Source organism: Streptomyces tubbatahanensis (assembly GCF_022699385.1).
In the GTDB taxonomy this organism is placed as follows: domain Bacteria; phylum Actinomycetota; class Actinomycetes; order Streptomycetales; family Streptomycetaceae; genus Streptomyces; species Streptomyces diacarni.
Map to the genome: position 1 here is coordinate 7,367,445 of NZ_CP093846.1, position 228,430 is coordinate 7,595,874.

At 71.9% G+C, this 228,430-nt stretch carries 203 protein-coding genes and 2 pseudogenes (2 of these 205 only partly in view); 102 read left to right on the forward strand and 103 right to left on the reverse strand.

The genetic code is table 11. The features are described 5' to 3' along the window. From ureB to MMF93_RS31615, 5 genes are all read left to right on the forward strand, one after another. Nucleotides 1-303, forward strand: partial view of an urease subunit beta gene (gene ureB, locus MMF93_RS31595; protein ID WP_242756583.1) — the 3' portion only. Its footprint begins 69 nt before the window's first position; only the last 303 of its 372 coding nucleotides appear in the window; the start codon falls outside the window, past its left edge; the stop codon is at nt 301-303. A 90-nt stretch (nt 304-393) separates the two neighbouring features. Beyond that, nucleotides 394-2,100, forward strand: a complete 1,707-nt coding sequence (locus MMF93_RS31600; RefSeq protein WP_242756584.1) for an urease subunit alpha — start codon at nt 394-396, stop codon at nt 2,098-2,100. Between the two features lie 16 nt (nt 2,101-2,116). Next, a complete protein-coding gene (locus MMF93_RS31605; protein ID WP_242756585.1) occupies nt 2,117-2,803 on the forward strand; it encodes an urease accessory protein UreF in 687 nt (228 codons plus the stop codon). Further along, nucleotides 2,796-3,581 (forward strand): urease accessory protein UreG, encoded by a 786-nt coding sequence (gene ureG, locus MMF93_RS31610; protein ID WP_423835558.1) that lies wholly within the window; start codon nt 2,796-2,798, stop codon nt 3,579-3,581. The genes MMF93_RS31605 and ureG overlap by 8 nt, the downstream gene beginning before the upstream one ends. After that, nucleotides 3,578-4,357 (forward strand): urease accessory protein UreD, encoded by a 780-nt coding sequence (locus tag MMF93_RS31615; protein WP_423835559.1) that lies wholly within the window; start codon nt 3,578-3,580, stop codon nt 4,355-4,357. Before ureG ends, MMF93_RS31615 begins: the two co-directional genes overlap by 4 nt. A gap of 98 nt (nt 4,358-4,455) precedes the next feature. Here the strand turns inward: MMF93_RS31615 and MMF93_RS31620 are convergent, their stop codons facing one another. Continuing rightward, complete coding sequence (locus MMF93_RS31620) at nt 4,456-5,736, reverse strand: low temperature requirement protein A (protein WP_242756586.1); 1,281 nt, start codon at nt 5,734-5,736, stop codon at nt 4,456-4,458. A 165-nt stretch (nt 5,737-5,901) separates the two neighbouring features. On the opposite strand from MMF93_RS31620, the gene MMF93_RS31625 reads away from it, so the two are divergent. Together MMF93_RS31625 and MMF93_RS31630 are read left to right on the forward strand one after the other, a co-directional pair. Next, complete coding sequence (locus MMF93_RS31625) at nt 5,902-7,317, forward strand: amidase (protein WP_242756587.1); 1,416 nt, start codon at nt 5,902-5,904, stop codon at nt 7,315-7,317. Between the two features lie 195 nt (nt 7,318-7,512). After that, nucleotides 7,513-9,021, forward strand: a complete 1,509-nt coding sequence (locus MMF93_RS31630; RefSeq protein WP_242756588.1) for an MFS transporter — start codon at nt 7,513-7,515, stop codon at nt 9,019-9,021. 148 nt (nt 9,022-9,169) lie between these two features. On the opposite strand, the gene MMF93_RS31635 is transcribed toward MMF93_RS31630, so the two are convergent. Both MMF93_RS31635 and MMF93_RS31640 read right to left on the reverse strand, forming a co-directional pair. After that, nucleotides 9,170-9,715, reverse strand: coding sequence for a nuclear transport factor 2 family protein (locus tag MMF93_RS31635; RefSeq protein ID WP_242756589.1), 546 nt, complete (start codon nt 9,713-9,715; stop codon nt 9,170-9,172). An 18-nt stretch (nt 9,716-9,733) separates the two neighbouring features. After that, nucleotides 9,734-10,588 carry a TIGR03619 family F420-dependent LLM class oxidoreductase gene (locus MMF93_RS31640; protein WP_242756590.1) on the reverse strand — a complete coding sequence of 285 codons (855 nt, stop codon included), beginning with the start codon at nt 10,586-10,588 and terminating at the stop codon, nt 9,734-9,736. 208 nt (nt 10,589-10,796) lie between these two features. Here MMF93_RS31640 and MMF93_RS31645 point away from each other — a divergent pair, with 208 nt between their 5' ends. Beyond that, the gene (locus MMF93_RS31645) at nt 10,797-11,687 is read left to right on the forward strand and encodes an IclR family transcriptional regulator (protein WP_242756591.1); all 891 of its coding nucleotides are present in this window, start codon (nt 10,797-10,799) and stop codon (nt 11,685-11,687) included. A gap of 7 nt (nt 11,688-11,694) precedes the next feature. On the opposite strand, the gene MMF93_RS31650 is transcribed toward MMF93_RS31645, so the two are convergent. Beyond that, on the reverse strand, nt 11,695-12,294 hold the full coding sequence (locus MMF93_RS31650; protein ID WP_242756592.1) for a flavin reductase family protein: 600 nt from the start codon (nt 12,292-12,294) through the stop codon (nt 11,695-11,697). A gap of 248 nt (nt 12,295-12,542) precedes the next feature. Here MMF93_RS31650 and MMF93_RS31655 point away from each other — a divergent pair, with 248 nt between their 5' ends. The 12 genes from MMF93_RS31655 to MMF93_RS31710 all read left to right on the forward strand — a co-directional run bounded on the left by MMF93_RS31655 (nt 12,543) and on the right by MMF93_RS31710 (nt 27,108). Continuing rightward, the gene (locus tag MMF93_RS31655) at nt 12,543-13,409 is read left to right on the forward strand and encodes an alpha/beta fold hydrolase (protein ID WP_242756593.1); all 867 of its coding nucleotides are present in this window, start codon (nt 12,543-12,545) and stop codon (nt 13,407-13,409) included. Further along, a complete protein-coding gene (locus MMF93_RS31660) occupies nt 13,406-15,118 on the forward strand; it encodes an FAD-binding protein (RefSeq protein ID WP_242756594.1) in 1,713 nt (570 codons plus the stop codon). The genes MMF93_RS31655 and MMF93_RS31660 overlap by 4 nt, the downstream gene beginning before the upstream one ends. Before the next feature lie 89 nt (nt 15,119-15,207). Beyond that, nucleotides 15,208-16,242 carry a ferredoxin--NADP reductase gene (locus MMF93_RS31665; protein ID WP_242756595.1) on the forward strand — a complete coding sequence of 345 codons (1,035 nt, stop codon included), beginning with the start codon at nt 15,208-15,210 and terminating at the stop codon, nt 16,240-16,242. Between the two features lie 132 nt (nt 16,243-16,374). After that, nucleotides 16,375-17,559, forward strand: a complete 1,185-nt coding sequence (locus MMF93_RS31670; protein ID WP_242756596.1) for an acyl-CoA dehydrogenase family protein — start codon at nt 16,375-16,377, stop codon at nt 17,557-17,559. 209 nt (nt 17,560-17,768) lie between these two features. After that, nucleotides 17,769-18,698 (forward strand): VOC family protein, encoded by a 930-nt coding sequence (locus tag MMF93_RS31675; protein WP_242756598.1) that lies wholly within the window; start codon nt 17,769-17,771, stop codon nt 18,696-18,698. 92 nt (nt 18,699-18,790) lie between these two features. Next, nucleotides 18,791-20,260 carry an FAD-dependent oxidoreductase gene (locus tag MMF93_RS31680; protein WP_242756600.1) on the forward strand — a complete coding sequence of 490 codons (1,470 nt, stop codon included), beginning with the start codon at nt 18,791-18,793 and terminating at the stop codon, nt 20,258-20,260. A gap of 160 nt (nt 20,261-20,420) precedes the next feature. Continuing rightward, nucleotides 20,421-21,170 (forward strand): SDR family NAD(P)-dependent oxidoreductase, encoded by a 750-nt coding sequence (locus MMF93_RS31685; protein ID WP_242756601.1) that lies wholly within the window; start codon nt 20,421-20,423, stop codon nt 21,168-21,170. 54 nt (nt 21,171-21,224) lie between these two features. Further along, nucleotides 21,225-22,001 carry an SDR family oxidoreductase gene (locus MMF93_RS31690; RefSeq protein WP_242756603.1) on the forward strand — a complete coding sequence of 259 codons (777 nt, stop codon included), beginning with the start codon at nt 21,225-21,227 and terminating at the stop codon, nt 21,999-22,001. A 183-nt stretch (nt 22,002-22,184) separates the two neighbouring features. Further along, nucleotides 22,185-23,345 carry a steroid 3-ketoacyl-CoA thiolase gene (locus MMF93_RS31695; RefSeq protein ID WP_242756605.1) on the forward strand — a complete coding sequence of 387 codons (1,161 nt, stop codon included), beginning with the start codon at nt 22,185-22,187 and terminating at the stop codon, nt 23,343-23,345. Between the two features lie 5 nt (nt 23,346-23,350). Next, nucleotides 23,351-25,555 carry an acyl-CoA dehydrogenase family protein gene (locus MMF93_RS31700; protein ID WP_242756607.1) on the forward strand — a complete coding sequence of 735 codons (2,205 nt, stop codon included), beginning with the start codon at nt 23,351-23,353 and terminating at the stop codon, nt 25,553-25,555. A gap of 15 nt (nt 25,556-25,570) precedes the next feature. Further along, nucleotides 25,571-26,443, forward strand: a complete 873-nt coding sequence (locus MMF93_RS31705; RefSeq protein WP_242756609.1) for a MaoC/PaaZ C-terminal domain-containing protein — start codon at nt 25,571-25,573, stop codon at nt 26,441-26,443. Then, nucleotides 26,440-27,108 (forward strand): PaaI family thioesterase, encoded by a 669-nt coding sequence (locus MMF93_RS31710; RefSeq protein ID WP_242756611.1) that lies wholly within the window; start codon nt 26,440-26,442, stop codon nt 27,106-27,108. Before MMF93_RS31705 ends, MMF93_RS31710 begins: the two co-directional genes overlap by 4 nt. Nucleotides 27,109-27,198: 90 nt before the next feature. Here MMF93_RS31710 and casG read toward each other — a convergent pair whose 3' ends face one another. After that, nucleotides 27,199-28,845: a steroid-24-oyl-CoA synthetase gene (gene casG, locus MMF93_RS31715; protein WP_242756613.1), complete on the reverse strand. Its 1,647-nt coding sequence runs from the start codon at nt 28,843-28,845 to the stop codon at nt 27,199-27,201. A gap of 248 nt (nt 28,846-29,093) precedes the next feature. Here casG and MMF93_RS31720 point away from each other — a divergent pair, with 248 nt between their 5' ends. The 13 genes from MMF93_RS31720 (at nt 29,094) to hsaA (ending at nt 43,828) form a co-directional block, all read left to right on the forward strand. After that, nucleotides 29,094-29,855, forward strand: coding sequence for an SDR family NAD(P)-dependent oxidoreductase (locus MMF93_RS31720; RefSeq protein WP_242756615.1), 762 nt, complete (start codon nt 29,094-29,096; stop codon nt 29,853-29,855). Between the two features lie 149 nt (nt 29,856-30,004). Continuing rightward, nucleotides 30,005-31,240, forward strand: a complete 1,236-nt coding sequence (locus tag MMF93_RS31725) for an NADH:flavin oxidoreductase (RefSeq protein ID WP_242756616.1) — start codon at nt 30,005-30,007, stop codon at nt 31,238-31,240. Nucleotides 31,241-31,251: 11 nt separating this feature from the next. After that, nucleotides 31,252-32,919 carry a steroid-22-oyl-CoA synthetase gene (casI, locus tag MMF93_RS31730; protein WP_242756618.1) on the forward strand — a complete coding sequence of 556 codons (1,668 nt, stop codon included), beginning with the start codon at nt 31,252-31,254 and terminating at the stop codon, nt 32,917-32,919. 104 nt (nt 32,920-33,023) lie between these two features. Beyond that, nucleotides 33,024-34,190 (forward strand): acyl-CoA dehydrogenase family protein, encoded by a 1,167-nt coding sequence (locus tag MMF93_RS31735; RefSeq protein ID WP_242756620.1) that lies wholly within the window; start codon nt 33,024-33,026, stop codon nt 34,188-34,190. Then, entirely contained in the window at nt 34,187-35,272 is a 1,086-nt protein-coding gene (locus MMF93_RS31740; RefSeq protein ID WP_242756621.1) for a bifunctional MaoC family dehydratase N-terminal/OB-fold nucleic acid binding domain-containing protein, read from the forward strand. The genes MMF93_RS31735 and MMF93_RS31740 overlap by 4 nt, the downstream gene beginning before the upstream one ends. Further along, entirely contained in the window at nt 35,273-36,382 is a 1,110-nt protein-coding gene (locus MMF93_RS31745; protein ID WP_242756622.1) for an acyl-CoA dehydrogenase family protein, read from the forward strand. It begins immediately after the preceding gene. After that, nucleotides 36,379-36,837, forward strand: a complete 459-nt coding sequence (locus MMF93_RS31750) for a MaoC family dehydratase (protein WP_242756623.1) — start codon at nt 36,379-36,381, stop codon at nt 36,835-36,837. The genes MMF93_RS31745 and MMF93_RS31750 overlap by 4 nt, the downstream gene beginning before the upstream one ends. A gap of 79 nt (nt 36,838-36,916) precedes the next feature. Beyond that, nucleotides 36,917-38,098 (forward strand): lipid-transfer protein, encoded by a 1,182-nt coding sequence (locus tag MMF93_RS31755; protein WP_242756624.1) that lies wholly within the window; start codon nt 36,917-36,919, stop codon nt 38,096-38,098. Beyond that, entirely contained in the window at nt 38,095-38,907 is an 813-nt protein-coding gene (locus tag MMF93_RS31760) for a MaoC/PaaZ C-terminal domain-containing protein (protein ID WP_242756625.1), read from the forward strand. Before MMF93_RS31755 ends, MMF93_RS31760 begins: the two co-directional genes overlap by 4 nt. 125 nt (nt 38,908-39,032) lie before the next feature. Beyond that, nucleotides 39,033-39,965, forward strand: coding sequence for a 3-oxoacyl-ACP reductase (locus tag MMF93_RS31765; RefSeq protein WP_242756626.1), 933 nt, complete (start codon nt 39,033-39,035; stop codon nt 39,963-39,965). Nucleotides 39,966-40,153: 188 nt separating this feature from the next. Then, nucleotides 40,154-40,948 (forward strand): SDR family NAD(P)-dependent oxidoreductase, encoded by a 795-nt coding sequence (locus MMF93_RS31770; protein WP_242756627.1) that lies wholly within the window; start codon nt 40,154-40,156, stop codon nt 40,946-40,948. Between the two features lie 4 nt (nt 40,949-40,952). Then, nucleotides 40,953-42,572: a FadD3 family acyl-CoA ligase gene (locus MMF93_RS31775; protein WP_242756628.1), complete on the forward strand. Its 1,620-nt coding sequence runs from the start codon at nt 40,953-40,955 to the stop codon at nt 42,570-42,572. Nucleotides 42,573-42,661: 89 nt separating this feature from the next. Beyond that, on the forward strand, nt 42,662-43,828 hold the full coding sequence (hsaA, locus tag MMF93_RS31780; protein ID WP_242756629.1) for a 3-hydroxy-9,10-secoandrosta-1,3,5(10)-triene-9,17-dione monooxygenase oxygenase subunit: 1,167 nt from the start codon (nt 42,662-42,664) through the stop codon (nt 43,826-43,828). Between the two features lie 63 nt (nt 43,829-43,891). Here the strand turns inward: hsaA and MMF93_RS31785 are convergent, their stop codons facing one another. Both MMF93_RS31785 and MMF93_RS31790 read right to left on the reverse strand, forming a co-directional pair. Then, complete coding sequence (locus MMF93_RS31785; protein WP_242756630.1) at nt 43,892-44,677, reverse strand: SDR family oxidoreductase; 786 nt, start codon at nt 44,675-44,677, stop codon at nt 43,892-43,894. A gap of 157 nt (nt 44,678-44,834) precedes the next feature. Beyond that, complete coding sequence (locus MMF93_RS31790; protein WP_242756631.1) at nt 44,835-45,449, reverse strand: TetR/AcrR family transcriptional regulator; 615 nt, start codon at nt 45,447-45,449, stop codon at nt 44,835-44,837. A gap of 174 nt (nt 45,450-45,623) precedes the next feature. On the opposite strand from MMF93_RS31790, the gene MMF93_RS31795 reads away from it, so the two are divergent. The 4 genes from MMF93_RS31795 (at nt 45,624) to MMF93_RS31810 (ending at nt 49,462) form a co-directional block, all read left to right on the forward strand. Beyond that, on the forward strand, nt 45,624-47,180 hold the full coding sequence (locus MMF93_RS31795; RefSeq protein ID WP_242756632.1) for an FAD-binding protein: 1,557 nt from the start codon (nt 45,624-45,626) through the stop codon (nt 47,178-47,180). A gap of 128 nt (nt 47,181-47,308) precedes the next feature. After that, a complete protein-coding gene (locus MMF93_RS31800) occupies nt 47,309-48,502 on the forward strand; it encodes a 3-ketosteroid-9-alpha-monooxygenase, oxygenase component (protein WP_242756633.1) in 1,194 nt (397 codons plus the stop codon). Continuing rightward, a complete protein-coding gene (locus MMF93_RS31805; protein WP_242756634.1) occupies nt 48,502-48,777 on the forward strand; it encodes a ferredoxin in 276 nt (91 codons plus the stop codon). The genes MMF93_RS31800 and MMF93_RS31805 overlap by 1 nt, the downstream gene beginning before the upstream one ends. 112 nt (nt 48,778-48,889) lie before the next feature. Continuing rightward, nucleotides 48,890-49,462, forward strand: a complete 573-nt coding sequence (locus tag MMF93_RS31810) for a TIGR03086 family metal-binding protein (protein ID WP_242756635.1) — start codon at nt 48,890-48,892, stop codon at nt 49,460-49,462. Between the two features lie 65 nt (nt 49,463-49,527). On the opposite strand, the gene MMF93_RS31815 is transcribed toward MMF93_RS31810, so the two are convergent. From MMF93_RS31815 to MMF93_RS31830, 4 genes are all read right to left on the reverse strand, one after another. Then, complete coding sequence (locus tag MMF93_RS31815; protein WP_242756636.1) at nt 49,528-50,013, reverse strand: hypothetical protein; 486 nt, start codon at nt 50,011-50,013, stop codon at nt 49,528-49,530. 295 nt (nt 50,014-50,308) lie between these two features. Continuing rightward, nucleotides 50,309-50,995 carry an N-acetylmannosamine-6-phosphate 2-epimerase gene (locus MMF93_RS31820; RefSeq protein ID WP_242757876.1) on the reverse strand — a complete coding sequence of 229 codons (687 nt, stop codon included), beginning with the start codon at nt 50,993-50,995 and terminating at the stop codon, nt 50,309-50,311. A gap of 41 nt (nt 50,996-51,036) precedes the next feature. Further along, nucleotides 51,037-52,086, reverse strand: a complete 1,050-nt coding sequence (locus tag MMF93_RS31825) for an ROK family protein (RefSeq protein ID WP_242756637.1) — start codon at nt 52,084-52,086, stop codon at nt 51,037-51,039. Nucleotides 52,087-52,124: 38 nt separating this feature from the next. Then, the gene (locus MMF93_RS31830) at nt 52,125-52,838 is read right to left on the reverse strand and encodes a GntR family transcriptional regulator (RefSeq protein WP_242756638.1); all 714 of its coding nucleotides are present in this window, start codon (nt 52,836-52,838) and stop codon (nt 52,125-52,127) included. 172 nt (nt 52,839-53,010) lie between these two features. On the opposite strand from MMF93_RS31830, the gene MMF93_RS31835 reads away from it, so the two are divergent. Continuing rightward, complete coding sequence (locus MMF93_RS31835) at nt 53,011-54,414, forward strand: sugar porter family MFS transporter (protein ID WP_242756639.1); 1,404 nt, start codon at nt 53,011-53,013, stop codon at nt 54,412-54,414. A 34-nt stretch (nt 54,415-54,448) separates the two neighbouring features. On the opposite strand, the gene MMF93_RS31840 is transcribed toward MMF93_RS31835, so the two are convergent. The 5 genes from MMF93_RS31840 to MMF93_RS31860 all read right to left on the reverse strand — a co-directional run bounded on the left by MMF93_RS31840 (nt 54,449) and on the right by MMF93_RS31860 (nt 59,861). Then, a complete protein-coding gene (locus MMF93_RS31840; protein ID WP_242756640.1) occupies nt 54,449-55,855 on the reverse strand; it encodes an MFS transporter in 1,407 nt (468 codons plus the stop codon). Between the two features lie 44 nt (nt 55,856-55,899). Next, a complete protein-coding gene (locus MMF93_RS31845; RefSeq protein ID WP_242756641.1) occupies nt 55,900-56,820 on the reverse strand; it encodes an amidohydrolase family protein in 921 nt (306 codons plus the stop codon). 136 nt (nt 56,821-56,956) lie between these two features. Continuing rightward, the gene (ligK, locus tag MMF93_RS31850) at nt 56,957-57,640 is read right to left on the reverse strand and encodes a 4-carboxy-4-hydroxy-2-oxoadipate aldolase/oxaloacetate decarboxylase (protein WP_242756642.1); all 684 of its coding nucleotides are present in this window, start codon (nt 57,638-57,640) and stop codon (nt 56,957-56,959) included. Nucleotides 57,641-57,663: 23 nt separating this feature from the next. Further along, nucleotides 57,664-58,689: an amidohydrolase family protein gene (locus tag MMF93_RS31855; RefSeq protein ID WP_242756643.1), complete on the reverse strand. Its 1,026-nt coding sequence runs from the start codon at nt 58,687-58,689 to the stop codon at nt 57,664-57,666. Next, nucleotides 58,686-59,861 (reverse strand): 4-oxalomesaconate tautomerase, encoded by a 1,176-nt coding sequence (locus MMF93_RS31860; protein ID WP_242756644.1) that lies wholly within the window; start codon nt 59,859-59,861, stop codon nt 58,686-58,688. The genes MMF93_RS31855 and MMF93_RS31860 overlap by 4 nt, the downstream gene beginning before the upstream one ends. Nucleotides 59,862-60,024: 163 nt before the next feature. Between MMF93_RS31860 and MMF93_RS31865 the strand changes: the two genes are divergently transcribed. Together MMF93_RS31865 and MMF93_RS31870 are read left to right on the forward strand one after the other, a co-directional pair. Further along, nucleotides 60,025-60,696, forward strand: a complete 672-nt coding sequence (locus tag MMF93_RS31865) for a GntR family transcriptional regulator (protein ID WP_242756645.1) — start codon at nt 60,025-60,027, stop codon at nt 60,694-60,696. Nucleotides 60,697-60,867: 171 nt separating this feature from the next. Beyond that, the gene (locus MMF93_RS31870; RefSeq protein ID WP_242756646.1) at nt 60,868-61,242 is read left to right on the forward strand and encodes a hypothetical protein; all 375 of its coding nucleotides are present in this window, start codon (nt 60,868-60,870) and stop codon (nt 61,240-61,242) included. Between the two features lie 27 nt (nt 61,243-61,269). Here the strand turns inward: MMF93_RS31870 and rbsK are convergent, their stop codons facing one another. Next, nucleotides 61,270-62,175: a ribokinase gene (rbsK, locus tag MMF93_RS31875; RefSeq protein WP_242756647.1), complete on the reverse strand. Its 906-nt coding sequence runs from the start codon at nt 62,173-62,175 to the stop codon at nt 61,270-61,272. Next, nucleotides 62,172-63,248, reverse strand: a complete 1,077-nt coding sequence (locus MMF93_RS31880; protein ID WP_242756648.1) for a LacI family DNA-binding transcriptional regulator — start codon at nt 63,246-63,248, stop codon at nt 62,172-62,174. Before MMF93_RS31880 ends, rbsK begins: the two co-directional genes overlap by 4 nt. A gap of 231 nt (nt 63,249-63,479) precedes the next feature. On the opposite strand from MMF93_RS31880, the gene uriH reads away from it, so the two are divergent. Further along, nucleotides 63,480-64,427, forward strand: coding sequence for a uridine-preferring nucleoside hydrolase UriH (gene uriH / locus MMF93_RS31885; protein WP_242756649.1), 948 nt, complete (start codon nt 63,480-63,482; stop codon nt 64,425-64,427). Next, nucleotides 64,424-65,878 carry a uridine transporter UriT gene (uriT, locus tag MMF93_RS31890; RefSeq protein WP_242756650.1) on the forward strand — a complete coding sequence of 485 codons (1,455 nt, stop codon included), beginning with the start codon at nt 64,424-64,426 and terminating at the stop codon, nt 65,876-65,878. The genes uriH and uriT overlap by 4 nt, the downstream gene beginning before the upstream one ends. Nucleotides 65,879-66,453: 575 nt before the next feature. Here the strand turns inward: uriT and MMF93_RS31895 are convergent. Next, nucleotides 66,454-68,193, reverse strand: a complete 1,740-nt coding sequence (locus tag MMF93_RS31895; RefSeq protein ID WP_242756651.1) for a BCCT family transporter — start codon at nt 68,191-68,193, stop codon at nt 66,454-66,456. Nucleotides 68,194-68,575: 382 nt separating this feature from the next. On the opposite strand from MMF93_RS31895, the gene MMF93_RS31900 reads away from it, so the two are divergent. Together MMF93_RS31900 and MMF93_RS31905 are read left to right on the forward strand one after the other, a co-directional pair. Further along, nucleotides 68,576-68,998, forward strand: coding sequence for a MerR family transcriptional regulator (locus MMF93_RS31900; protein ID WP_242756652.1), 423 nt, complete (start codon nt 68,576-68,578; stop codon nt 68,996-68,998). Between the two features lie 36 nt (nt 68,999-69,034). Then, the gene (locus MMF93_RS31905) at nt 69,035-70,297 is read left to right on the forward strand and encodes an MFS transporter (protein ID WP_242756654.1); all 1,263 of its coding nucleotides are present in this window, start codon (nt 69,035-69,037) and stop codon (nt 70,295-70,297) included. A 122-nt stretch (nt 70,298-70,419) separates the two neighbouring features. Here the strand turns inward: MMF93_RS31905 and MMF93_RS31910 are convergent, their stop codons facing one another. The 3 genes from MMF93_RS31910 to MMF93_RS31920 form a co-directional block, all read right to left on the reverse strand. Next, nucleotides 70,420-71,631 carry an MFS transporter gene (locus MMF93_RS31910; protein WP_242756657.1) on the reverse strand — a complete coding sequence of 404 codons (1,212 nt, stop codon included), beginning with the start codon at nt 71,629-71,631 and terminating at the stop codon, nt 70,420-70,422. Between the two features lie 116 nt (nt 71,632-71,747). Beyond that, the gene (locus MMF93_RS31915) at nt 71,748-73,145 is read right to left on the reverse strand and encodes an MFS transporter (RefSeq protein ID WP_242756659.1); all 1,398 of its coding nucleotides are present in this window, start codon (nt 73,143-73,145) and stop codon (nt 71,748-71,750) included. A gap of 230 nt (nt 73,146-73,375) precedes the next feature. Then, the gene (locus MMF93_RS31920; protein WP_242756661.1) at nt 73,376-74,605 is read right to left on the reverse strand and encodes a M20 family metallopeptidase; all 1,230 of its coding nucleotides are present in this window, start codon (nt 74,603-74,605) and stop codon (nt 73,376-73,378) included. A 177-nt stretch (nt 74,606-74,782) separates the two neighbouring features. On the opposite strand from MMF93_RS31920, the gene MMF93_RS33560 reads away from it, so the two are divergent. Then, the gene (locus tag MMF93_RS33560; protein WP_341483318.1) at nt 74,783-76,129 is read left to right on the forward strand and encodes a Rid family hydrolase; all 1,347 of its coding nucleotides are present in this window, start codon (nt 74,783-74,785) and stop codon (nt 76,127-76,129) included. A 41-nt stretch (nt 76,130-76,170) separates the two neighbouring features. Here the strand turns inward: MMF93_RS33560 and MMF93_RS31935 are convergent, their stop codons facing one another. After that, nucleotides 76,171-76,542: an AQJ64_40280 family protein gene (locus tag MMF93_RS31935; protein WP_242756663.1), complete on the reverse strand. Its 372-nt coding sequence runs from the start codon at nt 76,540-76,542 to the stop codon at nt 76,171-76,173. Between the two features lie 178 nt (nt 76,543-76,720). Continuing rightward, nucleotides 76,721-77,263 carry a MarR family winged helix-turn-helix transcriptional regulator gene (locus MMF93_RS31940; protein WP_242756665.1) on the reverse strand — a complete coding sequence of 181 codons (543 nt, stop codon included), beginning with the start codon at nt 77,261-77,263 and terminating at the stop codon, nt 76,721-76,723. 148 nt (nt 77,264-77,411) lie between these two features. Between MMF93_RS31940 and MMF93_RS31945 the strand changes: the two genes are divergently transcribed. Continuing rightward, complete coding sequence (locus MMF93_RS31945) at nt 77,412-78,620, forward strand: FAD-dependent monooxygenase (protein ID WP_242756667.1); 1,209 nt, start codon at nt 77,412-77,414, stop codon at nt 78,618-78,620. Nucleotides 78,621-78,683: 63 nt separating this feature from the next. Beyond that, complete coding sequence (locus MMF93_RS31950) at nt 78,684-79,208, forward strand: hypothetical protein (protein WP_242756669.1); 525 nt, start codon at nt 78,684-78,686, stop codon at nt 79,206-79,208. Nucleotides 79,209-79,240: 32 nt separating this feature from the next. On the opposite strand, the gene MMF93_RS31955 is transcribed toward MMF93_RS31950, so the two are convergent. Next, entirely contained in the window at nt 79,241-80,512 is a 1,272-nt protein-coding gene (locus MMF93_RS31955; RefSeq protein WP_242756671.1) for an ROK family protein, read from the reverse strand. A gap of 235 nt (nt 80,513-80,747) precedes the next feature. Here MMF93_RS31955 and MMF93_RS31960 point away from each other — a divergent pair, with 235 nt between their 5' ends. The 4 genes from MMF93_RS31960 to MMF93_RS31975 all read left to right on the forward strand — a co-directional run bounded on the left by MMF93_RS31960 (nt 80,748) and on the right by MMF93_RS31975 (nt 85,719). Then, nucleotides 80,748-82,064 carry an ABC transporter substrate-binding protein gene (locus MMF93_RS31960; RefSeq protein ID WP_242756673.1) on the forward strand — a complete coding sequence of 439 codons (1,317 nt, stop codon included), beginning with the start codon at nt 80,748-80,750 and terminating at the stop codon, nt 82,062-82,064. 142 nt (nt 82,065-82,206) lie between these two features. Beyond that, nucleotides 82,207-83,220: a carbohydrate ABC transporter permease gene (locus tag MMF93_RS31965; protein WP_242756675.1), complete on the forward strand. Its 1,014-nt coding sequence runs from the start codon at nt 82,207-82,209 to the stop codon at nt 83,218-83,220. A 178-nt stretch (nt 83,221-83,398) separates the two neighbouring features. After that, nucleotides 83,399-84,238 carry a carbohydrate ABC transporter permease gene (locus MMF93_RS31970; RefSeq protein WP_114016592.1) on the forward strand — a complete coding sequence of 280 codons (840 nt, stop codon included), beginning with the start codon at nt 83,399-83,401 and terminating at the stop codon, nt 84,236-84,238. 140 nt (nt 84,239-84,378) lie between these two features. Further along, on the forward strand, nt 84,379-85,719 hold the full coding sequence (locus MMF93_RS31975; protein ID WP_242757878.1) for a GH1 family beta-glucosidase: 1,341 nt from the start codon (nt 84,379-84,381) through the stop codon (nt 85,717-85,719). Nucleotides 85,720-85,877: 158 nt separating this feature from the next. Here the strand turns inward: MMF93_RS31975 and MMF93_RS31980 are convergent, their stop codons facing one another. The 3 genes from MMF93_RS31980 to MMF93_RS31990 form a co-directional block, all read right to left on the reverse strand. Further along, a complete protein-coding gene (locus tag MMF93_RS31980; RefSeq protein WP_242756677.1) occupies nt 85,878-86,720 on the reverse strand; it encodes a phosphotransferase in 843 nt (280 codons plus the stop codon). A 134-nt stretch (nt 86,721-86,854) separates the two neighbouring features. Then, nucleotides 86,855-87,679 (reverse strand): SigB/SigF/SigG family RNA polymerase sigma factor, encoded by an 825-nt coding sequence (locus MMF93_RS31985; RefSeq protein WP_242756679.1) that lies wholly within the window; start codon nt 87,677-87,679, stop codon nt 86,855-86,857. A gap of 251 nt (nt 87,680-87,930) precedes the next feature. Next, nucleotides 87,931-88,773 (reverse strand): alpha/beta fold hydrolase, encoded by an 843-nt coding sequence (locus MMF93_RS31990; RefSeq protein WP_242756681.1) that lies wholly within the window; start codon nt 88,771-88,773, stop codon nt 87,931-87,933. A gap of 52 nt (nt 88,774-88,825) precedes the next feature. On the opposite strand from MMF93_RS31990, the gene MMF93_RS31995 reads away from it, so the two are divergent. Continuing rightward, nucleotides 88,826-89,449 (forward strand): TetR/AcrR family transcriptional regulator, encoded by a 624-nt coding sequence (locus tag MMF93_RS31995; protein WP_242756683.1) that lies wholly within the window; start codon nt 88,826-88,828, stop codon nt 89,447-89,449. Between the two features lie 206 nt (nt 89,450-89,655). Here the strand turns inward: MMF93_RS31995 and MMF93_RS32000 are convergent, their stop codons facing one another. The 4 genes from MMF93_RS32000 to MMF93_RS32015 all read right to left on the reverse strand — a co-directional run bounded on the left by MMF93_RS32000 (nt 89,656) and on the right by MMF93_RS32015 (nt 96,752). Then, nucleotides 89,656-92,019, reverse strand: coding sequence for a glycoside hydrolase family 84 protein (locus MMF93_RS32000; RefSeq protein WP_242756685.1), 2,364 nt, complete (start codon nt 92,017-92,019; stop codon nt 89,656-89,658). 252 nt (nt 92,020-92,271) lie between these two features. Then, complete coding sequence (locus tag MMF93_RS32005) at nt 92,272-92,781, reverse strand: GNAT family N-acetyltransferase (protein ID WP_242757879.1); 510 nt, start codon at nt 92,779-92,781, stop codon at nt 92,272-92,274. A gap of 297 nt (nt 92,782-93,078) precedes the next feature. Next, the gene (locus MMF93_RS32010) at nt 93,079-93,843 is read right to left on the reverse strand and encodes a hypothetical protein (RefSeq protein ID WP_242756687.1); all 765 of its coding nucleotides are present in this window, start codon (nt 93,841-93,843) and stop codon (nt 93,079-93,081) included. Nucleotides 93,844-94,238: 395 nt separating this feature from the next. Next, on the reverse strand, nt 94,239-96,752 hold the full coding sequence (locus MMF93_RS32015) for an ABC transporter permease (protein WP_242756689.1): 2,514 nt from the start codon (nt 96,750-96,752) through the stop codon (nt 94,239-94,241). A gap of 280 nt (nt 96,753-97,032) precedes the next feature. On the opposite strand from MMF93_RS32015, the gene MMF93_RS32020 reads away from it, so the two are divergent. From MMF93_RS32020 to MMF93_RS32035, 4 genes are all read left to right on the forward strand, one after another. Continuing rightward, nucleotides 97,033-98,220 (forward strand): sensor histidine kinase, encoded by a 1,188-nt coding sequence (locus tag MMF93_RS32020; protein WP_242756691.1) that lies wholly within the window; start codon nt 97,033-97,035, stop codon nt 98,218-98,220. 31 nt (nt 98,221-98,251) lie between these two features. Next, nucleotides 98,252-98,992 (forward strand): response regulator transcription factor, encoded by a 741-nt coding sequence (locus MMF93_RS32025; protein ID WP_242756693.1) that lies wholly within the window; start codon nt 98,252-98,254, stop codon nt 98,990-98,992. A 128-nt stretch (nt 98,993-99,120) separates the two neighbouring features. After that, nucleotides 99,121-99,330: a hypervirulence associated TUDOR domain-containing protein gene (locus tag MMF93_RS32030; protein WP_242756695.1), complete on the forward strand. Its 210-nt coding sequence runs from the start codon at nt 99,121-99,123 to the stop codon at nt 99,328-99,330. 393 nt (nt 99,331-99,723) lie between these two features. Further along, complete coding sequence (locus MMF93_RS32035; protein WP_341483319.1) at nt 99,724-103,932, forward strand: nSTAND1 domain-containing NTPase; 4,209 nt, start codon at nt 99,724-99,726, stop codon at nt 103,930-103,932. Nucleotides 103,933-104,046: 114 nt separating this feature from the next. On the opposite strand, the gene MMF93_RS32040 is transcribed toward MMF93_RS32035, so the two are convergent. Then, the gene (locus MMF93_RS32040) at nt 104,047-105,483 is read right to left on the reverse strand and encodes an FAD-dependent oxidoreductase (protein ID WP_242756697.1); all 1,437 of its coding nucleotides are present in this window, start codon (nt 105,481-105,483) and stop codon (nt 104,047-104,049) included. 69 nt (nt 105,484-105,552) lie between these two features. Between MMF93_RS32040 and MMF93_RS32045 the strand changes: the two genes are divergently transcribed. The 3 genes from MMF93_RS32045 to MMF93_RS32055 are packed head-to-tail and all read left to right on the forward strand — an operon-like array spanning nt 105,553 to nt 107,667. Continuing rightward, the gene (locus tag MMF93_RS32045) at nt 105,553-106,182 is read left to right on the forward strand and encodes a TetR/AcrR family transcriptional regulator (protein WP_242756699.1); all 630 of its coding nucleotides are present in this window, start codon (nt 105,553-105,555) and stop codon (nt 106,180-106,182) included. Nucleotides 106,183-106,228: 46 nt separating this feature from the next. Then, the gene (locus MMF93_RS32050; RefSeq protein WP_242756701.1) at nt 106,229-106,786 is read left to right on the forward strand and encodes a hypothetical protein; all 558 of its coding nucleotides are present in this window, start codon (nt 106,229-106,231) and stop codon (nt 106,784-106,786) included. A 50-nt stretch (nt 106,787-106,836) separates the two neighbouring features. Next, a complete protein-coding gene (locus tag MMF93_RS32055) occupies nt 106,837-107,667 on the forward strand; it encodes a methyltransferase domain-containing protein (protein WP_242756703.1) in 831 nt (276 codons plus the stop codon). A gap of 77 nt (nt 107,668-107,744) precedes the next feature. Here the strand turns inward: MMF93_RS32055 and MMF93_RS32060 are convergent, their stop codons facing one another. Continuing rightward, on the reverse strand, nt 107,745-109,049 hold the full coding sequence (locus MMF93_RS32060) for an aspartate aminotransferase family protein (protein WP_242756705.1): 1,305 nt from the start codon (nt 109,047-109,049) through the stop codon (nt 107,745-107,747). A gap of 200 nt (nt 109,050-109,249) precedes the next feature. Between MMF93_RS32060 and MMF93_RS32065 the strand changes: the two genes are divergently transcribed. Both MMF93_RS32065 and gad read left to right on the forward strand, forming a co-directional pair. Continuing rightward, nucleotides 109,250-110,209, forward strand: coding sequence for a GntR family transcriptional regulator (locus tag MMF93_RS32065; RefSeq protein ID WP_242756707.1), 960 nt, complete (start codon nt 109,250-109,252; stop codon nt 110,207-110,209). A gap of 138 nt (nt 110,210-110,347) precedes the next feature. Further along, nucleotides 110,348-111,775: a glutamate decarboxylase gene (gene gad / locus MMF93_RS32070; RefSeq protein ID WP_242756709.1), complete on the forward strand. Its 1,428-nt coding sequence runs from the start codon at nt 110,348-110,350 to the stop codon at nt 111,773-111,775. A 77-nt stretch (nt 111,776-111,852) separates the two neighbouring features. Here the strand turns inward: gad and MMF93_RS32075 are convergent, their stop codons facing one another. Genes MMF93_RS32075 through MMF93_RS32090 form a run of 4 tightly spaced genes read right to left on the reverse strand, consistent with a single transcriptional unit; the run spans nt 111,853 to nt 116,168 of the window. Continuing rightward, entirely contained in the window at nt 111,853-112,704 is an 852-nt protein-coding gene (locus MMF93_RS32075; protein WP_242756711.1) for a carbohydrate ABC transporter permease, read from the reverse strand. After that, nucleotides 112,694-113,656, reverse strand: a complete 963-nt coding sequence (locus tag MMF93_RS32080) for a carbohydrate ABC transporter permease (protein ID WP_242756713.1) — start codon at nt 113,654-113,656, stop codon at nt 112,694-112,696. The genes MMF93_RS32075 and MMF93_RS32080 overlap by 11 nt, the downstream gene beginning before the upstream one ends. Continuing rightward, nucleotides 113,653-115,029, reverse strand: coding sequence for an ABC transporter substrate-binding protein (locus tag MMF93_RS32085; RefSeq protein WP_242756715.1), 1,377 nt, complete (start codon nt 115,027-115,029; stop codon nt 113,653-113,655). The genes MMF93_RS32080 and MMF93_RS32085 overlap by 4 nt, the downstream gene beginning before the upstream one ends. 50 nt (nt 115,030-115,079) lie before the next feature. Continuing rightward, complete coding sequence (locus MMF93_RS32090) at nt 115,080-116,168, reverse strand: glycoside hydrolase family 172 protein (protein ID WP_242756716.1); 1,089 nt, start codon at nt 116,166-116,168, stop codon at nt 115,080-115,082. Between the two features lie 350 nt (nt 116,169-116,518). Between MMF93_RS32090 and MMF93_RS32095 the strand changes: the two genes are divergently transcribed. Beyond that, nucleotides 116,519-118,153, forward strand: a complete 1,635-nt coding sequence (locus tag MMF93_RS32095) for a fucose isomerase (RefSeq protein ID WP_242756718.1) — start codon at nt 116,519-116,521, stop codon at nt 118,151-118,153. A 132-nt stretch (nt 118,154-118,285) separates the two neighbouring features. On the opposite strand, the gene MMF93_RS32100 is transcribed toward MMF93_RS32095, so the two are convergent. The 9 genes from MMF93_RS32100 to MMF93_RS32140 form a co-directional block, all read right to left on the reverse strand. Continuing rightward, nucleotides 118,286-118,981 carry a bifunctional 4-hydroxy-2-oxoglutarate aldolase/2-dehydro-3-deoxy-phosphogluconate aldolase gene (locus MMF93_RS32100; protein WP_242756719.1) on the reverse strand — a complete coding sequence of 232 codons (696 nt, stop codon included), beginning with the start codon at nt 118,979-118,981 and terminating at the stop codon, nt 118,286-118,288. Next, entirely contained in the window at nt 118,978-119,250 is a 273-nt protein-coding gene (locus tag MMF93_RS32105; RefSeq protein ID WP_242756721.1) for an HPr family phosphocarrier protein, read from the reverse strand. Before MMF93_RS32105 ends, MMF93_RS32100 begins: the two co-directional genes overlap by 4 nt. Nucleotides 119,251-119,377: 127 nt before the next feature. Next, nucleotides 119,378-120,553: a DgaE family pyridoxal phosphate-dependent ammonia lyase gene (locus tag MMF93_RS32110; RefSeq protein WP_242756723.1), complete on the reverse strand. Its 1,176-nt coding sequence runs from the start codon at nt 120,551-120,553 to the stop codon at nt 119,378-119,380. Between the two features lie 32 nt (nt 120,554-120,585). Then, on the reverse strand, nt 120,586-121,329 hold the full coding sequence (locus tag MMF93_RS32115) for a DUF4310 family protein (protein ID WP_242756725.1): 744 nt from the start codon (nt 121,327-121,329) through the stop codon (nt 120,586-120,588). Nucleotides 121,330-121,346: 17 nt separating this feature from the next. Continuing rightward, the gene (locus MMF93_RS32120; RefSeq protein WP_242756727.1) at nt 121,347-122,138 is read right to left on the reverse strand and encodes a DUF4311 domain-containing protein; all 792 of its coding nucleotides are present in this window, start codon (nt 122,136-122,138) and stop codon (nt 121,347-121,349) included. A gap of 7 nt (nt 122,139-122,145) precedes the next feature. Further along, nucleotides 122,146-122,481 (reverse strand): DUF4312 family protein, encoded by a 336-nt coding sequence (locus MMF93_RS32125; protein ID WP_242756729.1) that lies wholly within the window; start codon nt 122,479-122,481, stop codon nt 122,146-122,148. Beyond that, nucleotides 122,478-122,843: a glycine-rich SFCGS family protein gene (locus MMF93_RS32130; protein WP_242756731.1), complete on the reverse strand. Its 366-nt coding sequence runs from the start codon at nt 122,841-122,843 to the stop codon at nt 122,478-122,480. The genes MMF93_RS32125 and MMF93_RS32130 overlap by 4 nt, the downstream gene beginning before the upstream one ends. 18 nt (nt 122,844-122,861) lie before the next feature. Beyond that, nucleotides 122,862-123,263 carry a hypothetical protein gene (locus MMF93_RS32135; RefSeq protein WP_242756733.1) on the reverse strand — a complete coding sequence of 134 codons (402 nt, stop codon included), beginning with the start codon at nt 123,261-123,263 and terminating at the stop codon, nt 122,862-122,864. After that, nucleotides 123,260-124,402 (reverse strand): amidohydrolase/deacetylase family metallohydrolase, encoded by a 1,143-nt coding sequence (locus MMF93_RS32140; RefSeq protein WP_242756735.1) that lies wholly within the window; start codon nt 124,400-124,402, stop codon nt 123,260-123,262. The genes MMF93_RS32135 and MMF93_RS32140 overlap by 4 nt, the downstream gene beginning before the upstream one ends. Before the next feature lie 135 nt (nt 124,403-124,537). Between MMF93_RS32140 and MMF93_RS32145 the strand changes: the two genes are divergently transcribed. After that, the gene (locus MMF93_RS32145; RefSeq protein WP_242756737.1) at nt 124,538-125,293 is read left to right on the forward strand and encodes an IclR family transcriptional regulator; all 756 of its coding nucleotides are present in this window, start codon (nt 124,538-124,540) and stop codon (nt 125,291-125,293) included. A 128-nt stretch (nt 125,294-125,421) separates the two neighbouring features. Here the strand turns inward: MMF93_RS32145 and MMF93_RS32150 are convergent, their stop codons facing one another. The 4 genes from MMF93_RS32150 to MMF93_RS32165 form a co-directional block, all read right to left on the reverse strand. Beyond that, nucleotides 125,422-126,192: a DUF4232 domain-containing protein gene (locus tag MMF93_RS32150; RefSeq protein ID WP_242756739.1), complete on the reverse strand. Its 771-nt coding sequence runs from the start codon at nt 126,190-126,192 to the stop codon at nt 125,422-125,424. Nucleotides 126,193-126,527: 335 nt separating this feature from the next. After that, complete coding sequence (locus MMF93_RS32155; RefSeq protein ID WP_242756741.1) at nt 126,528-128,819, reverse strand: phosphoinositide-specific phospholipase C-related protein; 2,292 nt, start codon at nt 128,817-128,819, stop codon at nt 126,528-126,530. A 330-nt stretch (nt 128,820-129,149) separates the two neighbouring features. Continuing rightward, nucleotides 129,150-130,301 carry a S1 family peptidase gene (locus MMF93_RS32160; RefSeq protein WP_242756743.1) on the reverse strand — a complete coding sequence of 384 codons (1,152 nt, stop codon included), beginning with the start codon at nt 130,299-130,301 and terminating at the stop codon, nt 129,150-129,152. 173 nt (nt 130,302-130,474) lie between these two features. After that, on the reverse strand, nt 130,475-131,734 hold the full coding sequence (locus MMF93_RS32165) for an MBL fold metallo-hydrolase (RefSeq protein ID WP_423835562.1): 1,260 nt from the start codon (nt 131,732-131,734) through the stop codon (nt 130,475-130,477). Nucleotides 131,735-132,032: 298 nt separating this feature from the next. On the opposite strand from MMF93_RS32165, the gene MMF93_RS32170 reads away from it, so the two are divergent. Next, entirely contained in the window at nt 132,033-133,211 is a 1,179-nt protein-coding gene (locus MMF93_RS32170; RefSeq protein ID WP_242756747.1) for a Cmx/CmrA family chloramphenicol efflux MFS transporter, read from the forward strand. Between the two features lie 85 nt (nt 133,212-133,296). Here the strand turns inward: MMF93_RS32170 and MMF93_RS32175 are convergent, their stop codons facing one another. Further along, nucleotides 133,297-134,208: a LysR family transcriptional regulator gene (locus tag MMF93_RS32175; RefSeq protein WP_242756749.1), complete on the reverse strand. Its 912-nt coding sequence runs from the start codon at nt 134,206-134,208 to the stop codon at nt 133,297-133,299. Nucleotides 134,209-134,282: 74 nt separating this feature from the next. On the opposite strand from MMF93_RS32175, the gene MMF93_RS32180 reads away from it, so the two are divergent. Then, the gene (locus MMF93_RS32180) at nt 134,283-135,224 is read left to right on the forward strand and encodes a DMT family transporter (protein WP_242756751.1); all 942 of its coding nucleotides are present in this window, start codon (nt 134,283-134,285) and stop codon (nt 135,222-135,224) included. Nucleotides 135,225-135,286: 62 nt separating this feature from the next. Here MMF93_RS32180 and MMF93_RS32185 read toward each other — a convergent pair whose 3' ends face one another. From MMF93_RS32185 to MMF93_RS32225, 9 genes are all read right to left on the reverse strand, one after another. Further along, nucleotides 135,287-136,378, reverse strand: coding sequence for a branched-chain amino acid aminotransferase (locus tag MMF93_RS32185; protein WP_242756753.1), 1,092 nt, complete (start codon nt 136,376-136,378; stop codon nt 135,287-135,289). Beyond that, complete coding sequence (locus MMF93_RS32190) at nt 136,375-136,797, reverse strand: cupin domain-containing protein (RefSeq protein WP_242756755.1); 423 nt, start codon at nt 136,795-136,797, stop codon at nt 136,375-136,377. Before MMF93_RS32190 ends, MMF93_RS32185 begins: the two co-directional genes overlap by 4 nt. Nucleotides 136,798-136,858: 61 nt before the next feature. Then, nucleotides 136,859-137,863, reverse strand: a complete 1,005-nt coding sequence (locus MMF93_RS32195; RefSeq protein WP_242756757.1) for a class I SAM-dependent methyltransferase — start codon at nt 137,861-137,863, stop codon at nt 136,859-136,861. Nucleotides 137,864-137,963: 100 nt separating this feature from the next. Beyond that, nucleotides 137,964-138,968: an L-tyrosine 3-hydroxylase gene (locus MMF93_RS32200; protein WP_242756759.1), complete on the reverse strand. Its 1,005-nt coding sequence runs from the start codon at nt 138,966-138,968 to the stop codon at nt 137,964-137,966. Between the two features lie 68 nt (nt 138,969-139,036). After that, entirely contained in the window at nt 139,037-139,726 is a 690-nt protein-coding gene (locus MMF93_RS32205; RefSeq protein WP_242756761.1) for a type 1 glutamine amidotransferase domain-containing protein, read from the reverse strand. Further along, nucleotides 139,723-140,823 carry a cupin domain-containing protein gene (locus MMF93_RS32210; protein WP_242756763.1) on the reverse strand — a complete coding sequence of 367 codons (1,101 nt, stop codon included), beginning with the start codon at nt 140,821-140,823 and terminating at the stop codon, nt 139,723-139,725. Before MMF93_RS32210 ends, MMF93_RS32205 begins: the two co-directional genes overlap by 4 nt. Nucleotides 140,824-141,011: 188 nt before the next feature. Then, entirely contained in the window at nt 141,012-142,526 is a 1,515-nt protein-coding gene (locus MMF93_RS32215) for a pyridoxal phosphate-dependent decarboxylase family protein (protein WP_242756765.1), read from the reverse strand. A 111-nt stretch (nt 142,527-142,637) separates the two neighbouring features. Then, complete coding sequence (locus tag MMF93_RS32220) at nt 142,638-142,958, reverse strand: antibiotic biosynthesis monooxygenase family protein (RefSeq protein ID WP_242756767.1); 321 nt, start codon at nt 142,956-142,958, stop codon at nt 142,638-142,640. Nucleotides 142,959-144,038: 1,080 nt separating this feature from the next. Next, a complete protein-coding gene (locus MMF93_RS32225) occupies nt 144,039-144,983 on the reverse strand; it encodes an NADP-dependent oxidoreductase (RefSeq protein WP_242756769.1) in 945 nt (314 codons plus the stop codon). 114 nt (nt 144,984-145,097) lie between these two features. On the opposite strand from MMF93_RS32225, the gene MMF93_RS32230 reads away from it, so the two are divergent. Beyond that, entirely contained in the window at nt 145,098-145,343 is a 246-nt protein-coding gene (locus MMF93_RS32230) for a helix-turn-helix domain-containing protein (RefSeq protein WP_242756771.1), read from the forward strand. A 262-nt stretch (nt 145,344-145,605) separates the two neighbouring features. On the opposite strand, the gene MMF93_RS32235 is transcribed toward MMF93_RS32230, so the two are convergent. Beyond that, a complete protein-coding gene (locus MMF93_RS32235; protein ID WP_242756773.1) occupies nt 145,606-146,277 on the reverse strand; it encodes a chitinase in 672 nt (223 codons plus the stop codon). Between the two features lie 302 nt (nt 146,278-146,579). Further along, complete coding sequence (locus MMF93_RS32240; protein WP_242756775.1) at nt 146,580-147,509, reverse strand: D-alanyl-D-alanine carboxypeptidase family protein; 930 nt, start codon at nt 147,507-147,509, stop codon at nt 146,580-146,582. 624 nt (nt 147,510-148,133) lie between these two features. Between MMF93_RS32240 and MMF93_RS32245 the strand changes: the two genes are divergently transcribed. Both MMF93_RS32245 and MMF93_RS32250 read left to right on the forward strand, forming a co-directional pair. Next, on the forward strand, nt 148,134-148,595 hold the full coding sequence (locus MMF93_RS32245) for a hypothetical protein (RefSeq protein WP_242756777.1): 462 nt from the start codon (nt 148,134-148,136) through the stop codon (nt 148,593-148,595). 270 nt (nt 148,596-148,865) lie between these two features. Next, complete coding sequence (locus tag MMF93_RS32250; RefSeq protein ID WP_242756779.1) at nt 148,866-149,798, forward strand: DUF3048 domain-containing protein; 933 nt, start codon at nt 148,866-148,868, stop codon at nt 149,796-149,798. Between the two features lie 71 nt (nt 149,799-149,869). Here MMF93_RS32250 and MMF93_RS32255 read toward each other — a convergent pair. Then, nucleotides 149,870-150,004: pseudogene (locus tag MMF93_RS32255) on the reverse strand (CGNR zinc finger domain-containing protein); the annotation flags it as partial. On the opposite strand from MMF93_RS32255, the pseudogene MMF93_RS32260 reads away from it, so the two are divergent. Beyond that, nucleotides 149,999-150,147, forward strand: a pseudogene (locus MMF93_RS32260) (serine hydrolase); the annotation flags it as partial. The pseudogenes MMF93_RS32255 and MMF93_RS32260 sit on opposite strands and share 6 nt — an antisense overlap. Here MMF93_RS32260 and MMF93_RS32265 read toward each other — a convergent pair. Further along, entirely contained in the window at nt 150,137-151,060 is a 924-nt protein-coding gene (locus tag MMF93_RS32265) for a hypothetical protein (protein ID WP_242756781.1), read from the reverse strand. The pseudogene MMF93_RS32260 and the gene MMF93_RS32265 overlap by 11 nt on opposite strands. 181 nt (nt 151,061-151,241) lie before the next feature. On the opposite strand from MMF93_RS32265, the gene MMF93_RS33790 reads away from it, so the two are divergent. Next, nucleotides 151,242-153,608, forward strand: coding sequence for a DnaB-like helicase C-terminal domain-containing protein (locus tag MMF93_RS33790; RefSeq protein ID WP_423835563.1), 2,367 nt, complete (start codon nt 151,242-151,244; stop codon nt 153,606-153,608). Further along, on the forward strand, nt 153,609-154,199 hold the full coding sequence (locus MMF93_RS32280; protein WP_242756783.1) for a transcriptional regulator: 591 nt from the start codon (nt 153,609-153,611) through the stop codon (nt 154,197-154,199). It begins immediately after the preceding gene. A gap of 574 nt (nt 154,200-154,773) precedes the next feature. Here the strand turns inward: MMF93_RS32280 and MMF93_RS32285 are convergent. After that, entirely contained in the window at nt 154,774-155,376 is a 603-nt protein-coding gene (locus tag MMF93_RS32285) for a YdcF family protein (protein WP_242756785.1), read from the reverse strand. Nucleotides 155,377-155,535: 159 nt separating this feature from the next. On the opposite strand from MMF93_RS32285, the gene MMF93_RS32290 reads away from it, so the two are divergent. Both MMF93_RS32290 and MMF93_RS32295 read left to right on the forward strand, forming a co-directional pair. Beyond that, a complete protein-coding gene (locus MMF93_RS32290; RefSeq protein ID WP_242756787.1) occupies nt 155,536-155,829 on the forward strand; it encodes an ArsR/SmtB family transcription factor in 294 nt (97 codons plus the stop codon). After that, a complete protein-coding gene (locus MMF93_RS32295) occupies nt 155,826-156,212 on the forward strand; it encodes a VOC family protein (protein ID WP_242756789.1) in 387 nt (128 codons plus the stop codon). The genes MMF93_RS32290 and MMF93_RS32295 overlap by 4 nt, the downstream gene beginning before the upstream one ends. Before the next feature lie 113 nt (nt 156,213-156,325). Here MMF93_RS32295 and MMF93_RS32300 read toward each other — a convergent pair whose 3' ends face one another. Together MMF93_RS32300 and sigJ are read right to left on the reverse strand one after the other, a co-directional pair. After that, on the reverse strand, nt 156,326-156,955 hold the full coding sequence (locus MMF93_RS32300; RefSeq protein WP_242756791.1) for a hypothetical protein: 630 nt from the start codon (nt 156,953-156,955) through the stop codon (nt 156,326-156,328). A 459-nt stretch (nt 156,956-157,414) separates the two neighbouring features. Beyond that, a complete protein-coding gene (sigJ, locus tag MMF93_RS32310) occupies nt 157,415-158,389 on the reverse strand; it encodes an RNA polymerase sigma factor SigJ (RefSeq protein WP_242756793.1) in 975 nt (324 codons plus the stop codon). 155 nt (nt 158,390-158,544) lie between these two features. On the opposite strand from sigJ, the gene wrbA reads away from it, so the two are divergent. Continuing rightward, the gene (gene wrbA, locus MMF93_RS32315) at nt 158,545-159,156 is read left to right on the forward strand and encodes an NAD(P)H:quinone oxidoreductase (RefSeq protein ID WP_242756795.1); all 612 of its coding nucleotides are present in this window, start codon (nt 158,545-158,547) and stop codon (nt 159,154-159,156) included. A gap of 319 nt (nt 159,157-159,475) precedes the next feature. Continuing rightward, on the forward strand, nt 159,476-160,417 hold the full coding sequence (gene bla, locus MMF93_RS32320) for a class A beta-lactamase (RefSeq protein ID WP_242756797.1): 942 nt from the start codon (nt 159,476-159,478) through the stop codon (nt 160,415-160,417). Between the two features lie 38 nt (nt 160,418-160,455). Here the strand turns inward: bla and MMF93_RS32325 are convergent, their stop codons facing one another. From MMF93_RS32325 to nsrR, 3 genes are all read right to left on the reverse strand, one after another. Then, nucleotides 160,456-160,785, reverse strand: coding sequence for a hypothetical protein (locus tag MMF93_RS32325; RefSeq protein WP_242756799.1), 330 nt, complete (start codon nt 160,783-160,785; stop codon nt 160,456-160,458). Nucleotides 160,786-161,109: 324 nt separating this feature from the next. Further along, complete coding sequence (locus MMF93_RS32330) at nt 161,110-161,538, reverse strand: hypothetical protein (protein ID WP_242756801.1); 429 nt, start codon at nt 161,536-161,538, stop codon at nt 161,110-161,112. Between the two features lie 280 nt (nt 161,539-161,818). Then, the gene (gene nsrR / locus MMF93_RS32335) at nt 161,819-162,259 is read right to left on the reverse strand and encodes a nitric oxide-sensing transcriptional repressor NsrR (RefSeq protein ID WP_242756803.1); all 441 of its coding nucleotides are present in this window, start codon (nt 162,257-162,259) and stop codon (nt 161,819-161,821) included. 162 nt (nt 162,260-162,421) lie between these two features. Here nsrR and MMF93_RS32340 point away from each other — a divergent pair, with 162 nt between their 5' ends. Further along, on the forward strand, nt 162,422-162,844 hold the full coding sequence (locus MMF93_RS32340; RefSeq protein WP_242756805.1) for a cupin domain-containing protein: 423 nt from the start codon (nt 162,422-162,424) through the stop codon (nt 162,842-162,844). Nucleotides 162,845-163,000: 156 nt separating this feature from the next. On the opposite strand, the gene MMF93_RS32345 is transcribed toward MMF93_RS32340, so the two are convergent. Together MMF93_RS32345 and MMF93_RS32350 are read right to left on the reverse strand one after the other, a co-directional pair. Next, the gene (locus tag MMF93_RS32345) at nt 163,001-163,801 is read right to left on the reverse strand and encodes a VOC family protein (protein WP_242756807.1); all 801 of its coding nucleotides are present in this window, start codon (nt 163,799-163,801) and stop codon (nt 163,001-163,003) included. A gap of 127 nt (nt 163,802-163,928) precedes the next feature. Then, nucleotides 163,929-164,363: an Rrf2 family transcriptional regulator gene (locus MMF93_RS32350; protein ID WP_242756809.1), complete on the reverse strand. Its 435-nt coding sequence runs from the start codon at nt 164,361-164,363 to the stop codon at nt 163,929-163,931. A 128-nt stretch (nt 164,364-164,491) separates the two neighbouring features. Between MMF93_RS32350 and MMF93_RS32355 the strand changes: the two genes are divergently transcribed. Next, a complete protein-coding gene (locus MMF93_RS32355; protein ID WP_242756811.1) occupies nt 164,492-165,247 on the forward strand; it encodes an SDR family NAD(P)-dependent oxidoreductase in 756 nt (251 codons plus the stop codon). A 354-nt stretch (nt 165,248-165,601) separates the two neighbouring features. Here the strand turns inward: MMF93_RS32355 and MMF93_RS32360 are convergent, their stop codons facing one another. After that, a complete protein-coding gene (locus MMF93_RS32360) occupies nt 165,602-166,222 on the reverse strand; it encodes a DUF3592 domain-containing protein (RefSeq protein WP_242756813.1) in 621 nt (206 codons plus the stop codon). Nucleotides 166,223-166,464: 242 nt separating this feature from the next. On the opposite strand from MMF93_RS32360, the gene MMF93_RS32365 reads away from it, so the two are divergent. Continuing rightward, nucleotides 166,465-167,163, forward strand: a complete 699-nt coding sequence (locus tag MMF93_RS32365) for a ribonuclease H family protein (RefSeq protein ID WP_242756816.1) — start codon at nt 166,465-166,467, stop codon at nt 167,161-167,163. 121 nt (nt 167,164-167,284) lie between these two features. Here the strand turns inward: MMF93_RS32365 and MMF93_RS32370 are convergent, their stop codons facing one another. The 11 genes from MMF93_RS32370 to MMF93_RS32420 all read right to left on the reverse strand — a co-directional run bounded on the left by MMF93_RS32370 (nt 167,285) and on the right by MMF93_RS32420 (nt 181,265). Further along, nucleotides 167,285-168,574, reverse strand: coding sequence for a cytochrome P450 (locus tag MMF93_RS32370; protein ID WP_242756818.1), 1,290 nt, complete (start codon nt 168,572-168,574; stop codon nt 167,285-167,287). Nucleotides 168,575-168,647: 73 nt separating this feature from the next. Then, nucleotides 168,648-169,652 carry an extracellular solute-binding protein gene (locus tag MMF93_RS32375; protein ID WP_242756820.1) on the reverse strand — a complete coding sequence of 335 codons (1,005 nt, stop codon included), beginning with the start codon at nt 169,650-169,652 and terminating at the stop codon, nt 168,648-168,650. Nucleotides 169,653-169,654: 2 nt separating this feature from the next. Next, nucleotides 169,655-170,161: a LeuD/DmdB family oxidoreductase small subunit gene (locus MMF93_RS32380; protein ID WP_242756823.1), complete on the reverse strand. Its 507-nt coding sequence runs from the start codon at nt 170,159-170,161 to the stop codon at nt 169,655-169,657. Beyond that, complete coding sequence (locus MMF93_RS32385) at nt 170,158-171,432, reverse strand: 3-isopropylmalate dehydratase large subunit (protein WP_242756825.1); 1,275 nt, start codon at nt 171,430-171,432, stop codon at nt 170,158-170,160. Before MMF93_RS32385 ends, MMF93_RS32380 begins: the two co-directional genes overlap by 4 nt. Next, nucleotides 171,429-172,679: a LeuA family protein gene (locus MMF93_RS32390; protein WP_242756827.1), complete on the reverse strand. Its 1,251-nt coding sequence runs from the start codon at nt 172,677-172,679 to the stop codon at nt 171,429-171,431. Before MMF93_RS32390 ends, MMF93_RS32385 begins: the two co-directional genes overlap by 4 nt. Next, a complete protein-coding gene (locus MMF93_RS32395; RefSeq protein WP_242756829.1) occupies nt 172,676-174,136 on the reverse strand; it encodes an acyl-CoA reductase in 1,461 nt (486 codons plus the stop codon). Before MMF93_RS32395 ends, MMF93_RS32390 begins: the two co-directional genes overlap by 4 nt. Beyond that, complete coding sequence (locus MMF93_RS32400; RefSeq protein WP_242756831.1) at nt 174,129-175,223, reverse strand: LuxE/PaaK family acyltransferase; 1,095 nt, start codon at nt 175,221-175,223, stop codon at nt 174,129-174,131. Before MMF93_RS32400 ends, MMF93_RS32395 begins: the two co-directional genes overlap by 8 nt. A 118-nt stretch (nt 175,224-175,341) precedes the next feature. Then, complete coding sequence (locus tag MMF93_RS32405; protein WP_242756833.1) at nt 175,342-177,051, reverse strand: NAD(P)/FAD-dependent oxidoreductase; 1,710 nt, start codon at nt 177,049-177,051, stop codon at nt 175,342-175,344. After that, nucleotides 177,048-178,145, reverse strand: a complete 1,098-nt coding sequence (locus MMF93_RS32410; protein ID WP_242756835.1) for an acetylserotonin O-methyltransferase — start codon at nt 178,143-178,145, stop codon at nt 177,048-177,050. Before MMF93_RS32410 ends, MMF93_RS32405 begins: the two co-directional genes overlap by 4 nt. 197 nt (nt 178,146-178,342) lie before the next feature. Next, nucleotides 178,343-179,542: a cytochrome P450 gene (locus MMF93_RS32415; RefSeq protein ID WP_242756837.1), complete on the reverse strand. Its 1,200-nt coding sequence runs from the start codon at nt 179,540-179,542 to the stop codon at nt 178,343-178,345. Nucleotides 179,543-180,527: 985 nt separating this feature from the next. Further along, nucleotides 180,528-181,265, reverse strand: coding sequence for a hypothetical protein (locus MMF93_RS32420; RefSeq protein WP_242756839.1), 738 nt, complete (start codon nt 181,263-181,265; stop codon nt 180,528-180,530). An 889-nt stretch (nt 181,266-182,154) separates the two neighbouring features. Here MMF93_RS32420 and MMF93_RS32425 point away from each other — a divergent pair. Continuing rightward, entirely contained in the window at nt 182,155-183,831 is a 1,677-nt protein-coding gene (locus MMF93_RS32425; protein WP_242756841.1) for a class I adenylate-forming enzyme family protein, read from the forward strand. 80 nt (nt 183,832-183,911) lie between these two features. On the opposite strand, the gene MMF93_RS32430 is transcribed toward MMF93_RS32425, so the two are convergent. Continuing rightward, nucleotides 183,912-184,961, reverse strand: a complete 1,050-nt coding sequence (locus MMF93_RS32430; RefSeq protein WP_242756843.1) for an ArsR/SmtB family transcription factor — start codon at nt 184,959-184,961, stop codon at nt 183,912-183,914. Between the two features lie 467 nt (nt 184,962-185,428). Here MMF93_RS32430 and MMF93_RS32435 point away from each other — a divergent pair, with 467 nt between their 5' ends. Beyond that, nucleotides 185,429-186,034: a hypothetical protein gene (locus tag MMF93_RS32435; protein ID WP_242756845.1), complete on the forward strand. Its 606-nt coding sequence runs from the start codon at nt 185,429-185,431 to the stop codon at nt 186,032-186,034. A gap of 42 nt (nt 186,035-186,076) precedes the next feature. Here MMF93_RS32435 and MMF93_RS32440 read toward each other — a convergent pair whose 3' ends face one another. Next, complete coding sequence (locus MMF93_RS32440; protein WP_242756847.1) at nt 186,077-186,730, reverse strand: response regulator; 654 nt, start codon at nt 186,728-186,730, stop codon at nt 186,077-186,079. Between the two features lie 20 nt (nt 186,731-186,750). Next, entirely contained in the window at nt 186,751-188,313 is a 1,563-nt protein-coding gene (locus MMF93_RS32445) for a sensor histidine kinase (protein ID WP_242756849.1), read from the reverse strand. 457 nt (nt 188,314-188,770) lie between these two features. Here MMF93_RS32445 and MMF93_RS32450 point away from each other — a divergent pair, with 457 nt between their 5' ends. Continuing rightward, entirely contained in the window at nt 188,771-189,499 is a 729-nt protein-coding gene (locus MMF93_RS32450) for an SDR family oxidoreductase (RefSeq protein ID WP_242756851.1), read from the forward strand. 58 nt (nt 189,500-189,557) lie between these two features. Here MMF93_RS32450 and MMF93_RS32455 read toward each other — a convergent pair whose 3' ends face one another. The 3 genes from MMF93_RS32455 to MMF93_RS32465 all read right to left on the reverse strand — a co-directional run bounded on the left by MMF93_RS32455 (nt 189,558) and on the right by MMF93_RS32465 (nt 192,379). Further along, the gene (locus MMF93_RS32455) at nt 189,558-190,520 is read right to left on the reverse strand and encodes a phosphotransferase family protein (RefSeq protein ID WP_242756854.1); all 963 of its coding nucleotides are present in this window, start codon (nt 190,518-190,520) and stop codon (nt 189,558-189,560) included. 91 nt (nt 190,521-190,611) lie between these two features. Beyond that, the gene (locus MMF93_RS32460) at nt 190,612-191,637 is read right to left on the reverse strand and encodes a P1 family peptidase (RefSeq protein ID WP_242756856.1); all 1,026 of its coding nucleotides are present in this window, start codon (nt 191,635-191,637) and stop codon (nt 190,612-190,614) included. A gap of 73 nt (nt 191,638-191,710) precedes the next feature. Continuing rightward, the gene (locus MMF93_RS32465) at nt 191,711-192,379 is read right to left on the reverse strand and encodes a VOC family protein (RefSeq protein ID WP_242756859.1); all 669 of its coding nucleotides are present in this window, start codon (nt 192,377-192,379) and stop codon (nt 191,711-191,713) included. A 372-nt stretch (nt 192,380-192,751) separates the two neighbouring features. Here MMF93_RS32465 and MMF93_RS32470 point away from each other — a divergent pair, with 372 nt between their 5' ends. Further along, nucleotides 192,752-193,975: a PP2C family protein-serine/threonine phosphatase gene (locus tag MMF93_RS32470; RefSeq protein ID WP_242756861.1), complete on the forward strand. Its 1,224-nt coding sequence runs from the start codon at nt 192,752-192,754 to the stop codon at nt 193,973-193,975. A 100-nt stretch (nt 193,976-194,075) separates the two neighbouring features. On the opposite strand, the gene MMF93_RS32475 is transcribed toward MMF93_RS32470, so the two are convergent. Continuing rightward, a complete protein-coding gene (locus MMF93_RS32475) occupies nt 194,076-194,744 on the reverse strand; it encodes a peroxiredoxin-like family protein (RefSeq protein ID WP_242756863.1) in 669 nt (222 codons plus the stop codon). Nucleotides 194,745-194,853: 109 nt separating this feature from the next. Between MMF93_RS32475 and MMF93_RS32480 the strand changes: the two genes are divergently transcribed. Then, nucleotides 194,854-195,534, forward strand: a complete 681-nt coding sequence (locus MMF93_RS32480; protein ID WP_242756865.1) for a TetR/AcrR family transcriptional regulator — start codon at nt 194,854-194,856, stop codon at nt 195,532-195,534. Between the two features lie 198 nt (nt 195,535-195,732). Here the strand turns inward: MMF93_RS32480 and MMF93_RS32485 are convergent, their stop codons facing one another. Then, nucleotides 195,733-196,269 carry a hypothetical protein gene (locus MMF93_RS32485; RefSeq protein ID WP_242756867.1) on the reverse strand — a complete coding sequence of 179 codons (537 nt, stop codon included), beginning with the start codon at nt 196,267-196,269 and terminating at the stop codon, nt 195,733-195,735. A gap of 443 nt (nt 196,270-196,712) precedes the next feature. On the opposite strand from MMF93_RS32485, the gene MMF93_RS32490 reads away from it, so the two are divergent. Continuing rightward, nucleotides 196,713-197,867: a cytochrome P450 gene (locus tag MMF93_RS32490; RefSeq protein ID WP_242756869.1), complete on the forward strand. Its 1,155-nt coding sequence runs from the start codon at nt 196,713-196,715 to the stop codon at nt 197,865-197,867. A 127-nt stretch (nt 197,868-197,994) separates the two neighbouring features. On the opposite strand, the gene MMF93_RS32495 is transcribed toward MMF93_RS32490, so the two are convergent. The 6 genes from MMF93_RS32495 to MMF93_RS32520 all read right to left on the reverse strand — a co-directional run bounded on the left by MMF93_RS32495 (nt 197,995) and on the right by MMF93_RS32520 (nt 204,804). Further along, complete coding sequence (locus MMF93_RS32495) at nt 197,995-199,302, reverse strand: MFS transporter (protein ID WP_242756872.1); 1,308 nt, start codon at nt 199,300-199,302, stop codon at nt 197,995-197,997. Between the two features lie 43 nt (nt 199,303-199,345). Continuing rightward, entirely contained in the window at nt 199,346-200,887 is a 1,542-nt protein-coding gene (locus MMF93_RS32500) for an MmgE/PrpD family protein (protein WP_242756874.1), read from the reverse strand. Continuing rightward, nucleotides 200,884-201,711, reverse strand: coding sequence for a cyclase family protein (locus tag MMF93_RS32505; protein ID WP_242756876.1), 828 nt, complete (start codon nt 201,709-201,711; stop codon nt 200,884-200,886). Before MMF93_RS32505 ends, MMF93_RS32500 begins: the two co-directional genes overlap by 4 nt. A 65-nt stretch (nt 201,712-201,776) precedes the next feature. Beyond that, a complete protein-coding gene (locus tag MMF93_RS32510) occupies nt 201,777-202,658 on the reverse strand; it encodes an HpcH/HpaI aldolase/citrate lyase family protein (RefSeq protein WP_242756878.1) in 882 nt (293 codons plus the stop codon). Then, on the reverse strand, nt 202,655-203,932 hold the full coding sequence (locus MMF93_RS32515; RefSeq protein WP_242756880.1) for a CaiB/BaiF CoA transferase family protein: 1,278 nt from the start codon (nt 203,930-203,932) through the stop codon (nt 202,655-202,657). Before MMF93_RS32515 ends, MMF93_RS32510 begins: the two co-directional genes overlap by 4 nt. After that, complete coding sequence (locus tag MMF93_RS32520) at nt 203,929-204,804, reverse strand: IclR family transcriptional regulator (RefSeq protein WP_242756882.1); 876 nt, start codon at nt 204,802-204,804, stop codon at nt 203,929-203,931. The genes MMF93_RS32515 and MMF93_RS32520 overlap by 4 nt, the downstream gene beginning before the upstream one ends. A gap of 231 nt (nt 204,805-205,035) precedes the next feature. On the opposite strand from MMF93_RS32520, the gene MMF93_RS32525 reads away from it, so the two are divergent. The 4 genes from MMF93_RS32525 to MMF93_RS32540 are packed head-to-tail and all read left to right on the forward strand — an operon-like array spanning nt 205,036 to nt 210,092. Next, the gene (locus MMF93_RS32525) at nt 205,036-206,463 is read left to right on the forward strand and encodes an MmgE/PrpD family protein (protein WP_242756884.1); all 1,428 of its coding nucleotides are present in this window, start codon (nt 205,036-205,038) and stop codon (nt 206,461-206,463) included. Then, nucleotides 206,460-207,119 carry an aspartate/glutamate racemase family protein gene (locus tag MMF93_RS32530; RefSeq protein ID WP_242756886.1) on the forward strand — a complete coding sequence of 220 codons (660 nt, stop codon included), beginning with the start codon at nt 206,460-206,462 and terminating at the stop codon, nt 207,117-207,119. The genes MMF93_RS32525 and MMF93_RS32530 overlap by 4 nt, the downstream gene beginning before the upstream one ends. Then, a complete protein-coding gene (locus tag MMF93_RS32535) occupies nt 207,116-208,612 on the forward strand; it encodes an FAD-dependent oxidoreductase (RefSeq protein WP_242756888.1) in 1,497 nt (498 codons plus the stop codon). Before MMF93_RS32530 ends, MMF93_RS32535 begins: the two co-directional genes overlap by 4 nt. A 13-nt stretch (nt 208,613-208,625) precedes the next feature. Continuing rightward, a complete protein-coding gene (locus MMF93_RS32540; RefSeq protein ID WP_242756890.1) occupies nt 208,626-210,092 on the forward strand; it encodes a dihydroorotase in 1,467 nt (488 codons plus the stop codon). Between the two features lie 122 nt (nt 210,093-210,214). Here the strand turns inward: MMF93_RS32540 and MMF93_RS32545 are convergent, their stop codons facing one another. Further along, nucleotides 210,215-210,973 carry a putative immunity protein gene (locus MMF93_RS32545; protein ID WP_242756892.1) on the reverse strand — a complete coding sequence of 253 codons (759 nt, stop codon included), beginning with the start codon at nt 210,971-210,973 and terminating at the stop codon, nt 210,215-210,217. 35 nt (nt 210,974-211,008) lie between these two features. Between MMF93_RS32545 and MMF93_RS32550 the strand changes: the two genes are divergently transcribed. Genes MMF93_RS32550 through MMF93_RS32570 form a run of 5 tightly spaced genes read left to right on the forward strand, consistent with a single transcriptional unit; the run spans nt 211,009 to nt 216,977 of the window. Continuing rightward, nucleotides 211,009-212,547 (forward strand): ABC transporter substrate-binding protein, encoded by a 1,539-nt coding sequence (locus MMF93_RS32550; RefSeq protein WP_242756894.1) that lies wholly within the window; start codon nt 211,009-211,011, stop codon nt 212,545-212,547. Further along, entirely contained in the window at nt 212,547-213,494 is a 948-nt protein-coding gene (locus MMF93_RS32555) for an ABC transporter permease (RefSeq protein WP_242756896.1), read from the forward strand. Before MMF93_RS32550 ends, MMF93_RS32555 begins: the two co-directional genes overlap by 1 nt. Continuing rightward, nucleotides 213,491-214,483 (forward strand): ABC transporter permease, encoded by a 993-nt coding sequence (locus MMF93_RS32560; RefSeq protein ID WP_242756898.1) that lies wholly within the window; start codon nt 213,491-213,493, stop codon nt 214,481-214,483. Before MMF93_RS32555 ends, MMF93_RS32560 begins: the two co-directional genes overlap by 4 nt. After that, entirely contained in the window at nt 214,480-216,186 is a 1,707-nt protein-coding gene (locus MMF93_RS32565) for an ABC transporter ATP-binding protein (protein ID WP_242756900.1), read from the forward strand. The genes MMF93_RS32560 and MMF93_RS32565 overlap by 4 nt, the downstream gene beginning before the upstream one ends. Continuing rightward, nucleotides 216,183-216,977 (forward strand): class I SAM-dependent methyltransferase, encoded by a 795-nt coding sequence (locus tag MMF93_RS32570; protein ID WP_242756902.1) that lies wholly within the window; start codon nt 216,183-216,185, stop codon nt 216,975-216,977. The genes MMF93_RS32565 and MMF93_RS32570 overlap by 4 nt, the downstream gene beginning before the upstream one ends. A 65-nt stretch (nt 216,978-217,042) precedes the next feature. On the opposite strand, the gene MMF93_RS32575 is transcribed toward MMF93_RS32570, so the two are convergent. Next, nucleotides 217,043-217,783 (reverse strand): C39 family peptidase, encoded by a 741-nt coding sequence (locus MMF93_RS32575; protein ID WP_242756903.1) that lies wholly within the window; start codon nt 217,781-217,783, stop codon nt 217,043-217,045. 307 nt (nt 217,784-218,090) lie between these two features. On the opposite strand from MMF93_RS32575, the gene MMF93_RS32580 reads away from it, so the two are divergent. After that, complete coding sequence (locus tag MMF93_RS32580) at nt 218,091-219,254, forward strand: DUF5808 domain-containing protein (RefSeq protein ID WP_242756905.1); 1,164 nt, start codon at nt 218,091-218,093, stop codon at nt 219,252-219,254. A gap of 37 nt (nt 219,255-219,291) precedes the next feature. Here MMF93_RS32580 and MMF93_RS32585 read toward each other — a convergent pair whose 3' ends face one another. Further along, nucleotides 219,292-219,690, reverse strand: a complete 399-nt coding sequence (locus MMF93_RS32585) for a GntR family transcriptional regulator (protein WP_242756908.1) — start codon at nt 219,688-219,690, stop codon at nt 219,292-219,294. 99 nt (nt 219,691-219,789) lie between these two features. Between MMF93_RS32585 and MMF93_RS32590 the strand changes: the two genes are divergently transcribed. From MMF93_RS32590 to MMF93_RS32620, 7 genes are all read left to right on the forward strand, one after another. Continuing rightward, on the forward strand, nt 219,790-220,158 hold the full coding sequence (locus MMF93_RS32590) for a hypothetical protein (protein WP_242756910.1): 369 nt from the start codon (nt 219,790-219,792) through the stop codon (nt 220,156-220,158). Nucleotides 220,159-220,413: 255 nt separating this feature from the next. Then, nucleotides 220,414-222,150: an SPFH domain-containing protein gene (locus MMF93_RS32595; RefSeq protein WP_242756912.1), complete on the forward strand. Its 1,737-nt coding sequence runs from the start codon at nt 220,414-220,416 to the stop codon at nt 222,148-222,150. Next, a complete protein-coding gene (locus tag MMF93_RS32600) occupies nt 222,147-223,496 on the forward strand; it encodes an SPFH domain-containing protein (RefSeq protein ID WP_242756914.1) in 1,350 nt (449 codons plus the stop codon). The genes MMF93_RS32595 and MMF93_RS32600 overlap by 4 nt, the downstream gene beginning before the upstream one ends. A gap of 263 nt (nt 223,497-223,759) precedes the next feature. Further along, nucleotides 223,760-224,074: a DUF3040 domain-containing protein gene (locus tag MMF93_RS32605; protein WP_242756916.1), complete on the forward strand. Its 315-nt coding sequence runs from the start codon at nt 223,760-223,762 to the stop codon at nt 224,072-224,074. Nucleotides 224,075-224,598: 524 nt separating this feature from the next. Then, nucleotides 224,599-225,084: a cation:proton antiporter regulatory subunit gene (locus MMF93_RS32610; protein ID WP_242756918.1), complete on the forward strand. Its 486-nt coding sequence runs from the start codon at nt 224,599-224,601 to the stop codon at nt 225,082-225,084. Nucleotides 225,085-225,090: 6 nt separating this feature from the next. Beyond that, nucleotides 225,091-226,317 carry a cation:proton antiporter gene (locus MMF93_RS32615; RefSeq protein ID WP_242756920.1) on the forward strand — a complete coding sequence of 409 codons (1,227 nt, stop codon included), beginning with the start codon at nt 225,091-225,093 and terminating at the stop codon, nt 226,315-226,317. 69 nt (nt 226,318-226,386) lie between these two features. Next, entirely contained in the window at nt 226,387-227,145 is a 759-nt protein-coding gene (locus MMF93_RS32620) for a YqjF family protein (protein ID WP_242756922.1), read from the forward strand. Between the two features lie 32 nt (nt 227,146-227,177). Here MMF93_RS32620 and MMF93_RS32625 read toward each other — a convergent pair whose 3' ends face one another. Further along, on the reverse strand, nt 227,178-227,639 hold the full coding sequence (locus MMF93_RS32625; RefSeq protein ID WP_242756924.1) for a MarR family winged helix-turn-helix transcriptional regulator: 462 nt from the start codon (nt 227,637-227,639) through the stop codon (nt 227,178-227,180). 578 nt (nt 227,640-228,217) lie between these two features. On the opposite strand from MMF93_RS32625, the gene MMF93_RS32630 reads away from it, so the two are divergent. After that, nucleotides 228,218-228,430, forward strand: partial view of an MFS transporter gene (locus tag MMF93_RS32630; protein WP_423835649.1) — the 5' portion only. The gene runs 1,152 nt beyond the window's last position; the window shows 213 of its 1,365 coding nt (coding positions 1-213); its start codon is at nt 228,218-228,220; the stop codon falls past the right edge of the window.

The following is a 228,430-nucleotide window of genomic DNA, read 5'->3' on the forward strand; positions in this document are numbered from 1 at the left end:
CTCGCGGTCGTCAATGAAGGAGATCGGCCGATTCAGGTGGGATCGCATCTGCATTTCTCCGATGCCAATCCGGCGCTTTCTTTCGACCGGACAGCGGCGGAGAGTTTCCGGCTTGACATTCCTTCCGGTACGTCAGTGCGTTTCGAGCCCGGATTCGCCGTCGAGGTGCCGCTGGTACGGCTGGGCGGCCACGCGAGAGTGCCCGGAATCGTCGTACGCGACGGTGCGGGCGGCGACGCGCGCGAACCGGGGAGACGCCGGGACGGCACCCGGCCGAAGCGCTCTGCGCGCACAGCGGGTTGAGCGCGTACGGCAGCCCGAGCGTCCGAGAAAGCTCGAAGTAGCCAAGAGGAAAGCCGCCAAGAGAAAAGTCGCCAAGAGGAAGGGGAAGAGATGGCCGAGGTGTCCCGGGCCGCCTACGCCGCGCTGTACGGACCGACGCGAGGGGACCGCATACGACTCGGTGACACGGATCTGTGGATCGAGGTCGAGGAGGACCGGTGCTTCGGCGGTGACGAGGCCGTCTTCGGCGGCGGCAAGTCGATCCGCGAGTCCATGGCGCAGTCCACCGTCCCGCGCGCGGCCGGTGCCGTGGACCTGGTGCTCACCAACGTGGTGGTGCTCGACCACTGGGGGGTGATCAAGGCGGACGTCGGAGTACGGGACGGCCGCATCGTCGCCCTGGGGCGCGCGGGGAACCCGGACATCAGCGACGGGATCCATCCCGACCTGGTCATCGGCCCCGGTACGGACATCGTGTCGGGCGAGGGCCGCATCCTGACGGCCGGCGCCGTGGACACGCACGTGCACGTGCTGGTGCCCGAGGCCCTCGAAGAGGCGCTCGCCACCGGCACCACCACCGTCATCGGCGGCGGCACGGGCCCGACGGAGGCCTCCAAGGCGACCACCGTCACGGCCGGTGAGCGTCATCTGAGCATGATGCACCGGGCGCTGGACCACCTCCCGCTGAACGTCATCCTGTTCGGCAAGGGCAGCAGCGTCTCCGCCGAGGCGCTGCGGGAGCAGGCGCTGGCCGGAGCGGGCGGCTACAAGGTCCACGAGGACTGGGGCGCGACACCGGCCGCCATCGACGCCGCGCTGCGGGCCGCGGACGCCCACGGCCTCCAGGTCGCGCTGCACGCCGACAGCCTCAACGAGACCGGCTACGTCGAGGGGACGCTGGAGGCGATCGCCGGACGCGGTATCCACGTCTTCCACGCCGAAGGCGCGGGCGGCGGGCACGCCCCCGACATCATCACGGCCGCCGCGCACGCCAACATCCTTCCGGCGTCGACCAACCCGACCCTTCCGCACACCGTCAACACGGTCGACGAACACCTCGACATGCTGCTGGTCTGCCACCACCTCAACCCCTCGGTGCCGGAGGACCTGGCCTTCGCCGAGTCCCGCATCCGGGCCACCACCATCGCCGCCGAGGACGTGTTGCACGACATCGGCGCGCTGTCCATCACCTCGTCCGACGCGCAGGCCATGGGCCGGATCGGCGAAGTGATCTGCCGCACCTGGCAGGTGGCCCACGTGATGAAGGAGCGCTTCGGCGTGCGGGACGAGGGTGGTCTGCCCGCGGACAACGCACGGGCCCGCCGCTACGTCGCCAAGTACACGATCTGCCCCGCCGTCGCGCATGGCATCGACCACGTGGTCGGCTCGGTCGAGCCGGGAAAACTCGCCGACCTGGTGCTGTGGGACCCGGCGTTCTTCGGCATCCGCCCGGCCGCCGTCCTCAAGGGCGGCATGGTCGTCCACGCGCCTGTCGGCGACCCCAACGCCGCCATCCCCACGACACAGCCGGTGCTTCTGCGCTCCTCGGCGGCGGCTGCGGCCGGAGCGCGGCTGTCGGTCAGCTTCGTCTCACCCGCCGCGCTCGACGACGGCCTAGCCGGCCGGCTCGGCCTCACCCGGCAGTTGCTGCCCGTGCGGCCCACGCGGCACCTGACCAAGGCGGACCTGCCCAACAACACGGCGCTCCCGGCCATCGAGGTCGATCCGGAGACATTCACCATCCGCGTCGACGGCGAACCTGTGGTGCCGCACCCCGCGGAGCGCCTGCCGCTCGCCCAGCGCTACAGCCTCTTCTGACGGAGGTGGTGGAGAGATGACCGGCGAACTCGCGACCCTGCTGCTGTGCGACGGCAGGCTCCCGGTCGGCGCCTACACCTACAGCGCCGGACTGGAGCCCGCGGTGGCGGCGGGCCTGACCCGCGAGCAGGTGCCGGGGCTGCTGCGGGCGCGGCTGCGTACCGTCTCCGTCACGGAGGCCGCCGCGGCCGTGCTGGCGCTGCGGGCGGGGCTGCGCGACCCGGTCGACCACGCCCCCGTGCAGGCGGCGCTGGCCGCGCGTACCCCCACGGCTCCGCTGCGCGAGGCGTCGGCGGCGCTCGGCCGCGGCGTCCACCGGCTCGCGCGCCGGCTCGCCGCCGACCACCCCGCGGTCGTCGCACTGGAGCACGCGGCAGTGCCGGGGACTACGCCCGCGCGGCCCCTGCGCCCGGTCGTGACCGGCGCGCTCGCGGCCGCGCTCGGCGTGGGGGAGGCGGCACTGGCACGCACCGTGCTCTACGACGACCTGCAAACCGTCACCTCCGCCGCCCTGAAGCTGCTGCCGGGCGACCCGCTGGACGCGGTCGCCTGGATCCTGGCGTGCGAACCGCAACTGGAGGCCGCGGTGGCCGAGTCGAGGGCGGTCACCTCGGCCGACAGCCTGCCGGCGCGGTCCGCTCCCCTGACCGAACAGTGGGCGCTGGAGCACCCACACAACGAACGGAGACTCTTCCTTGCCTGACAGCCCCCTCCTCCCGTCCGACGCCCACGACCACGCGTCCTCCGCGCACAGCGCGCACACCTCCTCACCGCAGAGCACGCACGCGCACGGCGCGCACCCGCCGACCCGACGCGCGCTGCGTGTCGGAGTCGCCGGCCCGGTCGGCACCGGCAAGAGCTCGATCCTCGCCACGCTGTGCAGACAACTGGCCGACAGCATGGCCATGGCAGTGGTCACCAACGACATCTACACCGACGAGGACGCCCGCTTCCTGCGGTCCGCCGGCGTCCTGCCCACCGACCGTATCCACGCGGTCGAGACCGGGGCCTGCCCGCACACCGCCATCCGCGACGACATCAGCGCCAACCTCGACGCCGTCGAGGACCTGGAGGCGGCGCACGGGCCGCTCGACGTGGTGCTGGTGGAAAGCGGCGGGGACAACCTCACCGCCACTTTCAGTCCCGCACTCGTCGACGCCCAGATCTTCTGCCTCGACGTCGCGGGCGGGGGCGACGTCGCACGCAAGGGCGGGCCCGGTATCCGCGGTGCCGATCTGCTGGTCGTCAACAAGACGGACCTGGCACCGTACGTCGGCGTCGACGTCGCCCGCATGGTGGCCGACGCGCGCGGCGCCCGCGACGAACGGCCCGTACTGGCGCTCTCGAAGAACGACCCCGACTCGGTCGCCGAACTCGCGGCGTGGCTGCGCGACACACTCGCCCGCCACCGGGCCGGCACCCTCGTGCCCCGGGATCCGGGCCCCATGGCGCCGCACTCCCACCCGCGTCCCCGACCGTGAGCGGCCTGTACGAGGCCCCGCCCACAAGCGCCGAGGGCGACGCCCGCCGCGCCGGGGAGACGTCCCGGCCCACCGTCGTGGCCGTCGAGCGCGACGGCGCCCGCAACCGGATCGACACGCTGCGCCCCGGCGCGTTTCTGGCACCGATGCCGCTGCACGCGCGGGGCGATGCGGCCCGTATCGCCCTCGTCGGCACCACGGCGGGGCTGCTGGCAGGAGACGCTCTCGCGCTCGATGTCACGGTCGGCCCGGGCGCCGCGCTCGAACTGACGGAGACGGCGGGGCTGGTGGCCTACGACCACAGGGGAGGCGCCTCCTCGTGGCGTGCCCGGGTGACCGTCGCGGCCGGCGGGCGGCTCCAGTGGGAGGGCAAGCCGTTCGTGGCCGCGGCCGGTGCCCGGGTCGACCGCGGGCTCGAGGTGTTCCTCGGACACGGGGCCACGATGCTGTGGCGGGACACCCTCGTGCTGGGACGCAGCGCGGAACGCGGCGGCAGCGTGCGTTCCGCGACCCGTGTCCTGCACGAGGGCCGGGAGCTGTTCGTCGAGGAACTGGACCTGACGGACCACGAGGAGCGTCAGCTGCCGGGGATCCTGGGCAGCTCCCGGGTCGTGGACGCGGTCGCCGCCTTCGGCCGTACGCCCGCGCGACCGCACCCTCCGCTGACGACACCGCTGGCAGGGCCCGGCGCCCTGGCCCGCACCGTGACACCCGGCGCTGCCCGCGACGGCGCCGGCCTCGATCAGGTGTGGCGCTCATGGGCCACCGATCTGTGACACCTGCCCGCACCCGCCCACCGGCACACGCGACTCCGCCCGCCGCGTGTGTGTGCCCGCGGCCCCCAGGAGCCGCGGCGTACGGCGGCCCCGGGCACTCACCGCGTACGCAGGCCCTCCAGCATCCGCCGCTGGTGGCGCTCGCCCGTCGTCTCGTAGCCGAGCACGGTGACGAAGGGGGCGAGCATCACCACGAGCAGGCACACCGCGAGCGCGACACCCGCCGCGGCCAGGAACACCGCGGCGGCCAGCACCACGAACGTGAGGGAGATCAGCAGCAGGTGGGAGCGGTCCACCGCCGAGAGCAGCAGCGTCTGCAGCAGATACACCATCAGCAGGTAGAGGCCGACGGGCACGGCGAGGGAGAGCACGACCGCGACCTCGCCGACGCGCGCGTCGTGCTCCAGCCGCAGTCCGGCCACGTGCAGTCCCGCGCCGGCCCCCGCGATGCCGACGAAGAGTGGGATGTGCCCGTAGCCGAAGAGGTAACCGCGGCCGCGGCGGTGGACCAGGATGTCACCGAAGGGAAGGGCGAAGTAGACCCACCACATGCCGAACGTCAGGCCGACACCGGCGATGACGACAGCGACCGCGTTCCCGGTCCAGTGCGTCCCGTCCCCGCCGCCGAGCAGTCCGCCGGAGGAGGCGACGGTGCCGACCACGCCCTCCCCGAGCGTGATGATCGCGAAGAGGCTGTACCGCTCCGCCACATGGTGCGGATGCCAGGGGGTGCCGCCCGCCTCGCCCTGGGTGAGGACCGGCAGCACCAGTTCCCCCACCGCCAGCACCGCGAATCCGGCGAACGCCGCGGTGAGCGGCATGGGCACGAACCCGACGACGATCCAGCCCGCCTGGACGAGCACCGTCCAGCGGATGTTCGCCATGCCCACGTCGTGGAAGGGAGGTGACTCCCTGGCCGCCCGCCACCACTGCGCCACCATCGCGACCCGCATCACGACGTAGCCGATGACGATCACCCGCAACTCCAGGTGCCCGCCCTCCTCAAGGGAGTGGAACATCGCGGGAAGACCGAGGGAGAACACGACGACGCCGGTCATCTGCAGCATCGTCAGCGCCCGGTAGAGCCAGTCGTCGGTGCCGAACGCGGAGGCGAACCAGCTGAAGCTGATCCACGCGACGCTGATCGCGAACATCGCGAGCACGAACGCGGTGACCGCCTTCCCCGGATGTCCTTCCGCGAGCATCTCGGCGAAGTGCGAGGCGGCGGTACCCACCGCGATCACGAAACTGAGGTCGAACAGCAACTCAAGGGGCGTGGAGACCCGGCCGCTCTCGTGCGGGTCGCGGCCGGTCATCGGCCGCAGACGATGGGCCGGGCCGCTCCCTTCTTCCGTGTCGGGGACGTGCGCATCACTCATACGCAGCATGGTGACGCACGCGGGGGTGTTCCCGTGCCAGGCGGGTGGACGCGGCGGCCGACGCGTCTCCCCTTCGCGCGGGTCCCGTTCACCGGGAGCCGCGCCCGCGTGCGCGAGTGCCCCCCTAGAGTGCCGCGTTCACCCGTGAGCGTGAGGAGACAGCGCGTGGACGACCAGGTCGACAGGGGGGACGCCACCGCGACCGCGGAGGCCATCAGGAGCGGGGTGAGCGACGCGCGCGCCGTCACCGAGCGCGCCATCGCCCGGATCGAGAAGCTCGACCCCGGGCTCAACGCCGTCATACACCGCCGCTTCGCCGAGGCGCTGGCGGAGATCGACGCGGGGCTGCCCGACGGCCCGCTGCGCGGAGTGCCGGTCCTCGTCAAGGACCTCGGCACCCAGGTGGCGGGCCTTCCGGCCGCGGGAGGGAGCCGGCTGTTCTCGGGGGATGTCGCGGACCGGGACAGCGAACTCGTGGCCCGCTACCGCCGCGCCGGGATGGTCGTCCTCGGCACCACCAACACGCCCGAACTCGGCCTCAACGCCAGCACGGAGCCCACCCTCCACGGCCCGACCCGCAACCCGTGGAGCGCCGCGCACTCACCCGGCGGCTCCAGCGGCGGCTCGGCCGCGGCGGTGGCGGCCGGGATGGTGCCCGTCGCGCACGCCAGCGACGGCGGCGGATCGATCCGTATCCCGTCGGCGGCGTGCGGTCTCTTCGGGCTCAAGCCCAGCCGCGGCAGGGTGTCGCCCGCGCCGCAGCCGTCGACACTGTCGGGGCTGGTCTCGGGCCACCACGCCGTCACCACGACGGTGCGCGACAGCGCGCTGCTCCTCGACATCGCCGCGGGCCCGCTGCCGGGGGACGCGTACGCGGCGCCCACCCCGTCCGAGACGTTCACGGCCTCGGCCCGCCGGGACCCCGGCCGGCTGCGCGTCGGGCTGATCACCGCCCTCCCCGACGGCCCCGCCGTGCATCCCGCCTCGGCCGGCGCCGCCGTCGCCGCGGCCCGCTTGTGCGAGCGTCTCGGCCACGAGGTCACCGAGCTGTCCGCCCCCTACAGGACCGCCGAGGTGGGCCCCGCGTCGGCCGTGGTGATGGGAAGCGACCTGGTGGCCAGGGTCGACGCCCGGCTGGACCAGCTCGGCCGGCAGCTCGCCGAGGACGACCTCGAACCCTTCACGCGCCTGCTCTACGACACCTACAGCCGCCTGGGCGCCGCCGATGTGAGCCGGGCGCTGCGCCGGATACAGGAGATCGGCTGGGAGGTGGGCGCCGCCTTCCGGACGGTCGACGTGCTGCTGAGTCCGACGCTCGCGCAGCCCACCCCCAGGATCGGCCTCCTCGACACGCGCCGCCCCGAGACCGTCTACGAGCACGCGTCCGTCTACGCGGCCTTCACCAGCGTGCACAACGTCACCGGTATGCCGGCGATGTCGGTCCCCCTCGGGCGTGACGGCGAAGGGCTGCCGCTGGGCGTGCAGTTCGCCGCCGACCTCGGCGGCGAGGGACTGCTCCTCTCCCTGGCGGCGCAACTGGAGGCGGCAGCGCCCTGGCCGCGCGGTGCGGTGCTGCGCTGATCGTCCCGGTGGCTGGGACACGGCCGAGGGGATCCCCCGTGGTGTGTCTCACTTGGGGCCCCTCCCACGTCGGTCCCCGGACGTCTTCTCGAGGGCTCCCCGCACGCGTGCGGCGGCTCGTCGGCCACGGCGGCCGGTGCTCAACCCCCTGACGCGGGACATCGCGCTCCTCCCTCTCCCACGACAAGGATCACGATGGCACTCACTCCGCATCCGGTCGACTCCACGGTCTCCAGGCGTCGCCTGTTCGCCGTGCTCGCGTTGATCATCCTCTTCTCGGAGATCGCCTCCTTCGAGATCATCATGGTCTACCCGGCTCTCCCGAAGCTGGCCTCCTCCTTCGCGACGCTGCACATCGCCTGGGCCGCCTCGATCCTCACCCTCGCAGGCGCCACGGTCATGCCGCTCGTCGGCAAGGCGGCGGACAAGTGGGGCAAGAAGCGGGTCATTCTGCTGCTCGGAGCCGTCTTCGTCGTCGGCAGCGTCGTCTGCGCGTGCGCGAGCTCGTTCCCTGCGCTGCTGGTGGGACGGGCGCTCCAGGGCTGCCTCGTCGGCGTCGTCACCATGTCCTACAGCCTCGTGCGGGACATCATGCCGCGCGAGTTCGTACCCCTCGCGCTGGGAACCGTGGTGACCGGCGTCGGCATGTCGGCCCTCGCAGGCCCCTTCCTGGCCGGCTGGCTCCTCGACGGCTTCGGCCCCGCGGGCGTCTTCTGGTTCCTGGCCCTGTACGTGGCGGTGCTGCTGCCGGTCTACGGCGCCGTGGTACCCGAGAGCCCGATCCGCCTCGACCGCCCGATCGACTACCTGGGTACCGCGCTGCTCGGCCCCGGCATCGGTGTGCTGCTGCTCGGGGTGACCCAGGGCAGCGACTGGGGCTGGACCGCGGGATGGACGCTGACGTTCCTGATCCTCGGGAGCGCGATGCTGGTGGCGTTCGTGTGCTGGGAACGCGCCTGCCGCAACCCGCTGATCGATCTGAACGTGCTGCTGGGCCGCAGATTCGGCCCCACCGTGCTGGCGGTTGCCTGCGTGTCCTACATGATGAACGCGCACGCGCTGATCAGCCCGACCATGCTGATGGCACCGGAGAACTCCCCGGGCGTCGGCTACGGGGCCGGGCTCTCGGCCACCGAACTGGCCCTGTGGACCTGTCCGCTGGGCATCGCGGGCATGTTCGTGGGCCCGCTCGGGGGCCACCTGTCCAAGAAGATCGGCGCCCGCAACGTCCTGCTCGCCTCCGCGGGGCTGTTCCTGCTGGTGATGTTCCTGGGCTCACGGCTGTTCACGGTGCAGTGGCAGGTGGGGCTGATGAGCCTGACGGCGGGGTGTGCGGTGGGCTTCCTGCACTCCTCGAACGCCAACCTGGTCCAGGACGCGCTGCCCGCCTCGCAAAGCGGCGTGGGCAACTCCGTCGGCGGCATGAGCACCCTGCTGACGGCGGGCATCGCCACGGCCCTCACCGGGGCGGTCATGTCGAAGCACGTGCTGGCAGTCGATCCGTCGACCCACGCGGTGCGCTACGCCGACAGCGCCCTCACCGACGCGTATCTGTACGCGGCGCTCGTCGGCGCGGTCGGGGTGGTCGTGGCATTCGTCATGAAGCACGGCCGGGCACCGGCGCAGGGAGGCATGACAGGGCCGGAAGACGACGTGCGTGTCGTCGAGGCGTCGCCGCCGGTCGCCACCGAGACGGTGGGCTGACGGGGGCCGTGGACCGCCGGCGGTTCGCCGTCGGCGGTCCACGCTCAGTTGGTGCCTCATCAGCCGACGAGCGGCCAGTTGGTCTCAGGCCGGCCGCCGAGCGGTCAGCCGGCCAGAACCGGTGGCCGGCCGCCGCCCGCCCGCACGCTCACGCGCGGCCCGTCGGCGGCTCGGCTGAGGCCCCGGCGTCCGCGACACCCGAGGCGAGGAGCGCGGGCGACTCGGCACGCCCGTCCAGCACGCGGTTGGTCCGCACGGTCACCCGCCAGCCGTGCGGCCCCCTGCGCAGCCGCCAGTGGTTGGCGCTTGCCCGCCGGACGGTGAACTCGGACGTGTCCGGGTCCCGCGTGATCATGGTGGAGTAGCAGACGGCCACGGCCGTGTCGCCCTGAACCCGCACCCGGGGCGCTCCGACGATGTGGGCACAGCCGTTGCCGATCCAGGTCTGGTGCCGGGCGGAGCGGACCATGGCCGCGATCTCCTCCCGGCCGGTCATCAGCAACGCGTCGACGTCGTAGATCCCCTCCTCCTCCCACAGCCCCGCCACCTCCTCGGCGCGGCCGCTGTCGACGAGCGGCCCGTAGGAGAGGACCAGGGCGCTGACGGCCGCCTCGTCCTCCAGACGGGTGAGGCGTGCCTCCAGTCCCGCGAGGCGTTCTTCGGCCTCGACGAGGCGCTGCTCGGTGTCGCTCATGGGCTCGCTCCTGTGGGGTCAAAGGTGCGCGGCCAGAGGGGCGAGGGCCGCCAGTTGCTCGCAGTAGTGGTCGGCCGAATCCGCCCGCACGGAAGCGGACAGCAGGGTGGCTCCGGCCTCGCGCGTCCGGATCAGGGCGCGCGTCGTGGCTTCCGGGTCGCCGAGCGGATCGACGGGGCGGCCGGGACTGAGGACGATCTCGAATCCGTGGGGGAGTTCGGTGCGCCGGAGCATGTCGCGGAGCTCGTCGGGTGCGAGGCCGAACGGTACCCAGCCGTCGCCGTGTGCCGCGGCCCTGCGCAGCGATGTGGGGGTGCGTCCGCCGAACCACATCGGCACGCGCTCCTGCACGGCGTGCGGTTCGACGAGGAGGTCCTCGAAGGCGTAGAACTCGCCGTGGTAGGAGGGCAGGCGCCGCGACAGCGCGGACCGCAGCGCCCGTGCGGCGTCGTCCGCCCGTGCTCCGCGGTCCTCGAAGGGGGCGTCGAGCAGCGCGAACTCCTCGCGGAGGCTGCCCACTCCGAGGCCGAGGGTGACCCGTCCGCCGCTGAGCGCGTCGAGGGTGCCGTAGCGCTTCGCGATCTGGAGCGGATGGTGGTAGCCGAGCACCAGGACCTGGGTGACCAGCCGGAGGCGGGAGGTGCACGCGGCCAGGTAGCCGAGTGTGGCGAGCGGATCCCAGTAGGTGCCGCCGCGCTGGTGCGCGACGTCGACCGGGACGGCCACGTGCTCGCTGCAGGTGAGGTGGTGGAAGCCGAGCTGGTCGGCGGCCCGGGCGATGCGGGCCAGTTCCTCGGCGCCGGCGTCCGCCTCCCAGGCGGAGCTGACCCCTGGCTGCTGTACGACCACGGGTGAGGTGATCCCGATGCGCATGCTTCTCCTTCTGTGGCCGGCCCGTGCGCTCCGGGCGATTCGTAACCCCCGCCCGGGCGCGGCGGCTTCGCATGTCCCGCTCAGCGGGAGCCGTGCGCGGCCGGCCGGCGGTGCGGTGAGCGAACCGGCGCATGCCTCTTCCTCCCGTTCGGCGGCGCTGTTAGATTCCGAAAAGCAGAATTCATTTCAGTTCGACTGGAGGGGCCCCATGACGGTTGTCGACACAGGTCCTGCGGTGGATGTGCCCACGCGAAAGAAGCTGCCGCCGTCGATGGTCGAGCGCATGACGTTGATCATGGACGCTTTCGAGGGACGCACGACCCGGCTCTCCCTGGAGGACGTGGCACGCCGCACCCACCTTCCCCGCTCCACGGCGCACCGGATCCTGGACCAACTCGTGCGGCTGAGGTGGCTGGAGCACACCCCACACGGCTACGGTCTCGGCCGCCGGGCTCTGGGCCTCGGCGGTGACGGCACCCACAACGAGATCCGCGAGGCCGCTGCCGGGCGGCTCCACCACATGCAGATACAGACCGGCATGGTCGTCCACCTCGCGGTGCTGGACGGCGCGCAGATCCGCTACCTCGACAAGATCGGCGGCCGCTTCGCCACCTCCGTACCCTCCTGCGTCGGCGGCCGGGCGCCCGCGCACTCGACCGCGTTGGGGAAGGCCATGCTCGCCTGGCTGGCACCGGAGGCGGTCGAGGCGCAGATGACCGAGGGCATGGGACGGCTGACCCACCGCACCATCGCCGACACCGAGACGCTCCACCAGGAGCTCAACCGCATCAGGCAGCGGCGGGGACTGGCCTTCGAGCGCGGCGAGTGCGTCCCCGGCATCGCCTGCGTCGCGGTGGCGGTCCGCGGCCCCGAGGGGCCGGTGGCCGCGATCTCCCTCGTCGGCCACGCGCGGACCCCGCTGGAGAAGGTCGCCCCGCTGGTGGCAGACGCCGCCCGGCACGTCTCGCTCCACCTGTTCCCCGGCCTGGAGACCCCCGGCAGGGCTCACCACGCGACCGCAGTCCAGGAGCGGGCGAGCTGGTCCCCGCAGACCCTCGACAGACTGCTGGCCACGGGGCGGAACGGCGACTGGCTGTAGGCGCCGGTCAACCCCAGTGATCGCCCCAGCCCCAGGCGAACCGCGCCGCCGCCTCCCGCGCGTCGTCCGGCTCGGAACCCAGCCCGAACCGGCCACGGAAGAAGAGCATCGGGTCGCGCTCCGGCCCTCCCTCCCCTCCCTCCATTCCCTCCACCTCGAGAACCCTGCCGATCACCACGTCGTGGTCCCCGGCCGCGTGCACCGCGTACACCTCGGCGTGCGCCCGCATCAGCACGTCGCGCAGCGCCGGGGTCCGCCAGCGTGAGAGGTCCCAGGCCAGTCCGTCGTACTTCCTGCCCTTGCCGGAGCCGAACCGGCCGCACAGCTCCGACTGGTCCTCGGCCAGTACGTTGACGCAGAACCGCCCCGCCTCCCTGATCCGCGGCCACGTGCGCCCCTTGTGATCCGCGCAGAAGAGGACCAGGGGCGGTTCCAGCGAGACGGAGGCGAAGGACTGGCACGCGAACCCCACGGGCTCGCCGGCCGCGTCCACCGCGGTGACGACGGTGACACCGGTGGCGAACGTGCTCATGGCACGCCGCATCTCGACGGGTGTGGGCTGCGTGCCCGCACGCGTCGCGCAGGCGGTCACGGAGTCTGCTGTCATCAGGTCCCCTCGACGGGTCGGCGCACAGAGTGCTGCGTCAGCGAGCGGAGCTTGACGCTAGGACCGTTCCGCGCGACGGCGCGGGGCTCTCCCGATGAGTGGAATCCCCGCAGCGGAGCGCCACGTCCGTGCGGTCCCCGCCCCCGCGGCGTGCCCACGTCCCGCTGATCGGGATGTGACCCGCACCGGAACCGAGCCGCTGTCTACGTTCCACAACCGTACCCATCGGGACGTCGAAGGCAGGGGCGATGGCGGAACTGAGCTACGAGAGCACCTCGCGCGAGCTGGCCACCGACCAGGGTGTGCTGCGCTATCACGAGGCGGGCGACGGGCCGCCGTTGCTGATGCTGCACGGGTCGGGCCCCGGCGTCACCGGCTGGCGCAACTACCGCGGCAACCTCGCGGCGTTCTCCCGGCACTTCCGCTGCCTCGTGCTGGAGCTGCCGGGCTTCGGCGTCAGCGATCCGGTCGAGGGCCACCCGATGGTCACCGCGCCGGCCACGGTGGCACGGTTCCTCGACGGGCTGGGGCTGCGGCAGGTCGATGTGATCGGCAACTCCATGGGCGGCATCGTGGGCACCCGGTTCGCCCTCGACGACCCCGAACGGGTCCGCAGGCTCGTGACCATCGGCGGCATCGGCCGGAACCTCTACAGCCCCGGCCCGGGCGAGGGCATCAGGCTGCTGACCGAGTTCACCGACAACCCCACGCGTGAGGGTCTGGTCAGGTGGCTGCACTCGATGGTGTACGACCCCGCGCTGGTGACCGAGGAGCTGATCGAGGAGCGGTGGCGGCTGGCCACCGATCCGCAGGCGCTCGAGAACGCGCGCGCGATGTACGGCAGCGCCGCCTTCGCCGCTCGCGCCAGGGCCGCGGCGGCGTCCGACGAGGCGCCCTACTGGGCCATGCTGCACAAGCTGCGGGCCAGGACCCTCATCACCTGGGGCCGCGACGACCGCGTCAGCCCCCTGGACATGTCGATCCTCCCGATGCGGACCATTCCCCGCGCGGAACTGCACACCTTCCCCGACTGCGGCCACTGGGTGATGATCGAGCAGAAGGCGGCCTGGGAGAGCGCGGTGCTGGCCTTCCTCACCCGCGAGGAGACGGCGTGAGCGCCGGCACCGCCGCGGGATGGGACCACGAGGTCGACTTCCTCGTGGTCGGCAGCGGCGCCGGAGGCATGACGGCGGCGCTGACCGCCGCGGACAGCGGTCTATCCACCGTCGTGGTCGAGAAGGGCGCCATGTACGGCGGCTCGACCGGGATCTCCGGCGGCGGCATCTGGATCCCCAACAACCCGACGCTGCGCGCCCGAGGCCATGACGATTCCCGCGGATCGGTCCGCCGCTATCTCGACCTGCTCACCGAGGGCCGGGTGCCGGGCGCCCGGCTCGACGCGTTCGTCGACCACGGGCCCGAGGCCATGCGGCTGCTGGGCGCGAGCCGCTGGATGCGCTTCTTCTGGGTCAAGGGCTACGCCGACTACCACCCCGAACTGGAGGGCGGCCGCCCGCTGGGCCGGTCTGTGGAGGCGGTACCCTTCGACACCCGCGAGCTGGGGGAGGACGAGAAGTACCAGCGGCCCAACAGCCTCAAGGGCCCGCTCGGCCTCTGGGTGACGGGCAAGGACTACCACGACCTGGCGATGGTCAAGCGCACCTGGCGGGGCCGCTGGGCCTCCGTGGTCGCCGCCTGGCGCGTCTCCTCCAACCTGGTCCGCCGCCGCCACATGGCCACCGGCGGGCGCGCCCTCGTGGCCCGGATGCGCATGGCCCTCAAGGACGCCGGCATCCCCCTGTGGCTGAACTCCGCGATGACGCAGCTGGTCACCGACGACGACGGGCGGGTGACGGGCATCGTCGCCCAACGTGAGGGAAGCGCCGTGCGGATCGGCGCGCGGAACGGAGTGCTGCTGGCCACCGGCGGCTTCGACCACAACCAGCAGTTGCGCGAACGGTATCTTCCCGAGGGCGGCAGGGAGAACCACAGCGCCGGGGCGCAGGAGAACGTCGGCGACGGCATCCTCGCCGGGCTCGGTCTCGGCGCGGCCGTGGACTTCATGGACGACGCCTGGTGGATGCCCTCGGTGCGCCACCCCTCGGGCGCGACCATCCCGCTGGTCTCCGAGCGGTGCATCCCGCCATCCCTGATCGTCTCCCGCGCGGGCAGGCGCTTCACCAACGAGTCCGCGCCCTACACCAACTTCGTCCACGACCAGCTCGCGGGCAAACACGTGCCCGCCTGGTTCGTGATGGACGCCAAGGCCCGCGCCCGCTACCCCTTCGCACAGGTCCTGCCGGGCATGCCGTTCCCCCAGGCCTTCTACGAGACGGGCCTCGCCCACCGGGCGGACTCCCTGGCCGAGCTGGCCGGGAGCATCGGCGTCCCCGCCCAGGAACTGACCGCGACCGTGCGGCGGTTCAACGGCTTCGCCCGCGCCGGGAAGGACACCGATTTCCACCGCGGTGACAGCGCCTACGACCGCTACTACGGCGATCCGACGCTGAAGAACCCCAACCTGGACGAGATCGACAGGGCGCCGTTCCACGCCGTGCGCATCGAGGTCGGCGACCTGGGCACCAAGGGGGGTCTGGTCTGTGACGAGCACAGCAGGGTGCTGCGTGAGGACGGCTCAGGCATCGAGGGCCTGTACGCGACCGGCAACACCTCCGCCTCCGTGATGGCCAACGAGTACGCGGGCCCCGGCGCCACCATCGGCCCTTCCCTCGTCTTCGGATACATCGCCGCACGCGACGCCGCCGCACGCCGCGCCACGGGGGACGGCGATGTGAGCGACCTGGCCGGCCGCGGACCTCGCTGAGCGTCTCGCCGGCCGACGCCTCGCCGAGGCGCCTCCCGACGAGGCCGCGTCCCGGCGAGGGCGCGTCCCGACAAGAAAGGCAGTAGAACATGGGGCGACCCACCCCCTTGACGGTGCGCGTCGTCGAGGTCATCCGTGAGACCCCCGACGCGCACTCGCTGGTGCTGGAGCCGATCGGCGTGCCGCCCGAGAAGTTCGGCTACCGGCCGGGTCAGTTCCTGACCGTCCGGGTGCCCTCCGAACGGGACGGCTCGACGGCCCGCTGCTACTCGCTGTGCAGCTCCCCGCTGCGCGAGGAGAAGCCGAAGATCACCGTCAAGCGCACGGCGGACGGATACGGCTCCAACTGGATCTGCGACAACGTGGTCGAGGGCCACACCCTCGAAGTGCTGCGCCCCGCGGGGACGTTCACCCCCGACTCGCTCGACAGCGACTTCCTGCTCCTGGCCGCGGGCAGCGGCATCACCCCGGTGATGTCGATTCTCACGTCCGCTCTGCACGGGGGAGCGGGTTCCGTGACCCTCGTCTACGCCAACCGGGACGAGGACGCGGTGATCTTCCGCGACGAACTGGCCGCGCTCGCCCGCGAGTACGGCGACCGGCTCACCGTCATCCACTGGCTGGAGTCCGTGCAGGGCCTGCCGACGCCCTCGGGTCTGCGCGCACTGACGCGGCCGTACGCCGGCCGTCAGGTGTTCCTGTGCGGGCCCGGGCCCTTCATGGAGTCGGCGGCGGCGACGCTGAGCGGCCTCGGTGTGCCCGCGGACCGGCTGCACATGGAGCGCTTCTCCTCGCTGACCGGGGACCCGTTCGCCGAGCCCGAGCCGGACCTCGATCCCGGCGGGCCGCGCAGCACAGTGGAGGTCGAGCTCGACGGCGAGACGCGCACCGTCGACTGCCCACGGGAGACGGCGCTGCTCGACGTGCTCCTCGACGCCGGTCTGGACGCTCCCTTCTCCTGCCGGGAGGGCAGTTGCAGCGCGTGCGCGTGCGTGCTCCTCGACGGCGAGGTGGAGATGGCGCGCAACGAGGTCCTCGACGACCGCGATCTCGCCGACGGCCTCGTCCTCGCCTGCCAGGCCCGTCCGCGCACCGAACGGCTGAAGATCACCTACGACGGGTGAGGACGGCCCTCCGTACACGAGCCCCGCTGCCGGCCCGCCCCCGAGCCCCGGCCGCACCGCTACCCCAGTCCCCGGCCGGGGACCGCACCCAAGCCTCCGCACAAGAACCTCCGCACGGAAGAGGGAAGCCGCATGCCGAACCCCGTACTCGACGCGATCACCGAACGTGCGGAGGAGATCCGCGCGCTGGGCACCTCCAACGAGGCGCTCGGCCGGCTGGACGACCAGGCCGCGAAGGTCCTGCGGGACACCGGCGCCATCCGGATGCTCCAGCCGCAGGCGCACGGCGGTCTGGAGGCGCACCCCCGCGAGTTCGCCGAGACGGTCATGAAGATCGCCGCCTGCGACGGCTCGACCGGCTGGGTCACCGGCGTGGTGGGCGTCCACCCGTGGGAGATGGCGATGGCCGATCCCCGCGTGCGGGAGGAGGTGTGGGGCCTGGACCCCGACACCTGGATCGCGTCGCCCTACGCGCCGATGGGGCTGCTGCGCCCCGTCGACGGCGGCTACGTCTTCAACGGGCACTGGCAGTTCTCCTCGGGCACGGACCACTGCGACTGGATCTTCCTGGGCGCCTTCCTGGCCGACAGCGACGGCAACCGGCTCAACCCGCCGCGCTCGATGCACGTGATACTGCCGCGCGCCGACTACGAGATCGTCGACGACTCCTGGGACGTGGTCGGCCTGCGGGGAACGGGAAGCAAGGACATCGTCGTGCGGGACGCCTTCGTCCCCGGACACCGTGTCATCGACTACGACAAGGTCGTCGACGGGCGGCTCGCCAGGGAGGCGGGCCTGACCAACCCGACGTACCACCTGCCGTTCTCCGCGGCGTTCCCGCTCGGCATCACCGCGTCCGTCATCGGCATCTGCGAGGGCGCGCTCGCCCACCACCTCGCCTACCAGCGCGACCGGGTGCAGATCACCGGCACCGCGGTCAAGGACGACCCCTATGTGCTCTACGCGGTCAGCGAGGCGGCCGCCGAGATCGCGGCCTCGCGGTCGGCGCTGCTGGACAACATCTGCCGGCTCCACGACATGGTGGCGGCCGGCCAGGAGGTCTCCTTCGACCGGCGGGCTGTGGGCCGCCGCACCCAGGCCAGGGCCGCGTGGCGGGCCGTCCGCGCGGTCGACGAGATCGTCGCACGCTCCGGCGGCAACGCCATGCGGATGGACAACCCGATCCAGCGGTTCTGGCGCGACGCGCACACCGGCCTCGCACACGCCATCCACGTCACCGGAGCCGTCTTTCACGTCGCGGCGCTGACGCAGATCGGTGTCGAGCCGCCGCAGGGGCCGATGCGCTCCATGATCTAGCGGCTCCCGGCCTCCAGCCGGGAGGTGCCCCCACAAGCCACCAACCCACCCGCGGATCACACCCTGCGGGAGGTGGCACCCCTGCCGGGAGCGGAGCCGCAGGACAAGCCTGGTGGTCGCGGCTCCGGGACGGCGTGGCCGCTCAAGGCGGCCGCGGGCACGCACCAGAAGCGGAAAGCGCGGACGAACAGCACGTGAGGAGAGCACACATGACGCACATCCGAGGACTGGGCTACCTGCGGGTGCAGACCCGGGACATCGACCGCTGGCGCCAGTTGACCGTCGAGGCGCTCGGCTTCGCCGAGGGCTCCGGCCCCGACCCGGACGGGCTGTATCTGAGGATGGACGAGCGGCGGGCGCGGCTCGCGGTGCTGCCGGGCGACACCGACCGGGTGCAGGCCGTCGGCTGGGAGGTGCGCGACCAGTTCGCCCTGGCCGCGGTCGGCCGCGCCGTCGAGGAGGCGGGCACGGCGGTCAAGCAGCTTACGCAGCAGGAGGCCGACGAGCGCGGAGTGGAGGCCGCTGTCACCTTCGACGACCCCGCGGGCGTCCCCGTCGAGGTCTTCTTCGGCCCCGTTCTTGACCACAGCCCCGTCCTGACCGGGCTCGGGCAGACCTTCGTCACCGGCGGCCAGGGGATGGGGCATGTGGTCCTGCCGACGACGCGCATGGAGGAGACCGTCGCCTTCTACACCGAGGTCCTCGGATTCCTGCCGCGCGGCGGGATCAGGCTGGGCGGACAGGAAGCGGACGCCCCGCCGCGCCGCGTGCGCTTCGTGGGCGTCAACCAGCGCCACCACAGCCTGGCCCTGTGCCCCGCACCGCACGGCGAGGAGCCCGGCCTGGTGCACCTGATGGTGGAGGTCGACAGTCTGGACGCGGTGGGCCGCGCGCTCGACAACGTGGCACGGCTCGACTTCTCGCTCTCCTCCACCCTGGGCCGGCACACCAACGACAAGATGGTCTCCTTCTACGTCCGGGCGCCGGGGGGCTGGGACATCGAGTACGGCACCGAGGGCATGCTCGTCGACGAGGCGCACTACACCGCGGAGGAGATCACCGCGGACAGCTACTGGGGCCACGACTGGTCCGGGTCGCAGCCGCTGGCTGCGTTCACCCCGCCAAAGGCCGGCCGGTGAGCGGGGTCCGGCCGGCGGACGCGCGCCCCCGGCCGGAGCATCCCGGGGCGCCGCGCGGTGGTGCGCCGCGCGGCCGCGCTGGTGCGTGGCCGGTGACGCCGGTCCCCGCCGCCTCCGTGAGCCGGTACGACCACGTCACCGACGTCCTCGTGGTCGGCTTCGGATGCGCCGGCGCCGCGGCGGCCTACGAGGCGGCCCGTGCCGGCGCCGAGGTCACGGTCCTGGAGCGCGCCGGCGGCCCCGGCGGCTCCTCGGCACTCTCCGGCGGCGAGCTCTACCTGGGCGGCGGGACGCCCGTGCAGCGCGCGTGCGGCTTCCAGGACACCGCGGACGACATGTTCGCCTACCTCCGAGCCGCCCTCGGCCCGCACGCGGACGAGGAGAAGCTGCGCGTCTACTGTGACGAGAGCGTCGAGCACTTCGAGTGGTTCACCGACCTGGGCGTCACTTTCCACCACAGCCTGTGGGACTCACCCACCTGGATGCCGCCGTCCACGGACGGGCTGATGTGGCTGGGCGAGAACGCCTGGCCCTACAACACGCTCGCCCGCCCCGTCCCGCGCGGCCACCGCCCCGCCACCAACTGGTGGGGCGGCCGGCTGCTGATGGACGAGCTCACGGCGGCGGCCGGCGAGGCGGGCGCCGTCACGCGGACCGACACCGTGGCCACCGCGCTGATCGTGGACGGCGACGGGCGGGTGGCCGGAGTGACCGCCAGGCAGTACGGCGAGGAGCTGGCCCTCCGCGCTCGCAGGGCCGTCGTGCTGACCACCGGGGGCTTCGCCGACAACGAGGAGATGCTGGCCGACCACGCGCCCTTGCTCCTCGGGCTGGGCAGGGTCAGCGACGGCCTGGACGACGGCAGCGGCATCCGGATGGCCGCCGCGATCGGCGCGGCCACCCGGCGGATGGCGGTGACCGAGATCGCGATGACCGCGCTGCCGGCCATGGCCGTGCGCGGCATGCTGGTCAACGCGCACGGGCAGCGCTTCGTCAACGAGGACGTCTACCCGGGCCTGTTCAGCGTCGCCGCGCACCGCACGCAGCCAGGCCCCTACTGGGTGATCGTCGACGAGGAGGGCTACGAGGCCGTTCCCGAGGCGGAACGCTGGGGCGTGCTCCCGCGCTTCGTCGAAGAGGACCTGGCGGCCCTTGAGGCGGACCTCGGCATGCCCGCCGGCGCCCTGGAGTCGGCCGTGGGCACGTACAACACCCACGCCGAGCGGGGAGCCGACCCGTACTTCCACAAGGATCCGGCGTGGCTGCGTCCGCTGAAGCCGCCCTTCGCGGCGCTCGACCCCCGCAGCGGCTTCGCGACGGGGGAGCGGAACAGCGCGGGGACGGGTCCGGGAGCGGCCGGTTTCACGCTGGGAGGGCTGCGCACCACCGTCGAGGGAGCGGTGTTGACCGTGGCCGGAGCGCCGGTCCCGGGCCTGTACGCGGCGGGCCGGGCCAGCTCGGGCATCCACGGGGAGGGCTACATCAGCGGTACGTCACTGGGCGACGGCACCTTCTTCGGCCGGAAGGCGGGGGTGGCGGCAGCGGACGCCACCCCGGGCTGACCCGGGGCGTGGAGAGCACCGAGGGCGATGCGCGGCGCGCGGCGGGGCGCGGGGAGCAGCCCGGGCGCCGGCTTCCGTTGAGTGGGACGCGGCCCGCCCGGCGCTTCGGCGGCGCATAGCGTCAGCCGCCCTGCTCCAGCCCTCCTACGAAGGACCGTGGATGAACCGTTTCGCGGGTGTCGGCGTCCTGCTCACCGGTGCCGGGTCCGGCATCGGCCGTGCCACCGCGCTCCGTCTGGTGGAGGAGGGCGCCGCCGTCTTCGGGGTCGACCTGTCCCCGAGCGGCCTCGCCAAGACCGCGGCGGCGGCGAAGGGCCCCGGCCGGATCGTGACGCACGTGGCCGATGTGAGCGACGAGAGCGCGGTGGTGGAAGCCGTCGCCGCGGCCGCCCGCCGGCTCGGCGGTATCGACGTCCTGATCAACGTCGCGGGGCTGCACAGGACGACCCCCATCGACACGCTGACGGTGGCCGACATGCAGCGGCTGTTCTCCGTCAACGCGGTGGGGACCGCGCTCTTCTGTCGCGAGGCGCTGCGCCACCTGCCCGACGAGCGGGGCGTCATCGTCAACGTGGCCTCGTCAGCGGCCACCCACGGCAACCCGTACATGAGCGCCTACTCCGCCTCCAAGGGCGCGGTGCTGGCGTTCTCGCTGTGCCTGGCGTCCGAGGTGGCGCACCGGGGCATCCGGGTCGTTCCCGTCTCGCCCGGCTCGGTCGCCACGCCCCTGACGGCGGGCGGGGACGTGCTGCCCGCCGCGCTGGACACCGGCTACTACCAGCGGATCAGGTCACTGTTCGGGGCGGCCGACCCGGAGCAGATCGCCGCAGTCATCGCCTTCGCGGCCTCCGGGGACGGCGGCTATCTCACCGGCGCCGAGATCCGGGCCGACGGCGGCTCGCACACCTGACCGGCCCCGCGCTGGCGGCGGGACCGGCCGATCACCCAGGAGGAGAGCACACGCATGACACGTCGTATCGCCGTCAGCGGGGCGGCATCAGGCATCGGCAAGTCGCTCGCCACGCTGTTGCGGACGCAGGGGGACGACGTCGTCGGTATCGACCTCAAGGACGTCGAGGTCTGTGCCGACCTCTCCACCGCCACCGGGCGCTCCGAGGCCGTCGAGAGGGTGCTGGAGCGCACCGGGGGCGCGCTGGACGCGGTGGTGGCCTGCGCGGGCATCTCGGCCACGCGCCCGGCCACCGTCGCGGTGAACTTCTTCGGCGTCACCGAGCTGTTGGCGGGCCTGCGTCCCGCACTGGCCGCCTCGCGGGCCCCGCGGGCCGCCCTCGTCGGTTCCATCGCGGGCACCGCGGCGACCGTGCCCGAGGTCGTCGACGCCTGCCTCGCGCATCGGGAGGCGGAGGCGCTCGATGCGGCGGCCGCCGCTGCCGCACGAGGCGAGGGCAACAGGATCTACCCCTCCTCCAAGGCCGCGCTGGCCCGCTGGATGCGCGGTGTCTGCCTCACCGACGACTGGGCCGCTGCGCGGATCCCGCTGAACGCGGTGGCACCCGGGGTGGTGCTCACCCCGATGCACGCGGCACACGCGATGACCGAGGAGCAGCGCAAGAGCGTCGACGAGGCGGTCCCGATGCCGCTGGGCGGGTACGCCGAGCCCGAGGTGATCGCGCGGGCTCTGCGGTGGCTGATCAGCGCGGAGAACACCCACATGACGGGCCAGGTGATGTACGTGGACGGAGGCGCGGAGGCGACCCTCAGGGGCCGGGACAGGTTCTGAGGCACCGGGTTGTCGAGCGTGGCCCGGGCGCCGGGTGGGGGCCGGCTCGGGGAGTCTCCGGGGCGGGCCTGCGGCCACTCAGTGGGACTGGCGTTGCCGAAAAGAAGAACGAATTCTAGTTATTGGGGGAGCGCACCACACCCACCCGGCCCCCGCGGGCCGCCTCACACGTTACGGAGAACCATGGCCGAGGCCGTCATAGTCGAAGCCGCACGCACCCCGGTCGGCCGGCGCCGCGGTGTCCTGTCGGGACTGCACCCGGCCGAACTGCTGGGCCTGACACAGCAGAAGCTGCTGGAGCGCGCCGGCGTCGCACCCCGGGAGGTCGAGCAGGTCGTCGGAGGCTGCGTCACCCAGGCCGGTGAACAGTCCAACAACGTCACCCGCACCGCCTGGCTGCACACCGGCCTGCCCCACACCACCGCCTGCACCACGATCGACTGCGCCTGCGGCTCCTCGCAGCAGGCGGTGCACCTGGTCGCCGGGCTCATCGCCTCGGGCGCGATCGAGGTGGGCGTCGGCTGCGGCGTCGAGGCGATGAGCCGGGTCTTCCTCGGACAGGCGCAGACGCCCGGCACCGGCGTCCCCGTGCCCGACAGCTGGTCGCTGGACATGCCCGACCAGTTCACCGCCGCCGAACGGATCGCCCGCAACCGCGGCATCACCCGCGCCGAGGCCGACGCGCTCGGCCTGACCTCCCAGCGCAGGGCCGCCCGCGCCTGGCAGGAGAAGCGCTTCGACGGCCAGATCGTCGACGTCCACGCCCCCGTGACGGGCCCCGAGGGACCCACGGGGGAGACGGCCGTCGTCACCCGCGACCAGGGGCTGCGCGAGACCACCGCCGAAGCGCTCGCCGGGCTGAAGCCGGTGGTCCCCGACGGCATCCACACCGCGGGCAACTCCTCGCAGATCAGCGACGGAGCGGCCGCGGTGCTCCTGACGAGCCGCCGGGGCGCCGCCCGCCTGGGGCTGCGGCCCCGCGCCCGCATCGTCGCCTCCGGCATGGTCGGCGCCGATCCCTACTACCACCTCGACGGGCCGATCGAGGCGACCGCACACGTCCTGCGCAAGGCCGCGATGACGCTGGACGACATCGACCTCGTCGAGATCAACGAGGCGTTCGCCTCCGTCGTGCTGTCCTGGGCCAGGGCCCACGAAGCCGACATGGACAAGGTGAACGTCAACGGCGGCGCGATCGCCCTCGGCCACGCGGTGGGCTCGACCGGCGCCCGGCTGCTCACCCAGGCGCTCCACGAACTGGAGCGGAGCGACACGTCGACGGCGCTGGTCACCATGTGCGCCGGCGGAGCGCACTCGACGGCGACGATCATCGAACGGATCTGAGACCCATGACCATCGGACTGACCGAAGAACACCGCGACCTGCGCGACTCCGTCCGCGCGTTCACCGCCCGGCACGTCACCCAGGACGTCGTCCGCAAGGCCGTGGACGCCGAACACGAGACGCTTCCCCCCTACTGGCGGGGGATCGCGGACCAGGGCCTGCTCGGCCTCCACCTGCCCGAGGACACGGGCGGCGCGGGATACGGGCTCACCGAACTCGCCGTCGTTCTCGAGGAACTCGGCCGTGCCGTGGCCCCTGGCCCCTTCCTGCCGACCGTGCTCGCCTCGGCGGTTCTCTCCCGCGCCGGCCACTCCGCCCATCTGCCGGGGCTCGCCGACGGCACCACCACGGGCGCCGTGGGGCTGCGGCCCGGCACCCTGACGCTGACCCGTTCGCCGGACGGCCGGGCGCTGCTCACGGGCGAGTCGGAACTGGTCATCGGCGGACACGTCGCCGACATCCTCGTCCTGGCGGCCCAGGAAGGCGACACCACCGCGTGGGTGCTGCTGCCGCGGGGCCGGGTGGAGACCACCGACCTCCGCAGCCACGACCTGACGCGCCGCTCGTCGCGGATATCCGCGCGGAACGTGGCGGTACAGGACGAGGACGTCCTGGCCCTCGACGCGAGGACGCCGCTCGACCTGGCCGCGGTCCTCTTCGCCGCCGAGGCCTCCGGCATCGCCGACCGCGCCGTGACCACGGCCGCCGAGTACGCCCGTGTGCGGGAGCAGTTCGGGCGGCCCATCGGCCAGTTCCAGGGCGTCAAACACCGCTGCGCCCGGATGCTCGCCGACGCCGAGCAGGCCAGGGCCTGCGCCTGGGACGCCGCACGCTCGGCCGACCCGGGCGCCGTTGAGGACCCGCGCGAGGCCTCGCTCGCCGCCGCGGTCGCCGGCGCCACCAGCGTGGCCGCCGCCTTCGCCACCGCCAAGGACTGCATCCAGGTCCTCGGCGGCATCGGCTTCACCTGGGAGCACGACGCGCACCTGTACCTGCGCAGAGCCCAGACCCTGCGTCTCGCCCTCGGCCCCACCGCGCGGTGGCGCCGCCGCGTCTCCCGGCTCACCCTGGAGGGCGTCCGCCGCCACCTCGGCATCGAGCTGCCGCCCGAGGCGGAGACCGTACGCGCCGAAGTCCGCGCCGAACTGCGGGCGGCCCGCGAACTGGAGGGCAAGGAGCGCCTCGACCACCTCGCCGACCACGGCTACACCGCGCCGCACCTGCCGGCCCCGTGGGGCAAGGGGGCCGACGCCGTCGCCCAACTGGTCATCGGCGAGGAGATGCGGCAAGCAGGACTGACCGCCGTCGACATGATCATCGGCGGCTGGGTGGTGCCCACCCTCATCGCGCACGGCGACGCGGCACAGCGGGAGAAGTTCCTGCGGCCCTCCCTGCGCGGCGACCTCACCTGGTGCCAGCTGTTCAGCGAGCCGGGCGCCGGCTCCGACCTGGCGGGGCTGAGCACCCGCGCGGTCAAGACCGACGGCGGCTGGCGGATCACCGGGCAGAAGGTGTGGACGTCCATGGCGCGCGACGCCCACTGGGGCATCCTGCTCGCCCGCACCGACGCCGAAGCGCCCAAGCACAGGGGCCTGTCGTACTTCCTGCTCGACATGGCCTCGCCCGGCATCGACATCCGCCCGCTGCGGCAGATCACCGGCGAGGCCGAGTTCAACGAGGTCTTCCTCGACGACGTGTTCGTCCCCGACGCGATGCTCGTCGCCGAACCGGGCGACGGCTGGAAACTCGCCCGCACCACGCTGGCCAACGAACGCGTCGCCCTCTCCCACGACTCCTCCCTCGGCTCCGGCGGCGAAGCCCTGCTGGAGCGGGCCGCCGACCGGCCGCACGAGATGGACGACGAACGGCTCACAACGCTCGGCGGCATCCTGTGCGACGCCCAGGCCGGCAGTCTGCTGGGCCTGCGGACGACGCTGCGCTCGGTCGCCGGGGCACAGCCGGGCGCCGAGGCCAGCATCGCCAAACTCGTCGGCGTCGAGCATCTGCAACAGGTGTGGGAGACCGCCATGGACTGGTCGGGCAGCGCCGCGCTGACCGGCGAGGGCCCGCGCCAGGACGCCACCTGGATGTTCCTCAACTCCCGCTGCATGTCGATCGCCGGCGGTACCACCGAGGTGCAGCTGAACATCATCGCGGAGCGCCTGCTCGGGCTGGCGCGCGATCCCGAGCCCGCCCCCGCGCGTGCGTGAGAAGAAAGGCCGACCATGCCCATCGACCGGGACAAGGCGCTGAACGCGCCCCCCTCCGTGCGCGAGATCAGCTGGACCACTCGCGACGTCCTCCTCTACCACCTCAGCCTCGGCGCGGGATCCGACCCGGCCACAGGACCGCAGCCGCACCTGACCTACGAACGCGGGCTCGCGGTCCTGCCCACCTTCGCGATGGTCGCCGGCACGGGCGTGTCGTCCGGTGAACGTCCGGACGCGTCCTGGGACATGCCCGGAGTGGACATCGACCTGCGCGCGATCCTCCACGCCGGCCAGGGTCTCGTGGTGCACCGCCCGCTGCCGGCGGCCGGTTCGGCCACGGTCAGCTCCCGCGTCACCGAGGTGTGGGACAAGGGCAAGGCCGCGCTGATCGTGCGGGAGTCGACCGCCCGCGACCCGGGGGGCGCACCGCTGTGGACGGAGACCATGCGGATCTGGGCACGCGGCGAGGGCGGCTTCTCGTCGGAGTCGGGCCCCGAGGAGGCCTGGTCGGTCCCCGACCGCGGGGCCGACCTCGTGGTGGACACACCGACCGTGCCGCAGCAAGCCCTCCTCTACCGGCTCAACGGCGACCTCAACCCGCTGCACGCCGATCCGCAGACCGCCCGCGCGGCCGGCTTCGACCGGCCGATCCTGCACGGCCTCGCCTCCTACGGGCTGGTCTGCGCGGCGCTCGCCGAGGGCGTGCTCGACGGGGACGTGAGACGGCTCGCGTCGCTGTCCGTCCGGTTCGCGGGCGTCCTCTTCCCCGGGGAGACCCTCCGCACGGCGGTGTGGCGGGAAGCGGACAGGCTGCTGCTGCGCTCCACCTGCCCCGAGCGCGACGAGGCACCCGTGCTCACCCACGCCACCGCGGTGGTGAACGCGTGAGCGCCGCACCCCACCAAGAGCCCACCCGCACGGCGGGCACGCCCGGCGTGACGCGCCCCGCTCAGCTGGTCTCCGAGCCCCGCGAGGGCGGGGTCGACGCGGCGGTCGCCGCCGCCCGCCGGGTCGTCGACGCGCTGCTGCGAGCCGGCGACGGGACGGACGCCGACATGACCGGGGTGGCCAAGCAACTCCACGCGGTCGCCGACGGCCTGGAGGACCAGGCACCTGCCCGCGAGGAACGCCTGGTCGAGATGTGGCGCGGTGACGGCATCACCCGGCACGACCCGGTGACCGGACCCGAGAACGCGCTCGCACCGCCGCTGCGCCTGACCGGCGACGAGGACGGCTCCGTGGCGGGAACCCTCACTCTCGGCCTGCCGTACCAGGGGCCGCCCGGATGCGTGCACGGCGGCGTCTCGGCGCTGCTGCTCGACCACACACTCGGAGTCGCCAACCACTGGGCCGGCCTGGTCGGGATGACCGCCGAGCTGACCGTCCGCTACCACAGGCCGGCCCCGCTGTTCGAACCGCTGACCGTCTCGGGGCGGCAGGTCTCCGTGGACGGCAGGAAGATCCGCACCATCGGTGCCCTCTCGGCCGGCGGTCGCGACTGCGTGACGACAGAGGGCCTGTTCATCGCCAAACAGGTGCCGCGCCCCCGCTGAGCGGATCCGCTGCACGACGAGAGCGCCCCGCCCGGAATCTCCGGGCGGGGCGCTCTGGTCATGGCCGGTGCGGGACGACGGCGCAAGGCGTCACAACGGGGGGATGAGATGGCGGGCGATCTTCCCGGTGGCGTTGCGCGGCAGACGGTCCTTTGTGATCCGCCAGCGGGCCGGCACCTTGTAGTAGGCGAGCCGCTCCCGGGCGAACGCGGTGAGGCCGTCGGCCGTCACGCCCGAGCCTCCGTCGGCCACCACCACGGCGCCCACCTCCTGGCCGAGGTCCGGATGCGCCACACCCAGGACCACGCACTCGCGCACCCCCTCGCACTCGGCCAGCACCTCCTCGATCTCCGCGGGGTAGACGTTCTCGCCTCCGCGTACGATCAGGTCGGAGCGGCGGCTGGTGAGCCTCATGCGGCCCCCTTCCAGCACGCCGATGTCACCGGTGTGCAGCCAGCGGTCCGCGCGGATCGCCTGCGCGGTGGCCTCGGGGTCCTCCCAGTACCCGAGCATGTTGAACGGGCTGCGCAGACAGATCTCCCCCTCCTCGCCCTCGGGGAGCGCACGCCCGACCGGGTCGCGGATCTCCAGCTGCACCGTGATGTTGGGGCGGCCCAGCGTCTCCGGCGCCTCGGCGAGGTCGGCCGCGGTGGCCAGCGTCGCGCCGGTCGCCGACTCGGTGAGCCCGTAGCTGTTGGCGAGCGACCGCCGGGCGACGGGGAGGGCCTGGCGCAGCCGTTCGTGGAAGGCCGGGGAGGAGGGCGCGGAGGCGAGGGCGAACGCCGACAGCGACGAGAGGTCGTACCGCTCCAGGCCGCCGTGTTCGATCAGGCGGTGCGCCATGGTCGGCACCGCACCCCAGTTGGTGACCCGCTCGCGTTCGATGAGGCGCAGCACCCGGTCCACGTCGAACCGTCCCTGGTGCATGACGACGGTGCCGCCGAGGGCGAGTTGGGGGACGGCGAGATTGTGCAGGGTCGCGATGTGGAACAGCGGCAGGGCCAGCAGATGGCGCCGGACCGCCGGGCTCGCCGCATCGCCGAGCTCGGCGGACACGGCGTCGTTGAGGCGGTGGTAGTCGATCACCGCGAGCAGGTTGCGGTGCGTGTGCACGGCGCCCTTGGGGCGGCCCGAGGTACCGCTGGTGTAGACGACGACGGCGGGGTCGTCCTCGTCGATGTGCGGGCAGGGCAAGGGCGCGTCCGGGTACGCGTGGGAGAGCCGCTCGACGTCGTCGGCGAGGGTCAGCAGGCGTACGCGGGAGTCGTCCACCAGCGGGGCCCGCCGCTCGTCCGCCACGACGAGGGCCGGCCGTGTGTGGCCGATCGCGTAGGCGACCTCGCGGGCCGACCACCACGAGTTGTAGCCGACCGCGATCGCGCCGAGCGAGACCGTCGCCCAGAACGCCGTGATCCAGCCCGGCTCGTTCGCGGCCAGGATCGCGACCCGGTCGCCCTGGCGCACTCCGAACTCGTCGTGGAAAGCGCGCGCCAGGGACGCGACCCGGCGGGCGTGTTCGGCGAAGGAGACGCGCGTCTGTTCGGTGACGAGGTAGTCGCGGTCACCGTGCCGAACCGAGTCGGCCACCACCTGGGCCAGTGAACCGGCCCGGTGGGCGAACACCCGCATCCGGGAGCCGAGCACGTCCTCCTCGACAAGTTCGAACGCGCCGCCGGGCCCGGTCAGCCGTCGCACGAGGTCCGCGGCCGACTCCTGCTGCTCCGTTGCCGCGTTCATGGGCCTCCCTCTCGCCGGGGTGGGTGGTGTGCGCGTCATTTTTCTCGTCGCGCCCGCGGGAACCAGCCGGTTCCCGGTGACCGGGACCCGGGCCCGTCCCCGCGGCCCGCTTCCCCCGCTGAGTGGGACTCGGCCCCAGGCGAGGCGCGGCGCGGCCGAAGACTTGGCGTGGCGAGGCGCCCGGCACGCCATTCCGGAGCCTCGCCCGGCGAAGGACAGCGCCCACGGACGAGGGAAGAAGGAGCGGGATGGGACATCTGCAGGGCAAGGTCGCGATCGTCACCGGTGCGGGATCGGGCGTCGGGCAGGGCATCGCCCTCGCGCTCGCCGGCGAGGGAGCGTCGATCGCCGCCCTCGGGCGTACCCCCGGGAAACTGGAGGCGACCTGTGCACTGGTCGCCGAGCGCGGGGGCAGGGCGGAGGCCCTGAGCTGCGACGTGGCGGACACCGACCGCGCCCCGGAGCTGGTGGCGGAGGTCGCCGACCGCCTGGGCGGCGTCGACATCCTCGTCAACAACGCCTACAGCGGGGTCTACGGGCCCCTGCTGTCGATGAGCGACACCGACTTCCGGCGCGGGTTCGACAGCGGCCCGTTCGCCGCCTTCGCGTTCATGAAGGCCTGCCACCCGCACCTGAAGCGGCGCGGCGGTGGCGTCGTCGTCAACCTGGTCAGCTCGGCCATGGTCCGCTGGGATTTGCGCACCTACGGTGCCTACGCGGCGGCCAAGACCGCGCTCCGCTCCCTGACCCGCACGGCGGCAGGAGAGTGGGGCACCGACAACATCCGGGTCAACGCGATCGCGCCGCACGCCACCTCGCCCGGCTACCTCAGGTGGGAAGCGGCCAACCCCGAGGAGGCGGAGGCCTTCCGCGACTCCATACCGCTGCGCTACGTCGGTGACTGCGAGGAGGACATCGGACGCGCCGTCGTGATGCTCTGCGGCCCCGACGCCCGCTACCTGACAGGGGCCACGGTGCCGCTCGACGGCGGACAGGCCAACTTCGACTGACGCGCTGCCACCGGCGAGCGGCGGCCCGGGTCAGGACGGGAAACGGCCGTTCCGCCGCTCCCGGTCAGCGGGAGTGCACCGGTCCTGCGCGGCTCGGATGCCTAACGTCCGGATCGCCACCAGGACCGGTGGGCGAACGGAGGTTTCCCTTGAACCAGACAGCGCACCAGGCGCCCGGGAATCCGGACGTACTGGCTCCCGCGCAGCTCGGCCCCGTCTCGCTGCGCAACCGCACGATCAAGGCGGCCACCTACGAGGGTCTGAGCCGCGAAGGACTGGTCACCCAGGAGCTGATCGACTTCCACGTGAGGCACGCGGCCGGCGGGGTCGGCATGACCACCGTCGCCTACTGCGCGGTGGCCCCCGAGGGCAGAACCGGCGCGCACCAGATCCTGTGGCGGCCCGCGGCCCTCCCTGGGCTGCGCAAGCTGACCGAGGCCGTCCACGCCGAAGGCGCCGCCGTCTGTGCGCAGATCGGCCACGCCGGTCCCGTGGCCAACCCGAAGTCCAACGGCGCCCCCGCCCTCTCGCCCAGCCGGCACTTCCACAAGACGACGCTCAGCTTCGCCAGGGAGGCCACCCGCGGCGACCTGAAGCGCATCGTGCGCAACCACGCGGAGGCCGCCACCATGGCCGTCGAGGCCGGGTTCGACGCCGTGGAGATTCACCTGGGCCACAACTACCTGGCCAGCTCGTTCCTGAGCCCGCGCGTCAACCACCGCAAGGACGAGTACGGGGGCAGCCTGGACAACCGCGCCCGCTTCCCCCGCGAGATCGCCCGCGCGGTGCGCGCCGCCGTCGGCAAGCGGATCGCCGTCATCGCCAAGCTGAACATGGACGACGGCGTGCCCGGCGGCTTCTGGCTGGACGAGGCGATACCCGTCGCCCGCAGGCTGGAGAGCGACGGCTCGCTGGACGCCGTGGAGCTGACCGTCGGCAGCTCCCTGCTCAACCCCATGTACCTGTTCAGGGGAGACGCGCCGCTGCGCGAGTTCGCCCAGGTCATGCCCCAGCCCGTCAAGACGGGCGTCAAACTCGTCGGCAACCGGGTGCTGCACAGCTACCCCTACGAGGACGCCTACCTGCTGGAGCAGGCCCGGCAGGTGCGCGCCGCCGTCGAGATGCCGCTGATCCTGCTCGGCGGCATCATTAACCGGCAGACCATGGACCTGGCCATGCGCGAGGGCTTCCAGTTCGTCGCCATGGGGCGCGCGCTGCTGCGCGAACCCGACCTGGTCAACCGCATCGAGGCCGACGCCGCGACACCGTCGCTGTGCATCCACTGCAACAAGTGCATGGTCTCCTTCCACGGCGGTATCCGCTGCGTCCTGGTGGACGACTCCGGCGACCGTGCCGCGGGCGGCGCGACCCCGATCACCGGGTGAGGGGGCGGACAGTGCCACACGAGACCATCGCCGACCTTCTCCTGGCCCGCGTCGGCGACCGCCGTCCTGGACTGCTGACCCGCGAGCGGAACTTCACCTGGGACGAGGTCGTCACCCAGAGCGCGGCACGCGCCGCGCTGGCCAGGTCGCTGCGCACCGAGGGGCCCTTCCACATCGGGGTCCTGCTGGAGAACGTGCCCGAGTACGTCTTCTGGCTCGGTGGCGCCGCCCTCAGCGGCGCGACCGTCGTCGGAATCAACCCGACCAGGCGCGGCGCCTACCTGGAGCAGGAGGTGCGGCACACCGACTGCCACCTCCTGGTCACCGACCGGGCCGGACTCCGACTCCTCGACGGGCTGGACATCGGCGTGGCCCCCGACCGGTTCCTGGTCGTGGACGAACCGGACTACACCGCCCGGCTGGCCGCCCACGCGCGGGCACCCGAGGGTGTGCCCGCCCGCGATCCGGCCGTCACGCCCGACACCAGAATGCTGCTGCTGTTCACCTCGGGCACGACCGGCGCCTCCAAGGCGGCGATCTGCTCGCAGGGCAGGCTGGCCGCGCTCGGGCACGCCAACGCGGCCAAGTACCACGTCGGACGGGACGACGTGTGCTACTGCCCGATGCCGCTGTTCCACGGCAACGCGCTGATGGCCCTGTGGGCACCCGCACTGGCCGCGGGCGCCACCCTCGCCCTCGTACCGAAGTTCTCGGCCTCGGGTTTCCTCGCGGACGTGCGGTTCTTCGGCGCCACGTTCTTCACCTACGTGGGCAAGGCGATCGCCTACGTCCTCGCGCAGCCCGAGCAGGAGACCGACGGCGACAACCCGTTGACGCACGCCTTCGGCACCGAAGCCTCGCCCGAGGACAGGGCGGCGTTCCTGCGCCGCTTCGGCTGCCGGCTCATCGAGGGCTACGGCTCCAGCGAGGGCGGCGGCCTGCTCAAACGGGCGTCCGGCGGCCCGGCGGGCACGCTCGGTGTGCCCGCGCGCGCGAGCGTGCGGATCGTCCACCCCACCACGCGCGAGACGTGCCCGCCCGCCCGGCTGGACGAGCACGGCCGGGTGACGAACCCGGAGGCGGCCATCGGGGAGATCGTCGACACCGAGGGCGCCGCCCGCTTCGAGGGCTACTACAACAACGACGCGGCGAACGCCGAGCGCGTGCGCCACGGCTGGTACTGGACCGGCGACCTCGGCTACGTCGACGAGTGGGGCTACTTCTACTTCGCCGGCCGCTCGGGCGACTGGATCCGCGTCGACGGGGAGAACACCTCCGCGCTGCTGACCGAACGCGTCCTGCGCAGGCATCCCCTCATCGTCACCGCCGGGGTCTTCGGGGTTCCCGACCCGCGCTCGGGCGACCAGGTCATGGCCGCCGTCGAGATCCCCGAGGGGACGCGCTTCGAGGACCTGCGGCTGCCGGACTTCCTGGCCGCCCAGGAGGATCTCGGCCCCAAGGGCGTGCCCCGCTTCGTCCGTGTCTCCCACGCGCTGCCCGCCACCGGATCGGGCAAGCTGCGCAAGAAGGAGATGCAGCTCGAAGGCTGGCGCACCGAGGACGCGGTCCACCGCTGGGCGGGCCGCGGCCGGCCCGACTACGCGCCGATGAGCGAGGAGGACAAGGCCGCGCTGCGCGAGGAGTTCCTGGCAGGCGGACGAGGGCGCTTCCTGGGGTGACCCCACCCGGTGCCGACGGGCCGGCGGGCCGGCGGCCCGGAAGCCCCTGGCAACAGGCACGGCCGCGCCCGGCGGCGACCACACGTGGAGAACGGGAGAACCACATGCGACTGCGCGAGACCGCCGCGCAAGGTGAGCTGCGGCGCGAACTGCGCGCCTACTTCGCGGGCCTGCTGCCCGAGGACGAGCGCCGCCGGGCCGGCGAGGAGGGCGTCGGCGGCCCACGCTTCCGCGAGATCGTGGGGCGGCTCGGTGCCGACGGCTGGCTCGGCATCGGCTGGCCACGAGAGTACGGCGGCCAGGGCCGCCCGGTGGCGGACCAGTACGTCTTCTTCGACGAGGTGCAGCGCGCGGGACTGCCGTTCCCCTTCGTCACCGTGAACACCGTCGGGCCGACCCTCATGGAGCACGGGACGCGGGAGCAGAAGCAGCGCTTCCTGCCCGGCATCCTCTCCGGCGACCTCGTCTTCGCGATCGGCTACACCGAGCCCGCCGCCGGCACGGACCTGGCCTCCCTGACCACCCGCGCGGTGCGGGACGGCGACGCCTTCGTCGTCGACGGCAGCAAGATCTTCACCAGCGGCGCCAACACGGCCGACTACATCTGGCTGGCGGCCCGCACCGATCCGCACGCGCCCAGACACCGGGGTATCTCCGTGCTCACCGTTCCCACCGAAGCACCGGGCTTCTCCTGGAGCCCCATCAAGACCGTCGGCGGCATGGTCGTGACCGCCACCTACTACAGCGGCGTCCGGGTCCCGGCCCGTGACGTGGTGGGCGAGGTCGACGGCGGCTGGCGGCTGATGACGGCGCAGCTCAACCACGAGCGCGTCGGCCTCGCGGCGCTGGGCGGGCGGATGATCCAGCTGTGGGAGCAGGTACGGGCCTGGGCCGAGGCCTGCGGAGTCCTCGAACACGCCTGGGTCCGCAGGGAGTTCGCGCACTCCTACGCCCGGCTCGAGGCCATGCGGCTGATGAACTGGAAGATGACCGACGCCGTCGCCCACAACTCGCTGACCGGCGCCGACGCCGGCGCGACCAAGACGTACGGCACCGAGACACACATCGCCGTGCAGCGGAGCCTGAGCCAGATCCTGGGCGCCGCCGGCAGGATCAGGCCCGGGTCGCCGGGCGCTGTGCTGGCGGGCCAGGTCGAGCAGCTCTCCCGGCAGGGCATCGTCAACACCTTCGGCGGCGGCGTCAACGAAGTCCTCCGCGACATGGTGGCCACCCAGGGCCTGGGCCTGCCCCGAGCGGGGCGTGACCGGTGAGCGGGACGAGCCGATCCGCGGACGCGGCGAGCAGCACCACGAACGGCGCGTGCCGGGCCGCGGACGCGGCGAGCAGCCCGGTCAGCGAGGCCTACGAGGAGCGCCTGCGGGCCTTCGTCGGGCGCGAGGTGACGGGCCCCACCCCGGGCCAGGACCCGGTCAACCAGCCGATGATCCGCCACTGGGCCGAGGCGATGGGTGACCGCAATCCGGTCTACACCGACGAGCGGGCGGCCCGCGCCACGGGACGGCCTGGGGTGGTCGCGCCGGCCTCGATGGTGCAGGCGTGGACGATGCGCGGCTACGCGGCCACGGTCTCACCGGCCGCGCGGGACACCGCCCCTGGCGGGTTCGCGGACCTGGTCGCGCTGCTGGACGAGGGCGGTTACACCTCGGTGGTCGCGACCGACTCCGAGTTGGAGTTCCGGCGCGAGCTGGTGCCAGGAGACCACATCGCCATCCAGGAGACCGTGGAGTCCATCTCCCCGGAGAAGAAGACCGCGCTCGGCGCTGGACGCTTCGTCACCACCGTGAAGACCTACCGCGACCAAGCGGGAGGTCTCGTCGCCACCCAACGCTGGCGCACCCTGCGGTTCCGCCCGCGGGAGGCCGGGCGGACGGGCGCGGAGCGCAGCACGGGGGGATCGGCCGCTCAGCCCGGCGCCGAGCCCCCGGCGCGGCGCCCCCGCCCGGCGGTCAACCGGGACAACGCCTTCTGGTTCGAGGCGGCGAAGGAACACCGGCTGGTGATCCAGCGCTGCGCCTCCTGCGGCGCGCTCCGGCACCCGCCAGGGCCCTGCTGCCCGGAGTGCGCCTCGCTCCGATGGGACACCGTCGAGTCCTGCGGACGCGGACACCTCTACAGCTACGTGGTCAACCACCATCCCCGGCACCCGGCCTTCACCTACCCCCTTCTCGTCGCGGTCGTCGAACTCGCCGAGGGCACCAGGCTGATCGCCAACCTGGACGGCGTCGCACCCGAGGAGGCGCGCATCGGGATGCCCCTCGTCCTCGACTGGCTCGACGCCGACCCCGACCTGTCGCTGCCGGTGTTCCGGCCCGCCGCTACGGAGGAGAGCTGAATGGATTTCTCCCTGGGAGAAGAGCTCGAAGCAGTACGGGAACTGGCGCGGGAGATCTTCACCGACCGCGCAGGCGCGGAGAGGCTGCGGGCGGTCGAGACGTCCGCGACCCGCGTCGACCAGCAGCTCTGGGACGACCTGGCGGCGGCCGGCCTGATCGGCGCGGTACTGCCCGAGGAGGCGGGTGGCGCGGGTCTCGGCCCCGCCGGGCTCTGCCTGCTGCTGGAGGAACAGGGGCGGTGCGTGGCGCCCGTCCCGCTGTGGTCCGCGCTCGTCGCCGCCATGGCGGTGTCCGCACACGGTTCGGCGCGGCAGCGTGCGACGCTGCTGCCCTCAGCCGTGGACGGCAGCGCCCGTATCGTGCCGGCCCTGGAGGAGTTCGGACCGGCCGAGCCCGGCGCGCCGCTGACCACGGCCACCCACGGTGCGGACGGCTGGCGGATCAGCGGCACCAAGGCCGCCGTGCCCTCACCGGGCGGCGCCGGGCATGTGCTGCTCGCGGCCGCCACCGGCGCGGGGCCCTGCCTCTTCCTGGTCGCGGCCGACGCGGCCGGCCTCACGTGGGAGGAGGCCGAGACCACCAGTCACGACCTCAGCGCCCACCTCCGTCTCGACGGTGTCGCCGCCGAAGCGGTGGGCGACCCGGGCAGCGCAGCGGTGCCCTGGACCCTCGACCTCGCGAGTGTCGCCCTCGCCGCCGTACAACTCGGCGTGGCGCAAGGCGCGCTGCGGTACGCGGCCGGCCACCTCGCCCAGCGTGAGCAGTTCGGGCGCCCGCTGGCCACCTTCCAGGCCGTCCGGCACCAGTTGGCCGACTGCTACATCGACATCGAGGCGATGCGGATGACGCTCTGGCAGGCGGTGACCGCGCTGGAGGACGGCGAAGGGGCGACGCGGGCCGCGCTGGTCGCCAAGTGGTGGGCCACCGAGGGCGGGGCGAACGTCGTCCACCGCGTCCAGCACGTGCACGGCGGCATCGGGGTGGACATCGACTACCCGGTGCACCGCCACTTCCTGTGGGGCAGACAGCTGGCGACGACCCTGGGCGGCGCGGGCGCCGACCTCTTCCGGCTCGGTGAGGAGCTGGCACACGGGGGAGCGGCCTCGTGACGGCGCACGGCACCAGGACGTACGAGCAGGTGCGTGTCGGCGAGGTGCTTCCCGGCCTGTCGATTCCGGTGACCCGCACGCTCATCGTCGCCACGGCACTGGCGAGCCGGGACTACCAGGACGTCCACCACGATCCTGACCTGGCACGGGAGCGCGGCTCCCGCGACATCTTCATGAACATCCTCACCAGCAACGGACTCGTCGACAGGTACGTGACCGAGTGGGCGGGCCCTGCCGCCGTCGTCGAGGCCATCCGGGTCCGTCTCGGCGTCCCCAACCACCCCGGCGACACGATGGTGCTGACCGGAGCGGTGACGGCCAAGACGGACGAGGGCCGCCGGGTCGAGATCGCCGTGCGGGGCACGAACGGCCTCGGTGCCCACGTCACCGGAACCGTCGCCGTCCGCCTGCCGAGCACGCCAGGCGCGTCGCCGGACACGGCGGTCGCCTCGTGACCGCGGCACGCGCGTCGGCAAGACAGCACCAGCCGCCACACGAGAAGAGCACGCGCACCATGAGGGGAGCAGTCGGGTCATGAGGGCAGGCACGCTTCGCGGGGCCGCGGCCATCGCGGGGATCGGGGCCACCGAGTTCTCCAAGGACTCGGGGCGCAGCGAGCTCCAACTCGCCTGCGAGGCCGTACTGGCGGCCCTCGCCGACGCCGGGCTGCGGCCCGCCGACGTCGACGGCCTCGTCACCTTCACCGCGGAGACCAACTCCGAGATCCACGTGGCCCGCAACACCGGCATGGGGGAGGTGAGCTTCTTCTCCCGCGTCGGCTACGGCGGCGGCGCAGGCTGCGGCACCGTCCAGCAGGCGGCGATGGCCGTCGCCACCGGTGCGGCCGAGGTCGTCGTCTGCTACCGGGCCTTCAACGAGCGCTCCGGCGAACGGTACGGGCTCGGGCAGGCCGACCGGCCGATGGACACCAGTGCCGACCGCGCCGCGTACGCCTGGATGACCCCGTTCGGTCTCAACACCCCCGCCCAGTGGGTCGCGCTGTTCGCCCGCCGCTACATGCACGAGTACGGCGCCGACGGCGACGACTTCGGCAGGGTCGCCGTGGTGGACCGCAAGCACGCCGCCGCCAACCCTGCCGCCTGGTTCTATCAGCGCCCCATCACGCTGGAGGACCACCGCAGCTCACGCTGGATCGCCGAACCGCTGCGCCTGCTGGACTGCTGCCAGGAGACCGACGGCGGTCAGGCGCTGGTGGTCGTCTCGGCCGAGCGCGCCCGCGACCTGCCGCATCCGCCCGCCCTGATCCAGGGCGCCGCGCAAGGGCTCGGCCCTGACCAGCACATGATGACCAGCTACTACCGGCCGAGCATCAGCGGCATTCCGGAGATGGGCCTGGTGGCGCGGCAGCTGTACGCGCAAAGCGGCCTCGGCCCCCTGGACGTCGACGCCGCGATCCTCTACGACCACTTCACTCCGCTGGTACTGCCGCAGCTGGAGGAGCTCGGTTTCTGCGCGAGGGGCGAGGCCAAGGACTTCGTCGCGGACGGCCATCTGGAGGTCGGAGGCCGGCTGCCGGCGAACACCCATGGCGGACAGCTCGGCGAGGCCTATCTGCACGGGATGAACGGCATCGCCGAAGGCGTCAGGCTGGTGCGCGGTACCTCGGTGAACCAGCCCGAGGGGGTCGGCCACGTCCTGGTGACCGCCGGCACGGGGGTGCCGACCAGCGGTCTCGTCCTGGGTGGCGAGCGGTGACCGCGTCCCCGTGGCGCGGCTACGAGCTGGGCTCGCGTACCGTCTCCTACACCGAACGCGACGCGATTCTCTACGCGCTCGCGGTCGGCGCCCACCCGAGCGACCTCGACCTGGTGTACGAGGAGCGGCTGCGGGTGCTTCCGACGTTCGCACTGACACTCGCGCAGTGGGCCCCCGACGCGCTCGGCTCGCTGGGCGCCTTCGACGTCACGACGGCCGTCCACGGCGCGCAGCGGCTGACCGTACGGGCGCCGCTGGCGAGGGCCGGTGAGGTGGTGATGGGCGCGCGCGTCACCGAGGTGTGGGACAAGGGCTCGGCCGCCGTCTTCGAGATCGAGGTGGTCAGTGACCGCTTCGTGGCGGCGTGGTCGCTGTTCGCACCCGGGTGCGGTGGTTTCGGCGGCGCGCGGGGGCCCGCCGCGCCGCCGCGGCCCGGTGAGGCAGGGCAGCCCGCCGACCGCCGGCTGACCGTGGCGACCCACCCAGGACAGGCCGCGCTCTACCGGCTGCTGGGCGACCGCCACCCCATGCACGTCGATCCCGAGGCGGCCAAGGCCGCGGGGGTGGCCCGGCCGTTCCTGCACGGGCTGTGCACGATGGCGGCGCTCACCCTTCCGGTGGCCGGGGCGCTGGGAGCGCACCCGGCCGATCTGCTGGAGCTCCAGGGGCGGTTCGCCGCCCCGGCCTTCCCCGGCGACCGCCTGGTGGCGCACTGCTGGAGCGACGGTGAGAAGGGTGTGCGGTTCGAGGCGTCGGGGCCCGAGCGGACGGTGATCTCCGGCGGCCGTGCGCGGTTCGGGCACGGGTAAGGGGGACGCCTGCGAGAGAGTGCTCCGCCGTTCCACCACTGAGCGAGACACCCGCACAACAGAAACAGAATTCATACTAGTTTCGCGCTCGCTGTGTCCACCACGCACGACACGAAAGAGGACAGATGAGCACGGAGATCAACCTGGCGGACCGCACCGCCGTCGTCACCGGCGCGGGCGCGGGTCTGGGCAGGAGCGAGGCGCTCGCTCTGGCGGCGCACGGCGCCAGGGTCGTGGTCAACGACGTGGGTGCCGGCGCGGAGGAAGTCGTGCGGGAGATCAAGGACCTCGGCTCCGACGCGGTCGCCGTGAGCGGGGACATCGGTGACTGGTCCATGGGAGACCGCCTCGTGGGGACGGCCGTGGAGCGCTTCGGCAGCCTCGACATCGTCGTCAACAACGCCGGTGTGCTGCGCGACAAGATGGTCTTCAACCTCAGCGAGTCCGACTGGGACGACGTCATCCGCGTCCACCTCAAGGGCCACGCCGCCCTCTCCCGCGCGGCCGCGGCCCACTGGCGGGCGGCGGGCAAAGCCGCCGGCGGACCCGTCTACGGACGTGTCGTCAACACCTCCTCCGAGGCCTTCCTCTTCGGCGCGCCAGGCCAGCCGAACTACTCGGCGGCCAAGGCCGGCATCACGGCACTCACCCTGGCGACCGCACAGGGCCTCGCCCGCTACGGCGTGCGCGCCAACGCCATCTGCCCGCGCGCCCGTACGTCGATGACCGCCGACGCGTTCGGCGTCGGGGAGGCCGCGGGCGGACTCGACATCATGGCCCCCGAGCGCGTCGCCGCGTTCGTCAGCTACCTGGCCTCGCCCGCCTCGGAGGGCATCAACGGGCAAGTGTTCGTCGTCTACGGCGACATGGTGGCGCTGCTGGCTCCGCCCACCGTGGAACGCAAGTTCACCGCGGCGGACGGCGTCTTCACACCGGAGGAGTTCGACTCCCAGCTGACGCCGTACTTCACCGGCCGCGACCCGTACCGGAACTTCGCCGCCTACAGCATCTCCGAACTCGACACCACCGGCACGCAGCAGCCGCCCGCACCACGGTGACCCGCGCGGTACGCACCGGCGTACCGCTCACCGGGACGCACCGCCCGGGACGCGCGGCCCGCACGGTCTGGTGAGGGGGAGCACCCAGCGCCGCCGCCCGGCCCTCTCTCCACGGCCTGCGCCTGTCTCCCCCGGACCGGCCCCGCGCGTGCCCCAGGAGCCCACGCACCACCACAGGAAGGAAGCGGATGATCGACAAGGACGTGTACGGACCGTGGGCGGTCGTCGCCGGCGGCTCCGAGGGCGTGGGGGCCGCCTTCGCCCACCGGCTCGCCGAGGCCGGCATCAACCTCGTGCTCATCGCCCGCAAGCCGGAACCTCTGGAGCGTACGGCCGACGAGGCGCGCGCACGCGGCGTCGAGGTCCGCACCCTCCAGCTCGACCTCCTGGCAAAGACCGCGCCTGCCGCGCTCCGCGAGGTGACCGACGACCTCGACGTCGGGCTCCTGATCTTCAACGCGGGGGCGAACAGCTACGGCCACGAGTTCGTCACCGGCGACCTCGAACGCTTCCAGGGCGTGCTCGGCCTCAACATCACCTCCCAGCTCGCCCTCACCCACCACTTCGGCGCACGCATGAGGGAGCGCGGCCGCGGCGGCATCATGCTGGTCGGCTCCCTGGCCGGCTACCTGGGCCAGGGGCAGGTCAGCGTCTACTCCGCCGCCAAGGCCTTCAGCCGGGTCTTCTCCGAGGGACTGTGGCTGGAGCTGCGGCCGTTCGGCGTCCACGTCCTCGAACTCGTCCTCGGGGTGACTCGCACCCCGGCGATGGAGCGCGCAGGTCTGCGCATGGATCTGCCGGGACTCGACGTGGCCGAACCCGACGACGTGGCCAGGGAGGGGCTGGAGCATCTGGCGGACGGGCCCGTGTGGGTCGCGGGCGGAAACGGGGCGAGGGCCGAACAGCGCAACGCCTTCCACGACCGTGCCGGACTGGTCCTCGGCGCCCAGGAGGCGTCCCGGCGTCTCCTGCCCGCGGAGTGACGGCATGCCCGAGAGCGCTCCGACCACCCTCCCCGGCGTCCTCGCCGCAGCGGCGCGCACCTTTCCGCAGGTGGAGGCCGTGGTCGACGGCCGAGTGCGTCTGACCTACCGGCACCTGTACGACGAGGCGCTGGCCGTCACCAGAGCGCTGATGGCCCTGGGCGTCGAACGCGGGGACCACGTCGCCCTCTGGGCGCCCAACAGCGTCCGCTGGATCACCGCGGCACTCGGCGTGGCGGGCGCGGGCGCGGTGCTGGTCCCCGTCAACACCCGCTACAAGGGCGACGAGGCCCGGTGGGTGCTGCGGCGGAGCAGCGCGCGGCTGCTGCTGGTCGAGGACGGCTTCCTCGGCAACGGCTACCTCTCCATGGCCGGCATCGAGGCAGGCACCGACACGGGCCCCGGAGCCGACAGCGCACGGCCCGCACCCGAACTGCCCGCCCTGCGGCACGCGGTCACCCTCGACCACGGGGGTGAGGAGCGGGCAGGCGCGATGACGTGGGAGGCGTTCCTGCGCCACGGCGCCCTGACCCCCGAGCACGAGGCAGCCACCAGGGCGGCGGGCGTGCACCAGGACGACATCTCCGACGTGCTGTTCACCTCCGGCACCACCGGCAGGCCCAAGGGCGCGTGTACCACACACGGCCAGAACGTGCGGACCTACCGCGCCTGGTGCGAGCGGACCGGAGTGGACCGCGGCGACCGCTACCTGATCATCAACCCAATGTTCCACTGCTTCGGCTACAAGGCGGGCGTCCTCGCCTGCCTCCTGCGGGCGGCGACCATGGTCCTGCAACCGGTCTTCGAGGCGGCCCAGACGCTGCGCCTCGTCCAGGACGAGGCCGTGACCGTCCTGCCCGGGCCGCCCACACTCTACGTCTCCCTGCTGGAGGCGCCCGAGCGCGCCGCCTACGACCTCTCCTCGCTGCGCCTGGCGGTCACCGGCTCGGCCGCGGTGCCCGTCGCCCTGGTGAAACGGATCAGGGCCGAACTCTTCCCCGTCGTCCTGACCGCCTACGGGCTCACCGAGTCGTGCGGCACCGTCACCGCCTGCTCGGTGGAGGACGACGACCACGCTGTCGCCGGCACCGCGGGGCGCCCGCTCGACGGCGTGGACGTGGTCGTCGCCGACGCCGCGCGCCGCCCGGTGCCGCCCGGGGAGGACGGCGAGATCCTCGTGCGCGGCTACAACGTGATGCGCGGCTACCTCGACGACCCGCGGGCGAGTGCCGAGGCCGTCGACCGCGACGGGTGGCTGGCCACGGGAGACGTCGGGCACTTCGACGGGCACGGCAGGCTCGTGCTGACCGGGCGGTCGAAGGAGATGTTCGTCGTCGGCGGCTTCAACGTCTACCCGGCCGAGATCGAGGCGACCCTCACCCGGCACCCCGCCGTCTCGGAGGCCGCCGTGATCGGGGTGCCCGACCCCCGCCTCGGAGAGGTCGGCCGCGCCTATGTGCGGCTGCGCCCGGGTGCCGAGGCCACCGGGAAGGAACTCTCAGCCCACTGCCGCGAACGGCTCGCCAACTTCAAGGTCCCCCGCGAGGTCGTGCTCGTCGAGAGCTTCCCGCGCAACGCCGCAGGCAAGATCCGCAAGACGGAACTGGGCGGGGCGCACCGATGACCCGGGGCACCCAGGCGCACCGGACCGCACACACCGCAGGCTCGCGCACGCAGGAGAGTTCGCGCACGCACGAGAGGGAGGACGGCAGGGTGGGGAACACGGTTGTGGAGGCGGTGCGCGGCCTCGTCCCGGCCATCGCCGACCGGGCACAGGACACGGACACGGCAGGGCGGGTCCCCGACAAGACGGTGCGCGAACTGATCGACGCCGGTGTCTTCCGGATGCTCCAGCCCCGCCGCCACGGCGGTCTCGAAGCCGATCCTGTCGACTTCTACGCGGCGGTGCGCGCCGTCTCGGCCGCCTGCTGCTCCACCGGATGGCTCGCCTCCGTGCTCGGAGTGCACCCCTGGCACCTCGCCCTGTTCTCCGGGCAGGCCCAGGACGAGGTGTGGGGGAGCGACCCCGACACGCTGCTCTCCTCCGCCTACGCACCCGTGGGCCGCCTCACCCCGGCCGACGGCGGGTACGAGCTCACAGGACACTGGAGCTTCTCCTCGGGGTGCGAGTACGCACGGTGGGCGCTGCTCGGCGCCCTGGTGGTCGGTGACCAGGGCAGGCCCGTCGACTTCATGACGGTGCTCGTCCCGCGCACGGACTACCGGATCGAGCAGGTGTGGGACGTCGTCGGGCTGCGCGGCACGGCCAGCAACGACATCGTCGTGGACAAGGCGTTCGTCCCCGCCCACCGGGTGATACGCAACTACGAGCAGGCGCAGCTGTCAGGCCCGGGACAACAGGTCAACCCGGGTCCGCTGTACCGGATCCCCTTCGCCGCGGTGTTCACCACAGCGGTCACCGCCCCCGTCCTGGGTGCGGCGGCGGGCGGCTACGAGTCCTACCTCTCCGTCATGAACGAGCGCGTACGGCTCAGCCTCGGTGGCGGCCGGTTCGCCGAGGACCCCTACGCCCAGGTCGCCATCGCCCGCGCGGCCTCCGACATCGACGCCGCGATCCTCCAGACCGACCGCAACATCGCGGAGCTGCTCGCCCACGCGTCCGACGGGCGTGACCTCCCGATGGAGCTGCGGCTGCGCACACGCAGGGACCAGGTACGCGGCACCGAACGGGCCGTCGCGGCGATCGACCTGCTGTTCAAGACCGCGGGCGGGAACTCGCTGCGGCGCGGCAACCCGATCGAACGCGCCTGGCGCGACGCGCACGCAGGCAGCGTGCACGTCGCCAACGACACCGAGCGGGCCCTGGCCATGTACGGCCGAGGGGCCTTCGGGCTGACCGTCGAGGACAACCTGGTCTGAGCCGGGACCACCGCGGGAAACCCGGGCTGGGCCCCGACCGTCGCGGACGATCTGGGCGCAGCCTTACGAAGGCCCGGCCGACTCCGCCGCGAGGTACCTGGCGGGGAACTCGCCACCGCCGTGGACCGCCAGGTCCGCCCCGTTGACGTACGAGCCCCAGGCGCCGGCCAGGTACAGACAGGCGCCCGCGACATCCTCGGGGACGGCCATCCGCTCCATGGGGATCACCCGCGCCACACTCCGACCGCCGTCGTCGCCGTAGACCGAGGCGGCGGCCTCGGTGCGGATCAGGCCCGTCGTGATGTGGTTGACGCGGACCCGGGGAGCCCACTCCAGTGCCAGCGCGCGGGTCAGGCCGAGCAGCCCGGCCTTGGCCGCCGAGTACGCGGCCGTGCCCGGCTGCGGGTCATGCGCGGAGACGCTGCCGATGTTGACGATCGCGCCTCCGTCGCGCTGCGGCCGCATGACGCGGTGCGCCGCCTGGGCGACGTGGAAGGGAGCGAGCAGGTTCAGCGCGACGATCTTCTCCACGAACCGGGGCGAGACGCTCGCCGCGTCGGCGCTGGGGGAACCGCCCGCGTTGTTGACGAGGACGTCGAGGCGCCCGAACCTGTCGGCCGCGCTGTCGACCAGCGCGGCGGCGTCGGCCGGATCCCTAACGTCGGCGGGGACGAACACCGCGCTGCGCCCGTGCGCGGTCGGCGGCTCCTCCGGCGCGCCGCGCCCGCAGACCACCACGTCCGCGCCGGCGCTCAGGAACGTTTCGGCGATGGTGCGGCCGATACCCTTGGTGCCGCCGGTGACCACCACGGTACGTCCGGAGAAGTCCACCGGGTTGCTGAGATCCATCTCCCGCCCTTCCGCTCTTGTCCGCCGGGGTTTCCCTCGGTGCACGCGCGAACCTAATCCGAGGCGCCGCCCGGGGAGGCGGAACTCCCGGTGAACGGGAGCGGGGGACAGGCCCGCACGGATGGCGGTCGGCGCCGAGGAACCCGGCGCACGGCGGTCACTCCGGGGCGTTCGAGCGGGCGCCCAGCAGCACCTCGCACGCGAGCCGGATCTCGGTCTCCGTCTCGGACATCGACGAATGACCGTTGATGGCGGAGACCAGGAGCCCGTGCCAGCTCTTCATCAGCAGGCGGATGAGGCGGTTGTCCCGGTCGGTCGGCTCGCTCAGCCCGAGCAGGCCCAGCACCGTGTGGTGCACCTTCGCCTCGATGCCCGCGGCTTCGGTGACGGTGGCCGCGTGCGCGGCGAAGTTGCTCTGCATCATCGCCCCGGCCAGCCGCGGCGTGTGCAGCATGTGCCGGGTCGAGCGCAACAGCGTCTCCGCGACCGCGTCGACGGGGTCGGCTGCCGCGTCGATCCGCGGCGAACCCTCACTCATCCGCTCGACCTGGGACGCCATGATGGCGGTGAACAGATGCGTTTTGGAGGGGAAATAGCGGTACAGCGTGGCGATGGCGACGCCGGCCTCCTTGGCGACGTCGTGCATCTGCACGTGTTCGAGGCCGCGCTCGGCCCCGAGCCGGGCCGCCACGTTCAGGATGCGCTCGTGCCGGGCCTTCTGGCCGGGTGACTGGGGTTCCGCTGCCGGTCTGTCCTCGGCGATTCGGGGCACGGTTCCTCTTCCGGGCTCGTGATCGCGTCTTCCGGGACCTCATATTAATGGCGGCCCGGCGCCGGGGCCCGAAGGGATGGCGAGCGGTACCGCTCAGTGGGGCCCGCGGGGGCACCGGTGGGGAGTTGGCTGTTCTCTGGCGCCACAAGTCGGCGATTGTCGGGAGGTCGGGCCGTGGCGCGGGAATGGGACGAGGAGTCCGAGGAGTACGATGTCGTGGTCGTGGGATCGGCCGGCGGAGCCCTGACCTGCGCCTATCTGTGCGCCCACGCCGGCCTTTCCACCGCCGTGGTGGAGAAGACCTGCCGGGTCGGCGGGATGGCCGCGTACTCGGGGGCCGCCCTGTGGCTTCCCGGCACGCAGGTGCAGCGACGCGAGGGCGTCGGCGACTCCACCGACTCGGCCCGCACCTACCTGCGCGCGCTCCTGGGCGAGGACAACGCCGAGAAGCGGGAGGCCTTCCTCGCCGAGGCGCCCGCCCTCGTCCGCCGCCTCGAGGAGGACCCCGCCCTCGCGTTCAGGCACCAGGTCTTTCCTGACTACTACGAGCGACCCGGCCGGGTGCCGGGAGGACGTTCGGTCATCCCCAGGGACCTCGACCCGGGGGAACTGGGCGACCTGCTCCACCTCGTCCGGCCCCCGGTGGACCGCGACCGGGCCGGCCAGGGCAACGACACCGCGGTGCCGCTGGCCGGTGGCCGCGCGCTGATCGCCCGGCTCCTGCTGGCGTACCACCGCACCGGCAACGGCACCGTCCGCACGCACACCCGCATGGACGAACTGGTCACCGAGGGCGACCGGGTGACCGGGATCGTCGCCACCGGCCAGGACGGCAGCCGGCTGCGCGTCAGGGGGCGGCGGGGTGTGCTCCTGGCGGGCGGCGGCTTCGAGCACAACGACGCGCTGCGGCGCGACCACGGCGTGCCGGGCGACGCGGCGTGGAGCATGGCTCCGGCCGGCACCAACACCGGCGAACCCCTGACCGCGGCCCTTGCCCTCGGGGCGGCGACCGACCTGCTCGACGAGGGCTGGTTCTGCCCCGGCCTCGTCATGCCGGACGGGCAGCCCGCGTTCGTCTGCGGCCTCACCGGCGGCCTCGTCGTCGACGCCCACGGCGCCCGGTACGCCAACGAGTCACTGCCCTACGACCAGTTCGGGCGGCAGATGGCAGCCGACCCCGCGCGGATCCCCTCCCACGTCGTCTTCGACGACCGCACCGGCGGACGGTTCCCCGGAGTCGCGCTGCCGCCGCCGGGGGAAGCCGCGCCGCATCTCGCCGCCGGAACGCTCGCGCGGGCCGACACTCTTGAGGAACTCGCCGATCTGATCAGGGTGCCCGCCGAGGCGCTCACCGCGACCGTCGAGAGGTTCAACGCTTTCGCCGACAGTGGCGAGGACGAGGACTTCGGCCGCGAGCGGGACGAGTACGGACACTGGTTCGGCGAGCCGGTACTCCAGCCGGTCCGCAAGCCGCCCTACTACGCCGCGCGGCTCATCCTCTCCGACCTGGGCACCAAGGGCGGTCTGGTGACGGACGCGGCGGGACGGGTGCGCAGAGAGGACGGCACGGCGATCGCGGGCCTGTACGCCGCGGGCAACACGAGTGCGTCGTTCACCCGGTCCTGCTACCCGGGCCCCGGCATGCCGATCGGCACCTCCATGGTCTTCGGGTCGCTGGCGGCCAAGGACCTCATCGGCCGAGATCCCCATCGGCTGAGCGCGGCCGGCTGACCGGCCGGCGCCGCCCGGCCGTCCGGTACCGCTGAGTGGGACCGCCCCTCCGAGCCCGCCACCGCACTGTTCCACTCGATCCGCACACCGTGCCGAAGCGGTCGCTTCGGCGGAAGGGAAGGCCACACATGACCACTGCGGACGACGTTCGCTCCATCGAGGCGGACGCCCTTCCGACGCGCTTCGCCCGTGGCTGGCACTGCCTGGGACTGGCTCGGGACTTCACCGACGGAAAGCCGCACACCGTCCGTGCGTTCGGGCAGAAGCTGGTCGTCTGGGCCGCCTCGGACGGCACCCTGAACGTGCTCGACGCCTACTGCCGGCACATGGGCGGCGACCTCTCGCGCGGCACGGTGGAGGGCGACGACATCGCCTGCCCGTTCCACGCCTGGCGCTGGGGCGGAGACGGGCGCTGCACCCGTGTTCCGTACGCCCGGCGCGTGCCGCTGCGCGCACGGACGGCGGCGTTTCCCACCGTGCGGCAGGACGGCCTGCTGTTCGTCTGGAACGACCCGGAGGGCAAGCCGCCTCCCGAGGAGGTGACCGTGCCCCGGATCGCGGGTGCGACGAGCGACGAGTGGACGGACTGGTCCTGGTACTCCGTCGAGATCAAGGGGGCGAACTGCCGCGAGATCATCGACAACGTGGTGGACATGGCGCACTTCTTCTATGTGCACTACTCGTTCCCCACGTACTTCAAGAACATCTTCGAGGGCCACACCGCGACCCAGATCATGAAGGGCGTCGCCCGCGAGGACGTCCGACGGCCGCAGGCCGAGGGCAGCTCAGCCCCGACCGTGCTTGGCCAGACCTCGGTGGCGACCTACCACGGCCCGTCCTTCATGACGGACGACCTCACCTACCACTACAGCGATGGTGACGTCGATTCGGTCCTGGTCAACTGCCACTATCCGATCACCGCCGACTCCTTCATGCTCCAGTACGGCATCGTCGTGCAGAAGGCCGGACACCTGGGCGACACCGCGGAGGACGTGGCCGCGAAGATGGGCGAGTTCATCAAGATCGGCTTCGAGCAGGACGTCTCGATCTGGCAGCACAAGGCCAGGATCGACAACCCGCTGCTGTGCGAGGAGGACGGTCCCGTCTACCAGTTGCGCCGCTGGTACGAGCAGTTCTACGTCGACGCGGCCGAGGTGCGCCCCGAGATGACCGACCGGTTCGAGTTCGAGATCGACACGACGAAACCCAACGCGGCGTGGCGGGCGGAGATCGCCGAGAACCTCGCGCAGCGCAACGGCGGCACCGGGACCGACGCGACCGCAGGCGCCGGTACCGGCGCCGCAGTGAGCCGGCCGGTCTGATGGCCGTCCGGTCCGACAGCCGGTTCCTCGACGCCCCGATGGTGCCCGTCAGCTGCCGCGTGTGCGGCGCGGGGGTGCGGGTCCGCAAGAGCACCTGGGACCAGACCAGCGTCCAGTGGGACGGCGAGGCGCTGGCCTCCTGCACGGAGCGGCGGGCCTCCGACCCCGGCCCTGGCCCCAGCGGCGCGGTGTTCACGGGCTGCGGGGCCCTCGCGGAGGCGATCCGCGAGGCCGCCGTCCTCGGCGAGGTCCACGTGCAGTCCGAGGACGGGTGAGGCGGCGCGTCGCGCATTCCGTCGAATGAGTCGCCGGGGTCCGATGAGTTCCTGGCTCACCGATCGTCTGTCTTGGGGTGATGGCACCGGACCGCACGACCGAGGAGAGCCCGTGATCGACCTGAAGCCCGCCTGCCGCCGGATGACCGACGTGTTGGCAGGGGTCGGCGACGCACAACTGAACGACCCCACCCCCTGCACCGAGTACACCGTCCGCGGCCTCATCGACCACATCGACGAGGCCGCTGGAGGACTCGCCGCCCTCGCCAGGGGAGACGCAGGCGCCGAGGCTGCCCGGGGCGGGTCCGGAGCGGCACAGCCGAACGGCGGGCACTTCGGCGGCGCATGGAGACAGCACGTCGCCGAGAAGGTGCGGGCACTCGGTGAAGCCTGGGACGACCCGGCGGCATGGTCCGGCGCGACGGACGCGTTGGGCGTCGAGCTGGCGAACGAGCTGTGGGGCCGGATCGCTCTCACCGAGATGGTGGTGCACGGCTGGGACCTGGCCAAGGCCACGGGGCAGCCCTACGATCTGCCCCGCGAGACGCTCCAGGCCTGCTTCGAGCACGTCCGTGCTTTCGTCCCGAGCGCGCCCGTCGAGGGGCTGTGGGGCCCCGCCGTCGAAGCGCCCGCCCACGCCCCACTCCTCGACCGGCTGGTGGCCGTCACCGGCCGCCACCCGTGACCAGCCGGGGCAAGGGCACCGCCCCCCGGCGCCGTCGAGCACCCGGCGGGGGAGCGTAGGGCGCGTCAGCCCCACACGCGCGACACCGCGCTCCCGCTCAGCGCCTCCAGCCTCTTGGCCTGCGCGTCCGCCCGGTCGAGCAGGGTGGCGAGCGCGTCGGCGTCCAGGCCCGGCTCGCTGTCCGCGAGCGCGGCCAGCGTCCGCCAGCAGGACGTCTTGGCCTGTACGCCGAGGCGCATCGCCTCCAGCTCCAGCACGTCGCTGAGCGGCGAGCGGGACGTCAGGCTGCCGTTGAGCTTCAACCGTCCGGCCTTCTCCGCCAGCCATCCAGCGCGTACCCGGGACTGCCGTACGGGAACGCCCAGCCGCGCCATGATCCCGATGAGTGTTTCGCGGTCCTCGGCGACCTCACCGGCCAGGCCCTCCAGTTCAGCGCCCGCTGCCCGGCCCCGGTGGGTCTTCGCCGTGCGGCGCAGCAGCTCGGCGCCGGCGGTGGCCCCGGCGAGGTGGTCGTTGAGGTAGATGCTCAGGAGCGTACGCGGGGACGGCATGGCACCTTCCTGGAGCTGACAGGGCACGGACGGTCGCCTCGGCCTCGGCCCGCGGCGTGTGGCCCATGGCCCGTGGTGAGGCACCGATGGCTGACTTCCCTCGCCGCCTGAGCGCCATGTCCCCTCCCTCCGCGGTCACCCGACCGGCGGCGCCCTCGCCGAGCACGGCTCAGCAGCCACCGGACGCGGGCGCCACCGGGCGCGGCGCCGCGTGGGCTCATGTCAGAGCCGCGCCGCGTGGGCTCACGTCAGAGCCGCGCCGCGTGGGCTCACGTCAGAGCCGCGCCGCGTGGGCTCACGTCAGCGCCGACGCGAAGCGGGTGGCCAGCGCCGCGGGCGCGGTGATGGCCGTGCCGACGACGGCGGCCCACGCGCCGGCGTCGAGGGCGGCCCGCGCCTCCTGCGGGGTGCGCAACCGCCCCTCGGCACAGACGGGCACCCGTACGCGGGGCGCCAGCGCGCGGACCAGCTCCAGGTCGGGCCCGGGCGAGCCCTGACTGTCAGCGGTGTAGCCGGACAGGGTGGTGGAGATCAGGTCGGCGCCGAGCGCGGCGGCTTGGAGACCCTCCTCCGGCGTGGCGACATCGGCCATGAAGAGCTTGCCCGCTTCGTGGACCGCGCGGATCGTCTCGGCGAGGGGACGCCCGTCCGGGCGGGGGCGCGCGGTGGCGTCGGCGGCGACGACGTCGGCACCGGCGCGTGCGACCGCGCGCGCGTGGCCGGCGGTCGGGGTGATGTAGACGCCGTCGGCGCCGTCCTTCCACAGCCCGATGAGGGGCAGGTCCACGACGGCGCGGACGGCCTCGATGTCCTCGACGCCCTGGATGCGGACGCCCGCCACGGGGGCGCCCGCGCAGACGGAGGCGGCGATCGCGGCGATGTGGGCGGGGGAGCGCAGCGGATCTCCGGGCGGTGCCTGACAGGAGACCACCAGCCGGCCGCGCAGCCCCGCGAGCAGAGCGTCGGCGCGTGCGGTGGGCATCGTGGTGCGGCTCGGCAGTTCGCCGCCGGTCGCGGGCTCGCTCATGGTGCGTCCTTTGTCGACGAGGGGGTGCGGGGGTGTGCGGCGCCGCCCGGTCCTGTGGCCCCGGCGGGCTCCTCGCACAGGAGCGCGGCGGCGCCGACGACGGCGGCGCGGGGGCCGAGGGCGGCCGGTACGGGACGGAGAAGGGAGGGGCCCGGCAGCAGCTCGGCGGCGAACGCGTCGGTCAGCGGACGCCAGAACGGTGCGCCGATGGAGGCGACTCCGCCGCCGATCACCACGCGCTCGGGGTCGAGGGTGTTGACCAGACCCGCCAGCGCGCGGCCCAGCGCGCCCGCGCCCTGAGCGAGCACCTCGCGGGCGACGGCGGCCCCAGCTGCGTCCTGACCGCCACCGTCCTGCCCGCCGCCGACAGGCCGTGCGCCGTCTCCGGCCTCTCCGATCTCCCTGGGCTCTCCGGCCTCTTCGGCCAGTGCCGCCACGCGCCGCAGGTCGACCGGGTGTGCGGCCCCGGTCCGTTCGGCGAAGCGGGCGGCGATGGCGGGTCCTGAGGCGATGGCCTCCAGATGGCCTGTGCGTCCGCAGTTGCAGGGGCGCCCCACGGCCTCGGGCACCGCGAGGTGGCCGAACTCGCCGGCCGTCCAGTGCTCTCCGCGCAGCAGCCGGCCCCCGGTGACGACGCCGCCGCCGATGCCGGTGCCGACGCTCACGTAGAGCGCGGTGGTGCAGCCGGCGCCTGCGCCGTGTACCTGTTCGGCCAGGGCGAAGACGTTGGCGTCGTTGTCGGCCGCCACCGGCATGCCGAGCCGCGCCGCCAACTCCTCGCCCAGCCGGGTTCCGGCCCAGCCGGGCAGCAGGTCGTTGGCGGAGACGACCGTGCCGTCGTCCCGGTTGACGACGCCGCCGGTGCCCACGCCGAGGCCCGAAGCGCGCTCGTACCCGGGGAGTTCACGGACGGCCTCGGCGATGGCGTCCAGGACGGCCACCGGGCCCTGCGCGGCCGGGGTGGGCCGGACGGCCGACGCCAGCAGCGTGCCGTCCTCCGCCACCAGGCCCACAGCGATCTTGGTGCCGCCGACGTCGGCGCCCACGCGCGTGCGCGCTCCCCAGGACGCGCTCGTGCGGCCGGTCACGAGCGGGCCGCCCTGCGGACGGTGAAGCGGATGTCGTACCGGTCCGCGCGGTAGAGCGTGGTGGTCGCCTCGACGGGGCTCTCGCGGCGGTCCAGCCCCACGCGCTGCACCCGCAGGCCCGAGCTGCCGACGGGCACGCCCAGCAGCGCCGACTCGGTCTCGGCCAGATCCACGGCGCGCACGATCTGCTCGGCGGAGCCGATCTCGAGACCGTGGCGGACGCTCAGCAGCTCGTAGAGCGACCCGCTCAGGTCCTCCTGAGTCAGCCCCGGCACCCGCTCGGCGGGCAGGTGGACGGTCTCCAGGCACATCGGCGCCCCGTCGGCCAGTCGCAGCCGGCTGACGCGGACGACCTCCGCCTCGGGGTCGATCTCCAGCAGTCCAGCGACCTGCCGTCCCGCCCGTACCGTCCCGGCGGCCAGGAGGCGCGAGGCGGGCTCCAGATCGCGGTCGCGCATGTCCTCGGAGAAGGAGGTGAGGGCGAGGGACTTGGAGACCACGGCAGGTGCGACGAACGTGCCGGCTCCCTGCACGCGGTAGACGGCGCCGGCGGCCTCCAGCGCGTCCAGGGCCTGGCGCACGGTGTTGCGGGAGACACCGTGGCGGGCGGAGATCTCCCGCTCGGTGGGCAGCGGCGTGTGCGGTGGCGAGCCGGCCATCTCGGCCAGCAGTGTCATCCGCAGCTCCTCGTACTTCGCCTGTCTGGCCACGCTCGCCCCTCCTGTGGTGTGCGCCGTGCAGGGTGCTGACGCCTGATGGCGCTAAAGGTACCAACCAATACGGGAAATATTACGAGAGGCCTTGTGCAAAGCCAAGCCTGCTGCAAGATTGGTACCTGCCAATTAGGGGAGTGAACCGGGGGATGTCGAGAAGGGACGCGTCATGACGTCACCCAGCGGTACGGTCGCGCAGCGCGACGGAGCCGCCCTGAGGCCGGTCCTCGGCGTGACACTGGTTGCGGCGCTGGGCGGGCTGCTGTTCGGTTACGACACCGGAGTCATCTCCGGAGCGCTGCTGGCGATCGAGTCGGACTTCGGGCTGTCCGCGTTCAGCTCCGGCGTCGTCGTCAGCTCCCTGCTGGTCGGTGCGATGGCCGGCGCGGCCGGTGCCGGCGGTCTCGCCGACCGCCACGGGCGCCGCCCGGTCCTCGTCGCGGCCGCCGCGATCTTCACCGTCGGTGCCGTCCTCGCCGCGCTGGCGCCTTCGGCGGCGGTTCTCACGGCCGCCCGCGTGGTGCTCGGTCTGGGCATCGGGGTCGCCTCGAACCTGGTTCCGGTCTTCATCGCCGAGCTCGCGCCGCCCCGCTACCGTGGCCGGCTCGTCGGGCTCAACCAGTTGATGATCACCTTCGGTATCGTCCTCGCCTACGTCGCCAACTACGCGCTGGAGAACGTCACCCACAGCTGGCGGTGGATGTTCGGGCTGGCCGCACTCCCCGCGCTCCTCTTCGGCATGGGCATGCTGCTACAGCCCGAGTCACCGCGCTGGCTGGCGCTCAACGGCGGACGGGAACGCGCCCGCACCGTCCTCGCCCGGCTGCGCGGACACGACGACGCGGCGGCACTCGAGGCCGAACTGGCCGAGATGGCCGCCACCTCCACCACGCGGGAGTCCGGCGCGCGCGGCGTTGGACGGTGGCGGGCCCTGACCGCGCGCTCGGTGCGCCCCGCCCTCGTCGCCGGGGTGGGGTTGCAGATCCTCGGGCAGGCGTCCGGGGTCAACACGGTGATCTACTACGCGCCGAAGATCTTCCAGAGCAGCGGTCTGGGATCGTCGTCCGCCATCCTGGCCACCGTCGGTGTCGGCGTCGTGAACCTGCTCATGACGCCCGTCGGGATGGCCGCCGTCGACCGGTTCGGCCGCAAGAAGCTGCTCGCGAGCGGCGCCGCGGTGATGACGGCGGCACTCGCCGGGCTGGCCGCCACGCTCGCGGCCGGAGGCCAGAACTCCTCCTACGCCTGGCTGGCCGTCCTGTGCGTCGTCGTCTTCGTCGCCGCGGTGGCCACCACGCTGAACGTGGTGGTCTTCATCATCCCCTCCGAGCTGTATCCCCAGCGCATCCGCGGTACGGCCATGAGCGCCACGATGTTCTCCAACTGGACGATGAACTTCGTGGTCTCCCTCACCTTCCTCACCCTGCTCGACGCGCTCGGCGGCCCGAACACCTTCGCCCTGTACGCCGTCGTGTGCGCGCTCCTGACCCTCTTCGCGCTCCGGCGCATCCCCGAGACGCGCGGCAAGAGCCTGGAGGAGATCGAACGCGAACTCGCCTCGCGCACGGCCTGAGATGCTGAGCGCCCCTCGACCACGGACGCGGGGCTCACACCGTGGAGGAGGGGTGCACCACGCCCGGCGCGTCCGATGCGCTCGCCTGAGCCGGCAGCGGGGACGGCGGACGGGGCGCGGAGCCGCGCGGGCGGCGGGTGCGGGGACCGAAGACCGCCAGGGCGAGCGCGCCGACGATCCAGGTGCCCGCGATGAACCAGAAGACGCTCTGGTACCCGGTCCGGTTGTAGAGCGCCGCGATGACGAGGGGGCCCGCCGCGTTGGAGAGCCGGCCGATGCCGTAGGAGATGCCGGTACCCAGGGCGCGGCTGCGGGTGTCGAAGAGTTCGGGGGAGTAGGCGTAGGCCAGCGCCGTGTAGCCGCGTTCGAAGAGGTTGACCAGGAACCCGAAGCAGACGATCAGCAGCGGGTTGAAGGTGAGACCGTACAGCAGCCCGCACCCCGCGATGACCACGGCGAACGCGACCAGGCACCACTTGCGTTCGAACCGGTCGGTCACCAGCGCCGCGAGGTAGGACCCCAGGGGGGCGCCGACGGTGGTGAGCGCCACGTAGAAGACCGACTTCTCGACGCTGATGCCTTCCTTGGCCAGCAGGGTGGGCGCCCAGCTGGAGTAGCCGAAGAAGCCGATGGTCTGGGTGACCCACAAGACGGTCAGCAGGAGGGTCGGTGCGAGGTACTTCCACCGCAGCAGCAGTCTGAGCGGCGCCTTGGCGCGGTGGGGTTCGTCGACGGGCGGCCGGGGTGGTGGCAGTGGCCCCTTCTCGGCGGCGACCTGGGTCTCTATCGCGGTGAGTACCGCGTCGGCACGCTGGAGGTCGCCCTTGCTCTCCAGCCAGCGCGGCGACTCCTTGAGGTGCCGCGCGAACAGGAGCAGCAGGATGCCGAGCGCGCCCCACAGGTAGACCAGGCGCCAGGTCCAGTCGCCGAGCGGAACGACGGCGCTGGCGATCAGGTTGGTGACGGGGGTGCCGCAGATGCCGATGACGATGGCGTAGGCCTGGAACTTGCCGCGGACGGCCGCCGGATACATCTCGTTGACGTAGATGACGGCCACGACGGTCATCGCGGAGAGGCCCGCCGAGGTCAGGACGCGGAAGACGCCGAGCGAGACCAGGTCCCAGGAGAAGACGGCGGCGAAGGAGAAGAGCCCGAAGCTCGCCGTCGTCCACAGCAGCGCGTTCTTGCGTCCCCACCGGTCGGCGAGGGCCCCGGCGGTGATGGAGCCCACGAACATGCCGACGAAGGAGAGTGAGGTGACGTAGGCGATCTGGTTGACGGTGACGCCCCACAGGTCGATCAGCTTGGGGGCTGTGGTCGCGAAGCTGTTGATGTCGGCGAACTCGAAGAAGTACGCGAAGGAGACCGCGAGCAGGGTGAGCTTGTGGAACCGGGAGACGGGCAGTCGATCCAGCCGGTTCACCGCGTTGGAGTGCTGCATGAGGTGGCCTTGTCGAGGAGGGGGGCGGAGGGCCGTGCCGGCGGTCAGCGGTGTGCGTCGGGCCAGTAGAGCCGCGTCGGGTTGGCGACGAGCAGCTTGTGCCGCGCTTGCGCGGTGGGCGCCACGTGCGGCAGGTGATCGACCAGCAGCCCGTCGTCCGGCATGTGGTCGGTGAGGTTGGGGTGTGGCCAGTCGGTGCCCCACAGCACGCGGTCGGGGAACTCCGCGACCACGCGGCGGGCGAAGGGCACGACGTCGGTGTAGGCCCGGCGTCGTCCCTCGGTGGCCGGCGGTCCTGTGCGGCTGAGCCGCTCGGGGCAGCTGACCTTCACCCAGGCGTCCTGGCGCGCGCAGAAGCGCAGGAACCGGCTGAACTGAGGCCCCTCGACGGGTTTGCCGACATCGGGGCGTGCCATGTGGTCGATCACCAGCGGCGTCGGCAGAGAGGCGAAGAAGGTCTCAAGCTCCGGCAGCTCGGCACCGTCGAAGTACAGGACGACGTGCCAGCCCAGCTCGGCGACTTTCGCGGCGATGGTGGAGAGGTCGGCCATCGAGCCGGTCTCGACGAGCCGGCGCAGGAAGGTGAAGCGGACGCCGCGTACCCCGGCCTCGTGCAGGGCGCGCAGCTCGGTTTCCGTCACGTCCGGGCGTACGGTGGCGACGCCGCGGGCCCGGTCGCCCGCCGTGTGCAGGGCGTCGACCAGCGCGGAGTTGTCGGCACCGTGGCAGGTCGCCTGCACGATGACGTTGCGGCTGACGCCGAGGTGGTCGCGGAGCGCGAAGAGGTCTTCCTTGCCCGCGTCACAGGGGGTGTACTTGCGCTCGGGAGCGAAGGGGAAGGTGGCTTGCGGCCCGAAGACGTGGCAGTGGGCGTCCACGGTGCCCGGGGGCAGGGCGAAGGCCGGTTCGGAGGGTTCCGGGCACCAGTCCAGCCAGTGGGGGCTCTTGGGTGCGAGTGCGGTCACGAGGTCTCCTCGGCGGTGTGGTCCCCGCCGGCCGAGCGGCCGGGGGAGGGGCATGGCGGGGTACGGGCACGCGAGCGTCCGCGCGCGAGGGGCGGGGCCGCCCGCGCGCCATGGGGGCGGGCGGACGCGTCGGGCGTCAGTCCACGTACCGCAGCCCCGCGGCCGCGAGCGGTTCGCGCATGCCGTACATGTCCAGGCCGAGTTCCCCGGCGGCGAAGCGTGCGCGTTTGCCTGCTTCGTTCTCCTCCCTGGCGCGCGCCGCGTCGGTGACCTCCCGCAGCCGCTCGGCGGGAACGACCACGACACCGTCGCTGTCGGCGGCGACCACGTCGCCCGGGCGGACGAGGGCGTTGGCGCACACGAGCGGAACGTTGACAGAGCCGACAGTGGCCTTCACGGTGCCTTTCGCGTTGACGGCCCGGCTGAAGACGGGAAAGTCCATGGCCTCCAGCGCGTCCACGTCGCGGCAGCCCCCGTCGATCACCAGGCCGACCGCGCCGCGTGCGCGCACCGAGGTGGCGAGCAGTTCCCCGAAGAATCCGTCCTCGCACTCGGTGGTGCAGGCGGCGACCAGCAGGTCGCCGGGGCGCAGCTGTTCGGCGGCCACGTGCAGCATCCAGTTGTCGCCGGGCTGGAGGAGCACGGTGACGGCCGTGCCCACGCAGGCGGCCCTGGGATAGACGGGCCTGATGTAGGGGCGCATCAGGCCGGTGCGGCCCATCGCCTCGTGGAGGGTGCTGACCCCGTAGGGGGCGAGCGCTTCGACGTCCTCGCGGGGCGGGCGGTCGATGGAGCGGTGTACGACTCCGATGTCGTGCATGGCGGGGCGGTTCCTTCCGCGGGTCAGCGGCCCTGCGCGGTCAGCAGGGTGTCCAGACGGGGGTAGACGGTGCGGGCGTTGTGTTCCTGGAGCGCGGCCAGGTCCTCCCGCGGCAGCCCGGCCGCCGCGAGGTAGCGGCGGGTGTCGTCGAAGTGGTGGCCGGTGCGCGGATCGACGCCGCGGACGGCGCCGATCATCTCCGAGGCGAACAGGAGGTTCGCGGCGGGTACGACTTCGAGCAGCAGGTCGATGCCCGGCTGGTGGTAGACGCAGGTGTCGAAGAAGACATTGCCCAGCACGTGTTCTTCGAGCGGAGGCTTGCCCAGGGCTTCGGCCAGGCCGCGGAAGCGTCCCCAGTGGTAGGGCACGGCCCCGCCGCCGTGCGGGACGATCAGGCGCAGCGTGGGGAAGTCGGTGAACAGGTCGCCCTGGACGAGCTGCATGAACGCTGTCGTGTCGGCGTTGAGATAGTGCGCGCCCGTGGTGTGGAAGGCGGGATTGTCGCTGGTACTGACGTGGACCATGGCCGGTATGCCGTACTCGACCAGCTTCTCGTAGAGCGGATACCAGGCGCGGTCCGTGAGCGGCGGCGCCGTCCAGTGACCGCCGGAGGGGTCGGGGTTGAGGTTGACGGCGACCGCCCCGTACTCCTCGACGCAGCGCACGAGTTCGGGCACGCAGGTGGCGGGGTCGGCCCCGGGGGACTGCGGGAGCATGGCCGCGGGGGCGAAGCGCCGCGGGTAGAGCTCGCTGACCCGGAAGCACAGCTCGTTGCACAGGGCGGCCCAGGCGGCGGAGGTGGCGAAGTCGCCGAGGTGGTGGGCCATGAAGGAGGCGCGGGGGGAGAAGATTGTCAGGTCGATTCCGCGCTCGTCCATCAGCCGCAGCTGGTTCGGCTCGATGCTCTGGCGCAGTTCGTCGTCGCTGACGCGCAGCTCGGCGGGCGACGGCTCGGGCCCGCGGCCCCCGAGTGCGGCGATCTGCCGCTCGCGCCACGCCCCCAGCGCCGGTGGCGCGGTGGTGAAATGACCGTGGCAGTCGATGATCATCGCAGTGCTTCCTCCCGGTTGGCTGTGTGCCGGGGAACGAGCACGTCCCCGGCCATGATCAGGCGCGCGGTGCGCACCAGCGCGGCCCGGGTGACACCCGGCCCTCGGGCGCTGTCCAGCCCGAGCGTCACGGTGAACTCGCCCGAGGGGTGCTCCACGGACACGGCCACGTCGGTGCCGGTCACACCGGCTGCCAGCTCGTGCGCCACCGAGCCCTCCAGCGCGCAGGCGGTGGCCGCGGTGACGGCGGCCAGGACGCCGATGGAGGTGTGGCACACGTGCGGAATGAAGCTGCGGGTGCTGAGGGTTCCGCCGGAGGCCGGCGGCGAGACCAGCGTCATCTTCGGGTAGTTGCGCGCTGTCACGTCGCCGAGGCCCATCAGCTCCCCGCACGCCAGCCGCAGCTCTTCGAGGCGGTCGGTGAGTTCGCGGTCGGCATCGAGTTCCGCGACGGTCTCCCGGCCGGTGCGGCCGAGTGCCGAGGCGGCGACGAGCACCAGCGGCATGCCGTTGTCGATGCAGGTGACCTCGACGGTTCCGAGCCCGCTCAGCCGCACCCGGTCCCTGACCCGTCCGGTGGGCAGCAGCCCCGCGCACACGGAGCCCGCCGTGTCGAGGAAGGCGATCTCGACGGGGGAGGCGGTGCCGGGGACGCCGTCGACGCGGGCGGGGCCCTCGTAGGCGACGTGGCGCCGCCCGGCGGCGTCGGCGGGTGTGTGGACGCGGATCTCGGCCCTCAGCCCGGTGTTGAGGGTCAGGACGCGGGCGGTCGTCAGATCGCCCTCCGGCGCCAGCAACCCGGCCTCCAGGGCGAACGGGACGACGGCCGCGAGCATGTTCCCGCAGTTCGCGGTGGTGTCGACGCGGTCGCTGTCCGGCTGGAGCTGGGCGAAGCGGAATTCGAGGTCGATGCCGGGACGGCTGCTCGGCCCGACGATTCCGGCCTTGCTGGTGAGCGGGGTGGCGCCGCCCAGGCCGTCGATCTGGCGGGGGTCGGGCGATCCGAGAGCGGCCAGCAGTACGGCGTCCCGGGCAGCGGGGTCGGCGGGCAGGTCGGCGGCGCGGAAGAACGGGCCGCGGGAGGTTCCGCCGCGCAACAGCCAGCAGGGGACGGCGACCTGGCTGCCGTGCAGCCGGGTCCTGGGTCCCTCTGGGTGGCTCGTGTGGTGCATGGTCGGCCTTCCGTCCGGGTGTCGCGTTGTGGACAAGCTAGCTGTCGATGAAATTGTTGACAATATCTCCGACGAAAAAGTTGGCGAGGATGTCGGTGAGGCGCCCGGCGCCGTTAGACTGCGTGACGATCACAGGACGTCGCAGCGATCAGGGGCGGGTGGAGTGGGGCAGAACCGGGCCACAGGACAGGCGGGACGCGGCACGGTCGTCCGCGGTATCCGGCAGGCCCTCGCGGCAGGGGACATGGCGCCGGGGCAGCGGCTCGTCGAACAGGAGCTGGCAGACACCTTCCACGCCACCCGCAGCTCCGTCCGCGAGGCGCTCCAGGAACTGGCGGCCGACGGACTCGTCGAGTTGATCCCGCGGCGCGGGGCGCGCGTCAGGGTGATCTCCGTCGAGGACGCGGTCCTGATCACCGAGTGCCGCGCCGTGCTGGAGGGGCTGTGCGCACGGCGCGCGGCCGAGCGGGCGACCGAGAAGGACAGGGCCGTACTGCGCGACATCGGCACGGCCATGGAGGACGCCGTCGACCAGGGGGAACTGGAGACCTACTCGGCACTCAACCGCCGGCTGCACGAGCTCGTCGCCCGGGTCAGCGGGCAGACCGTCGCCGAATCCCTGCTCGACCGCCTGAACGGACAGATGGTCAGATACCAGTTCCGGCTCGCCCTGCGGCCAGGACGGCCCACCCAGTCACTGCCCCAGCACCGGGCCATCATCGACGCGGTCGTCGACGGCGACCCCGCCGCCGCCGAGCGCGCCGCGCGCGCCCACCTCGACAGCGTCATCGAACAACTGCGGGCCACCCCGGGCCCGTCGCCGCACCTGACCTGAGCCCGCGGACCGGCCGCCCACCCGGAGGCGGCGGACAGACGCGTCGTAGGAGGCGCCCACCCGCCGCGCCGAGACGCCGGGCCCCGACCGCACGGGGACTTCTCCTCGCCGGGCCGGCGGGCCGCCTCGTCGCTCGCCGAGCCGTTCCGGCGCCGTATAGCATCACCGTTCATGTCGAACGCTGATGAGCTGCTCGTGGACATCGCCACCATGGTGGAGTCGGAGCAAACAAATCAGATGTCTCTGACCGTCGTCGCCCACGGAGCAGTGATCACGGGGCGACTGGCGCCGGAGACGATGTGGAGGCAACGGGTGGCGGAGGTCCTCAGGGACTCCGACCGGCTGGCCCCGTTCGCGGCCCCGTTCCTGGGGGCGTCCCGGGACGCTGGGCCGCAGCGCACCGAACCCCCCTCCTACCTGCACTTCCATGTCGCCCGGATCCTGCAGGGGACGGTGGGCATCCCGGAGACGGGCGGGATGTACCGCATCGCCATCAAGGACGTGAGCGCGTGGACGGTGGGGGACCTCAGCTACTCCGACCAGTGAGGCACAGGGGCCGCGGCCACGCACGGGTCACGGGGTGTGCCCCGCGAGTAGGGCCTCCACCTCGTCGCGCCCGGCCAGGGACGGCTGCGCGCCCGCGCGCGTCGTGCTGATCGCGGCTGCCGCGCACGCCCAGCGCGCGGCGTCCGCGAGGGCGCGCCCCTCGGCCAGTGCCACCGCGAGTGCCCCGCAGAAGGAGTCGCCGGCCGCTGTCGTATCGACGGGGCGCACGGGGAAGGCGGGGATGTGCAGGCTCGCCGTGCCCTCCACCAGCAACACCCCGTCACCGCCGAGCGTGACGACGACGGCGCCCGCGCCGGTGAGTCCGCCCGCCGCCGCGGTCACCTCCTCCAGCGTCTCCGGGACGGCCGAGGCGCCCGTGAGGGCGGCCAGCTCGGTGCGGTTGGGCACCAGCAGGTCGACGTGCGGCGGCGGCTGGGCACCCTCGACCGCGGGGGCCGGGTTGTACAGCACGGTGCCGCCGGCCAGCCGCGCCGCAGCGTGGTTGGCCTCGTCGGGGACCTCCTGCTGGAGGATGGTGACGGCGGCGCCGCGCAGCAGGTCGCCTGCCGCCTTGCAGTCGTCGGCGGTGAGGCGGGCGTTGGCTCCGGGGCTGACGATGATGGTGTTCTCGCCCGCCGGTGAGACGGCGATCAGCGCGCGTCCTGTCGGCGTTCCCGGCGTACGGCGGATGTGCGTGGTCTCGACGCCCTGTCCCCGGGCGGCCTCCAGCATGACGGCGGCCGCGTCGTCGTCGCCGACCCGCCCGACGAAGGCGACCTCACCGCCGGTCCTGGCGGCCGCGACGGCCTGGTTGGCGCCCTTGCCGCCGGGATGCTGGGCCATGTCACCGCCGAGCACCGTCTCACCCGGTACCGGATGGTGGGGCACGGGCGCGACGAGGTCGAGGTTGAGGCTTCCGACGACTGCGATCACTGGGCTGACTCCGTCTCCGTGCGCGTGGTGGGGACTGACGTGGGTGTGTGAGAGGCGCTCGGCCGGCTGGTGGAGGCGCGCACGACGAGCCGGGGCGCCAGCCGTATCGACCGCCGTGGCCCCGCCTGTTCGCCGACCGGCCGCCGGTCGAGCAACCGCGCCGCCTCGGCGGCCAGCTCGGCCACCGGCTGCCGCACGGTCGTCACCGCGGGGTCGGCGAGATCCGCGAGCGGAATGTCGTCGAAGCCGGTGACGGCGACCTCGCCCGGCACGTCGGCGCCGAGCTGGCGCAGCCGCTGCAACGCCCCCACGGCGATGAGGTCGTTGGCGCAGACGAGCGCGTCGGGCCGCTGAGCGGCGGGGCGTCCGGTCCAGATCCGGTCCACGGCCGCCCGCCCCCACGCGACCGAGAAGTCACCGAGCGCGACACGCCCCGGGGCCTCGGGATCCAGGGCGCCGGCGCCGGCCTCGTAGGCGGCGCGGCGTTCGGCGGCGGCCGAGGCGGTTCCGGAAGCCCCGACGAAGCAGAGCCTGCGGCGTCCCTCTGCGGCCAGGTGCTCGAGGACGAGAGCCATCCCGGCGGAGTTGTCGACAGCCACCGAGTCGGCGACGCCTGGCCCGCAGCCGCGGTCCAGCAGGACGAGTGGCACGCGGGCCGCCGCGGCGGCGACCGCGGCGCGGCTGTGCTGCTCGTGGGCGGGAATGACCAAGAGTGCGTCGACCTGCCTGTCCAACAGGGCGGAGAGGTGCCCGGCCTCGGCCTCGGGATCGTCGTCGCAGTCCGCCAGCAGCACGGCCCGTTCGTCGGCGTGCAGCGCGTACGTCAACTCCCGCACGAGTGTCGGGTAGAAGGGGTTGGTGATCTGCGGCAGGACGAGGCCGATGGTGCCGGTCGAGCGGCTGCGCAGGGCGCGGGCGACGTGGTTGGGGCGGTAGCCGAGGTCCTCGACGGCCTTCCGTACCCGCGCGGCGGTCGCGGCGCCGACCGGGCGGCTGCCGGCCAGCACGCGGGAGACGGTGGAGACGGAGCAGCCCGAGGCGCGAGCCACGTCGTGGAGCGTCACGTCGGCCATCTCTCCCCCTCTCCTCGCTCTCTCCCCGATCGGCCCGTCGGCGTCCGGCAGCGTGACGGCGGACGACGGCCGGATGTGGCGGCAAACGTTATCAGCAGGGCGCCACGGTGCCCAGAGCGCAGATCACCGGCTCCGGCCTGCGGACATGGTGAGAGAGGTCATACACCCGTTGACAGCGGAAGAGGAGAGTCCGCACAGTCTTCGGAGAACGTTTGCCATGGAAGGGCCCCTGTGACCAGAAAGATCATCCTCGACTGCGACCCGGGACACGACGACGCGATCGCCATGCTCCTCGCGCACGGCAACCCCGATGTCGAACTCGTCGCCGTCACCACCGTCGTGGGGAACCAGACCTTGGAGAAGGTCACCCGCAACGCCCTGTCCGTGGCGCGCATCGCCGGTATCACCGGGGTGCCGTTCGCCGCAGGATGCCCGCGTCCGCTCGTACGCAACGTCGAGACGGCGCTGGAGATCCACGGCGAGTCCGGCCTCGACGGCCCGCTGCTGCCCGAGCCGCGGCTCGAACTGGACCGGCGGCACGCCGTCGACCTCATCATCGACACGGTCATGGCGCACGAGCCCGGTGAGATCACCCTCGTCCCGACGGCGGGCCTGACCAACATCGCCCTCGCCGTGCGCAAGGAGCCCCGCATCGCCTCCCGCGTCCGCGAGGTCGTGCTGATGGGCGGCGGCTACCACCAGGGCAACTGGAGCGCGGTCGCCGAGTTCAACATCATCATCGACCCCGAGGCCGCGCACATCGTCTTCAACGAGTCCTGGCCCGTCACCATGGTCGGACTCGACCTCACCCACCAGGCGCTGGCGACCCCGGACGTCGTGGAGAAGATCGCCGGTGTCGGCACCCGTCCCGCCCGCTTCGTCGGCGAACTGCTCGACTTCTTCGGCGCGACCTACCGCGAGGCCCAGGGCTTCGCGCACCCGCCCGTGCACGACCCGTGCGCCGTCGCGTACGTCATCGACCCCGGCGTGATGACCGTGCGCAAGGCGCCCGTGGACATCGAGCTGTCCGGCGGTCTCACGCTCGGCATGACCGTCACCGACCTGCGCGCCCCCGCCCCCGAGGACTGTCACACGCAGGTCGCGCTCGAGCTGGACCGCGACCGCTTCTGGGGCCTGGTGGTGGACGCCCTCGAGCGGATCGGCGACGTGACCCCGTGAGTGCGCCGACCTCGGCCGACGCCGGCGGCACGCGGGCGCGGCCGGTGCGCGTCGGCGTACTCGTCACCGCGCTCCTCGTCGCCTGCTTCGCCTTCCAGCTGAACGCGAGCATGCTCAGCCCCGCGCTGAGCAGCATCGAGCGGACGCTGCACGCCAGCTCGGCCGAGATCGGCCTCACGCAGACGGCGTTCTTCACCTCCGCCGCGCTCTTCTCCCTCTTCCTGCCGCGCCTCGGCGACTTCGTCGGACGGCGCAGAGTGCTGGCCGGCATGCTCGCACTGATGGCCGTCGGCTGCGTGGTCGCGGCGCTGGCGCAGAGCGTGCCGATGCTCTTCGCGGGCCGCATCATCCAGGGGGTTTCGGGGCCGACGGTGCCGCTGTGCCTGATCATGCTGCGGGTCGAGGTGAGCGATCCGAAGAAGTACGGCACCCTGCTCGGCGTCATCACGGCCGTCAACGGCGGCATCGCCGGGGTCGACTCCCTCGTGGGCGGGTACCTCGCCGACCACCACGGTTTCCAGTCGGTCTTCTGGGCCATGGCGCTCGTCGCCGCCCTCGCCACCGTGCTGGCGGTCACCATGACCCCGGAGTCGAAGGCGTCTCCCGCCGCGGGTGACGGGGACCGCGCCGCGGCCCGCATGGACTGGCCGGGTGTGGCGCTGCTGGTCGTCTCCGTCGGTGCCCTGCTCATCGCGCTGAACGAGGCGGGCAAGCTGGCGGCCGCGCACTGGCCGCTCGTCGCACTCCTCGTCCTCGTCGCCGCCGTCGCCTTCGCGCTCTTCTGGCGTACGGAGAGCCGCAGCGGCCACCCGCTCGTCGCCACCCGCCACCTCAAGCGGCGTGCCACGTGGGCGACCCTGCTGACCACGGTGCTCACCATGACCGGCGTGTTCGCCGTCATGAACGGGCTGATCCCCGCCTTCGCCCAGGACGCGGCGGCAGGCCTGGGCATGTCCGCCGAGCAGTCGGCCTGGTGGACGCTGACTCCCTACGCGCTGGCCGGGCTCGCCATGGGCCCCGTGGCGGGGCGGCTCGCGGCCACGTTCGGCTACGGGCGCGTGCTCCGCTTCGGTCTGACCGGCGCCGCCGCGACCGTCGTGCTGATGATCGTCACGCTGCACGGTGAGTCGCGGGCGATGCTGCTGGTGGCCTCGCTGCTGGTGGGCGTCACCTATGCGGGCGTCGGCAACATCGTCCTCAACGGGCTGGGCATCGTGCACTCGCCCCGCGAGAACCCCGGCTTCCTGCCGGGCCTCAACGCGGGCGCCTTCAACCTCGGCTCCGGCCTCAGCTTCGCGGTGCTCTACGCCGTCAAGACGGCGGCCCAGCCCGCGGACCAGGCGTCCCCTGCCGGGTACGAGGCGGGCATGATCGCCGGCGTCGTCCTCCTCGCGGTCGCGGTCGGCACGTCCTTCCTCATCCCCAAGCCGGTGGAGGCGGAGGCGCGCTGACCCGCGGCCCGGCGGCGGACCGGCCGTCACCACACGGGTTGGGCACCGGGCCGCTTGATCAGGTGGCCGGCAGCGGTCCCTGACGCGCGTGCTCGGACCGGAACGGTGCGCCGGCCGGACAAGGGACGGGGCTCACCTTCGCCTGCCGGTTCCTCCCCGTTCCGCTCGCGCGGCCCATGGCGGACGGCCAGGACGTGTGGCTGGGACACATCGACCCGCGCCGGGCCACCGGTACCGGCGCCGGTCGACAGCGGTCCGCACAAGGGACGGCCCCGGCTGGAGGGGGGGATTCCAGCCGGGGCCTGTTCTTGGGTGGCGTGCGGGAGGGCGGTCGCCTCTCGGCGAGTGGCTCCGTGGGGCTTCAGCCGAACGATCTTCCCCACGGGCTGTAGGTGAGGCCCGGGGACACTGTCCCCTCCCGCAGCCACAGTGATGTCAACGGGAGACCGCCCCGGATTGTTCCGCCCTGCTCGCCGCTCCGCCTGTGATGTGTGGCATAGGCAACCACCTGGGCACCGCGCGCGGCTCCCCGGCACTCGGCACGGCCCGCGACGGGCCCAGGGTGGGGCCCGCGCTCACTCGTGGTCGGAGGTCACCAAAGCATCCGTGGACGCCGTGGCTTCTGGGTCCGCCGGCGCGTCCTCCGCAGCCCGCGAGCCGGGCGGCGGGGCAGCGGCGGTCGGCGGCCCCGCCGCGAGGACGCCCTGCTCCAGAGCCATCTCCTTGGCCACACGCGGAGCGGTCCACAGCGTCGGGAGCATGATGAAGCCGACGGGCACTGCCGTGACGACGATGAACGACTGGAGCGCCGTGATGCCGCCGTCACCGACGAGAATGAGCACAGCGGCCGCCGCACCCATCAGCAGGGCCCAGAAGGCGCGTACCGCCCGGGTGGGCTCGCCGAACTTCGTTCCGGCGGCGGCGATGCTGTACGACATCGAGTCGGTGGTGGTCACCACGAACGTGATGGTCAGCAGCAGCAGTGCGACCGCGACGACGGCGCCCATGGGGAGCTGCTCGGCCATGGAGATGACCGCCGCGTCCATGCCCACGGCCTTGAGCGGGCCCGAGATCGTGCCGGGGCTGCGCTGCTCCAGGAAGATGCCGGTGCCCCCGAAGACGGTGAACCAGAACATGGTGGCCAGCGGCGGGATGATGGCGGTGGAGACCACGAGGTCGCGCACCGTACGGCCCCGCGAGATGCGTGCCACGAAGATGGACATCAGCGGCCCGTAGCCCAGGAACCAGCCGAAGAAGAAGACCGTCCACGAGCCGAGCCACGCGTGGTCGCCCCGGTTGAGGGCCAGCGGCACGAAGTCCCGGGCGTACTGGCCGAGCCCGCCGAGGAAGGAGTCCAGCACGAAGCCCAGGGAGCCGAGTACGAGGAAGACGGCCATGAGGGCGACGGCGAGCCAGACGTTGGCCTTGCTGAAGAACTGGATGCCACGGCTGACGCCACTGGCGACGGACAGCACGGCGACGACGGTCAGCAGGACGATGACGCCGAGCTGCACGGGGTAGCCGCCGGAGATGCCGAACACCTGGGAGAGCCCGTAGGAGACCTGGAGCCCGAGGAAGCCGATCGGACCGACCGTCCCGGCCACCACGGCGATGACGCACACGATGTCGACGGCCGCCCCCAGCTTGGAGTGCCGGATGCGCTCGCCGAGGAAGGGGTACAGCAGCGTCCTGGGGCGCAGCGGCATGCCGCGTTCCTGGCCGCGGATCATCACGATAGAGGCGAGCGTCCCCAGGACGGCCCAGGCGAGGAAGCCCCAGTGCGCGAAGCTCTGGGACAGTGCCGCGTTGGTCGCCTGCTGGGTGCCGCTCTTGACGCCCTCGTAGAAGGGGGGCGTCTCGATGTAGTGCTGTACGGGCTCACCCGCTGCGAAGAAGACGCCGCCGCCCGCCAGCAGCGTCGACATGATCATCGCGACCCACTGGAAGCGGCCGTACTCGGGGCGTGCCCCGCTGCCGCCCAGCCGCACCTTGCCGAACCGGGAGAAACCCAGCCACAGCGCGACGCCGAACGTCGCGAGCAGGAACACCTGCCACAGCGGGCCGAACCAGCGTGCGGCGAAGGTGAAGACGGTGTCCACGACCTCGCCCGTGGCCGTGGGCGCGATCAGCGCGGACAGGACGAACGCGAGGAGCAGCCCGCCGCTGATCGCGAGCACCAGCACGTCGGTGCGTGAGCGGTCGCCTGACGGCGGCGTGGCCGCCGCCGTATGACACCCTTCTTCACCGTCCGTGGTCGGTTCCGTCCCCGCGGGGACGGCCGCACCGGTGGCGGTTCGGGCATTCGGAGTCGGCATGGGATTCCTTGCGGGAGGGGTCAGTCGGGGTGGGGACATGACGCACCGCAAGGACGCACGCGCTTACGAGACGCAGGACCGCTCGGTGCGCGGGTCAGTGGCACAGGCTGCTATCCGCACGGCGACGCGGTCAAATTCCACACAGCCCGGCAGCGTCCTGGACCCCCCTCCTGACGTGCGGTTTTCCGGCCCGTTGGGAAGTCGGTGGTTGAGAAGGATCACCCTCGGCCCGCGTCGCGCCGCCGCGTGGCGGGAAGGCGGACCGGGTCGCGGTCGTTCAAGGAGCAGGCCGTGGAGGGAGCGGCTCGTATAAGGAGCGGCTCGGGCGAGCAGCCCGTCGTACAGGGACACGAGCAGTGGGTCGTACAGGGAGTGGTCGGTCATGCAGATCGGGGAACTGGCTCGGCGCACCGGGGCGAGCCGGCGGTCGCTTCGCTACTACGAGCAGCAGGGGCTGCTGGAGACGGAACGGACCACCAGTGGGTGGCGGGTCTATGAGGAGAGAAGCGTGCAGCGGGTGCTGAACGTGCGGGAGCTGCTCGGTGCCGGGCTCACCATCGAGGACATCCGCCAGGTGGTTCCGTGCCTGGACATGAAGACCGAGGACTTCCTGGCCTGCCGCGACAGCCCCGACGAGGTGCTCGCGATGTACGAGGGGCGGCTTGCCTCGGTGGAGGCGCGGGCGGCGGAGCTGGCCCGGTACCGGACGGAGCTGGTCGAGCGGATCGCGCTGCTGCGGGCAGGCCGGCCCGACGAGGAACTCGGTGAGGTGCTGCGCCGGTCCCAGGCGGGCTCGGCGACTTGAAGGTGACACTGGTGTCAGTACCTAGCGTGCGGACGCATGAGTGCTGTTGCCGGAAAGAGGCCCGGGCTGCCGGGCTGGTTGTACGTGGTCTTCCTTACCCTGCTGGCCACGGCCACGGACGAGTTCATCATCGCCGGAGTGCTGCCCGCCGTGGCCGACGACCTCGGAGTGGGTGTCGCGGCTGCCGGGCAGTTGGTCACCGCGTTCGCCGTGGCGTACGCGGTCGGTGCGCCGACCCTGGCGGTGGTGTGTGAGCGGTTTCCCCGCCGTACGGTCATGACAATCGCGCTGGCGGTGTTCGTGCTGGCGAACGTGGCAGCGGCCGGTGCGCCCGGCTACTACGCGCTTCTGGCGGCCAGGGTCGTCGCCGCGCTGGGGGCCGCGGTGGTCACCTCCGCGGCCTTCGCCACCGCCGCGGCCGGTGCGCCCGAGGGGGAACAGGGCCGGTATCTGGGGGTGGTGACGGCGGGCATGACGGCCGCCCTGTTCACCGGCGTCCCCGTGGGCTCCTGGCTGGGCGGCGCGATGGGCTGGCGTGCCACCTTCTGGCTGATCGCCGCCGTGGGCACGGCCGCCCTCGTGGGCGTGCTGACGACCGCGCCGGCCGTGCCGGGCGCGGCCCCCGCACCCTGGCGTGAGCGGCTCGCGCCGCTGCGCGACGCCGGGGTGCTGCGGCTCGTCGCCGTCACCTTCCTGGCGGCCGGCGGCGGGCTGATGTTCTACACCTACCTGGGCGCCTACACCGCACAGGTCGTCTCCCGCCCCGGCGGCCTGCTCTCGTTCCTCCTCTTCGTGGTCGGGCTCGCCGGCCTGGCCGGAGCGCTGCTGGCGGGCCGTGCCACCGACGCGTGGGGACCCGGCAGGAGCCTGCGGCTGGTGACCGGGGGTCACGCGCTGGCGTTGGGGCTGGCCGCCGTGCTGGTCCTCACCGGTGTGGAGAGCCGCCTCGTGCTCGCTGTGGTGGTCGGCTGCTGGGCCGTGTTCGCCTGGGGCCTCACCCCTCCCGTGCAAGGCGGCATCCTCGCGGCGGCAGGGCCGTCCTCCGGAATGACCGCGCTGGCGCTGAACATCTGCGGCCTGTATTTGGGCACCGGGGTCGCGGGAGCCGTCGGCGGCGCGGTGGTCGACGCGGCCGGTGTCCGGTATCTCCCGGTGGCGGCCACGCTGTTGATGGTCTTGTCGTTCGCCGTGAGCTGCTTCTCCCCGGGGAGAACCCCCCAACCCGGCACCCTTCAGCGGACCGCCCCCTTCGAGCCGCCAAGCTGCCCTGCCGCGCCCGCCGCCGGTCAGGAGTGGTGACAGGGGCGACGGCTTCCAGGGCCAGTGCGCGCGTGCCGCTCACGGGCCGGCGTGCGGTGGAGCGCCAGCCCCGCAGCGAGCGCGCAGGTCTCTGTCCGAGGGTGAAGCGCCCGGGGTGCCGGTCAGCGGCGCCTGGTCTGCAGGACCCCGGCGAGTGAGAGCACGAGGATCCCGGCCGCGGGGACGACCAGCAGGCCCACACGGAGGCTCGCCGCGTCGGCGACCAGTCCGACAACGGGAGGGGAGAGCAGGAAGCCGAGCCGCATGAGCCAGGAGACGACGGTGAGCCCCGAACCGGGCTTGAGCCCTGGCAGCTCGTCGGCTTCGTGCATCGCGGCGGGGACCAGCGTCGCCACCCCCAGCCCGGCCGCGGCGAAGCCGAGAACGGTACCCGGCACCGTGGGCACGGCGAGCGCGATCCCCATGCCGGCGGCGGCGATCAGCCCGCCGGTCCGGGCCACGGCCCGCTGGCCGAACCGGTCGACGAGGCGGTCGCCGGCGAGGCGGCCGACGAACTGGGCCCCGACGAGGGCGATGTAGCCGGACGCCGCCAGCGCGGCCGACGCGTGCAGCGAGCCGGAGAGGTAGAGCGCGGCCCAGGAGTTGCCCGCGTCCTCGACGAGCGTGCTCGCCGTGGCGATGAGGACGAGTGCGGCCAGTACGCAGGTGGTGCGCGAACCCGGCATGCGCGGCGCGGGATGCTGCGGGTCGCGGCCGTCGGCGGCGTCGGCGTCCGCGACCTGTTCCGTGTCGAGCCCTGGCAGACAGAACCGCAGAGCGACGCACGCGGCGGCGGCGAACACGACGGCCGAGATCGCCAGGTGCGCTCCCCGGTGCAGACCGAGCGCGATGGCGCCGGCGGCCATGCTGCCGCCGGTGACGGCCCCGATGGACCAGATGGCGTGGAAGGAGTTGATGATGGAGCGTCCGTAGCGGCGCTGCACCCGCAGGCCATGGGCGTTCTGGGCGACATCGGTGATCGCGTCCATCGCCCCGGCCCAGAACAGCGCTCCGGCGAAGAGGGCGACCGAGTCGGCCAGGGCCGCTGCCAGGATCCCCGCACCGGTCAGCAGCGTGCTGGCGACGGCCACCCGCGCCGAGCCCAGCCGGCGTATGAGTATCCCGGCCGCCAGGCCGGCCGCGATGGCGCCTGCCGGGAACGCGGCCACCGCCAGCCCGTAGGTGGCGTTGCCCATCTGCAGGTCCGCCTTGATCTGCGGATACCTCGGCAGAAGGTTGGCGAACAGGGCCCCGTTGGTGAAGAAGAGGACGGCAACGGCTACGCGCGCCCGCCGTTCGGCTCGCGCAGGCCTGCGCAGTGCGTCGAGGGTCATGCGCGGAACCCTATAGTCGGAGCGTACGAACGTACACTCCCTTTCCGTGCCGCACTCGCGGTGGGAGGGGGCTCTTCGAGGTGCCCGGGCCGCCGGTGGGCGGCACGGGCTCCACGTCACCGCGCGGACCCGCGCACCGTCCTCGCGCGTCCGGCCACGGCCAGCAGCAGCGCTCCGGTGACGGTGATGACGACCGCGATGGCGAACGCCGTGGTCCACGAGCGCGCGTGCTCCACCACGGCCCCGGTGACCAGCGGGGCGAGGAAACCGGCGCACCCCGCGATGAACTGCACGACCCCGGCGACCGAGCCGTACCGAGGCCCGGGCACCTCCTCGGCGACCACCGTCCAGTACTGCGCGCCGGTGAAGTAGAGCAGGAAGACGATGACGGCCATGAGCGCCACGGCCTCACCGGCGCTTCCGACGAGCGCGATGCAGCCGAAGAGCAGGGCGGTCAGGATCAGACACACCACGATCGTCCAGCGGCGCACGGTCGCCGCGGCTCCGAGCCGGCGCACGAGCCAGTCGGTGGCGATCCCGCCCGCGATCATGCCGACGCAGCCGCCGATCCAGGGGATGGCACCGGCGACGGCCAACTGGTCCAGATCGATGCCCCGTTCACTGACCAGATAGGTCGGGAACCAGGTCAGGAAGACGTTGAGGATCCAGGCGTAACCGAAGTAGGCCAGTGCCGTGGCCCAGATGACGGGGCGGGCGACGTAGTGCCACATGCCCGGCAACGCGGCCCACGCCCGCTCGGCGTGCCCGTCCCCGGTGCCGCTCGCCTCGCCGGCCGCGGCTGTGCCGTCCTCCGCCTCCTTCCCGGTCTCCGCGCCGCGGATCTCGCGCAGCTCCGCAGGACGCACCCAGGGGTGCCGCTCGGGGGTGTCCCGCACGACGGCGAACCAGCCGACGGTGAAGAGCACTCCGATGACGCCGAAGATGACGAAGGGGACGCGCCAGTTGCCGTCCGTCGCCTCGATGACGGCGACGACGATGGGTGTGCCGACGGCCCCGCCCAGTGGTGTGGCGGCGTTGGCGACACCGACCGCGGTGCCCAGCTCGCGTTTCGGAAACCAGGTGTTCATGAGCTTGGCGGTCACCGTCGCCTGCGGGCCCTCGGCGGCGCCGAACAGGATCCGGATGACCAGGAAGCTGACGAGCCCGGCGCCCGCTGCCGTCGCCGCGGTGAACACCGACCAGGCGAGGGCGGCCCAGCCCATGGCCTTGCGGGGGCCGAAGCGGTCGGCTGCCCAGCCGCCGAGAAAGCCGAAGGGCGCGTAGGAGAGGGCGAAGATGCTCAGGATCCAGCCGAACGCCGTCTCGGAGAAGCCGAACTCGCTGATGATGTACGGCGCGGCGACCCCGATGGCGGCACGGTCCGCGTAGTTGAGACCCAGGACCATGAAGTCGGCGGCGAGTATCGCCCAGCGGGCGCGCAGCCGGGGCGGCCGGTCGCCCCCACGCGCGGCAGCGGCGCCGCGGGGCGGGGCGGGGGAGGGGGAGGTGGGCACGGTGTGGTCCTTCCGGTGGCGGATCGCCAAAGCGGGGAGGGGAGCGAGGCCGGGGCCGCTTCGGACGGGCGGCGGGCGAAGACCGCGCCGCGGTGACCTGCGCCGACGTCGAGTACGTCGAGGGGACAGCCAAGGGCGCTCGGTGCGCGATCAGGAGAGCGGGAGGTCGGGGATCCGGCACCGAGCGTCGCGGAACGGGCCACACGCCCTGCCGGCTGCGGCGGGGAGTGTCAGCCGCGCTCCTCTCCCGCGGCACCGGCGCTGCCGTCGGCGAGCAGCGTGGTCAACACGTCGGTCGCGGCGTCCAGTTGGGCCAGGTCGAGGAATTCGCCGGGTGTGTGGGCCTCCGTCATGGAACCGGGGCCGAAGACGACGGAGGGGATGCCGGCCCGGCAGATCTTGCTGGCGTCGGTGCCGTGCCCCACGCCGACTCCCACCGGATCCAGACCGTGGGCGGCCAGCGCGCGGCCGACCCGCGCGGTGAAGCCGGCCCCCGCGCCGCCGTCCTGGGCCGGCAGCGCGTAGTCGACGACATGGGGCTCGACCACCTCGACCGGCCCGGAGAAGCGCCCTTCCAGCTCCTCCTTGAGCGCGCGCCACACCTGCTCGGGCTCCTCGCCGCCGACGGTACGGCGGTCGATGGTCACCTCGCAGCGCTCGGGCAGCACGTTGGGTCCCGAGCCGCCGGATATCTGCGTGACGACGAGGGTGGGCGCGCCGACCAGCGGCTCCTGCCGGGCGGCCAGACGCGGGGCGATCTCGTCGCGCAGGTAGCCGACCACCTCGGCGAGCGTCTCGACCGGGTTGACCCGTCCCTGCGGCAGCGAGCTGTGCCCGCCGGGGCCCGTGGCGGCGATGCGGCAGCGCATCACACCCTTGTGGGCCACGACGAGGCAGAGGCTGGTGGGCTCGCCGACGACGGCGCCGACGGGACGCGGGCCGATCCGCGAGCCACCCTCGTGCGCGGCGCTCCCGCCCGCCTCCCGGGCAAGCAGGTGGGTCACGCCCTGGTAGCGGTGCTCCTCGTCGATGGCGCCGACCAGCACGACCGTGCGCTCAGGCGGGTGCCCGGAAGCGGCGATCCGGGCGAGTGCCGACAAGAAGGCGGCCAGCGGCCCCTTGGCGTCGCAGGCGCCACGCCCGTACAGACGTCCGTCGCGGACCTCGGCGGTGAAGGGGGCGACGGTCATGCCCTCGGTCTCGACCGTGTCGAGGTGGGTCTCCAGCAGGACACACTCGTCCGTGCGGCGTCCCGGCAGGGTGGCGACCACGTTGCAGCGGCCGTCGGTGACCTCGTCCAGCCGTGCGGTCATGCCCAGGCGGCGGCAGTAGTCGGCGACGAACTCGGCCAGCGGCGTCTCGGCCGGCAGCGCGCTCTCGCGCGGGTTGACGCTGGGGACGGCGATCAGCTCGGCGAGCAGCGCCTCTCCTGTGTTGCATTGCAAAACGCTGTGTTGCATTTGGCGGACACTAGAAGGCAGGATCGGCATGGTCAAGAGCCCGTTGCACAGGGGGCAATGGGGCACGCACACCGGGCGGGCGAGCCTCGTCGCGAGGCCGGGCGACACCGCCCACCGCCCCGAAGCAGCGTCTCGGCCACGCGGAGGGAGACGCCACGCGGAAGGAGAGCGGGCAGGGTGTCGGACACGGACGGGAACGAGGCCGCGAGCGCCGCGACGCGCAACCGCTCCTCGTCCCTGCGACGCGCGCTGACCGTGCTCGACTACGTCGCCGACTACCCCGACCCGGCGGGTGCTTCCCTGACGGACATAGCCCAGGGCCTGGGGCTGCACAAGAGCACTCTGCTGCGGCTGCTGACACCGCTGACCGACAACGGGCTCGTGCTGCGCGACGCGGAGCGCGCCCGCTACCGGCTCGGGTCCCACGCCGCCTACCTGGGCGGCGCCTACCTGGACCGACTCGACCTGCGGGAAGTCGCCCGGCACACGCTGGCGCGGCTGGCCGAACGCACGGGACACACAGCTCGGCTGACCCTCCGTGAGGCCGACGAGACGGTGCTCGTCGACGCCCTCGAGGGCAGCGGCCCCATGCCGCTGCGCCCCCGGCTGGGCGCCCGCCGTCCCCTGCACACCGGCGCGGCGGGCTGGGCGCTGCTGGCCCGGCTGGACGACGGTGAGGTCGCCCGCGTACGGCAGACGGCGCGGACGGCCGCGCGGGACGACTCCGCCGCCGAGGACGCGACCGAGGAGGCGGCCGAACGACTGCGCACGGCCGTCACAGCGGCCAGGCGGAACGGCTTCGCGCTGGAGGAGGACGGCAGGGGCGGCCCCGTCGTCCTCAGCGTGGACGCGGCCGTCCTCGACCACGAGGGGACACCGATCGCCACTGTCGGTCTGTCAGGCGCGGTGCCGGGCGGCGCCCCGGGGGCGTCGGCGTCCTCACTCGGTGCGGCGGTACGCGCGGCGGCCCGTGAGGTGTCCCACGCGCTCGGCGACAGGGCCGGCACGGCAGGCGGAACCGGCGGCCCCCGTGCCGCACCCTCGGCGTCGGCATCCTCCGGCGCAGCCGACCCGCACAGGAGCGGCCCCACCGGCCCGCCCGCGCGGGCACCACACCGTACCCAGAAGGGGGACACGGCCATGGACAGGCGGCACGTCATCAGCACGCAGGCGGCGCCGCAGCCGGTCGGGGCCTACTCGCAGGCGATCGTCGCGGGCGGCTTTTTGCACACCGCGGGTCTCGGGCCCCACGATCCGGTCTCCGGCCGGGTCAGGGGCACCTCCATCGCCGAGCAGACCGAGCAGACGATGCGCAACCTCGCCTCCGTACTGGACGCGCACGGGCTGGACTTCTCCGACGTGGTGCGCGCGACCGTCCACCTGCAACATCTCGACCGGGACTTCGACGACTTCAACACGGCCTACGCACTCCACCTCACGCCGCCCTACCCGGTACGCACCACGGTCGGCGCCGACCTGGCCAACGTGTTGCTGGAGATCGACATGACAGCCGTCCTCCGCTGACCCGCCCGGCGCGAAGCCGCCGCGGCGGTCGGCGCGCCACCTCAGGACTGAGCGTCCCCGAGAGCGGCCCTCGCCTCCCCGCCCCGCAGGTAGTGCTCGTCCGTGCCGGGGAGGGTGGGCAGGTAGGCCCAGTGGGTCACCGGGTAGGCGTCGCCGCGGCCGCAGGGCAGGCGGATCAGCCGGTCGGAGTCGATGAAGCAGTCGTGGTGCTCACTGCCGTCCTCGGCGAAGTGCAGGTGCGAGAAGACCATCGGCATCACGAGCCAGAACTCCACTCCGGCTTCCGGATGCGGCGCGTCCGCGCTGCCGGACGGATAGCGGCCCGAGGTCGCCGCGGCCACGGGCATGCCGTCCTCCGGCAGCCTCTCGCGGGCATCCACCCACTCCACCGTCGCGCGTATGTCCGCTCCCATGCCGCCTCCCGCTTCACGTTCGTCACCTGCGGCCATCCTCGCAGCCCGGACCCGCCGTGCGCCGCCGGATGAGCGATCCCGCACGTGCGCGCCCTCGTCGGTATCGGCCCGTGCGGCCTGGCGGGACCGGCAGTCGGTGGGTTCCACGAGGCGCCCGTGTGCGCCCCCCCGGAGCGCGTCACCCCTCGGAATCCGTGGGGTCGTCGAGTGTCGCGAGGTGGGCGGTGAGATCGTCGGTGAAGCGCCCCAGGAGGCGGCCGAGGTCCCGGCGGTCCTGTTCGGGCCATCCCGCGAGAGCGTCGGCGAACCAGCCGACGAGCGTGCCCATGTAGCGCTCGGCCGCCGCCTTCCCCTCGTCAGTCGCCTCGACGAGGCGTGCTCGCTGGTCCTCCGGGTCGGTGACGCGCACGATGAGACCGAGCCGCTGCAACGTGTTCACCTGCCGGGTGACGTGCGGCCCCACGACCTGCATCCGCGTGGCGATCTCGCCGACGCGCAGCGGCTGGTCCGACATGTGCAGCATGAGGAGCACCGACATCGCGGGGCGGTCCAGGCGGAGCGCGGTGGCTTCCATGGCGCGTTCGACCAGGCGGCCGCGGTTGAGGACGTTGCCGAGCTGGGTCAGCCGGGGGAGTACCGCGAGCACTTGCTGTTCGCGCAGCTCCTGATCGCGTGCGGCGGTGCCCCGGGCGGCGGTCTCGTCCGGCTGCTGGGAGCTCATCTCGTCTCCTTATTGAATACCTACGTTAGGTATGTAATCGTCGGGGTCGAGGGCGCGGCCGCTCACGGGCCATGACGCCCTCGGGAAATATACCTACGTTACGTATCCGGTCGGCGCTCGTCCAGGTCCGGCCGGGAAGGGAGCACCCATGGGCACGGCACCCGCACGCACGGTCCTGATCTCCGGCGCCAGCATCGCAGGACCCTCGCTCGCCTACTGGCTCCACCATTACGGCTTCGCCGTCACGGTGGTGGAGAAGGCCGAGACGGTACGTGTCGGGGGATACCCCGTCGACATCCGCGGCACCGCGCTGGAAGTGGTCAACCGCATGGGCCTGCTCCCGCGCCTGCGCGCCGCGCATGTCGACAGCCGCAGCATCACCTTCGTCGACGCCGACGGCGACCGCGTCGGATCGGTCAGGCCGGAGGTCATCACCGGCGGTGTCGAGGGCCGCGACCTCGAAGTCCGCCGCGGGGACCTCGCCGAGGCCCTCTACGACGCCGTCCGGGGAGACGTCGAGTTCCTCTTCGGCGACTGGATCACCGCCCTCCACGACCACGACGGCGGTGTGGACGTGACCTTCGACAGCGGCGCGCAGCGGACCTTCGACCTCGTCATCGGCGCCGACGGACTGCACTCCCACACCAGGGGCCTGGCCTTCGGCCCCGAGGAGCAGTACCACCGCTATCTCGGCAACTGCTTCGCCGGTTTCACCATGCCCAACCACTTCGCGCTCTCCCACGAGGCCCTGATGTGGAACGTCCCGGGCAGGGGCGCGGCTCTCTACGCCGTCGGCGACGGCGACCACGTGCACGCGTTCCTCAACTTCGCCCGCCCCGAACCGCCCTTCGACGCCTTCCGCGACCCCGAGGCCCAGCGTGACCTGGTGGCCGACGTCTTCTCCCAGGACGCGTGGGAGATTCCGCGCATGGTCGCCGCCATGCGGCGCGCCGACGACCTGTTCTTCGACGTCATCAGCCAGATCCACCTGCCCCGCTGGTCCAGCGGACGGGTCGCCCTCGCCGGCGACGCCGCCCATGCTCCGTCGTTCCTCTCGGGCCAGGGCTCCAGCATCGCGCTGGTCGGTGCCTACGTCCTCGCAGGCGAACTGGCCGCCCGGGCCGACCACTCGACCGCCTTCGAGGCGTACGAGGAGCGCACACGTGCGTTCGTCGAGCTGAACCAGGCGCTCGCGACCACCGGAGGCGCCCACGTCCTTCCCGGCACCGCCGAGGAACTGGCACAGCGCAACCGCGCACTGCGGGACCCGGCCCGCCTCCCCGACGACCAGGGCTGGGCCGCCACCACGGCGCTCACCCTCCCCGACTACGCCGATGTCTGTCGTGAGGGGAGGTGAGGTCCGCTAGGTTGTCCTTCTCGTGAAGGCACATGAGGGCATTCGTCGGGAAGGGGCGTGCTGATGACGGGGCGTAGGGCGGGGGCGGCGGCCGTTGTGGCGGTGGCGTTGGCGCTGCTGGTGGGCGGCTGCGGCAGTGACGAGGAGCCTGCCGGGGGCGGGGAGAAGAAGACCGGGCGTTCCCAGCCGGAGAACCCCGCGGACGGCGCCGAGCTGTCAGGGGTGTGGTCCGCGCGTCCGATGGGTCAGGACTACACGCTGATCATCGTCGGGGACAGCGCTCTGATGCAGTGGGACAAGGGCAGCAACGGGCTGTGCGACGGTCAGGTCACCACCGCAGGGTCGGTCACCGAGGTGGCCCTCCAGTGCGCCGGGGACACGGATGAAGGGCGTGACAAGGGCGCCATCGAGTACGCGGACCCCAAGAGCATGCGGGTGAACTGGAACGGCGAGTTCGGCAGCACCTCCTTCACTCGGGTCGCCGACGCCCCCGCCGAACTGCCCGAGAACCCCGACGACGTGCCGGGCCTGCGGGAGGCGCTGGAGAAACTGCCCCGGGGCACCTCTGCCCCGGATGAGCTCTCCTGAGGCGAGGCCGCGGCTCCGCTGAGCGGATCGCCCTACCTGGCCCGGGCGTTCGGTGCCCCCAGCGCCGGCGGGGGAGCGGATTCCGGCGCGCGGCCGCCCGCGTCGAGGAAGCGGGTCAGGGGAAGGGTGGCGGCGCCGACGGTGACCGCGTCCGGGCCGAGGCGGCCCAGCTCGATCGTGGTGCGGGCCGCCGGGTGGTGCAGCGCGCGCTCCTCGGTGGCCGCGCGCACAGCGGGCAGGATGCGGCTGCCCAGCAGTAGTCCGGCCCAGCCGGCGAGGACGATGCGTTCGGGGCTGAAGAGGTTGACCAGGTCGGCGATGCCCGCCCCGAGGAAGCGGGCCGTCTCGGCGAGGACCGTCTCGGCGCTCGGATCCGCCGAAGCGACGAGATCGGCCAGCCCGCTCTCCTCGTCGCCCACCGGCGTGCCACCCGCGGCGCGCCAGCGCTCCAGCACGGCGGAGGCGCCGACGTACGCCTCCAGGCAGCCGCGGGCACCGCACCGGCAGCGCCGCCCGTCCAGGTGCACGGTGGTGTGTCCCCACTCGGCGGCGCCGCGGGACGCGGTGCCGTAGGCGCTGCCGTCGGTGATGACGCAGGAGCCGACCCCGGAGCCGATCAGCGCGACCACCGCGTTCCGCACACCCTGCCCGGCACCGAACCACATCTCGGCCTGACCGAGGGTCTTGGCGCCGTTCGAGACGAACAGCGGCGTTCGCGCCGGGAGCCCCGCCTGCGCGCGTAGCCGCGCCTCCAGCGGCACCGCGTCCCAGCCGACCGTCTGGCCGTGCACGACGGCACCCGAGCGCTCCGGGTCCTGCTCGACGATGCCGGGCACGCCGACGCCGATCCCCAGCGGCGCGGCGGCCCCCGGGACCCCGGCCCGCGCGGCCTCCGCGCGTACGGCGGTGAGCCCGTCCGCGATCAGCCGCAGCACGTGCGCCATCGCGTGTCCGCCCTCGCGCAGCGGGTATTCGGCGCGGGCCCTTTCGGTCAGTGCCAGATCAAAGAGTTCAACGCGCACCCTGGTCTCTCCGACGTCCACTCCGATGAGCGTCCCGGCTGCCGGGGCGACCCGCAGCAGGGTGCGCGGCCTGCCACCGTCGGAGTCGACCGAGCCGGCCTCCTCCAGCAGTCCCTCGGCGAGGAGTTCGGCGGTGACGTTCGAGACCGAGGCGGAGCTGAGGCCGGTGGCGGGGCCCAACTCCTGGCGGCTGAGCGGCCCGTCGAAGTAGAGACGGCGCAGCAGGGTGGCGCGGTTGGTGCGGCGCAGGTCGCGCACCGTCCGTCGTTTCTCGCCGGTCATCTGGCTCCCTCCTCGCGGCGGCCCGCGCCACGGCTCGCCGCTGCCGGTCCGCGCCCGTCTCCGGCGCCGGCCGCGCGGTCCGCGGGGCAACTTACCCGTGCGCGATGTCTTGACGGGTAATTCTTTCACTACTTAACTCACGCTCCAAGTTAAGTGCGAGTCGCCTTCAGGGGGTTAACGCCCCCGGCGTTGACGCTCGACGCTTCCCCACGCCTCCCGGAGGTGCCACAGGCTCATGCGCAGATTCCGTACGGCGGCAGCCGCCGCGCTCACCACCGCACTGACAGCCGCGCTCGCCTCCGGTTGCGGAGGAGGGACGACCACCGACGGCGCGGGCAGCAACGACAAACCCAAGGAGCTGACGTACTGGGCGACCAACCAGGCGTCCAGCCTCCAGGAAGACAAGAAGATCCTGAAACCGGAGCTGGCCAAGTTCGAGAAGCAGACCGGGATCAAGGTCAAACTGGAGGTCATCCCCTGGTCGAGTCTGCTCGACCGCATCCTTGCCGCCGCCTCCTCCGGGCAGGGCCCCGACGTCCTCAACATCGGCAACACCTGGTCCTCGTCGCTTCAGAAGAGCGACGCGCTGCTGCCCTTCGACGACAAGAACATGGCGAAGATCGGCGGCAAGAACCGGTTCAGCCCCTCCGCGCTCGCCGCGACCGGCGCCGAGGGCAAGCCGCCTGCCGCCGTGCCGCTCTACTCGCTGACCTACGCGCTCTACTACAACAAGAAGATGTTCCGGCAGGCCGGTATCGACGAGCCGCCCGAGACCTGGAAGGAACTGGTCGCCGCGGGCAAGAAGCTGACGGGCGACGGCCACTACGGGCTCGCGCTGGAAGCCGGCGACCCGGTCGAGAACGCCCACCACGCCTTCGTGTTCGGCAAGCAGCACGGAGCCGACTTCTTCGACGCCTCGGGCAAGGCGACCTTCGACAAGCCGGGCAACGTCAAGGCCGTCAAGCAGTACGTGGACTTCCTCGCCCAGGACCGGATCTCCGCGAAGGGCAACGCCGAGTACGCGGCCCGCCAGTCGGTGCGCGACTTCGCCAAGGGCAAGGCCGGGATGCTGCTGTGGCAGGCCGCCCGCTCCCAGCTGCTGGGCAACGGCATGAAGCCGGACGACTACGGCGTCGCCCCCGTTCCCGTGCAGTCGGCCTCCGACACCGGCGACCGGGGCACCACGTCCATGGTCGCGGGCATCAACCTGGCCGTCTTCAAGAACACCGACAACATCGACGGTGCGCTGAAGTTCGTGAAGTTCATGACCTCCAACACCGAGCAGCACAAACTCAACACCACCTACGGGTCCCTGTCCCCGGTACGGGCCGCGCAGAAGGCGGCGCCCCGCGACAAGGACGAGAAGGTGATGCGCTCCGTGCTCGCCGACAGCGCCGCACCGCTGCCGCAGGTGCCCGACGAGTCGAAGTTCGAGACGCTGGTCGGCACCGCAATGAAGGAGCTGTTCGCGCAGGCGGCCGCGGGCCAGAAGGTCACCACAGACTCCGTGCGCGAGCGGCTCGCCAAGGCCCAGCAGCAGATGCGGAAGTGACGCCGCCGTGACCCGCGGAGACCACCCCTCCACCGCCGCGCCGGCGCCGGACCCCGCGGCCTCGGCCGTCCCTCCTCCCGCGCCCGCCGGCGCGGCGAAGGACGCGCCGCGGGACGCCCCGGCGAGCCCGGGTCACGCGTCCGTGCCGCCATCGCCATCGCCGCCGCCATCGCCGCCGTCAGCGGGACGCGGCGCGTCCGCGCTGCGCGACCGGGTGCGCCACGCCGGGCTGCCCTACCTGCTGCTCGTACCGGCGCTGGTGCTCGAACTGCTGGTGCACATCGTGCCGATGGTCACCGGCATCACCATGGCGTTCCGGGACCTGACCCAGGAGTACATCCGCAACTGGGGCGCGGCGCCCTGGGCAGGCCTGGACAACTTCCACATCGCCGTGGACGTCAACGCCCCCGTGGGTGAGGCACTGCTGAGCTCCTTCGCCATCACCTGTGCCTTCACCGTGCTCGCCGTCGGACTCGCCTGGCTGCTGGGCGCCACCGCGGCGATCCTGATGCAGGACACCTTCCGCGGCCGGGGGCTGCTGCGCGCGCTGTTCCTCACGCCGTACGCGCTGCCCGTCTACGCGGCCGTCATCACCTGGTCGTTCCTGCTCCAGCGGGACAACGGGCTGGTCAACCACGTGCTGCACGACCAACTCGGGCTCACCGACGCGCCGCCCTTCTGGCTCGTGGGCGACAACAGCTTCTTCTCCCTGGTCGTCGTCTCGGTCTGGCGGACCTGGCCGTTCGCCTTCCTGATGCTGACGGCCGCCCTGCAGAACATCCCACGGGACGTCTACGAGGCGTCCGCGATCGACGGCGCCGGGATGTGGCGGCAGATCCGGCACATCACACTGCCCGCGCTGCGGCCGGTCAACCAGGTCCTGGTCCTGGTGCTGTTCCTGTGGACGTTCAACGACTTCAACGTCCCCTTCGTGCTGTTCGGCAAGTCGGCTCCCGAGTCGGCCGACCTGATCTCCCTGCACATCTACCAGTCGTCCTTCGCCACCTGGGACTTCGGTGCCGGCTCGGCGATGTCCGTCCTGCTGCTGCTGTTCCTGCTGCTGGTCACGGCGGCCTATCTGCTGCTGACCAGGGAACGTGCCCCGGGCACCACCCGGGCCGGCGGTACCAGGCGAAGGAAGAGGGCCCATGTCTGAGGGCGTCCCGACCCCCGCGTCCGCCACCCGCACCGCGTCCGCCGCCCCGGCCGCGTCCACCCGCGGCGCCGTGGCTGATTCCACCCGCGGCGCCGCACCCGATCGGCTCGGCCGCCGCGCCCGCCGTACGGCCGGCAGCGCCCGCCGCACGGGGCGTGCCGGTGCGGCGCGCAGCCCGATGGCGGCGCCCGTCTCCTTCCTGTGGACCCGGCGGATCCTGCTGACGCTGCTGGCCGTCTTCGCCGCCACCCCGCTCTACGTGATGCTCAGCAGCTCTCTCAAACCGCTCCAGGACGTGACGGGCTCTTTCCGCTGGATCCCCGCCCACCTGACGATCCGCCCCTACCTGGACATCTGGGAGACGGTGCCGCTGGGCCGGTACTTCCTCAACTCCTTCATCGTCTCCGCCGCCGCGACACTGTGCTCGGTGGTCGTGGCGACCTTCGCCGCCTACGCCGTCAGCCGCTACCGCTTCCGGGGCAAGCGCGTGTTCACCGTGACGGTGCTCTCCACGCAGATGTTCCCCGGCATCCTCTTCCTGCTGCCGCTGTTCCTGCTGTTCGTCAACATCGGCAACGCCACCGGCATCGCCCTCTACGGCTCACGCGGCGCACTGATCCTCACCTACATGACCTTCACCCTGCCGCTGTCCATCTGGATGCTGGCCGGCTACTTCGACTCCATCCCCCGCGATCTGGACGAGGCCGCACAGGTGGACGGGTGCGGAGCACTCGGGGCACTCTTCCGCGTCCTCGTGCCCGCCGCCACCCCCGGCATCGTCGCCGTGGGCATCTACGCGTTCATGACCGCCTGGGGCGAGGTGCTGTTCGCCTCGGTGATGACCAACGACGTCACCCGCACCCTCTCCATCGGCCTCCAGGGCTACTCCACGCAGACCGAGGTCTACTGGAACCAGGTCATGGCCGCCTCCCTCGTGGTCAGCGTGCCCATCGTCGCCGGATTCCTGCTCCTCCAGCGCTACCTCGTCGCCGGCCTGACCGCCGGCTCCGTCAAGTGACCTCAGCCGCCGGGTCGGGGCGCCCCGTGCCGGGCGACCCCGCTGTTCCCCGCGAAAGGATCTCCGTGTCCGACACGCACCGCTGCGCACCGCCCGCCCCCGCCCCTTCCCCCGGCCGGCCGCACGAGAGCACCGCCGACCTGCCCGACGACTTCGTGTGGGGCGCCGCGACCGCCGCGTACCAGGTCGAGGGCGCGGTCGCCGAGGACGGCCGCTCGCCCTCCATCTGGGACACCTTCAGCCACACCCCGGGCAAGGTGGACGGCGGCGACACCGGAGACGTGGCCTGCGACCACTACCACCGCTGGCCCGAGGACCTGGCACTCATGCGCGAGCTGGGCCTCGACGCCTACCGTTTCTCCCTCGCGTGGCCACGGGTGCTGCCCGACGGCGGCGGCCAGGTCAACGAGCGGGGCCTGGGCTTCTACGACCGGCTGACCGACGCCCTGCTGGAGGCGGGCATCACCCCCTTCGCCACCCTCTACCACTGGGACCTGCCGCAGATCCTCCAGGACCGGGGCGGCTGGCCCGCGCGGGAGACAGCCGAACGGTTCGGGGAGTACGCCGCGGTCGTCGCCGCCCGGCTCGGCGACCGCATCCAGCACTGGGCCACCCTCAACGAGCCGCTGTGCTCGGCCTGGATCGGGCACTACGAGGGCCGGATGGCGCCCGGGCTCACGGACATGACCGCCGCCGTACGCGCCTCCTTCCACCTGCACCTGGGCCACGGGTACGCGGTCCAGGCGCTGCGCGCCCACGCGCCCGGCGCCCGCGTCGGCCTGGTCAACAACCTCACCCACTGCGAACCCGCCTCCGAAGACCCGGCCGACGTCGCCGCCGCGCGGCGCTCCGACGGACACGTCAACCGCTGGTGGATGGATCCCGTACACGGCCGCGGCTACCCCGCCGACATGATCGAGCTGTACGGCACCGAGCCGCCCGCCCGCGACGGCGACCTGGAGACCATCGCTGCCCCGCTGGACTGGCTCGGCCTCAACTACTACTTCCGCAACGTCCTGCGCGACGACCCGGAAGGTCCCTTCCCCCGGGCGCGGCCCGCCGCACTGCCGGCGGGGGCGCGGGTGACCGGCATGGGCTGGGAGGTGCACGCCGAAGGGCTCACCAGGACACTGCGCCGGATGACGGACGACTACGGCGCCCGCTGCCTCTACGTGACAGAGAACGGCGCCGCCTACCCCGACACCGTCGGCCCTGACGGCCACGTCCACGACCCCGAACGCGTCCGCTACCTGGAGGAGCACCTGGCAGCCTGCGGCCGTGCCGTCCGCGAGGGCGTGCCGCTGGCCGGGTACTTCGCCTGGTCGCTGCTGGACAACTTCGAGTGGGCGTACGGCTACGCGCAGCGGTTCGGTCTCGTGCACGTCGACTACCCGACGCAGCGCCGCACGATCAAGAGCAGCGGCCGCCGCTTCGCCGACCTCGCGTCGGCGCACCGGGCGAGAGCCCGGAAGGCGGCCTGAGCTACAGCGCCCCTTCTCCCCGCGCCGCCCCTTCACCCCGCCCTCCCGCCGCCGTCCGCGCCCGGGACGCCGTGGGACGCCGCGGGGCGCCGGGCGCTGGGACCCCCGCACGAGGAACGGCCACGGGGCTGAGCCACAGCCGCGATCCCGGCTCCGGTTCAGCCCCGTCCGCAGCGCTCGAGCGCGGCCCGAACCCGGTTGAGCCCCTCCACTCTCCAGCGGCCCCGGTCAGGCATCCGGTCGTCTTCGCGCCAGCGCCAGGCCGTGAACATCGCCCAGTTCACGGCGCGGAACCGGTGGATGAGAGCGTGGTCAGCCCCCGGGTAGTGCTCTCCCACTTCTTCGGGCGCGTGCGCGAGGTCGAACTCGACCGGCCCGCGGCAGCACGTGCCGAGGTCCACGAAAAGCGGCCCTCTCCCGGTGTTGAGGACGTTGCCCGGATGAGGCTCGCCGTGCAGCAGCTGGTCGCCGGCTCTGTCATCGCCGAACGCGCTGCTCAGCCCACCGAGTGTGTCGCTGACGAGTTCCCGGTCTCGATCGGACAGCTCGGGAGACCTCTCCCGGTCGTTCACCTGCCTCAGCGCCGCGGCGACCCGGGCGGTGAAGTGCGGTGCCTCCAGATCGAGCCGGCGCAGGGCAGCGTGGTGCCGCAGGAACACCTCTGCGTAGTCGGCCGGCGCGAGCGCCGGTCCCACGGGCGCGTAGTAGGTCCACAGGGAGACGGCGAAGTCATCGCGCACGTGGACTCGGGGCTCGACCCGGGGCTCGAGCTCAGCCACCGGAGCGTCGACGGCGGCGAGACGGCGGGCGACCTCCACCTCGAACTCGGAATCGGCCAGATGCCCGAGCGGTGCGACCCGAGCGAGGACCTCGCAGGGGGCCAGACGCAGCGCCACGCGGTCCGAGTCGTGGACGACACTCGCATCGTCGACCTGAAGGCCCAGCCCCGCAGCCGTCGCCCAGCCCGCCTCGACCGCGCGGCGGAGTCGCGCTGGATCCATACCGCTGCCCCTCTCTGCCGACTGGCCTCTGCCCGTCCGGACCATCGACCGGCCCGGATGGTCCCCGGGCGGTCGCCGCCCACCCCATACTGCACCAAGCGCCTCACCCGTCGCGACGGGTGAGGCGCTCGCGGTCAGGCCGGGTGAGCGCGTGTGGCAGGGCGTCCGTGTTCGACCTGGCGGCGGACGCGGTCGCAGCTCTTGGACAGCAGGCGGGAGACGTGCATCTGCGAGATGCCGAGCTCCTTGCCGATCCGCGACTGGGTCATGTCGCGGAAGTAGCGCAGGTAGAGCACCTTGCGTTCCCGCTCGGGCAGCGCCCGCAGGCACGGCTTGACCGCCTCGCGGGAGACCACGGTGTCGAAGCCGGCTTCCTTGCTGCCGAGCGTGTCGGCCAGGGAGAACCCGTCGTCCGAGCCGGTGGTGGCCGCGTCCAGCGAGAGGCTGCGGAAGCTGTCCATGGCCTCCAGGCCGGTGGCCACCTCTTCCTGAGTGAGACCGGTGTGCTCGGCGATCCGTTCGGCCGAGGGCATGTGGTCGTCCGCCGCCGTGGTCAGCTCGCGGACCGCGGCGCGCACCTTGTTGCGCATCTCCTGCACGCGGCGCGGAACGTGGACGTCCCAGGTGTGGTCGCGGAAGTGGCGGCGGATCTCACCGGTGATGGTGGGCACGGCGAACGGGACGAACGGGGTGCCCTGCGCGGGGTCGTAGCGGTCGATGGCCTTGACCAGACCGAGGGCCGCCACCTGTTCCAGGTCTTCGAGGTTCTCGCCGCGGTTGCGGTACTTGGCGGCCAGCCTCCGCGCCATCGGCAGCCACGCCTCCACCAGCCGCGCGCTCAACTCCTCCCGCTGCGGCCCGTGCGGGAGGGTGGCCAGGCGCTGGAAGTCCTCGGCGGTGTCGGGGGCGTCGTTGTGGCTGTGGCGGGCTCGCTGGGGACGGTACCGAACGGCAGACATGGAAACTGCCTCCTTGCGGTGTCGCTGACACGTGGACCACCGCGGGAGCAGCGGCTCGGGTGACACACCCGGGGCGCCGTGAACGGTCGCCTCCCGCGGATGTGCCTGTCCTCCCAAGCACGTGGTCAGCCTTCTATCCGCCATGCTGTCGTGTAAACCTCACAGGCGTACGGCTCTCGGATTCGCCCACCGACGCTCTCCGGCCGGCTGCGGATCGGCTGCCGGCCGGCTCCCGGCCGGCCACCGGTCGGCTAGCGGGCCGGGGGAGAGGTGAGGAAGCGGCCGACCTCACGCGCCACGCTCTCGGGCTCGTCCAGCATGGACAGCACGCGCGCGCCGGGCACTTCGGCGTACTGTCCGGCCGGCAGCAACCGCGCCAGGCGGCGGCCGTGCTCGGGCGGCATGACGCGGTTGTCGGGCGACCACAAGACGAGGGCCTCGCCCGTGAACCCGCGCAGCGCCTCGGTGTCGCGTACGAGTTCCTCCCTGTCCATGGCCCCGCGGCAGTAGGCCAGAAGGTCGCGCCGGACGCCGGGTTCCCGCAGGAGAGGTTCGGTCCAGCCGCGCACCAGGCCGTCCGGCAGCGGGCGGCGAGCCATCTGTCCGAACAGCATCGGCAGACGGCGCAGAGCGCCGACGCGCAGTTGGCGGGCGGCGAACCGCAGCCCGCCGGGGACGCGGGCGACGAGGGTCACCATCTTGCCGGGCAGGCCGGGCGGGAAGTTTTCGAACGCCTCGCACGGGAGGATCACCTGTCGGGCGACACGTCGGTCCCGGCCGTGGGCGGTGAGGAACAGCGCCCCGCCCCAGTCGGAGTGCACCAGGGTGACCGCGTCCAGAGCGAGAGCGTCGAGGAAGTCGGCGACGATGCGGACCTGTCCGCGCAGGGTCAGGTCCGCGTCCGGGTTCATCGGCCTCCGGTGGGATCCCAGCGGCAGTACGGGGCGTACGTAGGTGAATCCGCCCGGCAGCAGCGGCAGCACACGGTCCCACACCGTGTGGTTCATCAGCAGCCCGTGGAGCAGGACGACCGGTGGGCCCGAGCCCACCGTCTCGTACTCGATGACACCGGCAGGTACCTCGACCTCGCGCATAGCAGCTCCCGGTAGAACGGTCTCTCTAGAGTGACCGTTCTACCATGGACGCATGGACACCGACGAGCGGATCGCGCTGGCGATGGCGGAACTGCTGCGCAAACAGGGCTACGCCGCCACGGGCATCAAACAGCTCGCCCGCGCGGCGGGCGCGCCCACCGGCTCCCTCTACCACCACTTCAAAGGGGGGAAGCGCGAGATCGCGGCGGCCGCGCTGCGGCGGACCGGAGCCGCGTACATCCAACTGCTGCCGCTGCTGCTCGACGCACACGACGATCTCGCGGCCGGGATCGAGGCGCTGTTCGCCGAAGCCGCCGAGGACATGCGCGGCACGGGCTGGGCCAACATGTGCCCGGTCGGCACGGTCACAGCCGAGACCGCCGACACGGAACCCGAACTGCGCGAGGTCGCGGCGGAGGTGATGGGCACCTGGGTCGAGGCGGGCAGCCGGTACTTCACCGCGCGGGGGCTGGCCGAGACGGACTCCCGCACCGTCGTCTTCGCCGTGCTGTCCGCCCTCGAAGGAGCGTTCATCCTCGCCCGGGGACTGCGCTCGCCTGAGCCGTTCCACGCCGCCGGACGCACGGTCGGAACCTACGTCGCGTCGCTGCGCGCCGAGCAGCCGAAGACGCCGACGCGGGCACGCGCGCAGGCCGGGAGGCGCGCGGCGACGTGAGCCCGCTTCCGCGGCCGGCCTCGCGTCAGGGTGCCCCGGGACTCCCGTGCCGGGCACTGCCGTCCGCCGCGCCAGCGCCCGGGACTTCCGCGCCGGCACTGCCCTCCGCCGCCGTCGACGTGGTCATGTGTGCTGCCGTCGGTGTCGGGTTACACCGGCCGGCCGCGGACAGCGAGCGCCGGCCTGGCCGCCGGCGAGGACCGCGCTCACCGCCCGCCGCGTCCCCGGTCGCCGTCGGCCTCGAAGGCGCGGACCGCCACCAGCGCGTCCTGGTCCGCCACCGCGCGTGCGCGGACATAGCGGGCGCGGGTTCCCTCGGGCGGGCGCGCGGTCACCTCCCGCTCGCCGTGGAAGGAGGCGAACCGCGTCCAGTGCGAACCGTCGGCGGAGTGCTCCAGGACGCCCCGTCCGATGATGTCGTCCCGCGCGTCCGGTGCGCCCATCGCCAGCCGGACCTGCCCGAGCGGACGGGGAGCGCGCAGGTCGATCCGGACGTACGAGCCCTTCTCCATGGGGGCCTTGTTCCAGTACCAGGTGTCGTCGCTGCCGTCGGTCATGCGGAGCGGGGTGTGCTGTTGGTGGGTGCCCATGTCGGTGGACGCCTTGGGCCGAGGGGTGCGGCCGAGCAGGACGTCGTGCGCGGCGACGGCGTCCTCGGCGAAGACGTCCAGTACGCCTTCGCCGACGACCGCCGGAATCCGCTCGCCGTCGATGTCGACGTACCTGTGCGACTCCGCCCGCTCGACCAGCTGGGGCAACTCGCGCCTCAGCTGCCACGCACGCTCGCCGTCGCCGTCGCGTGCGGCGGTCAGCATGCGCAGGGCGGTGCGGTCGGCACGCGCCCAGTCGCGGGCCGCATCGAGCCACGGGCGGGCGTCGCGCAGGAAACGCCGGTCGGGCAGTCCCTTGTCGAGGACGGCCGGAGCGTTTTGCAGCCGCTTGAGCGCCGCGTCGAGGCCGGACGCGGCCCGCTCGTCGCGCCAGTAGTCGCGCACAGCGGTGCGCAGCCCCGGCCCCTGCCGCTTGTCCAGGACGGAGGAGTGGTTGACGTCGGCGAAAGCACGCAGCGCGCGCTCCACGCCCGCGTCGCCACCGGACAGTTCGCGCAGCGAGGCGGTCCACGACGAACGGGGCCGGTAGGCGCGCGCGTTCCACGCGTAGTCGGCTACCGTTCCCAGCGCGATCTTGGACGCGGAGGGCTGGATCATCGGGTTGGCGACGATGCCTTCGAGGTGTTCTGGCACGTCCTTGCCGCGGCCGGTGTACGGGCCGAGGAGCAGCCGGTCGGTCGCGTAGTCGTTGACAGGGTAGTTGTCCCACAGCACGACCGGGTGGCCGAACGTGGCGCGCGCCTTGCGGGCCTGCGCGGCTGTCACGGACGGTGAGACGACGTCGGAGCCCGTCCACTGCACGGTCACATCCGGGGAGAGCCGCCTGGCCAGTTCCCTCTTGTACGGTTTCGGAGCGGTGCCCGCGTACTCGGTCGGTACCATCTGCAACGGTGCCGCGCCGGGATGCGTGTCGATGAACTCCTTCTCGACCGTGTTGACGAGATGGGCATGAGCTCTCGCGGCCGCCGCGCCGCCCGTACCGAACCTCTCGCCGTCCTCGGCACAGTTCCACTCGGTGTAGCTGATGTCGTCCAGCGGGATGACGAAGGTGCGCACGCCGATGCGCCACATCGAGGCGAGCTTCTCGGTGAGCGCCTTGGCGTCGGCTGCGGAGCTGTAGCAGACGGACAGGCCGGGGGAGAGGGCGTAACCGAAGTCGACGTGCCGGGCTCCGGCCCTCTCGACCAGTTCCGCCAGGTCCGCCAGTCGCCGCCGCGGATACGGGTCGCGCCACCGTTCGCGCAGGTAGGGGTCGTCCTTGGGCGAGTAGAGGTAGGTGTTCAACTTGTGTGCGCCGTAGTAGTCGAGCTGGTCCAGTTGGGCGCGTTGTGACCAGGCGGTGCCGTAGAAACCCTGGATGACGCCGCGCGACCGCGTCGCCGGCCAGTCCCGCATGGTCAGCCCCCGCACCCGGATGCCGGGGTGCCGGCTCGCGGGCAGGACCTGACGCAGCGACTGCGCGGCGTAGTAGGTGCCGGTGCCGTCGTGGCCCGCGAGGACGATGTGGCCAGCGGAGTGCCGCGAACCGCCGCCCATCGTCAGTGCGTACCCCTCGCTGCCCAGCCCACCCCGCGTGTCTTCGCCCAGGCGGACGGTCAGTTGGCCCGCACGGTCGCCACTACGGCCGGAGTGTTGCGTGGGTCCCGTGTGTTCCGTTTCGGCCGTCACGATGCGCTGCGCTCCGGCCGCCCGCAACGCCTGTCGGGTGGCCCGCAGCGCGGGGGCGTCCGGATCGTGTCCGGTCACCACGGTGACGGTCCTGGTCACGGTGACGAAGTCGTCGCGCTGCCGCGTCACCTGAGGTGTCGGAAAGACGCTGCCGGGATCGCGTATGTGCCCCTGCCCGCGCATGTGCGTGGCGGACGCGGTGGGCGGCCCGGGCGGCGCGGCAGGCGACCACCCCGTCGTGGTGACGGCGAGCGCGAGGGCGGCAAGAGGCACAAGGCGGGAGTGATGCATGAGGGCTCCTGCGTGCGGGGTCGGCTCCACGGTGCGGCGGCCAACCGCGCGAGAGGCTGGCATCGTTCCCATGCGGGACTCGTGTGGGAACGTAACCACACCGGATGTCAGCGTCAACGCCCGTGACCGCATCACCCCGCGCCCCTGTGGCGGAGCCGCGCCCGACCAGTTCGGCACACCCGTCACCGGTTCCGGGAGCGCAACCACGCGTCGGTGCCCCGGAGCGAGCCGCAGGGCACCGACGCGGGCGCGTCAGACGCCGAACGCGGCGGGGTAGCGGATGGTGCCGGCGGGCAGGTCGCGGGCCTCGTCGAGGGCCATGGCCATCATGGCCTCGTCGGGCACCTCGAACGGTGCGCGGATGCCGAAGCGGGAGGCGCGGGTGAAACCGAACCGCGGGTAGTAGTCGGCGTGCCCCAGGACGACGACGAGGTTCTCCCCCATGTCCCTTGCGGCGTCGAGCGCGGCACGGATGGCGGCGGACCCGGCGCCGGTGCGCTGGAACGACGGCAGCACCGCACAGGGGGCCAGCGCGAGGGCGGGCCGGCCGTCCACGTGGCAGCGGGTGAGCAGTGCGTGTCCGACCGGCGCGCCGTCAGGAGCGGTGGCGACCGTGGACAGGCCGGCGATCCACGCTTCCGGGTCGGCGCGCAGGGCGTCGACGATGTCGGCTTCCTGAGGCGTGGGGAACGCCGCCAGGACGATGTCGCGGATGGCGGCGATGTCGTCGGCGGTCTCGGTCCGTGTGGTCCACGTGGTCATGGAGTCGTCGCTCTCGTCGTGCTCGGCGTGAATCGTTGTGGTGGAGGGGCGGGGGAGGAGGTGCCAGCCGGCGCCCTGAGCGGACTCGCCGATGGTGGAAGGGCCGACTGCCGTACGCGAGCCCGCGTTCGGGCCGCGCGGTACGGACGCACACATCAATGGGCGTGTGTGTGGCGCCTGCCTCGGACCCGCCGGAGCGAGTCATGGCTGCCGTCGACGACCGGCCGTGTCCCTGGGTGACACCGCTCCCCGAGTGATACCGCGCGTGCCTCCAGGGACGAACGCACCTCGCCCTCTCTATGCGGCCTTGTCCTCGCCGCTCTGAGCCCCGGTGGACGCCGCGGCCGTGGAGGTGCCCGGAGTGAGTGTGGTGTAGAAGACCGAGCTGCCCTGCTTGTTGCGCTGGGCCGCATTCCTGGCCACCAGGTTCTCCAAAGTGGTCCGCACGACGGTGGTCTTCACGGCGCGGTCGGGGTGCTCCTTGTCGAGAGCCGTGGTGATTTCCGCCGCCGAGCGCGGCTCGCTCTGCTGCTCCAGGTGGGCGCGGACGAGTTCGATCAGGGTGGGCTGAGCCGACTTCGCAGCAGGCTTCTTTGCCGGCTTCTGGGCCGACTTCTGGGCGGGCTTCTGTGTCGCCTTCTGCGCAGATTTCTTGTTCTGTGCGGACTTCTTGCCCTCGGTGTTGGCGCTCTTCTTGCCCGCGTCGGTGCTCTTCTTACCCGTCTCGGCGCCCGTCTTTCCCGTGCCGGCGGGGCTGCTGCTCGCCGCGGTGGTCGCCGCCGCGCGCGTGTGCTTGCGCTTGGCGGGCTCGCGGGCCGGCTTCTTGCGGGGGGACGGCACGGCAGCGGCGTCCTTCGGCGCGGTGGGTTCCACCGTCGCCCCCAGAGCCTGCTGCATGTTCAGCAGAATGGTGTGGTCGCGCTTCAGAGCGGCCAACCGCTCCTCCATTGCCGAGATCTCGGCGGTGAGGCGCTCCTGTTCACTGGTGTTGTGTTCGAGGTCTTCGGTCAGTCGTTCGGTGTACTGCGACGTGAGGTCGGCGGGGGTGGTGGTGTCGGTCATCGCGTTTGCCTTTCCACAATCGGGAGACGGTGAGTGGGCCCGGGAGCGGGCTGGAGAAGTCGGGGGCACATCATCGGCGGCACGGACACCGCCGCACCACAGTGTGCAGTGACTTCTACACCATGCTGGGCCATAGAGATAGTACGGCCGAGCAATACCGGGAGTTCCACGGGTGGTGGTGTGCACACGTTGTGGTGGCTCCCTTCCCGCTTCCGCGTCCGCACGTCAGCGCCGATTTCTGCGGGCTCCCACTTGTCGCTACGGGCCTGGACCCCGCACGCGCCGGTGTCATGTCGGGGCCCCCAACATGACACCGAAGCATGTGACTTCACCACCTCATGTGCCACCTCGGCGCCCGCCCTACACAACAAACACCGCGGCGAATTCCGGGCCGTTCACTCGGCGGTGGTGGCGCGCAGCATCGGAACACGAGCGGCCCGACGGGCGGGGACGACGGAGGCGCACGTGCCGATCAGGGCCGTCGCGACGACGAAGGCGGCCAGTTGGGACCATGGCACGACGAGCGTCAGCCCGCCCTGGCCGAGTACCGCCGCGGTGCCGATGGCGAGTCCTTCGCCCAGCCCGAGCAGGCAGCCGAGCAGCGCGATGACCAGTGCTTCGAGGCGCAGCAGCGGACCGACCCGGCTGCGGTCGAACCCGATGACCCGCAACAGCCCGATTTCCCGGACACGTTCGTGGACGGCCATACCCATGGTGTTGACCACACCCAGGCAGCCGATGACCACGGTGATGCTGAGGAGCGCGTACACCTGCGTCAGCAGGGGGGCTGTACCGGCGGAGGCCGCGGCCCGCACGTCGGCGCGGTCCTGGACGAGGAGCGCGGGGTTGTCGAGCGTCTCGCGGATCTGTGTGCGCAGCGCGGCGACGCGGCCCGGTGCGGCATCGACCAGCACGGAGTCGATGCGGGGACTGTCCTGGGCCACGGTGGGTTCGGGCAGGCGGTGCGCGGACACGAGCGCGGGTGTCACGGCGTCAGGTCCGTCGTACAGCGCGACAACGGGCAGGGAGGCCCGGGTGTCCGCGCCGTCGAAGGTGCCGGTGACGCGGGTGCCCAACCGCCAGCCGCGTGCGCGCGCGAGGTCGGTGGTGACGGCGATGCCGTCGTCGAGACGGTCGAGGGACCCCGCGTGGACGGTCAGCGGAGCCACCTTGCGGATGGCGCCGGGGTCGACGCCCGTGACGGTCAGGGCATCCTGCCCGTCGGCCGGCTGGAGAGTGGCGCCGACGAGCGGGCTGACGGCCTTCGCCCCGGGCACTTCCGACACCCGTTCCGCGGTGTCCTGGCCGATCTCGCCGAAGTCGACAGCGGTGATGCGCAGATCCGAGGTCATCCGGGCGGCGGCCTCCCGCTCGTCGTGGTGGTCGACCGCGGTGATGGCCATGGTCAGTGCGCTGACCATGGCGAGCCCGATCATCAAAGTGGTGACGGTCGCGGCTGTGCGGCGCGGGTTGCGGCGGGCGTTCTCCACAGCGAGGGTGCCGCGCACCCCCGCCAGGCGCGTCAGCGGCACACGCAGGAGTGCGGTGACGCCGAGAGCCAGCAGCGGAGTGAGCAGGATGAGACCCAGCAGAAGGACGGGGGCGGCGACGAAGACCGTGTTGGGGTCGTTTGCCGCGACGGTGAGCAGAACAACGCCGGCCGCGGTGACGGCCGTACCGGCGATGCCGCGGCGGCGCAGTGGCGCGGGGCCCTGCCCCTCACCTCCCGTGCGGAGCGCCGCGAGTGGCGGCACGGCGCCCGCGCGGCGGGCGGGAAGGTAGGCCGAGACCACGGTGACGCCGATACCGACCCCGAAGGCCGCGAGGGGAGCGGTGACGGAGTCCAGCCGCAGAGGCACCGCGGGGCCGCCGCCGCTGCCGGTGACGCCGAACAGCGTGTTCAACACCGCCGCGACACCGATCCCCAGCCCGTAGCCGAGGGCGGAGGCGACGGTGCCGACGAGGAAGGCTTCCGTGAGCACCTGCCCGGTCACCTGACGGCGCGTGGCACCGACGGCGCGCAGCAGCGCGTGTTCGCGTGCGCGGGCCGCGCTGAGCATGGTGAACGTGGTGGCGATCAGGAACGTCGAGACGAAGAGAGCCACTCCGGCGAAACCCAGCAGCAAAGTGGTGCGCTTGTTCCCGCCGTTGAGCGCGGAGGCGGCGGCCTCGTTCTGGGCACGGGTGCTGACGTCGGCGCCGGCGGGCAGCATCGCGGCAGCGCGTTCGGCCAGGTCGGCGTCCGAGGTGCCGCGCGCGGCGGTGAGTCCGATCTGCGCGTAGGTGCCCGGCGCGGGCGCGAACCGGCGCTGCGCGGTGCGCGGGTCGAAGGCCATGAGAGTGCCGCCCGTCGCCGTACGCGGGTCCTGGGCGGCGAAGACACCGACGAGCCGGACCGTGCGGGCGCTGCCTTCGACGACGACGCGCACCCGGTCGCCGACCCGGTGCCCGGCGCGTCCGGCGGCGCGTTCGTCGACGGCTATCTCGCCCGCGGTACGGGGGCCGTGCCCGGCGGTCAGCGGGTAGCGGGGGTCGGTGCCGTCACGCCCGGGGACCCAGTTGATCCCGGTCGCCGGCTGCTGTCCGCCCACGAGAGCCCCGTCCTCGCCGACCAGGTGTGCGCTGCCCTCCACACTTCCGCGGGCGGCGGCGGCACCGGGCAGGGCACGCAGCTGACGCAGCAGCGTGTCGTCCAGGCGGGTGCGCTCGTCGCCGGAAGAGTGCCCGGGCTCCATGCGGACGGAGACGTCGGCCTGTGCGCCGCCGCGACCGCCGTCCAGGGCCGCGGCGGCGGACTGGCTGTAGAGCAACGAGCCCGTCACGAAGGCCACGCCGAGCACGACAGCGAGACCGGGAAGGAGGAAGCGGAGCCTGTGGGTGACGAGAGTACGCAGTGCGGAGCGGAACATCGGTAGCGTCCTTCGGACGGGAAGAGGCGGGAGTGGGCGGGACAGACGGGGCGGGGCCGTGCGAGGGGCTGACGCGGACAGGTGCGAGGGAATCGGGAGGCGGACCAGGCGGGAGGCGGCCTCGTGGACGGACGTGACCGCATGCCGGGCGGCGTCTGCCCTGACGATCCTGTGTTCCGCACCGGGCACGGCGGATCGACCGAACTGCCGAATCCTCGACGAGGCGTCTCGACCGAATGACCGAGGCGTACGAAACCGTGCTGCCGTAGCGTGACCTGGCATGATCTCCGCTCTTACCGTCCGACCCCGCCCGCGGTACGCACTGCTGGGCCTGACAGGTGCGGCGCTCGGTGTGCTCGTCGTCCTGGAGGGGCTCAACGCACCGCTGTGGCCGGTGGCCGCGCTGACCATGGCCTCCGGCCTGCTGTGTCTGAGCGCGCCCGCCGTGCCGCGGCGCCGCTTCCCGCGCCTGGTGGCCTGGGCCGTGGCAGGCTCCGCGCTGGTGACAGCGGTGGGGGCGTCGACGACGCACCGTCCGCAGAACACGCCCGGCATGGTGGAGGCCGGAGCACTGCTGTTGGTGCTCGTCCGGGCCGTGCGGCAGTGCCCGCCCCGGCAGGCGTTGCTGCTGGGGTCCGCGTGCGCCGTCGCGGCTGTGGCGCTCCCGCTGCGCATCGAGAGCTGGGACAGCCTGACGCTGCTGGTCATGACGCTGATCGCCTGCGTCGGTGTGCCGTTCGCCGCCGTGCTCGGTCTCTGCCTGCGTCTGTGGGACGCGCTGCGCGCACGGGAGCGGGAGGCCTTCCTGCGCGAGCAGCGGCTGGGCTACGCGCGTGACCTGCACGATTTCGTCGCCCACCACGTCACTGCCATCGTCGCGCGCACCCGCGCGGCGCGCTTCGCCGCCGGGGCGGGACAGGCACCGTCGGCCGAGGACCTGGACCGGATGCTCGGGCAGATCGAGGAAGCGGGATCGCAGGCGCTGGGGTCGATGCGGGCGATGGTCTCCTCGCTGCGCGACACTTCCGTGCCCGCGCCGACCCGCCCACCTGGCGACCCGCAGGTGTTGCGTGACCTGGTGGATGAGTTCGGCGGGACGGGGGCGCGGGCCGAACTGAGCCTGGACCCGCGGCTGACCCAGCGGCCGCTGCCGCCGGAGACGGGAACCACCGTGCAGCGGGTGGTGCAGGAGTCACTGACGAACGTGCGCCGCCACGCGCCCGCGGCCACGCGCGTCAAGGTGCGCGTGGTGCTGCGGCCTGACGAGACCCTGGAGGTGGAGGTGACCGACGACGGCTCCCCGGACGCGGCGGCACCGGGCTCCACGGACGGCGGGGGGTTCGGCCTCGTCGGACTGACCGAGCGCGTCGAGGCGACCGGCGGAACCCTCACCACAGGGTCGCGGCCGGGCGGCGGATGGCGCGTCCTTGCCGTGCTGCCGGCCAAGGACACCGCCCCGAGCCACTGAGCCGGAGTGGTGTGCCTGGGATCATGGCGGCATGACGATCCGGGTACTCATCGCCGACGACCAGGAGATGGTCCGCGCCGCGTTCCGCATGATCCTCGACTCCCAGCCTGACCTGGAGGTCGTCGCGGAGGCGGCGGACGGCGCGTCCGCCGTCGAACAGGCCCGCGGCCTGCGCCCTGATGTGTGCCTGCTCGACATCCGGATGCCCGGCCTGGACGGGCTGGACGCCACGCGGCTGCTGGCGGGCCCGGGCGTCGAGGACCCGCTGAGGGTGCTGATCGCGACCACCTTCGACCTTGACGAGTACGTCTACCGCGCGCTGCGCAACGGCGCGTGCGGTTTCCTGCTCAAGGACGGCGCACCGGGGCTGCTGACCGAGGCCGTACGGGCCGCGGCGGCCGGCAACGCGATGATCTCCCCGTCCGTGACGGTCCGGCTACTCGCCCGGATGACCGCGGGTGGCGACACCGCCCCCGCGGCGCACAGCACGCTCGGCACACCCCACGACACGGACCGTGTACACGGTCGCCCCCGCCCGTCGCTCGGCGGGCCCGCCGCCCCGCACGAGCCGCTCACCCAGCGGGAGCTGGAGGTGACACGGCTGGTGGCGCGGGGACGCACCAACGAGGAACTCGCCGCCGAGCTGTACGTGTCGCTGTCGACGGTGAAGACGCACCTGGGCAACGTCCAGCGCAAGCTCGCCGCGCGGAACAGGGTGGAGATCGCCGCCTGGGCGTGGGAGCACGGTGTCTGCACGGCCGACCCGGAGTGACGGCACCCACCAGACCACCGGCGTGGTCGCCGCGCCAGGGGGAACCCGGAGGCGTGTCCGCAGCGCGTGTCCACGAGACCAGCGCGTAGGGACCCGGAACAGCGCGTAGCGACGAGAGGGGATCCCGGGTGGGAAAGGACTTCTCCGTCGGAGACCACGTCAGGTGGAACTCCGAGGCCGGACACGTCGAAGGCGTCATCGTCAAGAAGCACACGAAGGATGTGGAGTACAAGGGCCACATGCGCCGGTGCACCGAGGACGACCCGCAGTACGAGATCAGGAGCGACAAGACGGATCACGTCGCGATGCACAAAGGGGATGCCCTGACGAAACTGTAGGAACGGGTGCGCCTCCTCCCCACGGGGGAGGTTCGTGGCGGACCGCGTGGACAGGTCCGTCCCCGGTCGTGCGGACACGGGGCGGGTCCGAGCCCTCCCCCCTTCACAGGGCTCGGACCCCGCCGTGGCCCGGTCCGGCCACGTCCCCTGCGACATTCGACCGTCGCGCGCGGTTGTTCAGCAGTCCCCGCACCGGCGCTGAACAACTCGAAGGACGGGTCGGAAGGAACGGGGCGGGAAATGGTGGAGATCGGGTGAATGCCCGTGCCACGCCTGTCGATACCTCGCACGTTCGGTTGCGGCGGTCACGGCGACTGCCTACCGTGGGCGCCCGAGCGGCCGCACTGGGTGAGGGCTCGGTGGCGGTTTCAGTGACGGGGGTGGGGCGGGGGCGTGTCGTCAGAAACAGCACCGGGGCCGACAGGACCGGGGCCCGGGCGCAGCGAGGGCGAGTTGGACCCCGAGGCGGGGCCCGTGCCCCGGTTCGCCGCCGAGTTGCGCGCGTTGCGCGCGTCCGCGGGGAAGCCCACGTACCGGGTGATGGCTCAGCGCGCGCGGTACGGGGTGACCGCGCTGTCGCAGGCGGCGGCCGGGAAGCAGCTGCCCACCCGTGCGGTGATGCTCGCCTACGTCAAGGCGTGCGGCGGCGACGTCATCGAGTGGGAGCGGCGTTGGCGCGAGGCGTCGGCCGAGGCGGCCGCCGAGAACGAAGACGACGAGAGCTCACGCCCGCCCTATCGGGGGCTCACCCGCTTCGAACCGGGTGACGCCGCACTCTTCTTCGGCCGCGACCGGCTGGTGGAGCGGCTGATCGAGCTGACCGGCAAGCACCGGTTCACCGCCGTCTTCGGCCCCTCCGGCAGCGGCAAGTCCTCACTGCTGCGCGCCGGTCTGATCCCCAGGCTGCGCACTCCGCGTGACGGCGAGGGCTCCGGGGACCGCGACGCCACCCCCGCGGCCGTACGGATCCTCACACCCGGCGCTGACCCGCTGCGCACGCACGCCGAGCGACTCGTGCCCGTTCCCGGCACCGACGCCGACACCTGGCTGATCGTCGACCAGTTCGAGGAGCTGTACACCCTCGGCGCCGAGCCGGCCGAACGGGACACGTTCATCGACCGCCTGGTCACCGCGACCGAGGCCGACAGCCGTCTCCGCGTCGTCGTCGCCGTGCGAGCCGACTTCCTCGGCAGGTGCGCCGAACACCCCGGGCTGACCGCCGCGTTGCAGGACGCCACGCTGCTCGCCGGGCCGATGAGCCGCGCCGAGCTGCGGGAGGCCATCGTCCGCCCGGCCGCCGCCTATGGGCTGATCGTCGAGCGCTCCTTGACCGACCGTCTCCTGGAGGAGGTCGAGGACGCGCCGGGCGGGCTGCCCATGATGTCGCACGCCCTGCTGGAAACCTGGCGCCACCGCAACGGCCGCGCCCTGACCGAGACCGCGTACGAGGCGGCGGGAGGGCTGCACGGCGCCGTCGTCCGCACGGCCGAGCAGGTGTACGGCGAACTCAGCGCCGACCAGGCCGAGCTGGCCCGCCGTATCCTCCTCCGCCTTGTCACCCCCGGCCGTGAGTCCCCGCTGCTGGCGGGCGGCCCCGGCCCGTCGGACGGCCCCGGGTCTGCGGACGGCCCGCGGCCGCAGGACGCTCGTGAATGGGGGAGGAGCCGGGAGCTCGGCGGAGGCACGCCGGACACGCGTCGCCCCACCGAGCACGCCGAACTCGACTTCGGCGACCCCGCAGACACCCGGGTGGTATTGGAACGGCTGGTTCGCGCCCGCCTCGTCACCTTCGACGACGGCACGCTGGACCTGGCTCACGAAGCCCTCATCACCGCCTGGCCCCGGCTGCGCGCGTGGATCGACGCCGAACGCGACCGGTTGCGTATCCACCGCTCGCTCTCCGACGCGGCCCGCACGTGGCAGATACTCGGCCGGGAGAACGCCGCGCTGTGGGCGGGATCCCGCCTGAGCGCCGCCCGCGATGCCTTCCCGCAGGGTCCCGCGCGAGCGCGCGGCATCGCGCCCAGCATCCGCAAGGCCCGGAAAGCCCGCCCCGACCACGAGACCCCGACAGGCGAAGCAGCCCGCCCCGACGGCGAGGCCCGCACAGGCCACACGCTACGCCCCGGCGACGAGGCCCGCACACGTCACAAGGCCCGCCCGGACGACGGGGCCCGCGCGGACCGCGGGGCTCGCGCAGAGGACGAAGACCGCACGGACCACGCGATCGACGAACTCACCACGCCCGAACGCCAGTTCCTCAACGCCTCGCTCCGGCGTCGGTACCGCGCCCTGCGACTGCGCCGCACGGTGGTGGCCGTACTCGCCGCACTGGTACTGCTCGCCTCCGGCACCGCCGTCCTCGCCCTCCAGGCCCGCGCCACGGCACAGGCCGAACGGGACGACGCCGTGTTCGGCCGCCTCACCGCCGAGGCCGACAGCGTCCGCGGCACCCACGCGGGGCTGGCCGCCAGGCTCGACGTCGCCGCGCACCGGATGCGCTCCACACCGGACCTGCGGACCCGGCTGGCCTCCGACGCGGGCCGCGTGCTGGCCACCCGGCTGTCAGGACACAGCGGTCTGGGCAGCTCCGTCGCCTACGCGCCCGACGGCCGCACCCTCGCAAGCGGCAGCCACGACGGCACGGTCCGGCTGTGGGACACCACCGCGCGGCCCGGGCCGGCGGACGGCCAAGGGGAGAGACACGGACAGCTGAGCGAACCGCTGAGGCTGAGCACGGGAGAGGTCGGCGCGGTCGCCTTCAGCCCGCCGGACACGGAGGCGGGCGACCTGCTGGTCGCCACCGGCGGAGGCGGCGCTCTCCAGGTGTGGGACGTCAGCGACCGGAAGCGGCCCCGCGCCGTCGGCCGCCCCGTCGTGAGCCACCACGAGCAGAACATCGTCTCCGTGGCGTTCTCCCCCGACGGCCGATCGCTGGCCACCGCAGGCGACGACGGGACCGTACGGGTGTGGGACCTGAGCGATCCGGCCCACCCGGAACCGCTCGGCGAGCCCGCCGAAGCCGACGGGTCGAAGAAGGACAGCGTCCGCGCGGTCGCGTTCTCGCCGGACGGCGACACCCTGGCCTCGGCCGGATACGACGGTACGGTGCGCATGTGGCGGTTCCGCGAGGACGAGGGCGTCGCGCCGCTCGGCAAGCCGCTGCGCGAACACACCGAGCCCGTCTGGACACTGGCGTTCTCGCCGGACGGCGACACCCTCGCCACGGCCGGCTTCGACGAGACCGTGCGGCTGTGGGACGCGTCAGAGCCCGAGCATCTCGAGCCGCTGGGCGAGCCGCTCACCGGACACGACGAGGCTGTGATGTCGGTGGCTTTCAGCCCCGACGGCCGGACCCTGGCGACCGCGGGCAGGGACGACTCACCGCTCCTGTGGAACGTGGCCAACCCCGCGTACCCGAAACAGCTCGGCGAGCCGCTGACCGGTCACACGGAAGCCGTGTGGGAGGTGGCCTTCAGCCCGGACGGCCAGACCCTCGCCAGCACCGGAGCGGACCACAGCGTCCGCCTCTGGCACCGGCCGCCGACCGTCCTCACCGACTTCACCAACCCCGTGACCTCCGTCGCCTACAGCCCCGACGGCCGCCTGCTCGCCGCCGCCAGCACCGACGACGCACTGATCCGCCTGTGGGACGTACGCGACCCGGCGCGTCCGCGCCGGCTGCCGCGCATGCTCGTCGGCCACGAGGACGAGGTGCTGGCAGTCGCCTTCTCGCCGGACGGCCGTACGGTGGCCAGCGGCTCGAAGGACGGCACCGTGCGGCTGTGGGACGTCTCCGAGCCACGCCGTCCCGCCCCGCTCGGCTCACCGCTGGACGCACACGACGAAGGCACTCTCGCCGTCGCGTTCGCCCCGGACGGCCGTACGCTGGCCACCGGCGGGGGAGACGAGACGGTGCGCCTGTGGAACGTCCGGCGGCCGCAGCACGCAAGGCCGCTCGGGAAACCGCTGCGTGGCCACCAGGACGCCGTCACCTCCGTGGCCTTCGCCCGGGACGGCAGCACCCTGGCGACCGGCAGCGAGGACCACACGGTGCGGCTGTGGCACGTGGGCGACCAAGCGCGCGCCCGTCCCGCGGGCCGCGCCCTTGTGGGGTACGACCACACCGTCAACGCCGTGGCCTTCTCGCCGGACGGGAAGACGCTGGCCACCGCCAGCGACGACCGTACGGTGCGGCTGTGGGACGTGCGCCGCCCCAGCCGTGCGCGGCCACTGGGCGAGGAGTTGGCCGGGCACCGCGGGCCGGTCAGGACCGTGGCCTTCTCCCCGGACGGGAAGACGCTGGCCACCGGAGGCGGCGACACCACCGTCCGCCTGTGGGACGTGGCGGACCCGGCGCACGCCGAGCCCCTCGGGCAGCCGCTGACCGGGCACCTCGACACCGTCACCTCCGTCGCCTTCAGCCCCGACGGCGACACGCTCGCCTCTGTCGGCTACGACCTGACGGCCCGGGTTTGGACCCTCGAACCGGGCCGTGCGGCGGAGCGGGTGTGTGACCGCACCGGTGGTGTCCTCACCCGCGCCGAGTGGAAGGAACGCCTGCCCCAGCTCGCCTACCGCGAGGTGTGTGAGCCACGCTAGCCGGTGGTGCGACCGCCACGGCCAGGTCGCCGGACTCGGCCACTTCGCGGTCGGCGGGCGTCCCGCTGTCGGCGACGGTTGCCGGCCCGCCGGCCGCTGCTCAGCGCGAGCGAGTCAGCCGAACCAACGGGCGAGGGCGCTTTCGAGGGGTTCCGCGTCCGTGCTGGACCAGGCGACATAGCCGTCGGGCCGGACGAGCAGTGCGTCGGTGCCCTGCGTGTCCTCGTCGGTCTTCGCGGTGACGTGCCGGACCCGGTCGCAGTGGCTTCCCGGCCGCCTCTCCTCGCCGTCCAGGGAGAGGAGCAGTCCCTGGCCCGTGTGCATCAGGTCGCTGGCGCGGGCGGGGCCGTCCACGGTGGTGAGGTGGTAGTCGATGAGGCGGGGGCCGAGACCGGGGTAGCGCAGGTCGAGTCCCGACATCATGCCGGAGACGTGAGCGTTGGTGCCGGGCAGGCGCAGCAGCTCCGTCATCAGGTCCCGGACCGCACCGGCGTCCTCGTCGAGTGCGGGGTTCATGAGCACCTCCTGCGCCCGGGTGTGCCGCAGTACGCGCGCGGCCACGGGATGCCGTTCGTCGTGGTAGCTGTCCAGCAGACCCGCGGGGGCCCAGCCGTGCACCGTGGCGGCGAGCTTCCAGCCGAGGTTGACGGCGTCCTGCACGCCCAGGTTCACCCCCTGACCGCCGATCGGCATATGGATGTGTGCGGCGTCGCCCGCGAAGAGGACCCGGTTCTCGCGGTAGCGCTCGACCTGCCGTGCGGCGTCGCTGAACCGCGAGGCCGCCCGCAGTTCGGCCAGTTCCGTCTTCGGTCCGTACACGGCCCGGAGCGCCTCGCCGACCTCGCCGGCGGTGACCGGCGCCTCGCGTCCGGGCCCGTCGCCGGACAGCTTGCCGAAGAGCATGCGGTACAGGCCGCCGTCCAGGGGGTGCAGGATCGAGAAGAAGCCGCCCGCGGTACGGGGGTAGCGGCTGAAGTGTCCGCGTGTGGTCGGGACGGCCTCCGACGCGGACGCGAGGGTGAGGTCGGCGGCCACCGCGGACATCCGGCCCGCCCTTCCGGGGAAGTCCACGCCCAGCAGGGAGCGGACCGTGCTGTGGGCGCCGTCGCAGGCGACCAGGTAGCTGCCGTGGATGTTCCCTGCCCGCACCCCGTGCTCGTCCTGCTCGACATCCGAGACCGCGTGCCCGCGCAGCACCGGAACGCCTCGGCTGGTGAGCAGCTGTTCGAGGCGGGCCTCCAGCCGCGCCTGGGGGAGCCTGACCGGGTAGGGGTGGCGGGTGTTCCAGGGCCGGCAGTCCAACTCGACGGGGAGCATGGCGAAGTGGCCGCCGACCGGGTCGTGGGGCTGGGCGCCGTCGAGCAGCGGATCCAGGAGCCCGCGCAGGTCGAGCACCTCGGCCGTGCGCGGCTGGAGGCCGCCGGCGCGGGACTGTGTGCCGCGCTCACGCTGCTTCTCGAGGACCACGACGGAGATTCCGGCCAGGGCCAGTTCGTAGGCGAGCATCAGCCCGGTCGGCCCGGCGCCCACCACGATCACCTGGGTACGCATGCCACCCCTCTTTTCCGCATCGAGTGTAAATGTGCACTCAGTCTACCCCGTCCACGGTAGACTGAGTGCATGAACGAACGGATGGGTCTGCGAGAGCTCAAGAAGGAACGGACGCGGGAGACGATCGCCGAGACGGCGATCCGCCTGTTCCTGGCGAAAGGGTTCGACCAGGTCTCGGTCACGGAGGTCGCCGCCACGGCGGAGGTCTCCCGGCGGACCCTGTTCACCTACTTCCCCACGAAGGAAGACCTGGTGCTGCAGCGGTTCGCCGACCACGAGAGCGAGGCCGCCCGCATCGTGCGCGCCCGCCCGCCAGGTCAGGACCCGTTGGAGGCCCTCCGCGATGCCCTGCTGGCGGCGCTGGAGCAGCGGGACCCGAACACCGGACTGAACGACACCCCGGAGACCAGGGCCTTCTTCCAGATGATCCTCGACACCGAGAGCCTGGCGGCGCGCCTGACCCGGTATGCCTCGCGCGGTATCGACGCGCTGGCCGAGGCGCTGCGGGAGGCGGGAGCCGACCCGCTGACCGCGCGCCTCACGGCGGCTCAGGTACTCGCGGTGCAGCAGGAACTGACTTTCATGAACCACGCCTGCCTCATGGAAGGTTCGACCGCCGACGACCGTCACCGCGAGGCGGTCACGGCGACCGAGCGCGCCTTCGACCTGCTGCGTCGCGGGGCGGCGGCCGGGCGGTAGGCACGATGCCACCGACACCGCGCAGAAGTATTAGTGTCCGGGTCTCATGACAAGTGCTCTGATCACCCTCTGCGTTGCTCTGACCGGCTACTTCGCGACCTACCTCAACGGCCTGCGTCTCTCCCAGCGTGAACGCAGCCTCGAGCGGCTCAACCGGCAGCTGGCCGAGCTGTACGGACCCCTGCTGGCCCTGGTCGAGGCCAACCACGGTGCCTACCGCATGTTCAGCCGGCTCCACCCCCGCGACGACGGCCGCAACCTCTTCCAGCACCACCCCGACCGGCCCGGTGACCAGCCGCCCACCGACGAGGAACTGGCCGAGTGGCGGACCTGGACCGAGGCGATCATTCTGCCCAACCAGCGGGCCATGCGTCAGATCCTCACCACGAAGGCCGACCTGCTGGTCGAGCCCGAGATGCCCGGACTCCTGATGGAGCTGTACGTCTTCTCCGCCATCGACGAGATCGAACTGCCCCGATGGGTCACCGGTACCCGTACGCGGCTGCCCCAGGAGTATCCGGCCGGTGCGGCCACCCGCTACGTGCGCGCACGCTTCGACGAGCTCAAGCGCAAGCAGACCCGGCTTCTCGGTTCCCGAGGCTGAGGGAAGGCGGCTGGCGCGACCAGGCGGGGACCGGGTGCGATGATCGAGCCATGGCACGGGAGACGCAGGGCACCGGTGACGAGGGGTACCTGCTGGACAACCGGCAGGCCGAGGCGGGGGCGCGGTTCACCGCGCTGTCCCAGCTCTTCGACCCGTCGACGTTCCGGCACTTCGAGACGGTCGGCGTCACCGAGGGCTGGAGGTGCTGGGAGGCCGGCGCAGGCGGCACCGCCGTGCCGGCCTGGCTGGCCGAGCGCGTCGGCTCCACAGGGCACGTGGTGGCCACCGACATCGACACCTCGTGGATGGGCCGGGCCGCGGGGTTCACGGTGCTGCGTCACGACGTGGCGGCCGAGGCACCCCCGCCCGGCGGCCCCTTCGACCTCGTACACGCCCGACTGGTGCTGGTCCACGTCGCCGACCGCGACAGGGCCCTGCGGTCGATGGTCGAGGCGCTGCGCCCCGGCGGGTGGCTGCTCGTGGAGGACGCCGACCCGGCACTGCAGCCCCGGATCTGCCCGGAGGAGTACGGGCCCGCGCAGGAGTTGGCCAACGGGCTCCGCCGCGGATTCCGCGCGCTTTTGCGACAGCGCGGCGCGGACCTGGCCTACGGGCGCAAGCTGCCGCGGACGCTGCGCGAGGCCGGACTGGCCGACGTGGAGGCCGACGCCTACTTTCCGATCACCTCGCCCGCGTGCGCCGTGCTGGAGGAGGCCACCGTCCGCCAGGTCCGCGACAGGCTCGTGGCCGCGGGGCTGGCCACGCACGAGGAGATCGACCGCCACCTGGCCAACATCGCCGCGGGCGGCCTCGACCTGGCCACCTCTCCGATGATCTCCGCCTGGGGCCGCCGGGTGACGGAGGCGCACACGGCCCGATGAGCGCGCGGCCGTGGTGAGGGCGGGGCTGTGCCGGTGGGCGGACGTCCGGCGCCTGACGCCGTTGTCCGCCCAGGCCGTCACCTCCCCGCGAGGACCGCCTTGAGCGAGGCCTCCAGGATGTCGACGCCGGCGTGAAGCTCCTCGTCGCTCGTCGTGAGCGGCGGGGCTATCCGGAAGATCCCTCCCATGCCGGGCAGCTGGACGATGTTCAGGTGCAGGCCCCGTTCGAGGCATGCCGCCGTGACGGCTTGCCCGAGCGCGTCGGCGGGCGTCCTGCTCTTCTTGTCCTTCACCAGCTCGAGGCCCTGGAGCAGGCCGCGTCCCCGGACGTCGCCGACGACCTCGTAGGTGTCCCTGAGCCCCACCAGCCGGTCGGTGAGCTGTGCGCCCAGTTCGGCGGAGCGTGCGACGAGGCCGTCGCGCTCGATGACGTCCAGGACGGTCAGTGCGACGGTCGCCGCCAGGGGATCGGAGACATGCGTGGTGAAGAAGAGGAAGCCGCGCTCCTGGCAGACCTGCTCGATGGCGGCGCTGGTCACCACGGCGGCGACCGGCAGACCTGCGCCGAGCGTCTTGGAGAGGGTGAGGATGTCGGGTGCCACCCCGTCGCGCTCGAAGGCGTACATGTGACCCGTGCGCCCCAGGCCCGTTTGCGCCTCGTCGAGGATGAGGAGCATGCCGCGCTCGGCGCACAGCTCCTTGAGGCGGGCGAGGTAGCCGGGCGGCAGGTCGATGATGCCGCCGGACGAGAGGACCGGCTCGATCAGACACGCGGCCAGTGCCCCACTCGACTGCTGATCGACCAGAGCGAAGCCGTACTCAAGCTCGGTCTCCCAGTCGTAGGAACCGTCGGGGCGGCGGAAGGGCGAGCGGTAGGCGTTGGGGGTCGGCAGCGTCAGGTTGCCCGGCAGGGCCGGGCCGTATCCGCGGCGCCCGGCGGAGAAGGTCGCCGCCGCGGCTCCCGAGGTCATGCCGTGCCAGGACCGGTCGAAGGAGACGACCTCGTACTTGCCCGTGTAGAGCTTGGCCATCTTGAGGGCCGCCTCGTTGGACTCCGCTCCGGTCGTCAGCAGCAGCGTCTTGCTCAGGGATTCCGGCAACGTCGCGGCGAGCTTCTTCGCCAGGTCGACGACCGGCCGGGACAGCATCCCGCTGAACAGGTGGTCCAGTGTGGCGACCGCGTGGGTGACCGCGCGCACGATGTCCGGATGCGAGTGCCCCAGGACGGCGCTCATCTGCCCGGAGGTGAAGTCCAGGACGGCCGCTCCGTCACTGTCGTGGACGTAGGAGCCGCCGGCGCTCTCGATGACGCGCGGCGTGAAGCCGGCGCCGTACCTGACCAGGTGGCGGTCGACGTCGTTCCAGAAGGTGTCCGTGCTCATGGAAACTCCTGCATCGCTGCGGCAGCCCCCCGGGGGGCGGTGGTCCGTGACGACGCGGAACGCCGACACGCTTGTGGCATAGCACGCTATGCCATTCAGTCTCCGAGGCCAACGCTGTCGGGTGGCACCTCTGCGCGCTGCTCTTTTTTGACCTAGTGCACTAGGCTTCTCCGTAGGTCATAACAGCGAAGCGGGGGACCATGGTCGCCAACCTCCACGTCAGCCGGCAGTCCGATGTCCCGGTCTACCGCCAGATCGTCACGCAGCTGACGTACATGATCGAGATGGGGGAGCTGCACGACGGCGAGCGTCTGCCCGGATCCCGCCTGCTCGCCGACAACCTGGGCATCAACCGCAACACCGTGGCGCACGCCTACGGCGAGTTGCGGTCGCGGGGTCTCGTCGAGGCCCGCGGACGTAACGGCATGGTCGTCGTCGGCGGACAGCAGGCGCGCTCGGCCTCCGCGGCCCGGGAGCGGGCGCGAGCCGTCCTGGAGGCGGCGGCTCGCGAGTGCGCCGAGCTCGGGCTCTCGACCTCCGACATCCAGGAGCTCGTGGCGGGCTTCGCGGGGCAGGCGGCGGACGCGGTGCCCCGGGTGTCCTTCGTCGAGTGCAACGCCGACCGCGCTGACTACTTCAGCGGCGAGTTGGCCAAGCACCTGGGCATCCCCGTCGAGCCGCTCGTGCTCGGCGAGTTCGAGGCCGCCGAACAGCACCACGACCTGGTGCTGACAACGTTCTTCCACCTCGCCGAGGCACGCGGCCTGCTGCGCCGTCCGACGACGGACGTCATCGCGATCGTGGTCGCGCCGCACATCCGCACCCTGCTCGAGATCGCCAAGGTGCCCAGCAGCCGCACGGTGGGCCTGTGGTACGCGACCGACGACCAGGCCGCGAGCATCCGCGACTCGCTCGCGCAGGCGGGCGTCACCAACATCGAGGTGCTGACCGGCACCACCGACGAGCATCTGCGGGGCATCGACCTCGTGGTCGTACCCAGCGAGATGCCCGGTCTCAGCGCGCGGTTCGCCGGGCGTGTGCGCGTGATCGAGTTCGGCAACGTCCTCGACGCCGCCTCGCTGCGCATGGTGAGCGATGTGGTGCGCGACCTTCGGCCGGTCGCGTCACGCCGGACGCGCCCGCGGCCGCACGCGCGCTGACTGATCCGAGTCGCGTCCGCCACCCCTCACTGGCACCGGGCCGACGAGGGCCCCCGGCTCGCCGTGCCGGAAACGTCGGCCCCGCATACGCTCGACCTGTCGCCTTCCGTCACCGCCGACCGGTCGAGAGGGGATCTCGTGGCCGTCCATCATGGTGCGCCGCGCCGGGACGCGGACTCCCGGCGCGGGACGCTGTCGGTCAACCCGTTCCACACCGCGGCAGACCCCGCCGCCGGCATGCGGGCCACACCCCCCGTGGACCGTATGCCCGACGAGGCGATGGCGCCCGAGACCACGTACAACCTCGTGCGCGACGAGTTGATGCTCGACGGCAACGCCCGGCTGAACCTGGCCACCTTCGTGACCACGTGGATGGAGCCGCAGGCCGACGCGCTGATGGCCGAGTGCAGTGCCAAGAACATGATCGACAAGGACGAGTACCCCCGGACGGCGGAGCTGGAGCGCCGCTGTGTGGCGATGCTCGCCGACCTGTGGCACGCCGTCGACCCCCAGCAGGCCGTGGGCTGCTCCACGACCGGGTCGAGCGAGGCGTGCATGCTCGCCGGAATGGCCCTCAAGCGGCGCTGGTCGCGCCGCGGCGCGGAAGGGCGCGGGACCCCGGCCGGCGCCAGGCCCAACCTCGTCATGGGCGTGAACGTCCAGGTGTGCTGGGAGAAGTTCTGCAACTTCTGGGAGGTCGAGCCGCGGCTGGTGCCCATGGAGGGGGAGCGCTTCCACCTGGATCCGCAGGCCGCGGCCGAACTGTGCGACGAGAACACGATCGGCGTCGTGGGGATCCTCGGATCCACCTTCGACGGCTCCTACGAACCCATCGCGGACCTGTGTGCCGCGCTGGACGCCCTGCGCGAACGCACGGGCCTGGACGTCCCTGTCCATGTGGACGGTGCCTCGGGCGCGATGGTCGCGCCGTTCCTCGATCCTGACCTGGTGTGGGACTTCCGCCTGGAGCGCGTCGCCTCCATCAACACCTCGGGGCACAAGTACGGTCTCGTGTATCCGGGAGTGGGCTGGGTGCTGTGGCGGGACGCCGAGAGCCTCCCGGAGGAACTGGTCTTCCGCGTGAACTACCTCGGCGGTGACATGCCCACCTACGCGCTGAACTTCTCCCGCCCCGGCGCGCAGGTGGCCGCCCAGTACTACACCTTCCTGCGGCTGGGCCGGGCAGGCTTCCGGGCCGTCCAGCAGGCAGCACGGGATGTGGCACACACCCTCGCCGAGGGCATCGCGCGGCTGGAGGACTTCCGCCTGCTCACCCGCGGGGACGACCTGCCGGTACTGGCCTTCACCACCGCGCCGGGCGTCTCGGCCTACACCGTCTTCGACGTCTCACGGCGCCTCCGCGAGGACGGCTGGCTCGTCCCCGCCTACACCTTCCCGCCGCACCGGCAGGACCTCTCCGTGCTGCGCATCGTCTGCCGCAACGGCTTCACCGCCGACCTGGCCGGCCTGCTGCTCGACTCCTTGGACCGGCTGACGCCCGAACTGCGCCGCCAGCCGGGCCCGCTGGAGCGCGACGAGCGGAAGGCGACCGGATTCCACCACTGAGCCACCCAGTCCGCTGAGCCACCCTGTCCGTCCGGTCGTCCCCGGTCAGTGGGGGCCGGTGCGCCGTCGCCGTGCCGTCACTTCAGCCCGGACGTCTTGACCGACTCCACGATCTGCCGCTGGAAGGCGAAGAAGAGCAGCAGCATGGGCAGCGCGGCCACCGTCGCGGCCGCGAGGATGTAGTTCCAGTTGGATCCGTACTGCGTCTGGAACGAGGCGATGCCCAGCTGCACGACCGTCAGGTCCTGGTCGCTGGTGGCGACCAGCGGCCACACGAAGGCGTTCCAGTTGGCGAGGAAGAAGAAGATGGCCAGGGCGGAGAGGATGGGCCGGGACATCGGCAGGACGATGTTCCAGTACACCCGCCAGTGGCCGCAGCCGTCCACGACCGCCGCCTCTTCCAGCTCCCTGGGCAACTGGAGGTAGAACTGGCGCAGCAGGAAGATGCCGAAGGCGTTGAAGACGGCCGGGACGATCAGCCCCGCGTAACTGTCGAGCAGGTGCAGCTGGCGGGCCACCATGAACAGCGGGATCAGCACGACGGGGGGAGTGACCAGCAGTGTCGCGAAGATCGCTCCGAAGAGCCTGTCGCGCCCTGGGAAGCGCAGCCGCGCCAGCGCGTAGGCGGCCATCGAGTGGAAGAACAGCGCCACCACCGTGATCACCGCGGAGGTGAAGAAGCTGTTCCACAGGTAGCGCGCGAACGGTACCTCGGTGAAGACGTAGACGAAGTTGCCGAGCGTGAAGTCGCGCGGGAGCGGGTTGCCGTCGGTCACGGTCGTCCTGGTCTTGAAGGACGAGGAGACCATCCACAGCACCGGGAAGAGGCTGATCAACGACACGATGACGGCCAGCACCGTCAGCCCGCCGCGGGAGGAGACCGGCCCCCGCCCGCCGCCCGGCCTGCCCGCCATGGGATCACTCGCCATCGTCGAACCTCCCGCCTCTCGTGACCGTGAAGAGCACCGCCGAGACGACGACCATGATCAGCACCAGGAACGAGCCCATGGCCGACGCGTAGCCGTACTCTCCGAAGCCGAAGGCCTGTTGGTAGATGTAGAAGATGGCCAGGGACGTGCCGTTCGCGGGGCCGCCGTTCGTCAGCACGAAGATCAGGTCGAGACCGCCGGTGAGGGCGGCGACCGTGGACATCAACAGGACGAAGAAACTGGTGGGGCGCAGCAGCGGCCAGGTGATCGTGCGGAAGGTGGTCCACGGGCCCGCACCGTCGAGCCGCGCGGCCTCGTAGTACTCGCGGGGGATCTCCTGCAACCCGGCCAGGAAAATGATCATGTAGTAGCCCATCATCACCCACACCGTGACGGCGATGACGCAGCCGAGAGCCAGCCCCGGACTGCCCAGCCAGGACGCGCCGTCGAACCCGGCGGCGCGCATAGCCCGGTTGACCACGCCGGTCTGCTCGTCGAGCAGGAACTTCCACAGCACGCCCACGACGACGAGGCTGATGACGTACGGCATGAACAGCGCGGTGCGGTAGGCGCCGACACCCGGCAGCCGCTGCTTGACCAGCAGGCCGAGACCGAGGCTCACGCAGAAGAGCACGGGCACGAGGACCACCACGTACAGGCCGGTGATCTTCATCGAGTCCCAGAACAGCGGGTCGCCCATCATCCGCCGGTAGTTGCCGAGCCCGATCCACTCGTAGGAGCCGAAGCCGCTGACCTGGAAGAAGCTCAGCGCGAAGGAGAGCACCATGGGGAGCGCGACGAAGACCAGCAGCCCGAGCACATCGGGTGCCAGGAAGAGCCCCGCGGCCAGCCACTCGCGGCGTTCGCGGCGCAGGCGCGGGCCCTTCGACGCGCTGGAGGCCCCAGCCGGTGCGGTGGTCGCACGGCGCTCCGGTGTGACGACGCCACTCATAGCAGGCTCGCCCCCTTGTAGCTCTCGGTGTAGGCGGCGATGGCGCTGGCGGCTCTCTCCGTCTCGCCCGCCACCCCGCGGTCGGCGAGCATGGTGCCCTGGATGGCGTCGGAGATCGCCTTGTAGACGACCGGGGGATAGCGCGGCTCGGCGCGGCCGCCGGGGAAGATCTCGTCCTTGAACCGCCGCATGACGGCCGAGTCGTAGCCGCCCTGGGCCGCGCCGCGCTCCAGCGCGCTCTCGCGCGGTGCGACATCGGACTTGGCGCCGACACACCAGTCCACCATCCGGTCCACGGCGTCGTCCTGCATGGAGCCCAGTGCCCAGACACAGAACTCGGCCGCGGCCTCGGCGTTGCCGCTGTGGGCGTTCGCGGCGAAGGACCAGCCGCCCAGTGCGGTGAGGTATCTGCCGCCGGGGGGCACCGGCAGCTTGAAGACCCCGTACCTGAACGCGGGCGCGTACGCCGAGAAGCTCGACACGTTCCAGATGCCCTGCTGCCACATGGCGACGTTGCCGCCCTTGAACCCGCTGATGACATCGCCGGCGGCGGGAGGGGTGCGCGGCGCGATGCCGTGCCGCACCGCGTCCTGCCACAGCTGGAGGGCCTGGCGGGTGGCCTTGGAGTCGAAGGCGACCTCGCCGCTCTCGTCCAGGACCTCGCCTCCGCCCTGCCACATCCACGGGTACCAGGTGAAGTTCTGCAGATAGCCGGGGCTGGTCTCGAAGACGAGTCCCGCCCGGGTCTTGGCGCGCAGCTTGTCGCCGATGTCGAGCATCCGGTCCCAGCTGGTGGGGATGTCGGCCTCGGACAGGCCGGCCTTCTCCCACACGTCCTGGGCGTAGAACATCGCCAGCGGCTCCACCTCCATGGGCAGGGCGTAGACCCTGCCGTCGACCGTGCGGCTGTCGAGTGCGGAGCCGAAGTCCTCGACGGCCTCCTTGGCCATGTGCGGCGTCAGGTCGGCCAGCACGCCGCCGTTGTAGTAGCGCAGGAAGTCTCCGGGGGAGAGGAGGAAGACGTCGGGTCCCTCGCCTGTGGCGAAGGCGGACGGCAGCTTGAAGCCGTTGATGTAGGTGTTGCGCGGCAGGTAGACGAGGTCGATCTGGGTCTTGTGGGTGGCGTTCCACCGGGCCACGGTGTCGACGAACCACTGCGACTGCGCGTTGACCGCCGGGTCGGGCGAGCGCTGTGGTCCGTAGAAGTTCCAAAACCGCAGGCGGCCCGTGTCGGCGCGGGCCGTACCGCAGCCGGTGAGCAGCGCGGGGGACGCCGCGGCCGCCCCGGCACCGGCCGTCGCGGCGAGGAACCGGCGGCGGGTGGCGCCGGGGGGTGCGGCCGCACGCTCGGCGGCGGCGCGGTGGTGGAGCATGCGCGCGCTCCTGTCGGGAGGGGGACGGGTACGGGGGGGCGGGACGGGGGTCAGTCGACTTCGAGTGCCGTCAGATCCGGCGTGGCGGGGCGGGAGGCGCAGGCGGGCGCGTCGAGATAGAAGAGCGAGGTGCTGGCGATGTCGTCGCTGGTGTGCCGGTAGCGGTGCGGCAGGCCGTTGCCCTGGCCCGGACCGATGCCGAGGCTCTGCACGGTCACCCGCAGGTCCGCACCGAACCTGACCGGGTCCGGGACGTGCCAGCGGTACATCCCGAACCGCTGCTGGCTGCGGTAGAGCCCGTCAGGGCGCAGGATCTGGTTCAGCCCGAGATACGGGGTGGTGTAGGAGGTGTAGCCCTGGCCGGGGACGTCGAAGTTCCAGGCACCGCCGAAGTAGTCCTCTGTCCCGGTGCCGCAGATCGAGGGGTAGGTGTCGCCGTCGAGGTAGAACTTCAGCTCGCCCTCGCCCCACCACCCCGGGCTGTTGGTGCCCCAGGCCAGATAGGTGCCGACATAGCATCCGGCGCCCGTCACCCCGTCGAGCAGGGTGTGCACGTCGCCGTAGGGTACCGGGTGGCTGCGGCGCCACTGGGCGTGGAACCAGGACGCGTCCTCCTCGACATCGCCCAACTCGTAGTCCACCTGGTAGTAGAGGGTGACCTTCTCGGCGCCGAGGTTCTCCAGGGTCAGCCGCGCCCGGCGCCGGAAGGGCATCGGCCAGTACGCGTTGAAGCCGCCGTTGGGGTTGGCGGCGACGGGGACGGACGAGACCTGGCTGAAGGTGTTCCAGCCGTTGCAGAAGAAGTCACCGAGCGGCACCTCGACGGCCGGCTCCTCTTCGCCCTCCCAGTACATCCGCAGCAGGGTGCTGCGCCAGGCCGCGTGCGGGTCGGTGGTGCACCACAGGTGGCGGATGGTGCCGGGGCCCTCGATGTCGGCGAGCTCCGCGCTCTCTTCGGGGGCGATGTCGATGCTGGGGGAGATCTTCCAGCCCGGCCCCAGCCGTCCTGCCGCCACCGCGCCGGTGCCTTCCGTGGCACGGCCGCCGCCGGACTTGGCACCGGTGCGGTTCTCGGCGCTGAGGGAACGGCTCACCGCGTGTGTCCTGCGGGTGAGGCCGTCGAGTCCAAAGGTCGTCATCGTCTCTTGCCCTCGTGGTGGGGTATGTGGCGCGCGCCGCGGTCTCGGACAGGCACCGTGGCGCACGGGGAAACGAGGCGGCACCGGTCAGCGGCGCGGGCTCGTGAAATCCATTTCACCGAAACGTAGAGAGGGCCTCCGAGAGTGTCAAGAGGTGGGCTCGCCCCGGTCGGTGGCGGTGCGGATACGGGCCCTTCCGCAGGGCTTTGGCCGGGGCGCCGTCCCTGTTGTGCGCTCTCTTGACCTTGAAATCGATTTCTGCCACTGTCCCAGGTCATGTCGGGGCCGACTGCCGGCTGTTCCGATCCGCCGACCCGCCCGGGGCCGGAAGTACGACCAACGGAGACCGCATGACCACCTACGCCCTCCCCGCGCCCAGCCAACCGCCCGCCGCCGCGCCGCACACCGTCTACACCGTGGCCAGCGGAGACCTGCGCCCCGCCGCCAACACCACCTGCTGGCCCACCCAGGAGAAGCTGGAGAGCGACCTGGCCGCGGCGGTCGTGGACGCCGGCTGGACCGTGCGACGGGGCCACGACGTCGACCCGGACAAGGGCCACGGGTTCATCGACAGTCAGCGGGCGGGCATCGAGGTCTTCAAGCAACTGCCGCCCGACGCGCCGCTGATCGTCGTCGAGGGCGTCTGGCAGTACAGCCACCACGTGCTGGCCGGACTGCGCAGCCATCGGGGGCCCGTCCTGATCGTCGCCAACTGGAGCGGCGAGTTCCCCGGGCTGGTCGGACTGCTGAACCTGGCCGGGAGTCTCACCAAGGCGGGGCGTGACTATTCGGTGCTGTGGAGCGCCGACTTCACCGACGACTGGGCCCGGCAGGGGCTGCGCACCTGGCTGGAGACCGGAACGCTCAGCCACGACACAGGCCATGTGCGCCCACTGCCGCCGCTCCCGCGTGACCCGGAGACGGAACTGGGCGCGGCGCTCGCCCGGCAGCTGCGCCACGAGAAGGCGATCATCGGCGTCTTCGACGAGGGCTGCATGGGCATGTACAACGCCATCATCGACGACGAACTCCTCAACCCGCTCGGCGTCTACAAGGAGCGCCTGTCCCAAAGCGCCCTGGTCGCCGAGATGCGGAAGGTCTCAGACGAGGAGGCCCAGCAGGTCCGCGACTGGCTCGACGACGCCGGCATGACGTTCCACACCGGCACGGACGAGGCGACCGAGCTGACCGACGCGCAGCTGCTCAGCCAGTTCAGGATGTACATAGCCGCGCTGCGGATCGCCGACGACTTCGGGCTCGACGCGGTCGGCATCCAATACCAGCAGGGGCTCAAGGACACCGTGCCGGCCAGCGACCTCGCCGAGGGACTGCTCAACAACGTCGAGCGCCCGGCAGTCCGCAGCAGGGACGGCTCCCGCGAGCTGTATCCGGGCGTGCCGCTGCCGCACTTCAACGAGGTGGACGAGGGCGTCGCCGTCGACTCACTGGTCACCAACCGCATCTGGACGGCGATGGGCCTCGACCCGGCCACCACGCTGCACGACATCAGGTGGGGCGAGGAGTACGAGGGCCGGTTCGTGTGGGTCTTCGAGATCTCAGGTTCGGTGCCCGCCTCCCACAACGGCGGCTACGACAAGTCGTACAGCATGCGGCAGCCCCCGATGTTCTTCCCGCTCGGCGGCGGCACCCTCAGCGGCGTCTCCAAGCCGGGGGAGATCGTCTGGTCCCGGGTCTTCGTGATGAACGGCCGTCTCCACGTCGACCTCGGCCGCGGTACGTCGGTCGAGCTGCCGCGGGAGGAGACCCGGCGGCGGCTGGACGCCACCAATCCGCAGTGGCCGATCATGCACGCCGTGCTGCACGGCGTCAGCCGCGACCAGTTCATGGCCCGGCACCGCGCCAACCACCTCAACGTGGCCTACGGCGCGGACGCGGACACCGCGGACAAGGCGCTGCGCGCCAAGGCGGCGCTCTTCGCCGAGCTGGGGGTCGAGGTGCACCTGTGCGGCGACGTCCGGTGGTGACCGTGGCCGCCGCCGCGCGGGCGGCGGCCGGACCCACCCGGGGGCGGCGCCCGCGCGTCGGCGGCCCGGTCCGCGCGGAGCCCGGCTCGCCGCCGGGCCCGAGCCCGGCCGCCTGAGAGCGCGTTGTCCCACTCAGGCGCCGGCCCCCGCTGCCCGCTGCTTCCGCAGCCGCTCCAGCGCCGCGGGCACGTCGTCGGCCTCGGCCAGCTCCCTGCCGATGCTCACGGTGAAGGCACCGGCGGCCAGCCAGTCGGCGGCGGTCTCCAGCCGCACCCCGCCGGTCGCCATGATCCGGGCTCCCGGCAGCACCGAGCGCAGGGAGCGCAGATACGCGAGGCCGCCCACGTGAGCGGGGAAGAGCTTGGCGACGCCGCGCAGCGCGGCGGCCCGCAGCTCCGTCGGACTGTGCCCGCCCTCGACGAACAGCCGGTCGGCCGCGTCCACCACACCCCGCACCTCGGGGACCTGGAACGGGCTGACGAGGAAGTGGGCGCCGGCCTCCAGCGCCGACTCGGCGACGGACGCCGAGGTCACGGTGCCCAGCCCCAGCAGGACGCCGGGCTCCTGCCGTGTCCACCTGGCGACCAGTTCCTGCCAGCCGGGCGTGGTCGCGGTGAACTCGAAGGCGCGCACGCCCGCTCGCCACAGCGTGCGGGCCAGCCGGTCGGCGCTCTCCGCGTCGTGCGCCCGCACGGTCGGTACGATCCGCGCCGTCTCCAGCCGGTCGATGACCGACCGCAGGGCAGGGGACAGATGGGCGGTGGAGCCGAGGTCCGCGACGGGTGCGTCCTGGGAGCCGGGCGCCGCCGGCTGCCGGGCGGCGCTCATGCGGGGGCCGCGATACCGACGAGGGTCTCCAGCGCGCTGTCCGCGTCGTCTCCGCTGGCGCGCAGCACGATCTCGTCGCCGCAGCGGATGTTGAGCGTCATGAGCGACAGCACGCTGTGCGCTGGGACACCGGCCGCCTCGGGCCCGGCGTCCACGCGGGCGACGGTCACCTCGGCCGCCGCCTGGGCGGCCGCCTGGGCGAAGGCCGCCGCCGGGCGGGCGTGCAGACCGGCCGCTTCGGTGACCTTGAGGCGTCGTTCGACCGTCATCACGGGATGATCTCCTTGCATGTGTGGGTGTCTTGTGCCGCGGGGGCAGTGCGTGCGCGGCGACCGCCGGGGCGTCCGTGCACTGGGAGGGAGCGGTTCAGCTGAGATCGGTGCGTCTCGGCCGGGGTCAGTTCTGCGGGGCGGCACCGAGCAGCTCCGTCAGCCGGCGCACCACCGCCTCCTCTTCGTCCGCCGTCAGACAGCGCGGGTCCACGGCCAGGCGGCCCGAGCCCGCGTGGTGGTCGCGGAGGAAGACCGGCGGGCTGCCCGCGGCGAGTTCGGCCGCCAGCCCGGTCGCGTCCCGTCCCGCGCGCACCGGATCGACCAGCAGCTGTGCGCGGTGGATGTCGCGGCCCGCCTCGTCGGGCACGACGCGGGCCGTGATGCCTGCCAGTGTGTCCAGCCGGGCAGCCAGCCGTGCCATACGGTCGTGGTGGACGCCCTGGCCCTTTCGGAGATCCTGACCGCCCTCCGAGGACGCGGCGTGCTCCCGCACCGCGCGCACCAGCCCGAGCACCGTCTCCTTGCCGACCTTCATCGGCCGGCCGATGCCGCCGTACTGGGCCCGGCAGGCGGCGACCAGCTCCGCGGACCCGCAGACGAGGCCGGACGTCGGGCCGCCGAGAGCCTTGCCGCCGCTGAAGACGACCAGGTCGGCGCCGGTCGAGGTCCAGGCCCGCGGGTCCTCCTCCGCCGCGGCGTCGACGATCACGGGCACCCCGTACTCCCGGCCCACCGCGACCACCTCCGCGAGGGACGGCATGCCCTTTTGGACCGCGTGGTGCGACTGGACGTACAGCAGCGCCGCCGTGCGCTCCCCGATCGCCCCGGCGAGGTGCGCGGCGCGCACCTTGTTGGCCGAGCCGACCTCGACCGGCCTGCCGCCGCCGAGGGCGATCATCTGCCGGACCGGGGCCCCGAAGTGCACCGCGTGCCCCTTGGGCAGGACGACCTCGTGGGGCCTGCCGCCCGGATCGGGCAGTGCCTCGATCCTGGCCAGGTCCTCGCCGGCGATCAGCGCGGCGACGGCCAGGGCGATACCGGACGCGGCGCCCGTGGTGGGACAGACGTCCTGGCTGCCGGTCGCCGCCGCCAGGTCCCGGCCCGCCGCCACGAGCAGCTCGTCCATCACGACGTGGCTGCGTGCGGCCTCGGCCATCGCCGCGATCACCCCGTCGCTGAGCCTGCTGCCGCCGAGCGCGGTCATCTTGCCGTTGCCGTTGAGGGCGGGGGCCAGGCCCAGTTCCTCGTACAGGGAGGGCGGGGGAGCGGGGGTGGGGGAAGGGGAGAGGGAGTCGGTCATGGTGCCTTTCTCCGCTGTCGTGACGGGGGAGTTCACTTGCCGGTGAGGGGGAAGAACAGGCCGAAGAGCATCGCGCCGAGAATGGCGCCGCCGGTCAGCGGCTTCTTCCACCAGTAGAAGAGCAGCGCGCCCAGGGTGGAGCCGAGCCCCACGGGGATGGAGGCCGTCGCGGCGGCGATGATGACCAGAGGTCCCAGATAGCGGCCCGCCGAGTTGCCGGCGCCCATCATGACGTCGGCGCCGAAGGTGGAGGTGTTGCCGGTCGAGTTGACGGTCGCGCGGCGGATCAGCAGGATCACGCAGCCGATCGCGAATCCGATCACCGCGCCGGTGGGCAGCGCCAGCCAGAAGTGCTCCAAAGGCGCGGTGACGCCGCCCGCCAGCAGCATGGCGGGGATACCGATGCCCACGCCGGTCTGCAGAGAGCCGCCGATGTCCAGGATGCCGACCATCGGGCCCTCGATGACGCGGGCGAAGAGGAAGCCCGCGCCGAAGGCGGCCGCCGCCCCGTAACTCCCGTTCTCCATACCGCCCTTGAGGAGGGCGGTGACCGCGACGTCGCTGAAGGTGCCGGTGCGGTAGACGTAGTAGAGGTGTGTGCCGGTGAAGATGCCCGCCGCGAGGGTGGCGACGAAGAGCGGGAAGGCCCACTCCGAGAGCCAGAAGCTGCCCTCGCCCGGTATCTTGAGGGCTTTCGACGTGGTGGCGGGGGTGCGCTGCGCGCCGGAGGCGGCGGTCGCCGCGCCGGGAGTCGCGCCGGAATCCGCGTGCGCCATGCCTGTGCTCCTGCCTCTCAGTCCGTCGGGGTGGTGCCGGTCGCGTCGTGGAAGCGGCTCAGCCAGTGCGGTACGTCGGCCTTCATCTGCTGGAGCAGTTGGATGTCCACCCCGCGCAGCAGGGCGCTCACCGCGAAGAGGGCCACGACGGCGCCCACCAGCACCCGGGTCACCCGGGTGCGCCCCAGGTCGTCCAGGGCCTTGCCGACGACGATGCCGAGCACGATCCCGGGCACGGCGTTGCCCATCACGACGTGCGCCAGGCCGCCCAGCGCGGTGCCCCAGCCGCCGGTGCGCCGCCCCGCGTCGACGGCCGCCATCCAGAACACGATGGGCATCACGGGGTTGATCAGCCACTCGGACGCGGGCCCCAGCACCTCGGCAGCGACCTTCTGCAGCGAGTGCGGGATCGAGGCGGCGGTGGTGTTGAGCACCGAGACCAGGACGAGGCCGACACCCGCGCCGAAGAACGCCATGCGCCGGGGGTTGTGCAGCGTCTCGGCGAGGTTGCGGTTGCGGGTCATGGACAGCGCGGCCGCCCAGTGCGGCACGATGCGGTGGTCCACGTCGGAGGTCAGCGCGCCGGTGCCGACCGCGCTGGCCCAGGCGTTGAAGAAGAACCCGAAGCCGAAGGAGAAGTGCGCCACCGGGTCGTTCTCGCAGGCGTTCAGCTCGCCCAGCGTCCGGAACGCGCCCATGCCCTGCACCTTGGGCGCGTGGAACATGCGGGCCACCCCGGCGGAGGCACCGAAGCCGATGAGGGCGCCGATGACCATGGATTCCAGCAGGATGGTGAGGGTCTCGTTCACGGCCGTCTCACCTCATGCGCAGCGCGTGCTGGAGCGGGGTCAGCCGCTCCTCGCGCACGGTGAAGTCGACCGCGTCCAGATCCAGCGCCGCGACCCGCACCTCTATCCGGAGTGTGAGGGAGAAGCGGGACCTGGTACGGGCGAACAGCAGGCCCAAGAAGCGCTCCCGCCAGCGGTGCTCGACGGCCTCGACGACCTCCAGGTCCACCGGCTCCACGCGGAAGCACACGCCGGTGGTGCGCTCGCCCGCGGCCTGCCGCACCCGGGCCATCGCGTCGGCGAACGCCTTGTCGCGCGTCGGGCCCGTGCCGGTGAGCCGCAGGATGTGCCGGGTGTGTTTCATGCGGTCTCCCCCAGCTTCTTCAGCAGCGCCTCGGTGACCGCGTAGCCCAGCTCCTCGCTGTCGAGGAAACCGAAGCCGAGGACGGTGCGGCCCTGCTCGACGGCGGTGACGCCCGCCTGGGCCGTGCGCATGCCGAACTCGATGTCGTGGCCGTACTTGGCCTTCGCCGTCACCGCGCCGGCCCCGCCGCTGCCGCAGAAGGAGATGCCGAGTGCGGCGCCTTCCGCGGCCATGACGTCCCCGACCTTCATGTCGGCGCCGGGCCCCGGAATCAGCACGGGTTCGGCGCCCGCGGCCCGTACCCCGTCGGCGACGGCCTGTCCCTTGCCCAGCCGGTGCCCGATCACGATTTTGACGCTCATGTGTGTCTCCTGGTGTCTTCAGTGGGTCTCGGAAGCGGACGCGTGCGCCACCTCGAAGTGCAGCGCGAACAGCAGGACCTCGCTGTCGGGCGCGGTGAAGGAGCGGGGGCCGCAGAAGGCGTCGACGAGCCGCCTGGCCGCGGCCAGCCGGGCGGTGGGGACTTCGTCGTAGAGGAGGCCGTCGAGCTCCGGCAGGCTCTCGCGGTCGCGGACCCGTCTGACGAAGGCCAGCGCGTGCACGGCGAGGGCCAGCAGCCTCTCGTCGTCCAGGCGCACGTGCTCCTGGCGGGCGTGCAGCAGGATCAGGGGGAGCAACTCGTCGAGCTCGGCGCGGTCCTCGGCGCCGACGGGCGTGGTGTCGGCGACGTTGGCCGCCAGCCGTTCCAGCACCTCGGCGGCGCGACCGGGGGCGGGGGTCATACCGTCTCCTCCCGGTGGGCGACCAGGTGGGGCCGGCCCGCGACGACGGCGCCGCGCGGCAGGAGGCCGCGATCCCCCTCGTACTGTTCGCCGTCCGCGTCGGTGAGCGTCACAGGGCCGTCTCGCAGTTCGAGCAGGCTCAGGTCGGCGAGCGCGCCGGGGCGCAGCGTGCCGAGGTCGTCCCCGGCTCCGAGCACCCGGGCCGCCCGCGAGGTCGCGCAGGCCAGCACTTCGGTGAGCGGCATTCCCAGCGCCAGCAGTTTGCTCAGCGTCTCGGTGAGCGAGTGCACGGGGCCGCCTGTGTTGCGGTTGTGCAGGTCGGTGCTGGCCGTCCAGGGTCTGATGCCGGCGGCCAGGGCCCGCCGGGCCGTGCGGAACGCGAAGCTGGAGCTGCCGTGTCCGACGTCCAGCCGTACGCCGCGCTCCAGCGCCGCCCACACCTGGGGGAGTGGCTCGGGTCCCGTGCCGAAGAGGCCGCCGGGCTTGCCGTGGAAGGCGTGGGTGACCACGTCGCCGTCGCCGAGCAGTTCCAGTACCTCACCCAGGGCGGGAGGCTCGTTGCCGACGTGCACCATGACGGGCAGGCCGTGCGCGCCGGCCAGTTCCTTGGCGGCGCGCAGCGGCGCGAGGCCGCTGTCGCCGAGGACGGAACGGCTCATCCGGATCTTGAGTCCGCACACGGTCCCGGGCTCGGCGCGCAGCAGTGCCTCGCTCGCCTCCGGGTCCAGGTCGCGGCGGCCGCCGGAGAGTTCGGCGTGGCCTTGGACGAGCCCGTGCCGGGAGACGTTGAGCCAGGCGCGTACCCGGGTGCGGGCGGGGGCGATCACGTGGTCGCGGAAGTGCGCCCAGTCGTCGCTGCCGCAGCTGCCGGCGTCGACGACCGTGGTGACGCCTCGCTCGACCCCCGCGGAGTCGGCCGGTACGCCGAGCGCGGTGCGCCGGGGGTAGACGTGGGTGTGCAGGTCGATGAGGCCGGGGGAGACCAGCAGCCCGGTGGCGTCCACGGTCTGTTGGGCTTCGAGTGATCCCGGGGCACCGAGGCGGGCGATCCTCCCGTGTTGGACGGCGAGGTCGCCTCGCTGGATGGTGCCGCGCTCCGGATCGGCCAACAGACCGCCGGAAACGAGGAGTTCGTACATGCACGGCCGCCTTTCGCGGGCGTGGTGAAAAGGGCACGATGCGGTGGTCGGAGTACGCCAAGCGTTCCGTAGAATGGATTGGCGTTCCGTTCAGCGGATCGTTTGCTAACTAATCAGATGGCGTACGGAGGGTCAATGGATCGTGAGAAGTCGGTGTCCGCGGGCAACGCCGTCGCCAAGGCACTCCGCGTGCTCCAAGCGGTCGCACGGCCCGAACTCCCGCACCGCCTCAAGGACATCGCCGAGTGCGCGGGCGTCTCCAAGGCCAGCACCCACCGCATCCTCGCGACCCTGACGGAGGAGGGGTACGTCGTCGCCGACGGCGACGGGCGCTACGGCGTCGGCTTCCAACTCCGGGCACTGGCCGCGCAGGTCTTCTCCGACGACTCCGTCGGCATCGACGCCGTACTGCGCGCTCTGCAACAGCGGCTCGGGCAGGCCGTGCACCTCGCCGTCCTCAGCGGCGACCACGCCACATACACCCACAAAGTCGACCCCGGGCACGCCTACCGCATCGCCACGGAAGTCGGAACGCCGCTGCCGCTGCACGCCAGCGCGGCGGGAAAAGTGCTGCTCGCACACCTGCCGGAGGCCGAGACCGAGAACCTCCTGGACCGGGCGGGACTCCCCGCCCGCACCCCGCACACCCTCACGGACCCAGACGGGCTGCGCGTGGAGCTCGACCTCGTACGCAAGAGGGGCTACGCCACCGAGTACGAGGAAGCGGACGAGGCCGTGTGCTCACTCGCCGCCCCCGTCCTCGACCCCGAGGGCTACCCGATGGGCGCGGTCTCCGTCTCGTCCCTGGTCTTTCTCGTCACCCGTGAGCAGCTGCCGGGCTTCGCCCCCGCCGTCTGCCAGGCCGCCCAGGAGGTCTCCCGGCGCCTGTGACCCGGCGGGGTACCGCTGCCGGCGCCGTCAGACGCACGGCGCGGCAGCCGGCCCCGCACGGTGCGGGCCGCTCCCGCGGCGGGCCGAGGGGCCGCCCACCGGGCCGGGCCCGACGCCGCCCGGTGCGCTCACTTGCCGGCGCCGACAGGGCCGACCGTGACCCCGGGGCCGGACCCGTCGGTGACGGGGAGGTTGATCGTGGCCGGTACGGACTGCGAGGCGGTCTCGTTGGGCGGGGTGACCGTCAGGCTGTTGACGGTCACCCCGCTGCCACCGGTGTCGTTCGGCGGGTAGTGAAGGGTGAAGCGGGTCTCCTCGCCCGGTTCGATGCTGACCGACGGAGCCGGGGCGTTGTTGCGGTTGGCGCTGAGAGAGCCCTCCCGCGTCTGCAGATCGACTCCCGGGAAGCCGTGGAGCGTGCACGCGGCCGAGCCGGTGTTCCGCATGTTCACCAGCATCGTGCCCTCGCCCATGCCGGGCGAGCTGCTGAAAGCGAGCCCCGAGGTCTTGCACGGCCCGGTGCCGGACGACCCCTCTCCGGGCCCCGACCCCTCTTCCTCCCCGGAGGAGCCCGAGCCGCCGCTGCCCGGCGAGTCTGTCGACTCCTTGCCTTTCCCGGCCTTCCCGTCCTCGGAGCGCGACGACTCGGAGGGGGAGGCGGACTTCTTCGCGGACTTGTCCCCGGGGGAGTCACCCGGCGCGGGTGCTGCTTCTCCGTTGACCTTCTTCGGGGCGGACGCGTCCGCCCCCTCCCCGCCGCATCCGGTCAGGAGGGCTGCGGCCAGACCCACCGCGGCGACCGTCGCGAGGCGCGGTCCCCTCGCGACCCGCCGTGCGGCGGCCCCCGCCTCGTCGGCCCGCCCGGTCGCCCGCGCGGTGTGCTTCTGCTGTTCCCTCACTGCCGTCCTTTCCTGATCATCTCGTCGCGAACCGTGCGCCGGGCACGGACAGCCGCCGCCCCCTGACTCAGGCGGCCCCCGTGCCGTACACGGAGTCCGATGCCCGGCCCGGCGGAAAAGTTCGCGACGGAACGTGGCGTATCAAAACTGTGCATAGCGGACCAACGGTGAGATCCCGCCCGCACCCCGGCTCTCGTCCTTGCGGCGAAGCGCTGGTCAGCCGTCGCCCCGGCCGCTCAATGACCTCCACCACAAGGAGCAACTCTAACGAGCCAGACGACAGGACCCCCCACGCAGGCGGCGGGAACGGGGCGAGCACCGGCCACGGGCCGCCCTCAGGGGTCGCGGCGGGCGTTGAGGGTGTGGACGGCGGCCGCGGCGTCACCGAGGTTGGCGAAGTCGACGGCGACGAAGTTCACCGGATGGCCGCGCTCGGCCTCGCAGCGCCGGGCGCGGTCCAGGACGAAGTCCTCGGCGTTGACCTGCCGCGCGTCGATTCTGCTGCCGCCGCCGCTGGTGATGAAGTGGTTCATCAAGAAGAGGCGCTTGCCTTCCCCGCCGCGATTCTGCTCGCAGGTCATGTCCTCGGGCCTGGCGAACGCGTAGGGCGTCTCCATGCCGTACCGGTAGAAGTTGCGGTACCAGTCGGCCGGACCGTCGGCGTGCTCCGCGAAGACGACGAGGCGTTTGTCGTCCTCGACCATCTGCCCCAACGTCGGCCAGGCCGCCTGCGGATCGTCGTCGGGGGTGAACAGCAGCCGGTCCAGACCGGCCTGGTGGAACGCGGACGCCGTCCGCTCACCGGAGATGCCGTCCTGGACGATCAGGGTGACGACCTCTCCCGGGTGCTCGTCGAGCCAGGACCCGATGTCGCGCAGGGTGTCCACCAGCGGGATCGCGCCGCCCCGGCAGACGGCGTGGCACAGCCACAGCCCCGGCCTGGACTGGTGCGACCTGTCGAGCAGACCGGTGATCTCCTCGCGCATGTCGGGCGCGAACTCCGACAGCTTCAACCGCTCGGCGATCTGGTCGGGCCGCTCCCAGGTGTGGGTGTCGACGAGCAGCGCACGGGCGCCGTTGTCGAGCTGCGCGGTGATGTCGCCGTCCTGGAGCGGGCTGATGAAGCGGTCGGCGGTCGTCGACATCGCGTTGTGGGTGGCCACGTAGGCGGCCTGGTCGTAGCGCAGCTCGCACGACTGGCGGGAGCCGTTGCAGTACATCTCCTCGGAGCCGCTGGCGGCAGCCGGTACGAACGTGACGCCCAGGACCACCGCGGTGGTCGTCACCGCGGACATCCCGGCCAGCAGCTTGGTACGGCCGCGGGCGGTCAGCGACCGCGCGGCCCGAGGGCGCCGTCGCACCGAGGACAGCGCGGCCATCGACAACCCGGCCACCAGCGGGACGAGGGCGGCGGAGAAGCCCGCGAGCGTCAGGGTCTCAAGCGCCGTGCTCTCCAGATCCTCGACCAGAGCCGCGAGCGACGGCGGCCACGACCCGGGCGCCTGCCCCCACAGGCCGTCCGCCTTCCACCGCACGGCCTGGAAGAGGCCCGCCGTCAGCAGACCCCCCGCCGCGAGACTCCAGCCGATGGTGCGCAGCCTGCGCAGCCGCCGGCGAGGCCCGGTGATCCACAGAAAGGCGACGGACAGGACGCCGAGGACGACGGCGAGCGTGTAGACCCGTCCCAGCGCGAGGCGGGTGACGTCCTGGGCGGACTGCAGAGCGCCCAGGTGCATCCCGGTGCTCTCCAAGTCGTCCACGACGTTCCACCGGCCGCCCTCGGTGAGGCGCAGCAGCTCCCGTTCGCCCTCCTGCGCGCCGTCCCCGGCACGCCCGCCGACCAGGTGCGGCCCCGCCGCGGCCAGCGCCGTGGCGACGTCGCCCACCCCCAGCGCCGCCTCGATCTGCGGTCGGAGCGCCGCCCGCTCGCCCTTCGGCACAGCGGAGAGCAGGAGTTCGCTGACGTTCTTCACGGCCGAGTCGCTCAGCTCGACGGTGGGCAGATCCGCGGGGCGGCGCCCGGCGGCCACGTCCTCCAGCGCCGCCTCGACGCTCTTGACGGCTGCCGGGAAGTCGGCCTTCTCCCTGCCCTGTGCCTGGGACACCAGTCCGCTGAGGTACAGCTCCGCGAGCTTGTCCAGATTCGCCAGCACGGGCGTGAGATCGACCGAGACGGCCAGGGTGTCCGTCTCACCGCGCAGATAGGCCGTGACGGCCGCGATCTGCTCGTCCGTCAACTCCCGTACGGTCGCGGGCGGCAGTACCGTCTTCAGGTTCGCGGTCACCACGGACTCGGGCACCGGCAGACGCGCCAGCAGGCTGCGGGTGACCGGCTGGGCCTCCGGATCGACGAGCACCTCGTCGTAGAGCCTGTCGTAGGCCCGTTCGTCGTCCAGCACCTGCTGGTAGTAGCCGCGGTCCAGGGCGGTGGTGCGCAGGGTGCTGACCGTTGCCAGAACCGTCACGCACAGCACCGCCAGCACCGCTGTCAGGGCCCGTGCCGCGACGACCCAGCGTGCGCGGCGCCAGTGTCCGCGCCGGCTCGCGGCGGGAGACGAGCCGGACGCGAGGGTGTGCTCCTCCTCGCCTCCCGCGCCGGTGGCGTCTTCCTCCGTGTTCCGGGACAACGGTTCTCCCGCGCTCGTGTTGTTCGTGCCGGCCGGTGGTGCGCGGTCCGGGAGCGGCGTACCCTCCCGGCGCCGTGCGGGCCGCGCGCACCGTGCAGCCAGGCTAGATGAGCCGTGGCAGCGCGGCTAACGGCACTGCCCGCGCTCCTCTCGCGCTCCTCCCGCACCCGGCACCGCGACGGCACCGCGCCGGGCCGGGTGCCTGCCCGGGCCCGGCGCGGTGCCGGTCAAGCGGAGCCACCCCACGCGCCCCCGGATGCGCCGGACTCGCGGCTTCCCGGTGCGAGGGCGCCGGGGCGCGTGGGGTGGGGGTTACGGGGGTGGTAGGGGTCAGGCCGTGTGCAGGGTCAGGCCGTAGCGGCCGAGGATCTCGTTGATGGGCTGGTACCACGTCTCGCCGCCGCCGGTGCAGTCGCCCCAGCCGCCGGAGGTGACGCCCTGTGCCTGGTCACCGCTGATGAACGAGCCGCCCGAGTCGCCGCCCTCGGCGCACGCGCTCGTCTTGGTCATCTGGTGGACGGCGCCCTGGCTGTAGTTGACGGTCTCGTTCTTCGCGAGCACGGTGCCGCAGTGCCAGTGGGACGTGGATCCCGAGCGGCAGATGGAGGCGCCGACCGGGGCCTCCGTCGAGCCGCGCACGAGCTGGTCGGAGACCGTCCCCCAGCCGAGGACGACCGGGACGGTCCACCACCCGCTGCCCACGTTGACCCACGCGTAGTCGTTGTCGGGGAAGGACGAGCCCTGGAAGGTGCCGATGTGGCTGCCGTCCCAGCCGCTCACCGACTGACCCGCGCCCCCGCAGTGCCCGGCCGTGACGAACCCGCCCTGCACCGAGAAGCCGATGGAGCATCGGACGTTGCCCGTGTAGTACGGGTCTCCGCCGACCGTGCCGGCGGCGAAGGTCGTGGGGGAATGCTCCGTCGTGCGCACGGTCAGTGGGCCGGCGCGACGGGCCTTGGCGAGAAAGTCCTCGACATCGTTGTCGCGCCGGCGGTCCTCGCGGACCTCGACGACGACCCGGTTGGTCTTCCAGTCGGCGCGCCAACTGCTCACACCCGAGGGCGCGTCGAGCGCGTCGATGCGCTCCGTGGCGGCGTCGAGCGCCTTCGCGCTGCGGTCGACGCGCTCGACGGTCGCGCCGGTGGCCCGCACCGCCGCTGTCTTCCGGCTGTCGGCCACGGCGACGGTCAGCTTCTTGGTCTCGGCGTCGAACCAGGAGCCCGCGTAGGCGGACCCGGCCGCTCGCCGTGCCTTCTTCTCGGTGCCGGCGGCGCGCTTCTCGGCGGACAGCCGTGCCTCGGCCTCCTGCTTGCTGAGCCCGAAGTCCCGCTGCATCGCGCTCAGTACGCCGTCGGAGGCGGGCTTGCCCGCTGCGGGCGCGTCGGTCCCCGCCGCGGCGGACGGCAGGGATCCCGCCGCCACGAGGGCGCCGCTGACCAGCAGCGCGGAGAGGACGGCGCGGGGAGTTCTGATACGTCTCATGGATCGGCCCTTCGTTGTTCCAACGTCATGGGGGTGGAACAGCAAGGCCCGGGGAGACCCCGGGGTATGCCGGTGCGCAGATTAGCGAGGGATCATGAACAGGTCCATGCCAATGCCGCCATGAGGAGGTCCGGGGGCTGCCTCCGCTCCGGCGAGGTCCGGGGCTGCCTCCGCTACGACGAGGTGGGGGCCGCCTCCGCGGCGTCCGGCCCCGAGGTGGAGGTACCGGCGCTCCGCGGGTCCGCGGTGGTGGGTGAACCGTCGGGGCGCCCCTCGCCCCTCCTTGAGGCAACGGCGCGCCACCACGGAGTGGTTGGGACCTCATCCGAAGTCGGCTCGAAAGGCTCTCCGGGACGCGGCAGAGCGGCCCGTGCGCCCATCCGCGCGGCCGCCTCGACGGTGCCCTCCCCCGGCTCGTCCCACGGGTGCGGCGCCAGGCTGAACGTGGCCCAGTGGATCGGGAGCATCACCCCGGCGGACGCGGTGCCCTGGAGATCCAGATGCGCCCGCATGCCCTCGGCCGGTGTCATGTGGATGTCGGGCCAGTGCTCGCTGTACGCGCCGACCTGGATCATCGTCGCGTCGAAGGGACCGTGCGCGGCGCCGATCTCCCGGAAACCGGGGAAGTAGCCGGTGTCACCGCTGTGGAAGACCCGGTGACCCGACGGTCCTTCGGCGACCCAGGACGCCCAGAGAGTGTGCTGGCGGTTGCGCAGCCCTCGTCCGCAGAAGTGCCGTGCCGGAGTCGCGGTCAGCCGCAGCTCGCCGACCTGTGTCGACTCGGTCCAGTCCAGCTCCCGTATCCGGCTTTCGGAAACACCCCAGCGCTCCAGGTGGGCTCCCACGCCGAGCGGCACCGCGAAGAGCGCGTCCGTCGAGGCCAGTGCGCGGATCGTGGGCAGGTCGAGGTGGTCGTAGTGGTCGTGGGAGATGACGACGACGTCCACGCGGCCGAGCGAGGCCACGGGCAGCGGCACGGGGTGGAGCCGTTTGGGCCCGGCGAACGTGAACGGGGAGCACCGCCGCCCCCACACCGGGTCGAAGAGCACCCGCCCACCGTCGATCTCGGCGAGCACGCTGGAGTGTCCCATCCAGGTGACCCGCAGCCCGGTGGCCGGAGGCCTGGCCAGGTCCTCCGCCGTGGTCGGGTGCAGCGGCACGGCAGCGGCCGGACGGCGCCGCTCGCGCGCCTCCTTCGTGAAGAAGGTCTTCGCCAACTCGGTTCTGGAACCGGTCGGGGCGGGCCGCGGCTCTTCCCGATCGGCGGGCGGTGGCCCTTCGGGGTTACGGAAGACGCCGTCGGCGAAATGGGGAGAGCGACGGATCCGCTCCATCCGCGCCCCGGCCGGATCGGCTCCGAAAGCGAGGGGTCGCAGGCTTCGCGGTCTCCGCGGCTGTGGGCGCTGCGGTTGCGGGGCACTTGAGCCGGGCACGTGACCTCCTGGGGATCTTCACCTCATTGCATCACCTCAGCTGGTCGGGCGGAACACCGGGCCACGCGCGAAAACCGGTGTGCGACCTCGAGTGGCGGTCGGATAGCGTGCGCGGCATGTCGAGCCCCGAAGCGTCCAGGACGGGGGCTTTCGGTCACGCCGTCAGCCCCCAGCGCCACTGAGCCGTAGCTCCGCCGTCCCGCCGCCTTACGCGGCCGGATGCCTGTGCGCCCGTGGGTGCTGACCGCGGTGACGAGAACGCCTCCACCCCTGTTTCTCCTCGCCTCGGAGCCCCTCGATGCCTCTCGCGCTCTACCTGCTCGCCATGGCCGTGTTCGCCATGGGTACCTCCGAATTCATGCTCGCCGGCCTCTTGCCCGGTATCGCCGCCGACCTCGACGTGACGGTCGGAACAGCGGGGACGCTCACGTCGGCCTTCGCGATCGGCATGGTCGTCGGCGCTCCGCTCATGGCCGGGCTCGCCCGCAACCGGCCGCCTCGGTCAGGTCTCCTCGGGTTCGTCGTCGTGTTCGCCGCGGCACACGTACTGGCCGCCACCACGGCGAGCTTCCCTGTCCTGTTCGCGACCAGGGTGACCGCCGCGCTGGCGAACGCGGGCTTCCTCGCCGTCGCGCTGACCACCGCCGCCCGGCTGGTGGCAGCGGACCAGAAGGGACGCGCGCTCGCCGTGCTGCTGTCCGGCACAACGGCGGCCACGATCGCCGGGGTCCCGGCGGGCTCGGTGCTGGGCACCCTGCTGGGCTGGCGCGCCACGTTCTGGGCCGTCGCCGCACTCTGCCTGCCCGCGGCTCTCGGCATCCTCCAGGGCGTTCCGGCCTCTCCCGTGCCGGCGGGCACCTCGCACAGGCCGGCGCTGCGAGCGGAACTCGTCCAGCTGAAGAGCCCGCGTCTGGCCCTCGTGATGCTGCTCGGTGCCCTGGTGAACGCGGCGACCTTCGCGAGCTTCACCTTCCTCGCCCCCGTCGTGACCGACACCGCTGGACTGGGCGAGCTGTGGGTCTCGATCGTTCTGGTCCTCTTCGGCCTCGGTTCCTTCACCGGGATCACCGTCGCCGGACGCGTGTCCGACCATCGCCCCGGCCTGGTCCTCACGCTCGGCGGCCCGCTGCTCGCCCTCGGCTGGCCGTCCCTGGCCGTGCTGGCCGACCGGCCGGCCGCACTGCTCGTCCTCGTGTTCCTGCAAGGCGCGCTGTCCTTCGCGCTGGGCAGCACCCTGATCACGAGGGTCCTCTACGAGGCGAGCGGCGCCCCCACCATGGCCGGCTCGTACGCGACCGCGGCGTTCAACATCGGCGCCGCCGGCGGACCGCTCCTCGCCGCGACCTCCCTCGACACCGCCCTCTCGAAGCTCGGGCCGCTGTGGGTGAGCGGACTGCTCGTCGCGCTCGCGCTGCTCGTGGCATTCCCCCTGCGCGGCGTGATCGCGCCCGGTCGCAGCACCGAGGCGCCTCGATGAGCTGTCCCGACCTGGTCCGGCTCGCCGGACCGCGACGGGGCGCGCCTGAGGAGCCCTCAAGGCCGGCACCGCGGCCTCGTCGTGGTCAGCCGTCGTACTGAGGCCGGGCAGGTCCTGCCTTCTCGATGGCGGTGATGCAGGCGCGTACGGGCGGGTTCTCCGTACTGGCGAGCCAGGCGGCCTGGATGTCGCGGCGCAGTCCGGGGCGCAGGTGGGCGAAGCGGACGCCGGTCGGGGCGGGGCTGTGGGACATCGTCGGGACGAGTGCGGCGGCGAGGTTGCGTTCGACCATGGAGAGCTGGGTGATGTGCTCGGTCAGCGTGTACCGCACCTCCGGCTCGACTCCGCGGGCGCGCAGCGCCTGTACGAGGGACTCGTACGGTGCGGTGCCCGGCGGGCAGCTGGCCCAGGGGATGTCGCCCAGTTCGGCGAGGTCGATGCTGTCGCGGCCGCTGAGGGGGTGACGGGTGGACAGCGCCACGCACACGTCCTCGCTGACGAGGGTGCGCAGGGTCAGCCCCTCGGGGAGGAACGCGGGGCGGTTGGCCCAGCTCTCGATGAGCAGGAGGTCGATCTTGCCGCTCAGCAGAGAGGGCATCAGCTCGACGGCCTCACCGTCGGTCACGGTGGGCCGCAGCCGGGGGTGTTCCTCGGCGAGCATGTCCAGGGCACGGGGCAGCAGCGTCCGCACGGCGCTGCCCACTCCGCCGATCCGCAGCGGGCCCAGCACCTCGTCGTGGAGGTCGGCGAGATCGGCCTCCGCCGAGGTGAGCGCGCTCAGGAGGCGTTCGGCGTGCCCGGCCAGTACGCGTCCTGCGTGGGTGAGGCGGATGGTGCGGCCGTAGGGTTCCAGCAACCGGTGGCCCGCTTCCCGCTCCAGCTTGGCGAGCTTCTGCGAGAGCCCGGAGGGTGTGATGTGGAGAGTCTCGGCGGCGCGGGCGATCGAACCCTGGGTGGCGACCGTGGAGAGGGCGCGCAGCCTGTCGATACTGAACACTTCACCGATGCTACCGAATCATGGTGAAAACCTGTTGCTTTTCCTTCCTTCTCAGTCCGGGCACAGTACTGGGCATGTCGTTGAAGAGCGGTTCGGCCGCTGAGCCCGGAGTGAGCACCATCGAGGTCCCGGACACCGGAAGCCGGGCCAACCCCGTGCTCATGGCTGTCGCCGGGTCGGCCTGCATCTCGGCCTCCGCCGTGTTCATGAAGCTGTCCGACACCAACGCGGGGACGGCCGCCTTCCTGCGCTGCGCCCTCGCTCTCGTCCTCCTCGTCCCGCTCGCGTGGCGCGAGGTGCGCAGGGTCGGAAGGCGCCCGATGCGCTACCAGCTGATGGACATCGGCGCCGGCGTCCTGCTCGGCGTCGACATGGTCTTCTGGGCGGCGAGCGTGCTGAACGTCGGCGCCTCCGTCTCCACGGTGCTGCTCAACATCCAGGTCGTGTTCTACCCGCTGCTCGCGCGGGTGATCTCCAGGTCGCCGCTGTCCCCCCGGTTCCTGCTGCTGGCGCCCGTGATGCTGCTCGGCGTCGCCCTCGCCAGCGGCGCGATCGGGCACGCCGAGTCGGGCAGCAACCCCGTGGCCGGTGTCGCCTACGGAACAGCGGCCGGGCTGGCCTACGCCGGGTATCTGTTCCTCATGCGGCTCGGCGGCGGAAGGCAGCACTCCGTCTCTCCGGTGTGCGTCTCCACGGCCGCTGCCGCGGCGGCCGCCGGCATCATGGGAGGCCTGTGGACGGGCATCGACCTCAACCCCGGCTGGCCCGCCTGGGGTTGGCTGATCATGCTCGCGTTCATCGGACAGGTGGTGGCGTGGCTGTTCATCACGGCCGCGCTGCCGAAGCTGGCGCCCAACGTCGCCGCCGCGCTGCTGCTGCTCCAGCCCGTCATGGCCTTCGGCCTCGGTCTGCTGATCGGCGAACGTCCCACCCTCACGCAGGCCGGTGGCTGCGCCTTGGTGGTCGCGGCCGTCTGGTACAACAGCCGCCCGGCCAAGGCGCCGGCTGCCGCGTGAGAGCGTGAGCGGCCGCACCCGGTGTCCCGGCGGCGGGGCATCCGGGTGCGACCGACCGGTTCTCACGCCAGGGCGTGCGTCCAGTGTGGCGGCGGCTCCACGCGGCCGAACTGGATGTCCTCCACGGCGGCGCGCAACTCCACGGTGACCGGCCCCGGGGCCGGGCCCGGGACGGTGAACTCCCCGGCCGGGGAGCGCACCGTGCTGATCCCGGTGACCACCGCGGCCGTTCCGCAGGCGAACACCTCGCGGACCCGGCCCGCCGCGGCGTCCGCCCGCCACTGGTCACGGGTGTACGGCTCCTCGGCCACCCGGTAGCCGCGTGCTTCGGCGAGTGCGATGACCGAGTCACGGGTGATGCCGGGCAGGACGGAATCGGACAGGGGCGGGGTGAGTAGCGTCCCGTCGTCGAAGACGAAGAAGATGTTCATCCCGCCGAGTTCTTCGACGTAGGACCGTTCCGCGGCGTCGAGGAAGACGACCTGGTTGCAGCCCGCCTCGGCTGCCTCGGCCTGCCCCGCCATGGCGGCGGCGTAGTTCCCGCCGCACTTGGCCGCTCCGGTGCCGCCGGGCGCGGCACGGGTGTACCCGTCGCAGATCCACACCCTCATCGCGGGTGTCCCGGCGGCGAAGTGGGTCCCGGGCGGGGTGGCGATGACGCAGAACAGGTACTCGGCGGCGGGTCTGGCACCGATGCAGACCTCGGTCGCGATGAGGAACGGCCGCAGGTAGAGCGTGGAGCCGGGCTCCGCCGGAAGCCAGTCGCGGTCGGCGGCGAACAGGGCCTCCACGGCACCGAGGAACAGCTCGTCCGGCACCTCGGGCATCGACAGCCTCCGGGCGGACCTGCGGAACCGGCGGGCGTTGGCATCAGGACGGAACAGCTGCGCCCGGCCGCTGTCGGTACGGTAGACCTTCAGCCCTTCGAAGACCTCCTGTCCGTAGTGCAGCACCGAACTGGCCGGCGACAGGGGCAGGGGACCGAACGGCTCGACCCGTGCGTCGTGCCACCCCTTGCCGTCCCGGTAGCGGACGGTGGACATGTGCTCGGTGAAGACGGTGCCGAAGGCCGGGTCGCGCAGCAGCGCGGCACGCCGGTGCGTGGGCAGACGGTCGGGCACCGCCTGCTTCGCGAAGACCACCGGAGCGCTCACCGGGCCGGCTCGGCGTCGCCGCGCGGGCCGGTCAGCAGGATCCCCAGGCAGAAGCTTCCCGGGACGGCCTTCTTGGTCACGAAGTGGTGCACGGTACCGGCCGGGATGAGCATCGCGGCGGGCGCGCTGAGTTGGTGGGTCGTCCCGTCCGTCACGACGTCGATCACGGCCGCGCCGGGCTCGGGCGCCAGAAGCAGGTAGATCTCCGGCACCTCGTGGGTGTGCGGGGCCGCCACCGGCTTGTCGACCTTGTCGCTGATCTCACCGCCGGCGATCTCGAACTCCAGACCGTCGAGCAGCCCGCGGGTGAGGAGGAAGGGCGTGTGCGCGTAGTGGCCGGGCACCTGCTGGAAGACGGGCAGGTCCTGGAGGACGAGCGGACTGCCGGAGAGGATCGACGTGCTCGATTCGGTGCTCATATTCAACTCCCTGGTCGGGGACCGGAGGCGGGGTACCTCGTGGGCGAGGGCACGCTGCCGGTCAGGCGGGCGTGAGCCGGTAGACGAAGCTGAAAGCCGGGAGGTCGATCATCCGGCGGTCGGCGCACCGCCACCCGCTCTCCTCCAGCACCGAGGTCCACTCGTCCAGACTGGGCAGGAACTGGTCCATCACTCCGTGCACGGTCTCGAACCCCAGCGAGAACATGGGGTAGTCGGGCCCGGCGAGGCCGGTGGAGCGGCAGGTGTCGCCCAGCACCAGGTTCTTGACGTTGGGGAAGACCGTGCGCAGGCGGCGCAGGGTGCGCACGCAGTTCTCCCGGGGCCAGAAGTCGTGGCCCATCAGGAAGCAGGTCACCAGGTCGACGTCCGCGTACTCCTCGCGGGGCGTGAGGTTGAGCACGTCGTCCTGCACGAGGGAGACCCGCTCTTCGAGACCGGCCTGGGCGATGGCCTCCTTCGACACGGCGATGGCGCCCTCGGCCACGTCGATGCCGATCGCGTCGATCTGAGGGCGCAGCCCGGCCAGCCACACGATCCGGTCCGCCGAGCCGCAGCCCAGGTCGGCCACGGTCCCGATGTCGAGGTCGTCGATGAGCTCCCGGAACGGCGGGTCGAAGAACGTCCTGGCGATGTTGCGGCACGCCACGCTGATCGCGCGCGCGTCCCGGCGGACGTAGGTGCCCACCCGGTCCGCATTCTTGATCTTGGTCGGCAGGGTGGTGAACAGCTCGCCGCAGCCCCGGGTGAGCCAGTGGAAGAAGCCCTTGGTGAGGTAGGCGCTGCGGAAACCGGCGCCGGGCTTCGCCGTGGTCCGGTCGGCGTCGAGATCGACGACGTGCCGGCTGGAGAGCGCCACGACGAGAGTGAGCAGCGCCTCCGGGTGCGTGTCGTGGCGCCGGGCGTAGTCCGCGATATCCACGACACCCTGCTGCTCCAGCTCGTCCAGGAGACCGAGCTCCCAGGCCGCGCTGATCGCGGCCGAGGCGATGGCGCCGTTGAAGGTGTCGGCGCAGTAGCGTGCCTCGTCCAGTTCGGTTGTGGCCATGACTGTCAAAGCCCTTCGTGTTCGCAGAGGACGGTGTGCCAAGGACGGTGTGCCAAGGACGGTGTGCCAAGGGGTGGGTGCCTGACGGTGCCGGTCGGTCTCAGGAAGCGCTGCTGTCCGGTGTCGGGCCGCCGAGTTCCGCCGCAGCGGCTCCGGGGGCTCCGACGAGGGTCACCAGGTGACGGAAGGTGTCGGCGAAGGACTCCTTCAGCTCGGTGATCTCCGGTGTCCGCAACGCGGCGGGCTCGTCGTGCGCGCTGGGCGCGTAGGACGGGTAGAGGCCGTTCGCGGTGATGTCGAGGAGGATCGCGTGCACCCTGCGCAGCAGCTGGCGCACGATCAGCTCGTAGGAGACCGGCGACCGGGTGGTCAGGAAGATCCCGTCGTACAGCCAACGGCGGGTGTCGCGGGCCAGGGGCGTGACGGACGGGCGGTCGTGCGTGGTCAGCAGCAGGGATACCCCCGTCTCCATGACCTTGGCGGCGATACCCTCGTGGACCCGGTCGTTGAGCACGCACTCGTCCGCCAGCGCGGCCGCGGTGGCGCCCTCGCCGACCCGGATCCGTCCGCGTATGAGAGGCCGCACCGGGCCGTAGTCCTTCGCCCAGGCACCGCTGAGGTTGGCGTGCTGGCGCCCCATGGGCAGCCGGATGACGCGCTCGTAGATGTCCCGGGGCGGCGCACTGGTGTACAGCAGGATCAGCGAGAAGCAGCGGACCATGCAACGGGCCTGCTGGGAGAGCCGGTCGGCTTCCGCGGGGTCGGTCGGGGAAGAGGCTTTCTCGAGCACGGCGGCCAGCAGCTGCCACAGGCAGAACGTGGTCTGGTGGCCGGTGATCCACCGGAACCAGAAGACCCTGTCGATCTCCGGCTCGTCGGCGGGCACCATCGCCGCCGCGGTCCCGGGGTCGACACGCCATCGTTCGACCCAGGAGCGTAACTGCGCGGAGGTGTCCTCGTGGGGGGCCGTGGCCTTCATCTCGGAGGCCGGGGGCGGCTCGGTGGGCAGAGCCAGCGGCTCCAGCCCGTAGATGTGGTCGCCGAACTCCCAGGAGCCGGCGGTCGGGAGGGTGATCGGAACGGCATCGGGGTCATGCAGTCTCATCGGCACTTCCGGAAGGGGGAGGCGTGTGGGGGAGGGCGTGCGGCGACTGGCGCAGGTTGCCGCGCGCGTCAGTGACCGCGGGCGGTCATGTCCTCGACCAGCCGCCGGGCGAGCGGGCCGGCGGAGGCGGGGTTCTGGCCGGTGTAGACGGCGCGGTCCACGACGATGTGCTCGTCCCAGGGCTTGTCGGCCACCGAGAAGGACGCTCCGTTCTCCTTGAGCCGGTCCTCGGTCAGCCAGGGGGCGCTCTGGGCCAGACCGAACTCGGCTTCCTCGACGTTGCTGAAAGCCGTCACGGCGAACCCCTCGAACAGCCAGCGCCCGTCGTCGGCCCGTGCGGGCAGGAGCGCGGCCGGGCCGTGGCAGACGGCCGCGAGAGGCCTCCCCGCCTCGAACATGCCGCGCGCCAGCGTGCCGAACGCCGCCGAGTGCGCCAGGTCCTCCATCGGGCCGTGGCCACCGGGAACGAACGCGCAGTCGAACGCTTCGGGCGCGACCTCCTCCAGCGTCAACGGGGAGGCCAGCTCGGCGGCGAGCCCGCCCAGGTAGCTGGACCACGGCTCGACGAGGCCGGCCGGGTCCGGCGTGGGCGGCACGCCCCCCGGCGTCGCGACGGCGGTATCGAAACCCGCCTCGTGGAAGGTCCGGTGGGGGACGGCGAGCTCCTCGGGCCAGTACCCGCAGTGGTGCCGGGTGCCATCTGCGAGGGTCCAGTGCCGAGCCGCGGTGACGACGAACAGGACCGAAGTGGTGCTCACTGGTGGCCTCCGTTCTCCTCGAGCGGCTCCTCGACGTACAGGCCCAGGCTGTTCAGCGTCGGGAAGTCGTCGAAGGAGAAGAGACAGGCGTCGTCCGAGCCGTCATCGTTAGCGTGCTCATGCCACGCCCAGGACGGTACGCAGAAGATGTCGTTCTGCTGCCAGTCGAAACGGCGGCCGGCCACCACGGAGTGGCCGCGCCCCTTGGCCACCTGGTAGACGACAGAGCCCGTGTGCCGGTGCGCGAGGGTGGCCTCACCGGGGCGCAGCAGCTGCATGTGGGCGCTCATGGTGGGCAGGACGGGGCCGCCGGTGGACGGGTTGACGTACTCCATGAAGATGCCGTCGTACGGTGACCCGTCGCTGACCCGCGCCAGAGCGTGCAACGCCTCGTAGGTCTTCTCCCAGGGGAACATCAGCAGCGGCGAGTACCGGCTCGCCCGGCGGCCGTCCGGTTTCAGCATGCCGTAGCCGTGTTCGTACAGGGTGGAGTTGGTGACCGGCCTGGATGTTTGCCGGCGCTCCGGAAGCAGCTCGAAGAAGTTGGCACCCAGCGTGTCGACGAGCGGGTCGTTGGTGGCGTCCTGCCAGATCACGGGGTCGGCGTCCGCCTCCGCGCCGCTGCCGTGCTCGTGCCACAGGCGGCTCGGGGTGACGACGAGATCGCGCGCGCCGACCTCCAGCCGGTCGCCCGCGATGGTGGTCCACGCGCCCTCGCCCTCGATGACGAAGCGCATCGCCGACGCGGCGTGCCGGTGCGCGGTCATCGCCTCGCCCCCGTTGAGCATCTGCAACCCCGTGTAGAGGTGCCCCACGGCGGCGCCGCGCTCGGGATGGCCGGGGTTGATCAGCGAGACGACGCGCAGCGCCGCGTCGTCGCTCTTCACGAACGAGGCCGACTCCAGGGCGAACGGCCGCAGCTCGCTGTACTTCCAGTGCATGGGGACGGAGGCGGGCTTCGGCGACCAGGGCCCGGGCTCCACGGTCCAGCGGGCCTCGGCGCTGAGCTTCGCCAGCTGCGCGTAGAACTCCTGCCCGGCCGGCTGCTCGGGCGATGTGCCTTGCGCACCGGATTTCTCGGATGCTTCTTCCGGCATGACTCGACTCCTTTCACTGCGGTGCGGTTCTCAGTGACGCACTCGGTGAGCGCGGGGTGAACAGAGGGCGGCTTCTGCGACACGGCGGAGTAACCGGTCCGTCGAAAAACCGAGCTTCCGTGAGAGGCAGGCACGGAAACGGTGATGCCGCGCGTCTGCCCGGAGGTGTCACAGGTACGGAGCCGCTGCTACGGCACGAGGTGTTCCGACTCCAGGAGGTTTCTGTGACACGCCTGCGCGGTCTTCTGCAGGAGCTCCCAGAGTCTCTCGATGTCCTCGGGGCGGGTCTGGATGTTCCCGATGGAGATGCGCAGCACGTAACCGGCCGGAATGACCGCGTGGGAGAGATAGGTCTCTCCGGACCGGGAAACGGCGTCCCGGATCGATGCGTTGAGCCGGTCGTTGAACTGTCGGCGACTTTCCGGGCCCTCGCTTTCCGGGAATCCGGACGCCGGCTCGTACCGCAGACACACCAGGGGAAGCACCGAGGAGGCGGCGACTGTCCAGTCCGGATGTGCGTTCGCCCGGGTCCGCAGAGTCTCCGCCATGTGAACGGAGCGGGCGAGTCGCGCGGCCAGGCCACTTCGGCCGAACGAGCGGATGATCCACCAGAGTTTGAGCGCACGGAACTGCCGGCCGAGTTGGAGGCTGTGGTTCATGTAATCCACGGCCGACTCCTCCGGGTCGGTGCGCAGATATTCGGGAACGAGCCGGAACGTGTTGGCGAGCGCGTCCTTCCGTTTGCAGTACAGCGCCGTGACCTCCAAGGAGGAGAACAGCACCTTGTGCGGGTTCACCACGACGGAGTCGGCCGAGTGCAGGGGGGCGATATCAGGCCGTATATGCTCGACGAGTCGCCAGAATCCCCCGTAGGCGGCATCGACGTGCAGCCACAGCCCGTGCGCCCGGCACACCTCGGCGATCTCCTCCACCGGGTCGACCGCTCCGGTGGACGTCGTCCCCACGGTGGCGACCACGGCCACGGGGTGACGACCGTGCCGCAGGTCGTCGTCTATCGCGGCGTCCAGGACGGAGGGCTGAAGCCGTTGGTGTCCGTCCGAGGGGAGCCGCACCACGTTGTCCGTACCGATACCGAGCGCGATGGCCGCCTTGTCGACGGAGTTGTGCGCCTGGTCCGAGGCGTAGATCCGCAGCGTGGGCGCGTTCTGTCCGGCGAGGCCGCGCTCCCGGATCCGCAGAGCGCCGAGACTGCTGTCCCGGGCGGCGGTCAGGGCGTACAGGGTGGCCAGTGAGGCGCCGTTGACCAGCACTCCGTCGGCATCCTCGGGGTAGCCCACCATCTGGGCCATCCAGCAGAGCACGGTACGCTCCACGGCCGCGGCGGCCGGCGCCGACTTCCAGACGTGGGCGTTGACGTTGAAGGTCGAGATGAGGGCGTCGGCCAGGATCGCCGGGCCGCTGGAAGAGGTACTGAAGTAGGCGTGGAAGGAAGGGTGGTGCCACAGGGTCAGGTACGGGACGACACGCTGCCACGTGTCCTCCAGGATGTCCTCGAACCCGGTGGGGGAGTCCGGAAGCGGTTCGTCGATGAGGTCCTGTAACTGCCGCGCGTCGATGTCGGGCGCGACGGGGACGTCCCGGATGTTCTCCAGGTGGTCCCTGATGCGAGCCAGCAGGGCTCGACCGTTTTCTTCGAGGTCTTGGGGGTCCCAGTCCCCGTACAAACCCACGGGATCAGACACGGGTTTCCTCCAGTTGAGAAACACACTCGGGTCCGCGGTAGGTGTCCGGCCGGAAACGACGGGGTCCTTCCGTCCGTTTCCGTGCGGGTTCCGCACGTGCCGTCGGGTTTCTCAGTGGTCGTGCTCGACTTCGACCGGGAGTTCCGTGAAGTATTCGATCACACGGGGCTGAGCGCAGTAGTCGGCGCAGAACTGAAGGAGAAGGGGTTCCTCGGCTTCGGTGACGCGCTCGTGGGACTCCCTGCTTTCCCACGGGTACATCATGACCACTCGGCCGGGTTCCTCCTCGCTCTGGAAGAACCGGCCGTGCGCTATCCAGCCGGGATCGCTGTGTCCGCCAGGACCGACGATCTCGTCCATTTCCTGCATGATCTTCAGCGCCTGCGTCTCCAGTCCCGCCTTCAGGAACCAGGTTTCGACAACGGTGATCACTACTTCTGTACCTCCTGTTTCAGCGCCTGCCAGGGCACAGGAATTGCCCGGGCAGGCTTTCGGAAAGGTCGGACCCGGTGTACGCGGTCCGTGTTCTCCTGCATGGCGGAGCTGGGCAGGCCGATTTCGGCATTGCGTGGAACATTGCGCGGAGGCACTGCACCAACAGGCAGCCGACGGCCAGTGGCCGGTTTTCACGGGGCGGCCACTCAACAGGTGATGCAGGGAGGTCAATTCATGGTCGAGCACGGTCAGAGCTCGACCATGAATTGACCATAAGAGCCGTGCCACCCTCTGACAAGTGCGCCCCCGGGCAGGCCCCGAACCTCGCGCCATACATCCGGGCGGAAGAGTATGCACGGAGGCGTACATTCCCTGGTCGGCGTCGCTCGCCAAGTGCCGGTTCACGCACGGTGCGACATTAGACGGCACCACATGTGATCCTCGTCACATTGCATACCTTGGTTCGGTCCAGAAATTGAATTCTGGAGCACATCCCTGATGGCGGGCGCGGTGCTCCCTCTCCGCCGCGACTGCTGTGGCCGGCGTGTTGTGCGTGCTGCTTCGGGAAGTCGGGGAATGGGTGTTGCCTGAGGTGTTGGTGAGGTGTGGGAGAGGCGTTTGACGAAGGAGTCAACGAGACGGCTACGTGGGAGAGTTGGCGGCCGACGCGCCTCTCGACCGCGGTGTCGAGGCTCGGTTGAATCGAGGTGAAGTCCGGTTGGCCCGAGGTGAACGACGCACGCGTGTTCTCCGCGGCGCGTGCCGTCGCTCTCGTGTCGCTGCTGGCCGCCAGGGTGGCTCACACGGGCGGAGCCGGTCCACGAGCCGGGCCGTGCCACAGCGGCGTACCACCGCTGTGGCACGCCGAGTTGGGCGCTGGTGGGTGGTGTGGGCGACGCGCGAGCACGTAGCCGACGGGATGCCGTCGAAGGCGGCGGTGAGGGTGTTGCGGGCGCTCGCGCTCAACGCCCAGTGCTCAGCGCTCAGTGTCTTCTGCTTGGCACCTGTCACTCGGCGCTCGGCATTCGGCGCTTGTCGCACAATGCCCGCTCCCGGCGGGTGGAGCGTGGCTCGGACTCACTGAGGATCTGGCCGCAGCGTGATCACGACCTTGCCGTGGACGTGACGCGCGGCTTGCAGCGCCACGGCATCGCGGGTCTGCTCGATCGGGAAGGTCGCGGCGATCGGTACGGTGACCGTGCCGGCGAGCAGCGCGTCGGCGATCCGTGCCATGGCATCCGGGCTTGCGTCGAAACCACCGGTTGCGCGGGCACCGCCGGGAGGTTGGGGACCCGCGGCGATCGTGGAGATCCGCTCGGGCGGTACGCCGAGCGCGAGCGCGGTCTCGGCCGTCTCGGTGCCGAACAGGTCGGTCGCCGCCGACACGCCCTCCGGAGCCAGTGCCCGTACCCGGTCCGCCAGTCCGGGACCGTAGGTCACGGGCTCGGCACCGAACCGGCGCAGGAACGCGAACGTGCCCTGAGAGGCGGTCCCGATCACTCTGGCGCCTGCGAGCTTCGCGAGTTGAACGGCGAACACCCCCACGCCGCCCGCGGCGCCGCCGACCAGGACGGTGTCGCCGGACCGCAGGTCGATCGCGTCCAACGCGGCGGCGGCGGTCAGGCCGGCTACCGGAAGCGTGGCCGCCACCTCGTCGCTGACCCCCTCCGGCGTGTGCCAGAGCGGCTCGGTCACCTCGGTGGGCGTCCCGGCCACCACGAAATCGGCGACGGCCCTACCCTGCGCGCCGCCGTGGACGCGGTCCCCCACGGCGAACCCCGTGGCGCCGGCGCCGACCTCGTCGACGACACCGGCGAAGTCGTACCCGAATCCGGACGGCAGGGTGATGCCGAACTGCGCCGCGAGCTCGGGCTGTGCGGCAATGCTCCAGTCCATGGGGTTCAGGCCGGCGGCCGTGACACGGACGCGGACCTCGCCCGGCCCGGCGTGGGGTTCGGGGACCTCCCGCAGCTCCAGCACTTCGGGGCCACCGAACGTCTCGTAGACAACTGCCCGGCTCATGCGTACCTCCAGCGGACCATGGTGGGACTTGGTCCCATCACCGTACCCGAGTGACGGCACCAAGTCCCGTAGGCTTGGCCCCTTGGCCCCTTGGCCCCTTGGCCCCTTGGCCCCTTGGCCCGCCGGCAACCTCACGCACCCGGGCGACTCCTCGTCGCCGCGCTCGAACTGTTCGAGGAACGGGGATACGAGAACACGACGGTCGTCGAGATCACGGAGCGCGCCGGGCTGACGAAGAGCACCTTCTTCCGACGCTTCCGGGACAAGCGAGAGGCGCTCTTCGGCGGGGGTGCGATGACCGGGCTGCTCAGGGGCGGATCGAGGCGGCGCCGGCCGGAGCCGGCCCCCTCGAAGCGGTAGCGCATGCCCTGGACGCGGTCGGCAGGGAGGTGTTCGGCTCCGAGCGCCGCGAAGTGAGCGCCCGGAGGCCGGCGGTGATCGACGCCAGCCCGGAACTGCGCGCACGCGAGGCGTTGGGTGCGGACGGCCAGCGCCTCGTGCTGAGGCCGGGTCCGGCGACAGGTGCGGCCCAGGCCGGGTGGACCGGCCTGGGCCGCGTAGGGGTGTCGGCTCCGAAGCCCTCGCGGAGCTCGGCGCGGGGGTGGGCGCCGGGGGTGGCCGCTCAGCAGCTCAGGTTGTCACCCGGGGCCACTCCCAGTACCTGGGTGAACTCCTTGTACGTGTCGATCCGGCTTTGGACCTGGCCGGGGTTGCCGCCGTCGCATTCGAGGGTGCCGTTGATCGAGCGGATCGTCTCGCCGAAGCCCGCGCCGTTGACCATGGCGTCGTGCGCGGTCATGGTGCCGGGACCTGTCTGGGTGTTCCAGTACCACAGCGCGGTCTTCCAGGAGACCGCGGCATCCCGCTCCACCAGGTACGGGTCGTTGAGCAGGTCGATGCTGAGGGCGTCCCCGGCGGCCTTGTAGTTGAAGTTCCAGCTGAGCTGGATGGGGCCGCGACCGTAGTAGGCGGCCTGCCCGGCGGGGCAGCCGTACGGCTGGTTGGCGTCGCAGTAGTGCGGGTAATTGCTCTGGTCCTGTTCCACGACGTGGACCAGGCCGCCTGTCTCGTGGCTGACGTTGGCCAGGAAAGCGGCGGCTTCCTGCTTCTTGACGGTGTCGCTGCCGGTGTTGGCGAACGCCGGGTAGGCGTCCAGCGCTGCCGTGAGACCGCTGTAGGTGTAGAACGAGTTCCGGCCCGGGAACATCTGGTTGAACTGGGCCTCGCTCACCACGAACTCCGCGGTGGAGGCCTTTCGTGACTGCGCCGGGGCTGCCTGGGATGTTGTGGGCATGACAAACCATAGGGCGCATCCGACCGCCAGAGCGGTCAGCAGCGCCATGATGCGTCGCTTCGACACGGGCGCACTCCTCGCTTGTAGGGGGCGCACGGAACTCAACAGCATTGGTCTGTACCAAGTCAAGAGGTCGTGACGGCGGGAGGAGAGGCGAGGATGCGTCTGTGTGTGCCGGGGCGGGCGGGGGTGCGGCCGGCCGGTCCGGCTTTCGCCACGGCGACGGGCCCGACCGGCTCTCCGCCACGGCGACGGGCCCGGTCGCTCGGCGACCGGGCCCGTCGTACTGCGGCTACCGCGTGTCAGTCGCTCTGGGCGTCCGACGGCAGCTTACGTATCTTCATGTCCTTCGCGTCGTCGGTGCCGAAGCCGTAGTCCAGCAGCTTCGCGGCGTCCTCGTACCGGTCCTTGCTGTTCAGCACGGTGCCGACGAGGGTCTTGCCGTCCCGCTTGCCCGCGAACACCAGGCACTCGCCCGCCTTGCTGGTCGTGCCGGTCTTGATGCCGACAACGCCCTTGTACGAGCCGAGGAGCTGGTTGGTGTTGGTCCAGGTGTAGTAGCGCGTGCGGCCGTTGGCTGCCGGCGCCTCGCCCTCGTACTCCTTGGTCTTGACGATCTTGCGGAAGGTGTCGTTCTCCATGGCGTGCTGGGCGAGCTTCGCCAGATCCTTCGGAGTGCTGGAGTCGCCACCCGTGCCGTCGAAGGTGTCGAACTTCGTCTTGCCGAGGTTGAGCTCGTGGCCCTTCGCGTTCATGTCGACGACGAACGACTGCACCCGCTGGGCCCTGGTGGCACCCTGCCCGAAGGTGTCGGCGAGGGCGTAGGCGGCGTCTGCGCCCGACGGCAGCAGAGCCGCGTAGAGGAGCTGACGGATGGTGAGCTTGTCGCCGGTCTGGAGATCCGCCGTGCTGGCGTGCTGCTCGGCGACGTAGTCGCGGTAGGCCTGCTCGACGGGAACCTTGCGGTCCAGGTCGACGTTCTTCTTGTCGAGGACCATGGAGGCGACCATGATCTTCACCGTGCTGGCCATGGCGCGGTCATCGTTCACGTTCTTGCCGAAGAGTGACTCGCCCTTGTCGTTGATCAGGGAGGCACCCTTGGCCGTGAGCTCGGGCGGAGGCGTGTCGGAGGCGTTCGATGTGGTGCCCCAGGCGATGAGCGGGGCGGCCGCAAGGACTGCACCTCCGGCGACAGCTGCGACCGTCTTGCGTCCGGTCAGGATTCTTGCCATGGAGAAATACTCCGTTGGACGTGTTGTGGAACTGTGGTCATGTGAACGCGAGCCCGGGCACCCCGTGTCTGGGGTCCGGGCTCGCGACGCCCGACCCGTGGGGCACGGGTGCCCCCGTGATGCTCGTGTCGGACATCCGTGTTGATGACCCGTCCCACGGAAAAGTTCACGGTGACGCGGGAAAAGATCTGCGTGCCCAGGGTCGGGTTCAGCGAGCCCCGTAGGACCTGCGCGGGTCACACGCCGTAGGCATCGGGGGGTCTCCCATACCGCCGTGTCGACCTCGTGAGCGTGCCGAATGAGGGGCGGGAGGCCCGGCCCGTGGCCCCTCCCGCACGTGGGGCATCACGGGGACTGTTCGGCTGTGCCCGTGTTGGTGAGCGTCGAGGATCTTCTCGCATCGCTGATCAACCGGTTGTCACAGTAGCCGATGTTGAACCGTTCAACGAATTCGAGCTGGGCCGGCCGTGCGCCGCGCGCCCCGGGTGCGTTGGCCGGATTCGTGCGCACCCTCGTATGTCCGAGGATGACCGGACCTGGGCTGCCTGGTGTGCTGTGTCACGGTCACACGAGCGCCGCCGGTGACGCCTCGTCAGGCGGTGGCGACAACGGGAGGGGAAGCACATGAAGAGCGGAAGAAAGCTGGGTGCGGCCGCGGCCGTCGGCACGCTGATGGCCGGTCTGACCCTGGGCATGACCAGCTCGGCCACCGCCGCGCAGGACGACCTGAGCGAGGTGCGAGCGACGGTCTCCGCGGTGATGGGCGACCAGGTCGAGGGGCGTCGGATCAACGCGACGACGCTGGACTACAACGGCTTCACCGCGAAGAAGGCCGTGTCAGGGCAGGCGCTGAACTGCGAGTACGAGCACCTGTGCATGGAGGTCCGCGGCACGGAGTTCTCGTTCTACACCTGCGGGAAGTGGAACGTGACCAACTGGTGGGGTACCGGTCCCTACATCAACAACCAGACGAGCGGAACCGTCGCCCGTTTCTACGGTAAGAACGGCGATCAGCTGTGGAAGTCCACCGCCTACGACTCCGGCACGGCCGACTGGGCCCCTGTCTGGTCACTGAGCCCCTGCTGAGCAGCGCGTCGTAACGCACCGCCGCCCCACCCAGCACCGCGTCGGGACGGCGGTGACCGCTTCCTTCCCGCGCCAGGGCCGGGCTTACGAGGTATTGACGACGCGACACACGCTGGATGAGGTTGGGCCTCCCCACACCATCCCCCCACAGGAGGTCGGTTCATGGCCCGCAGCTCCGCCCCACAGGATCCCGCGCCCGGCCCCCGGAGGTCCCGGAGTAGGCCGGAGACGTCGCGCGCCCGCGGCCGGCGGCTCCGCTTGTTCGCCGCGTTGGCCGTTGTCGGAGGGCTGACGGGGACCGTCACCTCGTCCGCCTCGTTCGCCGCCGACGACGGTGCCCGTACCCCTCCGACGCGGCAGGAAGCCGCCTTCACCTCCCCCTTCACGGGTCTTCCCGCCGAGAAGAACCCCGTGCTCGCGGTGAAGATCGACAATCACAAGGACGCGCGTCCGCAGACAGCGCTGGAGGATGCCGACATCGTCGGCGTGGAGAAGGTCGAGGGCGGGCTGGGACGGCTGTTCGCCATCTACTCCAGCCACTACCCCGAGACCCTGGGCCCGGTGCGCAGCGCGCGTGAGTACAACGTCGAGCAGATGCGCATGTTCCAGCGGCCCGCACTCGCCTACTCGGGCGCGCGCGAGGGGGTCGTGGACAAGATCAAGGAGTCGCCTCTGTACGGCGTCTCGCACGACGACCACCCCGACGCCTACGAGCGCGGCGGGAACCACGAGCCTCCGCACAACCTCTACGGTCACCCGGACAAGATCCTCGCGAAGGCGCGGGGAGCGAGCGAGGCCGACGACATCGGCTTCCGCTTCGGTGCGGAACCCGGCGGCGGTACGCCCACCGAGGAGCGGACGGTCGACTACGGCTCTTCCAGCGTCTCGTTCGCCTGGTCGTCCGAGGAGGACCGCTGGCTGGCGTCCTTCGACGGCGCACCGGCGAAGGGCACGTCCGGGCAGCTACTCGGCGGCAAGACCGTGATCATCCAGAAGACGGACATGCCACCGGACTCCAGCGGCGAGACGCCGTACATCGAGACGGTGGGCAGCGGCGAGGCGACGGTACTGCGCGACGGCAAGGCGTTCGAGACCACGTGGCAGCGCAAGAGCGCGACGGGGGACACCACTTACACGCTCTCGAACGGCAAGCGGATGCCCTTCGACCCCGGACAGGTCTGGCTCGTCTACCAGGAGCGCTGACACCTCACCTCGGGCCGCCGCACCAGCGCACGCGCACGGGCCCGAGCCGCGCGGGGCGCCACGCCGTCTGTTCACGGCGTGGCGCCCCGCGCGCCTCGTCTGCGAGTCCGGTACGCAGCGGCCTTGACGCGGTTGCCGCACTCCTCCATCCCGCACCGGGTGCGCCGTGCGCCCCGGGAGCGGTCGAGATGGATACGGGTGCAGTCGGCGCCTACTGGCCCGAGTTGCCGCAGCGGGCAAGCAGGACGTACTCGTACGTCACCTCCTCTCGCACCGCGCCGGCCTGGCCGGGCTGCGCGTACCGCACGCGCTGACCGAGCTCCACGACGGGGAGCTGATCACCGCACGCCGTCTCCCGCCTGAAGGTGAGCGCCCCATGGCCGGTAGGGGACAGGTCGGCCGGTGTGCGCGTCGAGCAGGACACGGTCGCCCACGGGCCGGCCCAGCTGTACCGTCACCCGTTGCAGCATGGCCTGCTTGGTACAGAGGCCGGCCCGTCGACCCCTGACGGAGGCGGACAGCACCACGCTGCCGGACGTCTCCGTCACGTCCACCACGGCGCCGTCATCGCAGACGCCGTGCGCGGCGATCACGGTCACCGATCGCGCGTCGACAGCGGAGCGCACCAGGCCACCGAGTCGCGTGGACGGTCCAGCGACCGGCTTGACCGGTGACCGGGGGAGTCCGGACGCGGTGACGGCAGCCTGCTTGAGCGGAGTGTCGTAGCCCTTCAGGCTGAACAGCCAGGCGGGGACCGTAGCCGGTCCGCGGCTGGTGACCACGGTCATCTCTCCGAGCTTCGCGCCGGTCACCGTCAGCCGCGGCTCCGCGCCGGAACGGACCAGGGCCTCGTACGACTCTTCCGCTGCCTCCAGGGGCCGGGCGAGCGCTCCACCTTCGGCAAAGGACACCTGGCCCTTCTTTGTCGCGGCGGCGGGCAACTTGCCGCGCAGAGCGAAGCTTCGGTCCCGATAGGCCTGCCTGTCGTCCTTGGTGTGCAGGCCTTCCCGCGGCGGCTGGATGACCTCGCCCGTCGGGTGGTAGCCGGCGCGCCACGCGGCAGCTGCGCCCGATCCGTCCCAGGCAGCGGCGACCTGCCGGGCACGGTGTGCCCGCGCCTCCCTGCTCTCGTCGTCCGCCTCCCGCGTGCTGCCACCGTTGGTTTCCCGACCACCGCAGCCGGCGGCCAGGGCGACCAGACCGGCGACGGACAAGGCGAGCACCGCAACCAGGTTGCGGGAACGCGACGGTCTGGCCCGCATATGACCTCCCGGAGGGGGTGAGCGCACCGCTCACCGGTGTGACGTAGCCGGTCCGGCGGGAGTTCCCACAGGGGCGGTTCCGCGGAACCGCCGTACCGCGAGCCGACGCGTATGTATCAAACGTGCAGCTTCACTGTGACCACATGGGTAGGATGAGGTTCCGCTCGAAGGGGAGGCTGCCATGGACCTGACGCTCTCGCAGGCTCGTGAGCAGTGGAGCGAGGCGGTCGAGCGGCTCCGGCACCGGGAGGAGACCGTCCTGGTCAATACCAAGAGCCGGCAGGCCGCGGTCATGCGCCGGCTGGAGGGCGCCGGACCGGCCGGACCGGTGTGGTCGAGCACGAAGGCGCGGCAGGAACTGGGCGCTCTCGTGGCCGCGGCGCAGCACGAACCACAGGTGCTGACCGTGGGCGGAAGGCCGGCCGCCACCGTCTCCCACCACGCCCCGCCCGGCAACGAGTCGCCGCAGTCCGACACCGCTCGCGGGGTCACCGGCCTCGGTGACGTTCTCGACGGCCTGCTGGGGGCCGAGCCGGCGGCGACGGGCCTGTCCACGGGTGTCGCGTCGCTGGACCGGGCGTCCGGCGGGCTGGCGCGCGGCAGCCTCACCCTGGTGGTCGCTCCCCCGAACGCGGGTGGCAGCCTCGTACCGCTGCAGGCGGCGCGCGCGGCGGCCTTCGATCCCGTCCAGCCGCTGCCCGTCCTGTACGCGCTCTCAGGTGTGCCGCTGCAGGTGGCGGCCCGGCGCCTGATCGCCGCCGAAGCCACAGTGCCGTACGCGCAGTTCGCCGCCGGCACCCTCACCGCCGAGCAGCGTCAGGCCGTGCTCGACGCGGACGGCAGGCTGCGTGCCGCGCCGCTGGCCTTCACCCGCCCCCAGCCGACCGCGCAGGGCATCGCCGAAGAGGCCTCCCGGATCGAGGGCCTGGGCCTGGTCGTGGTGGACCGGCTCCAGCACACCCGCACGGACGGCACTCCGCTCTCCGGCCGGGGCCTGCCCACCGCGGTGAAGGCCCTCGCCCGCCTGGCCGTGGAGCGGCAGGTCGCGGTCGTCGTCCTGATGGACACGGACGACGCCCAGTTGGTGGCGCAACTGGAGGCGGACCGCACCCTGCATCTGACTCGCCCCCACGACGGCAGCACCGCCCGTATCACCGTCACCGCTCGCGACCTGGGTGCGCTGGCCGCCGTCGAGGTGGGGCTGGACATGACCCACCTGCGCGTCCTCGACCAGCCCGCCCCCTCCGTTCCGGCACCCGCGTCCGTCCCCGCACCCGCGCCCGCGCCGCTTTCCGCGTCCTCCTCCATCACGGACGTGGCTGCGATGCCGAGTACGGGGAGTACCGCGTCCACGAACGCGGGCACCGCGGCGCTTCTGTCCGCGGGCACCGCCGCGAGGAACCACACCACCCGGCGTCCGCCGGCCGGCTCCACCGGCCCCGGGCAGGCAGCGTCCGGCGCCGGTCACTCCCCGGGCCTGCGTCAGGCGGCTGTGCACAAGGACGGTGGCAAGGTCGGCGAACTGGTCGACCGCATCGAAGGCAAAGTCGGTGTCGTCCTGACGGACGCCGGGGGAGAGGTCGCGGAAGCGATCACCGCGTTGAAGAAGACAGCCATCCCCGACGTCATGGCCCTGCTGGAGGAGAGCCGCGCCGGGGGACGCTACGACTTCCGCAACTACCCCGACCTGCCCGACATCCTGCACAAGCGCGGCCGCCAGGACGCCGACGACATCTGGGAGGCCCGCCCCCGCTGGACCGCACCGCCCCACGTCCTCGACCCGCTCGCCGACCAGGCTCTGACGGTGACGGCGCTCGACATCAACGGCGCCTACCTCAGCGCGCTCAAGGCCCACCTGCCCATCGGCCAGCTCGAACACCACCTCGGCCCGGACGACGGCGGTCCCGCGCACGACACCAAGCGCTCTGGCGTTCACCTGATCACCCCGCCTGACTGGGAACACCCGCGACTGCCGAACCCGATCGGCGACCGTGAGGAGCCGGGCCGGATCTGGGTCACCGAGTCGACGCTCCGCCTGCTTCTGCGCCTCTCCGGCCCGAAGGCGGGGCTGTGCGAGCGGCCGCTGATCCACGAGTCCTGGACCTCGGGTTCCACCGAGCAGCTCCTGGAGACACTGCGCAGGGCGCTGGTGCAGGTGCGTACCCGCGCCCTGGCCGCGGACTCGGCCGCGGGCGAGGTGGCGTACGAGTACGTGAAGGCGATGTACTCCAAGCTCGTCTCCACGATGGGGGAGTCGAACTACAACCGGGACCTGTACCGGCAGGACTGGATGCACATCATCCGCTCCCAGGCCTTCGCGAACCTGTGGCGCAAGGCATGGGCGGCCGATCAGGCCGGCCTCACCGTCGTACGGATGAGGGGCACCGACGAACTCCACGTCGCCGGCGACTGGCGCCGGGCACGAGCGGCGGGCAAGGACACGCCGCTGTTGCCCGAAGGACGCGAAGTCACCGAGGTCAAGCCCAAGCAGACCTACCGGCTCGAGAGGGTCGCAGAGGGCAGTTACCGCGAGCGGGAGGTGGGCTGAGTGCCCGAACGCGCCCTCGACTTCGGCCTCTACGGCGCCCAGGGGCGAAAAAGCGCTCAGCTCGCGTCCGACGTTCTTGACCGCCTCGCGCTGGAGGGAGGCATCCGCTCCCCGGTCACCACGCGGCGCGGGTTCACCGCACGGTTGCACTACCTCACCAACTCGCCCGCCGGATACCAGGCGATGAGGGACGCGGGCATCACGGTGGTCCGCGGGACGCTGCGCAGGTGGCTCTCGCACCAGCAGACCCCCAGCCCCGGCAATCTGGCCCTGATCGACACCGCCTACCGCGCCTACCGGCGGCGCAACGTGGCCCGCCACCTGCTGCGCCGTCTCAACGCGCGCGGCGGTACCCGGGTGGAGATCCAGCCTCTTGATCAGACCGCCGTGGCCGACCCACGCAGGCGGGTCATCGAAACCGACCGGTCCGGCTTCCGGCGACTGCGCATCCGCAACTGGGACGGGATCGTCGACGCCTGGGTCGCCGGGGACGACGAAGGGCTCGCCGATGCGTGGGACAGTTGGCTGACCGACCTGGGCTCGCAGTGGGGCCAGTACGAGTACGCCACCTCCGTCGGCTTCTCAGCCTGACGCCTGGCGCCCGGTGCCTGACGCCCCGTGCCTGACGCGTGGCGCGTGACGCGTGACACCAGGCGGTGACGGTGACGGCCGCGGTCCCGGTGTCCTGCCCGCACGGGTTCCGCCTGGGGCGATGAACGTCCTTCCGACGCGACTACGGGGTCTAACGTGCTCGCATGAGCGCACCTGTCGCGGGTACGGCCGCCGGTGTGCCGTTCACCGCTCTGCCACCGGCCGGAAACGGCGCCGCGCCACTGGTCTTCACCCGGCACATGGTGGACGCGCCGAGGCCGGATGCCGCGTTCGCCGCCGCGTTGCCGATGCACGGCCTGCCCGTGTGGCGGGTGCACCTGGCTGTCCGGATGCGCTCGGTCGTCGACCTGTTCCCGGGCGACTGCTCGTATGACGCCGAGTCGGAGGAGGCCGTCGACAGTCTGGACTTCGTCGCGAACCGTCGACAGTCTGGACTTCGTCGCGAAGGTGGGCGACGCGCGCGGCTGCCCGGTCGCGGTGCCACCGGTTGTTCCGCGCCTGGTGGCGGCGGTTCACGAAGCACCCTCGGTGACGCCGGCGCGGCAGCAGCTGTCTACGGCAAGGCTTTCCGCTCCGTGGCTGTGAGGCCGCGGAGCGTCCATAGTCCGTACAGACCCAGCAGCGGCTTGCCGACCATCCACTCGCCAGGACGGTAGTCGTCCGCTCGCACGAGCCGCTCGGCAAGATCAGGCCGCTGCCGCCGCAGGTACGCGCGGGCTTTGAGCGCGTGGGCCGGCTGGGAGGCGATTTTGATGCGGTCGACATTCTCGAGCAGCGGGATCACGTTCGTGATGTTCTCCCATGTCGTCGCGCTCTGGTCTTCGACAAGCACCGTGCCGTCGAACGTGAGCACCGACTCCGCGTAGTCAGCCATCAGCCGGGCTTCCGCGATGGAGTTGCCGACCGCACCCCCGCTGAAGATCAGACGAGTGCCTCGCGCGTCCCCGGCGGTGACGGAGCGCACTCCAGCACGGACGCGCCAGCGGTTGACGAAGTTCACCCTCGGCCGAGGGTTCCGGTAGCCCAGCACGACCACGGCTTCGGACGCGCCCCCGCCGTGCCTCCTCACCAGGGCGCGGGACCAGCGCCGGTTCACCCACTCACCCCAGGCCAGGGCCGCGACACCGGCTACGGCCAACCCTGTCCTTCGTCGCATGCGGCCGACTCTAGGCCACTGTGAGCACTGCGGTGTCCGATCCGCCGCTGTCGCCGATTACGGCGATCGAGTGGTCGGGCAGGGCGTGTCCTCATCGGCCGGCCGGCGGAGCAGCACCGGGTTTGATAGGCAAGCTCCTGCTTGCCTATCGTGTGGGGCATGGCAGAGGATGTCTTCAAGGCGCTGGCCGATCCCACCCGCCGGCACATCCTTGACGAGCTGACGGAGCGGGACGGTCAGACCCTGTTCGAGATCTGCGCACGGCTGGTGACCAAGCACGGTCTCAAGCTGTCCCGTCAGGCGATCAGCCAGCATCTGGCGGTGCTGGAATCCGCGGGCCTGGTCCACTCGCGGCGCCAGGGCCGCTACAAGTTCCACGACCTGAACACCGAACCCCTTGAGTGCATCGTCACCCGATGGCTCAGGCCCGACGCACCGGGAGAGCACCTGTGAAGATCCACCTCACCAGCGTCTTCGTCGATGACCAGGAGCAGGCTCTGCGCTTCTACACCGAGGTGCTGGGTTTCGTGACGAAGCACGACGTTCCGATGGGCTCCGACCGGTGGCTGACCGTGGTCTCGCCGGAGGACCCCGAAGGGACCGAGTTGCTGCTCGAACCGTCCGGTCACCCCGCGGTCCAGCCGTACAAGACGGCGCTGGTCCACGACGGGATCCCGGCCGCGTCCTTCGCCGTGGACGACGTGCAAGCGGAATGCGAGCGGCTGCGCGGGCTCGGTGTGCGCTTCACCCAGGAGCCGCTGGAGATGGGGCCGGTCACCACAGCGGTCCTGGACGACACCGTCGGCAACCTGATCCAGATCATGCACAGCAGGTGAGGCCCGCGGACACTGCCGAGGGCCGCGGGCCCGCACCGTGCCGAGGCCTTTGACGCCGGAGCGGAGGCCCTCGGCACGGTTGCCTGCCACCAGGCGGGCCGAAGTCGGGGTAGTCAGCCTATGTCGATCGCGAAGTCGGTCACATACCAGGCATCGTCGATCTTCGAGGACGTCATGTTGACGTCCAGCTGCCCTTCTTTCACGCCGGACGAGTTGGACACGATGACCTTGTCCAGGCTCTTTCCGTCGATGGTGACCTTGTCGGCCGGGACCACCGCCTTGCCACCGGTGGCCGGGGTCTTGGCGACCTCCACCTGAGGGTCGCTGGGCGGCGGCTTGGGTGAGAACGACGCGCGGAACCTTCCGAGGTTCTCCCGCATCTTGCGCACCTCGGGATCGTCACTGTTGCACCTCGACGGGGAGCCGACCTTCGCGGGCGAGGAACCGGACGCCGGCTCCGCCATCACCAGGCACGCCTTCTTCGGCTGCCCCTTGACGATTGCGGTGACCCACGCGGCGACCGCCGCCTCTGCCGAGGACTGGCGGGTGTTCGAGGCCGGCGGCGTCGCCGCGTCGTCCTTCTTCTCCTCCTTGGGACGGTCCGCGGACGAACCGTCCGCGGCCGGCTTCTTCTCACCGGAATCCGAGTCGCTCGAACACCCGGTGACCCCCACGACCATCGCCGTCAGCGCGGCACCGGCTATCCAACCGACGGGCCTCTTCCGGTAATTGTCTGTCTTCACCCTGGTAATCCTTCTCATCTGCTCATTGCGTAACAGGCGCCATATATGTCATATGCGTCGGTGCGCTCTCGAAGCCTTCCCGACCGAGACATCACACCAGACATGCAAACGGACGGTGCGGCGAAACGGTTTCATGCCCAGGCCATGCCCGCCCGGAAGACAGAGGCGCACGTGGCGCGCCCCTACCCTGCGCACAGGGCCTCACGCCCGGGCACCGTCTCACGGCGGAGCTCTCGGACGGCGGGCTGGGCAGTCCGGGCGCCTCGGCCGCTTCTAGCTGCGCCGCGCTGAACCCGCCGAAGGTCTCCTCACGAACAGCGCGCTCACGCGGCGCACCGCCTGGGTGGTCGGACCGTCTTCGGGTGCGGAGTAGCACCGCAGCGGCTTTACGTGGAGGAGCTGGACCAGCCCGGGGCGGTGATGGCCCGGTGGCGGTGAGGCGGCGCGACGCGGAGGGCGTCAGCCTGCCGCGTCGCCACCCTCCTCGGGAAGGGATGAACCCGCCCGCCACAGCCGCAGCTTGTCGGGGTTGAGCACCGACCAGATCTGCGTGATCCGGTCACCCGCGATGTCGAACGCCAGCACGGAGACGGCGACACCGTCCCACTTCGCGACCAGCCCCGGCTGACCGTTGACCGTGCTCTCCAGAAGCGTCAGGTCGGGCACCACCTCGATCCGGCCCACGAAGAAGCGCGCGACCTCCTCGGCGCCTTCGACCGGGCGGAGCAGAGCGGGCACGAGTCCGCCGCCGTCGCCGGTCGCCGTGGCCTCGGGAGCCAGCAGGCCGATCAGAGCGTCGATGTCCTTGGCCTCCCACGCCTGCTTGAACGCCCTGACGGTGTCGGCGCGCCGGGTGGCGGGGGCGGTGAGGGACGGCGACGTGCGGATGCGGCGGCGCGCCGACGAGGCCAGCTGCCGGCAGGCCGTCGGTGTCCGGCCGACGATCGTGGCCACCTCGGCGAAGGAATAGCGGAAGACGTCGTGCAGGATGAACGCGACACGCTCGGCCGGGGTCATCAGTTCGAGCACGACGAGAAAGGCCATGTTGATCGACTCGTCGAGGGTGACCCGGTCCGCCGGGTCGGCCGTGGTGCCGCCGTCCCACCGCCCGCTGACCCACTCCGTGCCCGTGGGCAGCGGTTCCGGGACCCACTCGCCCACGTACCGCTCCCGCCTGGCCCGCGCCGAGCCGAGCTGGTCGAGGCAGATCCGGCTGGCGACCGTCGTCAGCCAGCCACCGGGCGACTCGATGGCATCCCGCTCCCGGGCCGGCATGGCGTACCAGCGGGTGTAGGTCTCCTGTACGACATCCTCGGCCTCGGTCAGCGAGCCGAGGAGCCGGTAGGTGAGGTTGATCAGCTGGTGCCGCTCGCTCATGAGCGCGCTCAGACCCGGATCGGGCCGGTCCCGCTCGGCCCCTGATGGCTTGGTCATGGTCCCGCCGGCTCCCTCGGTCGCTCCGTCCCCGTCGCTCAGCCCGATGAGACGCCCCGGCGAAAGACAAGGTGGGCACGCCGCCTCACATTTCGCAGGGCTGCGTCGTCGTAACGGGTGAAGGAACACTATCCCGATGACGAGGAAAGGTATCGATGTCGGAATTCGTGAACGTTTCGATCATTTACTACAGCAGCACGGGCAACGTGTACTCCTTGGCGCAGGCAGCCGTCGAGGGCGCGGAGAAGGCCGGTGCGCAGGTCAGGCTGCGCAAGGTCGCGGAAACCACTCCGCAGGAGGTCATCGACACCAGGGACGAGTGGGTCCAGCACCTCCAGGACACCGCTGACGTCGCCGAGGTGCACCTCGATGACGTGGAGTGGGCCGATGTGGTGCTCTTCGGCACTCCCACTCGCTTCGGCAACCCGGCCAGCCAACTGCGCGTGTTCATGGAGACCACCGGCCCCCTGTGGTTCCAGGGCAACCTCGCGGGCAAGGTGTACTCGGCCTTCACCGCCTCCAACACCCCGCACGGCGGTCAGGAGTCCACCATCCTGGCGCTGGCGAACACGTTCTACCACTGGGGCGGCATCATCGTGCCCCCCGGCTACACCGACCCCGTCCAGTTCCAGTCGGGCAACCCCTACGGAACCTCCCACGTGGCCGGAGAGGGTGCACCCGGGGATGTGACCCTGCAGGCGGCACGCCACCAGGCCCGCCGCGCCGTCGAGATAGCGGCCGCGATCAAGGCGGGGTCCACCGCCTGACCTCTCGGCGGCACTTCCGGGTCGGGCACGGTTCGCTTGCGAGCGCTCGTCGTCGTCGGTTGTCTACCGTCGCCGGCTGTCCGCCGGACGGCTGTCGTCAGCGGTGGCGCTTCGGCGCCTGGGCCGTGAGCCGGCAGTGTCCGCCCGTGCGCTTGAACACGTGGTGACCGCACCGGGATTCGCGCTCCCTCGGTCTCCTGCCGGAGGGCAATCCATGCTGGGGGAGGGGCGCATGCGGGCAGGGACTCATGCCCGAACGGCATCAACAGCAGCGTTCTCGTCTTTGCCCGTGAGGGGCGCGCCCAGCAGGATGCCGCGCATGCGATCGATGAAGAAGCGGGCCACGCTGCTCGCGGTGCCCGTGCTCGTGGCCGGTCTGATCAGCGGATGCGGTGAGGAGCGCTCCACCCCCGCCGAGTCGTCGGCGGGGGCCTCCGCGACACCGTCCGCCTCCGCCGGCGCGAGCACCCCGGCACGCGTCACCAAAGCGCTGGCGACACTGAAGAAGCGGCACGACCGCAGGCTCGGCCTGTACATGAGGGACACCGGCTCCGGCCGTACGGTGACGTACCACGCGGATGAGCGGTTCGGGTTCTGTTCCACCGCCAAAGTCCTCCAGGCCGCGGCGCTGCTGGAGCACGCCGACGAAGCGGAACTGAACCAGGTGATCACGTACGAGCGCGACGACCTGCAGGACTACGCGCCGATCACCAGGAAACACCTGGACACCGGGATGTCGGTGCGCGCCTTGCTGAAGGCCGCACTCCAGTACAGCGACAACACGGCGGCGAATCTGCTCTTCGAGCAACTCGGTGGCCCCGCGGGGCTGCAGCGAAAGATGCGCGGCCTGGGCGACAGGACCAGCGTGTTCGACCGCACCGAGCCGGACCTCAACGACACGCCGCCCGGCACCACGCGCGACACCAGCACACCCCGTGCGCTGGGTCAGGACCTGCGACGCTTCCTGCTCGACGACGCCCTGGCCCCGGACCGGCGCGAGCTGCTGGCGACCTGGATGCGCGGCAACACCACAGGCGACGACCTCATCCGTGCCGGTGTCCCCTCCGGTTGGAAGGTCGCCGACAAGACGGGATCCGGCCTCACCTACGGCACGCAGAACGACATCGCGGTGGCCTGGCGCCCGCACGGAGCGCCGGTGATCATCGCGCTGATGTCCCGCGGCGACGACGAGGACTCAGCGTCGGACAAGGCCCTCTTGGCGGAGGCCACCAAAGCGGCCCTCCCCGGCCTCGCGCGCTGAGGCACCCGCCGTCCGCCTCGCCGACGAGGGAAAGTGCCTTACTCGCCCCCGCGCGTCAGGCAGTCGTAGGCGTACTCGGCCGTCCCGTCTCCTGTCCACCGCACGGTGCTCGTGCCGTGCGCGGGGATCGACACGCACTGGGGGCTCGTGCCGGAGCTCAACCGGACGGAACCGCTGATCTCCACACCGCAGTCGTTGCGCAGGGAGGCCCAGCCAGGGCCCTGGCCGGTCAGCTCGGCGCAGGCACCGAGGACGTGGGGCTCGCCCGTCCCGGCAGCCGGCCCGACCGCTGCGGCGGCGTGAGCAGGTACGACGATCAACGCGGCGCCGGCCGCCAGCACACCCGCGGCGCGCGGCAGTCGAAACATGGGTCCTCCCCGTGAGCAGTGCGGCAGCAGGCGTCCTCGACCGGCCCGCACCCCCCCGGCCACGCCCTCACCGGCGGCCGTTTCGACCGCAGCACACACCTGCGGTACGGCATCGGTCACCTGGTCCTGATCTTTGCCCACCACACACCCCACCGCAAGCCCCATCCCGTCACTCGCGTCACCCAACACGTCGTGCGGCAGCTCCCGTTGGGGTGTCGCGCCGGTGGGTATGGTGCGCTTCGTCTTCGGCCGCCTGCTCGCATCCGGCCCCCGCGGGGAAGTCGGGGATACCGGGGCGCGAGGCCGACGCGCTCGTGCCCGTGCTCAGGCCGCGAGCACGCCGCAGCCCAGCACGAGGAGCGCGGCGACCTTGGCCACCTCGCACGCCACGTAGACGAGATGGGCGTGGGATCGCGGGAGGGTTTCCCCCGCGAGCACCCTGTCGGACCGGCGGCTGAGACGGGGCCGGACCACGGCGAGTTGCACGACCAGCACGGCGGCGGCCGCCGCGGTCGCGACGCCCGCCGTCACGGAGGGGGCACCGGTCGCGATCGCCGTGATCACGACGAGGGCCAGTACGACCTCCACCGCGTTGAGGGCACGGAAGACGAGCCGGCCGATGCCCAGCCCGACGGGCACGGTCACGCCGGGGGCCCGGAACTTCAACGGTGCCTCCAGAAAGGAGATCGCCAGCACCATCCCGAGCCAGAGAAAGGTGACCGCGGTGACCACCGCGGCTGACGTGGAGTCCATCGGCGTTCGCCGTCCTTCGGTCAGGGGTGAGTTTCCGGAAGGTCACCGGCGCGTCCGCGTGGGTGGCGGAGCGTCCGGTTCGCGTGCGTCGGGGCTTCACCTGGGTCGTGGACATCGTGGGCGTCGTGGGCTTCCCGTGCGTCGTACGGCGCACGCGCCGTCCAACTCATGTGCGCCATACGGCTCGTGTGCCCCGTCAACCTCATGCGCGTCGTCCGGATCACGTGCGTCGCCCTGTTCCCGTGCGTGTGGGTCCGCTCGGCGGGTGCGCGCCCGTACGTCATGAGGACCGGCCCACCAGTCCGACGAGCACCGGACCCGTGGGCGGTGCCACCAGGTCGGCGACGGTGAGCGGTTCGAGGGAGGAGTAGAACGCCTCCTGCGCGTCGCGCAGCGCACGGCGGAGACGGCACGCGCCGTGAAGGGGGCACGGCTGCTCACCTTCGCAGGTGACGACCTCGCCCTCGCCCTCCAGCTCCCGCACCAGCCAGCCGACGGAAACGCGTCGCCCGAGCCCGGTCAACTCAAGGCCGCCGCCGCGGCCTCGGCGGGCCTCGACCACGCCGAGGTGCTGCAACCTGGTGATCGCCTTCGCCATGTGCGTGTACGGCACGCTCATCATTTCAGCCACATCGCGGGTGGCCAGGGGCCCGCCCTGCTCGTTGACCGCCAGGCGCATCACGGCGCGCAACGCCAGGTCGGTGAATCTCGTCAGCCGCACGCGAGGACGTTAGCAAATACGCATGCTAGATTCCTATTAAAAGGCGAGCCGTCGACCGCGTGGGCTTCGTCACGCCCGCCGGATCCGCGACCCGCCTCCTCCCCGCGTAGCCACAGGGGCGGTGAGGGCCCCCACAGCACAGACATCGGACGGTGACACCTCATGGCGGATGCAGACACGGGCTCCCACCCCTCGAACGTCCCGGTGCCGATGCCGCTGTGCGACGTCGTAGGGCTCGCCGCCGAGGAGGACGCAGGGGCCGGGGCGGTGTGGCGGCTGACGGAACCGGGGCGCCAACTGGACGCCAACCTCGTGCACGTACCGGCCGGCAGGCACATCGAGACCCACGTCGAACCTGATGTGGACGTGCTCCTCCTCGTCGTGCGCGGGACCGGCACTCTCGGCACGGCGCAAGAGCCCCAGCCCCTGCGCGAGGGCGGCCTGATGTGGCTTCCCCACGGCTCCAGCCGCAGCGTCACCGCAGGCGAGGACGGCATGTCCTACCTGACGGTGCATCGCCGCCGTCCGGGTATGCGGATCCGTGGGCACGCCGGTGACTCCTCAACGGGCGCAGCGCCGCGTTAGGCACTGTCCGGCGGGCCGCTACCCGCCTGGAGGAGGCCGAGTGCCTGCATCGCCTCGCGTCCGACGCGCGAGAGCTCGGGGAGGAAGGAGCCGGCCTCCACGAGGTGTGCCGCTTCGCCGGATTGGCCTGCCGCCGCGACGAGTGCGGCCACCTGCTCAGACGTGACTATGCACGTTGATGACACTTCCGTCGGGTGCCTGAACAAAGAAACGCCGGATCCCCCATGGCTCCGTGGTCAGGGGATAGACCACCTGGTACCCCTGGCGCTCGGCTGCGGCGTACGCGGCGTCAACATCCTCGACTTCGACCGCCAGAGCCGACTGGGAGGTATGAGGGTCCCATGAGTCCGCGGCAGGGGAGACCAGAGTCATCTGTGCCGTCGGATTACCCGGCGAGGCCAACATCAAGAAGCCCGGCTCGTCCATACGCACGTCCATCCCCAGGAAGTCGCTGTAGAAGCTTCGGCTCTCCTCGATGTCCTGGGTGACGACGTTGGGCATGATGCGACGGATCGTCATGCTCGCACTGTAGTCGAGAACCGCTCCAACAAAGTGCTCCAACCGAGAGCCCACCGAGTTGCCTTGGCGCCCGGCCGGGCCTGCCTTGGGGGCGGTCATGAGAGGGACGCCGCTGCCGGGGTGCGTGGTCAGGCGCAGCGAGCACAGGCTGCGGCGCGGGAAGGCGCTGTTGCCCGAAGCGGAGCGCAGGGACATCTGGGTCGCGCCGATGACGACACCGGCCGGGATCGGCACGAAGGCCAGCGCGTCGCCGACCTGCCGGGCCATGACCGGACCGGCGGCCCGCCGCACGGCGGCGAGAATGCGCTGGTAGTCCGGCCGAAGGGTGATCTCCTCCACGCCTGGGGTGCGGTGCGCGATCAGCATGACCGCACGTCCACCCACCTGCCCGGGCGCCGGCGCGACAGAGGCGCGTTCGTCGGCAAGCTGTTCACTCATCCGCTCAAGAACCCGCTCCGCGACGGCGAGCTCGTCCTGCTCGGCCCGCGCCTTCGCCAGTTGCCAGGCTATTCACTGGCCTGGGCACCGATGGAGATCTTGGTGATGTCAGGGCGTAACGGAGAGGCTAGCGAGGTGCCGCGAGGACGTCCCGGAGTACGTGCGCGAGCGTGACGCGGGCCAGCTCTTGTCTCAGGGTCTCCTCGATGCCCTCGTAGATGCCCCGCATCACCGGCTGGATGCCGTAACCCACCACGCATCCCTGGTCCGGGGTGGCGCGGTGCATCGAGAACAGCGGGCCGGGTTCCACGGCCTCGTACACGTCGAGCAGGGTCATCGACTCCAGCTCGCGCGCCAGCGACCAGCCCGCGCCCGCGCCCCGCCGGGACTCCACGAGCCCGGCCGTGCGCAGCTCGCCGAGCAGCCGCCTGATCACCACGGGGTTGGTGTTCGCGCTGGTCGCGATCTGCTCGGAGGTGGCGACCTCATGGCCCTGGCGCTGATAGAGACCGATCCAGGCCAGCGCGTGGGCTGCAATGGTCAGCCTGCTGTTGGCGCTCATGCACCCCTCCTCTCGGCCGCAACGCTTCATGTTACGACAGCGCGGTCGTAACAGTGTAGGTTGCGACCAATGGTCGTAACAGCTAACGTTACGACCGCTGGGAAGGGTCAATCAACGAGGTGAGAAGAATGAGCAAGCCACTCACGGGCAAGGTCGCCTTGGTCACCGGGGGGTCGCGCGGGCTGGGAGCCGCGACCGTACGGCTGCTGGCCGAGCAGGGCGCCGACGTCGCCTTCACCTACGTCAGCTCCGAGAAGCAGGCGCAGGCTGTCGTCGACGAGGTGCGCGGCAAGGGAGCCAAGGCCGTCGCCTTCCAGTCCGACCAGGCGGACACGAGCCGGGCGCCGGCGCTGATCGACGACGTGGTCGCGCACTTCGGCGGCCTGGACATCCTCGTCAACAATGCGGCGATCTCGGTGGAGCAGGGCCGCACGGTGGACGACCCGGACGCCGACACCGCCGCACTGGACCGGATGCACGCCACCAACTACCTCGGCGTGATCGCCGTCATCCGGGCCGCCTCCCGAGTGCTGCGCACGGGCGGCCGCATCATCACGGTGAGTTCCGGACTGGGCTCCCGGGTCGGCGTCCCGGGCGTTGCCGACTACTCGGCGACCAAGTCAGGCGTCGAGAGGTACACCATGGGGGTCGCACGGGACCTCGGGCCCCGCGACATCACGGCCAACGTCGTGGAAGCCGGACTGATGGACAGCCGCATGCAACCGCCGGACCCCGACACCCTCAAGGCCCTGCTCAGCTCGCTGTCCCTGCAACGCATGGGGCACCCCGACGAAATCGCCGCGGCGATCGCCTTCCTGGCGAGCCCCGCCGCGTCGTACGTCACGGGCGCGGTACTGGACGCCCACGGCGGCTACAACGCCTGAACCCGAACCCCTGCCGCGCGCCCCGAAGGACATCGCGTCTTCGGGGCGCGCGCCGCCGACGACCCGCGACACGGCGTACGGCTCGAAGGCTGTGCGCGGTGCGCTGCGACGCCGCTGCATCCAGGCGCTGATCTCCCGCAAGGGCTCCCTGAACACCAGGGGCTCCGCACGCCTCAAGAAGACCGGATAGTGATCGCGTTACGAGCTGTGAGGAGAGCGGCTCATGACGAACGAGGTTCTCCGCGGACTGCCGCCCACGCCGGGAGTGAGTCCCCCGAGTACGGGTCACGCCCACCCTTCGACCTGCGCCTTCAAGGTGGTGGAAGCTCACTTGATGACGTCGGACCTATGCGTCTAGGGAGAGGGGGTCCACCGCGGGGCGGTCTCGGTCCATTCCTTTTCCCACGCTGCCAGGTTGCGGCGCTGCACGCCGTGGTCGACCAGCGCGTGGACCGCGGCGGCGACGAGAGGGACGGGGGCGGCTGCGAGCAGAGCCCGGGCGAGTACGCGCCGGTGGATGTGCGCCCGGGTCATGGGCGGGCCGGCGACTGATCCGTCCTCGTCCACCCAGATCCGTACCCGGGCGCCTGCCGGGAGGCCGGGGCTCACCTCGGCCCGCCCGGTGCGCTGTTCCCCACCGGATGCGGCGTACCGCACCGTGACCGTGTACCGGGTCTCCTTCGCCTCGTCCGACCCCGGTTCCGGGTGGGCCGGCGCGTCGTGGACGAGGACCGCGGGCGTCAGGTGGCGGGAGCGTGCCTGTGCCTCCGCCGTGTGCCGCAGTTGCTGATGCGCGGCGCGGCCGGCCAGGAGAACGGTGGCGGCGGTGGCCGAGAGCGTGGCCACCAGCAGACCCAGCCCGATCCAGGCCTGCAACCGGTCGGTGGGGCGCCGCAGCGGGTTGCGCCGCCACCTCCAGCCCACGGTGCGGCGTGGTGGGGGAGGAGGCTGGGCGAACGGGATGTCGCCGGTCATCTCAAGGCCCTCCTGGTGTGGAGCGGTTCGTCGGTGAGGGGGCGTGCGCGGGTCCGGGGCGCGAGGCGAGGTTGGGGCGACGCCTCGACGCACGGAGCCGACCCTCCCGCCAGCCTGGCCGACCCGGGCGGAAACGCCCATGGAGCGCAGCGCCCATATCCGCGGAGGGGAGGCACCCATCGGCCTGCCGCCCTCGTCCGAGGGGCGTGTCCGGGCTCGGCACGGCCTGGCATGATCGGGGGATGCCAGAACGAATGGTCGCGGCCTGTGACGGTGCCGCCAAGATCAATCCGGGTCCCGCGGGCTGGGCCTGGGTGCTCGCCGACCCCGCGGGCACCCCGCAGCGCTGGGAGTCGGGCCCGCTGGGCCGTACGACGAACAACGTGGCCGAGCTCACCGCGCTCGCGGAGCTTCTGGAGGCCACCGACCCCGCGGTGCCGCTGGAGGTCCGGATGGACTCGCAGTACGCGATGAACGCGGTCACCAAGTGGATCGCGGGGTGGAAACGCAACGGCTGGCTGACCGCGTCGAAGAAGCCCGTGGCCAACAAGGACCTGGTCGTCCGTATCGACGCCCTCCTCGAAGGCCGCGACGTGGTCTTCGAGCACGTCCTGGCCCACCAGGTGAACGGCGATCCGCTCAACGCGATCGCGGACGCCGCCGCCAGCACCGCGGCCACCGAGCAGGCCCCCGCCGGTACGGCACACGGCGCCACCGGCGTCCCGCAGCCGAGCCCCGCGACCGAGGACAAACCGCGCGCGACGCGCTCGCGCAAGGCGCGGACGTCCCGCCGGCCGGGCGGCGGAGCGGGGCCGGTGATCAAGGCCAAGTTCCCCGGTCGTTGCGGCCACTGCAAGTCCCGCTACGAGGTGGGCGAGGAGATCGGCAGGGTCGCTTCGGGCTGGGGCCATCGGGCCTGCCGCGACGGCGCCCCCGTGTAGCGGTGGCGCAGGCGGGGTGAGGGCGTGGGCGGCGGCGGCCGGTCGGGGCCGTGACCGGGCGGGTCCGCCGCCTTCGGCGTGGGACCGCGGGGAGGCGGACCCGACCCGTCAGGCGCCCTCCTCAGCGCTCCAGGAGGAGAGCCGTCGGGATCATGAGGTTGATGCTGGGTTCGTACGCGACCCGCTGGTCCGGCACGAGGCGCAGGCCGGGGTGCCGCCGCATCAGCAGATCGAGGCCGACCCGCGCGACGGTCCTGGCGAGGTAGGAGCCGAGGCAGTAGTGGAGCCCCTGGGAGAAGTGGAGGCTGCCGGCGAGGTTCGTCCGGGAGGGGTCGAAGACCCCGGGGTCGGGGAACCGGCTCTCGTCGTAGTCCGCGGACGACACCATGGCCCAGATGACCGATCCCGCGGGAATGCGCGTCCCGGCCACGTCCACGTCGGCCGTGGTCGTCCTGAAGACGCCGAGTCCGATACCTGAGCGCCTGAGCGCCTCGTTGAAGGCGTTGTCGAACAGGGACGGGTCGGCCCGGACGCTCTCCCAGTGCCGTGGGTCGCGCAGCAGCTCACGGCAGAGGTTGACGATCACGAAACCGGCCGGGCGGATCCCCGCCGCGAGGACGTCGAAACTGATCAGGCTGATGAGTTCCGCGTCGGTGTAGTCGGCTTCCCCCTTCGCCACGAGCTGGAGGAGGTGGCTGATCAGCCCGTCCCGCGGGGTCCTCCGGCACTGGTCGATGACCTCGGCGAGGTAGGCCTCGAGTTCCTGTACGTCCTGCGCGTAGCCCGGCTGCCGCTCGACCGGCGGATTACCGAAGAAGAACCCGTTGACCGCTTCGTGGTACCGCATGATCCTGCCGTGGTCCGCCGGAGGGAGGCCCGCGAGATCGATGATCACCCGGCTGGCGACGGGCCGCGCGAACGACTCGACGAGGTCGAGGGGAGAGCCCTCGGGCATCTCGTCGAGGCAGCGGGTCATGATGTCACGTATGCGGCTCTCGCGGCGGATCATGGCCTTGGCGGAGAAGTACTTGGCCACCGGGCCGCGCAGGCGATCGTGCGCGGGGCGGCCGTCGAAGGCCAGATTCGGTGCGGCGAAGGTGTGTGTCTTCTCCAGTACGGTACGGATCCCGTCGGGGAAGCTCGAGAGGATGATCGGCCTGGTGGAGGACGAGAAGCGGTCCGCGTCCTTGAGTATCGCCAGGACGTCGTCGTACCGGGAGACGATCCACATGTGGAACGGCTCGCTGTAGAAGACGGGGGACCTCTCGCGGGCCGTCTCGAACTGCTGGTAGAGGTCGGCGAAGCCGGGTGTGGCGAACGGGTTGAAGCCTGCCCCGTTCGGACCGAACGGGCAGCCTCCTGCGGGGGGCGGGGAGCCGGTGTCCATGGCGGCTCCCTCGTTCTCGGACATGGTGTTCCTCTCCAATGAGCCGTTCGGCACCGCGCCTGGCCTGTCTCGAAGCGGTGCGGTGCGCACGCGGTGGTCAGCCGAAGATCTCGGCGAACCTCTTCTCCCACTCCGGTTGCTGTGCGGCCTTGACGCTTTCCGGGATGTGCAGAATCCCGTGGAAGTCGTCGGCGTGCGCGGGAAGATCGGGGCGTTGCAGCATCTCGGGGACGCCGGCGGCCGGGTGCACGGGCATGACTCCGAGCTGCCGGCACCAGTCCCGTTGCACGTCCGGGCGCAGTGCGAAGGCGATGTACCGCATGGCGACGTCGCGCACGGTGTCCGGGATTCCGCGCGGAATCCACAGCGCGTCGGTGGTGTCCGCGGTTCCCTCGGCCGGCACGCACCATCCGACGGGCAGGTCGGACTGGAAGGCGAGGACGTTGGGCAGGGCGCGGAAACACAGGTCGAGGTGGCGCGCGCGCAACCGCTCCTCCATGCCGATGCTGTACTCGAGCTCGGCGACCTGAGGACGAAGACGTCGCAGGAAACTCCAGCACGCCTCCATGTCCGCCGGGATGTCCTCGACGTGTCCGCCTTCCAGCGTCTGGGCGAGGGCGTGCAGGCCGTTTCCGTGCGGGTAGAGGGCGATTCTGCCGCGATGCCGTTCGTCGAGGAGGATGTGCCAGGAACGCGGCTCCCCTCCGGGGAAGGCCTCCTGGTGGTAGCCCAGCACGTAGTACACGACGTAGGGGTGGACCACCGACCGTGCCGGGGCACCGTCGGGCCGGGCCCGGCCCCTGAGCGCGTCCAGGACCGGCATGCGGGCACGGTCCAGGGGCACGCAGTGGCCGGCGAGCGCGGCGTTGAGCGCGGGGACCGAGTTGGACCAGACGACGTCGACGGGCGGGCGCCGCCCGGTGTGCAGGGCATCCAGCAAGGAGGGCGCCAGCGCGAGCCCGACGTGCTGTTCGTGCTGCACCCGTACACCGCAGGCTCGCTCGAAGGGGCGTGAGACGGCGCTGCGCAGGGCGCTGCCCCACCGCCCGCCCCAGGTCTGCACGCGCAGGACCGTGTCCCGGGCCTCTGATGCCGCGCGCACGGTCACGCACCTCGCTCGGGCCGGGAGTCGGGCAGCAGGGCGAGCAGACCGCCCGCCTGCCAGATGCGCTGGACGAACCGTCCGGGTGGATCCAGAGGGATCTCCGTACCCTCCTCGGTCGTCATCCGTGCCTGTCCCGGGTCGACTTCCACCACCTGGCCGGGGCGCAGCGCCTGAAGGTCCCGCGCGCGGGCGGGGGTGAGGCAGGGGAGGCCGTTGTTCGTGCAGTTGCGGAAGAAGATCCGGGCGAAGTCGACCGCGATGAGGGCACCGATCCCGTTCAGCTTGAGCGACCTGACCGACGTCTCGCGGCTGGAGCCGCAGCCGAAGTTGTGCCCGCCGACGAGTACGTCCCCCGGGCGGAGGCTGGGCTGGATCTCGGGGTCGAGGCCGTGGAAGAGCCCGGCCCTCACCTTCTCCTCGTCGAGGCTGAAGAACTGCGGAGGGTGGATCACATCGGTGTTGAGGTCGTCGCCGAACAGCCATACCCGGCCCGTGATCGTGGTCATGATCCGGTGCCCCCTGCCTCGTACAGATCAGGCCCGATGTGTCCGGCGCGCGCCGCGCGCGCCACGGTGCGGGCGCTCGCCAGGTAGGTGCGGCTCTCCCAGTGGCCCATGCGGCCGCGGAAGTTGCGGTTCGAGGTGGAGACGCACACGTCGTCGGCGCCCAGCACACCCTTGTCGATGCCCCCGCACGGACCGCAGCTCGAATGGTCGAAGACGGCACCCGCCTCCGTCAGCGTGGTCACATAGCCCGCCCGCAGCGCCTGCTGGAAGACGTGCACCGAGGCGGGTATGACGACGAACCGGACGTCAGGGTGCACGGTCTTGCCGTCGAGCTCCTCCGCCGCGTCGCGGATGTCGGTGATGCGGCCGCTGGAGCAGGACCCCAGAAAGGCGACCGACACGGGCCTCGTTTCGATGTCCTGGACAGCCACCACATTCCCGGGCGACCATGGCTTCGCGATCCGAGGGGTCAGCGCGGACAGGTCGAGGTCCACGGTGTGTTCGTACAGTGCGTCGGGATCCGGCGCGACCAGGGCGGGCCGGCGGCCGTCACGTGCGGCGCAGTACTCGGCCGTCACGTCGTCGGGCACGAAGACGCCGAACTTGGCGCCGAGTTCCACCGCCATGTTGGAGATCGCGAAGCGGTCGTCCTGGCCGAGAGGACGGTCCGCGAGGTCGTGGAACTCCAGGGAACGGTACCGCGCGCCGCTCTCGCCCAGCAGGCGTAGCAACTCCAGGACGACGTCCCGTCCGTTGCAGAGCTCGCCGAGCGAGCCGTGGAAGTCGACCCGCACGGTGGCGGGGCGCTGCATCCACGTCGTCCCGGTGGCGAGGGCGTAGAGGATGTCGGTGGAGCCCATGCCCGTCGCACACGCGCCGAGGCCGCCTGCCATGACCGTGTGGCTGTCGGCCCCGACGATCAGGCTGCCGGGTGTGCACAGCGGGTTCTCCACGAGCAGCTGGTGACAGATGCCGCGATCCAGCATGAGGTGGGTGACGTTCCGCTTCCGGGCGAAGCGCAGGAAGGTGTTGGAGATGTCGGCGCGCTCGATGGTCGCCGGCGGGGAGAAGTGGTCGTTGGTGAAGATGACCCGCTCGCGGTCCCAGATCTGCAGGCCGCGGCGCTCGAACTCGTCCACCAGCAGCGCGATGGTGGCGTCGTGGCCGAGGAGCGCGTCCACCCGCACCTCGCGGTAGACCCCGGTGTCGGCGGGGTCGACGGTGTGCGCGTCGATGATCTTGTCGCTGATGGTGCGCCCGCCGGCGTTCACCGTCCCACCTGCCCCTCCGAAGGACGGTGGCCGCGGTACCGCTCGATCAGCTCCGCCGCGTCGTACCCCGACAGCAGCGTGCGGTACACCGCCTGGAGGTCCGCGTGGGCCTGCCGGTGCGCGGCCTTGTCCCGCCGCTCGACCGCCTCCCTGACCTCGCCGAGGGCGCGCGCCACCAGAGCGTCGTCGCACGGCACGCCGACGGAGGTGAGAAGGTGGCGCACCAGCGAGGTGCCGCTGTGTTTGCCCAGCACGAACTCGCTGCTGCGACCCGCCCAGGCGGCCGGCAGGAACTCGTAGCTGCGGCTGTCCTTGAGCATCGCGTCGACGTGCACTCCTGACTCGTGCCGGAAGACGTTGAACCCGGTCACCGGCTTGATGGGGCTCGTGGCGACACCGCTCGCCCGTTCCACGTCGGCGGCGAGCGAGGGCAGCGCCAACGGGTCGACGCCGTGCTCGACCCCGTACAGGTGGGTCAGGCCGGCCACGCACTCGGCCAGATCGGCGTTGCCGGCGCGTTCGCCGAGCCCGTTGACCGTGCAGGTGATCGCCTTGGCCCCGGCACCGACCGCTGCGAGGGTGTTCGCCGCCGCCAGCCCGAAGTCGTTGTGGTTGTGGGTGCACAGCGTCGTCCCGGGCCCGAGGGCGTCCGCGAGAGAGCGGATCAGGTGGTGCATCCCGGCCGGGTGGGCGCACCCGGTGGTGTCGGCCAGCACCAGACGGTGCAGCGGGACGTGCCGGCGCAGCTCCTCGGCTGTGTCGATCAGCGTCCGCGGGTCGGAGCGCGTCGCGTCCTCGAAGACCAGATTGACGGTCAGACCGTGAGTGGCGGCCGCCTCCGCCCCCGACCTGAAGACGGTCGTGGCCCGGTCGCGGGTGATACCGAGGGTTTCCTTGAGCCGCAGGTCGCTGGTCGGCATGAACAGGAACACCTCGTCCGCATGGGATTTCGCCGCGGCGGCGACATCCTGTGCCAGGGGGCGGGCGGTCGCCGCGATCGAGGCGCTGAGTCCGAGCTCGTGCAGGGCCTGCAGGGCCTCCAGCTCGCTGCCGGACGAGGCGGGGAAGCCGGCGTCCAGGGCCGAGACGCCCGCGTCCGACAGGGCGGTGGCCAGCCGCAGCTTCTCCTCGGTGGTGAACCAGACGCCGGGTGCCTGCTCACCGTCGCGCAGTGTGCAGTCGATGACCTCCACCGAAGCCGGCAGGTGAGGGTGGAGCTCTTTCGCCTTGAGTGTGGTGTCCGTCATGCTTGCGTCACTTCATCCTTCGCTGGGGTCTTCGCGCGGTGCCGCACTTGCGGGTGCATCTCGATGTCGCACCAGCGCAGCAGCAGGGACAGGCAGGGCATGCCGTCGTGTCTCCAGACGACGCTCGGTCCCGCCATCCGTCCGGGTTCGCTGATCCTGCTGGCGCCGAGCCGCCCGAGTGCGGACGCCAACGTCCAGAACCGGTCTCCGGTCGCGCCGAGTCCGATGTTCTGCAGCCGGGCGGCGAGGGGGCGCAGCTCGCCCAGGATGTGCCGCGTGTCGCGCACCGGCACCACGCCGACCGTACGGTTTCCCGCGCCCTGGACGGAGAGCAGGTCCGGGGCGAGGGTGACCGTCCAGTCCAGGCCCGGGGAGCGCCAGAAGCCGCCCCCGGGACTGTTCGCCGCTGCCCATGCCATGTTTGCCCGGCGCAGTTGCAGTGCCGCCGCGTCCGTCGAGGGCAACAGCCCCAGCGGGCAGTCCGCCGCGTACTCGGCCATCGCGCGCGCCAGCGCCTCGGCGACGTCCCGCGGGCCCGGGTCGCGGCTTTCGACGAGGTAGGCCTGGGGGGCCACGCAGGCGTGCTGGTTGAAGGTGGAGACGTCCTCGGCGACGCGCCCGGCCACCTCGCGCAGTCCGACATCGGCGAGGTAGTCGCCGGTGAGCACACCCACCGAGACCTTGTGGCCGTGCTCGACGTAGCGCTGGTGCGGCCGCAGGTGGGCACGGACGGCCGCGCACGCGTCGTCGCCGCCGTAGGCGATCACGGCGTCGGCCTGCTCCATCGCGCTGCGCAGCGTGGCCGCGTCCTGGCTCGGCCAGTAGGTGACGACCACGGCGTCGGCCAGCGCGGGGTCCACCTCCGCGAGGGAGCGCAGGAAGTGCACGGCGAACGTGGGCTCACCGCTGGCGACCTTGAGGATCACCGCTGACTTGACCAGCAGAGCGCGCACGAGGGAAAGCGCAGGCAGCCCGGGGACGTTCCCGCTGCACACCGCCATGGTCACGCGCGGTCCCAGCGCCATGGTGTGTCCGCCGAGCTCTCGGTCCGCCGTGAACCCGTCCAGAACACCGGGGTCGCCGAGTTCCCGCCGAAGGACGCGGTACAGCGTGTGCGCGCGGTAGTTGGACAGCTCGACGTCGAGGCCGTGGTCCACCGCCTGCGCCGAGAACCCCGTCGCGGCGACGATGTCGGCCCGGGCCCGCACCCGGTGGGGGAAGCCGTGGTCCGCCCACCGGGAACACGTACGGTCGAACGCCTCGACGATCCGGTCCACCGGCATCGCGCGCAGCGACTCGTGGGCCGCGCGCAGCCCCTCTCCCAAGCCCTGCCACCGCCCAGGAGCGGGCCTCAGACCGTAGTACCGCCCGCCCGGGTCGTCGCCGACGGCCGCACGCTCCAGGCTGCCGGGATCGGCCCACGACGGCAGCCACGACACGCAACGCGGCTCAGCCATGACCGCCCCGCCCCGCCGTGACCTGGTCGAGAGCCAGTGAGCAGCCCCGCTGACGCGCCTTGGCCACGCGGCCCGTGACCGCCACCCCCGCCGGGTGCGCGAGGCCCCAGTCTCCCGTGAGCAGCGCGCAGGGCCGGTCCAGCACGCACAGATCGACCACCTCCAGCAGCCCGGCGCCACGTGGGAGGAGGCTCAGATCATCCGGCGCGCGCACCTGTGCCCGTACGAACGGTTCGGACGCTTTGGGCCGCTCGCCCAGGGGACCGACGGGCGTGTCCCGCCCGTCGTAGAGCTGACTGGCCAGCTCCGTCATGCCGAACAGGTTGCAGTGACCCCACGGTTCGATTCCGAACACCCGCGCGGCCATGGCCCGTGTCTCCTCGACGCTCACCCGCCGGTCCCGCTTGTGGCCGCCGGCGTCCACCAGGCGCGAACCGGAAGGCAGCCGCCAGGACTCTCCCTCTTCTCGCAACGACTGGCACAGGTTGACGAAGACCGAGGTCGCGCCGATGAGCACCACAGGGCGTTCCTCCGCCACCGCGTGGCCGAGCAGCCGGCGCACGGCGTGCCGATCCACCCCGGAACCGTCCAGCACGCAGGAGCTGAGCCGCGCGTGTCCGAACCGGCGGGCGATCAGCTCCATCCCATGGGCCATGATCATGCCGGGGGCCGCCTTTTCGGACGGGACCAGCCGGATCACGGCAGGTTCCGCCAGGCCGCGCAGGAGATGCGTTTCCGCGTTCCGCACGATGGACGTCTCCATGAGCTCCATGCCGCGCGGCGTGTAGGCGACCCGTCCCGTGCCGGTGCCCGTCGTGTTGCTGGTCTCGAAGACCCGCACCGGTTCCCGGTCGGGGAACAGGTAGGGCGGGCTCGCCTTGTAGGCGCTGTCGGGGATCCCCACGCCGTCCTCGTGGCGGTCCCAGTAGGCGGCGGTCGCCGCGGAGTTCGTCCGCGCGAGCAGGCGCAGGCGCGACTCCACCTGGTGCGCGTCCACGGCGTCTCCGGTCACGAGGCGGCCGATGTCCTCATACAGCTCGTCGACGAACGTGTCGCGATAAGCGATGCGCTTCGTCGCGCAGTGCACTGACACAGTGTGTTCCCCCGGTCGTCCGGTCATGGACCGTCGATGACGTTGTTGTCGGAACCCGCGCACGGCGCCGGCGGCCCGGCGGCCGGGCTTGCGCGCGCGGGGCGTCCCCGCATCACTCCTCGGCCAGCTCCACACCCACCAGGCGCGTCGTGCGCCTCTCGCCGCGTACGTCCTGCGGAACCTTCCGCAGCTCCGTCCCGAGGTCGAAGGTGAGAGGGTCGATGTCCTGCGAGCGCAGTTCGATCCCCTGCCGCAGGGCGGCCCCACGCATGAGTTCGACGGCAACCCGCTCCAGCGCACGGAAGTGCTCGTGGAAGCGGTCGCGCAGCGCGTCAGGGGCGTCTCTCGCCAGTATCTCCACGTTGAGCCGGTGGCAGAGCGGCGCGCTCAGGTCGACGAACGACATGGCGTCCACCACCCCCTCGTCCACCTCCGCCCACTCGCGCAAGAACCCCTGGATCCGGTGGGCCACCCGTTGGTGCCGCCGCCAGGGCTCTCCCAGCGACTCCATGAACGTCAGGTCGAGGGCGGCACCGCTGGTGAACAGCAGGCTGTTCACCCCGAAGTACGCCAGCGTGTCCCACACGACCTTCGCCGCGAACACCTGCGCGTTGCCCATCAGGGTGTACTGCTGCTGCCAGGTGGGCAGCGCCCCCTTGAAGGAGGCGAGGTAGGCCCGGTCGTAGCTGTCCGCGCGCCGGCCGACGTCCTCACCGTCCAACTCCCGTACGACCAGGTCGGTGATGTAGGAGTTGGCCGAGGCGATGAAGTCGCTGCCCGGCGAGTACAGCGGGTCGAGGAAAACGCCGGCTTCCCCGGTCAGACACCAGCGGTCCGCGGAGAAGACCTGTGTGCAGCCGTGCGCGAAGTGCCGCAACACATGGAAGTCCTGCAGGAGGTCACGTGACCCGGCGACGTCCCGCGCCACCTGCGGCTCGTTCTCGTGCAGCCAGGCGAGGGCCCTCTCGAACCTGTTGATGGTGCGAAAGGGGACCATGTGTGCGTCCGCGACGATGCCCACGCTCGTCGATCCGGAGGCCAGCGGGATCAGCCACGTCCAGTAGCCCGGGCCCATCAGGTGGTTGGTGCTCTGCCAGCGGTTGCCCTCGACACGGGAAAGCCACGTCTTCCTGGCCTCCGCGTCCGTGCCCGCCGGGCCGGCATCCGGGAAGTCCTCGAGGTCGATCCTCCTGCCGATGCGGAACCACACGGCGTTGACGTCGTGGTCGACGGTCTCCCGCAGCCCCAGCTTCTGCTTGAGGAGCCCGCGTCGGCCCGTGGCGTCGACCAGCCACCGGCCCCGGACACCGGTGTGCGGGGAGTCGCGCAGAACAACCCGGTGTTCCTCGTCGCCCAACTCGACGTCCTCGACGTGTGTGCCCTGGAGCAGGGTGGCTCCCGCCGCGCGCACGCGGTCCGCGAGCTCGTTCTCGAGGCGTCCCCGGTCGAGCTGGTAGGTCCACGTGGGCAGCGCGCGGGAGAACCCGACCTCGAGCCGCGGCACGATGTCCTCGTTGCCCTCGTGCGGTCCGAAGAACCGCAGGCCCTCCTTGCGCAGCTGCGCCGATGTGAGATGGTCCCTCAGCCCCAGCACGGTCTCGAAATAGTGAGCCGATGCCTCCACCGTCGACTCACCCACCTTGTGCGCGGCCTCGGGTAAGGGAAACTGCGCGCGTTCGACGATCACGACTTCCGTGTGGGGGCGTGCGCGGAGGATCTGGAGCGCACAGGTGAGTCCGGCCAGCCCGCCGCCGAGAACGACGACATCGGCGGTGGGTTCCGCTGTCGCCGCGCTGCGGTCGAGGCGTTGTCCCTCAATCACGTGACCTGGGGCCTTTCGCTCGGGTGAGTGGTCATTGCGGAGCGCGGCGGCACGTCAGCGTGTCCGGCCGCCGGCTTGCGGGCGGTGAGCACACCGTTGGCGCCGACCGACTCCACACTGACCGTCTGCGGATCGACGAAACCGGCCTCGGCTGCCCAGCCGGCGTACTCGGAGGCCGTGTAGGCGCGGCCCTCGGTCTCGATGAGCTGAGCAAGGCCCATCAGCGCTGCCAGGGGAGGCCCGGTCTGCTCCTCGTTGACGAAGTAGCCGGCGATGACCAGCAGGCCGCCCGGCGCGAGCGCGTCGAACGACTTCTTGAGCAGCACCTTGGCGTCCGCCTCCCGCCAGTCGTGCAGGACGTTGCTGAAGGTGTGCACGTCATGGCCTTCGGGCAGCGAGGCATCGGCGAAGAAGTCGCCGTCGAGGGTGCGGACTCTTCCGCTCATCCCCGCGGCCTCGATGTGACCTTCGGCGATTCGGGTGACGAACGGCAGGTCGTAGACGGTCGCCTTGATGTCGGGCCAGTATCCGCACAGGGTGAGGGCGAGTGCGCCCGATCCGCCGCCCACATCGAGCAGGCTGCTGGCGCCCTTGAGGTCGATGGCGGTGGTCAGCGCCTGTCCGGTGAAGGACGACAGGGTGTGCATAGACTCCCAGAACGTGGCGGTCACAGCGGGATCCTGGCTCTCGAACAGTGATCTGACGCGGTCGCTGTCCCAGGTGACGGGCCGATTGGTGCGCACGGCCTCGGCGAGCCGGCCCCAGGCCGCGTACAGGCGATGGTCGAGCATGGTCAGGAGCCCGCCGAAGTGGTGCGGCTTCCCGGGAACCAGATACGCCTCCGACAGCGGACTGTTGCGGTACCTCTCGCCCGTCTTCTCCAGCAGGCCGAGCGACGCACACCCGGTCAGCAGCGCGCGAGCCGGACGCTCGTCGATCCCGCAGCACTCGGCCCACTCCGGCGGGGTCATCCCGGGCGTGCCGGACAGATGGGCGAACAGCCGCAGTTCGTAGGCGGTCGCCAGGGTCTTGAACGCCCAGTACCCGGTCGAGAGCTCGAAGAGCGGCACGGGGGAGGGGGCGGCTTCTGTCATGGCGGACTGCTCCTGGTCTCGTGGCGGGCCGGGCATCGGTGTCTGGTGGCGGGCTGGGCGTCTGTGGGCTGGGCGCCGGTGGGCCTGCCTGCTGTCCGACGGCCGGCAAAGGCCCTGGCACGGCCGGTGTCCTGTGGCGGGGGCCGGGGGCCGGGGGCCGGGGGCCGGGGCCGGACGACGGAGGACGGGGAGGATTCTCAGCGGGTGGCGTGGGCGGGCACGGGCGGGAAGTCGATGAGGACCTGCTGCGGCCCGCGAGTGACGAAGCCGACGTCCCGAGGGACGAATCCCGGGGAGAGCCGCAAACCGGGCAGCATGTCGAACAGCACCCGAAGAGCGGTGGTGATCTCCATGTGGGCGAGGGAGGCACCGACGCAGAAATGCCGTCCGGAGCCGAACGCCAGGTGCTGGGCCGCGCCCGCGAACGCGCGGTCAGCCTCGGCGTCCTGGCGGTACACGTCGAAGGTATCCGGCCTCTCGAAGCGCGCGGGATCGCGGTTGGCGGCTCCGACGAGGAGGAAGACCAGGGCTCCCGCGGGCAGGCTCCCGCCGGACAGCGTGACTGCCTCCCGCGTGACGCGGGTGATGACCTGCACGGGTGGAGTGAGCCGCAGAGTCTCCGCGAGCGCTCTGTCCAGCAGCCGCTCCTCTGTCGGCACAGCCGCGCCGAGACGGTTGTCGAGCAGGTGGCAGACGGTCAGGTTGAGCGCCTTCTCCGTCGTCTCACCGCCGGCCGCGAGAAGGACGAGACCGAAGCTCTTGATCATGTCGTCCGCCATCCGCTCCCCGTCGACCTCGCTCGTGCACAGCAAGGAGATCAGGTCCTCGCCGGGGTCGGCGCGGCGTCGCCTGATCTGCTCGTCGAGGAACGCCGCCAGTTCCTCGCCTGCCGCCAGCCCGGCGCGGGTCACCTCCGGGTTCTGGTCGAAGTTGCCGCTGTAGTCCACGATGGCGCGATACCACCTGCGGAAGTCCGCGTTGTCCTCGGAGACTCCCAGCAGACGCATGATGACCCTGACGGGGAGCCGCCGGGAGAAGTGCTCGGCGAAGTCGGCGGAGCCGTCGGCTGCGAAGGCGCGGACGAGTTGCCGTGCGGACGTCTCGATGGAGGAGGAGATCCGCTCGGTCAGGCGCTTGCGCTGGAACGCCGGTGAGATGAGGCGGCGGTGACGGGCGTGCTCCTCACCGTCCATGGCCATGAGGCTGTGCTGGACGAGGGGCCGCAGTTGGTCGTCCCAACTCCGGCTGGAGAAGACGGCCGCGTCCCGGAAGGCGCGCGTCACGTCCTCGTACCTGCTGATGATCCAGGCATCCAGCCGCGCGTCGTAGAAAAGCGGATGGTGTCTGCGCAGGGTTTCGAAAGTCGGATAGGGAGAGCGTCGGTATTCTTCGGACAACAGATCAGGAGTATCAGGCAGCGCGTGCGACATGGCCCCGGTTCCGTCAACGGCACGGAGTTTCGACATGTTCGTGCACTCTGCTCAAGAAGTCTCGGCAGAGTGTGCTTTACGAGTCTGTTGCACTCCCGTTCTTTTCGGGAGTTGCGCACTGGCACCGCACGTGCGACGCCGTGACAGCGTGCGCTGGTCATCACCTTGTGCAGGTGGAGCGTGCGGAAAGGTATGGGTCTGCCGGAATGCGGAATGCGCAGCCCACGCGTCCGCAGCGCGTTACCGTCGTCGCCTCAGTGAGTTCTTCTTTTCGACATGAGTGTATCCCCACAGGAGAAGGGGAGGGCCTGCGTCACCCAGCGGTGCGACCCCAGAATGTAGACCCTACTAAAGGCGTGCAGGGTCGGCAACCCTCAATTACCGTAACCTGATCTTCCAGTTGGAATTTCCTCTGCTGTCGGCGACGGACACGAACGACCTTGAGGAATGTTGAATGCGTGACATGTCCTGCCGTCCCGGATCTCCGGCCGTGGTGGCGGACGCAGGGGACGCAGTGGTCGTGGCCACGGGCATCCCGATACCTGCGGCCGGCAGGCGACGAACTCGACGCCTCTCGCGGCTCCGTATGACGTCCGGTATCGATAATGAGACAGCAGGGGCGAGTTCAGGCCTGGATTCGCGTGCACGCGGAGAACGCGCCATGGTGTCCAGGTTATGGCCAACGATTACCCGCACGGTGCCGGAGCGTTGTCACGGCGCGATCTGCTGCAAGGCCGCGCGGACCAGCACGCCGAAGATTCCGGAGTTTCCGTGATGTACGCATCCGCGTCATCACTCGGTAAGGTCGCCCGGAAACCAGCCGAGTGGAGTTCATGGAGACAGGCCCAAAGCGGCCAGGGGGAATCGGATGGTCCACTGCCCGATCGCGGCCTCGTTCGCTCTGGCCGTCATTCGCGCGAGCCCAGGACATCAGGAGGAGGCCACGGCGTTGTCACGCGATTTTTCCCCGGGGGGCAAGCGCGGTGGCCACCCGGGCGAGGCGGTCGGCCGTCAGCGAGAAGGGGTTGGCGGGATTACGGAAGGAATGCTCACCGTCGTTGACGGCGACACCTTGCCCGGTCGTGGTCCAGTGCGCGGGCCCCGGCGCTCCTTGGCCTTTCAGGAGAGCAGCCGCAAGGGGCTCGGGAGCGTCCACGCCGGTACGGGCGCGCAGCGCGGCCGTCAGCCTGCCGACAGCTTCGTCGGGCACCTCGTCGTCGCCGAACGCCGGCAGCAGGAGCAGGAGGCGCGCGTGGGGATCGGTGGTGCTGCCCCCGGGCAGCGCGTTGTCCGCGGCCGTCGCCAGCTCGTGCCAGGACAGTCCAGGTCCCATGCAGTGCCCGTCGTCCCGGGCGAGGAGTGTGGCGAGGTCCCAGCCGGGATGGTGGAGGAGGTAGTCGACGCCGATGTCGTCCCGCAGCGTGCGGTGGACGACGTGGAGACGGTGGTCGCCCGCGAGTGGCACGGTGAACGTCGGCCACTCCGCCCGCTCCCACAGGCTCAGGTGGAACGCCCCGGCCGCCTCGTGGTCCGCGCCGAACAGCAGGCTCTCGGCCTCTTCACGGTGCGCGCACGAGGCGAGGTGCCCCAGCCAGAACAAGGGCTCGTCCAGGAGTGTGGGCTGGTGCGTGAGGGGGCCGCCGCCGTATCCGGGTATCCGGGCGGGGTGCGGATCCGTGCTGTGCGTCACGGAGTACATCATGCCGCGCCGGCCCGTTGCCGCCGCGGTCGGGCGTGACGGTATCCGCGGGCCGGGCGTGGCGGTAACCGGAGACCGGGTGTGACGCTGTCCGCTCCCCGGCCGCCGTGCCGGCACCGCTCGTCCGCGTCTCCTCCTCCCGCCGTGCCGCCGGCGGGGTCCCCCCGCTTAGATGTATAGGCCAGTGATATAAAAGCGGATGTGACTGAGCAACCGCTGCCGCGTCCGCGCCTCACGGCGCGGACCCCCGCGGGCTCGTCATCCGGACGCTTTTCCCCGTGCGTCGCCGCCAGCGGCACACGAGCGCACCTCGGCTACTGCCACGACCAGTGGGGCTCCACGGTGGGCCCCCGCGCCATGACAGCCGTCCGATCTGTTCCGGGCGTCCTCGGATGTCGCAGCCCGCGCACGCCGACCAGCCCCCGCATACCCGGCCCAGGCGCTCCCGCTCGCGTGCCCGACCGTCCGCGGCGGCGCGTACGCCGCATCCCGGGCACACAACGGCGCCGACACCCGTAGACCGGCCCGGCTACCGATCTTCGCCGCCGGTGCCATCGTCACCGGGTGCCACCGCCGTCGGCGCGACCGCCGTCGGCCGACCGTTCCGGCCCCGCGGGTCCGGACCACGGCGGCGTGGGCAGTCGGGACTGCCGTACCGCGCCTGTGCCAGGCAGCCGCCGCCGTCCTCGGACAGGCCGGTCCCGAACCCGGAGTGTCGACGCGCAAACACCGGGCCTTCTCGACCCGGTTCTCGGGTCCCCGTGCCAACCAGCGCCGCCGCCCGGGAAGACGGCCGGCGCGGGAGACAGCGACCTCGCAGAAAACCGCACGCGAAAGCGCACGCGAAACCGCACGCGCCCTCGAGCAAGGAGGTCCGTACATGAACAGCACGCCCGCCTACGATCCGGGCGCGTTCCGCGCCGTGTTCGAGCAGCGGTTCACCTACTGGGCGGGGTTCAGCCGCAACACCCACCGCTACGCCCACTCCCCGGCGCTCTCCGACCCGGCAACGGGACGCTCGTGGACCTACGCGCAACTGGGCGAGGAAGTGGAGCGGGTCGCCGCCGGGCTCGCCGCGGCCGGTGTCGGCCCCGGTGACCTGATCGCCTACCAGCTCTTCAACGGTCCTGAGTTCGCACTGCTGTACCTGGCGGCCCAGCGCGTCGGCGCGGTCGGCTCACCTGTGAACTTCCGGCTGGCGCCGGGCGAGACCGCCCACGTGCTGGACACCGGCAGGCCGGCCGTCTTCGTCTACGACACGGCCGTTGCGGAGCGCGCCGGGCAGGCGCTGGCGCTGGCCGAGCACCGGCCCGCTTCGGTGGTTCACGTCGACTCGGGTGCGGAGAGGGACCGGCCGTTGCCGGACTCCGTGCCGTTCTGGCAGTGGGTCGCTCGCGGTGTCGGACAGCCGCCGCCGGACCCTTCGGGCGGGATCTACGCGGAGACCACCCGGCTCTACACCTCGGGAACCACCGGGCTGCCCAAGGGCGTACCGCTCAACAACGCCACCGAAGTGCTCTCGGCCCACGACGTGATCATGCACTTCCCGCTGACACCGCAGGACCGCACGCTCAACATGTCGCCGTGGTTCCACCGCGGGGGGCTCTACTCGGGTGGCCCCAACCCCGTCTTCTACGTGGGCGGCGAAGTGGTGCCGCTACGCCACTTCGACGCCGACACCGTGCTGGACCTGGTCGAGGAGCGGGGGCTGACCTTCCTCATCGGCGCACCGACCAACCTGGAGCGTCTCGCCGACGCACAGGAGAGGCAGCCGCGCGAGCTGGCGACCCTGCGCGGCATCGTCACCATGGGCGCGCCGCTGGACCGCGCGGCCTGCCTGCGCTACCAGTCGACGCTGACCCCGCGGATCTTCAACGGCTACGGCACCACCGAGGCGTTCTGGAACACCTTCCTGCGCCCCGCCGATCTGCCCGACCACGCGGGCAGCGCCGGCCGGGCCTGCACGGACGACGACGTCGCCGTGGTCAGGGTGTACGAGGACCGCAGGGCGGACCCCGACGACCTGGCGGCGAAGGACGGACAGGAGGTCGGCGAGGTGATCGTGCGGTCCGTGAAGTCCGCGTACGCCTACACCGCCAGACCCGACGAGGAGGCGGAGAACTTCCGGGACGGGTGGCTCTACATCGGCGACCTCGCCACCTGGGACGAGGACGAGTACGTGACCCTGATGGGCCGCCGCGACGACATGATCCTCTCCGGCGGGGAGAACGTACATCCGGTGCAGGTGGAGGAGGTGCTGAGCCGGCACCCCTCAGTCGCCGACTGCGCCGTGGTGGGCACCCCCGACCCCGAGTGGGGGCAGCTCGTCACCGCGTACGTGGTCCGCCAGGACCCGGAGCTGACCGTCGCGGACCTGGACAAACACTGCCGCGCCGACCCCATGCTCGCCGCCTACAAGAGGCCGCGCGCCTACCGCTTCACCGACGCGCTGCCGTTGACCGCGACAGGCAAGAAGGTGCACTACCAGGTTCGGGCCCAGGCGGCTGAGGACGCGGCCGCCGGTCTGCTCGAGCGCGCGCGGCCGACCAGCGGGTAGCCGCACCCTCCCGGTCCGGCCGGGCCCGGGGCGCCGACGGCGAGGTCGGCGTACCCGTCGCCGCCTGCTCGCGCGCGGCGTCAGCCACTCCGATGGACAGGCCCGCCGGCGCAGTCCTCCGCCACGCCGCGTTCCGCGCCGCGTGACGAGACCCGCAGCAGGAGTTGGGCGCCCAGCGGGGTCAACGCGTGGTGGGCGGTGCGTCCGGTGCGTCGGGTGGTGACGAGCCCTGCACGGCGCAGAACGCCCACGTGCTCGCTGGCCGACGCCGGCGAGAGCCCGGTGCGCCGCGCCAGCCGGCTGGTCGAGACGCCTTCGGCGACGACCTCCAACACCGCGGCGCGGCTGTGCCCGAGCAGCGCGGCCAGCGCACCGTGCGGATCGGCCGTCGCCGCGGCACCGGGGTGGGGGAGGACCTCGTAGTGCAGGGTCGGCTGCGGATCGCCGGGGTCACAGGGGACGTAGCTGGTGAAGGCGGCCGGGGCGAGCAGTAGTCCACGGCCTTCGAGGCGGTAGTCGGGGCCGGCCACGTCGGGCAGTTCCAACACCGGGGCGCGCCAGCGCATCCGGGGATGCAAGGTGGCCAGCACCCGCTCGACGCCGCCCTCCTGCCACTGGCGCACGCGAGCGGTCTGGTCCGCGCGGAGCGCGGTGTGCAGCCCGTGCCAGTAGGGGGCCACGGCCGCGCTGTGCTGCGCCCTCACCGCGCCGGCGAGCCAACGCAGCGCGGCCGCGTCACCCTCCAACAGAGCGCGGGCCCAGCGTGGCAGCGGCCGGTGCGCGGCGACGTACCCCCAGTCCGCGCGCAGTTCGCTCCGTGGCGTGGACAGCAGCCGCTCGATCTCCTCGTCGAGCGTGGGCAGAGCCACGTGAGGGCGCAACAGCCGGGGGACGGGGTGCGAGGGCGCGGTGACCACGAGCCTGTCCAGTGGTGGCGCGCCGGGCGGTGCGGTGGTTCCCGACGCGGCGCGCCGGGCGGCCTGTGTGGTGCGGCGCCACATGTCGAGTGCGGGGCTGCCGCTGCGGCCGTACCGCAGGCGGAAGGCGCTGAACGTCGTCGTGGCCAGCGGGCTGGGTGCCTCGGCCACGCGGACACGGGCCAGGTCGCGGACGGTGAAGTGGATACGCATACCAGGCCTGTTCGCTCGTCGTCTTCCGCACGGTGCAGGCCCCATGTTTCCCCGGAGTGTGCCCTTCCGTCATCGTGCGGTACGCGGAAGACGGCGGGGACGTCATGCGCTGCCGGCGCGGCCTGGGCGTGGTCCGCCGCGGGGCCGCGTTCCGCCGTCGCTTCGGGCACGGCCGAAACGTCCACGCGCCGCGGACGGCGGCGGGCACGATGGCCGCCAGGCCGGGAACCGGAGCGGCGCGCCGAGCCCGAGCGCGGCGCGCCGAGCCCGAGCGCGGCGCGCCGAGCCGGAACGCGGCGCCAGGGACCGGAACGTGGCGCCAGGGACCGGAGCGTGGCGCGAGGGGCCGGGGCCGGACGACCGGGAGGAGTACGCGGATGCGGAAGACCAGGACGAGGGGCGCGGCAGCCACGGGGCGGCGGCCGAGGCGCGGAGCCGGTGCGGCGGGCGGCAGGAGGGGAGGGGCCGTGACCGTGTGTGCGGTCACGGCCCTGCTGTGCACCTCGGCCGGGGCCCAGGCCTCTCCCGGCGCTGTCCAGACCCCTCCGGGCAGCGCCCAGGCCTCTCCGGGGAGTACTCGGGCGGAGGGCGACGGAGGTCACGCGTCCCGCTCGGGCGGCTGGCACGGCCCCGTCGTCTCCCATCCGGGCCAGCCCGAGATCGACTACCCGCGCGGTGAGGTGTGTGCGTTTCCCACGCACGCGGAGTTCCCCGTCGTCGACATGGTGCAGAAGACCTGGACGAACGACGCGGGCGATCCCGTCTACGCCGTCATCAGCGGCCCGTTGATCATGGACGTGACGAACAAGGACACCGGGAAAACGGTACGGCGTGACCTGTCCGGCACCGGGACCCTCTCGTATCCGGATCCCGGCCGCAGCGACACCTACGTCCTCAGCGGGGGCGACTGGGGCGTCGGCCTGCACACCAGCGACCGGCCCGCGCACAACAAGTGGCTCGTCTCGCGCGGGTTCATGTCCGTGCGGCTCACCAAGAGCGGCGGCGAAACCCACCGCGAGCTGCTGACTCTGGAGGGCCGGTACGAGAACCTGTGCGAGACGCTGAAACCGTAGAGCGCCTGTCCCCGTGGCGGGCGAGGGCTGGGACGCTTCGGCTCAGCGGTCGGTGAGCAGCTCCGCGTCGTGCGCGAGTACGGCGGCCTGTACGCGGTTGGCGCAGCCGGTGCGGGCGAGGATCCGACTGATGTGGGCCTTGACCGTGCCCACACTCAGGTGGAGCTCGCCGGCGATCTCGGTGTTGGACCAGCCCAGACCGAGCAGCCGCAGGACGTCCTGTTCGGCGTCGGTCAGCTCCCTGATCCTGCGCAGGGCCTCGTCGGTGTGCCGTCCGGACCGTACGTGCCGCTCCAGCAGCTGCCGGGTGATGCGCGGGGCCAGCACCGGTTCGCCCGCGGCGGCCCGCCGCACCGCACCGATCAGCTCGGCCGGGCCCGTGTCCTTGAGGAGGAAACCGCTCGCCCCGGCACGCAGGGCCCGCGACACCTTCGCCTCCTCGCCGAACGCCGTCAGCATCACGACACAGGTGCGGGGTGACAGGCGTGCGATGTCCCCGGCGGCGGCGATGCCGTCACGGGCCGGCATCTGGATGTCGAGCAGAGCCACGTCGACGTCGTGTGTGCGGCACGCGGCGGCGGCCTCCCGGCCGTCGCCCGCCTCGGCGACGACCTCGATGTCCTCCGCGTCCTCCAGGATGAGCCGGATCCCCGCGCGCATCAGTGCCTCGTCGTCGGCGATCAGGGTGCGGATCATCCGCTCATCCTAAGACCGCGTCACCAAGGGAGGGAGCCGGCCAGCAGGACGACCAGGAAGACGACCGTCGGCAGGGTCACGAGCAGCGTCAGGCAGCCGGAGCCCAGAATGCGCGGCCAGGTCAGGATCTCGTCCGGCGAAGGGGCGTGCGCCCCTCTCGCCGAGGCGACGCCGCCGCACGGAGCGGCCTTCACCGCGCTCCGCGAAGCGGCCTCGCCCCTCGTGAGGTGCCCCGCGAGACCCTCAACGGCCGCGGCGGCCTCCGGGGGGCCGCCCCCGTGTGCGGGCAGCCACGCAGCCACACGGAAACCGCCGTCGGGCAGGCCGCCCGCCTCGAAGGTGCCGCCCAGCAGAGTGATCCGCTCCTGGCAGCCGGCCAGCCCGCTGCTGTTCCCTCCGTGGGAGCGGCGTTCCTCGTGCGGCGCCCCGTTGGTCACCACAACCTCGACGCCCTGGCCCGTGGCTCTGACCACCACCTCCGTGCGGGCGCCGGAGGCGTGTTTGAGCACGTTGGTCAGCCCCTCGCGGACGATCCGGTGCACTGCCTGACGCGTACGCAGACCGACCTCGGCCGTGTCGGGGACGGACCACACCAACTCGACGGTGCTGCCGGTCCCGCGGGACTCCCGCACCAGCGCGGTGATGTCCGCGCGTGTGCCCTTCTGGTCCTGTGCCGGTTCCGTCACGTCCAGGTCCGTCACCTCCCCGTGGCGCAGCACGCCGAGGATCTCGCGCAGCTCCTCCAAAGCCGTGCCACTGGTCGTCCGCAGCAGCTCGACCCTCTCGGTGAGAGCGGGCGCCTGCCGGGTGACGGCGAGTTCGAGCGCCCCGGCGTGCACCGAGAGCAGGCTCAGCCGGTGGCCGAGAAGGTCGTGCATCTCTCCGGCGATCCGGTTCCGCTCCTCCATCCGGGCCGCCGCGGCGGTCAACGCACGGGCCTGCTCCAGGTAGGCGTTGCGCTCCCGCAACAGGCTGACCAGGGGACGACGCCGTCCCAGCAGCACCCCGGCCGAAGCCGGCAGCAGCAGGAGCAGCGCCGCCGAGACGCTGTTGTGGGCGAAGCCAGACAGCAGCAGACCGGGCCGTGCCACGCGTGCGCCGACAGTCAGGAGACCGACGACGGCGCAGGCCACCCCGACGGCCTGCCACGCCCGCCGCGGCCGCGCGAGACGACGGGTGGCGGACAGCACGAGCAACGGCGCGGCCGCCACGGTCCACACGTTGTCTCCCACGACCAGCAGGGAGACCCCGATGATCGCGGCGCGAGGCCGGCCGCGCCGAGCGAGGACGAGCAACGCGGTCCACAGCGCCTCGAGCACCGCCCACACCGGCCGTTCAGGGGGCGCCAGCAGCAGCGGAACGAGACCGAAGGCCGCCGCGAGGAGACTGAGCAGCACGTCGATGACGACCGTACGGCGTGGAGCGGCGCGCACCGCGGCCCAACTCTCGACGGCCTCCCCGCGTACCCGCCGCGGCACAGCGGCCAGCGTGTCCACCAGCCCGACGGAACGACGCGCCGACTCTGCTTCCTCGTACACCTGGCTCGTCATCATTCCCGCTCCGCCACCGTCATCCTGTCGCATCGAACCGTATCCGCGGCGGTGATCGCGCCGCAGGCGCCCCAGGCGCCCCAGGCGGTCACGGCGGTCACGGGCCCGGCCGACGGCGCGGCGGCCGGGGCAGGGCCGCGCCGCCTCTCCGGCTCCGGCCGTCACTCGCTGCGCCATCAACCCGCTCCTTCGCGCGAGGCGTTCTGGTCACCGAGACGCTACGCACGCGCGGGCCCGCACCGCTTCGGCCGAGCGGCCACCCGCCTCGTCCGATCGGCACACCGGCGCCGGCCTGTCGACGACGGCCCGGCGCCTTTCGTCGTTCGGAGAGAGGCGCCGGACTGCCGTTCACACGCGGGACGTTGTGGAGCTCGCCTCCCCGTCGCCCTCACAGGACAGCGAGCAGACGCGGCAGACTGGGCCGCCCACGCCGCCGAGGACAGCCGCCGTACCGCGCCTCGGCCTCCGACCCACGCTCCTGGAGCACCGCATGAGACTCGACGATCACCGTGTGGTCATCACCGCCGCCGGCCGCGACTTCGGACGCACGCTGGCCATCCGTCTCGCCGACCTCGGCGCCGAGGTCTTCCTCTCCGCGCGCACGTACGCCGCCGCCGAGCGTGTCCGCGACGAGATGCGCGACCGAGGGCACCAGCGGGTGCACGCCTTCGCCTGCGACCTGACCGACCCGGCCTCGATCCGCGACTTCGCTGCCGGCGTCGCCCGGCACACCGACCGCGTTGACGTGCTGATCAACAACGGTTCGCGCTACCTATCGAGCCCCGACCTGCAAGCGGCCTCCGACGCCGACGTCGTCGACACCCTCGCGTCCGGGGCCACCGGCACCGTCCTGACGGTCAAGAACTTCCTCCCTCTCCTCCTCAACTCGGACAAGCCGGATGTGGTGATGATGGTCTCCGCCTGCGGAACGACCGGTCACCACCGCTCGGACGCGCACGACGCCTTCTACGCGGCCAAGAGCGCCCAGGCAGGGTTCGCCGAGATTCTCTCCAAGCGCCTGCGGCCCCAAGGGGTCCGGGTGATCTCGCTCTACCCGCCCGACTTCGACAACCCCGACCCGCTCTCCGCGGAGTGGGAGACCACGCCGCGCGGGGCCGAGGACCCCCTCACCGCGCAGTCACTCGTGGAATGCGTCCTCTTCGCCGTCGCCCAGCCACGCGACTGTTTCATCAAGGCGTTCCACTTCGAACAGGTCTGACCCGGATCCGGCCCTTGCGGCGCTCCCGCACCGGGCCGGCGCACGGGCCGTTGGGGACTCAGCCCGGCGAGTCCATGAGAGCCGTGACGTAGGTGTCCAGCCGCCTCTCGACGGCACGCGTCGTCAGCTCCGTCCTCCCCGCCTCCCGCCACGCCTGAGCGACCGGCCGGACCTCTTCCGAGAACGCCAGCGCATCGCGCACCTGCCAGTACAGCCGCTCGCCCCGGTCGGCGGCCAGCACGCCGCCGGCCTCCTCGTACGACTCGGCGAACCGCAGGCCCCACGCCGGGCCGTGCAGCATCGCCAGGATGGTGGAGCAGTGCGCCACATCGAGATCCGCCGGGCCCCAGGAGGCCCCCGCCCAGTCGACGACACCGGTGATCCGGGCCCCTGCCGGGTCTGCGCGCGCCACGTCGAACAGCACGTTGCCGGGTTGGAAGTCGCGGTGCAGGAACCGCTCTTCCCAGCTCGGCGCGGGCCCGCGGATCACCTCGATCGCCGCGTTCCAAGCCGCCGCGTCGGCGCCCTTCGGAGTCACGACGGTGTCCGCGGTCGTCAACGCCACATATGCACGGGGCCGCTCGGCGGGCCGCAACGCGTGGATCGCCACGAGCTGACGGGCCAGCGAAGGAACGCGCGTCTCCACGCCCGCGTCCACGAGAACCGTCCGGCCCGGCAGGCGTGTCATCAGGAGCGACGGATACGCGCACTGCTCGGCGGTCGGATCAACGGCGACCAGCGTGGGCGCCGGCACGGCGGTCCCCGTGAGCAGGGAGAGAGCCCCGGCCTCCCGGTGCAGCCAGTCCTCGGCGTGGCTGAGGGAGAACGGGTCGACGAAGCTCCGCAGCACCAGGTCGCGGGTGGTTCCGTCCCGCGCAGCGATGGTCAGCCTCCGCATCGCGGCAGTGATGCCGCCGTGCAGCGCCTCGGCTCCCACGATCCGTTCGCCGGCCTCCAGGTGCCGGTTCACCCAGGCCAGTGTCAACGGGAGGACGAGCGCTGCCTCATCGTGGTCGGTCACCGTGCCATCTCACCATCCGGAGGGCAGCGCGCGCGAAGGTATTGTGCGCCCGTCAGCGTGAGCGCCCACGAGGGTGGGCGACCGGAGGGGCTCAGTCCCGCAGCACCTCGTGCGGCAGGGCGTGGGCGGTGCGCCCGCCGGGTGTGCGTACCGTCCGAGCGGCCAGCAGCGCGTCGACCACCGCCTCCTCGACACCGTCCAGAACGGCTGTGAACACCAGGTTCAGATCGGCGGGCGAGAGCACCACGGGGGCCTCGGCGACCCGGGTGGACAACGCCAGCCCGTAGTCGCCGCTGCCGTGGCTGTACGCGGCGCCGACGCGGCCGAGCGCCAGCACCCCGCGCGTGGCGACCCGTTCCAACTGGCGTCCTGCGCACGGCACGTCCAGCGCCACGACCACCACGCAGGAGCCGCGGGGTGAGGTGTGCCCGGCCCGCTCCAGCCCCAGGTCCTCGGGCACTACCGTGCGTCCCGCCACGCGCAGGTCCCCGTCCATGTTGGCCAGCACGAGCACCCCGGCGGTCGCGGGACCGCCGGACAGCGGCACCTTCCGGGACGCCGAGCCGATGCCCGCCTTGAACCCCAGTGCGCACGCCCCGGTACCGCCCCCGACGTTGCCCATCGACATCGGCCCCGCGCCGGCCCCGTCCAGTGCCGCCCGTACGTGCGCCTCGGTCACCGGCCGCCGCTCCGCGCAGAGCCAGGAGTCGTTGATCTCTCCCACGACCGGATTGAGTGAGGTCACCGGGGCGGTCGCCCGCTCCAGCACCCACCCGACCAGCGCGTCCGCCGCGCGGAACGCCGACAGCGTGGACGTGAGCAGCACCGGCGTCTCCAGCTCCGTCAACTCCATGAGCTGTGTCGCACCGACGAACTTCCCGTAGCCGTTGACCATGTGGAAACCGGCCGGGACCGCGCGCGCTTCCTCCAACGCCTCCGGCACCAGCGCTGTCACCCCCGAGTACACGCCGCGCTCGTCGTCCTCCAGCGTGGTCTGCCCCACGCGCAGGCCGGGCACGTCCGTGATCGAGTTGAGCGCTCCCGGCGCCATCCGTCCCACCGCCCGCCCGGTCTCCCGCAGCCGCAGTGCCCGTCCGCGTCGCTTCTGACCCTCCATCTGTCCGCCCTTCGCCCGACCGTGCGGGCCGTCCGCACGGCGGCCCGCACTCTATGCCGCGCACGGACGGAGCTCAGGAGTGGGCCGGGGCCGTGGACGGAGCGTGGCTGAGCGCTGCGGCGGCCTCCCAGCCGTACCCGTCCGGGTCGGTGAACGGGCCGGCGGTGCAGCCGAGCACGATGCGGTGCGATCCGGTGCCGTCCGCGCTGACGCCGAGGTCCTTCGCCAGGCCGCGGCGCTTGTACAGTGCCAGTTTGACGGGGCTGGACTTCTCGGAGGCGAACTCGGCGTACTTCCCTCCGAAGCTCCTGGCCACGGTGAGGCCCCGGCTCACGTAGAACTCTCTGCTGGCCTTCACGTCCTCGACGCCGAGCAGGAGAACCATCTCGTCGATCTCACGGGTGGCCGGGCCGGTGTCCTTCTTCGCCGAGGTCGCGACCTTCCAGAGCGTCCCGTCAGGGGCCTGGACGACGCCACCGTAGCCCCACAGCGACTTGGCGGCGGGCTTGATCACCGTCGCGCCGGCGTCCACAGCGGAAGCCAGGAACCGGTCGACAGCAGCCGGCTGCGACACCGTGAGTGCCAGCGTGAAGCCGCGGAAGCCGGTGGAGGAGGCCTCGGACTGCCGCAGGCGTATGCGGGTGTCCACAGCGAAGGCGGTGTGGAAGCGCTGGGCGGCTTCGGGGTCGGCCACCTCGAGAGTGACGGATGCGACGGACACGGGGGATGCGGTGATTGCCATGGCCCTCACGCTAGGGTCGCCCGGCGACCGGAGGCTTCTCGATTCCTGACCGGTCTCGTCGGCTGCTGACTCGCCGCCTGTTCGTCCGCCTGGCGCGGGCATCGCCGCCCCCCCCGCTGTCGCCGTGTACGCGGGCGGGGCGGGGACTCCGCCGGTGGGCAGTGCTTCCGGCGCCGTACGCACGGCCGGTCACCCTGTCGCTCGGTGCGTTGTGTGCTCGCGTGCTCCGGGAGAGTGGTGAGATGGGGCGTGGCCGCTTCACCCGTTCGGCCGCCGGGCCCGGAACAGCGGTGAAGACCGCTTCGACCACGGCGCGTGCCGCTCGCGAAAGAGGCACAGGGACGAGACGACGGGCGCTGAGAAGGTGTTCTGGTGACGGAGTCGAACGTGACCATCGAACGGCTGCTGGCGGCGGTCGAGCAGGCGCCGCCGGTCGACTCGGTCGCGGTGGTGGCCCGATTCCTGTCCGAGCAGCTCGACGCCCGTGAGGTGTGCTTCCTGATCACCGAACTCGGTGGTGAGACGCTGTGGCGCCTGCCCGCCCTGTGGCCGTTGCGTGACCGGAAACAAGACCCCGTGCGCGTGCCCGGCACCGTGTTCGACACGGTGATCCGCACCCAGCAGCTCCACATCACCGACGCGCCGCAATCCGAGGGCCACCGGGGCGGGCACCGAGTACTGACGCCGGTGACCCTCCGGGGAGACGCCATCGGCGTACTGGAACTGATCACCCCTGACCCGCCCAGCGCCCTCGGGCAGCAGCAGATCGCTCAGGCCGCACACGCCCTGGCCTATGTGGTCACCGCGAACCGCCGCTTCACCGACCTGTACGAATGGGGCCGACGCAGCGCCACTCCCACCCTGGCAGCGGAGATCCAGCAGAACCTGCTGCCCGACGCGCTCACCGTCGAGGCAGGTCAAGCCACCGTCGCCGGGGGACTGGAACCGGCCGGGGACATCGCCGGTGACACCTTCGACTACAGCCTGGACGAGAACCTCCTGCACGTGTCCGTCACCGACGCCATGGGACACAACGAGCCCGCCGCTCTCCTGGCCACCCTCGTCATCGGTGCCCTGCGCCAGACCCGCCGCGCCCACGCGTCCCTCGCAGAACAGGCGCGCGCCGCCCATCAAGCCATCCTCGACCACGGCAACGAAGCCACCGTCACAGGGCAACTCCTGCGCATCGACCTGACCACCGGGCGAGCCCTGCTGGTCAACGCGGGCCACCCCTGGCCGATGCGGCTGCGCAACGGCCGGGTGACGGAGGTCGAACCGCACATCGACCTTCCTTTCGGCTCGCCCTGGCACGGCGTCTACCGGGTGCAGGAGTTCGACCTGCGGTCCGGCGACCGGCTCGTGCTGTTCACCGACGGGATGACCGAACGCAACACCGCCGGCTTCGACCTGCCCGCCGTCATCGAACGCGACGCGCATCTCCACCCCCGTGAAGCCGTGCGCTTCATGACCCGGGCACTGCGGGAAGCCACCGGCGGCGACCTCCTGGATGACGCCACGGTGGTCTGCCTGGACTGGCACGGTTCCGGATCCAGCCTGCGTACCAGCGAAATCGGGGCCGACACCGGCAGCCGATGAGACTGCCAGGTGGAGGGCGCCGCGGCGGGCGGTTCGGCGCGCGGCCGGCCGCCCTCGCAGGCGTCAGCGGCTCGTCCGCCTCACCGCACGGGACGAGGGCTCAGTCCAGCAGGTCGAGCGCTGCGAGGATGGCGGCGGGCTCGGTGCGGCTCGCGTAGTCCGGGTGGACGTCGAGCCACCGGATGATCCCCTGGGCGTCGATCAGGGCGACGGTGGGCATGGGAACGTCGTCCGTGCCGTCGCTGTTGGCCTCCGACACGTCCGTGACGACGGCGGTCACCGCCTGCCTGGCCTGCGCGGACCAGGTGTTCATGACGCCCAGCGCGCGGCCGATCTGGTTACCGGGGTCGGAGAGCACCGTGAAGCTGAGCGCGTTGACCTCCTGCATGGTCAGCGATCCGTCCGGCCGCTGCGGGCTGACGGCAATCAGCTCCACCCCGCGGGAGGTGAGCTCGGGGAGCAGTTCCTGCTGGTAGGTGCGGAGGGCCAGGTTGCAGTACGGGCACCAGGCACCGCGGTAGAGCACCAGCACGGTGGGTCGGCCGCCGCACGCCGCGGCCCATGTGGTGGGTACGCCCGCCGGGTCGAGTAGTGCGGCGTCCGGCAACCGGATGCCGGATTCCGCGGCGCCGGCCGGTACGCCGTCGGCGGCGAGCCGTTCCTGTTCGGCACGGAGAGTGGCGAAGGCGGGACGTTGCTCGTCGGTGATCTGTTCGCCCGTACGTGCGTGGAACTCCGCTACCTGCTCGGCGTAGGTCCGACCGGTCATGGCACGCCCTTTCTGGATTGGTGATTCCATTCTGTGGGTGCGCAGAGTGAAGTGTCAATCGCCTCCCGGAGGTTGGGTACTCCGCCGCAGGGCCGGATACGGTTGAGCCATGAACGCCCGCGACGATGACTCAGCTGCCCTGAGCCGCGCACCCGCACGGCTCACCCGGAAGGGGCAGGCCACCCGCGCCCGCATCGTCGACGCTGCCGCACGGCTGATGATCGAGACGAACGTGGCCGGTACGCGTACCGACGACGTACGTGAGGCCGCGGGCGTGAGCGCGTCGCAGATCTACCACTACTTCGAGGACAAACCCGCGCTCGTACGGGCTGTCATCTCGCACGCGACCGACCTCGTCCTGGAGGCCCAGCAGCCGGTCCTGGGGCAGCTGGACTCGATGGCGGCCCTGCGCGCGTGGCGAGACCACGTCGTGGAGCTGCAACGCTCACGCCAGTGCGCGGGCGGCTGTCCGCTCGGCTCACTCGCGGGCGAACTGGCCGAGAGCGGCGACTCCGCACGCGGGGAGCTGGCGGCGGGGTTCGCCCGGTGGGAAACCGCCCTGCGTGAGGGACTCACCACCATGTACGAGCGGGGGGAGTTGCGTCCCGACGCCGACCCGGAAGAGCTGGCCCTCGCCCTGCTGGCCGCTCTCCAGGGTGGCATCCTTCTCACGCAACTGCGCCGGGACACCGCCCCGATGAGGGCCGCTCTCGACACGACGCTCGACCGTATCGAGTCACTCACCACCGACCCGGGCCCGCGCACGGTCGAGGCGGCGCACAAGCGCTGAGACGGTGAAGCGGTGCGCAGCGGCGCCGCGGAAGCCGACTGCGTCCTTCCTCGGCCCGATGCCCTCTCCCGCCGCGACGTCCGTTCCCGCCCCGACGTCCGTTCCCACCCCGAGGGCGCGAGCCGACCCGCGGGCGTCGTCGCCTCGCGCGCGGTGGTTGCCGTAGCCGTCTCTGTCTCGCGCGGGTGCGGTGGGCCGTCAGTCCCCGTCCGCGGCGGTCAGGGCCTCCGCGATCATGCGGGTGGCGAAGTCCTGGTCGTCGGTGATGCGGTTGATGTGTTCCGCGAGGAGGAAGGCGGTGACTTCCAGGGGATTCATCTCCTCCTGCGTCCACTCCCCGTACTGTTTGCGCCAGAGATTGGGGCTCAGGCCGGTGCCCGCCGCGATGACGAGGCCCGCCATGGTGGGGATGGCCTCGGGGCGCACGCTCTTGGGCATCATGCGCATCGTGGCCACGAGGTTGGGCACCACGTACTCGAACACGTCCTTGTCGTGGTCCTCATGGGCCTCCCGCAGCCACATCATGAACATGTAGATGAGCGTGCACGCGCCGTCCAGGAGGTCCTTGGCTCCCTTGCGGCCCATCGACGCCGTCAACTGTGCGACGAGGGCCTTGTGTTCCGGGTCGTTCGCGTCCTTTCCCTCGTGGATGCTCCTGAGGCGGGAGTCGACCATCATGAGTGCCGCACCCACGTCGCCTGCGGGAGCGTACTGGGGGTCGTAGGGCGATGACACAGAATTCCTCCGCCTCGCGGGGCCGCAGTGCGACCACGCCATTCCGTCGCTGGGGGTGCCGCGTTCACCTTAGGCTCTGCGTTCACCCTCGTCGGCACGTTCCGGGTTTCCCCATGTGGCCGTTTCCCGACGAGGGGGAAACCGGCCGGAGCACATGGTGGCGCTCCCGCCACCCATGTGTCCTGTGCCTGACGACGATCACTCAGCCGAGCGCCCCCGTTCGAGGGCTGTTTCGGGCCGGGCATGCGGAGAAAGGGGCGTGCGCCGGGCTGAGTCGCGGGAGCGGCCCCGTGGCGTGCGGGCGGGATCGGCAGGCCGGGGGTACCGGCGTGCGCTGACACCATCGGGGCAATGCGGGCATACCCCAACAGCGGTGTGGAAGTACCCATTTGAATTCAATCGGGTACGGGCTTGGTCGGCGGACGCCGGCCGGAGGTGGGGATATGAGGAGCGGATACGGGTTCCGCCTGCGGCGGGACCCCCTCGCCTGCATCGAGGAGCTGAGCCGCGACAGCACGGCAGGGGTGATGCGGCTCCCCTGGGGCGGCTGGTGTGTCCGCGACAGCGAGCTGGCGCAGACGTTGCTGCGCGATCCGGACTACCACACGGGCGGATCGGTCTTCTTCGGCGAGCTGCTGCCCGACCGCGCCGCGCAGGCAGAGCTGGGCCGCGCGGTGCGCGGTCTGCTGCGCGCCGGCGTGCCGCACTTCCGTGCCGCGTTGCCCGAGGCGGTGGCCGCTCTGCCGGCGTCCAGCCGGTGGCCGGACGCCGGCACACGGCTGGTCTACCACTGCCTGGCGGACCTGCTGCTGCGCCCCGGCACGCCGGGCGGCAGCCGTGAGCTGATGCGGCGGGCCGCGCACGAGGGCGTGGCGGTGCGCGCGCCGCACGTGTGGCAGCGGGCGCGGGCGGAGCTGATGCGGGCCAGGCTGGTGACCGCAGTGGCCGAGGAAGCACACCGCCGCCGACGGCCTGCCGGTGAACCGCGCGACATGTTGGACGCGGTGCTCATGGTGTGCCGGGAAGCGGAGATGCCCGACCGGGCAGTGGCCGACCTGCACCTGATGATGTTCCGGGCGATCATGGCCCCCGTCAGCGCCTCGCTGGCATGGTCGGTGCTGCTGGCCTGCCTGCACCACACCGGGACCGCACCGTGGCCCTGGCCGGCCGACCACGTCGTGCGTGAGGCGATGAGGCACCGCCCGGTGCCCTGGATGCTCGGACGAACCCTTCCGCGCGCCGTGGAACTCGGTGGCACCGTCTTCCCGCCGGGCGAGCTGCTCTCCGTCTGTCCTTACCTGCTGCACCATGACGAACGCCTCTGGGATTCCCCCGACGCCTTCCGGCCCGAACGCTGGGCCGACGACAGCGGGCACGGTCCCTACATCCCGTTCGGAATGGGGCCCTTCAGCTGTGCCGGTGCGGCGGTGGCACACACGCTGCTCACCGAGTCGCTGGCCGCCCTCACCGACCACGCCTGCCTGGCGGTCACCGGCGGTGACACACGCGCCGCCATGTCGGAGGGCAACGTGCCGCGACCGTTCGTGCTGCACCGCTCCCCGAACCATCCGCCCGCACACGACACGAGAAGGGGGTGATCAGCCATGGCCGCGACGATGCGACGCGTCTTCACCAACAAGCCGGCTCGACGCTGGTACTGGTACTGACCAGGGCACACCGGCCCGGACGCCCCCGGCGTCCGGGCCTTCGCGCCGCGAGAACAACTCAGGAAACCCGAGTGGACTCCGGGTCGGGGGCTCGGGAGAGCGGCTGGTCGGCGGGCCTGGTGCGGCGGGGGAGGACCAGCAGGGCCAGGGCGCCGATCACGGCGAGCCCCGTCATCAGCACGAAGCCGCTGGAGAAGCTGTCGGTCGTCGTGACGATGTAGCCCATCGCGGAGGGGGCGACGATTCCCGAGGAGGCGAAGGCGGCGTCGGCGAAACCCGCCGCCAGGCCCGGCTGGGAGGGGGCGGCGTCGATGGCGGCGACCCACCAGATGCCGCCGGTGACGAAGCCGATGCCCACCCCGAGTGAGATGAAGACGACCGAGACCGTCAGCGAGGGCGCGGTGAAGATGGGGATGAGCGCGGCGCCGGACAGCAGCAGGGCGACGCCCATGATGGTCAGGCGGGTGCGGGGGCTGCCGGTGCGCTGGTAGACGCGGTCGGTGAGTACGCCGCCGATGAGCGCGCCCACGATTCCGGCCGCCCACGGGGCGATGGCGAACATGCCCACGTCGGTGACGCCGAGGTCGTATGCGGTCGAGAGGTAGTCCGGCAGCCAGTACATGAAGCCCCAGAAGATGAAGCCCCACGCGAAGTAGCCGATCGCGATGATCCACAGGTTGCGGTTGGTCAGAACGGGACGCCATTCGACGCGGCCGCGGGAGGTGCGCTCCTCCTCGCGTTGCCCCGCGGCGATGTGGGCGCGTTCGGCCTCGGAGACCTTCGGGTGCTCCTCGGGGGTGTTCTTGAGCAGCGCCCACGCGGCGGCGAACCACAGGAGTCCGAGCGCCGCCAGGAACCAGAACATGCCCCGCCAGCCGAGTCCGGCGATGAGCTGTGTCACCACGGGCCCACCGATCAGCAGCGAACCCGCCACGGCGACGCCGCCGATCATGGCCAGCGCGGTGCCGCGCTCGCTCTGCGGCAGCCATCGGCTGACCGTGCGGGTGGCGGCCGGGAACCCCGGACCCTCGCCGGCACCGAGGACGATGCGGGCCAGGAAGAGCCCGGCGAAGGAGCCCGCGACCGGGGTGAGGGCGGTGACCACGGACCACAGCGCGACACCGACCAGCAGGGTGCGGCGGGCGCCGTACCGGTCGACGAGGGGGCCTGCCAGGAAGGCGAAGACCATGTAGCCGATGGAGAAGGCACTGCTGATGAGACCGTACTGGGACTTGGTGATGCCGAACGCCTCGGTGAGCGGCTCGACCGTGTAACTGACCGCACTGCGGTCGATGTAGTTGATGACGATGAGGGTGATGATCAGTCCGAGCGTCAGCCAGCGGACGTTTGAACGCGGGGAACTCACTGGTTCACCTCACTCGGTGGGGAAGGGGAGTCCTGGGCGGAGGTCAGCGGCGGACGCCGGGCGCGACCGCGGCAAGGGCGCGCGTCAGCGCGGTGGTGTCCGGAGCGGCGGCCAGGTCCCCTATGCGGTCGGCCAGCGCTCTCACCGCCTGCTCGTCACCCGTGCCGAGGGCGTTGGCGAGGAATTTGGCGGTGAGTTCCTCGGTGGTCAGCGGGTGTTCGGGGCTGCCCTTGTTGACCATGACCCGTTCGGTCATGGTGGTGCCGTCGTCGAGCTCCGCCGTGAGGACGGCGGGGAACTGGTGGGGGAAGACGCGCGTGCACTCCTCGTCGGCGACGCAGGTGACACGTGCGGCGAGGGCGAGGCGAGCGGGGTCGGCGGCCGCCTCGTCGGTGAAGTCCTGGTGGAAGACGCCGAGACCGCGGTGGATCGCTCCCCGTCCGGCCACCCGTCCAGGACCTGACTCCGCGGCCGTCGCGGTCCCGGGCTCGGCGAGGAGCCCGGTGGCGACGGTGTAGGGGCCGCTGAACGCGGCATGGTAGCCGGAGCGGGGCCGCGCCTTCTCCGCCGCCGGCTCCGCGATCGTCCGCAGGACGGGTGCCGGCACGCCCAACGTCAGGGCGGCCACGCGCGCGGGGTCGAGGCCGCGGCGCCGCAGCCGCATGGCGGCGTCCATTCCGGCGTGCGTGAAGTGGTTGCAGGGGTAGGGCTTGATGAACAGCCGTGCGCACTCCCACTGCTCGCCGAGGCCGTCGGTGAGGGCCGAGACGGTGGTGTCCGCGTCGAAGCGCTCCCCGCAGTAGGCCCGGAAGAAGCCGAACCTGCCCTCCAGGACGGTGGGCGGCCCGGTGAGGCCCAGGCGTGCCATGTCGGCGGCGACCACGCCCGCGTGCGCGGCCCAGCCGCAGTGCACACGCTTGACGGTGCCCCCTGTGCGGTTGGACTCGATGATGCCCGCGCCCATGCTCGCGGAGATGCCGATCGCGGAACAGATGCCGTCCGCGTCCAGGCCGCGGAGCAGCGCGGCGGCGACGGCCGCGCCGATGGCTCCGCAGATCGCGGTGGCGTGCAACCCCCGGTCGAAGAAGACGGAGTTGCCCAGCGCCTCGTCGTACTGCGCCATGCCGAGCCTGCACGTCACCTCGATGCCGACGGCTGAGGCCACCAGCAGTCGCGCACCGGTGGCGCCGCCCGCCTCCGCGGTGGCGAGCGCCGCGGGCAGCACCGAGGCGGAGGGGTGCAGCACGGAGGGCAGGTGGGTGTCGTCGAAGTCGAGGGTGTGCGCCAGGGTGCCGTTGACCAGCGCTGCCGACGGCGCCGGCAGACGGACGGCGGAGCCGATGGCGGTGGCTGCGGGCGTGCCGCCCCACTCCTCGGCCAGTGCGCGTACCGCCGCGCCGGGCCGTTCGGGCAGCGCGGCGAGACTGTTGCCGACGAGGTCGAGGAGATGCCCGGTGACCTTCTCCCGCAGTCCGTCGGGAAGGCCCGCCTCGCGCGTACGGGAGGCGAAGTCGGCGAGCTGCCGGGCGGCTGTCGTACCGGAGGAGTCCGGCGCGGTCGCGGCTGCGGTGTGCGGCGCGCTCACGGCAGCACCGCCACGGGACGGACGGGGGAACCTGTGCCGCCGACGATCCTGAGCGGCGCCACGACGAAGAGGAACGCGTGCCGCCCGGTGGCGGCGATCTCCTCCAGCGCCAAGTGCTCCATGATGTAGATGCCGTGCTCGACCAGCAGCAGCCGGTGGACCGGCAGGACGCTGTGGCCCCGGCCCGGCTGGATCTGCTCGCAGGCCGTGGTGTCGGAGCCCACGGCGCGCACACCGCGCTCCGCCAGCCAGGCGCCCGCCTCCTCGGTGATGCCGGGGACCCCCGACTCCTTGCCGAGGTAGGCGGCCGCGTCGTCGAAGTGGCGCGCCCAGCCGGTGCGTATGAGAGCCACATCGCCGGGGCGCGGCTCGGCACCGCCGGCCTGGGCCGCGCTTCGCAGGTCGGCGGCGGTGACACCGTAGCCGCCGGGCAGCGTGTCCGTGCCGTGCGCGGCCGCCACGTCGAGCAGCACGCCGCGGGTGACCATGGCGGGGGTGTGTTCCGCGCCGTGTGCGGAGAACGCGCCGCCCGTCTGCGCCTCGGCGGCGTCGACGCCGCCGTGCAGCTTGCCGTGGTGGCTCACGTGTGACAGGGCGTCGATGTGGGTGCCGACGTGCCCGCCGGTGATGATCGTCTCGTTGGCCGCCGAACCGCCGTCGGGACGCGTCATGTCACCGTGCCGCCGGGCGAGCACCATACGGAAGCCGGGGTGGTTGGGGGAGCACGGCATCCCGGTGAACAGTGGCTGGCCCAGTTCGACGATGCGGGGGTCGGCGGGCAGCGCGTCGAGGAGCGGATCGTGGGCGTGCCGGTCTGAGGTCATGGCCTGCCTTGTGGGAGATAAGGGGAGAGGGAGAGAGGGGGAAGGTTGGGGGCGCGTCTGAGGGGTCAGTCGTGCAGGCGGTCGAGGACCCAGCGGGCCTGCGCCACGACCGCCGGATCGACCAGGCGGCCCTGCGCGTCGAGCCAGGCCGCGCTTCCCGCGTCCTCGACCTGGCGCAGGGAGTGGACGAGACGCCGCGCTTCTTCGGCCTCCCGCGCGGTGGGGGTGAAGGCCGCGTTGACGGGCGCGATCTGGCGGGGGTGGACGACCGAGCGGCCGAAGAACCCGCTGTCGCGGGCCTCCTCGGTGCTCAAGGTGAGCCCGGGCAGGTCGTCGACAGCGGTCCACACGCTCTGCACGGGCTCTGCCAGGCCTGCCGCACGCGCCGCGTTGACGACGCGGCCGCGGGCCCAGTCCAGTGCCGTGTCCCTGCGTGCGCGCAGATCGGCGCGCAGGTCGGCCTCGCCGAGCGAGAGATAGGCGACCTGCGGTGCCGCCGTGGCCAGCGCGTAGGCGTGCTCGACGCCCAACGCGGTCTCCAGGAGCAGGTGCAGGTCCGCGTCCACCTGCGCCGCTGTGTCCCGGACGGTCTGCGCGCTCTCGCACTTGGGCAGCCTGATCCCCTGGACGGGGGCCGTGGCGAGCGCTGCCAGATCGGCGTCTCCCCAGGCGGAGCCCGCCTGGTTGACGCGGACCCACAGCGGCTTCGGCCAGGAGGCCTCCAGCGCCTTGAGCGCGTGGTCGCGTGCCTCGTCCTTGCGGCCCGCGGGCACGGCGTCCTCGAGGTCCAGCACGACCGCGTCTGCCTCGCCGCTCATTGCCTTGGGCAGAAGGTCGGGGCGGGTGGCGGGGACGTAGAGCCAGGAGCGTACGGCGAGGGGAACGGCGGGTGCTGAGCGCGCGGCGGCCGCGCCGTCCGCGGCGGCGGCTCGCTTCGTGCCGCTCATATGACGCCCCGTTCCCGCAGCGCCGCCAGCTCGTCGGCGCCGACGCCGTGGGCCCCCAGGATCTCCGCCGTGTCCCGCCCCTTGCGGGGGCCGGACCAGCGGACCTCGCCTGGTGTCTCGCTGAGCCGGAAGGGGACGTTCTGGAACGTGACGGGGCCCAGTTCCTCGTCCTCGACGGTGGTGAGTGTGCCCAGCGCCTGGAACTGCGGGTCCTCGAAGATGTCACTCACGTCGTAGACCGGGGCGATGGCGGCCTGCGCCTCCTCGAAGGCGGCCACGACCTCTTCCCTGGTGCGCTCGGCGATCCAGGAGCCGACCGCCTCGTCCAGCTCGTCCGCGTGCCGGGCGCGTTCGCCGCCGGAGGCGAACCACGGCTCGTCCACGTACTCCGGCCGCCCGACCAGCCGCATCACCCGTTCCGCGACGGACTGCGCGCTGGTCGAGACGGCCACCCACCTGCCGTCCTTGGTGCGGTAGGTGTTGCGGGGAGCGTTGTTCGCCGACCTGTTGCCCGTTCGCTGCTGGAGCTGCCCCAACTGGTCGTAGGCGATGGCCTGCGGGCCCAGCACCGTGACCATCGGCTCGATGATCGCCAGGTCGAGGACCTGCCCGCGCCCGGTGCGATCCCGTGCGCGCAGCGCTGCCATGATGCCGAACGCCGCCGTGAGCGCCGAGATGCCGTCGGCCAGGCCGAACGGGGGGAGCGTCGGCGGTCCGTCGGGCTCGCCCGTGATGGCGGCGAAGCCGCTCATGGCCTCGGCGAGCGTGCCGAATCCCGGGCGGCTCGCGTAGGGGCCCAGCTGGCCGAAGCCGGTGACTCGGGCCAGCACGAGGCGGGGGTTGAGGGCGGACAGCTCCTCGTATCCGAGCCCCCAGCGCTCCAGCGTGCCCGGCCTGAAGTTCTCGATGACGACGTCCGCTTCCGCGACCATGCGGCGGAAGATGTCCTGGCCCTCGGGGCTGCCCAGGTAGAGGGTGATGGCCTTCTTGTTGCGCGAGAGCATCTTCCACCACAGGCCCACGCCGTCCTTGCTCGCGCCGTGGCTGCGGACCGGGTCGCCCCTGGGGTGCTCCACCTTGGTGACGTCGGCACCGTAGTCGGCGAGCAGGGTGGCGGCGAGCGGGCCGGCGAAGAGGGTGGCGATGTCCAGTACCTTGATGCCCGCCAGCGCCGCGCCCGCCGTGGCGCCTCCCGTGGGCTGCGGCCCGGTTGCGGCCGCCGGCCCTTCCTCGGAGCCCGAGCCGGCTTGCCGGGCGGATGCACTCTCGGTCATGGGGGTCCTTCCGTCGTCGTGGGAGAGGGCGTCGTGGGGCGTTCGGCCACTACGCGGGTGCCGCCGCCCTCGCCGGTCCAGCCGAGTGCGGTGGAGATGTCGCGTGCCGCCTGGCTCACGTGGGGCGCGCACTCGTCGATGAACCGCGGGGTGAACCGGGAGCGCGGGCCGCACACGGACACCGAGCCGCGTACGTCCCCGTCCAGTCCGAACAGCGGAGAGGCCAAGGAGCCCGCGTCGGCCTGCCGTTCGCCCTGTGAGGTGGAGTAGCCGAGCTCCCTGATCGCGGCCAGCTCGCCGCGCAGGGTGTCCGCGTCCGTACGGGTGCTGCCGGTCAGAGCGGGCAGGGCTCCGGTGAGGATCGCCTCGCGCTCGCTCTCCGGCAGGAACGCCAGGACGCACTTGCCCGAACTGCCCGCGTGCAGGGGGAAACGGCGGCCGAGTTCCACGGTCATCTTCACCTCGTGGGTGCTCACGATCTGGTCGACGTAGGCGCGTCCGCCGGGCACGAGTGCGGTGAGCGTCACCGTCTCCCCGGTCTCCTCCTGAAGCCTGCGCAGGGGCTGAGCGGCCACAGCGCGCAGGTCGAAACCGCGCAGCGCCCGGGCTCCGAGCGCGGCCGTCGTGGGGCCGAGCCGGTAGAGGCGGGACGCGTGATCGAGCGTCACCATGCCGCGGGCCACCAGGGTTTGCAGGATGCGGTGCACGACGGCCTTGCTGAGGCCGAGTTCGCGTGCGATGCGGGAGACGCCGAGTTCGCCGGGTCCGTCGGTGAACAGGAGCAGCACGTCTATCACGCGTCCCGCGGTCTCGGTGCCGGGTTGGGCCGCGGGCTGGGTTCCGGTCCTCGGTGTTCCGGGCTGAGTCGTCATGGGCCCATTCTCGCCTGCCTCGTGGGGTGACTGTGCACGCGGTCGAAACGTCCGTACCGCTCAATGGAACGTCAGAGAAGCACCGTCTTTCGGATGCGGTCAAGGGGATGGAGCTGGTGATTTTCGGTTCCCGGCGTTCTTCTCGAAGAGCATTGACGTTTCCGGTGTGGCGCTGAAAGCATCGAATAACGGAAGCGTTCCGCTGAATGGAACAGCAGGGAAGGGGGCGCGATGCGCACCACCAAACCCGCGGCCGACCAAACAGACGAACTCAGCGCCTGGGCCACCCAACTCACCTGGCACGACGCCCCCGAAAGCGTCCGCCGGCGGCTCTCGCTCGTCCTGCTCGACACCCTGGCCGTCACCCTGGCCGGGGCACGCACCGAGGGACAGCGGCGCCTCAGGTCCGCGTGGCCCCAGCCACCCGGTGACGCGCCCGTCTTCGGCGGCGGGTCCCTCACCCACACCGACACCGCCGCCTACCTCAACGCCACCGCCCTGGTCAGCTGTGAGCTGGACGAGGGCGGCAAGTACGCCAAGGGGCACCCCGCCGGGCACACGTTCCCCGCGATCCTCACCCTCGCCGCCTCGCTCGGTGCCACAGGTGAGCAGACGGCACGTGCCCTGCTCGCCGGATACGAGGTCGCCGCCAGGTTCGGCCGCGCCACCGCACTGCGGCCAGGCGTGCACCCGCACGGGAACTGGGGCGTGACGGGCGCCGCCGCCGGCTGCGCCCTCCTCCTCGGGCTGCCCGCCCCCCGGGTGGCGGCAGCCGTCGACACGGCCTGCGGGCTGCCCGTCGCCGGGCACTTCGACTCCGCGCTCGACGGCCACCGCGTACGCGACGCGTGGATGGGCACAGCGGCACACTCCGGGCTCGCCGCCGCCCGCCTGGCCGCGGCCGGCGTCGTGCAGAACACCGGTACGGCAGCGCTGACGTACGGCACCCTGCTCGGAGACTTCGATCCGGTGGCCCTCACCCGAGGGCTCGGTGCCGACTGGCAGATCGAGCACAACTACTTCAAACGGCACGCCTCGTGCTCGTACACGCACCCGGCGGCCGACCTCGCACTGGAACTGCGCGAGCGCGACCTGGGCGGCGACCGCCTGTGCGACCTGCCGTCCGCGCAGCTCGCGGACCGGATCGCCGGCGTCACCGTCGAGACCCACGCGCTGGCCGCCCCTCTCGATGGCACCCACTGGGACAGCGCACTCGCCGCGATGTTCTCCGTCCCCTACGCGGTGGCGGCGGCTCTGCTGCACGGCCGGGTCGCCCCCGCGACGGCCGAGGCCACCGGCCGCGCGCGGCAGGAGCTCCTCGCCCTCGCACGCAAGGTGACCGTGAGCGAGGACCCGGCGCTGACCGCACACCTGCCGCACGAGCGCCCGGCCAGGCTCACGGCGGTGCTCGACGACGGCAGGAGCGTGCGGCTGTACGCCCCCAACCCCGTGGGCGACACCGACCACCGGCCGTTCACCCCGAGGACGCTGCCCCTCGTCCTCGCGGACGTGCTCGGGGACACCGGCCTGGTCGACCGGCTGGAGCACCTCGCGGGCACGCTGCCGGACACCGCAGACGTGGGGCCGCCGCTGCGCGCCCTCGCGGCAGCGGACACGCGAGAGACCACGACATCAGGAGGAGCAGGAGGCACGGCATGAAGATCCTGTCCGTCACCCCGGTGCGGGTCGGGGAGAGCGAACTCGCCCGCCGCCGCGAGCGCTACCGGCGGCTGTCACCACCGGGTGTCGAGGTCCACCTCGAACCCGCGGGAGCCGGCGCGCCCACCGAACTGGCCACCCGCGACGACATCGCCGCCTCCACCGCGTCGGTGACCGGGACACTCGCCGCGGCAGGCACCGGCACCCACACCCTCCGCATGCCCGACTGCGTCCTCGACCCCGGCGTACCCCTCACCCCGGATCCGTCGCCCATCACCACGTCGCCGGACGCTTCCGCACCCGTCGTCGGCATGCTCCGCCTCACCGCCTCCCACCTGGTCGCGACGGGACGGCCCTTCGGCGCGGTGACCCGCAACCCGGCGATCGGCCGGGCACTGGCCGACCTGCTCGACGCCTACGGCCACGGCCCCTGGTTCGCCGGGGTGACCACACTCGATCTCGACTTGGACGCCGTCTCGGACGCCGCCGCCTGGAACAACGCGGTCCGCGGCGCACTCGACGGCTTCGCGGCACGCGGCGTCACCACCGTCATCAACGGCTGCTCGGCGGTGGACACCCAGGCGCCGCACCCGGTGCGTCTCGTCGACCCGGCCGAGACGGCGCTGAGACTGCTGGCCGCGGAGGGAGCCGCATGAGCGGCCCCGACGCGGCGGGCGACCGGACCGCGCGGGACGAGGCCTCCGTCGACCTGGTGGTGGCCGGTGCGGGAGGCGGCCTGGCCGGCGCGCTCGCGGCGGCCCAGGCCGGGCTGAGCGTGCTGGTCGTGGACCCCGACGCGCACTTCCTCCGCGGCAATAACACCTCCATGTCCACCGCGATGATCCCCGGAGCCGGATCACGGTGGCAGCGCGAGGCCGGCGTCGAGGACGGCCCGCAACGGTTCCTCGCCGACATCGAGGCCAAGACCCACGGCACGGCCGACCCGGCACTCGCCGCGGCCCTCGCCCGGATCAGCGCACCCCTCGTGGAGTGGCTCGCCGACGGCGCCGGACTGCCACTGGGCCTCGTCCGCGACTTCGGCTACCCGGGCCACTCGGCCGACCGGCTGCACACCGTCGAGGGGCGCCACGGCTCCACGCTGCTGCGCCACCTCCACGAGCGCGTCCGCGCCTCCTCCCGCGCCGAGATGCTGATACCCGCCCGGCTCGTGGACGTCACCCGGGATGCCGCGGGGCGGGTCGACGGTGCGGTCGTCGAGGACCCGGGCGGCCACCGCGAGACCGTCTCCACCCGCGCGGTGCTCCTCGCCACGGGCGGACACGGCGCCGACCGCGAGCGGGTGGCCCGGTACCTGCCGGGGATCGCCGCCGCCGACTACCACGGAGGACAGTTCGCCCGCGGCGACGGCCTCGACATCGGCCTGGCGCACGGCGGCCGTGCCGCGTACCTGGACGCGTACCAGGGCCACGCCGCGCTCGCCCGGCGCTCCCGCACCCTGGTCGGCTGGGCCACCGTGATGCACGGAGCCGTCATGGTCGACGCGGGAGGCCGGCGGTTCGGCGACGAGACGAGCGGCTACTCCGAATACGCCGCCGCCCTCGCGCGGCAGCCCGGCGCACGCGGCTGGATCGTGCTCGACGGCAGGATCCGCGACCTGTGCCTCCCGTTCACCGACTTCCGGCACACGGTCGAGGCCGGCTGTCTGACCTGGGCGGACGACGTGGCGGAGCTCGCCGCACGGACGGGGTGCGCGGCCGCGGCGCTTGAGGAGGCGCTGTCCGGCCAGGCAGCCGTCGCCACGGGCGCGGCAGACCGCGACCGGTTCGGCAGAACCTTCTTCGAGGAACCACTCCGCCCTCCGTACGCCGCCATCGAGGTCATCCCCGCCCTCTTCCACACCCAGGGCGGGCTCGTGGTCGACGGGCACGCCCGCGTACTGGGCGGCGACGGCACACCCGTCGACGGCCTGTTCGCGTCGGGCGGTGCCGCGCACGGCATCTCGGGTCACGGCGCCGACGGCTATCTGGCGGGCAACGGACTGCTGCCCGCTCTGGGCCTGGCCTGGCAGGCCGCCACCACCCTGTCCGCCGCTCCCACTGCCACGGCCCCGCCCGTCGCCGTAGCGGACCCTTCGACCGCCGCTGCTGAGCCCACCCGCACCGCCCCCACCGTCCCAGACGCCCGCTGAGAGGAACCGCACCATGACCGAGCTGGACCTGCTGATCAAGAACGTACGGCTGGTGAACCACGACGCGCCCGACATCCCGACGTCGGACATCGGCGTCAAGGACGGCGTGTTCCACCGCATCGCCCCGGACATCCCGGCCGACGCGGCGCGCGAGGTGGTCGACGGCAAGGGACTCCACGCCTTCCCCGGCGTCGTGGACGCCCACCAGCACTGGGGCATCTACAACCCGCTGTCCGACGACACCGCCAACGAGAGCAGGGCGTGCGCCCAGGGCGGCGTCACCACCGCACTCACCTACATGCGGACCGGGCAGTACTACATGAACCGGGGCGGCTCATACGAGGAGGTCTTCCCGCTGGTCCTGGAGAGCGCGGAGGGCCGCTCCCACGTCGACTACGGCTTCCACCTCGCCCCCATGCAGAAGTCGCACATCGAGGAGATACCCGAGCTGATCGACCGCTTCGGCGTGACCTCCTTCAAGGTCTTCATGTTCTACGGCAGCCACGGACTGCACGGCCGCTCGGCCGACCAGAACGCGTTCTTGATGATCCCGCCCGACGAACGGTACGACCTGGCCCACTTCGAGTTCGTCATGCGCGGCGTCCAGGCGGCACGCCGGCGCTTCCCCGAGCTCGCGGACACCATCTCCCTGTCCCTCCACTGCGAGACGGCGGAGATCATGACCGCGTACACCAGGCTCGTCGAGGAGGAGGGCACACTCGACGGGCTCGCCGCCTACAGCGCCTCACGGCCCCCGCACTCCGAGGGGCTGGCCGTCACCATCGCCGGCTACCTGGCGGCCGAGACCGAACTGCCCACCATCAACCTCCTGCACCTCTCCTCGCGCAAGGCGATCGAGGCGGCGATGCTGATGGCCAAGACGTTCCCGCAGGTCGATTTCCGCCGCGAGGTCACCATCGGCCACCTCCTCGCGAACGTCGAGACGGCGTCCGGCATCGGCGGCAAGGTCAACCCGCCGCTGCGCCCGCAGGAGGACGTCGACGCGCTGTGGGAACACCTGGTCGCGGGCCACGTCGACTGGGTGGTCAGCGACCACGCCTGCTGCAAGGAGGAGACCAAGTTCGGCGACCCCGCCGGCGACGTCTTCGCCGCCAAGTCGGGCTTCGGCGGCACGGAGTACCTGCTGCCAGGCCTGGCGGGTGCGGCATCCGCGCACGGCCTGCCGCTGCAGAAGGTGGCCGAGCTGACGGCGTGGACACCGGCGCGGCGCTTCGGCCTCCACACCAAGGGCCGGATCGCCGAGGGCTACGACGCGGACCTCGCGCTCGTCGACACCTCCCGCTCCTGGACCGTGGAGGCGGCGGACTCCGAGTCGGCCCAGGAGTACAGCCCGCTCCAGGGCCTGGAGGTCGGCGCTAGTGTGGAGTCCACGTTCCTGCGCGGCCGGCAGATCTACGCCGACGGCAAGGTCATGGGCGTACCGCAGGGCCGCTACCTCTCCCGCCCCACACGCCGCTGAACCACAAGGCCGTGGGCGGCGAGAAGCCGGGCCCGGCTTCTCGCCGCCCACGGGGGGCGCGCGAGCCCCGCCGCTCTCCGTCCCGGGCGGCAGTCGAGCCGGGGCCGTGCACCGGTTACGGCTCAGTTCTCCCCGTCCTGCCGAACAGGCGTGGGCCGGCCGGGACGTGCCCTGCCGTCGCGCAGTGAGGCGTCCAGGGCGGACATGAGCTGCGCGACACGGTTTCTGCCGGCCGGCGCGGAGGGAAACCGGAGAAGGACATCGACCAGGGCCGGTGTGGCGCGCTGCCGAGCCTGCTCGATCGTCCGGTCCCCGGCTTCGGGATCGCCACCCGCACCGATCTCGGCGATGCGCGCCGCGCTCGCGGCGGCACGCAGGATGTGACCCACCTGGTGAGCTTTCGCGATCGGGTGCAGGTAGGCGGCGGACGCGGCATCCCCGGCGGCACGCGCGGCCAGACGTGAGGCCTCGGTGGGAGCTTCCTTCGCCGCCCGGTGCGCGTCCAGCGAGGTGACACGCTGCAGTCTGGTCCGCCGCGCACCGCCGGCGAACTCCCGCGCGGCGTCGAGGGCCGCGCGCGGCCGGGAATCTTCGGGTACCGCGCTCTCGAACACCTCCAGGACCTCCTCAGCGGTCCGCGCCACATAGCGCGCCACCACGCGCAACTCGTCCATGGTCAGCTCGAAGTCACCGGACACGCTCCCCGTCATGGCCGCAAGCATCGCACGCGCGACCAAGACGCCGCACGCTGCGCAGACGTGCGGACCTGCACCGTGCGACGGCCCCGCCGAGGCGCGCCACCGGGGCGCGTCCCAGCCGGGCGCCGTCGACTTGAGCACCTTGCCCCGGTCCATGGGGGATGCAATGATCAGAAGCCGCACTTGCATACCATGCGCAATAAGGGGGGAGCGGTTCCGTGCCCGAGGAACGCACCCGCCGGCACGTCCTCGGGCTGGCGGGCGGCGGCTGCGCGGCGGCGCTGCTGTCGGGCTGTGACGGGCCCGGGCCGGCCGGGGCCACGCGCCCGCGGCGCGGCGGCGTGCTGCGTGCGGCCTTCCCCGGCGCCGGTGCCAAGGAGACGCTCGACCCGCACAAACAGCGGCAGTTCGTGGACATCGCCCGCCACAAGGCGATGTTCGACAAGCTCGTGGAGCTCGGTCCGACACTGCGCCCCGTCCCGCGGCTGGCCCGCGACTGGGAGTCCAGCGCCGACTCGACGGTGTGGCGCTTCCGGTTGCGGGAGGCCGTCTTCCACGACGGCCACCGGCTGGAGCCCGACGACGTGCTCTACAGCCTGCACCGCATTCTCGACCCGCACGCCGCGGATCACCTCGCGGCCAACTCGCTGTCCGCCCTCGACCTCGGCGGCTGCCGCGCGGTGGGCAAGGAGACCGTCGAGCTGCGGCTGAAGAAGCCCAGCGCCGAGTTCCCCTCGCTGCTCGCGGTCACCGGCGCGCTGATCGTCCGGCGCGGCTACCGTGACCCGGAGAAACCGGTGGGCACCGGCGCGTTCCGGTTCGCCTCCTTCCAGGCCGGCCGCTCCTTCAGCGCCCACCGCTTCGACGACCACTGGGCCGGCGCCCCGTACCTGGACGAGCTGCGGATCCTGTCGGCCGCGTCAGAGGCGCGCAACAGCGCCGTCCAGGCGGGGGAGATCGACTACGCGCACGAGATGAGCCCCACGTTCGCACGGCTGATCGAGGGCAACTCCCGCGTCGCGCTGGTGTCGACCCCGCTCAGCGGTGTCGACGGCTTCGCCCTCAAGACCGACCGGCCGCCTTTCGACGACCCGGACGCCGCCATGGCGGTCAAGCTCCTCGTGGACCGTGACCGCCTCATCGAGGTGATCTCCGGCAACCGCGCCCAACCCGGCAACGACCTCTACGGCAAGGGATACGCCTACTACCCCTCGCACCTGCCGCAGCGCGAGCAGGACCTCGCCCAGGCACGCCGACTCGCCCGCCGCAGCGGCCTTCTCAACCGGCGGCTCACCTTCTACACCTCCACCGTGGTCGACGGGTTCGTCAACGCCGCCCATCTGTTCGCCGACATGGCCGGGGAGGCGGGGCTCAGGGTCGAGGTCGTCTCGGGGCCGCCGGAGACCTACAACACCGACCAGCTCACCACCGGCGACATCGGCAACCACAGGTGCGGAGCCATGCCCATCCCCACCTACATCTCCGAGCGGCTCCTGGACGGCTCCCCGCAGAACGCCAGCGCCTGGAAACACCCGGACTTCGACGAGGACTTCGTGCACGCCCAAGGCATCAAGAAGGAGACCGCACGCACGCGCGCCTACGGTGCGCTGCAACGCACCGTCCGGGACGAGGGCGGCCTGGTGCTGTGGGGACACCCCGACTGGCTCAACGCCGTCTCCACCACCGTGCACGGGGTGAAACCCGCACCGCCCAACACCGACGAGTGGGCACGGTTCGACGCCGTCTGGGTGGACTGATGGCACGCCACGCGCTGCGCCGCGTCCTGCTGGCGATCGCACAGCTGACGCTGCTGTCCGTACTGGTCTTCCTGCTGACCTCGTTGCTGCCCGGCGACGCGGCCGACGTCCTGTTCAACGACAAGACCGGCACGGAGCAGATCGCCAGGCTGCGCCACGAGATGGGCCTCGACCAGCCGCCGGCTCAGCGGTTCCTCGACTGGGCCAAGGACCTGCTGACCGGCGACGCGGGCACCTCCCTCACCGGTGGGCAACCCGTTTCCGGCATCGTCGCGCACTCCGTGGGGGCCACTGCGCTGCTGGCCGGTGTCACCGCAGTGATCGCGGTGCCTGTGGCCCTCGTCCTCGGCCTGGTCACCGGCTGCCGCGCGGGCGGCAGGCTCGACCGCGCGGTCACCGCCGTCACCCTGGCTCTCGGCTCCGTCCCCGACTTCGTGCTCTCCCTCGCTCTCGTCGCGGTGTTCGCGCTGAAACTGGGCTGGCTGCCCTCCACCTGGATCGGGGCGACGACCGGCGATCTGCTCACCCGTCCCGGCCTTCTCGTGCTGCCCGTCGCCGTGCTGCTGGCGCGGACCGTCTCCCAGCTCATCCGGCAGTTCAGGGCAGGCACTCTCGGGGCCCTGAACTCCGGCTACGCGCAGCAGGCCCGTCGGCTGGGCGTGCCCCGCACGCGTCTCCTGCTGCGGCACGTGTTGCCCAACGCCGCCGTACCAGGCGTGCAGCAACTGGCCCGCACCGGCGACGCGCTCCTCGGCGGCGTCCTCGTCGTCGAGGCCGTGTTCGCTGTACCCGGCGCCGCCACCGCCCTCATCGACGCGGTGCGCAGCCGGGACGTCCCCACCGTCCAGGCGCTCACGCTGCTGCTGGCGGCGGCCGCGCTCTTCCTGAACGTCGCCGCTGACCTGGTCTCCCACCGGCTCTCGCCGCGGGTGGAGGTGCTGAGGTGAGCGAACACACCGCACAGCACCCACCGGCGCAGCCCGCGGCCCAGGGGAGCGGGCGACGGGCGTGGACGGCGGGGAAGAAGGGCGCCGGCGGTGCCGTGACGACCGTCGTGGCTGCCGTGCTGTTCGCCGTGCCGGTCCTGACGGCCCTGTTCGGGCCGCTGCTGGCGCCGCTGGCCGAGGCCTCGGGCCCCGGAGCCCCCTACGCTCTCGACGGCCGCCACACGCTGGGCACCGACGGGCTCGGGCGCGACGTGCTGGCCCTGCTGCTGCGCGGCGGCGGCAGCACGCTGGGGTCCGCTCTCGGCGCGGTCGCCCTCGCCTATCTGGTCGGCGGCGCCGTGGGGCTCGCGGCCGCCGTCAGCCGGCACCGTTGGGTGGACGAGATGCTGATGCGCCCGATCGAAGTGGTTCTCCCCATCCCTTCGCTGCTGGTCATCAGCCTTGTCGGGGTCGGCCGTCACGGAAACGCGTGGGCCGTCACGATGGCGGTGGCACTCGTGAACACGCCCGTCGCGGCGCGCCTCGTACGAGCGGCCGCCCTGCGGGCGGCAGCAGGGCCGGTGGCGGAGGCCATGCGGATGCAGGGGGAGTCGCGGCTGCGGGTCCAGTTGGGCTATGTGGGCGGCTCGGTGCTGCCGGTCGTGGCGGCCGATGTCGGCACCCGTGTCACGGGCGCCGTCTTCACCGTCGCCGCCGCCAACTTCCTCGGCCTCGGCATGGAGCCCACCGCGCCGGACTGGGGCGTGACCATCGCGGCGAGCCGTGAGGCGCTGCTCGTCCAGCCGTGGTCGGTGTGCGCACCGGCCGCGATGCTGCTGATGTTCACGGTCGGCCTCAACCTCCTTGGGGACCGCGTACTCGACCGTCGCGACCATCTTCCCCCGCTAGGCCACCGCGACCGCCGGACCCGCGACCGCCGGGCCCGCGACCGCTGGACCCGTGTCCGCCGGGCGCGTGTGCCCGGCGCGCGGAAGGAGGGCCGGGCATGACGCGGCCGCTGATCGAGGTCCGGCGGCTGACCGCGCACGCCGCCGACGGCACCGCCTTGGTGCGCGGCGTCGATCTGACGATGGAGTACGGGCGCGTCACCGCCCTCGTCGGTCCTTCCGGCAGCGGCAAGACCACCACGGCCCTGGCCCTGCTGGGAGAGGCGGGTGCGGGCGTACGGCTGTCGGGACACGTGCGGGTGGGGGAGACCGAGGTCGTCGGGGACCACGGCATCACCGCGCACGCGGCCGGGGTGCGGGGCGGCACCGTGGCCTACCTGCCGCAGCACCCGGGCAACGCGCTCAACCCGGCCCGGCGCATCGGCGCGATCCTCACCGAACTCGCCGCCCTGCACGCCCCCTCCGGCGGCGGGCGGAACGCCTCCCGTGCCCTCTCCCGCGCGGCGCTGGAGCAGGCGCAGCTGCCGCCGGAGCGGTCGGTGCTGCGGCGCTTCCCCCACCAGTTCTCGGGCGGACAGCAGCAGCGCGTGGCGCTCGCGGAGGTACTCGCCTGCGGCCCCCGGGTGCTCGTCCTCGACGAGCCGGGCACCGGCCTGGACACGGTGACGCGGGCGGCCCTCACCCGGGAGCTGGCGCGGCTGGCCCGCTCGGGCCCCGCGATACTGCTCCTCAGCCACGATCACGCGATGGTGCGCGCGCTCGCGGACGACACCGTTGTCCTGGAAGCGGGACGTGTCACCGCGCGGGGCACACCCGAGGCGGTGCTGCCCGCCGCCCCCGCCGCTGTCACCGTGCGGGAGAGCGGGGCAGTGCGCCCGGACGGCAGCAGGGAAGTGCGTCCGGAGGGCGGGGAGGTGTGCCCGGACGGCAGCGGGGAAGAGCGCCCGGAGCGTACGCCGCTGCTCGAAGCGCGCTCACTCTTCGCCTGGCACCGCCGACGCGGACACGACGTGCTGCACGACGTCTCGCTCCGCCTCCGCGCGGGGGAGTGCCTCGGGGTTGCGGGTCCCTCAGGAAGCGGGAAAACCACCCTGGCGCGGTGCCTGGCCGGGCTGCACGAGCGCCTCGGGGGCGACCTCCTGCTCGACGGGGCGCCGCTGCCGGCTCTCGTGCACCGCGACAGGGAACAGAAGCGGCGGGTGCAGTACGTGTGGCAGGACGTCCACGGCTCGTTCGACCCCCGGCGCACCGTTCTCGACCAGGTGGCCCGTACGGCTGTGCGACTGCGTGGCCGCACGGTCGACCAGGCGCGCGAAGAAGCCGGCGCACTGCTGTGCGAGTTCGGCATACCGCCTCGGACGGCCGCCAGGCCGCCCGGCGCGCTGTCCGGCGGCGAGCTCCAGCGCGCCGCGTTCGCCCGCGCGGCTCTGGCCCGGCCTGATGTGCTGGTGTGCGACGAGATCACCAGCGCGCTCGACGCGGAGACCGCCGAACGCGTTCTCACCCACGTGGAGCACCTGCGCACCACCCGGACAGCCGTGCTGTGGATCAGCCATGACCTGCGGTTGCTCCGCCGTGTCGCGGACCGGCTGCTGGTGCTCGACGGCGGCGGCGTCGCCGAGGCGGGGGCATGCGCCCGGGTACTGGCGCGGCCCGGTTCCGAGGCGACGCGGCGCCTGCTGGACGCCGAGGAGTGGGGGACAGCCGCGGCGGACAGCTCCCCCTGCGGGAACCGGGCCGCACCCGAGGAGCTGAGCCGCCACCGCACGGGGCCCATGACAGCGACAAAGGAGGAACAACAGTGACCGACACGTCCCTCACAATTGACTGGCAGGCGTGGCAGACCAGTTGGGACCGGCAGCAGGAGTGGTACATGCCCGACCGCGAGGAGCGGTTCCGGGTCATGCTGGAGGTCGTCGAGGCGGTGGCGGGTCCGAAGCCCGTGGTGCTGGACCTGGCCTGCGGACCCGGCAGCATCACCGCCCGGCTGCTGGAACGCCTGCCCGGCGCACGCAGCACCGCCCTCGACCTGGATCCGGTGCTGCTGTCCGTCGCGCAGGGCACCTTCCGCGACGAGCACAGGGTGGAGTTCGTGACGGCGGACCTGACCGACCCGCGCTGGCCCGACGCGCTGCCGCGCCGCCCCTACGACGCCGTGGTCACGGCGACGGCGCTGCACTGGCTCACCGCGGACGCGCTGCGCGTCGCCTACGGCCGGATCGCCGAGGTGCTGCGCGAGGGCGGCGTGTTCCTCAACGCCGACCACATGCGCGACGACGAGGCGCCCCGGCTCAATGCCGCACTGGAGACCCACCACGCCGCCCGCAAGGAGCGTGAGCTTGCCGCGGGCGCGCAGGACTGGCGCGCGTGGTGGACGAGCGTCGCCCAGGACCCCGCCCTGGCCGAGCAGGCCCGCCGGCGGTTCGACCTGTTCGGCGATCCGCGGCAGCCGAAGCCCGGGGGCGACGGACGGATCCGCGAGGACCGCCCCGTCACCACGGCCTGGCATCTGGAGGCCTTGCGGGAAGCGGGTTTCGGCGAGGCACGCCGTGTGTGGTGCTCGACGAGCGACGCCGTCCTGGCAGCGCTGCGCTGAGCCTCGAGGAGGCGGGCGAAGTACCCCTGCGGTGACCGCGCAGGCCGCCGCAGGGGAGGCCGGGCTCAGCCGGCGTAGCCCTTGGGCGGTACCAGGCTCGCCAGTTGGTCGAAGGACAGCCAGTAGATCTGGTTGCCGCCGAAGTTGGCGGGGTCGGCGATCAGCACGCTGCCGTTGGCGTCGTCGTAGCCGATGACGGTGAAGTAGTGGTAGATCGTCTGGTCCGACGGGTAGCCGGGAGGCTGGTTGCCAGGCGGGGCGACGATGTTGGTGACCAGCGGGAAGTTGTTGTCGATGCCCCTGACGACATCGGCCCACAGCTGGTCCTTCTGCTCCTTGGTGGGCGGGTCGTCCGGCATCTCCGTGGTCTTGTACCAGTCCGTGCCCAGGTTGCTGTTGAGGACGGTGGTGACCTGGCCGATGTGGTCGGTGCCGTTCTCGTCGGTGCCGAGCTGGGCGGCGAGGTCCGCCTGGGAGGGCGGGGCCGTCCGCGCGGAGAGGGCGATGCGGGTGGCGGCGGGACCGCACCAGTACCCGGTCTCCTGCACCTGGTACTCGACGTCGAGGGTCTTGGAGGCCTTCGTGCTCGCGCCCTCGGTGCGCAGCGTGGAGCCGTCACGCGTGATGTCCACGGACCGGGCTGCGCCGCCCGGCAGCGCCTCGACCTGGTGGGCGACCCGGCCCGCGTCGAGAGGCTGGGCGTGGATGGTGGAGGACTCGGCAGCGGCCGGCTGCACCAACGCGGGGACGGCCATAAGCCCGGTGGCGGTGAGTGCCACGGCCACGGCCGCGGATCTGATACGCATGAGCGCTCCCTTGCAGTGGGGGGAATGGAAGCGAAGTGAGCATGCCAAGACGAGCGGGGGTTGTACAAGGCCAACGGCAAGCGGCCTGCCTCGTGCCAGCCGAACCCCGGGCGGTGATCGCCCAGTTGAGGGGGGCGGCCACTCGTGACGGCCCGTCGTGCGCGGTTACGCTACTGGAGGGCAGGGAAGCGGCCCGGAAGGACGCGCGCGGCGGCTCCCGGTTCGGCCCGAACGGTCCAGGCCACCGCGGCACCCGGTGGCGCCCGAAGCCCGGTCGGGCGGAATGATCCGGTACGGAACGGAACAGGTGAACGCCGTGCTCGTCAGCTCGCTCCTCAACGCGGGTCTTCTCCTGCTCCTGGGCGCCGCCCTCTACGCGGCACCGAGCGCCCTGCTGAACCCGAAAACGGTGCCGTTCGGCGTCAGGGTGCCCCCGAGCCGGGCCGAGGACCCGCAGGTCGGTGCCGTACGCCGGAGGTACCGCGCGGCGGTGCTGTGGGCCACCGCGGTCGCCACGGCGGCAGCGGCGGGAGAGGGCGCGCTCCTCGAGGGCGTCGCGGCCGTGGTGGTGACGGGCCTGCTGCTGTGCGCTGTCGCCGCCGTGGTGTGGCTGCGCGCGCACCGTGCCCTGGCCGAGGCGAAGAAGCGGGAGCAGTGGTACGCGGGACTGCGGCAGGGGGTGGTGGCCGACACCTCGCTGCGTACCGATCCCGTGCGCGTCCCGTGGGCATGGTCGGTTCCGTCGGGCCTCGTCATCGCGGCCACCGTCGCGGTGGGCGCTGCCGTCTACCCGGCGTTGCCCGACACGTTGGCCATACCGACACGCACGGGCGACGGGACGCGCCACCACGAGGTCGCCACGACCTTCTGGACGGCCTTCAGCCCGGTGTTCGGTCAGGTCCTGGGCACTGCGGCGGTGCTCGCGCTCGTCGCCGCCTTGCTGCGCGCGCGGCCCGATCTGGAGGCGTCACGACCGGCGGCCGGGGTGGCACGCCACCGTCGCTTCCTGGCCGCCACCTCGCGCGCGCTGCTCGCGGTCTGCGCGGTGGCCGACGTCATGCTGCTGGGCCTGTCCGTCATGGTGTGGTCCGGCGACCGCTCCACAGCGCCGCTGTTCGCCGTGGTCGGCATCCCGGCCCTGGTCACGTTCGGCATCGTCGCCGGCCTCGTCGTGAGGGTCGGCCCCGGAGCGCGGCGGCGCGTGGAAGGGCAAGCCACGGGAAACGCAGCGGAGGCAGCGGATACGGCGGACGCAGTGGACAGCGGGCTCGTGCAGCGGGACGACGACCGGTACTGGTATGCGGGAGGCACCGTCTACGCCAACGGCGGCGACCCCGCGGTGCTCGTGCCGTCTCGCGTCGGCATGGGCTGGACCCTCAACCTCGGCAACCCGCGGGCACTGACCGGCATGATCGTCGTACTGGTCGCTGCCGGCTCCGCCGCTCTCGCGACCGCCGGGCTGCTCGCCTGAAGCCTGCGGTCGGGAACTCCTCAGGCGTCCGCCCCGCTCAGCCGACGTCCTCCGCCGCCTCGAATCCGTCCAGGACGGCCCGCACCCGGTCGACGACCTCGCGCGGGGGGATTCCGCGCACCACGGCCTCGGCGAGAAGCGTGCGGGCCCGCCGCTCCCAGTGCGCCGCCCCCTCCGCGTCCGCGGGACCCTGGCCCGCGTCCGGGCGCACCACGGCTCCGCTCTTGCGGTTGATCCTGATGATCCCCTCACGGCGCAGCAGGTCGTAGGCCTTGTTGACGGTGTGGAAGTTGATGGCCAGGTCCACCGCCAGCTGCCGGGTGGAGGGCAGCGAGGTGCCACCGGGCAGCCGGCCGTCGGCGATGGCCTCCACCACGCGGTCCCGGATCTGCTGGTAGATCGGCACCTCACTGTCGAGGTCGAGTACTAGGTGCACCAGCCCACTCTATCTGTTATACATTTACTAGAACAGCTGCTCAGCTGCTCATCGGGGACGGCACCCGCCGCGGTGCCGGACGAGAGGGGGAGAGTGTCCATGGCAGTGATGAAGGTGCACCGGGATTCCCTGACGGTCGAGTTCAGCAGCCGGGAGAGCGTGTGGGCCCGCAGGCGGTCGGTGACGGTTCCGCTGGCGGCCGTGCGTGAGGTCGCGTGCGTCGAGCGACCGCTGCGCGAGACCCGCGGGGGCCGCAAGGGCTATCAGTCCTTCTTCACGAAGATCGGCGTGTGGGGTGTCTTCACCGGGACGCGTCAACTGGTCGCGGCCCGACGCGGCGAGCCCGGGGTGCGGGTCGTGCTCGACAGGGCAGCCGCGGGCGGTGACGTCGACGAGATCGTCGTGTCGCACAGCAACGCCGCGGGGCTCGCCCGGGACATCGCGCGCGGTGCGGGGAGCGCTGCGTGATCCACGTGTGTCCGGCGTGAAGACACCCGCGGGTGTCTCCACGCCCGGCCCGTGACCGGGCCCCGCGTCGCAGGCACCGGCCCTGATGTGGCATCTGATCGCGCGCCATGTGTGTTAACCGCCGGCAATGGGGAAGCAGCCGCTTACCGGGGGCCTTGATGAATCCTTTACTTCACCGCGTTCTGGGCGAGGTCCCTCACAGGTGCAGAACAACGGGGGCGTGCGACACGCGTCCCACATGAACAAGGGGGTTGTGTGGCACGGGAGAGTGTGCGCAGAGTCGCACGGGCCGTGACCAAGGGCGCCGACGCGCGCGAAGCGGTCGAGGGCGAGGTGCGCCGCAGGGCCGGCGGCGCGGCCCAGGACGGGGAGCGCAGGGAGGACGGGATCGATCCGTCGGACTTCCCCGCCGCGCGCGAACAGGGCGGCTCCATCGACACCGTCATGGAACAGAAGACGGTGCCGCTCGACGAGGCCGGTGAGGAACTCAACCACAGCGCGCTCAAACGCGACGGGCTGGAACAGGTGCACCGCATCTGTCCGATGGTGCTGCCGCGCGGGCGGTCGTTCATGACCATGCTGCCGGTCTCGATGCTGCTCGTCGTGGGCTTGGTCGGCGTGGCGATCACCTCCGCCATCTCGTCGTTCACCGACAGCAGTCCGCTGGTCAACCCGCTGTTCGGCGTCCACTACTGGGTGCTCTCCCTCGGCGCCGTCGCCTTCGTGTGGTGGCGGCAGGGGATGGTGATGGTGCCGGACGGGTGCCACGCGCTGATCACCCGGTTCGGAAAGCTGGAACAGGTGGTGGGCCCGGGACGGGTCATCCTGCTGAACCCGTGGAAACGCGTCTCGTACATCATCAACACCACGCGTGAGTATCCGTTCAACGCGCCCGTGCGCGAGGCGCCGACACGGGGCGGGGTGAAGGCGTCGATCGACCTGTTCATCCAGTTCCGGATCAGCGACCCGGTGGAGTTCGTCTACACGCTCGGTGCGGTGCGCGGCTTCGAGGAGAAGCTGAGCAACGCGGTCAGCGAGACCATCCGCAGCCTCATCTACGAGCAGGAGGCCGCGGGCATCTACGACATGGTGGGCGAGGACACCGGCAGGCTGCTGGAGCAGCTCAACCAGCAGTTCCGGCCCGCTGTCGAGCTGACGAACGCCAACATCACACACGCCGAGCCCGCCGATCGCGGATACCGCATGGACCTCGCCTCCCCGGAGATGGTGCGGGTCGCGAAGGAGGCCTACACGCACGAGTACGCGCTCCAGCTGCGCAAGGAGCAGGACGAGGGCGACCTCACCAAGGAGCTGGCCTCCCAGCAGGAGGAACTGTCCGCGATCCAGGCGGAGATCGCGCAGTACCAGGCGCAGATGGACACCTCCGTCGAGCGCGAGACCAACCGCGCCGGAGCACTGGCCAGGCAGCGCTACGTGCAGGCGGAGTCCGAGGCGAAGGCCAACGCGGCGCTGCTGGAAGCGCAGGCACTGGACATCCGCGCGGTCACCGCCGCCGAGGCGCCGGAGATCCTGGAGTACCGCTACCAGCAGCAGGTGCTGGACACCCTGGAGAAGGTCGCCGACCACCTGCCCAGGCTGGTGCGCATCGGCGGTGCGGACGAAGGCGCGGACGGCGCCGTGGGCGTGAACTTCCTGTCGCTCGCCCGCGAACTGGTCGGTGAGCGGGGCGGGGAGCTGTTCTCGCAGGAGGACATGGCAGCGGTCCGTGCACGGCTGGCCGAGGTGTCGGCCCGGATCGAGGAGCGGGAAGCCGAGATCAGCGCGCTGCGCGAGGCCGACCAGCCGACCGTGCCCGCGCAGAGGGGCGGTGGTGGGGCACCGGCGCCCGAGGGCGCGGGGCCGCACGGTGAGCGCGGCGAGGACGAGGACAACGGCGGTCGATCCGCCGCGGAGCGAAGCGGGCGTGCGGCCGGGGACGGCGCCGAGGGTCCTTTCGGGCCGAGCGATGATGTCTGGGGGGAGTCCGAATGAGCACGGCGGTGGGCAGCCGCAGGTCCGTCATCTCGGAGGAGGTGGCGCCCTGGAGCGACATTCCGCAACTTCTGCGCGGCGGCGAGGCGGGCACACTCGTTCCCGTCATCATCCCCAAGCACCGCCGCCGCGTGTGGTGGATGGTGCCGTTCTGGCTCGGTCTGCTGGCCGTGGCCAGCGGCGCCATGGCCAGCGTGCAGTCCCCGGACGGCACCGCGGGCGAGGTGTTCGACACGCTCGCGACCGTCACTTTCGTGTGCGGACTGCTCTTCCTCGTCGTCGGGGCGCTGTGGTGGTGGCGTTCCTCGATCGTGGAGATCGAGCAGGGCACCAACGGGATCCTGACCCGGTACGGCGCCATCACGCGCACCCTGGATCCGGGTCGGCACTACCTGTGGCATCCCTGGTCGCGGGTGGACTTCGTGGTGGACACGGCCACCGAGATCCCCTACTCGGCACCGGTGGTGGCCTGTCCGACGCGGGAGAACGTGCCGCTGCGCGCGATCGAGTTCTTCCTGAAGTTCCGTATCACGGACGCCGTGCTGTTCGTGCGCACCATCGGCGCGGGCAACTTCGACCTCGTTCTCTCCAACGCCGTGCAGGACGCCATCCGGCAGCGCGGCCGCCACGTGCGCACCGAGCAGGCGTACGACCTGCGGGGCTCGGATGTCGCCGACATGCAGGAGCTGCTGAACCGGCAGCTCTCGCGCTACGGCGTGCGCATCACGGGTGCCAACATCCCCGACGTGCAACTGCCCGCGCAGTACCAGCAGCACCTGGCGACCCGCGAGCGGGTCGCCAAGGAGGCCACCGCGTACGAACAGGAGTGGGGGCTCTCCCGCAAGCGCCGCATCGACAGCCTTCAGATGGACATCGAGCGGGCCAAGAAGGTGCGCGACGCGCGCATCGTCGAGGTGAAGGCGGCACTCAACAAGGCGCGGGAGCAGGTCGCGCAGCTCCTGGAGGAGCAGGAGACCGAGGCGCAGAACGTGCGCTTCGAGATCGAGACGCGGGGCCGCAGCGGGCTGATCGCGGCCGAGAACGAGGCGCGCGCCCAGCGCACCCTCGCGCAGGCCTACCGCGACAACCGTGCGGTACTGCAGTACGAGCTGGCGCGGCGCAGGCTGGACGTGGGCGCCGTGCTCGCCGGCAAGGCTCCACAGCCGGTGGTGCTGCGCACGGACGGCTCCGCCGGCAACGACACCTCGGCGCTGGCCACGCTGCTGGCCGCACAGCTGCTGCCCGGTCTGCACCAGCTGCCGGGCGGTGGGACTGCCGAAGCAGCCGTGAGGCCCGACCCGACGGCTGTCGGTGAGGCCGTCGCGGACGCGTGGCAGCGCAAGTAGTACCGCCACACCCCGCCCACGCGTTCCCACGCCCCCGCTGCGTTCGCAGCGGGGGCGTGGCGCTTCCGGTGGTCCTGCGCACCGGTGACCCGCCCATGTACACCTCCCGTACCCCGGGGAATGGGTGCCGCTGCGGATGGCGGCGGCCGCGGGGGCGCGCGATTCTGGAGACGGAACCGGCATCAGCTTTCCTGGGCCGCGCCCGCCCCGCCACGGGGCGGCCCCGCCGACGGACGACATGGGGGGAGTGGGAGGGAGGGTCCATGGCCGGCCGCCACGGCAACGGTGTCCTGGACGAGATGGACGCCCGGATGCGGAGTGAGGATCCGCGGTTCGCACATGCCATGGACAGCGGCAGGCCCTGCCGGCCTCGCGAGTACCGGCGCGGTTGCGCGTGGTCGTCCCTGGCTGTCGGCGTCGTCCTGCTCGGCCTCGGTGTGGTGATCAGCGACGGCATACTCATCACGTCAGGCCTCGTGGTCGCCGGGGCCGCCGGACATCTCTTCGACCCCGAGCGGCGTCGCCCCGGCAGGTCGGGTACCGGCCAGGCGCGCCGCAACGGGCCTCGGTCTTTCTGAACGTGCGGATCCAACGGCGCCTTTCTTCTCCCCCTGTGCACTAGCAACATCGCATTTGCGCCATTCTTCCTGCGCTACAATTCTTTGCCGAAGCATTACGCTCCATTGAGCGGGTGAATGCTTACGTGAAGTCCTGGCGGCTGACGGCCAGGGCACCGAGCGGGCAAGGGGGGCGTGACATGGGTCAAGGAAGCCACGCCCTCTATCTGTCCGTCGCGGTGGTCTGTCGCCCACCGGCACCGCCACCCGTCCCGGTGCGCGTCGAGAACGCCGCGCGCGGCAGCGTGCCGGATACCTGCCGCCCGCGCTGCCGCTGACGCCCCGGACCGCTGCCCCTGCCGCCCAGGCCGGGGGCGCGCATCGGCCGCGTGCGCTGACGCCGCACGGACGCGGTCCGGCCCGTCCGGCACATGCCGCACGGGCCTTCCCAGGCGAGCAGCACAGGCATGTGCCGCGACGCGGTCCGAGCCGTCGCGGCACCCGTCGGCCGCACACCCCCGATCCGCGCCCTTCTGGAGCACGTCATGGAGCCTTCCACCCACACCCGCAAAACGTCGTTGCCCGGAGTCGGCACCCGCTACGACCTGGAAACCGGTGCCGGCCCCCACCTCTCGGTCGTCGTCCGCCAGGACGGCCGGCGCATCCTCGCCTTCCACGACCCCGAGGACGACGACAGTTGCAAAGACGCGGCCACCCTCACACCGCACGAGGCGACCGCGCTGGCGAACCTGCTGACCGACGACCCGGTGGCCCACCTGCAGCAGCAGGTCGAGATCGACCTGGTCACCGAACACATCGAGGTCACCAAACGCTCGCCGTACGCAGGACGCACGCTCGGCTCCACTCAGGCGCGTACCCGCACCGGTGCCTCCATCGTCGCCGTTCTGCGCCGGACCGCGGCTGTCCCGTCGCCGACCCCGGACTTCCGCTTCGCGATCGGCGACACCCTCGTCGTCGTCGGAACCCGGGAAGGCGTAGACGCCGTCGCCGAACTGATCATCGGAGGATAGACGCCCGTGCACAACACGACTGCCATGCTCATCGAACTCGGGGCGATCATTCTCGCCCTCGGCCTCCTGGGGCGCCTCGCCGGACGCGTGGGTTTCTCACCCATCCCTCTCTACCTGCTGGCCGGCCTCGCCTTCGGACAAGGAGGCATCCTCCCACTCCAGGCGAGTGAGGAGTTCGTGGCAACCGGCGCCGAGATAGGCGTCATCCTGCTGCTGCTCCTGCTGGGGCTGGAGTACAGCGCCTCCGACCTCGTCACCAACCTCAAGACGCAGTACCCGTCCGGAGCGGTCGACTTCGTACTCAACGCGGTTCCCGGTGCCGTCGCCGCGCTGATCCTCGGCTGGGGAGCGGTCGGTGCCGTGGCGCTGGCCGGTGTCACCTGGATCTCCTCCTCGGGCGTCATCGCGAAGGTCCTCGGCGACCTCGGACGTCTCGGCAACCGCGAGACCCCCGTCATTCTCGGCGTCCTGGTCATCGAGGACCTGGCCATGGCGGTCTATCTGCCGATCCTCACCGCGCTGCTCGCCGGAGTCAGCCTGGCCGGTGGTTCCCTTACCCTGCTGATCTCCCTGGGAACGGTCGCCGCCGTGCTCTACCTGGCCCTGCGCCACGGTCGCCTGATCAGCAAGGCGGTCTCCTCCGACAACGCCGAGATGCTCCTCCTCGTCGTCCTCGGACTCACCCTCCTGGTCGCCGGCATCGCACAGGAACTCCAGGTGTCCGCCGCCGTCGGCGCGTTCCTCGTCGGCATCGCACTGTCAGGAGAGGTCGCCGAGGGCGCCAGCAGCCTCCTCACACCACTGCGTGACCTCTTCGCCGCCGTCTTCTTCGTCTTCTTCGGACTCTCGACCAACCCGGCCGACATCCCGCCCGTCCTCGTCCCCGCCCTCATCCTCGCCGTCGTCACCGCGCTGACGAAGATCGCCACCGGCTGGTACGCGGCTCGCCGCGCCGGAATCAAGACCGCGGGCCGCTGGCGCGCCGGAGGCACTCTGGTGGCCCGCGGGGAGTTCTCCATCGTCATCGCGGGTCTGGCCGTGGGGGTCGAGCCCCGCATCGGTCCGCTGGCCACCGCCTACGTCCTCATCCTCGTCATCATCGGGCCGCTCACCGCCCGCTGGACCGAGCCGCTCGCCCGCCGCCTCACCCGTCGCCTCGCTCGCCGGCGCACCGCCGCGCAGGCCGCCGTCGCGCCGGCGGAACCCACCGAGGTGGTCCACACGAACAGCTGAGACAGGCAGCCGACGCCGGCACCCGGGCGTCCGGGCCGACGCTCGGGTGGTGTGTGCCAGGCTGGTGTCATGGAACGCGCCCCCGCCGAGTCGATCACGCCCGAGCCGGCGCGCGGGGTCCGGGTCGCGCTGACCACCCAGTCCTGGCTCGACCTGTCGTTCCTGCACTGGGCCGTCGATCCGGCGGATGTGGCGCCGCTGCTGCCTGCCGGGACCGTCCCCGACACCCACGAGGGGCGCACCTACGTCGGTCTGGTGGCCTTCCGGATGCACCGGGTGGGTTGGTTCGGGCTGCCGGGTGTTCCGTACTTCGGCACCTTTCCCGAGACCAACGTGCGCCTCTACTCGGTGGACCGGCACGGTCGGCGCGGTGTGGTCTTCCGCTCGCTGGAGGCCTCGCGGTCGCTGCCGGTGGCCGTCGCGCGCCTCGCTTTCCGGCTGCCGTACGTCTGGGCGAGGATGTCGGTCCGGCATGAGGGGGACACCGTCAGCTATGTCAGCAGCCGACGCCTGCCCGGGCCGCGCGGGCTGGGGTGCCGGATCAGGGTGCGGGTCGGCGAGCGGATCGAGGAGCCGAGCGCGCTCGAACACTTCCTGACCGCCCGCTGGGGCATGCACAACAGCTTCTTCGGCCGGCCGGTGTACCTGCCCAACGCCCACCCGCGCTGGCCGCTGCACCGCGCCGAACTCCTGGAGTGCCAGGACGAGTTGGTGACCGCGGCCGGGGTGCCGTCACCGGCGGGGCCGCCGGTGAGTGTGCTGTACTCGCCCGGCGTGCCGGTCCGCTTCGGCCGCCCCGCCCGCCCGGGGGGTCTGCCCACCCCGTGAAGGGTCCCGCGGAGGCCAGAAGGCCAGGAGGCCTACGCGGGACCTTCGAGCTGTTCGATGCCGCGGTTGAACTCGACCAGCAGGGTGAGGAACTGCTGGGTCTTCTCCTCGGTCCACTCCGCCGCCTCGATGAGCCGGGCCGCCCCCGCGCGGCTGATCGCCCGGTCCGCCTCCAGGCGTTCGAGGCCGGAGGGTGTGGGCCGAAACCTGCGTGCGACGCCCCCGGCGGGGTCCGGGATGCGCTCCACGAGTCCTTGCCGGAGCATGGCGCTGACCTGCCGGTTGATGGTGGACACGTCGGCCTGGAAGGTGTGTGCCAGCTCCTTGAGCGTGAGCGGTTCGCCCGTCTCCAGCCGGGTGAGCAGCACGTAGGCGGAGCGATCGAGACTCTGACCGATACGCGGGCCGCGCGAAGCGATGAAATGCCGTGACAACAGGGTCAGCTCGCGCTCCAGGTCGCCCAGGCGGCGCTCCTGCTCGCTCGGCTCCTTCATCTCGACCTTCTTTCCGTGTCGTTTTCTGTCGTGTCGGTACGCCGGTGCCCGCCCCCTCCCCCCACTGAACGGTGCGGGGAAGCGTTGCACGCGGATGCCTTGTGTATGTAACATGCACAACGTGTTCATGCAGCTCATCGTGCGCCGAGGGGGTATCTCGGCCGCGAGATCGACCGTACAGACCTGTCACCTCACACCAGTCACCGCGCTCGGGAATCTTCCTCCCGGTCCGGGGGCCGGCGCCCGCCCGTAGGCTCTCGCGGCGTGCAGTCGGTGCGCCGAGGTGTCGCGCACCGCGGGTCGAGGCCCCCGCTGTCTTCGCCCGCGTCTGTTGTCTGTCCTCGCGGCCGTTGTCCGAGCCGAAGGCGCGGCGGGCGGCGCTCCGGCCGCCGAGCCGCCGAGCCGCCGACAACGTGTCCCTTTAGCGGCACCCGAGTTCGCGGGACCAAACCGTCCGGCCCGCTCACGGCGGGCCCCTCTCAGCTAGGAGTGCTTCGTTGTCAGCCAAGGCCGTCCGCACAGTGGGGGCAGGGGCCGTCACTGCCGTGATCACTCTGAGCTGTGTCGTGATTTCGCTGATGCAGACCCTCATCGTGCCGATCATTCCCCAGCTGCCCCAGCTGCTGCACGCGGGACCTTCGAGCGCGTCCTGGGCCGTCACCGCCACCCTCCTGGCCGCGGCCGTGGTCACGCCCATCGCCGGGCGACTCGGCGACATGTTCGGCAAACGCAGGGTCATCATCGCGAGCCTGGCGCTGGTCGTCGTCGGGTCGGTGCTCTGCGCCGTGTCG

Excerpts from the sequence above, each read along its gene's own strand:
- MMF93_RS31600 (WP_242756584.1), top strand. The coding sequence starts at position 394 with ATGGCCGAGGTGTCCCGGGCCGCCTACGCCGCGCTGTACGGACCGACG.
- MMF93_RS31605 (WP_242756585.1), top strand. The coding sequence starts at position 2,117 with ATGACCGGCGAACTCGCGACCCTGCTGCTGTGCGACGGCAGGCTCCCG.
- MMF93_RS31620 (WP_242756586.1), bottom strand. The coding sequence starts at position 5,736 with ATGAGTGATGCGCACGTCCCCGACACGGAAGAAGGGAGCGGCCCGGCC.
- MMF93_RS31630 (WP_242756588.1), top strand. The coding sequence starts at position 7,513 with ATGGCACTCACTCCGCATCCGGTCGACTCCACGGTCTCCAGGCGTCGC.
- MMF93_RS31635 (WP_242756589.1), bottom strand. The coding sequence starts at position 9,715 with ATGAGCGACACCGAGCAGCGCCTCGTCGAGGCCGAAGAACGCCTCGCG.
- MMF93_RS31640 (WP_242756590.1), bottom strand. The coding sequence starts at position 10,588 with ATGCGCATCGGGATCACCTCACCCGTGGTCGTACAGCAGCCAGGGGTC.
- MMF93_RS31645 (WP_242756591.1), top strand. The coding sequence starts at position 10,797 with ATGACGGTTGTCGACACAGGTCCTGCGGTGGATGTGCCCACGCGAAAG.
- MMF93_RS31650 (WP_242756592.1), bottom strand. The coding sequence starts at position 12,294 with ATGACAGCAGACTCCGTGACCGCCTGCGCGACGCGTGCGGGCACGCAG.
- MMF93_RS31655 (WP_242756593.1), top strand. The coding sequence starts at position 12,543 with ATGGCGGAACTGAGCTACGAGAGCACCTCGCGCGAGCTGGCCACCGAC.
- MMF93_RS31665 (WP_242756595.1), top strand. The coding sequence starts at position 15,208 with ATGGGGCGACCCACCCCCTTGACGGTGCGCGTCGTCGAGGTCATCCGT.
- MMF93_RS31670 (WP_242756596.1), top strand. The coding sequence starts at position 16,375 with ATGCCGAACCCCGTACTCGACGCGATCACCGAACGTGCGGAGGAGATC.
- MMF93_RS31675 (WP_242756598.1), top strand. The coding sequence starts at position 17,769 with ATGACGCACATCCGAGGACTGGGCTACCTGCGGGTGCAGACCCGGGAC.
- MMF93_RS31685 (WP_242756601.1), top strand. The coding sequence starts at position 20,421 with ATGAACCGTTTCGCGGGTGTCGGCGTCCTGCTCACCGGTGCCGGGTCC.
- MMF93_RS31690 (WP_242756603.1), top strand. The coding sequence starts at position 21,225 with ATGACACGTCGTATCGCCGTCAGCGGGGCGGCATCAGGCATCGGCAAG.
- MMF93_RS31695 (WP_242756605.1), top strand. The coding sequence starts at position 22,185 with ATGGCCGAGGCCGTCATAGTCGAAGCCGCACGCACCCCGGTCGGCCGG.
- MMF93_RS31700 (WP_242756607.1), top strand. The coding sequence starts at position 23,351 with ATGACCATCGGACTGACCGAAGAACACCGCGACCTGCGCGACTCCGTC.
- MMF93_RS31705 (WP_242756609.1), top strand. The coding sequence starts at position 25,571 with ATGCCCATCGACCGGGACAAGGCGCTGAACGCGCCCCCCTCCGTGCGC.
- casG (WP_242756613.1), bottom strand. The coding sequence starts at position 28,845 with ATGAACGCGGCAACGGAGCAGCAGGAGTCGGCCGCGGACCTCGTGCGA.
- MMF93_RS31720 (WP_242756615.1), top strand. The coding sequence starts at position 29,094 with ATGGGACATCTGCAGGGCAAGGTCGCGATCGTCACCGGTGCGGGATCG.
- MMF93_RS31735 (WP_242756620.1), top strand. The coding sequence starts at position 33,024 with ATGCGACTGCGCGAGACCGCCGCGCAAGGTGAGCTGCGGCGCGAACTG.
- MMF93_RS31745 (WP_242756622.1), top strand. The coding sequence starts at position 35,273 with ATGGATTTCTCCCTGGGAGAAGAGCTCGAAGCAGTACGGGAACTGGCG.
- MMF93_RS31755 (WP_242756624.1), top strand. The coding sequence starts at position 36,917 with ATGAGGGCAGGCACGCTTCGCGGGGCCGCGGCCATCGCGGGGATCGGG.
- MMF93_RS31765 (WP_242756626.1), top strand. The coding sequence starts at position 39,033 with ATGAGCACGGAGATCAACCTGGCGGACCGCACCGCCGTCGTCACCGGC.
- MMF93_RS31770 (WP_242756627.1), top strand. The coding sequence starts at position 40,154 with ATGATCGACAAGGACGTGTACGGACCGTGGGCGGTCGTCGCCGGCGGC.
- MMF93_RS31775 (WP_242756628.1), top strand. The coding sequence starts at position 40,953 with ATGCCCGAGAGCGCTCCGACCACCCTCCCCGGCGTCCTCGCCGCAGCG.
- MMF93_RS31785 (WP_242756630.1), bottom strand. The coding sequence starts at position 44,677 with ATGGATCTCAGCAACCCGGTGGACTTCTCCGGACGTACCGTGGTGGTC.
- MMF93_RS31800 (WP_242756633.1), top strand. The coding sequence starts at position 47,309 with ATGACCACTGCGGACGACGTTCGCTCCATCGAGGCGGACGCCCTTCCG.
- MMF93_RS31805 (WP_242756634.1), top strand. The coding sequence starts at position 48,502 with ATGGCCGTCCGGTCCGACAGCCGGTTCCTCGACGCCCCGATGGTGCCC.
- MMF93_RS31815 (WP_242756636.1), bottom strand. The coding sequence starts at position 50,013 with ATGCCGTCCCCGCGTACGCTCCTGAGCATCTACCTCAACGACCACCTC.
- MMF93_RS31820 (WP_242757876.1), bottom strand. The coding sequence starts at position 50,995 with ATGCCCACCGCACGCGCCGACGCTCTGCTCGCGGGGCTGCGCGGCCGG.
- MMF93_RS31835 (WP_242756639.1), top strand. The coding sequence starts at position 53,011 with ATGACGTCACCCAGCGGTACGGTCGCGCAGCGCGACGGAGCCGCCCTG.
- MMF93_RS31840 (WP_242756640.1), bottom strand. The coding sequence starts at position 55,855 with ATGCAGCACTCCAACGCGGTGAACCGGCTGGATCGACTGCCCGTCTCC.
- ligK (WP_242756642.1), bottom strand. The coding sequence starts at position 57,640 with ATGCACGACATCGGAGTCGTACACCGCTCCATCGACCGCCCGCCCCGC.
- MMF93_RS31855 (WP_242756643.1), bottom strand. The coding sequence starts at position 58,689 with ATGATCATCGACTGCCACGGTCATTTCACCACCGCGCCACCGGCGCTG.
- MMF93_RS31860 (WP_242756644.1), bottom strand. The coding sequence starts at position 59,861 with ATGCACCACACGAGCCACCCAGAGGGACCCAGGACCCGGCTGCACGGC.
- MMF93_RS31870 (WP_242756646.1), top strand. The coding sequence starts at position 60,868 with ATGTCGAACGCTGATGAGCTGCTCGTGGACATCGCCACCATGGTGGAG.
- MMF93_RS31880 (WP_242756648.1), bottom strand. The coding sequence starts at position 63,248 with ATGGCCGACGTGACGCTCCACGACGTGGCTCGCGCCTCGGGCTGCTCC.
- MMF93_RS31895 (WP_242756651.1), bottom strand. The coding sequence starts at position 68,193 with ATGCCGACTCCGAATGCCCGAACCGCCACCGGTGCGGCCGTCCCCGCG.
- MMF93_RS31900 (WP_242756652.1), top strand. The coding sequence starts at position 68,576 with ATGCAGATCGGGGAACTGGCTCGGCGCACCGGGGCGAGCCGGCGGTCG.
- MMF93_RS31905 (WP_242756654.1), top strand. The coding sequence starts at position 69,035 with ATGAGTGCTGTTGCCGGAAAGAGGCCCGGGCTGCCGGGCTGGTTGTAC.
- MMF93_RS31910 (WP_242756657.1), bottom strand. The coding sequence starts at position 71,631 with ATGACCCTCGACGCACTGCGCAGGCCTGCGCGAGCCGAACGGCGGGCG.
- MMF93_RS31920 (WP_242756661.1), bottom strand. The coding sequence starts at position 74,605 with ATGCAACACAGCGTTTTGCAATGCAACACAGGAGAGGCGCTGCTCGCC.
- MMF93_RS31935 (WP_242756663.1), bottom strand. The coding sequence starts at position 76,542 with ATGGGAGCGGACATACGCGCGACGGTGGAGTGGGTGGATGCCCGCGAG.
- MMF93_RS31940 (WP_242756665.1), bottom strand. The coding sequence starts at position 77,263 with ATGAGCTCCCAGCAGCCGGACGAGACCGCCGCCCGGGGCACCGCCGCA.
- MMF93_RS31945 (WP_242756667.1), top strand. The coding sequence starts at position 77,412 with ATGGGCACGGCACCCGCACGCACGGTCCTGATCTCCGGCGCCAGCATC.
- MMF93_RS31950 (WP_242756669.1), top strand. The coding sequence starts at position 78,684 with ATGACGGGGCGTAGGGCGGGGGCGGCGGCCGTTGTGGCGGTGGCGTTG.
- MMF93_RS31955 (WP_242756671.1), bottom strand. The coding sequence starts at position 80,512 with ATGACCGGCGAGAAACGACGGACGGTGCGCGACCTGCGCCGCACCAAC.
- MMF93_RS31960 (WP_242756673.1), top strand. The coding sequence starts at position 80,748 with ATGCGCAGATTCCGTACGGCGGCAGCCGCCGCGCTCACCACCGCACTG.
- MMF93_RS31970 (WP_114016592.1), top strand. The coding sequence starts at position 83,399 with ATGGCGGCGCCCGTCTCCTTCCTGTGGACCCGGCGGATCCTGCTGACG.
- MMF93_RS31980 (WP_242756677.1), bottom strand. The coding sequence starts at position 86,720 with ATGGATCCAGCGCGACTCCGCCGCGCGGTCGAGGCGGGCTGGGCGACG.
- MMF93_RS31985 (WP_242756679.1), bottom strand. The coding sequence starts at position 87,679 with ATGTCTGCCGTTCGGTACCGTCCCCAGCGAGCCCGCCACAGCCACAAC.
- MMF93_RS31990 (WP_242756681.1), bottom strand. The coding sequence starts at position 88,773 with ATGCGCGAGGTCGAGGTACCTGCCGGTGTCATCGAGTACGAGACGGTG.
- MMF93_RS31995 (WP_242756683.1), top strand. The coding sequence starts at position 88,826 with ATGGACACCGACGAGCGGATCGCGCTGGCGATGGCGGAACTGCTGCGC.
- MMF93_RS32000 (WP_242756685.1), bottom strand. The coding sequence starts at position 92,019 with ATGCATCACTCCCGCCTTGTGCCTCTTGCCGCCCTCGCGCTCGCCGTC.
- MMF93_RS32005 (WP_242757879.1), bottom strand. The coding sequence starts at position 92,781 with ATGACCACGTGGACCACACGGACCGAGACCGCCGACGACATCGCCGCC.
- MMF93_RS32010 (WP_242756687.1), bottom strand. The coding sequence starts at position 93,843 with ATGACCGACACCACCACCCCCGCCGACCTCACGTCGCAGTACACCGAA.
- MMF93_RS32015 (WP_242756689.1), bottom strand. The coding sequence starts at position 96,752 with ATGTTCCGCTCCGCACTGCGTACTCTCGTCACCCACAGGCTCCGCTTC.
- MMF93_RS32020 (WP_242756691.1), top strand. The coding sequence starts at position 97,033 with ATGATCTCCGCTCTTACCGTCCGACCCCGCCCGCGGTACGCACTGCTG.
- MMF93_RS32025 (WP_242756693.1), top strand. The coding sequence starts at position 98,252 with ATGACGATCCGGGTACTCATCGCCGACGACCAGGAGATGGTCCGCGCC.
- MMF93_RS32040 (WP_242756697.1), bottom strand. The coding sequence starts at position 105,483 with ATGCGTACCCAGGTGATCGTGGTGGGCGCCGGGCCGACCGGGCTGATG.
- MMF93_RS32045 (WP_242756699.1), top strand. The coding sequence starts at position 105,553 with ATGAACGAACGGATGGGTCTGCGAGAGCTCAAGAAGGAACGGACGCGG.
- MMF93_RS32050 (WP_242756701.1), top strand. The coding sequence starts at position 106,229 with ATGACAAGTGCTCTGATCACCCTCTGCGTTGCTCTGACCGGCTACTTC.
- MMF93_RS32055 (WP_242756703.1), top strand. The coding sequence starts at position 106,837 with ATGGCACGGGAGACGCAGGGCACCGGTGACGAGGGGTACCTGCTGGAC.
- MMF93_RS32060 (WP_242756705.1), bottom strand. The coding sequence starts at position 109,049 with ATGAGCACGGACACCTTCTGGAACGACGTCGACCGCCACCTGGTCAGG.
- MMF93_RS32065 (WP_242756707.1), top strand. The coding sequence starts at position 109,250 with ATGGTCGCCAACCTCCACGTCAGCCGGCAGTCCGATGTCCCGGTCTAC.
- MMF93_RS32075 (WP_242756711.1), bottom strand. The coding sequence starts at position 112,704 with ATGGCGAGTGATCCCATGGCGGGCAGGCCGGGCGGCGGGCGGGGGCCG.
- MMF93_RS32080 (WP_242756713.1), bottom strand. The coding sequence starts at position 113,656 with ATGAGTGGCGTCGTCACACCGGAGCGCCGTGCGACCACCGCACCGGCT.
- MMF93_RS32085 (WP_242756715.1), bottom strand. The coding sequence starts at position 115,029 with ATGCTCCACCACCGCGCCGCCGCCGAGCGTGCGGCCGCACCCCCCGGC.
- MMF93_RS32090 (WP_242756716.1), bottom strand. The coding sequence starts at position 116,168 with ATGACGACCTTTGGACTCGACGGCCTCACCCGCAGGACACACGCGGTG.
- MMF93_RS32095 (WP_242756718.1), top strand. The coding sequence starts at position 116,519 with ATGACCACCTACGCCCTCCCCGCGCCCAGCCAACCGCCCGCCGCCGCG.
- MMF93_RS32100 (WP_242756719.1), bottom strand. The coding sequence starts at position 118,981 with ATGAGCGCCGCCCGGCAGCCGGCGGCGCCCGGCTCCCAGGACGCACCC.
- MMF93_RS32105 (WP_242756721.1), bottom strand. The coding sequence starts at position 119,250 with ATGACGGTCGAACGACGCCTCAAGGTCACCGAAGCGGCCGGTCTGCAC.
- MMF93_RS32110 (WP_242756723.1), bottom strand. The coding sequence starts at position 120,553 with ATGACCGACTCCCTCTCCCCTTCCCCCACCCCCGCTCCCCCGCCCTCC.
- MMF93_RS32115 (WP_242756725.1), bottom strand. The coding sequence starts at position 121,329 with ATGGCGCACGCGGATTCCGGCGCGACTCCCGGCGCGGCGACCGCCGCC.
- MMF93_RS32125 (WP_242756729.1), bottom strand. The coding sequence starts at position 122,481 with ATGAAACACACCCGGCACATCCTGCGGCTCACCGGCACGGGCCCGACG.
- MMF93_RS32130 (WP_242756731.1), bottom strand. The coding sequence starts at position 122,843 with ATGAGCGTCAAAATCGTGATCGGGCACCGGCTGGGCAAGGGACAGGCC.
- MMF93_RS32135 (WP_242756733.1), bottom strand. The coding sequence starts at position 123,263 with ATGACCCCCGCCCCCGGTCGCGCCGCCGAGGTGCTGGAACGGCTGGCG.
- MMF93_RS32140 (WP_242756735.1), bottom strand. The coding sequence starts at position 124,402 with ATGTACGAACTCCTCGTTTCCGGCGGTCTGTTGGCCGATCCGGAGCGC.
- MMF93_RS32145 (WP_242756737.1), top strand. The coding sequence starts at position 124,538 with ATGGATCGTGAGAAGTCGGTGTCCGCGGGCAACGCCGTCGCCAAGGCA.
- MMF93_RS32160 (WP_242756743.1), bottom strand. The coding sequence starts at position 130,301 with ATGAGACGTATCAGAACTCCCCGCGCCGTCCTCTCCGCGCTGCTGGTC.
- MMF93_RS32170 (WP_242756747.1), top strand. The coding sequence starts at position 132,033 with ATGCCTCTCGCGCTCTACCTGCTCGCCATGGCCGTGTTCGCCATGGGT.
- MMF93_RS32180 (WP_242756751.1), top strand. The coding sequence starts at position 134,283 with ATGTCGTTGAAGAGCGGTTCGGCCGCTGAGCCCGGAGTGAGCACCATC.
- MMF93_RS32190 (WP_242756755.1), bottom strand. The coding sequence starts at position 136,797 with ATGAGCACCGAATCGAGCACGTCGATCCTCTCCGGCAGTCCGCTCGTC.
- MMF93_RS32195 (WP_242756757.1), bottom strand. The coding sequence starts at position 137,863 with ATGGCCACAACCGAACTGGACGAGGCACGCTACTGCGCCGACACCTTC.
- MMF93_RS32200 (WP_242756759.1), bottom strand. The coding sequence starts at position 138,968 with ATGAGACTGCATGACCCCGATGCCGTTCCGATCACCCTCCCGACCGCC.
- MMF93_RS32210 (WP_242756763.1), bottom strand. The coding sequence starts at position 140,823 with ATGCCGGAAGAAGCATCCGAGAAATCCGGTGCGCAAGGCACATCGCCC.
- MMF93_RS32225 (WP_242756769.1), bottom strand. The coding sequence starts at position 144,983 with ATGAGCCGGGCAGTTGTCTACGAGACGTTCGGTGGCCCCGAAGTGCTG.
- MMF93_RS32235 (WP_242756773.1), bottom strand. The coding sequence starts at position 146,277 with ATGCCCACAACATCCCAGGCAGCCCCGGCGCAGTCACGAAAGGCCTCC.
- MMF93_RS32240 (WP_242756775.1), bottom strand. The coding sequence starts at position 147,509 with ATGGCAAGAATCCTGACCGGACGCAAGACGGTCGCAGCTGTCGCCGGA.
- MMF93_RS32245 (WP_242756777.1), top strand. The coding sequence starts at position 148,134 with ATGAAGAGCGGAAGAAAGCTGGGTGCGGCCGCGGCCGTCGGCACGCTG.
- MMF93_RS32265 (WP_242756781.1), bottom strand. The coding sequence starts at position 151,060 with ATGCGGGCCAGACCGTCGCGTTCCCGCAACCTGGTTGCGGTGCTCGCC.
- MMF93_RS33790 (WP_423835563.1), top strand. The coding sequence starts at position 151,242 with ATGGACCTGACGCTCTCGCAGGCTCGTGAGCAGTGGAGCGAGGCGGTC.
- MMF93_RS32285 (WP_242756785.1), bottom strand. The coding sequence starts at position 155,376 with ATGCGACGAAGGACAGGGTTGGCCGTAGCCGGTGTCGCGGCCCTGGCC.
- MMF93_RS32290 (WP_242756787.1), top strand. The coding sequence starts at position 155,536 with ATGGCAGAGGATGTCTTCAAGGCGCTGGCCGATCCCACCCGCCGGCAC.
- sigJ (WP_242756793.1), bottom strand. The coding sequence starts at position 158,389 with ATGACCAAGCCATCAGGGGCCGAGCGGGACCGGCCCGATCCGGGTCTG.
- wrbA (WP_242756795.1), top strand. The coding sequence starts at position 158,545 with ATGTCGGAATTCGTGAACGTTTCGATCATTTACTACAGCAGCACGGGC.
- bla (WP_242756797.1), top strand. The coding sequence starts at position 159,476 with ATGCGATCGATGAAGAAGCGGGCCACGCTGCTCGCGGTGCCCGTGCTC.
- MMF93_RS32325 (WP_242756799.1), bottom strand. The coding sequence starts at position 160,785 with ATGTTTCGACTGCCGCGCGCCGCGGGTGTGCTGGCGGCCGGCGCCGCG.
- MMF93_RS32330 (WP_242756801.1), bottom strand. The coding sequence starts at position 161,538 with ATGGACTCCACGTCAGCCGCGGTGGTCACCGCGGTCACCTTTCTCTGG.
- MMF93_RS32340 (WP_242756805.1), top strand. The coding sequence starts at position 162,422 with ATGGCGGATGCAGACACGGGCTCCCACCCCTCGAACGTCCCGGTGCCG.
- MMF93_RS32345 (WP_242756807.1), bottom strand. The coding sequence starts at position 163,801 with ATGAGTGAACAGCTTGCCGACGAACGCGCCTCTGTCGCGCCGGCGCCC.
- MMF93_RS32350 (WP_242756809.1), bottom strand. The coding sequence starts at position 164,363 with ATGAGCGCCAACAGCAGGCTGACCATTGCAGCCCACGCGCTGGCCTGG.
- MMF93_RS32355 (WP_242756811.1), top strand. The coding sequence starts at position 164,492 with ATGAGCAAGCCACTCACGGGCAAGGTCGCCTTGGTCACCGGGGGGTCG.
- MMF93_RS32360 (WP_242756813.1), bottom strand. The coding sequence starts at position 166,222 with ATGACCGGCGACATCCCGTTCGCCCAGCCTCCTCCCCCACCACGCCGC.
- MMF93_RS32365 (WP_242756816.1), top strand. The coding sequence starts at position 166,465 with ATGCCAGAACGAATGGTCGCGGCCTGTGACGGTGCCGCCAAGATCAAT.
- MMF93_RS32370 (WP_242756818.1), bottom strand. The coding sequence starts at position 168,574 with ATGTCCGAGAACGAGGGAGCCGCCATGGACACCGGCTCCCCGCCCCCC.
- MMF93_RS32380 (WP_242756823.1), bottom strand. The coding sequence starts at position 170,161 with ATGACCACGATCACGGGCCGGGTATGGCTGTTCGGCGACGACCTCAAC.
- MMF93_RS32390 (WP_242756827.1), bottom strand. The coding sequence starts at position 172,679 with ATGACGGACACCACACTCAAGGCGAAAGAGCTCCACCCTCACCTGCCG.
- MMF93_RS32395 (WP_242756829.1), bottom strand. The coding sequence starts at position 174,136 with ATGGCTGAGCCGCGTTGCGTGTCGTGGCTGCCGTCGTGGGCCGATCCC.
- MMF93_RS32410 (WP_242756835.1), bottom strand. The coding sequence starts at position 178,145 with ATGACAGAAGCCGCCCCCTCCCCCGTGCCGCTCTTCGAGCTCTCGACC.
- MMF93_RS32425 (WP_242756841.1), top strand. The coding sequence starts at position 182,155 with ATGAACAGCACGCCCGCCTACGATCCGGGCGCGTTCCGCGCCGTGTTC.
- MMF93_RS32430 (WP_242756843.1), bottom strand. The coding sequence starts at position 184,961 with ATGCGTATCCACTTCACCGTCCGCGACCTGGCCCGTGTCCGCGTGGCC.
- MMF93_RS32440 (WP_242756847.1), bottom strand. The coding sequence starts at position 186,730 with ATGATCCGCACCCTGATCGCCGACGACGAGGCACTGATGCGCGCGGGG.
- MMF93_RS32445 (WP_242756849.1), bottom strand. The coding sequence starts at position 188,313 with ATGCGACAGGATGACGGTGGCGGAGCGGGAATGATGACGAGCCAGGTG.
- MMF93_RS32450 (WP_242756851.1), top strand. The coding sequence starts at position 188,771 with ATGAGACTCGACGATCACCGTGTGGTCATCACCGCCGCCGGCCGCGAC.
- MMF93_RS32460 (WP_242756856.1), bottom strand. The coding sequence starts at position 191,637 with ATGGAGGGTCAGAAGCGACGCGGACGGGCACTGCGGCTGCGGGAGACC.
- MMF93_RS32465 (WP_242756859.1), bottom strand. The coding sequence starts at position 192,379 with ATGGCAATCACCGCATCCCCCGTGTCCGTCGCATCCGTCACTCTCGAG.
- MMF93_RS32475 (WP_242756863.1), bottom strand. The coding sequence starts at position 194,744 with ATGACCGGTCGGACCTACGCCGAGCAGGTAGCGGAGTTCCACGCACGT.
- MMF93_RS32480 (WP_242756865.1), top strand. The coding sequence starts at position 194,854 with ATGAACGCCCGCGACGATGACTCAGCTGCCCTGAGCCGCGCACCCGCA.
- MMF93_RS32490 (WP_242756869.1), top strand. The coding sequence starts at position 196,713 with ATGAGGAGCGGATACGGGTTCCGCCTGCGGCGGGACCCCCTCGCCTGC.
- MMF93_RS32505 (WP_242756876.1), bottom strand. The coding sequence starts at position 201,711 with ATGACCTCAGACCGGCACGCCCACGATCCGCTCCTCGACGCGCTGCCC.
- MMF93_RS32510 (WP_242756878.1), bottom strand. The coding sequence starts at position 202,658 with ATGAGCGGCACGAAGCGAGCCGCCGCCGCGGACGGCGCGGCCGCCGCG.
- MMF93_RS32515 (WP_242756880.1), bottom strand. The coding sequence starts at position 203,932 with ATGACCGAGAGTGCATCCGCCCGGCAAGCCGGCTCGGGCTCCGAGGAA.
- MMF93_RS32520 (WP_242756882.1), bottom strand. The coding sequence starts at position 204,804 with ATGACGACTCAGCCCGGAACACCGAGGACCGGAACCCAGCCCGCGGCC.
- MMF93_RS32525 (WP_242756884.1), top strand. The coding sequence starts at position 205,036 with ATGCGCACCACCAAACCCGCGGCCGACCAAACAGACGAACTCAGCGCC.
- MMF93_RS32530 (WP_242756886.1), top strand. The coding sequence starts at position 206,460 with ATGAAGATCCTGTCCGTCACCCCGGTGCGGGTCGGGGAGAGCGAACTC.
- MMF93_RS32535 (WP_242756888.1), top strand. The coding sequence starts at position 207,116 with ATGAGCGGCCCCGACGCGGCGGGCGACCGGACCGCGCGGGACGAGGCC.
- MMF93_RS32540 (WP_242756890.1), top strand. The coding sequence starts at position 208,626 with ATGACCGAGCTGGACCTGCTGATCAAGAACGTACGGCTGGTGAACCAC.
- MMF93_RS32555 (WP_242756896.1), top strand. The coding sequence starts at position 212,547 with ATGGCACGCCACGCGCTGCGCCGCGTCCTGCTGGCGATCGCACAGCTG.
- MMF93_RS32565 (WP_242756900.1), top strand. The coding sequence starts at position 214,480 with ATGACGCGGCCGCTGATCGAGGTCCGGCGGCTGACCGCGCACGCCGCC.
- MMF93_RS32575 (WP_242756903.1), bottom strand. The coding sequence starts at position 217,783 with ATGCGTATCAGATCCGCGGCCGTGGCCGTGGCACTCACCGCCACCGGG.
- MMF93_RS32590 (WP_242756910.1), top strand. The coding sequence starts at position 219,790 with ATGGCAGTGATGAAGGTGCACCGGGATTCCCTGACGGTCGAGTTCAGC.
- MMF93_RS32600 (WP_242756914.1), top strand. The coding sequence starts at position 222,147 with ATGAGCACGGCGGTGGGCAGCCGCAGGTCCGTCATCTCGGAGGAGGTG.
- MMF93_RS32605 (WP_242756916.1), top strand. The coding sequence starts at position 223,760 with ATGGCCGGCCGCCACGGCAACGGTGTCCTGGACGAGATGGACGCCCGG.
- MMF93_RS32610 (WP_242756918.1), top strand. The coding sequence starts at position 224,599 with ATGGAGCCTTCCACCCACACCCGCAAAACGTCGTTGCCCGGAGTCGGC.
- MMF93_RS32620 (WP_242756922.1), top strand. The coding sequence starts at position 226,387 with ATGGAACGCGCCCCCGCCGAGTCGATCACGCCCGAGCCGGCGCGCGGG.
- MMF93_RS32625 (WP_242756924.1), bottom strand. The coding sequence starts at position 227,639 with ATGAAGGAGCCGAGCGAGCAGGAGCGCCGCCTGGGCGACCTGGAGCGC.